Annotated in this window: 182 protein-coding genes, 3 pseudogenes and 1 riboswitch (1 of these 186 running past the window's edge); of the genes and pseudogenes, 108 read left to right on the forward strand and 77 right to left on the reverse strand. The window is 41.6% G+C overall.

The window, feature by feature from the left end:
- The 9 genes from AAEY93_RS00240 to AAEY93_RS00280 form a co-directional block, all read left to right on the forward strand.
- Positions 1-276, forward strand: partial view of a PaaI family thioesterase gene (locus AAEY93_RS00240; RefSeq protein WP_101030705.1) — the 3' portion only. The gene continues 192 nt to the left of window position 1, outside the view; the window shows 276 of its 468 coding nt (coding positions 193-468); its start codon lies off the left edge, out of view; it ends in the stop codon at positions 274-276.
- Between the two features lie 62 nt (positions 277-338).
- Positions 339-731 carry a YcfL family putative periplasmic lipoprotein gene (locus AAEY93_RS00245; RefSeq protein ID WP_101030709.1) on the forward strand — a complete coding sequence of 131 codons (393 nt, stop codon included), beginning with the start codon at positions 339-341 and terminating at the stop codon, positions 729-731.
- Between the two features lie 125 nt (positions 732-856).
- A riboswitch (TPP riboswitch) is annotated at positions 857-964 on the forward strand.
- A gap of 57 nt (positions 965-1021) precedes the next feature.
- Positions 1022-3223: a TonB-dependent receptor gene (locus AAEY93_RS00250; protein ID WP_351074336.1), complete on the forward strand. Its 2202-nt coding sequence runs from the start codon at positions 1022-1024 to the stop codon at positions 3221-3223.
- Positions 3224-3276: 53 nt separating this feature from the next.
- A complete protein-coding gene (locus AAEY93_RS00255) occupies positions 3277-3537 on the forward strand; it encodes a hypothetical protein (protein WP_101030715.1) in 261 nt (86 codons plus the stop codon).
- Positions 3538-3542: 5 nt separating this feature from the next.
- Positions 3543-4238, forward strand: coding sequence for a nicotinamide riboside transporter PnuC (gene pnuC / locus AAEY93_RS00260; protein ID WP_101030718.1), 696 nt, complete (start codon positions 3543-3545; stop codon positions 4236-4238).
- Positions 4239-4274: 36 nt separating this feature from the next.
- On the forward strand, positions 4275-5273 hold the full coding sequence (locus AAEY93_RS00265) for a phosphotransferase family protein (RefSeq protein ID WP_351074339.1): 999 nt from the start codon (positions 4275-4277) through the stop codon (positions 5271-5273).
- A 50-nt stretch (positions 5274-5323) separates the two neighbouring features.
- On the forward strand, positions 5324-6169 hold the full coding sequence (locus AAEY93_RS00270; protein WP_351074341.1) for a DUF6279 family lipoprotein: 846 nt from the start codon (positions 5324-5326) through the stop codon (positions 6167-6169).
- Between the two features lie 92 nt (positions 6170-6261).
- Positions 6262-6861 (forward strand): HvfX family Cu-binding RiPP maturation protein, encoded by a 600-nt coding sequence (locus AAEY93_RS00275; RefSeq protein WP_101030729.1) that lies wholly within the window; start codon positions 6262-6264, stop codon positions 6859-6861.
- Positions 6862-6978: 117 nt separating this feature from the next.
- Entirely contained in the window at positions 6979-7527 is a 549-nt protein-coding gene (locus AAEY93_RS00280; protein ID WP_351074343.1) for an NAD(P)H nitroreductase, read from the forward strand.
- Between the two features lie 80 nt (positions 7528-7607).
- Here AAEY93_RS00280 and AAEY93_RS00285 read toward each other — a convergent pair whose 3' ends face one another.
- Entirely contained in the window at positions 7608-7808 is a 201-nt protein-coding gene (locus AAEY93_RS00285; protein WP_101030736.1) for a hypothetical protein, read from the reverse strand.
- A 175-nt stretch (positions 7809-7983) separates the two neighbouring features.
- On the reverse strand, positions 7984-8700 hold the full coding sequence (locus tag AAEY93_RS00290; protein ID WP_351074345.1) for a glutathione S-transferase: 717 nt from the start codon (positions 8698-8700) through the stop codon (positions 7984-7986).
- Positions 8701-8948: 248 nt separating this feature from the next.
- Between AAEY93_RS00290 and trhO the strand changes: the two genes are divergently transcribed.
- The 4 genes from trhO (at position 8949) to AAEY93_RS00310 (ending at position 13858) form a co-directional block, all read left to right on the forward strand.
- The gene (gene trhO / locus AAEY93_RS00295; protein ID WP_335686373.1) at positions 8949-9956 is read left to right on the forward strand and encodes an oxygen-dependent tRNA uridine(34) hydroxylase TrhO; all 1008 of its coding nucleotides are present in this window, start codon (positions 8949-8951) and stop codon (positions 9954-9956) included.
- 609 nt (positions 9957-10565) lie between these two features.
- Entirely contained in the window at positions 10566-11972 is a 1407-nt protein-coding gene (gene yegD / locus AAEY93_RS00300) for a molecular chaperone (RefSeq protein WP_351074347.1), read from the forward strand.
- A 342-nt stretch (positions 11973-12314) separates the two neighbouring features.
- The gene (locus tag AAEY93_RS00305) at positions 12315-12782 is read left to right on the forward strand and encodes a CreA family protein (protein ID WP_101030745.1); all 468 of its coding nucleotides are present in this window, start codon (positions 12315-12317) and stop codon (positions 12780-12782) included.
- A gap of 536 nt (positions 12783-13318) precedes the next feature.
- Positions 13319-13858: an N-acetyltransferase gene (locus tag AAEY93_RS00310; RefSeq protein ID WP_101030748.1), complete on the forward strand. Its 540-nt coding sequence runs from the start codon at positions 13319-13321 to the stop codon at positions 13856-13858.
- A 431-nt stretch (positions 13859-14289) separates the two neighbouring features.
- On the opposite strand, the gene AAEY93_RS00315 is transcribed toward AAEY93_RS00310, so the two are convergent.
- Both AAEY93_RS00315 and AAEY93_RS00320 read right to left on the reverse strand, forming a co-directional pair.
- Entirely contained in the window at positions 14290-15204 is a 915-nt protein-coding gene (locus AAEY93_RS00315) for an alpha/beta fold hydrolase (RefSeq protein ID WP_124013757.1), read from the reverse strand.
- Between the two features lie 33 nt (positions 15205-15237).
- Positions 15238-16194, reverse strand: coding sequence for an alpha/beta fold hydrolase (locus AAEY93_RS00320; RefSeq protein ID WP_351074350.1), 957 nt, complete (start codon positions 16192-16194; stop codon positions 15238-15240).
- A 174-nt stretch (positions 16195-16368) separates the two neighbouring features.
- Here AAEY93_RS00320 and AAEY93_RS00325 point away from each other — a divergent pair.
- Positions 16369-16743: pseudogene (locus tag AAEY93_RS00325) on the forward strand (transposase); the annotation flags it as partial.
- Between the two features lie 979 nt (positions 16744-17722).
- On the opposite strand, the gene AAEY93_RS00330 reads toward AAEY93_RS00325, so the two are convergent.
- Positions 17723-19099 (reverse strand): L-serine ammonia-lyase, encoded by a 1377-nt coding sequence (locus AAEY93_RS00330; RefSeq protein WP_101030751.1) that lies wholly within the window; start codon positions 19097-19099, stop codon positions 17723-17725.
- Between the two features lie 233 nt (positions 19100-19332).
- Between AAEY93_RS00330 and nagZ the strand changes: the two genes are divergently transcribed.
- Positions 19333-20358 (forward strand): beta-N-acetylhexosaminidase, encoded by a 1026-nt coding sequence (nagZ, locus tag AAEY93_RS00335; protein WP_124014288.1) that lies wholly within the window; start codon positions 19333-19335, stop codon positions 20356-20358.
- A 128-nt stretch (positions 20359-20486) separates the two neighbouring features.
- Here nagZ and AAEY93_RS00340 read toward each other — a convergent pair whose 3' ends face one another.
- The 3 genes from AAEY93_RS00340 to AAEY93_RS00350 are packed head-to-tail and all read right to left on the reverse strand — an operon-like array spanning position 20487 to position 25654.
- Positions 20487-21479: a peptidoglycan binding protein CsiV gene (locus AAEY93_RS00340; protein WP_101030757.1), complete on the reverse strand. Its 993-nt coding sequence runs from the start codon at positions 21477-21479 to the stop codon at positions 20487-20489.
- A complete protein-coding gene (mfd, locus tag AAEY93_RS00345) occupies positions 21469-25005 on the reverse strand; it encodes a transcription-repair coupling factor (RefSeq protein ID WP_124014287.1) in 3537 nt (1178 codons plus the stop codon). The genes AAEY93_RS00340 and mfd overlap by 11 nt, the downstream gene beginning before the upstream one ends.
- A gap of 52 nt (positions 25006-25057) precedes the next feature.
- Positions 25058-25654, reverse strand: coding sequence for a hypothetical protein (locus AAEY93_RS00350; RefSeq protein ID WP_124014286.1), 597 nt, complete (start codon positions 25652-25654; stop codon positions 25058-25060).
- Positions 25655-25811: 157 nt separating this feature from the next.
- On the opposite strand from AAEY93_RS00350, the gene AAEY93_RS00355 reads away from it, so the two are divergent.
- The 4 genes from AAEY93_RS00355 (at position 25812) to AAEY93_RS00370 (ending at position 29350) form a co-directional block, all read left to right on the forward strand.
- Positions 25812-27056 carry a lipoprotein-releasing ABC transporter permease subunit gene (locus AAEY93_RS00355; RefSeq protein ID WP_124014285.1) on the forward strand — a complete coding sequence of 415 codons (1245 nt, stop codon included), beginning with the start codon at positions 25812-25814 and terminating at the stop codon, positions 27054-27056.
- Positions 27056-27778, forward strand: a complete 723-nt coding sequence (gene lolD, locus AAEY93_RS00360) for a lipoprotein-releasing ABC transporter ATP-binding protein LolD (protein WP_124014284.1) — start codon at positions 27056-27058, stop codon at positions 27776-27778. Before AAEY93_RS00355 ends, lolD begins: the two co-directional genes overlap by 1 nt.
- Positions 27778-29019: a lipoprotein-releasing ABC transporter permease subunit LolE gene (gene lolE / locus AAEY93_RS00365; protein WP_124014283.1), complete on the forward strand. Its 1242-nt coding sequence runs from the start codon at positions 27778-27780 to the stop codon at positions 29017-29019. The genes lolD and lolE overlap by 1 nt, the downstream gene beginning before the upstream one ends.
- Before the next feature lie 88 nt (positions 29020-29107).
- Entirely contained in the window at positions 29108-29350 is a 243-nt protein-coding gene (locus AAEY93_RS00370) for a DUF3624 domain-containing protein (RefSeq protein ID WP_101030777.1), read from the forward strand.
- Here the strand turns inward: AAEY93_RS00370 and AAEY93_RS00375 are convergent.
- Both AAEY93_RS00375 and AAEY93_RS00380 read right to left on the reverse strand, forming a co-directional pair.
- A complete protein-coding gene (locus tag AAEY93_RS00375) occupies positions 29291-29530 on the reverse strand; it encodes a siderophore-interacting protein (RefSeq protein WP_101030780.1) in 240 nt (79 codons plus the stop codon). The genes AAEY93_RS00370 and AAEY93_RS00375 overlap by 60 nt on opposite strands.
- Before the next feature lie 286 nt (positions 29531-29816).
- Complete coding sequence (locus AAEY93_RS00380) at positions 29817-30326, reverse strand: DUF2062 domain-containing protein (RefSeq protein ID WP_101030783.1); 510 nt, start codon at positions 30324-30326, stop codon at positions 29817-29819.
- Positions 30327-30402: 76 nt separating this feature from the next.
- Between AAEY93_RS00380 and AAEY93_RS00385 the strand changes: the two genes are divergently transcribed.
- From AAEY93_RS00385 to AAEY93_RS00400, 4 genes are read left to right on the forward strand one after another with little or no spacing between them, the layout of a single operon-like run.
- A complete protein-coding gene (locus AAEY93_RS00385; RefSeq protein ID WP_351074495.1) occupies positions 30403-32853 on the forward strand; it encodes a DNA internalization-related competence protein ComEC/Rec2 in 2451 nt (816 codons plus the stop codon).
- A gap of 37 nt (positions 32854-32890) precedes the next feature.
- On the forward strand, positions 32891-34693 hold the full coding sequence (gene msbA, locus AAEY93_RS00390) for a lipid A export permease/ATP-binding protein MsbA (protein ID WP_124013875.1): 1803 nt from the start codon (positions 32891-32893) through the stop codon (positions 34691-34693).
- A gap of 16 nt (positions 34694-34709) precedes the next feature.
- Positions 34710-35717, forward strand: a complete 1008-nt coding sequence (gene lpxK, locus AAEY93_RS00395) for a tetraacyldisaccharide 4'-kinase (protein WP_351074355.1) — start codon at positions 34710-34712, stop codon at positions 35715-35717.
- Positions 35707-35883, forward strand: a complete 177-nt coding sequence (locus AAEY93_RS00400; protein ID WP_101030794.1) for a Trm112 family protein — start codon at positions 35707-35709, stop codon at positions 35881-35883. The genes lpxK and AAEY93_RS00400 overlap by 11 nt, the downstream gene beginning before the upstream one ends.
- 456 nt (positions 35884-36339) lie before the next feature.
- Here AAEY93_RS00400 and AAEY93_RS00405 read toward each other — a convergent pair whose 3' ends face one another.
- Positions 36340-37224 (reverse strand): MBL fold metallo-hydrolase, encoded by an 885-nt coding sequence (locus AAEY93_RS00405; protein WP_124013874.1) that lies wholly within the window; start codon positions 37222-37224, stop codon positions 36340-36342.
- Between the two features lie 313 nt (positions 37225-37537).
- On the opposite strand from AAEY93_RS00405, the gene AAEY93_RS00410 reads away from it, so the two are divergent.
- A complete protein-coding gene (locus AAEY93_RS00410; protein WP_124013873.1) occupies positions 37538-38218 on the forward strand; it encodes an SDR family oxidoreductase in 681 nt (226 codons plus the stop codon).
- 158 nt (positions 38219-38376) lie between these two features.
- On the opposite strand, the gene AAEY93_RS00415 is transcribed toward AAEY93_RS00410, so the two are convergent.
- The 3 genes from AAEY93_RS00415 to AAEY93_RS00425 are packed head-to-tail and all read right to left on the reverse strand — an operon-like array spanning position 38377 to position 45782.
- On the reverse strand, positions 38377-41448 hold the full coding sequence (locus AAEY93_RS00415) for an efflux RND transporter permease subunit (RefSeq protein WP_124013872.1): 3072 nt from the start codon (positions 41446-41448) through the stop codon (positions 38377-38379).
- Positions 41445-44696 (reverse strand): efflux RND transporter permease subunit, encoded by a 3252-nt coding sequence (locus AAEY93_RS00420; RefSeq protein ID WP_124013871.1) that lies wholly within the window; start codon positions 44694-44696, stop codon positions 41445-41447. Before AAEY93_RS00420 ends, AAEY93_RS00415 begins: the two co-directional genes overlap by 4 nt.
- Positions 44697-44708: 12 nt before the next feature.
- Positions 44709-45782 (reverse strand): efflux RND transporter periplasmic adaptor subunit, encoded by a 1074-nt coding sequence (locus AAEY93_RS00425; protein ID WP_124013870.1) that lies wholly within the window; start codon positions 45780-45782, stop codon positions 44709-44711.
- Positions 45783-46124: 342 nt separating this feature from the next.
- On the opposite strand from AAEY93_RS00425, the gene rhlP reads away from it, so the two are divergent.
- Positions 46125-46940, forward strand: coding sequence for a rhombotarget lipoprotein (gene rhlP / locus AAEY93_RS00430; protein ID WP_351074497.1), 816 nt, complete (start codon positions 46125-46127; stop codon positions 46938-46940).
- A 389-nt stretch (positions 46941-47329) separates the two neighbouring features.
- On the opposite strand, the gene AAEY93_RS00435 is transcribed toward rhlP, so the two are convergent.
- The gene (locus AAEY93_RS00435) at positions 47330-47821 is read right to left on the reverse strand and encodes an OmpA family protein (protein ID WP_351074359.1); all 492 of its coding nucleotides are present in this window, start codon (positions 47819-47821) and stop codon (positions 47330-47332) included.
- Positions 47822-48139: 318 nt separating this feature from the next.
- Here AAEY93_RS00435 and AAEY93_RS00440 point away from each other — a divergent pair, with 318 nt between their 5' ends.
- The 32 genes from AAEY93_RS00440 (at position 48140) to AAEY93_RS00595 (ending at position 86136) form a co-directional block, all read left to right on the forward strand.
- Positions 48140-50125 (forward strand): serine/threonine-protein kinase, encoded by a 1986-nt coding sequence (locus AAEY93_RS00440; protein WP_351074361.1) that lies wholly within the window; start codon positions 48140-48142, stop codon positions 50123-50125.
- Positions 50126-50178: 53 nt separating this feature from the next.
- A complete protein-coding gene (gene tagH, locus AAEY93_RS00445) occupies positions 50179-51522 on the forward strand; it encodes a type VI secretion system-associated FHA domain protein TagH (protein WP_351074363.1) in 1344 nt (447 codons plus the stop codon).
- A gap of 18 nt (positions 51523-51540) precedes the next feature.
- A complete protein-coding gene (gene tssJ, locus AAEY93_RS00450; protein WP_101086867.1) occupies positions 51541-52011 on the forward strand; it encodes a type VI secretion system lipoprotein TssJ in 471 nt (156 codons plus the stop codon).
- 24 nt (positions 52012-52035) lie between these two features.
- Positions 52036-53364: a type VI secretion system baseplate subunit TssK gene (tssK, locus tag AAEY93_RS00455; RefSeq protein WP_351074365.1), complete on the forward strand. Its 1329-nt coding sequence runs from the start codon at positions 52036-52038 to the stop codon at positions 53362-53364.
- 24 nt (positions 53365-53388) lie between these two features.
- A complete protein-coding gene (gene tssL, locus AAEY93_RS00460) occupies positions 53389-54678 on the forward strand; it encodes a type VI secretion system protein TssL, long form (protein ID WP_351074367.1) in 1290 nt (429 codons plus the stop codon).
- A gap of 23 nt (positions 54679-54701) precedes the next feature.
- Complete coding sequence (tssM, locus tag AAEY93_RS00465; protein ID WP_351074369.1) at positions 54702-58250, forward strand: type VI secretion system membrane subunit TssM; 3549 nt, start codon at positions 54702-54704, stop codon at positions 58248-58250.
- Positions 58232-58963: a type VI secretion system-associated protein TagF gene (gene tagF, locus AAEY93_RS00470; protein WP_351074371.1), complete on the forward strand. Its 732-nt coding sequence runs from the start codon at positions 58232-58234 to the stop codon at positions 58961-58963. Before tssM ends, tagF begins: the two co-directional genes overlap by 19 nt.
- Complete coding sequence (locus AAEY93_RS00475) at positions 58954-59721, forward strand: PP2C family protein-serine/threonine phosphatase (protein WP_351074373.1); 768 nt, start codon at positions 58954-58956, stop codon at positions 59719-59721. The genes tagF and AAEY93_RS00475 overlap by 10 nt, the downstream gene beginning before the upstream one ends.
- A 302-nt stretch (positions 59722-60023) precedes the next feature.
- The gene (gene tssA, locus AAEY93_RS00480; RefSeq protein ID WP_351074375.1) at positions 60024-61130 is read left to right on the forward strand and encodes a type VI secretion system protein TssA; all 1107 of its coding nucleotides are present in this window, start codon (positions 60024-60026) and stop codon (positions 61128-61130) included.
- Positions 61131-61171: 41 nt separating this feature from the next.
- The gene (gene tssB, locus AAEY93_RS00485) at positions 61172-61672 is read left to right on the forward strand and encodes a type VI secretion system contractile sheath small subunit (RefSeq protein ID WP_351074377.1); all 501 of its coding nucleotides are present in this window, start codon (positions 61172-61174) and stop codon (positions 61670-61672) included.
- Positions 61672-63165, forward strand: coding sequence for a type VI secretion system contractile sheath large subunit (gene tssC, locus AAEY93_RS00490; RefSeq protein WP_351074379.1), 1494 nt, complete (start codon positions 61672-61674; stop codon positions 63163-63165). Before tssB ends, tssC (AAEY93_RS00490) begins: the two co-directional genes overlap by 1 nt.
- A 51-nt stretch (positions 63166-63216) precedes the next feature.
- A complete protein-coding gene (tssC, locus tag AAEY93_RS00495) occupies positions 63217-64752 on the forward strand; it encodes a type VI secretion system contractile sheath large subunit (RefSeq protein ID WP_351074381.1) in 1536 nt (511 codons plus the stop codon).
- A gap of 14 nt (positions 64753-64766) precedes the next feature.
- On the forward strand, positions 64767-65555 hold the full coding sequence (locus tag AAEY93_RS00500) for a type VI secretion system accessory protein TagJ (RefSeq protein ID WP_351074383.1): 789 nt from the start codon (positions 64767-64769) through the stop codon (positions 65553-65555).
- 5 nt (positions 65556-65560) lie between these two features.
- On the forward strand, positions 65561-66052 hold the full coding sequence (gene tssE, locus AAEY93_RS00505; RefSeq protein WP_351074385.1) for a type VI secretion system baseplate subunit TssE: 492 nt from the start codon (positions 65561-65563) through the stop codon (positions 66050-66052).
- A complete protein-coding gene (gene tssF / locus AAEY93_RS00510; RefSeq protein ID WP_351074387.1) occupies positions 66049-67878 on the forward strand; it encodes a type VI secretion system baseplate subunit TssF in 1830 nt (609 codons plus the stop codon). Before tssE ends, tssF begins: the two co-directional genes overlap by 4 nt.
- Positions 67875-68882 carry a type VI secretion system baseplate subunit TssG gene (tssG, locus tag AAEY93_RS00515; RefSeq protein WP_351074389.1) on the forward strand — a complete coding sequence of 336 codons (1008 nt, stop codon included), beginning with the start codon at positions 67875-67877 and terminating at the stop codon, positions 68880-68882. Before tssF ends, tssG begins: the two co-directional genes overlap by 4 nt.
- A 19-nt stretch (positions 68883-68901) precedes the next feature.
- On the forward strand, positions 68902-71508 hold the full coding sequence (gene tssH / locus AAEY93_RS00520) for a type VI secretion system ATPase TssH (RefSeq protein WP_351074391.1): 2607 nt from the start codon (positions 68902-68904) through the stop codon (positions 71506-71508).
- A 381-nt stretch (positions 71509-71889) separates the two neighbouring features.
- The gene (locus AAEY93_RS00525; protein WP_351074393.1) at positions 71890-72369 is read left to right on the forward strand and encodes an Hcp family type VI secretion system effector; all 480 of its coding nucleotides are present in this window, start codon (positions 71890-71892) and stop codon (positions 72367-72369) included.
- A 70-nt stretch (positions 72370-72439) separates the two neighbouring features.
- Positions 72440-74296 carry a type VI secretion system Vgr family protein gene (locus AAEY93_RS00530; protein ID WP_351074395.1) on the forward strand — a complete coding sequence of 619 codons (1857 nt, stop codon included), beginning with the start codon at positions 72440-72442 and terminating at the stop codon, positions 74294-74296.
- Positions 74297-74298: 2 nt separating this feature from the next.
- Positions 74299-74652, forward strand: a complete 354-nt coding sequence (locus tag AAEY93_RS00535) for a hypothetical protein (protein ID WP_351074397.1) — start codon at positions 74299-74301, stop codon at positions 74650-74652.
- A gap of 42 nt (positions 74653-74694) precedes the next feature.
- On the forward strand, positions 74695-74985 hold the full coding sequence (locus AAEY93_RS00540; RefSeq protein ID WP_011637812.1) for a PAAR domain-containing protein: 291 nt from the start codon (positions 74695-74697) through the stop codon (positions 74983-74985).
- 21 nt (positions 74986-75006) lie between these two features.
- A complete protein-coding gene (locus AAEY93_RS00545) occupies positions 75007-76107 on the forward strand; it encodes a hypothetical protein (RefSeq protein ID WP_351074399.1) in 1101 nt (366 codons plus the stop codon).
- On the forward strand, positions 76104-77048 hold the full coding sequence (locus AAEY93_RS00550; RefSeq protein WP_351074401.1) for a hypothetical protein: 945 nt from the start codon (positions 76104-76106) through the stop codon (positions 77046-77048). The genes AAEY93_RS00545 and AAEY93_RS00550 overlap by 4 nt, the downstream gene beginning before the upstream one ends.
- Before the next feature lie 6 nt (positions 77049-77054).
- Positions 77055-81398 carry an RHS repeat-associated core domain-containing protein gene (locus AAEY93_RS00555; protein ID WP_351074403.1) on the forward strand — a complete coding sequence of 1448 codons (4344 nt, stop codon included), beginning with the start codon at positions 77055-77057 and terminating at the stop codon, positions 81396-81398.
- Positions 81399-81407: 9 nt separating this feature from the next.
- The gene (locus tag AAEY93_RS00560; RefSeq protein ID WP_351074405.1) at positions 81408-81749 is read left to right on the forward strand and encodes a hypothetical protein; all 342 of its coding nucleotides are present in this window, start codon (positions 81408-81410) and stop codon (positions 81747-81749) included.
- 19 nt (positions 81750-81768) lie between these two features.
- Positions 81769-82146, forward strand: coding sequence for a hypothetical protein (locus AAEY93_RS00565; protein ID WP_351074407.1), 378 nt, complete (start codon positions 81769-81771; stop codon positions 82144-82146).
- A 106-nt stretch (positions 82147-82252) separates the two neighbouring features.
- Positions 82253-82690 carry a hypothetical protein gene (locus AAEY93_RS00570; RefSeq protein WP_351074409.1) on the forward strand — a complete coding sequence of 146 codons (438 nt, stop codon included), beginning with the start codon at positions 82253-82255 and terminating at the stop codon, positions 82688-82690.
- Entirely contained in the window at positions 82680-83192 is a 513-nt protein-coding gene (locus AAEY93_RS00575; RefSeq protein ID WP_351074411.1) for a hypothetical protein, read from the forward strand. Before AAEY93_RS00570 ends, AAEY93_RS00575 begins: the two co-directional genes overlap by 11 nt.
- 124 nt (positions 83193-83316) lie before the next feature.
- Positions 83317-84207: an N-acetylmuramidase domain-containing protein gene (locus tag AAEY93_RS00580; protein ID WP_351074413.1), complete on the forward strand. Its 891-nt coding sequence runs from the start codon at positions 83317-83319 to the stop codon at positions 84205-84207.
- Entirely contained in the window at positions 84194-84631 is a 438-nt protein-coding gene (locus AAEY93_RS00585) for a hypothetical protein (RefSeq protein ID WP_351074415.1), read from the forward strand. Before AAEY93_RS00580 ends, AAEY93_RS00585 begins: the two co-directional genes overlap by 14 nt.
- Before the next feature lie 150 nt (positions 84632-84781).
- Positions 84782-85555, forward strand: a complete 774-nt coding sequence (locus AAEY93_RS00590; RefSeq protein WP_351074417.1) for a ChaN family lipoprotein — start codon at positions 84782-84784, stop codon at positions 85553-85555.
- Positions 85549-86136 (forward strand): hypothetical protein, encoded by a 588-nt coding sequence (locus AAEY93_RS00595; RefSeq protein ID WP_351074419.1) that lies wholly within the window; start codon positions 85549-85551, stop codon positions 86134-86136. Before AAEY93_RS00590 ends, AAEY93_RS00595 begins: the two co-directional genes overlap by 7 nt.
- Positions 86137-86251: 115 nt before the next feature.
- On the opposite strand, the pseudogene AAEY93_RS00600 reads toward AAEY93_RS00595, so the two are convergent.
- The 5 genes and pseudogenes from AAEY93_RS00600 to AAEY93_RS00620 form a co-directional block, all read right to left on the reverse strand.
- Positions 86252-86880 (reverse strand): annotated as a pseudogene (locus AAEY93_RS00600) (citrate/2-methylcitrate synthase); the annotation flags it as partial.
- Positions 86863-86979 (reverse strand): annotated as a pseudogene (locus tag AAEY93_RS00605) (IS3-like element ISSde8 family transposase); the annotation flags it as partial. The pseudogenes AAEY93_RS00605 and AAEY93_RS00600, both read right to left, overlap by 18 nt.
- A 204-nt stretch (positions 86980-87183) precedes the next feature.
- Positions 87184-88002, reverse strand: coding sequence for a slipin family protein (locus tag AAEY93_RS00610; protein WP_335686240.1), 819 nt, complete (start codon positions 88000-88002; stop codon positions 87184-87186).
- Entirely contained in the window at positions 87983-89410 is a 1428-nt protein-coding gene (locus AAEY93_RS00615) for an NfeD family protein (protein WP_351074421.1), read from the reverse strand. The genes AAEY93_RS00610 and AAEY93_RS00615 overlap by 20 nt, the downstream gene beginning before the upstream one ends.
- Positions 89411-89898: 488 nt before the next feature.
- A complete protein-coding gene (locus AAEY93_RS00620) occupies positions 89899-91185 on the reverse strand; it encodes a citrate synthase (protein ID WP_101030813.1) in 1287 nt (428 codons plus the stop codon).
- A 410-nt stretch (positions 91186-91595) separates the two neighbouring features.
- Here AAEY93_RS00620 and sdhC point away from each other — a divergent pair, with 410 nt between their 5' ends.
- The 9 genes from sdhC to AAEY93_RS00665 all read left to right on the forward strand — a co-directional run bounded on the left by sdhC (position 91596) and on the right by AAEY93_RS00665 (position 102447).
- A complete protein-coding gene (gene sdhC / locus AAEY93_RS00625) occupies positions 91596-91991 on the forward strand; it encodes a succinate dehydrogenase cytochrome b556 subunit (RefSeq protein ID WP_101030815.1) in 396 nt (131 codons plus the stop codon).
- Complete coding sequence (gene sdhD, locus AAEY93_RS00630; protein WP_101030817.1) at positions 91985-92332, forward strand: succinate dehydrogenase, hydrophobic membrane anchor protein; 348 nt, start codon at positions 91985-91987, stop codon at positions 92330-92332. Before sdhC ends, sdhD begins: the two co-directional genes overlap by 7 nt.
- Positions 92333-94099 (forward strand): succinate dehydrogenase flavoprotein subunit, encoded by a 1767-nt coding sequence (gene sdhA, locus AAEY93_RS00635; RefSeq protein ID WP_101030819.1) that lies wholly within the window; start codon positions 92333-92335, stop codon positions 94097-94099.
- A gap of 15 nt (positions 94100-94114) precedes the next feature.
- A complete protein-coding gene (locus AAEY93_RS00640) occupies positions 94115-94822 on the forward strand; it encodes a succinate dehydrogenase iron-sulfur subunit (RefSeq protein ID WP_101030821.1) in 708 nt (235 codons plus the stop codon).
- Positions 94823-95024: 202 nt separating this feature from the next.
- A complete protein-coding gene (gene sucA / locus AAEY93_RS00645; protein ID WP_124013868.1) occupies positions 95025-97847 on the forward strand; it encodes a 2-oxoglutarate dehydrogenase E1 component in 2823 nt (940 codons plus the stop codon).
- A gap of 28 nt (positions 97848-97875) precedes the next feature.
- Positions 97876-99078: a 2-oxoglutarate dehydrogenase complex dihydrolipoyllysine-residue succinyltransferase gene (odhB, locus tag AAEY93_RS00650; RefSeq protein WP_351074426.1), complete on the forward strand. Its 1203-nt coding sequence runs from the start codon at positions 97876-97878 to the stop codon at positions 99076-99078.
- A gap of 75 nt (positions 99079-99153) precedes the next feature.
- Positions 99154-100320 (forward strand): ADP-forming succinate--CoA ligase subunit beta, encoded by a 1167-nt coding sequence (sucC, locus tag AAEY93_RS00655; RefSeq protein WP_101030827.1) that lies wholly within the window; start codon positions 99154-99156, stop codon positions 100318-100320.
- On the forward strand, positions 100320-101192 hold the full coding sequence (gene sucD / locus AAEY93_RS00660) for a succinate--CoA ligase subunit alpha (RefSeq protein WP_351074429.1): 873 nt from the start codon (positions 100320-100322) through the stop codon (positions 101190-101192). Before sucC ends, sucD begins: the two co-directional genes overlap by 1 nt.
- Before the next feature lie 328 nt (positions 101193-101520).
- Positions 101521-102447: an AEC family transporter gene (locus tag AAEY93_RS00665; RefSeq protein WP_124013866.1), complete on the forward strand. Its 927-nt coding sequence runs from the start codon at positions 101521-101523 to the stop codon at positions 102445-102447.
- A gap of 81 nt (positions 102448-102528) precedes the next feature.
- Here the strand turns inward: AAEY93_RS00665 and fur are convergent, their stop codons facing one another.
- Positions 102529-102960 carry a ferric iron uptake transcriptional regulator gene (gene fur / locus AAEY93_RS00670; protein WP_101034645.1) on the reverse strand — a complete coding sequence of 144 codons (432 nt, stop codon included), beginning with the start codon at positions 102958-102960 and terminating at the stop codon, positions 102529-102531.
- Between the two features lie 360 nt (positions 102961-103320).
- Between fur and cobB the strand changes: the two genes are divergently transcribed.
- Together cobB and AAEY93_RS00680 are read left to right on the forward strand one after the other, a co-directional pair.
- Positions 103321-104043 carry a Sir2 family NAD+-dependent deacetylase gene (cobB, locus tag AAEY93_RS00675; RefSeq protein WP_124013865.1) on the forward strand — a complete coding sequence of 241 codons (723 nt, stop codon included), beginning with the start codon at positions 103321-103323 and terminating at the stop codon, positions 104041-104043.
- A gap of 31 nt (positions 104044-104074) precedes the next feature.
- The gene (locus AAEY93_RS00680) at positions 104075-104521 is read left to right on the forward strand and encodes an AAA family ATPase (protein WP_164839561.1); all 447 of its coding nucleotides are present in this window, start codon (positions 104075-104077) and stop codon (positions 104519-104521) included.
- A 172-nt stretch (positions 104522-104693) separates the two neighbouring features.
- Here the strand turns inward: AAEY93_RS00680 and AAEY93_RS00685 are convergent, their stop codons facing one another.
- A complete protein-coding gene (locus tag AAEY93_RS00685; RefSeq protein WP_124013864.1) occupies positions 104694-104873 on the reverse strand; it encodes a hypothetical protein in 180 nt (59 codons plus the stop codon).
- A 740-nt stretch (positions 104874-105613) separates the two neighbouring features.
- Here AAEY93_RS00685 and AAEY93_RS00690 point away from each other — a divergent pair.
- Together AAEY93_RS00690 and AAEY93_RS00695 are read left to right on the forward strand one after the other, a co-directional pair.
- Positions 105614-107794, forward strand: coding sequence for a bifunctional metallophosphatase/5'-nucleotidase (locus AAEY93_RS00690; RefSeq protein WP_233768505.1), 2181 nt, complete (start codon positions 105614-105616; stop codon positions 107792-107794).
- Positions 107795-108007: 213 nt separating this feature from the next.
- Positions 108008-109237 carry a YibE/F family protein gene (locus AAEY93_RS00695; protein ID WP_124013863.1) on the forward strand — a complete coding sequence of 410 codons (1230 nt, stop codon included), beginning with the start codon at positions 108008-108010 and terminating at the stop codon, positions 109235-109237.
- A gap of 350 nt (positions 109238-109587) precedes the next feature.
- Here the strand turns inward: AAEY93_RS00695 and ggt are convergent, their stop codons facing one another.
- The gene (ggt, locus tag AAEY93_RS00700) at positions 109588-111339 is read right to left on the reverse strand and encodes a gamma-glutamyltransferase (RefSeq protein WP_124013862.1); all 1752 of its coding nucleotides are present in this window, start codon (positions 111337-111339) and stop codon (positions 109588-109590) included.
- Between the two features lie 113 nt (positions 111340-111452).
- Between ggt and AAEY93_RS00705 the strand changes: the two genes are divergently transcribed.
- The gene (locus tag AAEY93_RS00705) at positions 111453-112628 is read left to right on the forward strand and encodes a GNAT family N-acetyltransferase (protein ID WP_124013861.1); all 1176 of its coding nucleotides are present in this window, start codon (positions 111453-111455) and stop codon (positions 112626-112628) included.
- 30 nt (positions 112629-112658) lie between these two features.
- On the opposite strand, the gene AAEY93_RS00710 is transcribed toward AAEY93_RS00705, so the two are convergent.
- From AAEY93_RS00710 to AAEY93_RS00720, 3 genes are all read right to left on the reverse strand, one after another.
- Complete coding sequence (locus AAEY93_RS00710; RefSeq protein ID WP_124013860.1) at positions 112659-113276, reverse strand: LysE family translocator; 618 nt, start codon at positions 113274-113276, stop codon at positions 112659-112661.
- A 103-nt stretch (positions 113277-113379) separates the two neighbouring features.
- Positions 113380-114420 carry a 4-hydroxyphenylpyruvate dioxygenase gene (hppD, locus tag AAEY93_RS00715; protein WP_101030847.1) on the reverse strand — a complete coding sequence of 347 codons (1041 nt, stop codon included), beginning with the start codon at positions 114418-114420 and terminating at the stop codon, positions 113380-113382.
- Positions 114421-114490: 70 nt separating this feature from the next.
- Entirely contained in the window at positions 114491-115651 is a 1161-nt protein-coding gene (locus AAEY93_RS00720; RefSeq protein WP_351074434.1) for a homogentisate 1,2-dioxygenase, read from the reverse strand.
- A gap of 228 nt (positions 115652-115879) precedes the next feature.
- On the opposite strand from AAEY93_RS00720, the gene AAEY93_RS00725 reads away from it, so the two are divergent.
- Together AAEY93_RS00725 and AAEY93_RS00730 are read left to right on the forward strand one after the other, a co-directional pair.
- Positions 115880-116809, forward strand: coding sequence for a LysR family transcriptional regulator (locus AAEY93_RS00725; RefSeq protein ID WP_124013858.1), 930 nt, complete (start codon positions 115880-115882; stop codon positions 116807-116809).
- A gap of 174 nt (positions 116810-116983) precedes the next feature.
- Positions 116984-117772 carry a TIGR00266 family protein gene (locus AAEY93_RS00730; protein WP_124013880.1) on the forward strand — a complete coding sequence of 263 codons (789 nt, stop codon included), beginning with the start codon at positions 116984-116986 and terminating at the stop codon, positions 117770-117772.
- A 199-nt stretch (positions 117773-117971) separates the two neighbouring features.
- On the opposite strand, the gene AAEY93_RS00735 is transcribed toward AAEY93_RS00730, so the two are convergent.
- The gene (locus tag AAEY93_RS00735; protein WP_101030855.1) at positions 117972-118385 is read right to left on the reverse strand and encodes a YccF domain-containing protein; all 414 of its coding nucleotides are present in this window, start codon (positions 118383-118385) and stop codon (positions 117972-117974) included.
- A gap of 207 nt (positions 118386-118592) precedes the next feature.
- On the opposite strand from AAEY93_RS00735, the gene AAEY93_RS00740 reads away from it, so the two are divergent.
- Positions 118593-119573, forward strand: a complete 981-nt coding sequence (locus tag AAEY93_RS00740; RefSeq protein WP_124013857.1) for a 1-aminocyclopropane-1-carboxylate deaminase/D-cysteine desulfhydrase — start codon at positions 118593-118595, stop codon at positions 119571-119573.
- Positions 119574-119828: 255 nt separating this feature from the next.
- On the opposite strand, the gene AAEY93_RS00745 is transcribed toward AAEY93_RS00740, so the two are convergent.
- The 5 genes from AAEY93_RS00745 to AAEY93_RS00765 form a co-directional block, all read right to left on the reverse strand.
- Entirely contained in the window at positions 119829-120002 is a 174-nt protein-coding gene (locus AAEY93_RS00745) for a hypothetical protein (RefSeq protein WP_164839471.1), read from the reverse strand.
- Between the two features lie 892 nt (positions 120003-120894).
- Positions 120895-121581, reverse strand: a complete 687-nt coding sequence (locus AAEY93_RS00750) for a ChrR family anti-sigma-E factor (RefSeq protein WP_124013856.1) — start codon at positions 121579-121581, stop codon at positions 120895-120897.
- Positions 121574-122236 carry a sigma-70 family RNA polymerase sigma factor gene (locus AAEY93_RS00755; protein ID WP_101030861.1) on the reverse strand — a complete coding sequence of 221 codons (663 nt, stop codon included), beginning with the start codon at positions 122234-122236 and terminating at the stop codon, positions 121574-121576. Before AAEY93_RS00755 ends, AAEY93_RS00750 begins: the two co-directional genes overlap by 8 nt.
- Before the next feature lie 137 nt (positions 122237-122373).
- Positions 122374-122964, reverse strand: a complete 591-nt coding sequence (locus AAEY93_RS00760; protein WP_101030863.1) for an LON peptidase substrate-binding domain-containing protein — start codon at positions 122962-122964, stop codon at positions 122374-122376.
- Positions 122965-123022: 58 nt separating this feature from the next.
- Positions 123023-123583 carry a lipocalin family protein gene (locus AAEY93_RS00765; protein WP_335686227.1) on the reverse strand — a complete coding sequence of 187 codons (561 nt, stop codon included), beginning with the start codon at positions 123581-123583 and terminating at the stop codon, positions 123023-123025.
- Positions 123584-123792: 209 nt separating this feature from the next.
- Between AAEY93_RS00765 and AAEY93_RS00770 the strand changes: the two genes are divergently transcribed.
- Positions 123793-124734, forward strand: a complete 942-nt coding sequence (locus AAEY93_RS00770; protein ID WP_124013854.1) for a chemotaxis protein CheV — start codon at positions 123793-123795, stop codon at positions 124732-124734.
- Between the two features lie 23 nt (positions 124735-124757).
- Here AAEY93_RS00770 and AAEY93_RS00775 read toward each other — a convergent pair whose 3' ends face one another.
- Together AAEY93_RS00775 and AAEY93_RS00780 are read right to left on the reverse strand one after the other, a co-directional pair.
- Positions 124758-125411 (reverse strand): hypothetical protein, encoded by a 654-nt coding sequence (locus AAEY93_RS00775; RefSeq protein ID WP_124013878.1) that lies wholly within the window; start codon positions 125409-125411, stop codon positions 124758-124760.
- A 68-nt stretch (positions 125412-125479) separates the two neighbouring features.
- A complete protein-coding gene (locus tag AAEY93_RS00780; protein WP_351074440.1) occupies positions 125480-125839 on the reverse strand; it encodes a DUF2750 domain-containing protein in 360 nt (119 codons plus the stop codon).
- Between the two features lie 518 nt (positions 125840-126357).
- Here AAEY93_RS00780 and AAEY93_RS00785 point away from each other — a divergent pair.
- The 3 genes from AAEY93_RS00785 (at position 126358) to AAEY93_RS00795 (ending at position 128490) form a co-directional block, all read left to right on the forward strand.
- A complete protein-coding gene (locus tag AAEY93_RS00785) occupies positions 126358-127596 on the forward strand; it encodes a lytic murein transglycosylase (RefSeq protein WP_351074443.1) in 1239 nt (412 codons plus the stop codon).
- A gap of 84 nt (positions 127597-127680) precedes the next feature.
- Positions 127681-128163 (forward strand): FKBP-type peptidyl-prolyl cis-trans isomerase, encoded by a 483-nt coding sequence (locus AAEY93_RS00790; protein WP_124013852.1) that lies wholly within the window; start codon positions 127681-127683, stop codon positions 128161-128163.
- Positions 128164-128262: 99 nt separating this feature from the next.
- The gene (locus tag AAEY93_RS00795) at positions 128263-128490 is read left to right on the forward strand and encodes a DUF3389 domain-containing protein (RefSeq protein ID WP_101030875.1); all 228 of its coding nucleotides are present in this window, start codon (positions 128263-128265) and stop codon (positions 128488-128490) included.
- 158 nt (positions 128491-128648) lie between these two features.
- Here AAEY93_RS00795 and AAEY93_RS00800 read toward each other — a convergent pair whose 3' ends face one another.
- Complete coding sequence (locus AAEY93_RS00800) at positions 128649-129659, reverse strand: glutathione S-transferase family protein (protein ID WP_351074446.1); 1011 nt, start codon at positions 129657-129659, stop codon at positions 128649-128651.
- 212 nt (positions 129660-129871) lie between these two features.
- On the opposite strand from AAEY93_RS00800, the gene AAEY93_RS00805 reads away from it, so the two are divergent.
- Both AAEY93_RS00805 and AAEY93_RS00810 read left to right on the forward strand, forming a co-directional pair.
- Positions 129872-130540 carry an alpha/beta hydrolase gene (locus tag AAEY93_RS00805; protein WP_351074448.1) on the forward strand — a complete coding sequence of 223 codons (669 nt, stop codon included), beginning with the start codon at positions 129872-129874 and terminating at the stop codon, positions 130538-130540.
- Positions 130541-131146: 606 nt separating this feature from the next.
- Positions 131147-133057 carry a bifunctional metallophosphatase/5'-nucleotidase gene (locus AAEY93_RS00810; protein WP_351074450.1) on the forward strand — a complete coding sequence of 637 codons (1911 nt, stop codon included), beginning with the start codon at positions 131147-131149 and terminating at the stop codon, positions 133055-133057.
- An 851-nt stretch (positions 133058-133908) separates the two neighbouring features.
- Here the strand turns inward: AAEY93_RS00810 and AAEY93_RS00815 are convergent.
- The 8 genes from AAEY93_RS00815 to ppsR all read right to left on the reverse strand — a co-directional run bounded on the left by AAEY93_RS00815 (position 133909) and on the right by ppsR (position 140841).
- Positions 133909-134754 carry a D-hexose-6-phosphate mutarotase gene (locus AAEY93_RS00815; RefSeq protein WP_351074452.1) on the reverse strand — a complete coding sequence of 282 codons (846 nt, stop codon included), beginning with the start codon at positions 134752-134754 and terminating at the stop codon, positions 133909-133911.
- Between the two features lie 114 nt (positions 134755-134868).
- Positions 134869-135483 carry a DUF938 domain-containing protein gene (locus AAEY93_RS00820; protein WP_335686221.1) on the reverse strand — a complete coding sequence of 205 codons (615 nt, stop codon included), beginning with the start codon at positions 135481-135483 and terminating at the stop codon, positions 134869-134871.
- Positions 135483-136145 (reverse strand): response regulator transcription factor, encoded by a 663-nt coding sequence (locus AAEY93_RS00825; protein WP_101030890.1) that lies wholly within the window; start codon positions 136143-136145, stop codon positions 135483-135485. The genes AAEY93_RS00820 and AAEY93_RS00825 overlap by 1 nt, the downstream gene beginning before the upstream one ends.
- 179 nt (positions 136146-136324) lie before the next feature.
- Positions 136325-136762, reverse strand: a complete 438-nt coding sequence (locus tag AAEY93_RS00830) for an acyl-CoA thioesterase (RefSeq protein ID WP_101030892.1) — start codon at positions 136760-136762, stop codon at positions 136325-136327.
- A 219-nt stretch (positions 136763-136981) separates the two neighbouring features.
- The gene (locus AAEY93_RS00835; protein ID WP_351074455.1) at positions 136982-137521 is read right to left on the reverse strand and encodes a SixA phosphatase family protein; all 540 of its coding nucleotides are present in this window, start codon (positions 137519-137521) and stop codon (positions 136982-136984) included.
- Between the two features lie 4 nt (positions 137522-137525).
- Positions 137526-138242 carry an SIMPL domain-containing protein gene (locus tag AAEY93_RS00840; RefSeq protein WP_351074457.1) on the reverse strand — a complete coding sequence of 239 codons (717 nt, stop codon included), beginning with the start codon at positions 138240-138242 and terminating at the stop codon, positions 137526-137528.
- Positions 138243-138769: 527 nt separating this feature from the next.
- Positions 138770-139834 (reverse strand): 3-deoxy-7-phosphoheptulonate synthase, encoded by a 1065-nt coding sequence (locus tag AAEY93_RS00845; RefSeq protein ID WP_101030898.1) that lies wholly within the window; start codon positions 139832-139834, stop codon positions 138770-138772.
- Between the two features lie 194 nt (positions 139835-140028).
- On the reverse strand, positions 140029-140841 hold the full coding sequence (gene ppsR / locus AAEY93_RS00850) for a posphoenolpyruvate synthetase regulatory kinase/phosphorylase PpsR (RefSeq protein WP_101030900.1): 813 nt from the start codon (positions 140839-140841) through the stop codon (positions 140029-140031).
- A 126-nt stretch (positions 140842-140967) separates the two neighbouring features.
- On the opposite strand from ppsR, the gene ppsA reads away from it, so the two are divergent.
- From ppsA to AAEY93_RS00885, 7 genes are all read left to right on the forward strand, one after another.
- The gene (ppsA, locus tag AAEY93_RS00855) at positions 140968-143337 is read left to right on the forward strand and encodes a phosphoenolpyruvate synthase (protein WP_351074500.1); all 2370 of its coding nucleotides are present in this window, start codon (positions 140968-140970) and stop codon (positions 143335-143337) included.
- Positions 143338-143466: 129 nt separating this feature from the next.
- On the forward strand, positions 143467-146517 hold the full coding sequence (gene ydiJ, locus AAEY93_RS00860) for a D-2-hydroxyglutarate dehydrogenase YdiJ (RefSeq protein WP_351074502.1): 3051 nt from the start codon (positions 143467-143469) through the stop codon (positions 146515-146517).
- Between the two features lie 12 nt (positions 146518-146529).
- Positions 146530-146979, forward strand: a complete 450-nt coding sequence (locus tag AAEY93_RS00865) for a DUF1285 domain-containing protein (protein WP_124014291.1) — start codon at positions 146530-146532, stop codon at positions 146977-146979.
- Between the two features lie 129 nt (positions 146980-147108).
- On the forward strand, positions 147109-147528 hold the full coding sequence (locus AAEY93_RS00870) for a MarR family winged helix-turn-helix transcriptional regulator (protein WP_101030906.1): 420 nt from the start codon (positions 147109-147111) through the stop codon (positions 147526-147528).
- 690 nt (positions 147529-148218) lie between these two features.
- Positions 148219-148488, forward strand: coding sequence for a DUF211 domain-containing protein (locus tag AAEY93_RS00875; protein WP_124014292.1), 270 nt, complete (start codon positions 148219-148221; stop codon positions 148486-148488).
- Positions 148489-148494: 6 nt separating this feature from the next.
- A complete protein-coding gene (locus AAEY93_RS00880) occupies positions 148495-149079 on the forward strand; it encodes a VIT1/CCC1 transporter family protein (protein ID WP_101030910.1) in 585 nt (194 codons plus the stop codon).
- Position 149080: 1 nt separating this feature from the next.
- Positions 149081-151699: a cation-translocating P-type ATPase gene (locus AAEY93_RS00885; protein ID WP_351074461.1), complete on the forward strand. Its 2619-nt coding sequence runs from the start codon at positions 149081-149083 to the stop codon at positions 151697-151699.
- A gap of 592 nt (positions 151700-152291) precedes the next feature.
- Here AAEY93_RS00885 and AAEY93_RS00890 read toward each other — a convergent pair.
- The 10 genes from AAEY93_RS00890 to AAEY93_RS00935 are packed head-to-tail and all read right to left on the reverse strand — an operon-like array spanning position 152292 to position 160229.
- A complete protein-coding gene (locus AAEY93_RS00890; protein ID WP_124013884.1) occupies positions 152292-154001 on the reverse strand; it encodes a Na(+)/H(+) antiporter subunit D in 1710 nt (569 codons plus the stop codon).
- On the reverse strand, positions 153991-154305 hold the full coding sequence (locus AAEY93_RS00895; protein ID WP_124013885.1) for a hypothetical protein: 315 nt from the start codon (positions 154303-154305) through the stop codon (positions 153991-153993). Before AAEY93_RS00895 ends, AAEY93_RS00890 begins: the two co-directional genes overlap by 11 nt.
- 1 nt (position 154306) lies before the next feature.
- The gene (locus AAEY93_RS00900; RefSeq protein WP_124013886.1) at positions 154307-155773 is read right to left on the reverse strand and encodes a monovalent cation/H+ antiporter subunit D family protein; all 1467 of its coding nucleotides are present in this window, start codon (positions 155771-155773) and stop codon (positions 154307-154309) included.
- The gene (locus AAEY93_RS00905) at positions 155770-157260 is read right to left on the reverse strand and encodes a monovalent cation/H+ antiporter subunit D family protein (protein ID WP_124013887.1); all 1491 of its coding nucleotides are present in this window, start codon (positions 157258-157260) and stop codon (positions 155770-155772) included. The genes AAEY93_RS00900 and AAEY93_RS00905 overlap by 4 nt, the downstream gene beginning before the upstream one ends.
- Positions 157261-157265: 5 nt before the next feature.
- Positions 157266-157625, reverse strand: coding sequence for a cation:proton antiporter subunit C (locus AAEY93_RS00910; protein WP_101030922.1), 360 nt, complete (start codon positions 157623-157625; stop codon positions 157266-157268).
- Entirely contained in the window at positions 157622-158602 is a 981-nt protein-coding gene (locus tag AAEY93_RS00915) for a DUF4040 domain-containing protein (RefSeq protein ID WP_124013888.1), read from the reverse strand. Before AAEY93_RS00915 ends, AAEY93_RS00910 begins: the two co-directional genes overlap by 4 nt.
- Positions 158599-158958: a monovalent cation/H(+) antiporter subunit G gene (gene mnhG, locus AAEY93_RS00920; protein ID WP_124013889.1), complete on the reverse strand. Its 360-nt coding sequence runs from the start codon at positions 158956-158958 to the stop codon at positions 158599-158601. The genes AAEY93_RS00915 and mnhG overlap by 4 nt, the downstream gene beginning before the upstream one ends.
- The gene (locus tag AAEY93_RS00925; RefSeq protein WP_233768506.1) at positions 158951-159232 is read right to left on the reverse strand and encodes an MrpF/PhaF family protein; all 282 of its coding nucleotides are present in this window, start codon (positions 159230-159232) and stop codon (positions 158951-158953) included. The genes mnhG and AAEY93_RS00925 overlap by 8 nt, the downstream gene beginning before the upstream one ends.
- 2 nt (positions 159233-159234) lie before the next feature.
- On the reverse strand, positions 159235-159756 hold the full coding sequence (locus AAEY93_RS00930; protein ID WP_267898623.1) for a Na+/H+ antiporter subunit E: 522 nt from the start codon (positions 159754-159756) through the stop codon (positions 159235-159237).
- Complete coding sequence (locus AAEY93_RS00935; RefSeq protein ID WP_351074466.1) at positions 159753-160229, reverse strand: Rap1a/Tai family immunity protein; 477 nt, start codon at positions 160227-160229, stop codon at positions 159753-159755. Before AAEY93_RS00935 ends, AAEY93_RS00930 begins: the two co-directional genes overlap by 4 nt.
- Positions 160230-160377: 148 nt before the next feature.
- Between AAEY93_RS00935 and nhaR the strand changes: the two genes are divergently transcribed.
- Positions 160378-161286 carry a transcriptional activator NhaR gene (nhaR, locus tag AAEY93_RS00940; RefSeq protein WP_124013891.1) on the forward strand — a complete coding sequence of 303 codons (909 nt, stop codon included), beginning with the start codon at positions 160378-160380 and terminating at the stop codon, positions 161284-161286.
- 813 nt (positions 161287-162099) lie between these two features.
- Here nhaR and AAEY93_RS00945 read toward each other — a convergent pair.
- Positions 162100-163353 (reverse strand): acyltransferase family protein, encoded by a 1254-nt coding sequence (locus tag AAEY93_RS00945; protein WP_124013892.1) that lies wholly within the window; start codon positions 163351-163353, stop codon positions 162100-162102.
- Between the two features lie 137 nt (positions 163354-163490).
- Between AAEY93_RS00945 and AAEY93_RS00950 the strand changes: the two genes are divergently transcribed.
- Positions 163491-164369 (forward strand): LytTR family DNA-binding domain-containing protein, encoded by an 879-nt coding sequence (locus AAEY93_RS00950; RefSeq protein WP_124013893.1) that lies wholly within the window; start codon positions 163491-163493, stop codon positions 164367-164369.
- Positions 164370-164792: 423 nt separating this feature from the next.
- Positions 164793-165197 carry an NUDIX hydrolase gene (locus AAEY93_RS00955; protein ID WP_124013894.1) on the forward strand — a complete coding sequence of 135 codons (405 nt, stop codon included), beginning with the start codon at positions 164793-164795 and terminating at the stop codon, positions 165195-165197.
- Here AAEY93_RS00955 and AAEY93_RS00960 read toward each other — a convergent pair.
- A complete protein-coding gene (locus tag AAEY93_RS00960; RefSeq protein WP_351074469.1) occupies positions 165159-166181 on the reverse strand; it encodes a Gfo/Idh/MocA family protein in 1023 nt (340 codons plus the stop codon). The genes AAEY93_RS00955 and AAEY93_RS00960 overlap by 39 nt on opposite strands.
- A 3-nt stretch (positions 166182-166184) precedes the next feature.
- Positions 166185-166499, reverse strand: coding sequence for a putative quinol monooxygenase (locus AAEY93_RS00965; RefSeq protein ID WP_351074471.1), 315 nt, complete (start codon positions 166497-166499; stop codon positions 166185-166187).
- Between the two features lie 129 nt (positions 166500-166628).
- Here AAEY93_RS00965 and AAEY93_RS00970 point away from each other — a divergent pair, with 129 nt between their 5' ends.
- A complete protein-coding gene (locus AAEY93_RS00970) occupies positions 166629-167498 on the forward strand; it encodes a LysR family transcriptional regulator (protein WP_351074473.1) in 870 nt (289 codons plus the stop codon).
- A 29-nt stretch (positions 167499-167527) separates the two neighbouring features.
- Here AAEY93_RS00970 and AAEY93_RS00975 read toward each other — a convergent pair whose 3' ends face one another.
- The 4 genes from AAEY93_RS00975 to AAEY93_RS00990 are packed head-to-tail and all read right to left on the reverse strand — an operon-like array spanning position 167528 to position 169818.
- On the reverse strand, positions 167528-167932 hold the full coding sequence (locus AAEY93_RS00975; protein ID WP_335688912.1) for a CBS domain-containing protein: 405 nt from the start codon (positions 167930-167932) through the stop codon (positions 167528-167530).
- Complete coding sequence (locus AAEY93_RS00980; protein WP_101030943.1) at positions 167929-168279, reverse strand: P-II family nitrogen regulator; 351 nt, start codon at positions 168277-168279, stop codon at positions 167929-167931. The genes AAEY93_RS00975 and AAEY93_RS00980 overlap by 4 nt, the downstream gene beginning before the upstream one ends.
- 3 nt (positions 168280-168282) lie before the next feature.
- Complete coding sequence (locus AAEY93_RS00985; RefSeq protein WP_101034653.1) at positions 168283-169035, reverse strand: DUF1538 domain-containing protein; 753 nt, start codon at positions 169033-169035, stop codon at positions 168283-168285.
- A 45-nt stretch (positions 169036-169080) separates the two neighbouring features.
- Positions 169081-169818, reverse strand: coding sequence for a DUF1538 domain-containing protein (locus tag AAEY93_RS00990; protein ID WP_124013897.1), 738 nt, complete (start codon positions 169816-169818; stop codon positions 169081-169083).
- Positions 169819-170055: 237 nt separating this feature from the next.
- Here AAEY93_RS00990 and AAEY93_RS00995 point away from each other — a divergent pair, with 237 nt between their 5' ends.
- Entirely contained in the window at positions 170056-171168 is a 1113-nt protein-coding gene (locus AAEY93_RS00995; RefSeq protein WP_351074476.1) for an energy transducer TonB, read from the forward strand.
- Positions 171169-171189: 21 nt separating this feature from the next.
- Here AAEY93_RS00995 and AAEY93_RS01000 read toward each other — a convergent pair whose 3' ends face one another.
- The 5 genes from AAEY93_RS01000 to AAEY93_RS01020 all read right to left on the reverse strand — a co-directional run bounded on the left by AAEY93_RS01000 (position 171190) and on the right by AAEY93_RS01020 (position 176383).
- A complete protein-coding gene (locus AAEY93_RS01000; protein ID WP_124013898.1) occupies positions 171190-171534 on the reverse strand; it encodes a hypothetical protein in 345 nt (114 codons plus the stop codon).
- 363 nt (positions 171535-171897) lie between these two features.
- A complete protein-coding gene (locus AAEY93_RS01005) occupies positions 171898-172356 on the reverse strand; it encodes a CBS domain-containing protein (RefSeq protein WP_335688908.1) in 459 nt (152 codons plus the stop codon).
- Between the two features lie 106 nt (positions 172357-172462).
- A complete protein-coding gene (gene olsF, locus AAEY93_RS01010) occupies positions 172463-174202 on the reverse strand; it encodes a bifunctional ornithine lipid synthase OlsF (RefSeq protein ID WP_124013900.1) in 1740 nt (579 codons plus the stop codon).
- Between the two features lie 13 nt (positions 174203-174215).
- Positions 174216-175118: a UDP-2,3-diacylglucosamine diphosphatase gene (locus AAEY93_RS01015; protein ID WP_351074479.1), complete on the reverse strand. Its 903-nt coding sequence runs from the start codon at positions 175116-175118 to the stop codon at positions 174216-174218.
- A gap of 233 nt (positions 175119-175351) precedes the next feature.
- On the reverse strand, positions 175352-176383 hold the full coding sequence (locus AAEY93_RS01020) for a Glu/Leu/Phe/Val dehydrogenase dimerization domain-containing protein (protein WP_101030955.1): 1032 nt from the start codon (positions 176381-176383) through the stop codon (positions 175352-175354).
- Between the two features lie 296 nt (positions 176384-176679).
- On the opposite strand from AAEY93_RS01020, the gene AAEY93_RS01025 reads away from it, so the two are divergent.
- Entirely contained in the window at positions 176680-177120 is a 441-nt protein-coding gene (locus AAEY93_RS01025) for a DUF4826 family protein (protein WP_124013902.1), read from the forward strand.
- A gap of 117 nt (positions 177121-177237) precedes the next feature.
- On the opposite strand, the gene AAEY93_RS01030 is transcribed toward AAEY93_RS01025, so the two are convergent.
- The 6 genes from AAEY93_RS01030 to AAEY93_RS01055 all read right to left on the reverse strand — a co-directional run bounded on the left by AAEY93_RS01030 (position 177238) and on the right by AAEY93_RS01055 (position 183401).
- A complete protein-coding gene (locus AAEY93_RS01030; RefSeq protein ID WP_351074504.1) occupies positions 177238-178380 on the reverse strand; it encodes a ribosomal protein uL16 3-hydroxylase in 1143 nt (380 codons plus the stop codon).
- Between the two features lie 92 nt (positions 178381-178472).
- Complete coding sequence (gene purB / locus AAEY93_RS01035; RefSeq protein WP_124013903.1) at positions 178473-179843, reverse strand: adenylosuccinate lyase; 1371 nt, start codon at positions 179841-179843, stop codon at positions 178473-178475.
- Between the two features lie 39 nt (positions 179844-179882).
- Positions 179883-180515: a high frequency lysogenization protein HflD gene (hflD, locus tag AAEY93_RS01040; protein ID WP_267898624.1), complete on the reverse strand. Its 633-nt coding sequence runs from the start codon at positions 180513-180515 to the stop codon at positions 179883-179885.
- 3 nt (positions 180516-180518) lie between these two features.
- Positions 180519-181637 carry a tRNA 2-thiouridine(34) synthase MnmA gene (gene mnmA / locus AAEY93_RS01045; RefSeq protein WP_124013904.1) on the reverse strand — a complete coding sequence of 373 codons (1119 nt, stop codon included), beginning with the start codon at positions 181635-181637 and terminating at the stop codon, positions 180519-180521.
- Positions 181638-182164: 527 nt separating this feature from the next.
- Positions 182165-182638 (reverse strand): NUDIX hydrolase, encoded by a 474-nt coding sequence (locus AAEY93_RS01050; protein WP_124013905.1) that lies wholly within the window; start codon positions 182636-182638, stop codon positions 182165-182167.
- A 34-nt stretch (positions 182639-182672) separates the two neighbouring features.
- Positions 182673-183401: a pseudouridine synthase gene (locus AAEY93_RS01055; RefSeq protein WP_351074484.1), complete on the reverse strand. Its 729-nt coding sequence runs from the start codon at positions 183399-183401 to the stop codon at positions 182673-182675.
- A gap of 382 nt (positions 183402-183783) precedes the next feature.
- On the opposite strand from AAEY93_RS01055, the gene AAEY93_RS01060 reads away from it, so the two are divergent.
- Positions 183784-186009 carry an NADP-dependent isocitrate dehydrogenase gene (locus tag AAEY93_RS01060; protein ID WP_124013907.1) on the forward strand — a complete coding sequence of 742 codons (2226 nt, stop codon included), beginning with the start codon at positions 183784-183786 and terminating at the stop codon, positions 186007-186009.
- A 226-nt stretch (positions 186010-186235) separates the two neighbouring features.
- On the opposite strand, the gene cspD is transcribed toward AAEY93_RS01060, so the two are convergent.
- The gene (gene cspD / locus AAEY93_RS01065) at positions 186236-186442 is read right to left on the reverse strand and encodes a cold shock domain-containing protein CspD (protein WP_101030973.1); all 207 of its coding nucleotides are present in this window, start codon (positions 186440-186442) and stop codon (positions 186236-186238) included.
- A 196-nt stretch (positions 186443-186638) separates the two neighbouring features.
- Between cspD and clpS the strand changes: the two genes are divergently transcribed.
- Positions 186639-186947: an ATP-dependent Clp protease adapter ClpS gene (gene clpS, locus AAEY93_RS01070; RefSeq protein WP_124013908.1), complete on the forward strand. Its 309-nt coding sequence runs from the start codon at positions 186639-186641 to the stop codon at positions 186945-186947.
- A gap of 42 nt (positions 186948-186989) precedes the next feature.
- Entirely contained in the window at positions 186990-189248 is a 2259-nt protein-coding gene (clpA, locus tag AAEY93_RS01075) for an ATP-dependent Clp protease ATP-binding subunit ClpA (RefSeq protein ID WP_124013909.1), read from the forward strand.
- A 384-nt stretch (positions 189249-189632) separates the two neighbouring features.
- Here the strand turns inward: clpA and infA are convergent, their stop codons facing one another.
- The 3 genes from infA to aat all read right to left on the reverse strand — a co-directional run bounded on the left by infA (position 189633) and on the right by aat (position 191347).
- Positions 189633-189851 (reverse strand): translation initiation factor IF-1, encoded by a 219-nt coding sequence (gene infA / locus AAEY93_RS01080; RefSeq protein ID WP_011496276.1) that lies wholly within the window; start codon positions 189849-189851, stop codon positions 189633-189635.
- Between the two features lie 79 nt (positions 189852-189930).
- Positions 189931-190650 (reverse strand): arginyltransferase, encoded by a 720-nt coding sequence (locus AAEY93_RS01085; protein WP_124013910.1) that lies wholly within the window; start codon positions 190648-190650, stop codon positions 189931-189933.
- On the reverse strand, positions 190640-191347 hold the full coding sequence (aat, locus tag AAEY93_RS01090; RefSeq protein ID WP_124013911.1) for a leucyl/phenylalanyl-tRNA--protein transferase: 708 nt from the start codon (positions 191345-191347) through the stop codon (positions 190640-190642). The genes AAEY93_RS01085 and aat overlap by 11 nt, the downstream gene beginning before the upstream one ends.
- A gap of 51 nt (positions 191348-191398) precedes the next feature.
- Between aat and AAEY93_RS01095 the strand changes: the two genes are divergently transcribed.
- Positions 191399-191887 carry an outer membrane lipoprotein gene (locus tag AAEY93_RS01095; protein WP_372491477.1) on the forward strand — a complete coding sequence of 163 codons (489 nt, stop codon included), beginning with the start codon at positions 191399-191401 and terminating at the stop codon, positions 191885-191887.
- 101 nt (positions 191888-191988) lie between these two features.
- Here the strand turns inward: AAEY93_RS01095 and AAEY93_RS01100 are convergent, their stop codons facing one another.
- Positions 191989-192357 carry a hypothetical protein gene (locus AAEY93_RS01100; protein WP_124013912.1) on the reverse strand — a complete coding sequence of 123 codons (369 nt, stop codon included), beginning with the start codon at positions 192355-192357 and terminating at the stop codon, positions 191989-191991.
- 432 nt (positions 192358-192789) lie between these two features.
- Between AAEY93_RS01100 and AAEY93_RS01105 the strand changes: the two genes are divergently transcribed.
- Together AAEY93_RS01105 and AAEY93_RS01110 are read left to right on the forward strand one after the other, a co-directional pair.
- Positions 192790-193542 (forward strand): Nif3-like dinuclear metal center hexameric protein, encoded by a 753-nt coding sequence (locus tag AAEY93_RS01105; protein WP_124013926.1) that lies wholly within the window; start codon positions 192790-192792, stop codon positions 193540-193542.
- 202 nt (positions 193543-193744) lie between these two features.
- Entirely contained in the window at positions 193745-195667 is a 1923-nt protein-coding gene (locus AAEY93_RS01110) for a monovalent cation:proton antiporter-2 (CPA2) family protein (protein WP_124013913.1), read from the forward strand.
- A gap of 61 nt (positions 195668-195728) precedes the next feature.
- Here AAEY93_RS01110 and metG read toward each other — a convergent pair whose 3' ends face one another.
- Positions 195729-197780 (reverse strand): methionine--tRNA ligase, encoded by a 2052-nt coding sequence (metG, locus tag AAEY93_RS01115; protein ID WP_124013914.1) that lies wholly within the window; start codon positions 197778-197780, stop codon positions 195729-195731.
- A 156-nt stretch (positions 197781-197936) separates the two neighbouring features.
- Between metG and apbC the strand changes: the two genes are divergently transcribed.
- From apbC to AAEY93_RS01160, 9 genes are read left to right on the forward strand one after another with little or no spacing between them, the layout of a single operon-like run.
- Positions 197937-199052 (forward strand): iron-sulfur cluster carrier protein ApbC, encoded by a 1116-nt coding sequence (apbC, locus tag AAEY93_RS01120; protein WP_124013915.1) that lies wholly within the window; start codon positions 197937-197939, stop codon positions 199050-199052.
- Positions 199053-199060: 8 nt separating this feature from the next.
- Positions 199061-199699 carry a uridine kinase gene (udk, locus tag AAEY93_RS01125; RefSeq protein ID WP_101030991.1) on the forward strand — a complete coding sequence of 213 codons (639 nt, stop codon included), beginning with the start codon at positions 199061-199063 and terminating at the stop codon, positions 199697-199699.
- A gap of 23 nt (positions 199700-199722) precedes the next feature.
- A complete protein-coding gene (gene dcd / locus AAEY93_RS01130; RefSeq protein WP_124013916.1) occupies positions 199723-200307 on the forward strand; it encodes a dCTP deaminase in 585 nt (194 codons plus the stop codon).
- Positions 200308-200312: 5 nt separating this feature from the next.
- The gene (gene pabC, locus AAEY93_RS01135; RefSeq protein WP_372491480.1) at positions 200313-201140 is read left to right on the forward strand and encodes an aminodeoxychorismate lyase; all 828 of its coding nucleotides are present in this window, start codon (positions 200313-200315) and stop codon (positions 201138-201140) included.
- The gene (mltG, locus tag AAEY93_RS01140) at positions 201137-202150 is read left to right on the forward strand and encodes an endolytic transglycosylase MltG (protein WP_124013918.1); all 1014 of its coding nucleotides are present in this window, start codon (positions 201137-201139) and stop codon (positions 202148-202150) included. The genes pabC and mltG overlap by 4 nt, the downstream gene beginning before the upstream one ends.
- Entirely contained in the window at positions 202147-202794 is a 648-nt protein-coding gene (gene tmk / locus AAEY93_RS01145) for a dTMP kinase (protein ID WP_124013919.1), read from the forward strand. Before mltG ends, tmk begins: the two co-directional genes overlap by 4 nt.
- A 28-nt stretch (positions 202795-202822) precedes the next feature.
- Positions 202823-203806, forward strand: coding sequence for a DNA polymerase III subunit delta' (holB, locus tag AAEY93_RS01150; RefSeq protein ID WP_124013920.1), 984 nt, complete (start codon positions 202823-202825; stop codon positions 203804-203806).
- A 54-nt stretch (positions 203807-203860) separates the two neighbouring features.
- Positions 203861-204187, forward strand: a complete 327-nt coding sequence (locus AAEY93_RS01155) for a PilZ domain-containing protein (protein ID WP_101031003.1) — start codon at positions 203861-203863, stop codon at positions 204185-204187.
- A 43-nt stretch (positions 204188-204230) separates the two neighbouring features.
- Positions 204231-205019 (forward strand): TatD family hydrolase, encoded by a 789-nt coding sequence (locus AAEY93_RS01160; RefSeq protein WP_101031005.1) that lies wholly within the window; start codon positions 204231-204233, stop codon positions 205017-205019.
- Positions 205020-205780 lie beyond the last annotated feature (761 nt).

The raw sequence follows: 205780 nt of genomic DNA on the forward strand, positions 1-205780 counted from the left end.
AATCCTATTTTGCCGGCTATACACGGTGGGGTGCTTGCTGGGTTTATGGAAATGTCCGCTATTGTGCAGCTAATGGTATTTATGCAAGCCAAGAAAGTGCCTAAAATTGTCGATTTTTCAATTGATTATTTACGCGCAGGTTTGCATCAAGATACCTTTGCTGAATGTAAAATTACCCGTCAAGGTCGTCGGGTGGCAAATGTAAGCATGAACTGCTGGCAAACCAACCGAAAGCAACTTATTGCCACAGCACGAGCTCATTTTTTATTAGATTAGCCATGCCTTGGATCTTTATTAAGCCACGGCTATAATTGCATCGGTTTTGAGGGGGATATTGTATGAAACTAGCTTCATTATGGTTTATCGCGACAACATTGCTACTGAGTGCCTGCGCGCATAATACCGCGGGCATCGCAGTGGATTCTGCGGGGCAAGTGAGGGTTGATAACTCATCGTTTGCTAATGAGGTCGCTGTGGTGGATATTTCAGCCATTATGATCGCTGATTTAATTAAAGCTTCAGCCTTAATTCAAAGTCAATCGAGTACTGACTTGCGCCTACAATATAAATTCACTTGGTTTGATGCCAGTGGATTGACGGTTGAAGATGAAGCAAGCAGTTGGAAGTCGATTAAATTACATGGCAAGCAGCAGTTACAAGTCAGTGCGGTTGCCCCCAATGCGCAAGCGACACGATTTGAGATTTATGTGCGTGAAACCTTCTCTTATTAATATCATCGCGACGTTATTGAAGAGGTTTACGTGATGTGACCAAGCCTGGTAGTTAATAAATTGCATCGTTACGTTATCAAATTGTATTGTAGCGAGTGTAATCATACAGGAGTTAGTTTATAATCGTGATCGCCAAGGGGTGTTCAGTAAAACCTGAACTGAGATGTCTGTATGACGAACCCTTAGAACCTGATCCGGCTTATACCGGCGTAGGAATGGGCCACACTATCGTTAGGTGCACCTCTTATTCTCTACTCTTGCCGGATCTCAAAATAATCATTTGAGGTCCTATGTTCACGATAAATCCTACTACGTTACACCAGACACCCATAGCATTAGCTGTTTTTGCAGCGTTAAGCTCGCCGATTGTTATGGCTAAAACTGCTGATATCGAAAGCGTCACCCCCGAATATGAAAAAATGGAAGTCATTATTGTTAATGCTGATTTTAGTAATATCAGTCTTGATAAAATGCCCTCTAGCGTGACCGTCATTGACGCTCAACAACTTGAAGATGAAGGCGCACAACATTTCGAAGATGTGCTTAACTCTATCGCTAACTTTAATTGGTCCGGCGGCAGCTCTCGTCCTAAATATTTTCAAATTCGCGGCGTTGGTGAGCAAGAACAATATCAAGGCGCACCTAACTCATCAGTTGGTTTTGTGGTCGATGACATCGACTTATCTGGCCTTGGTATGGTGTCGAGCATGTACGACATGCAGCAGGTGGAAGTCTTACGTGGTCCACAAGGCACCCAATATGGTGCCAACGCGTTAGCCGGATTAATTTACTTAAAAAGCAATGACCCCACTGAATCGTTTGAGCATGGTGCAAAAGTCAGCTTAGGTGATGATAATCTTGCTACTCTTTCTGGTTTCAGCTCCGGTCCGCTAAATGATTCAGGCAAATTGCTCTATCGAGTATCGTTAGAGCAACATAACCAAAACGGCTACCGTGACAACCTTTATCTTAATCGCGACGATACCAATGAACGTGACGAGTTAACTGCCAGAGCTAAATTACGTTGGTATGCTACCGACGATCTGCAAGTTGATTTAACCTTGTTACATGCAAATTTTGATAATGGCTATGATGTGTGGACATTGGATAATAATCGCAGCAACACCTTAACCGACCAACCCGGCATCGATACCCAAAAAACCACAGGGGCTGGGATTAAGTTTATTTATACTGGTGTGCAAACATTTGACTTCACCTCGTTAACCTCATTCGCGCAAACCAACCACCATAATGGTTATGATGGCGATTGGGCTAATTCCGATTATTGGGCAAGTAAAGCTTGTACGGCTTATGATGCCGATGGTGTCGTTAATGTTACCGAACCTTGTGTTTATGATTATACCTGGGATAAAGAGGGTGACCGCAAAACCTTAACTCAAGAGTTTCGTCTATCGTCAAAAAATGGCGGACGAATTTGGGCAGATAGCACCGACTGGTTAGTGGGTGTGTATGCGATGAATTTGAAAGAAGATAATGACTTATATTCAGAATACAACACTTATCCAGATGAAGTGCTGCAGTCAAGTTACGATGCGACCAACTATGCAGTATTTGGTCAGTTAGACAGTCATTTAGGCGATGATTATTTATTGTCTACAGGATTACGATTAGAGCGTCGTGATAGTGATTACAGTGACAGTAATAAGGATGGTTTTGCCCCGTCAGAAGATATGTGGGGGGGCCATATTGCATTATCAAAAGTTATTAATGCGGATCATAATGCCTATGTTCGTATCGCCCGGGGTTATAAAGCGGGTGGATTTAATATGACATTACCTGCCCAATTGTCTGACAAGAAAGAGTTCGATACTGAGATCCTATATAACTATGAAGTGGGTTTAAAGTCGAGTTGGTTTGACGGTGAAGTCGATTCTACAGTGGCGCTATTTTATATGGATCGCCAAGATCAACAAGTGGCTGCGTCTTTACAAGACCCTGATAGCCCGCAGCGATTTATTCTTTTTACCGAAAACGCTGGCAGTTCAAAAAACTACGGCGCAGAGCTTGATGCAAAATGGTACTTAACTGAAAATATTGAATTTTATGGTAGCTTTGGTTGGTTGGAAACCGAATATGGCCAATATCAATACAGTGATAAATACGGTTCTACCATTGATTTGTCGGGTCGTGAACTGGCCCATTCTCCTAATGTCACTTACAGTGCGGGCATGACGTATGTCGCTGACTCTGGTTGGTTCGCCAACGTTAATGCCAGTGGTAAAAGCCAGTTTTATTATTCGGACAGCAATGAGTCCCAGTCAGAAGCCTATACCATTTATAACGCACGTCTAGGTTATGAAACGCCGACGTGGTCAGCTTATTTATGGGGCCGCAATTTGTTTGATGAACAATATGGCGTGCGTGGTTTTTACTTTGGCAACGAGCCAGATCAAGACTGGGCAGACAAGCAATACATTCGTTATGGTGATCCGCGCCAATTAGGTGTGACACTAGAAATCCAATTTATGTAATAGCTTATAGCCGCTGTAACCTCGGTTGCAGTGGTTTTTATTAAGGAATAGCAATGAAGTTAACTGCAGAAATCAGCATGTATCCGTTTAATGAAAATTATCTCGATCCGATCCAATGGTTTATCGGCAGAGTGGATAGTTATGACAATATTCAACGAGTCACTAATGCGATGGCAACACAAGTGTGTGGTGAGTATGGCGATGTTATGTCGATGCTAGCCGTTGAAATGCAGGCCGCTCACCAAAAATGGGGCAAGGCCGTTTTTGTGTGTAAATTTATTGGTGGTGAGCTCAACCTTGCTCATAGCGAATAACCACAATGAGTGAGTTACTCTCAACAATACAGCAAGTTTTAGGAGAGGCGTCATTAATGACGTTCTGGGAAGCCATTGCCGTTATGCTGGCACTGGCTTACTTAATTCTTGCTATGCGGACCAATATTTGGTGTTGGTCTGCGGCATTTATTAGCACCGCCATTTATACGGTATTGTTTTGGAATGTGTCTTTGTTAATGGAGTCGGTACTCAATATCTATTATATGGGCATGGCGGTGTATGGTTATTGGCTGTGGTTACATGTGCCGTCCTCGCAGCAGCGAAATCAGCATAATAGTGCTCAGCACAATATAGAGAGCCATCAACTTAACATTACCAGTTGGTCGTGGAGTACTCATGCTGTTGTCATCGGCGTCACATCTTTGGTGTCTTTACTGGTGGGGTATGTTATGGCTAATCATACCTCTGCAGCATTTCCCTATATCGACGCGGCAACCACTTGTTTTGCGGTAGTAACAACCTATTTAGTGGCAAAAAAAGTACTGGAGAATTGGCTCTATTGGGTCGTCATTGATTTTGTGTCTATTTACCTTTATTTCCAAAAAGGCTTGATGTTGACATCAGGTCTGTTTGTTTTATACGTCGCGATGGCGGTTGGGGGTTACATAATGTGGCGCAAAAAATATTATCATCATATTATACAGCAAGATAACGTTGCCCAAGACGTGGTTGGTGTATAGCCAATAACAATACAATCTCCTTGGAGTAAATATTTGATGTCCCAACCCTTGTTATCACTACCTAACAATGTGCTTGAAATGATGCAACAAATGATGCCAGTAGCATTGTTTCACAGACTCAACGCACAATGTACTGCAATATCGTTCCTCAACACCGGGATCAGCAATGTTAACATTAAGTTATCTTGCGATGACGGCGATAAGGTATTGAGAGTTAATCAACCCCACAGTACTTGGTGCGATAGGGCGCTTGAAGTCGAATGTTGGCAAGCCGCGATGGCTGCTAACATTGCACCTGCATTAATTTGGGTCAGTGATGATAAAAAAGTGTATTTAAGTGAGTTTATTGATCAACCCGACATAGACTGGTCGATATTTTCCGCAATGCACAGTAATGCATCCATCCAGCAGGAAACAAATAAACCTGTTTTAGCCGTTGATGCTGTCCCTTTGTTAAGCGCATTATTGAGTACACTTAGTGCGTTACCAGTGCCTCTAACCAGTATTACCGTGAGTGTGCAATGGCAACAATATGCGCATCAATTAGATTCTTTAAGTACCACGCAAACCGAACCACAATGGCATCATGCTTGGCAGCAATTGTTACGCTTAAATGGATTTGTTCAGCATTGGTTATCGCAGTTAGAAGCGTGTGTTTTGTTGCCCGTTTTTTGTCATCGAGATTTAACCCCGCACAATTTACTTCTTGGCGGCAGCGTATCGCATCAGCTATTAAGCATTGATTATGAATATGCGGTGGCCAGTCATCCGTTATTCGATTTAGCCAGCGTGATAGCCAGTCATCAACTATCGACAACCCAAGTGAGTCAATTAATTGATAACGTGATTATCCAATATTGCCAAATATCGAGCCTCACAGATGTTGCGGCGGCTAAAGCTGCGTTACCTGCTGCAATAAATTGTTTTTGGCTATTCTCAGCGATGTGGGCATTATTAATGGCAGCTAAAGAACCGCACAAATCTACACAATACTTACAATACTTTACAAAGTATTTTACATTAATCACTTGCTAATATGCTCTGATAAAGTACAAATAAGGTAAATTTCGATAAGGGAATTATCTGTGTCTAAAAAATTGATCGTCCTACTGTTAAGTAGCCTATTATTTGTCGGCTGTTCCACTAAAATAAGCTATTTCTTTTTGGATTGGGCGATAGAGTGGGAGGTTGAAGAATACGTAGACTTAACCTCAGAGCAGCAAGACAAATTTGATATTATTATTGAATCGTTTTTAGTCTGGCATCGCCAACAAGAATTACCCCGTTATCGTGATCAACTGTCTTTATTATCGACATTAACGAATCAACAAACCATGACCCCAGAGCTATGGCTTAAACAAGTGTCAATGGCGAAGGCCCATTGGTCCCGAATTTTCGATTTTGTTATGCCTGATCTGTTACCTATTTTGGCGAGCTTATCTGATGAACAAGTTGATCAGGTACTGACGCAGCTAAAAAAAGAACAAAAAGAATTAATCGAAGAATACGCCGGCAAAGATAAAGCCGAGTTGATAATCGACTCAGACAAAAGAATCGCAAAAAAATTATCAGAATGGACCGGTGATATAACGGATGCGCAAAAAGACATCATTCATCAAGCTAATACGCAACGTTTAGCTACCTTGGATATGTGGCTTGAGTATCGTCATGAATGGTTAAGCCAATTTGAACAAGCGATGAAACGCCGTCAGCAAACTGATTATTTTACCCAACAAATGAGATTATTAATGATCTCGCCAGATGAACTTAAATCTGAGGTGTATCGCGATAATGTTACCGAAAATACCCGTAAATTTGGTTCAATGTTAATTGCGCTTAATCAAACGTTTAGTCAAAAACAACGTAAGCACTTCGACAAAAAATTAGCAGAATTAGTAGAAGATTTAACTGAATTACACTTAGACAAATAATACATATTTATAGCTGTTAATCGCATAAGCTGAAATATTTTTAATCTTCAGCGGGTCTATTACTACAACAACGATTTCAGCCTGGGTTATTTATGCAGACACTAAGTAGATTATATCAACAGTTTTTAAATGTGATTAAACATACAGAAGGCTTTGCTCCATTAGCGTTAAGGATTTATTTAGCACCAGTGTTAATGCAGGCTGGTTATAACAAATTATCACATTTTGAAGACACAGCCGCTTGGTTTGGTAATCCAGATTGGGGGTTAGGCTTACCGATGCCTGAAGTGATGACTGCTCTGGCTGCAGGCACAGAGTTGTTTGGTGGTTTTTTACTGTTAATTGGTTTGGCGACACGTATTGTGGCACTGCCGATGATGGCAACCATGGTGGTAGCCGCTTTTGCGGTGCACTTACCTAATGGCTGGTTAGCTATTGCCGATGCAAGTTCGTGGTTAGCCAATGAGCAAGTGTTGGCTTCAGCGGAAAAACTGTCTGCAGCAAAAGCGATTTTACAACAGCATGGTAATTATGAATGGTTAACCAGTTCAGGTAATTTCGTTATTCTCAATAATGGTATTGAGTTTGCCATTACCTACTTGATCATGCTATTTGCCATCTTTGCGCTGGGCGGCGGTCGTTACACCAGTGTCGATTATTTTATTTCTCGTCGTTATTTAAACAATACTTAAGCGATATTTTCCTCAACAGGTGTTAACACAGATGATGTAAAGTTTTGAAAATAACCCACCAATTAAGTGGGTTATTTGTTAACATTAGCATCAGAACTCATCTAGAAGGACCGTATCTTGGACGCAACACAACTGCTACTAACCCGCCAATCAACTCCACGTCTTATTGCCCCTGCGCCGAATGCTGAGCAACTTACATTGTTACTCGATTCTGCAGCTAGAGTACCCGATCATGGTGCCTTGACCCCATGGGAGTTTATTATCGCAATCGATGAAGGTTTGGCTAAACTGGCGAATATTTTTGTTGATGCAGCTAAAAAAAAGGGTGCCGATGATGCTTTTTTAGCTAAAGTTGGCAATATGCCTTATCGCGCACCTATGGTGATTACTGTGGTCGCTAAAACGCAAGCACATAATAACGTTCCCGCTTTAGAGCAGCACATTGCAGCCGGTTGTGCGACGATGGCCATGCAGCAAGCTGCATTTTCGATTGGGCTTGGTGCAGTATGGCGTACAGGCGATTTTGCTTTTGATGCTAACGTTCATCAACAATTAGGTTTGTCGGCACAAGACCAAATAGTGGGCTTTTTATATGTAGGCACACCAGCGGTAACGGCGCCAACAAAGCCATTAAAAAAGGGTCGTCAATTCGCTCGCTATTTATAAGCGGGAGCAACAGATAATATAAGCCTTAATTTAGCCTCGTGGCTCGCTGATGCTGGGATGGTTAAATAGGGCTAGGGCGTCTATTCGTAGAATTCAAGTGGGATTATGTTCTGATAAACATAATAGCCTAATGGTCCCATCAATAAACTGAGCATCGACCAGACAAAACGTTGAGCATTTCCGATAGGTGCTTTCGACATTAAGGCTCGATAGCAAAAGTGAATATGTAAAATTAGTAATGCGATAAGCATTATGACTAACGTAATATCCATATTATCCATGTCATGTTCCTTTGCGTTCTAGCAATGACTTATTTAAGTGTAAACTTAAAATCTCAATTTGCAGTAAAAATAATAGTAATCCATGTTATTAAACGGCTATTTACTGCTAACATCTTTAATCTACTTTAAAAATTAACGGATTAATAGTCTGTAAACTACTAAATATTAATAATTTTTAATTGTTGCACAAAGGTATTAGTTGTCCATCATCATTTATTGAATGTTTGAGCTGAATCCCATTTCGTTGGGGTAACCACAATGGATATTTGTGCATGGTCACGTTAAATAACGGACTATTCATTAGCGTTGCTAACCAAACTCTCACTTTAGGAGATTGGTTGTTGTTAAACCATATCGGCTCAACATTAGCAAATTGGCGAATAAATGGAAAAATAGCAAAGTCAGCTAATGTGACGGTATCTGTGCATAAAAACCGATGTTGATTTAAGCAGGTTTCTAGACGTTGTATAAAGTTTTCTGCTTGTTGTCGATACCAGAGTTGACTGTATTCGGGGTATCTGTCGGCATACTTATATTTATCTAACCACGGTTTAAATTCAATATCGTTAGCATTAATGAGCGATTCTGTTGCTGGCTTATCTAACCAATATTGCAGTGACTGATACTCGGCTGGGGTTAAGTAGTTGGTTTCAGGTGCTGGGTGCTCAGTTAATGCAAAGCGCATAATATCAATACTTTCACTGATCACTTGGTTATCTGTCGTGACAAGTACTGGTACTGTGCCTTTGGCCGAAATGGCTAACATCTCTGCGGGTTTATGTTTAAGTTCAATTTCACGCACTAACGGATTAAGTTGGCTCAAATGAAGGCTAATACGTGCCCGCATGGCATAAGGACAGCGACGAAAGGTGTACAAAATAGCAGAATTCATTAGGGATCATATCAAATTAAGTCTGGCTAATAGAGTAACGCTTTTAAGGCCTGAATCCCAAAATAAAATGCTCACAACAAAGTAAAAAGGTGCGTCGGATTGTTTTAGTATTTTTTTGAGTGTGACTTAGGTATACTTGCGGCCGTTTTTTTTGAGTCTGTGCACAGTGTGCCGGCCATATTATATGCACTGGAAATTAAGTTCCAGCCAGCGGAGTTTCAACAGTTATGCAAGAAGCTAAACAAGACATGATCCAACAAACATCTCAACCCCAAATTGCCGTATGCGCATTATATAAATTTGTCGCCTTACCTCATTTCGAGGCTGTTCGTCAGCCATTGCTCACAGTCATGGAACAAAACGACATCAAAGGTACCTTGTTACTTGCCCAAGAAGGGATCAATGGCACTGTTGCTGGCACCCAATCCGCCATTGAGAATTTGTTGGTCTGGTTAGACACACAACCAGGTTTAAATAACATCGTCACCAAGCTGTCTTTTGATGATGAAATGCCATTTTATCGTACTAAAGTAAAACTTAAAAAAGAAATTGTGACTATGGGTGTTCAAGGTATAGACCCGCGTAAAGTCGTTGGCACTTATGTTAAGCCCAAAGACTGGAATGCACTGATTTCAGATCCTGAAGTGGTATTGGTTGATACCCGTAATGATTATGAAGTGAAGATTGGTACCTTTAAAAATGCGCTTAATCCCGTAACAGAGACTTTCCGTGAGTTCCCTGAGTACGTCAAACAAAACTTAGATCCTGCCAAGCATAAAAAAGTGGCCATGTTTTGTACCGGTGGTATTCGTTGTGAGAAATCAACCGCCTATTTAAAAGAGCAGGGCTTTGATGAGGTGTATCATCTTGAAGGTGGCATTTTAAAATATCTTGAAGAGGTGGATCAACAGCAAAGCTTATGGGAAGGTGAATGCTTTGTGTTTGACAACCGTGTGGCCGTTAATCACAGCCTTGAAAAAGGCCAATACGATCAGTGTAATGCTTGTCGTATGCCAATAACGGAAGCTGAAAAGCAATCTGAAGCTTATGTTCAAGGTGTGAGTTGCCCTCATTGCATCGATAACATTCCTCAAGAACAACGTCAGCGATTTATTGAGCGTGAGCGTCAAGTACAATTAGCTAAGCAACGCGGTGAAGCGCATATTGGCAGTGATGTAAAGCAAGTCATAGATGCACGTCGTCAGCAAAAAGAAGCTCAACGTAAAACACAAGAAAAAGCCAACAGCAAAGGCTAACTTGATGAGTTAACTCATTAGCAGCAAAAAACCCATCAGGACACGATGGGTTTTTTCGTTTTTGGTGAAGTGAGAGCGGCATTAACATCGTAATCAATTTGCAACCGCGGCAGTTTTTTTGCTCTTGGGCTAAGCCATTGCATGATAAATCATTCTCTAATGGTTGATTATTGACTAACGCTAACGTCACGGTTTATTTATCCAGCATCAATTTGATAGGGTCAACACTTACCGAACCGGCTTAAGTTAAGCACAATAGCGGATCTAAATATGACTAAAAAATCCACGGCACATGTTTATCGTTGGCTTAGTGTAACCCTTGCTTTAAATGATAACCAAGATATCGCGATGTCGGGAATAAGATTATTTTTAGCTGCCGATGCCATTTAATCTTCTAGAACATTGGTATGCAACATATTGAATAAACGATATTTAACTAAAATTATTACTGGGGATATATGCTGTAAAGCTTATATTATGAGGTTTTTACGCCTGAATGAGTTATTCCTCATTGTGTCCCCTTGGATAAAACACGATAAATGGTTCAGCTAACATGATTATTATGTTATTTTGGGCGCTTTTTTAAATTGAACGACTGAAGGTAAGCCAATGTTTGTTGGATTTGATTACGGCAGTGCTAACTGTGCGATAGGGGTGATGGTTGATAATGCGGTGGCATTATTGCCATTATCAGCGCACTCAGATTTTATGCCGTCAACCTTGTACGCGATGGATCGCGAGCTGATCGCTGAAGCAGTGTATTGGGGCTTACCTGAAAATTTACAAGCGCAGTATTCTCATTTGCGCAGTTCGCAATTAATGCGAGCAAAACAAATGCGCCATGAACTTGATTTGTCGCCTAATGAACAAGCCGTGTTTGTTGGTCAAGCTGCGATTGATGCCTATTTAGACATGCCTGAAGAAGGTTTTTATGTCCGTTCGCCAAAATCCTTTTTAGGCGCCAATGGCCTGCGAGCAGAGCAGATTGCCTTATTTGAAGACATCGTTACCTTGATGATGATGCATGTTAAAACCCTAGCCGATCAGGCATTAAACGCCAAATCGCTTACGTCTGCCAGCCATGCCGTGATAGGTCGACCGGTTAATTTTCAAGGTATAGGTGGCGAAGACAATAACCTGCAAGCTGAAGCCATTTTACGCCTTGCAGCAATTCGCTCTGGCTTCACTGATGTGAGGTTTTTATTTGAACCATTAGCCGCTGGCATGGACTTTGAGTCAAATCTTAACCATGACAATACCGTTTTAGTGGTTGATGTGGGCGGCGGTACGACAGACTGTTCTGTGGTGAAAATGGGTCCATCATACATTGCGCAACAAGATCGAAGCCTAGACTGCTTTGGCCATTCTGGCCAACGCATCGGTGGCAACGATTTAGATATTGCGCTTGCGATGAGCGGATTGATGCCAAGCTTTGGGGCAGACACGTTAATGATTAACGGTAAACCTATGCCAAGAACCCCTTTTTGGAACGCGGTTGCCGTCAATGATATTAGTGCTCAGCGTGACTTTGTTAGTTTACCTTCCCGTAAGCTCGTCGAGCAGTTAATAAAAGAAGCACAACAACCAGACTTATTAGTTCGTTTACAAAAAGTACAAAAAAATCAAATGAGTTATCAAGTTGTACGCCAAGCTGAAGCCGCTAAAATCAGTTTGTCGGACAATGAGACTATTCAATGTTCATTAGATTTTATTGAAAAAGAGCTGTTTGTACCATTAACGGCAGCGCAGTTTGAGCAAGCTATCAATGAACCTTTAGCTAAAGTTGAAGCGTTAATGAAACAAGCCATGAAAACGGCTATCACCAAAGCGGAGCAACAAGATTGCGATATGCCAACCACTCCTGATATTGTGTATGTAACAGGCGGTACGGCGCGTAGCCCGGCTATATACGATAAAATTGCTAGTGTGTATCCCAATGCCAAAGTGGTGGTGGGCGATCATTTTGGCTCGGTAACTGCGGGCTTAACACGTTGTGCTCAAAGTGCATTTAACTAAGTCGAAGTGCAGTTAACTAAGTCAAAGTGCAGTTAACGCATAAAGGTTGGCCATTATGCTAAAAAAGAGAATGTTAACAAGCATAGTGAGTCAGCAACGAGCTTGGTCAATAGGTTACAATGATAACCATAATGCCGAACGCAATATGAGCTAGCATGTTGCTCAGCGGTGGTGGCGCTGATATCGGCAAAGTCAGTTTAGGCCTATTTATCATGAAAGGTATTTCATGAAAAGAATATTATTAAAGACATACCATTAATGTATGCCCTTAATTGCCTAACAACATTTTTTAAACCAGCCTCTTTTGACGATAATTAACTTCCAATATTACAAGGTTTACTGATGAAAAAAATACTCACTGCGTTATGTTTAACGGCACTTCTTACTGCTTGTTCTGACAACGAAGTAGGTGATGTTTCACTTGGAATGTTTACTACGCAAGATATAAAATTAAACATTTTAAAGGATGATATTGTCTCTGGTGTAACGTGTCACATCGCCTCAATAGAAGAAAACCTGAGTTTTTCAGATCCAAGTGATAGCTCTATCTCTTGCAGGCAAACAGGGGAAATCACCAAAGATATGATTGCACAAATAGATAAGAGTAAATCAGGTGAAGTGGTATTTAAAAAATCAAAAAGTATCTTTTTCAAAACGATGAAAATTAGAAGAATATTTGATGCTGACAATCAAACGTTAATGTATGTATCTTACTCTACTAAAGAAACATCAGGAAGTTTCAAACACAGCCTTTCGACTGTTCCACTCTGGGGAACCAAGGCATATGTTGAGCCGACACCAGCTCAATAATGACAAAGGCGGCCCTCAGGCTCAGGTCGCTTGCACGGATTATCTGCTGTCCCGTCATACTGAAGGTGGCATGGTAAAATGCACGGAAAGAGGCATGGAAAGAACCTATTAATTCAGTGGATTGAGTCAGCTAATGTTGATATTTAACCAGCAATGCAAAATAGTTACATAGCTGGTTTGTAGCGATAACTTGGATTCAAATAATAAGTGCAGAGGTTTATTAAATATCATATTTCGTCTGGGTAATATGGCAACAATATAAACTCATTTATGGATTACTCTGCACGATCAAGAGACCGCCATCTTATCGTTAACTCAAAAATCCATGGTATTGCTTCATCTGCGGCTAATGGTGTTGAATAACAAAATTGTTGTAAACGGCACAAAATACTGGTAAAGGCTTAGCATTATTATTCTAAGTCGTTTCTGTCACAAAGTGGGTTAGGGGGGCTTAACCCATTTTTAGCTCTCTATTTATATAAAAGTAAGTTCACAGGTCGATTTTAACTAACTTACGAAGATTCAAAGGGTTATTAATGCTTAGATTTGAACACTGTAATGTCAAAACTTGTACTAATGAATTACTCGCCTTGGGTCAGGGCGACATGAAAATGTGGTACATTTTTGATTGGTTAGATAAACACGAGGAATTACAAAACGGGACTCAAGCAGAAATAATTAAACTTTATGTAAATGATGAATTGGTAGGGTACAGTCTTTTTGAAAACTTTGAAGCCCGTGCTGACAAAAACACTTGTCATCAAGGTGTGACCTATAAAGAATTGGGTATTATTCACTTCGTAACAGTCATAGAGCATCGTAATAAAGGTTATGCTACGTTGTTGGCCAATGCTTTGTATAAAAATATTATTGAACCAATGTTGGCACGTTATAATGATTTTCATGTTTACGTCATAGCGACTGGTCGAGCTGTCCCATTAATGGAACGGACTGATATCCCTTCAAAATACCTAATCAAGCAATTTTATTCCGATTTATCGTTTAAAGAGAAAGTGGTCAATTACCTAAGAAAACAAGAACAAAATGCATTGAATGCAGTTCCTTGTGAAATTTAAAATAAAAAGCTAACAAGTTAATCTAAATTCACCAGACTTATCATAATGCGAATAGTGAGTGTTAGAGCTTAGGCACTCACAAGCTTCTGTTCAGGTACGATTTAGGGTGACCACTCTAAACTTAGGCTATGGCCTGCGGCCACTAACGTCGTGGGGCTTCACCCACACCAGACCAAAAGGAAACCAACGGCTGTTCCCTCTTTACTCTTTATAAAAGAGTTAGCCCAGCTGCCCCGCAACATGTTTGGTCTGGGTTTTGCCACTATACTGACCCTGATTGTGGTACCTATGCTTAATCGGATGCTGCATAAATTGGACGTGCCGGGTTGAAGTCCGTCAGTAAAAAAAGGGGATCCACTAAAGTGGCTCCCCTTATATTTTTAGACATCAGGCCTATCAATTAGATAGCAAGAAACAAAATTTTTGTTGCTTTAATTAGCACTCAGCCAATTAGAAATCTTTTGATTCACCAGATCAGGCGAAGACTGCATAAACCAGTGACCGCCAGGTACAACTTCAACTTGTCCCTTATTCTGCTCTTGTAGCTGCTTTTCCCAGCTTTTAGCATGGAACCAGACTTTTTTATCCTTGCCGTAAATGAAAAGGAAAGGCGTGCCATAATCTTTTATTTCTGTCGCCTTTGTTGTATTTTTCGTTAATACAGATTTCCACAAATGCCAGTACGGATAGGTCATACGGGGATCTGTTCGCAAATCCGCGATTGTTTTATTAGGGTCTACATCTTCAATTTTTAAAATGTTATCAGCAGTATATAATGCCAACTTTTCTCCTAAAAATTCAGGTAAAGTCCAAGCAACAGCAAGTGCAAAGGTGTATTTAACATTGATGGTTGGTCGTTTCTCTTCGCCAAAGCTGCCGATATCAAAGAGTACCAGGCTATCTACTAAGTCATTTTTCTTCAGATACTGAGACGCATAAACCGCGCCCCAGTCGTGAGCCAGAACGGTGACCTTGTCTTTATTTAAACCTCTAATAAAGGCGTTCATAATCATTCGGATCTGTTTTATATTGTAATGAGGTCTTTCCCCATTATCTTCTAACTCGAACCCCGGAAGGGTGAATCGAGCAATCGAATAATCATCTTTTAAATATTCAACCTGTTTGTCCCAAAGCTCCAAACTGTCAGGGTAACCATGGATGAACACTAAGGTCTCTTCACCTTCACCATCAAATTTCACTTCAAGGTTTTTTACTATTTCAGGCAGTTTTTTCTGAAATTCCGCATCAGGCATAGGACCCGTAAATGCAAATGTGTAAATGAGGTAGAGAACGGGAGAAAGTACAACGAGTACAATCAACAATAATCTAATTATAATTTTTTTCATGTGTATCCTTTGATAGACAAATTGAATTGAACCCTATTTATACTTAGCTAAATGAGTAAGCAAGTGGCCTGTTAGTTCTTGATATTTTTCCTGGATAATCCAGTGGCCGGCATCCATTTCGATGAATTGATAGTCAGCTTCAACGTAATTTCTGGTGTCATCAACGCCGGAACGCTTAAGCGCATGATCTTTATTTCCCCAAATAAACGTAACTGGCACGTTAACTTTGCCAACATCTAAACCGTTTGTGAATACAGGGAAATTGGCACGATACCAGTTGATGGCACTGGTCAGGGCTTTCTCCTGACCAAGAATACCAACGTAGTGTTCAATTTCTGCTGCGTCATGCTGCGTCCAAATAGATCTTAAACGCTCATAGTCACTTTTCGCCATCATGAATTCAGGTAAGATCGGTTTCTGAAAGAAACGGATGTAGGCACTCGCTTCATACTGTGTTGTATCTTCCCGGTACGCTTTACCAAAAGCATCAATATGAGGCACCGAAATCGCGGCATAGCTGATAACGCGATCAGGATTTTCTGCGGCAACCTGCCAACCTACCGCTGCGCCCCAGTCATGGCCAATTAAATGAAATGCTTCTAATTCGAGCTGGTCAGCAATCGCAATAACATCTGAAGTCAGGTATTTCAATTGGTATTGTTCAACGTCATCTGGTCGAGATCCAGCGCTGTAACCACGCTGATTGGGTGCAATGGCATAATATCCATTTGCAGTGAGTTCATCCATGAATGAGTCCCACATCACCGCCGACTCAGGGAATCCGTGGAGTAATATAACCGGTGTCCCCGTTTTGTCTCCGCGGATATCAACGGCAAAACTAAGGCCATTCGCTTCAATGGTAGTGTAGCTTTGCGGGTCTGTTGCAGGAAGGTCACCTTTTGCGATGTCAGTGGCATAAAACATGACGCCAGCCAATACACATACAGATACAGCCGCCAGGCTTAAGAGCGTTTTTTTTATTTTACTCATCAGTAGTTCCTTTGATAATATCTATTTTTTAGAGTAATAACTCTAATATTTAGAACAATAACTCTAATGTTAATGCAGTGAAACAAATTTTGATTGATTATGTGAAGTTGTCCCAGCTTAGGAAATTAAAAATTAAATATGGCCACCTAATTAAATATGGCCACCCAAGATTGTTACACCAGCATTCAACGCCGAATACACTCAGCGATAAAAGGTGAACAACCAGCAGAGTTATTGCCTTTTGTGGGGAATGAGCGTCAGGATATGCCTAAAGGTTTAATGTTTAGTGTAAAAGACTATATTGTGCTAGTTGAAGATACAGGCAGGATTATTCGAGAGGATAAACGTGGCGCCATTAGTGCAAGTCGCCAAGCTATTCTTAATAGACTGAATATTCCTGCTGAAAACTGGTTAAAAATCACCACAGAGTTTGGGGTATTATTCAAAGGTGCTGTAGGGGCTTTGCCTGCATTAACAGACTATTGCGAACATTTAGACCGAAAACGACGACAAGGCGCAGCCAACTGCCTGCGCTGGTTGTGCGCCTAAGCAATCATGTCTTAATCCCACAAAACCATCTTCCACTTGATTGATATCAAGCTTTTCTGCTGCGTTAAATCGACCATATTACTGATGGATTGGCTATCGATTGCTAATTTGTTGAATCATCTTGTTGAATCATCCTGTTGAATTTGCTCATTGTGAAAATGATAAAAGGTGATCGCAACTCAAATAGGAAGAGGTTATGTTGTTACTTCAAAAAATGGGTGGCTATGTATTTTTGTATTTTTTCCGCCCACAAATGTGCCAAGGTGTGTAAATCATTTATGCCCCAAAGTAAGTCAGCTAATTAGATTTGAGCTTTTCCTCTTTAGCTTTTACCTATAGACAACTATGCGGCTAAATCGAAGAGAGTTAAATTACAGGTGTAGATGAGTCAGCGAGTATCCAAAACAGGGATGTTTTGGTTAAGCCCACAGGGATGTGCTCGTGGCGTCTCGCTTAATCATCTGCACATCAGCATGCTGCAGGCAATAAGTTCAAATGAAGCTACGTTATAAATCAAGCTAAACCAATACCAAGTAAGCTGAGTTAATTAATACCTCAAACTCACTTTTGTCCAGAAATGCGTTACGTTCGATTGCAGCTAGAAACCGCAATCGCATCTCAGCGAAGAACTCGATTGTCAAACATTGGCTTGATGATGGGGGTGATAGGGTTGACGCAGTTTACAACGTTGTTGTCATTTTAATGATTTTCTACAATGGCAGAATGCTGTCTGTAGTTCAATTCAGTTTACCGCTATTTTGTTCACCAAAAAAGGGTATCTATCAACTCGATAATAGTGCGCTACACTCATTTGGTGGCTTGGATAATTGCGCACGAATATTGGTTAAATAGCAGGTTTAAAATAGTAGGGTTGAATGAGTCACTTAGTGCGCTTAAATTTTCATTTAATAGATACAAAAAATGCCTGTTAGAGTGACTAACAGGCATTTCACATTACGCGATTAAATTAATGCGTTAATTAACACTCGACGATATTCACCGCAAGACCACCTTTCGCGGTTTCTTTGTATTTGCTGCGCATATCTTTACCGGTATCCATCATGGTTTTGATGACTTTATCCAGTGAGACTTTATGGTTACCATCGCCGCGAAGCGCCATACGTGATGCGTTAATCGCCTTTACTGCACCCATAGCATTACGCTCAATACAAGGGACTTGCACTAAGCCGCCAACGGGATCACAGGTTAAGCCTAAGTTATGTTCCATGCCAATTTCAGCGGCGTTTTCAACATGTTCTACTGTTCCGCCCATAATTTCAGTCAACGCCCCTGCAGCCATTGAACAGGCTACGCCCACTTCGCCTTGACAGCCCACTTCAGCGCCAGAAATTGAGGCATTTTTCTTGTACAAAATGCCAATAGCGGCTGCGGTTAATAAATAACGGCAACACACATCAATATCAACTTCTTGCACAAACTTGTCGTAGTAACACAATACAGCGGGGATAATCCCTGCTGCCCCGTTTGTTGGGGCTGTCACGACTCGATCGCCTGCAGCATTTTGCTCGTTAACCGATAAGGCAAATAAATCAACCCAGTCCATTGCAGTCAGTGGGTCGATATTATTACGGCCTTCAGCTTTTAAACGGCGGTAAAGCGCTGGTGCGCGACGACGTAATTTTAGTCCACCAGGTAAAATACCTTCTTTCTGATAACCGCGTTCGACGCAGTTTTTCATCGTTTGCCAAATTTTCCACAAACCTTGTTTTACTTCATCTTCCGATGCAATACTCTGCTCGTTGGCCATCATTAAAGACGAAATACTTAAGCCATTGTCACAACAAAGTTGCAGTAATTGCAATGCACTATTGAAGTCATAAGGTGCTTGTTCAATGGGTGTCGCCGGAGAAGCATTTCGTTGAGTAATTTCATCTTCATCGAGAATAAAGCCGCCGCCAACAGAGTAATAGGTACGCTGGTAAATACATTCGCCTTTAGACAAGGCGAATAAGGTCATGGCATTGGCATGTGCAGGTAAGGTTTTGCGTCTGTGGAAGGTGACCCCTGCTTCACGGGTAAATGTCAACTGACGTCCATCTGCGAGGGTCAACTTTTGACTGGTCGATACTGTCTCTAAAATGGCATCGATAGCTTCGGTATCAACGGTTTCAGGGTCTTGACCCATTAAGCCTAAAACCACTGCTTTACCTGTACCGTGGCCTTTACCTGTTTGGCCTAGTGAGCCAAACAATTCTGTTCGTAATTCATCAATTTGATCCAATAAATTAATATCTGCGACATGCTGGATAAAAATTTTACCGGCCTTCATCGGGCCCACTGTATGTGAACTAGAGGGACCGATACCAATTTTGAACATGTCAAATACGCTAATCATGTGATTGAACCCTTGCTGAGTCGTTTATTGTTTTAGTTATAAGTGAGTATAATCGTCAAATGTAATGTTGGCGGTTTATCTCTTATTGTCACTAGAGTATCCCACAGATTAATCAATGACAGTTCATTAGATTTTTTTATGCATTATTTTCACATTAGCCAACCTTATACTTGATGTGTAATGTGACTTGATTAACTTGACGCAATAGTCAGCTGTATATTTAGGGGAAAGGTTTGAGCTATTTAATGATGGATCTTGCAGGTTTAACCATATCTGCGCTAGAAGCTGAGCAGTTACAGCATCCACAGGTGGGTGGGATTATACTCTTTAGTCGAAACTTTGAAAATAAAAGTCAATTAATTGAGCTGGTTAAGGATGTTCGCCATATTTGCCCTGGTTTATTAATTGCGGTTGATCATGAAGGTGGCCGGGTTCAGCGTTTTCGTGAGGGTTTTAGCTTAATTCCTGCTATGGGTGATATTTTACCTGCAGCTAAAGGCGACTTAACATTAGCTAAACAATGGGCAAAAGAGTGTGGTTTTCTAATGGCAATAGAGCTGTTGGCCTGTGATATAGATTTGAGTTTTGCACCTGTCTTAGACGTAAATGGTATAAGTGAAGTGATCGGTAAACGCAGTTTTAGTGCGCTTGCTGAGGAAGTTAGTGCATTGGCAGAACACTTTATTATCGGCATGAATGAGGCCGGTATGGCTGCCGTGGGTAAACATTTTCCGGGTCATGGCAGTGTTGCCGCCGATTCCCATGTTGCGATGCCTGTTGATCCGCGCAGTAAAGAGCAAGTGGAAGCTTTTGATATGCTCCCGTTTAAACAGCTTATAGACCAAAAACACCTGCAAGGCGTGATGCCCGCACATGTTGTTTATTCCAATATTGACCCCAACCCTGCTGGTTTTTCGACCTATTGGTTACAGACTATTTTACGCCAACAATTAGGATTTGATGGGGTGATTTTTTCTGATGATTTAGGCATGAAAGGCGCTAGTTTTGCTGGTGATTACCTTGGACGAGCTAAAGCGGCATTGGATGCTGGCTGTAACATGATTTTGGTGTGCAATGATCCGGTTGGCGTTAACGCCTTATTAACGGAGTTTGATTGGCCCATGGCGGAGCCTACACATACCGCATTATCGCTAACAGGTAATAGCGCGCAAACCTTACAGGCACTTGAGCAGCAAACGCGTTGGCAAACCGCGCAGCAATTGGCGATCGATATCACTCGAATTGCACAGTTAACCTAGCATAATGAGCTCGAGCACCATGAAGACTAGCAACCTGAGAAAAGGGTGTTAACCATAAAATAAGCTAGGCTATGAATCAAAAAACCGGATCATATGATCCGGTTTTTTAGTCTTGAGTGCGTCAGCGGTTAACCGGTATAAGGTACCGGTTGGCTGGCGGAAGAACGCTCTGTTAAATCAATAGGTTTAATATTAGTGGGTTGGGCCATTTTACGAATTTGCATCACGATACCCAGTTGCGGATGATCAAAGTAATGGATCTCACCACTGCGAACTCGACGGTTTTGGATCAGCGGAATGCTTTCTAAGTAAGGTGCCAGTTGTTTCTTACCTTCAATATCTAACGCTGCATACTCATTAAATGCCAATGGACTCGATTCAACCATTTTCTGGGTGGGTTTACGCAAAGCCAAATTACTTTCAATATAAAGGTAATGACTGAGATAAATGTTAATCGAGCCGTCTAATTCCCATACGGGGTTAATCTTTGGCGCTTCATAAAAGTCACCTAAGGCACTTAAGTCTGTGCTAGGCATAGTTTCTGTTTGAGATGGTTTTTTGACACTTAAGCCATGATATTCAAAACTTTTTGAGAAATCCTTACCGCCATAAATACGTATTGGCTTAGCACGTCGGCGAGACTGCATATTTTGTTGCCAGGTTAAATGTACTAGGCTTTTAACATAAGGCTCGCGTTGGATAGTTCGGATTATGTCACTAAATTTACTTTGGCTCTGAGCCAGCAGTAATGGTCCTTGACCTAAGTGAGCCGTTTGTGGCTTGCTTGCTGCGACATCAAAGGGCACTTGGCTTGGGTGCGTTGCCGTACTTTTACTGATGTTAGGATCATTACAGTTACTGGCGTCATTGGTCCAGTCGGTTGAAGTACAACCCTTTAAGCCAACTGAAACCCCAGTTATGTCGGTACTGATCACTGGCGTAATGATATCCACAGTGTCTTTGCTGAGTTTGGGCGGCGTGGCATTGAGCCATTTTTCAACTGATGGTTGTTGGCGTTCAAATACAAACACTTCAACTTCAAACCATGATTCTGCATGGGCTGACACGCTGTGGGATAGCGCTATGATAGCGGCGATAGCAATCGCAATTTTACGAAGCACTATTTGTCTCCAAAATTTGATGTTTAGCGAACTGTTCAAGCAAGGTGTTGATTAACTCAAGACGCTCTTTGCTTGTCTCAGCAGGAATGTTGAACTTTAACTTATTTGGCCCGTCCATTCGATAGATTTGTGGTTGGTTTTGCAACAAACCAATAATAAACATCGGATCGACGTGATTTTCCTGACCAAATTCGACGCTGCCACCCTTGGCGTGCATTTCAATTTTGGTAATACCCAGTGCTGTTGCTTGATGTTTGTACAGTGTCATCGCCATTAAATTGCGCGTGGGTTGAGGTAACATACCAAAGCGGTCAATAAATTCGACTTTAAGCTCATCAAGCATAGCGTCGCTTTCGCAGTTAGCGATACGCTTATATAATGATAAGCGCATATTGACGTCACTGACGTAATCTTCTGGTAATAACGCCGGAATACGTAAATCAATTTCTGCTTTGGCGCTCATCATGTAGGCTAACGAAGGCTCTTTACCTTCTTTGAGGGCTTTTACGGCAGAGTCAAGCATTTCCATATACAAGCTGAAACCAATTTTTGAGATGTGGCCACTTTGTTCATCGCCCAGTAATTCACCCGCACCACGAATTTCTAAATCTTGGGTGGCCAGTAAAAAACCTGCGCCAAGATCTTCAAGCGCACTAATGGCTTCAAGACGTTTACGTGCATCAGAAGTCATACGCTTAGGATGTGGTGTCATCATATAAGCATAGGCTTGGTGGTGCGAGCGTCCAACCCGACCTCGAAGCTGGTGAAGCTGCGCTAAACCTAACATGTCGGCGCGGTCGATAATGATGGTATTGGCACTGGGCACATCGATACCCGTTTCAATAATGGTGGTACAGACCAGTACGTTAAAACGTTGATGATAAAAATCGGACATGACTTTTTCAAGATCGCGTTCGCGCATTTGCCCATGGGCTGCCACGACGCGGGCTTCTGGAATTAAGTCGCGAATGTTTTGCGCCGTTTTATCAATGGTTTCAACATTATTGTGTAGATAATACACTTGGCCGCCACGCAAAATTTCACGCAAGATAGCTTCTCGTGCAGTGGCTTTATCATATTCACGCACAAAGGTTTTTACGGCTAAACGTTTAGCCGGTGGGGTGGCGATAATGGATAAATCACGCATACCCGACATGGCCATATTTAAGGTCCGCGGGATAGGCGTGGCTGTGAGGGTTAAAATGTCGACATGGGCCCGTAGCGCTTTAATCTTTTCTTTTTGACGTACACCAAAGCGGTGTTCTTCGTCGATAACCAATAAACCGAGGTTGTCGAAGTTAGCTTCTGATGACAGTAACTTATGGGTGCCGATAACAATATCAACTTTGCCTTCAGCGAGTTGCTGGACCACACTGCTTTGCTCTTTGGCGGTTCTAAAGCGTGACATCACTTCAATCACGATAGGCCAATCGGCAAAACGGTCTTTAAAATTTTCGTAGTGTTGTTGGGCAAGCAAGGTGGTTGGTACTAACACCACCACTTGTTTACCGGCATTAACCGCGACAAATGCTGCGCGCATGGCCACTTCGGTTTTACCAAAGCCAACATCACCACAGACTAAGCGGTCCATGGCTAACGGCGCTTGCATGTCTTCAAGCACCGCATGAATGGCGCTTTCTTGATCGACAGTCTCTTCAAATGGGAAGCCTTGACTGAATTGGGCATATTCTTGTTCATCGATGCTCATTGCCTCGCCAGGACGTGCTTGGCGACGGGCGTAAACATCGAGCAGCTCCGCGGCCACATCTCTAATGCGCTCTATAGCTTTGTTCTTGGCTTTGGTCCACGTTTCGTTACCCAGCTTGTTGAGATGAGTATTACCGTCGCCACTGGCATTGTAGCGGCTGATAAGATGCAGTGATGACACTGGTACATACAGCTTGTCACCACCGGAATATTCCAGTTTTAAATATTCAGCGATTAAACCGCCGGTATCGAGGGTTTCTAATCCTTGGTATAACGCTACACCGTGTTCAAGATGCACAATAGGTTGGCCGACTTTAAGTTCAGCTAAATTTTTGACTAACACATCTGAGCTAACTTGCTTTTGTTTTTCGCGGCGGCGATGTTGCGAAATACGTTGACCAAACAGTTCGGTTTCACAAATGATACTCACAGCACCTTTTGCGGTGTCGGTTAGCACACAACCCCGCGCTAAAGGTGACACGATTAAGCCAATACTGTCTTTGGCGGCAAAGTAGTCGTTAAGATGAGCAAACTGTTTGGGGTTAATGCCAATCTTAGCAAACAAGTCTAACAAGGCTTCTCGGCGGCCTTCAGATTCAGCACTGAATAGGAGCTGTGGGTGTTGTTGACCATATTCTTGTAACGCAATCAGTGGCTGCTTTAATTTATGGTTGGCATTGATGTCGGGCAGCGTTTCAACGTTGGCGATAAGGGCCTGTGCTGGTAGGGCGACTTCTGCTAGCGGCTCACCGGCATTATTAGTGTCGGTGGCACTATATTGCTGCAGTAATTGAGTACGATTAAAGGATTTAAATGCCGCAAATAATTCATCATTAAGCAGGTAAAGCTCTTTGGGCGCCAACAAGGGTCTTAGTGGATCGACGCGTCGGTCTTCGTAGCGCACATTGACTTCATGCAAATGGGATAAGCTGGCTTTTTCAATATCGCCTATGGTGATGAGTTGACTGTTTTGTGGCAAGTAATCAAATAGGCTGGCAGTGTCATCGAAAAACAGCGGTAAATAGTTTTCAATGCCTGCAGGCATTAGATTACGACTGACAAGTTGATAAACCGATTCGGCTTCTTTTGAAATGATTTCAAAACGGCGACGATAGCGTTGCCTAAAGCCTTCAATGGCATGGCTGTCGGTCGGAAATTCTTTGGCTGGCAACATACGGATGGCATCACGTGCCATGCCTGAACGCTGAGTATCAACATCAAAAAAGCGGATTGATTCTACTTCATCATCAAACAGTTCTATGCGTAATGGTTGTGAAGAGCCAGTCGGGAAAATATCAATAATGGAGCCACGAATGGCAAACTCGCCATGTTCGTATACTTGGTCGACTAGATGATAACCTGTGTCAGTTAAATGTTGCCTAGCCTGTTGTAAGCCGTAAGTGTCGCCTTTTTTTAACACCATAACATTGGCGGTCATAAACGACTTTGGCGGTAATCGCACCATTAAGGTGTTTACTGGCACGATAACCACATTATGTTGGCTTTGATTGATATTGGCCAACGTTTCAAGTCGCTGTGAAATCAGGTCTTGATGTGGCGAGAAGCTATCGTAGGGCAAGGTTTCACGGTCGGGAAACAAACACACATTCACATTGATGTGGTTTAACAAATAACTCAGCTCCACCTCAAGTGACAAGGCGCTGGGCGTGTCATGGGTGACGATAATACTGGTGCCAGCATGGTTATTAATTAAATTGGCCAGGGTGATGGCTTGCGAGACCCCACCCAAGGTTGCCAAAGTTTGCGTTTGTTGGCCTTTTTTTACACTCGGCGGCGTGAGTACACTATATAAATTCATTAAAATCTTTTTCAGTTCCGTTTGCGATCAAGTCTTATAATAAGGCGAGGCTTCAGCTACGCTGTTTATCGATATTCTGCTTACGTTTTTTGAGCATTTTTTGCTGTACATTCAAACTTGCTCTGACTAATTGCTCAATATCATCTTCAAGTATTTGGCTAAATTCAAGTTCACAACGCCAAGAAGGTGTATCTGCAGTGTCATTTGTTGCTGCTGTACAGGTTCTAATTTGGCAAATACACAATAATGCGACTAACTCAGTATGCAAATAGATGTGGGTTTTAACGAACTCATTTGCGATTAACGGTCGTGTTGAGATAATGCTGATCCCACTACCGCCGAATTGATCGCCAGTAAATAACTCACCATCCTGAACTTCTTTTTCAAGCACATGTTGTAATACTAAATCGACCTTGCGTGATTGTAATTTTAAAAAGTCGACCACGGCTTTGGCATCATTATCTAGGTGGCGCAATTGCAACAGGCAGCTTGCTTCAAGACTTTTGACTTCTGTGAGCAGTTTTAAACCAACCGATTGCATGTCGCGTAGCTCATCATCAGTGGGTAAAGCGTGGCTTGGATCCCACGAAGTTAAGTACACATTAAAGTTGTGAGGCACATTAAAATAAGAATTGCTGTCAGGTATCAAGGTTTGCCTCTTTATTTATCACACTAATAGCCCTATTATCGTGCCCAACTTAATGATTTAGCAAGTCATACACGCTGGCTTGTTGTTTTCATAGTGTCATTTAGCCTGATTGTCTGACTAATACGCCCAAATGGGCGCACAGGATTAGTATTTTTTTATGAATTTAGGATTTTCATTTTTTATCGGCTACCGTTATTGGCGAGCCCGAAAAGCGAATGCTTTTGCCTCTTTTATTACCTTTTTTGCTGTATCGGGTATTTTTTTAGGGGTGACGGCATTGATCGTCGTCAGTTCGGTGATGAATGGATTAGAAGGCCAGCTAAAAAACCGTATTTTAGGTGCGGTGCCGCAGATGACCTTGATCAGTGACATGGGATTTAGAGATTGGCAGCAAAGTACCCAAAGTCTGTTGGCGGATAAATATTTATTACAAAATATTCGTGGCATTGTGCCAAGTGCGACAACCCAGGCCATGATCCAATCGAGCAGTAACATTCATGCCATTCAAATGTATGGGGTATATCCTGAACTTGAGCAATCCTTGTCGAGTATTGCGTCTCATACTTATTCTGATGCGTTTTCAACGTTACAAGCGGGGCAGTATTCAATTGTACTTGGCGTTGATCTTGCCCGAAAACTAGACGTGAGAGCGGGTGATAAGGTTAGGGTGTTAAGCGGTGATGGTGTGGTGTATTCGCCGATGGGCCCCGTGCCTAGCCAACGTAAGTTTACCGTTGCCGGTGTTTTTGAAATGGGCTCGCAAGTCGATTCTAGCGTGGCGTATGTGCATTATAAAGATGCGCGTAAATTGATGCGTAAAGACAGCAATACCATTAATGAACTGCGAGTGTATTTGAACGATCCTTTTTCTGCACCTGCGTTAGCGCCAAAAGTGGTTGCTGGATTTGCTAAGCAAAACATTGACATTCAAACGCGTGATTGGCGCCAAGATTTTGGCCATTTATTTGCGGCGGTCAAGATGGAAAAAAATATGATGTCATTGATGCTCAGTTTAATTGTGGCCGTGGCTGCATTTAATATTGTCTCAGCATTGGTGATGATGGTGGTCGATAAAACCACCGATGTTGCGGTGTTAAAAACCCAAGGGTTAACCACCACCTCGGTGATGACGATTTTTATTGTGCAAGGCTCGCTTAATGCGCTGTTAGGCTTAATGCTTGGCGCGATTGCGGGCATAGTGTTAACGCTTAATTTGAATGAAATATTAACCACTTTTGGTATTTCTATATTGGGCGTAGGTCAGACTCTGCCGGTGCAATTGTCATTAGCGCAATTGAGTTTTATTATTTTAGGCACCTTATTTATTACCTTATTTGCCACCCTTTATCCCGCGTTGTCCGCCGCAAGGGTTCAACCTGCTACAGCTTTGAGATACGAATAATGAGTCAGACACAACAAGCGTTATTACAGGTTCAACATGTCAGCAAGCACTATCATGATGGTGAAGTGACTACCCAAGTACTGTCGGGTGTTGATTTAACCGTTTATAAGGGCGAACAGTTGGCCATTGTAGGCAGTTCCGGTTCGGGTAAAAGTACCCTTTTACACATTATGGGGACCTTAGATATGCCCTCATCTGGTTCTGTATTGTTAGACGGTGAAGATTTATACCAATTGTCTAGTGCTCGTCAGGCACAAGTGCGTAATCAAGATTTGGGTTTTATTTATCAGTTTCATCATCTGTTGCCTGAGTTTACCGCGATTGAAAACGTCGCGATGCCTGCGTTTATTCAAGGCAGGGATAAAAACCAAGCCTTGATAGACGCTAAAAACTTACTTGAGCGTGTTGGACTAGGCCATCGTTTACACCATATCCCGGCGCAATTATCGGGCGGTGAACGTCAACGTGTTGCAATAGCAAGAGCATTGATAAACAAACCAAAGTTGGTATTAGCCGATGAACCCACGGGGAATTTAGACGCCAGCAGTGGTGATAATGTTTATCTGATGATCCGCGAGTTGGCGCAGCAGTTTGGTACCGCGTTTGTGGTGGTAACCCATGATCATAAATTAGCCGCGAAAATGGATCGCCAACTCACCATGAAAGACGGGGTGTTGCAGGTGGCGAGTTCAGTCACTACTGTGCCTGTAGGACAAGTTTAATGAGTAAGTGGTTACCGTTAACAATTGGCTGGCGTTTTTTTCGCGCCAGGCAGTCGAATGGCTTTATCGGCTTTATTTCATTTGCGTCTACTGCGGGTATTGCCTTAGGTGTTGGCGTGTTGATTGTGGTGCTATCGGCCATGAATGGTTTTGAAAAAGAGTTACAAGACCGCTTATTAGGCGTGGTCTCTCATGGTGAACTCGTTGGCGTTAATCAACCTATTGCCGATTGGCATGAAATTGCACAAAGTGCGGCCAAAATACCGCAAATTACAGGTACGGCTCCGTTTGTTCGTTTACAAGGTTTAGTACAAAAACCCGATGGTTTTCAAGGGTTAGTTGTCAATGGTGTTGATATTGAGTATGAGTCCGATGTGTCGAGTATTGCTGATTATATGTCTGCCGAGACTTGGCAGACATTAGCTGGTGATGAAAATAACATTGTCCTTGGCCGCAGTTTATTGACTAAATTGGGCTTAAAAGTGGGTGATACTCTGGCGATGTATACGCCAGATGCGAATAACCGTAAGTTAACGTCGGCCAAGAGTCATCGCTTTGTTGTCTCAGGTGTGTACACCTTGGGTGGTGAGATTGAGTCAACTCAAGCTTATGTGTCGCTTGATTATTTAGCCGATTTACTCGAGCTGGGCTCCGCGGTTTCTGGGGTACGAATTCAAGTCAATAATGTCTTTCATGCGGCGAGTATCACTCGTGATTTAGGTTTTGCCCAAGAGCAGTATTTATACATTAATGATTGGACTCGTAGCCAAGGGCATTTGTATCAAGATATTCAGCTTGTTCGTTTAGTTATGTATTTGGTATTAGCCTTAGTGATAGCCGTGGCCTGTTTTAATATTGTGTCTACCTTAGTGATGGCCGTACGTGATAAAGCCTCTGAAATTGCCATTTTAATGACCATGGGGCTTCATCGCGGCGCCATTATGGCCATTTTTATTATGCAAGGTGCTTTAAATGGGCTGATGGGATGTAGCATTGGTGGTGTGTTGGGTGTTGTGGTTGCTTATTATTTAAGTGATATTGCATCTGGAATAGAGCAGTTATTGGGTATTCAGCTCTTGGCATCAGATATTTATTTTATTGATTTTTTACCGTCGCAATTGCATGCTCAAGATGTGGTCTTGGTGCTGGTGATGGGATTAGTGATGAGTTTAGTGGCAACCATTTACCCTGCGTGGAAAGCAACCAAAATAGCGCCTGCCACCGCATTAGCGGGCAGATAGCTTATACAGAGATGAGCAAACATGGGTTAACTCGATTGTCAAAATACGCGTTTAAGCACCTTAGTGATGGCTTATAAGGATGGGGGTTATGCCTTGTAACCAATGCACTGATTCGGTTTTTAAACAAAAAATTGGTCGTTGTAAACGCTGCATGTGGCAGTTAACGCTACTGAGTTTAGTTACGTGGCCACTTTGGTGGTATTGCTATGCCGATACGCCCAAAACAGTCGAATCCATCGCGCTACTTTTTTTTGCTATTAGCTTTAGTGGCTTACTTGCCCTGCACTTGATTGTATGGACCTACCGTACCCTGACTCAACAGGAACCATAAGCTAGCTGGCCCGCCATTAATCACCACAGTACCACCCATTTTAGCTGATTGAGTCCAATCAGTGGCTGGGCCTCCATGTCTATTGATAACAATATCCAAACTAAGTTGGCCACGTTTTGGATCAAATTCCCTAATGGTGTATGAACGTTTAATGGCAGTATTAGGGTCGGTTAACGATATCGTTAGTGCTGTTTCTGCGGCTTGTAGTGGTCACACTTTTACATAACTTCCTTGCTGATCGGCAAGGACGTCGACCCGCAACTCGCCATGAAGCACTCAGCTGTGTAGATAAGGGTTGACTTGGATGATGTTGTTTATAGAGGTTAATTTGGCGGGTAATTTTTAGATATTGGGTTTTTCCCATTTTGCAAAGTTGATGGCGAAAAATGTAAATCAATACCTTTAGCATATTATTAAGGCCGCAGAAGCGGCCTTAATGAGAGTAAATGAGTCAATCTGTTGGAGACTATTGTCCTTTACGCTTTTGCCATTTAAATAAGATTGAATAGCGCCACATGCTTTTAATGACAACGTAGCCAATTAATGCCGACACAATGCCCAAGGCTAAACTGCCGATTAAAAAAGGTGGGCCTATGGTCGATAAAGACGCTTCAATCCATGCCCAGGTGGCTTCAAAATGAAATTCCTGCGCTTTATGTCCGAGAATTCTGGTTCCCAACAGATAAGCACCATAAAACATAATGGGCATAGTAAACGGATTCGTCACCCACACTAGGGCGACAGCAACGGGAAGGTTGACGTTAAACAGAATGGCAAATCCTGCAGCAACCACCATTTGAAATGGCAAAGGGAGCCAAGCCACAAATAGCCCTACAGCAAAGGCCCCTGGGGCCGATTTGCGATTTAACACCCATAGGTTGGGCTTGTGCAATAGTTTGCCAAACACCCGTAAATACTTATGCTCACGGAGTGTTTCTGCTTTTGGCATAAATCTTTGTATTAATTTTTTTGGCATATTTGTCGATTAATGTCTTTACTAATTCATTATGAATCGATTTATCTATGGCTTTTGCGCCTGTTCTTTATCAGCGATGTTATGGCCTTCGCTGGTACCTATAGGATGGTTACCTATTTTATTCTTGGCTATGGTTCTTTGCCTTCGCAAAGGGCCGCTTATGGCTGGTTGCTTATTCGCAGTCATTTGGCTAAGCCTGTTATTTCATTGTTTGTTTATGCATCAATATGCTGAAAAATCCCAACAAATTGAGTTTAAGGCGCAGATAGTATCACTAGTTAGCCAAAACCGCGACTGGATTAGTTTCGATGTGCGCGTTATTAATCAAGCTGATCAATACGCTTTTTTTGAGGCGTTGGCGCTTAATAATGTGCAGCGATACTACCGATTAACATGGCAAAAGCCAGATAAAATTGTTATTGGCCAGACATGGTTATTTAGTGCCAAGGTCAAAGGGATCTCAAGCATCCAAAACCAAGGTGGTTTTAATCAACAAAAGCAGTTCATTAGTCAGCATATTATCGCTAAAGGTCGTGTTAAACGAGCCGAACTGCTCAGTCACAGTATGTCTGTGCGTCAACAGGTTATTGATGCATTGTCACCCACCTTGGCACAATTTGCTCAGGGGGATATTTTACAAGCGTTGATTTTTGGAGATAAAAGCGGTTTAAGCGCAATACGATGGCAGCAGTTGCGTCAGACGGGAGCAGGGCATCTTGTTGCAATTTCGGGCTTACACTTATCGGTCGTTTTTGGTTTGTTTTACGCCATAATGATCGTGCTGAGTCGTTATGCTTTTTCTTGGCAACATTTAGGTAAAATTCAACTCGCAATGGTGATTGCTGCATTATTCACTTTTGGTTATGGCTACTTATCTGGTTTTGCTGTTGCCACGCAACGTGCATTATTGATGCTATTTTTGTTACTCATATTCAGCTTGATTAAACAATTTAGCCACCATTGGGATCGGCTCGTATATGCATTGTTTTTTGTGCTGTTGGTCGATCCCTTTGCGTCGCTCGGTGCTGGGCTATGGTTGTCGTTTGGGGCTTTGGTGATCATTTTATTGGCGGTAAAATCCACCACTGTAGATCAACAACCTATGTTGGGCTCTGATCACGTTAATCAAAGTATCGATGTTCCTAAATTTGATATGACCGAACGATGCATACAAAAAGCTAAACAGGTAAAGGATAAGATACTGCATGGACTGAGTGTGTTGTGGTCCATTCAATGGCGTTTAGCGCTGTTCCTAGGTGGTTTGCAAGGCATATTATTTGGTGGAATTTCACCTCATAGTATTTGGTTAAATATGTTGCTAGTACCTTGGTTTAGTCTAGTGGTTATTCCGTTAACAATACTGAGTTTTTGCCTTTGGTTAGTGGCATTGTGTGTCATGTGGTTATTGGGCATAGATCTTGTTTCACTGCAAAGCCTTGGCTTGATGATATTTCAGTGGGCTAATATAAGTCTTGAGCCATTTGCGTGGTTATTACAGCTGAGCGATCATTTGCCGTTAAAACAGCTTGCGTTAACTGAACAGGAACTGGCGGGATTACTGTTTGTTTTTTTTGCAATTATCTTGTTGATGTTTCGGGGTTATGTGCCTAACAACCGTAAACTGGCTTTTCGCCTTTTGGTTGCCGTGCTCATGCTACCAATCATCGTGAGCAAGTTGGTGACTCACCAGATATTGTTTCCGCCATCGTCATCATCACGTTCAGCACCATGGCAACTTCATGTCATTGATGTGGCTCAAGGTATGGCGGTGGTTTTGCAACAAGGTCAACATGGGATTATTTATGACACTGGGGCAGCATATGGCGATTTTAGCTATGCGCAGCGTGCAATATTGCCTTTTCTGGCGAGCAAAGGCATCAGGTATATTGATTATATCGTGGTGAGCCATGATGATAATGATCATGCTGGTGGATTGAATGTGTTGCTAGATAAATTTCCGCAGGCGACATTAATAGCCGATTTTTTAACCTCAGCCTCAACCTTGCCTGAGTCATCACCCGCAGTGCAAGCTTGTGAAGGTGAGTTACATTGGCGTGGCGTGCAGTTAACTTTCATCAGTAATCATTTAACGACCAAGAGTAATGATAATAACCAATCATGCGTGGTTAAGCTGTCTGATGGCCAGTCTTCGGTATTGTTAACTGGAGACATTGAAGCCCCTAGAGAACAGGCATTAGTCGCCGCGAATGTTGATATTCAAGCCGATATCTTATTAGTTCCACACCATGGTAGCCGAACATCTTCTACCCCGGCGTTTATCGATAACGTTAATCCTCGATTAGCCATTTTTACTGCTGGTTTTTCTAACCAATATGGCTTTCCTAAATTGGATATTTTGACCAGGTATCAACAGCGAGACTGCAAAATATTACAGACGGGCCATGTGGGCCAAATTAGCATCAATTTCACTCATAATGATTACTACGTCACCACTTATCGGCAAAAAATGGCCCCATTTTGGTATAACCGTTTGTTTAGGTTTGGTGAGTCACTTAAAGCAGAGTAGAATATCACTTATGTTTGCTAGTTAAGTATTGGATTCAATGTCAGCATCACCTAAAAATGAAATATGGATCGTTTTCAAACGTTTGATGGCCTATATAGTCCCAATGAAAGCCATGTTTATTATGGCTGTTCTAGGCCTTATTACCTATGGCGCAGTCGATGCGGCGTTTATTGCATTTATTAAGCCTTTTATTGATGAAGGTTTCAGCCAAACTCCAGCGATAGCTGCTGGTGTCGACTTACCGACACATGGTGGGTTTAACGCCAATAAAGACATTATGTTAATGGCTCCTATTGCGGTTATTGTCATGTTCAGCATACGTGGCGTGGCTAACTTTGTGTCGACCTATTGTGTCTCATTCATGAGTGCACAGCTCATCATGGATATGCGCCAACAAGTTTTTGAACATTATCTGCGTTTACCCGTGAGTTATATCGACCGCGAAAATAGTGGTAATTTGATTTCACGTGTCACGTACGATACTGAACAAATTGCTCGTGCATCCGGTAGTGCGTTGATTTCAATTGTCCGTGACAGCATGACCGCGATCGGTATGTTAGGCATTATGTTCTACTATTCGTGGAAATTATCATTATGCATATTGGTGATAGGCCCAATTATGGGCGTTGTGATCAGTATTGTCAGTAAGCGTTTTCGTAAGGTTTCTAAGCAAATTCAATCTGCAATGGGCGGCGTTACCGCAACCACTGAACAGATGATTAAAGGCCATAAAAACGTGTTGGTGTTTGGTGGCCAAAAAACAGAGGTTGCTCGTTTTTATAAAGTTAACGACCAAAACCGGTATCAAAATATGAAGCTAGCGGTGGCTCAATCAATTAGCCAACCGCTCATTATGGTGATTGGATCTTTTGCTCTGGCTTTTGTACTGTATGCCGCCACTTGGGAGAGCATGAGAACGGATTTAACCGCTGGAACGTTTGCGGCTATTTTAGGTGCCATGTTAGCCATGCTTCAACCGATTAAAAACTTAACCCGTGTTAATGCCGAATTTCAACGAGGCATTGCCGCCTGCACTACAGTGTTTGAATTATTAGACACAGAACCAGAGCCAGATACGGGTGAGTTTAGTATTGATCGTGTTCAAGGTAAGCTGACATTTGAAAATGTCACGTTTACTTATCCAGGCCAAGAAAAGTCCGCCTTAAACAGTATTGATTTTGAAGTTAAACCGGGTAAAACCATTGCATTAGTCGGGCGTTCTGGCTCTGGTAAGTCGACCATCGCCAGTTTGATTACCCGTTTTTATAGTGGCTTGTCAACCGGTGATATCCGCCTTGATGACACCAGCATTTACGATTACCAGTTAAAATCATTACGTAATCAAGTGGCTTTAGTGTCCCAACAAGTGACCTTATTTAATGACACTATTGCTAATAATATTGCCTATGCTTACCCAGGAGAAGTGACTCGAGAGCAGATTGTCCATGCCGCTGAACTGGCTTATGCGATGGAGTTTATTGATACCTTGCCACTGGGATTAGACACCCAAGTGGGTGAAAACGGGGTGTTACTTTCAGGCGGTCAACGTCAACGTCTTGCCATTGCTCGTGCTATGTTACGTGATGCGCCAGTGTTAATTTTAGATGAAGCCACATCGGCTTTGGATACCGAGTCTGAAAAAGCGATTCAAAAAGGCCTCGATAATCTTCGACATAACCGTACATCGATTGTGATTGCCCATCGTTTATCCACCATAGAAAGCGCCGATGAAATTTTGGTTATTGATCAAGGTCGAGTTGTTGAACGTGGTAATCACAGTGAATTAATTGCCCAAGCAGGCATTTACGCCAACCTTTACCAGATGCAGTTTAGCCAATAATGATCGGGTGTTTGTGATGCAACAGCTTATTCAGCGCATTTGGTATCAAGGGCACCCAGCCAAGTGGTTATTATTGCCGTTATCTGGGTTATTTGGGTTAATATCCTCTATTCGGCGAGGACTGTTTTTGTGTGGGCTTAAACAGGTGCAAGTGTTGCCGGTGCCTGTGATTGTGGTGGGCAATATTACTGCTGGAGGCAGCGGTAAAACCCCAACAGTGATTTATTTAATCGAGTTATTACGCCAACATGGCTATAAACCAGGTGTGATAAGCCGAGGTTATGGGGTTAATATTGACGGTGTTGTTGCCGTTAACATCAATGCCAAAGCAAGTGATGTCGGTGATGAACCCGCTATGATAGTCGCTCGCACTTATGTTCCTATGGTTGTAGGCGCCAACAGAATTGCTGCGGCACAGACGTTATTAGTTGATTTTGATGTGGATGTTATTATCAGTGACGACGGCCTACAGCATTATGCGTTAGGGCGTGATATCGAAATTGCCTTAGTCGATGGTGAGCGACGTTATGGTAATCACTGTTTGTTGCCTGCAGGGCCTTTGCGAGAAGGTTTAGGGCGTTTAAGCTCGGTTGATTTTGTGATCAATAATGGCGGGCCAGCTCAAGATGATGAAGTGTTGATGACACTTGCTCCTGCACCTCTTTGTCAGGTCGATACTAGCCTAAATGATGAATTTACTCAGCAGCACAGTATTGTTGCTATGGCGGGTATTGGTAATCCGCAACGCTTCTTTAATAGTATTAGTCGGTTAGGCTATAAAGTAGTAAAAACCGTTGAGTTTTCAGACCATCAGGCTTTTGATGAAAAGCAATTAAGTGAGTTATCTGTGCAACATTCATTATTAATGACTGAAAAAGATGCGGTTAAATGTCGCGATTTTGCACAATCAAACTGGTGGTATTTACCTGTAAATGCGAAGCTTAACTCAGAATTTGATCACGCATTGTTGAGCCAATTACAGCAAGTGGCTCAAACTAAAAAAGGACTGTCTCATGGCATTTGATAAAAAATTACTCGAAATTGTGGCCTGCCCGGTATGTAAAGGTAAGCTAGAATATGACAAAGAGTCGCAACAACTGATCTGCAAGTTTGATAAGTTAGCCTATCCTATTACCGAAGGTATTCCGGTATTATTGGAAAATCGTGCAACAGCTTTGGTGACAGAATAACGTACAAGCTGAGTCATTGAGTATTCAGTCATTAATGCGCCCTCAGGGGCGCTTTTTTTGTCTAAAATGGGTGGCAAATATCGATAAACAACAATATTTGTTGGTCTTTATACATAGCTTATATCTCGATATTGGACCCAATAATAGGGGGTTAACTAAGCCATTCATTGTTATCGCTTAGTGGGTGGGGAAGCAATATGAAAAAAGTGCAGCAATTTTAGCATCCTGGCAATGGTTCAATTATTTCGCTAGACCTTTTCTAAATATTAGCAGCAAAAATGCAAAGCCAGTCTATTGGGGGTTGTAGCATTTCAGGCCAGCACCTTTAACGATTACAGAATGGATATCTCGTCGTAGAAGACCTTGATGCTGAAAAGAAAAAGCTTGCCTATAAGCGCAAGCTTTTTTTGTAAACAGAGGGGGATATTTGCTGATAAGCTGAGTTAAGATGCAAATTTAAGGTTTTGTGGCTAAATCTTGGTATAAGGTCTCAATCCACTTATCGGCAGAGATAAACTCCCAGCCCCAATTGGCGTACTTGGGCGGTACACCCTGTTTTTTGATGGTGGCTAAATCGTGACCCATTTCTATTTCACCCCGCATCCAATTAATGCTGTCATCAAGCATATGCTTAAATGTTAACAATGCATTTTTATCGCCTAACGCACCATGACCAGGGATCACTTTGGTCTTGTTGTCCAAACGATTTAATATCATGCTGACGTTTTCCCGATAACCGGTCACTGAACCTCCAGCCGCTAAATCGATGTAGGGAAAACGATCTTTAAAGTATAAATCGCCCATGTGAATAATATTGGCCTTTTCCCAAATAACCACACTATCACCATCAGTATGACCAGGACCTAGGTGGATGACCTCTAACGTATCTTGGTTAAAATGAATTGAGATGTTTTCTGCATAAGTGATAACAGGTAATGCTGACGCGGGTGAACGGCTATCAGCTTTGAGGCGTTTGAGGACATTGTGATGCGCTAAGATAGTGCCTTTTTCACCAAAATGGGCATTGCCGCCAGTATGATCGCCATGATAATGAGTATTGACAATGTATTTGGGCACCCCGGGTTGAATTTGCTTGAGTGCTGCAGTAATTTTATCTGCTAAAGGCGCAAATTGGTCATCAATGATCAATATGCCGTCTTCCCCAGCTGAAACGCCAATATTGCCACCGGCGCCGATAAACATATAAGTATTATTGTCTAGTTTTTGGGATTTAATCATCACATCACTGAATTTATTATCAGCAACAGCTAATGTTTGGGTTAACGCGAGCATAGTTAACGCACTGAGGCCGATAATTTGACGTTGAAATCTTAGTTTCATGACTATCCCTTTATTGCTGTCATTGTGATTATTTATTGTGTTTATTTATTGTGATTAATACTGCTTAGCAAAGCAAATTGATCACTCATTGTGCCATGGCCCTAGGTTGCGTCAACGGTGTATTTCAATATCGCTTGTTATCATTTGACGAAGCGCCCCGTGAGTTGAACTGGAGATTATGTAGCATAACTAATCTCTGTTAGGGGTTAACCACAGTGACTATTTACCCTCCTGTAGTGCTTGGGGCTTGTATTTATGAACAAAATCACCACACTGAGCGTGTTAACTTATTTTGCAGTAACAGGAACGTCAGATGATAAAACAAAAAATAGTATTAATCACAGGTGCATCTAGTGGTATCGGTGAAGCCACAGCCAAAACGTTAGTCAAAAGCGGTCACAAGGTGATACTGACTGCCCGCAGACAAGAGAAATTGGATAACTTGGTGGCCATGCTAGGGGAAGATAATGCCCTAGCCATTGCCGCCGATGCGACCCAATTTGATGCATTAGAAAAGGTCGTGACAGCTGGCATCAACAAGTTTGGCAGACTGGATGTGGCCTTCGCTAACGCAGGCACCGGGGTAACCACTTCGGGTACCGAACAGGGGGATCCAGATGAGTGGTCAAAACTTATCGATATCAACATCAAAGCCTTGTTATGGACGGCCAAGTTAACCCTGGCCCACTTACGTGAAACCAAGGGGCATTTTATTTTAACCAGCTCAGTGGCTGGGCGTACGTCACATAAAGGGTCGATTTACGGTGCCAGTAAATGGTTTGCTTATGGCTTTGGCCAGAACTTGGCCGAAGAAATGGCCCAATGGGGCGGACGCTGCACTACCATTGCTCCTGGTATGGTCAACACCCCATTTTTTGATGAGCCTAAACCCGATAAATTAGACCCGGTTGATGTAGCCGAAGCGGTACTTTTTGCTATTGAAGCAGAGCAGCGCTGCAGTGTACGTGAAATATTTTTAATGCCAACACATTAATATCGCGGCTATCACGCGCCCTGATCGAAGCGAACAGGTGTTCACTATCGGCTCAGCAAAAGACACGTTAGTGGCCATATAACCAGACCACAATAAGATGTGGCTGCAGATACAGGGCTCAATACTGTGCCCTGTTGCCCAATCGATCAGCCTAGACGCTACTCATTATTAGCCCAAGGTAACAGTTTGTGAGCCAAGGTGTTGGCTACACCTAATCTGATCGCGGCTTTATGGCGCATTATATACAAGGCTTGGTAACACAATGGCACTAAATACAAGCTAGTGACCGTTGAAAAGGTGAGACCACCAATAATGGCAATGGCCATTGGAGAATAAGGAGGCCCACCACCCCCTATTTGGGTGTCTCCTAAGGCTAATGGAACCAACCCCAGTACCGTGGTCGCGACGGTCATTAATACCGGACGTAATCGGGTTATGCACACACTTATAATCGTGTTGCTGAGCTTATCTAAATCGGGTGTCATTTGGTTGATTTGGTCTACCAGAACAATACCGTTATTGACCACTATGCCCATTAAGATGAGTATGCCAATCATTGACATCACCGACATGGGTGTACCGGTTAACCAAAGCGCCCAAAATACGCCAGTAATGGAGAACATGATTGAGGTAATAATAGCCGTCGGTAACACTAGCGACTCAAATAATGCCGCCATGACGATATAGATCATCGCAATAGCCAAAATCATATTCACAGCCATGATTGACTGGTCTTCATCTTGACGTTCAAAGCCACCGCGTAATGAGTAGCCGTAGCCATTAGGAAAATTCACCAAGTCCATCACTTGGGTAATTTCTTTTTGTGCTTCTTCGGTGGTGAGATCTTCAAGATTTGCGCCAATAGATAAAGCCGTTTGGCGGTTAAAATGACGAATAGTATCAAATCGAGGCACCACGGTTGCTTTGGCTAAGCTGTCTAGGGTATAGACTCGGTCACCTTGACGAATAATCGGTAACTGCTTAAGTTTTTCTAACGAATTTTGCCAGCTTTTATCATAGGCCAATTCGATGCGCAGTTCGCCGCTAGGATCATGACGAAATGACCGTAGCTGTGAGCCTCGCAATGCAATGGCAATATTTGTAGCGATATCGCTTAAGGTTAAATCAAGACGAGCGGCCATTTCTCGGTCAATGACCACTACTACTTCTTGTTGGGCACTATTCACTTCAGAACGCACATCCACTAAGCCTTCAATGTTGTCGAGTAATGGCACCACTTGTTCACTCAAAAGAATAAGTTCTGATGTTGAGCGTCCGGTTAAGGTTACGCGAATGCCGCTATTTTCATTACCCCAGCCAAATTGTGGCGTGGCAATCGAAAACTTAGGAAATCCTCCGCGGATCATTTTCTTTAACTCGCCCATGTCAATGGGAATGTCTTTTTGCAATAAAATGGTCGATTGTGCATCTTGTGGGGCGTAGTAACTGTAAACAGTATCAATGTAAAATGCGTCTTTGTTGCTGTATAAATACGCTTCCATGCTGTTAATCATCGCCTCGGTGACCGCTAAATTATGCCGACCTTCTAACTGATAATTAATGTATAAACGGTCATTACCTTCACCATCACCTTGATCTTGTTGCACCATACTTAACGGCAATGCAGTTGAAGCTAATATCACCAAAGCGATAACCCCAGAACGTTTTGGTCGGGTTAAAATCCACCTTAGGCTTCGCTCATAAAAACGCCCTAAGCGATTATTATCATTAGCGCTCTTCACTTCAAAATGAAAGTGATTGAGCATAAGTGGGATAAGAGTTTTGGCAACCAATAATGATGCCGCGAGCGAGATACAAATGGCCACAGCAACATGTTCTAAAAAGATGGTCAGCTGTACTTTAACGCCAAAAATATTCGGTAAAAACACAATCGCTGTGGTTAATGTACCGGCTAAAACCGCCAACGAGACTTTTTCCACGCCGGTTAACACGGCTCGTTGGTTAGCTTTTCTCTGACAGGTGTCGTCAATGTGTGCGGCTTGTTTTTCTTGTAGCACGCTTTCGGTGACCACTACCGCATTGTCAATTAACATGCCGATCGCCAATAATAACCCCATCATCGACAGAATATTCAAGCTGTAGCCTAAAAAGTACATACCCGCCAATGTCATACACAATGAAATTGGCACCGATGAAATAACCACTAAGGTCATTTTAAGGTTACGTAAAAACAGATACAGCACGCCAAATGACAATACCGCGCCCATTAATCCGGACAGCAGTAAGTCTTTCAGTGACGACTTAACGCCATAGGCTTGGTCTTCCATGATAAACAGCTTGATACCATTAAATTGCTGATCTTGCTTAACTTGCTCGATGACTTTGAGGACACGATCTGACACCTCAACTAAATTGGCGCCTGACTCTTTAAAGACATCAATACCCACGGCATATTTTTGATCTAAATGTCGGCCTTCTCTTTTTTCAGGTAGGGCATAGTTCACCTTCGCAATATCTTGCAAACGGATACCCGGCACAATAACCAGATTGTTAATATCATCAATACTGGTAAATTCGCCTTTGGGCGAGACTTGGTACACTCGAGCGTTTTCTCTGAGTGTACCAGCACTGATGACGAAGTTTTCCGCCAGTAAACGGGTGCGTAAATCGACACTGTTGAGGCTTGATGCCGCTAATTTATCGGCATCAAGTCGGATTTCAATCTGCTTTTGTTCAACTCCGTAAAGGGTGACTTTGGATACACCGTCAACCCGCTCAAGTGGCTTACGAAGTTGTTTTTCAAGCAAATCAAATGCATTAGAGAGCTCGCGATCACTTGAAATACGGATTGTCAGCACCGGCATGTCGGCGGTTGAGAATTGTTGGATCATGACGCGTTCAACATCTTTTGGTAATAAATGTCTTACCGAGTCTATTTTTTCACGTGCCTCAAGGCTTTTCATGGCCACTTCTTCACCCCATTTCATATTGAGCTGAATAAAAGCGCCGTCTTGGGTTGAATCAGAGCGCACTTCTTCAATACCGCTCATGGTGGCAAGTGATTCTTCCAGTACCTTGGTGATATCGCGTTCAACTTCTGCTGGGCTGGAGCCTTTGTAAGGCACTTGCACCACGATTTGCGGAATATCAATGCCCGGAAACATTTCCAGTGGCAACATCCGACTGGCCGCCATACCAAACAGCATAATAGCTAAGAAAAACATACAGGTGGTCACAGGGCGCTTTATCGCCAGTTGAGTGATACTCATGCTAGCGTCTCCGCAGTATTAAGCTCAAGGTCATTTTGGGTATATTGTTTACGGTCAAACAACGCATATAAGGTAGGGATCACCAATAATGTGAGTAAAGTAGACATGCTTAAGCCGAAAATTACTGTAATGGCCATCGGTGCGCGAACCTCACTGCCGTCGCCAATACCTATTGCCATCGGCAATAAACCTAAGGTGGTGGTGAGCGTGGTCATCATGATAGGGCGCAAGCGAGATTGCGCAGCTTCATTAATGGCGCTCAACTTATCCTTGCCTTCTCGGCGTAATTGATTGATACGGTCGACCAATACAATCGCATTATTGACCACAATACCTGCCAACATAATTAGGCCAATGAACACCACCACACTTAAATGGGTGCCGGTAATAAATAAGCCAATAATGCTACCTGCAACGGCCATCGGCACTGCAATCAAAATTAATAGCGGGTGTAGCAAGGATTCAAACTGGCTTGCCATCACTAAGTACACTAAGAAAATGGCCAAAACGAGGGCTATTTTCAACGATTCAAAAGATTGTTCCATTTCTTCATTTTGGCCGCCGAACCTGGCTTGAATTGAGCTAGGGAATTGCTGTTTAGCCAGTATCTGCTGGGCTTGGAGCACGGCTTCGCTTAAATCACCGTAGGCCAAGTTAGATGACACGATGGCAACGCGTTGTTGACTGATACGATTAATTGCTGAAGGACCAATTTGTAAGTCAATGGTGGCGATGGCACTTAATGGAATAGGCTGCGCGCTATTTGGGTTAATGATTAACGATTCAATGTCGCTGATTTGATCGCGTTCACTTAATTCACTACGGACTAATATATCAACTTTACGATCGCGCACCGTGAACTGGCTGGCAATAGTGCCGCCTACTCGTTGAGCAATACGGTTAGCGACAGTCGGTGCATCCATGCCTAACGCGGCTAGGCGGGCATGATCAAAGCGAATGCTGATCTCTGGCTGGCCATCACGAAGAGTGGTATTGATGTCACTAAAGCGGTCTGATTCTGACAAGGCATTAACCAGTCGGTCCGCGCTTTGTTTAAGTTGAACCAAATCATAGCCCGACAACTCAATTTCAAGTGGGGTTTTAAAGCTGAATAATTCAGGATGTTCAATCTGAGCCTCTAGCTCAGGGATATTTCTTGCGGTATTGCGCAGTACCTGACTAACCGTATTAAAGGCTAAAGGATCCGCTAACACCACTTGTAATCGGCCCCAGTTTTCACCGCCTCTGGCGGTGTCCGATGTCATTAAGCCACCGCTACCCGCTTGACTATAGGCGTGTTTAACATCGTCACGGTCTTTAATCGCTAGGGCTAACTGTTGTAATACGGCATCGGTTTCACTGACTTCAGTACCAGGAGGCAGTAAAATTTCAACATAAAATTCGCCTTGATTCATCGGTGGAATTAATTCTACACCTAACTTAGGCAGCAAACTGCTTGAAGCCAAGGTCATCACTAAAGCGATCACTAGGGTTAACACTTGGTGCCGCAGGGCATGGCGAAGTACGCGGTAATAGAACGATTCCACTATACGATATAGGACGTTAAATCCAGCACAAATGGGTTTTAGCAGCAAGCCAAACACGCTACTAACGAAACGGCTTATAACAATAGTTGCGGTTAACAAACCAGCGGGTAAATAGCTAAACAGTAACTTAAAAGGAAACAGCAACACTGCCAATAAGTAATAGGCTATTAATCCTTTACGGGTGGTCGGTTTAGGCATCGCGGTCACTTCAACCGGTTGTGGCAAGCTGGTAAAACCTTGACGTGAAGCCAACATAGGAATGGCGGTTAAGGCAACAAATAATGAGGCGAGTAGGGCAAAGGTGACGGTGAGCGCTTGATCGGCAAATAAGGCGCCTGCTATCCCGTCGACAAACACTAATGGCACAAATACCGCAAGTGTTGTCAGGGTTGAAGCAAAAATGGCGCCAGAGACTTCTTTACAGCCGGTGACGGCAGCCTCAGTTTTACTCATGCCTTGAGATTTATAACGGTCAATGTTCTCTAATACCACGATGGCATTGTCCACCAATAAACCAATGGCTAACGCAATACCGCCTAGGGACATGATGTTTAAGCTGATATCGGCAAAATACATCATATTAAAAGTGGCGATAACCGAAAAGGGGATCGAAATAGAAATTATGAGGGTGGCAATAATATCACGTAAAAACAGGTAAATAACCAGCATGGCCAGCAAGCTGCCAAATAATGCGGCTGAGGTAACTTCATTTACTGCACTTTCAATAAATTCAGATTGGTCATAAATAATTTCTAATTGATTACTTTCATCCGTTTGGTTCATTTTGTCGAGTTCGGTTCGAAGCTTGTTCGCCACTGCAACGGTATTGGCATCACCTTCTTTATAAATAGCGAGTTCAATCGATTCAACTTCGCCAATACGGGTAATATCACTGCGTTCTTTATAGGCATCGCTGATCACCGCAATATCAGACAATCTAACTAAGGTTTGGCCATTTCGATAGACAATGACTTGACCTAATTCCTCTAATGAATTGAATTGATTTAAGGTTCTGACCAAATATTCTTTATCGCCCTGGATCACTTTACCCGCAGAAAGGTTAATGTTTTCTTCGTTAATTCGGCGTTTAATGTGGTCAGCATTAAGATTGAGCTGGCTTAATCTTTGTTGATTTAATTCAATGTGAACTTCTTGCTCTAACCCTCCAGAGAGCCTCACTGCGGCAACACCAGACAAGGCTTCTAAGCGGCGTTTTAACTCTTCATCTGCAAAGGTACGCATTTGCTTTAACTGCTCCGCATCTGCATTGGGCACTGAAAATGCTAAGCGCATGATGGGATCAAGATTGGGGTTAAAACGCAATAGTAATGGTTTGTTTATGTCTAATGGCAGCTCAATGGTGTCGATTTTTTCGCGTACTTCAAGGCTTGCCATGTCCATATTGGTGCCCCACTCAAACTCGAGCACCACATCAGACATGCCTGAACGAGAAATTGAGCTGATTTTGCGTAAGCCTTTAACCACACCAACGGCTTCTTCAATCGGTTTTGACACCAGCTGTTCAATTTCAACGGGGGCGGCACCGTCATAGGCAGTGCGAATGGTCACGCTGGGATAGCTTAAATCGGGTAATAGTTTTACCGCGAGGCGAGAAAACCCCACCATACCAAACAGCATCACAGCTAACATGAACATCCACACCGTGACGGGACGGTTAACAGAAGTATTGATTATCGACATTATCCAGCTCCGTTATCGAATAGCAGCGAAGCTAAGTGGGGTAATAATCTCTACCAATGATTGATCTTTAAGATTTTGCTGGCCGCGGATGACTATTTGTTCGCCAGCTTCAACACCAAATAAAATTTCAACAGTGTTATTTTCACGAAAGCCCAAGCTGACTTCGCGTCGCTGTGCTTTAGTGTCTTTTATCACATATAAAGCTTGAGTATTGTCTTGGTTGATTAATGCGTTATAAGGCACTGTAAGCACATCTAGGTGAGTGTCGTATTTCAGTTCAACACGAGTAAACATACCTGCTTTTAATTTTGCATCTTGATTTGGCACGGCTAATGTCACTTTAAAGGTGCCGCTTTGAGCATCTACAATGGGACTAATACGCAGTACTTTTGCGTCGATAATATCGGATTTAGTACCCTGATGTTGTTGAATAATACTGGCTTGTTGACCCACTCGTAAACTGGCAAGTTGTTGTTCTGGTAAGTGCAATATGCCGTGAAGTTGGTCTTGATTGACAACATAAAATAGCTCTTGGAACTCTTTCGCCATATTGCCCGTTTTAACATAACGCTCGGCAATAACGCCATTAATGGGCGAGGTGATTTGGCTTTCTTTGACTTGCAGCTCGGCTAAGTCGCGCTGTGCTTTCGCCGCTTGTAGATTGAACTCGAGCTTGGCCATTTGATCTTGGCTAATAAACTCTTTGTTGTTCATTTTGTTTAAACGATTTAATTCTTGCTGAATAATTTGCACTTCGGCTTCAGAGCGATTGAAATCATAACGTTGACGCTTGGCATCAATGACCGCAAGTATTTGTCCTTTGGTAACCCGATCGCCTTCTTCAACGTTAATCTTTTCGATGATCCCAGCAATGCGGCTCATCACATGGGACTCTTCAGGTGCTTCAAGTGTAGCGGTCGTGCTGTAGAAAGAGGATACATTGCCTGTGGTGACTAAAGCGGTTTCAACCGGAATCGCAAATTTTTCATCTTCTTTTGCTTGTTCTGCTTCGCCGCTGCAACCACTCAATACTGCAATACAAAGTAAAGGAATTGCCATTTTCTTCATGCTGATGAACCTATCCATGGGGTACCTGCTATTGTTATATTTTTTGAATTAAATGACGCTAATGTACTTATTGTTATGCTTAAGTGAGTTAGCGTCACGTTATCATTTGTAACTAATGTTAATTATCAATAACAAGCACTAACTGTGCCAGTTTTAATATTCTATATATAACAGTATCTTATATTGTTTTTGATTGGCGACGAGTTGTATTAATAATGTTAATATGGTGAAGATAATTAACTTTTGGTGTGATTAGTTATTTCAACTTGCTTGAATGAGCAAAATGAACTTAACCATTGTTATCAATAAATGGAAAATAATTAAAAGGAAACGGAAAAGAAAACAATATGGTTGGTTATGATGACATCAGTTTTTTTATTGTCTTCATGCAATACGTTGGTAAGCCAGCAGTCGGGGAAGCAGCCTGCCTCGAGCAGCCTGATGGACTTTTTGTATCCTAATAAAGAAGACCGTGCAGTACATAGCGCCGAAGTTCCATTGCTCACATTACCGGTAAAAGTCGGTATTGCCTTTGTGCCGTTTACAGGCTTTCAAAAAGAGGCCGTGCATAATAAGGATCAATACGAATTACTTGAAAAAGTAAAAGCGGCTTTTGTTCAATATGATTATATTGACCGCATTGAAGTTATTCCGAGTACCTATCTTACTGGCGGTGATGGTTTTAACACATTAGAACAAGTAGGGCGTTTATATGATGTCGATGTCATGGCATTGGTTTCCTACGATCAAGTGACTCAGTCTGTAGAGAATAATGCCGCGTTATTGTATTTGAAAATCGTGAGTATGTATGTGATTCCGGGCAATGAAAATACCGTACAAACCTCTGTCGATACTGCAGTGTTTGACATTAAAAGTAGAAAAATGCTTTTTAGAGCACCGGGGATCAGCAAGCTTGAAAAACGAACCACTGCCATAGGCATTGATGAAACATTAGCAGAAAAATCGATGCAAGGTTTTGACCTGGCAGTTACAGATATGACTAAAAACTTAGACGATGAGTTAGCTCGATTTAAAGTGAGAGTAAAACAAGAAAAAATTGCCAACGTTGAGCACAGAAGCAATTACAGCGGCGAGGCTATTGATATCCAGTTTTGCTTACTATTATTGATAATGTTATTCATTCGATTAAAACTCGGTAAGGATGTTGAACACTAACCTCATTGGGGACTATTTTCAATTGCCTATGTTCAATTATCTATTTTCAATGACCAGTGATTAATTGATGAGTCACTTAGTTCAGTTAATCTGGTGTACAGTATATTTTAGAAGTCGTTTTATCTGTGATGGGTTAATACTGCAAAATCATCTTCATTATGGGCTCTGTCGTGTGGCTACAATTCACCAATAAAATAAAAAATCGCTGTTTAACCCTGATATTAACAATGGTTTAAATAAACCAAGTTTTTAGATGGGGTAAGGTGCAACATAACTGAGAGCTTGTTGATTAATTATTGAATCTCAGCTTAATGATAAGCTGAGATTCAATGACAAGCATAATAAATACACTTGAATTACAGTATTTTATTAATACTGTCGTTCATTTTTTATGAAGATTTATTCGTAATAGAAAAGTTTACCCGACGAGTCTTAGAACGCTCAGAGCTGGTTAATTTCACACCGTTATCTTCAATAACTTTAGTTGTCGAAATTAATTGTTCGGTAGATGTGCCCAAAGATCTTAAGAACTCCACTAAACCATCAGCACGACGCTGTGCCAACGCCTTATTGTATTTAACCGTGCCTTTGTCATCTGTAAAGCCCTGAACATTAAGTTCTTTATCAGAATTTTTGGCTAGGTAAGTCGCAACACAAGACATGTGAGTATCAAGCTTATTGTATGACTTATCACTATTAACTTCGAAATACACAGGAGTGAACCCAATAATCATTTCATTATCTGCTTGTAATGTATATTCAATACACTCTGGAGAAATAGAAAATGTTTTGATTGGTTCAGATACAACGACAGGTGCTGATTGACACCCCGCAAGTGCTAATAACGCAATTACGGGTAATGAAAGATTGATGCGTTTCATATTTGCTTAATCCTTTAAAAATGTGGTCCATTAAAAAGAAACCGTAAATTACCGATAATGTGTTATTGGGTCAATAGAAAAACTGTTTTTTAGCTAATTAGATGATTATTTCATATTAAAAACATACTTTTTAATGGTTTTAAATTTTAATACATACCAATGGGTAGCTTATTTTAATGAATTTATTTAAAAGTTATTAACTAAGTTTTTAAGTGTTGTTTTTTGCGTTTTCTTACTGCAACATATTGGGGTGTTTTTGATTCACTAGGAAGATAGTTTACATACTTTAGGATAACATTAAGGGACTAACCTGTACTTATGGATAAGAGTAAAGCACCAAATCACTTTGCTGAAGATAAAACAGTTGTGGCAGGATTTGAACATTCTGAAAATAATAATAAAGTTAACTTGATTGGGAAGTGTTTCAAAAATCGCTATTTAATTGAGTCGAAAATTGGTCATGGTGGTATGAGTGATATATACCGTGCCAAAGATCTCTATTTGGAGTCATTAAACGTAACCGAACCTTTTGTTGCGATTAAAGTATTATTATCTCAGATATCTGATATACCCGAAGCTCAACAAGTTCTTATCAAAGAGTCAGTACAAACTCAAAAACTATCTCATCCAAACATCATCAGAGTTTATGATGTAGATACCGATGATGACTTTCACTTTATGGTGATGGAGTGGTTAGATGGTGAATCATTAGACCAAGTGATCAAACGTTCAAAACCATTAGGTATCAACTTCAAAGGATCAATGAAAATCATTGATCAGATTGCTTCTGCATTATCGTATGCTCATCAACAAGGTATTGTCCATACAGACTTAAAGCCTTCAAATATCTTCCTTACTCGCCAAGGGAATATTAAAGTTTTTGATTTTGGCGTTGCGAAAAACTTACAGCAAAGAGAGGACCGATATGCATTTGCCGAAGTCGACCAAGACTCTCCTTTAACAGGTTATACCCCAGCTTACGCCAGTTTTGAGCAGTTATCTGGAGAAGATGCCTGCGCGGCAGACGATATTTTTGCTTTTTCGTGTATTAGTTATGAGCTGCTAACAAGTAAACATCCTTATAACCGTGTTGCTGCAAATGAAGTTGATATCATCAACAATAAGTTGATTAAACCCAAATATATTAGTACACGATTATGGCCTATGTTGAAAAAAGGTCTCGCGCTTAAAAAAGTACAACGTGTGCCTTCCATCGATCTGATTATCAATAAGTTCCACAGTAAAAGTTGGCCACTACTTACCGCCATTGCTGCTGGTTCAGTGCTTGCGATCGGTGGATTTCAAATTCAACAATATTATCAGGTTCAACTAGACGACTTACAAAATAAAGTCGCGCTGACAAACAAGGCGAAAAGCGAAGTTCAAGCATTTGAGTTTATTCCTGCTTCAGCATTATTAGCCCAGATAGAAGATATTCCAGAAGATAAAACGCTGATTAAGAATGGTTTATTAAAGACACATCAATCTGAAGTGTTGGATATTGTTGAGCAACGTATTGCTTCCTTACCGAAAAGCGATAATGGTATGTATCAAGATTATGAAAAAATAGCACAAGTTATTAATGATATAGAACGTTTTTATCCTGATTCAGTTCGCTTACTACAAATGAAAAACCAAGCTGAGCGAAGTAAACAATCTGTCGTAGATGCACTGTCTGAACGTTTGAGTCTTCTTTTATTTCAAGCCCGTTACAATGAACAGGGAAGTAATAATATTCAGGCCATTGTTGAAGGGTTAACGTTTGTCGAGCCTGGATATGCTTATATCGCCTCCAATGAAGAATACACTCTCTATGCAAGCACATTTAATAACGCCTTAAAGAAACATGATATTACTCAAATTGATGCGCTGATTACTACCGGCGAATATATTTTTGTAAACTATCCGCAAGCTAAGTCATTAATTACATATGGCGCTGAATTGAAAGTTGCGGTTAAAAGGTTAAATGACTATCACGATCTAACGGCAAAAGGTAAAACTGCCAGCTATCCATACGATGCTGCTGAAGTTTATTACCGAGATACATTTAATCAATTAACCGTGAAGTTGGATGCGATTGATAACCCGAAAGACTTACAAGAGTTTGATAAAGAAGTTAGGGGACTCGCCACGAATTTACCTGATGATTTTGAGCCCCTGCTAACGCTTGATAAACGTTTAGCCGCTTCTTTTTTACGCCAAGCAAATGTGTATCTAGAAAAGCAATATCTGAAGACTGCCAGAGAGTTATTTGCCAGAGGGAATGAAATGTATGAACGTCTAAATGGTGTTCAACGTTTATAACTCACTGAGTATGTTGGCTAGTCAATAAGTTGATGAAGGAAGATGTAATAGAAATGGAATTATCGCTAGAGATTGTGAGTTATCACAGGTTATCCCCTGAGCAAGTCATAATAAAAGGTGTCACAGACACCTTAACGTTAGGGCGCTCTGATGTATGTGACTGGCATATGCCGGATCCTGAAAAAGTGGTTTCTGGTACTCATGCTCGGATCACCAAGCGCAGTGATGATTTTTTCATTGAGGATTTATCAACCAACGGATTATATGTCAATCGCGCTGTCGAAGCGTTAGGCACCAATCGTGAACATAAAATTGAACACGATGATTTATTCACTTTTGGTGATTATGAGATCAGCGCGAAGTTACAAATGTTAAATGTGGCCTCCAATAGTCGTCCTCTACAAGATGTACAAAACGTTGCGACTTTGCCGCAGGATAAAGTCATTCCAGCTTCTTCCTCATCAATGCTTGATACTGGGTTTGAGTCTGATTTAGCAGGATTTGATTCTGCTATGTTACTGAACCAATCTCGACAACAGTCTGCGGGTCTCTCACAGATGAACTCTGATTTGCACGACCATTTTCAACCACCGGTTGCCATCCCAGAAGAATGGGATAAAGATATTTTTGGACAAGATTCTCAAGCTCACACAAAAGCTGATATCCGGTCTGCGGTTCCGCAAGAGCCCGCGCCTCTTGTTGCTCAGGCTCCCGTTAACCCCATAAAAGTGACTCAAACGGTAAAAACGGAGGGTAAAAAGGTGGCCCCCGTGGCACCAAAATCCAAAGTATCGGTTAGTTCACAGGTAAGCCCGGCATCTGCATTAAGCAAAGCATTTTTCCAAGGTCTGGGAGTCAATGAACAAGATTATGTCAATGTGTTAACTGAAGAGTTGATGTTTGAATTGGGCCAAAGCATGCAGTTTATGTTGACTGGACTGATGGAATCTCTACGTCAACGTTCAAAGCTGAAGACTGAGTTTAGGATCAATCAAACGACATTCCAGCAGCGTGAAAATAATCCATTGAAATTTTCGGCCAATATTGATGATGTTTTTCAAAATTTATTTTTAAGAAAAAGTGCGAGTTTCTTGTCATCCCAGCAAGCTATCACCGAAGCATTTAATGACGGTCGAAAACATGATACCGCGTTAACCGCAGGTACATTAGGCGCTATCCGTGGATTGTTAAATCAATTAGATCCTGAGTTTATTGAAGCCAAAAGTCAAAATCAATCGCTTACAGACATGTTAGTGCCGGGACAAAAACAGATGCGCCAATGGAAAGTATATAAAAGCTTACATTCCAATTTAAAAACAGAATTTATGCAAGACAGTGCTGCCGCATTATCAGATGATTTTGTTAAAGCATACGACAATAAAATTAAAACATTATAAATTACTAAGGGCTAATAAATGAAATTGAAGTTAGGTTTATATCAAATTGTATTAGTAAGTTTTTTATTACTTAATTCTGGCTGTAAAACGATTAATGCTGTCGTCCCACCATCGACAGATCTTACCTTTAATGCCAGTGCAGACATCAATCCTGACATTAACGATCGGCCATCACCAGTGGTGGTGAAAATATTTGAATTATCATCAAGAACTATCTTTGATACTCAAGATTTTTTTACCCTTGATGAGTCGGCGGAAAGTGTGCTTGGTCCAGATCTTATCCGTAAAGATGAGTTGGAATTACAGCCATCAGAAACGCGTGAGTATGCCATGACACTGGGACAAAACACCCGATTTGTGGGTGTTATTGTCGCGTACAGAGATATTGATTCATCTCGTTGGCGTTCAGTCGTCGCTGTCGATCCTACTGGTTATGATGATGTCGTTATCAACATCGAAAAAATAGCTGTGTATAACTCTGAAAAATAATTGTTGTGAATAAATAGGGAAATTATGAGCGATTTTAGCCCAATAGCATGGACAGAGGGCATGTTTCTTCGTCCGCAACATATGCAGCAGCAAGAACGTTTTTTGCAAAATCAACAAGCGCGAACTGCCAAGAATAACAATCCACTTGCTTGGGGGGTTGTGAGCTATGAAGTCAATTATAGCTTACTTCCACTGGGGCAATTTGGTTTAGACCGTATCGATTGTGTTTTTCCCGATAACACCTTGGCTTGTCTTCCTGAGCAGAGCCCGTTACCAACGGCTATTACTATTCCAGCCGGCACATTGGATCAGCTTGTCTATCTTGTTCTTCCCGTTGCGAAAAGTAATGGGATGAACATTTCATCTTCTGAACAAAATCAAATTACTCGTTACAGCTATGAAGATCACAACATTGTTGACACAAGTGTTGGGTCTGATGCTATGGAAGTGTTGCAAGTTGCAAAATTAGATTGTCGGTTAAAGTTACAAAGTGAAGACCGCTCTGGTTATGTTTCAATTGCGATAGCTCGGGTTATTGATGTGTCTGAAGAGGGCGTTATCCGCCTAGATAAAAAGTTTATCCCAGCATGTATTGGCATTGAACACATTAAAACCTTAATGAATATGACAACTGAAGTCACTGGCATGATTAATCAGCGTGCAGAAGCCATTGCCGGTCGCTTAAGTCAGTCCCAAGGAACTTCTAGTTCGATAGCAGACTTTTTAATGTTACAACTTTTGAATAAGTATCAACCCATTTTTGAACATTACGGCGTTGTTAGTCATATTCATCCAGAATTGCTATTTCGCACACTCATTAGTTTTTCTGGTGAGCTTTCTACATTCAGCAGTCCCAACAAGCGACCGCCAAAATTTCCAGTCTATCAACATGATAATTTAACTTATGTGTTTAGTAATACTATGGTGATTGTTAATCATGGCTTAAGTAGTGTATTGGAACAAAGTGCCACAGAGTTAATCCTAGAAAAGACCAAATTTGGCGTGTATTTCTCTACGATTGCAGATAAAAGCATGCTTGATAATGCTGAATTTATTCTTGCTGTTAAAGCAAATGTTCCTCATGACGAGCTTCGTCAACGCCTACCGTCACAAATTAAAATAGGGTCAGTCGAAACCATTCGTGAGTTGGTTAATAACCAATTACCAGGCATCGGAATATCAAACCTCCCAGTCGCGCCAAGACAGGTGCCATATCATGCTGGTTATCACTATTTCCAATTAGATAAAAACAACAGCCATTGGGTAAAGCTTAAATCAAGTGGCGGTGTAGCAATGCATATTTCTGGTGCATATCCAGATTTACAAATTGAACTTTGGGCCGTGAGTATTTAACGCCAAAACATTAAGGATAATTTTGTGAACGATAAAACCATCGTTAAACCTCGCCCAGGGAAAGGGTCGGGTATGGCTGGCAATAAAACAAAAGTCGATGATGATAGTCAGAGAACCTTGATTCAAGATCACCGAGCTGATAATCGAGACAACCGATCTCAACTAAGCTTATCGCAAAACCCAATCGTTGATTTTGCGGGGACTCTTTTATCTATTTGTAGCCAATTACGAAATAGTAGCCAGCATGATGATGTCAATACTTTACGGGTGCATTGTGTCGAACTCATCAAGAATTATGAGCAACAATTACGTAATGCAAATTTAGCGTCAGATGACATTAAGTCTGCTCGATATTGCTTGTGTTGTTTTATTGATGAAGTGGTCCTCAATACGCCTTGGGGAGAGCAAAGCTATTGGGCATCTGACAGTTTGCTTTCTACTTTCCACAATGAAACTTTGGGTGGTGAATATTTTTATACCTTGCTTGAAGCATCACTTCGTCATCCTTCTGAAAAGTGTAATTTACTTGAGTTGATGTATTTATGCTTAACACTTGGATTTGTTGGCAAAATGAGAGTTGAGCCTCAAGGCGATCAAAAACTAGAAGCGTTACGTGAAAAAACGTATTTAGCCATTCAATCTTGTAAAGGCGATTTTCATCGAGAATTATCACCAGAATGGCGACAGAATATTGTGCCTAATTTAACCTTCCAGCAGCCATTTCCTTTATGGGTTATCGGGGCATTATTTGGTGTGGTTACTTTATTTATCTATATGAGTTTTAGTTACAGCATTAACCACTATTCATCAGACGCTTATAAAGAATTGACCTCGATTGTGCCTTGGGAAAAAACCATTGATGCGCAACAACAAATCAGTCGTGACGAAGCGTTATTACTGCAACAACTTTTACAAACCGAAATTGGGAAAAATCTACTCGAAGTAGAACAATTAAGCGATCGCGTGAGGATCCGCATTGGGGCGACTGAACTGTTTGCTTCTGGTAACACTCAACCTCGTTCAGATTTTGAAGTGATTTTAGCCAAAATAGCTCTGACGCTAGAGAGCACAAATGGCAAAATTTTGATCACCGGCCATACCGATGATGAGCCCATCTTTACGTCTAAATATCCATCAAACTGGCATCTTTCATTAGCAAGATCAACGTCGATTGCGAACGTTCTTGCTAATAACGCATCGCTAAGTGGCCGATTGTGGCCCGAAGGTCGTGGTGAGTCTGAGCCCCGTGTGGTGAATGACAGTGAACAGAACCGCGCGTTAAATCGTCGAATTGAAATCGACTTATTGTTTTAGTGTGACACAAAGGAATCGCATCAATGTCTTTAAAATCAATTGGCAAAGGAATTGTCGACACACTTAAGTCTAAATGGGCAATTACCATAATAGGTTGTTTATGCTTAGCTTTACTTATTTGGTTTGGTGGCCCTTTAGTGGCTATAGCGGGGTATGAACCATTAGCATCAGCAGCCACACGGATTATCTTACTACTGGTTATTGTTATTATTTTTGGTGCTATTCACTTTTCTCGACAACTCAAGAATAAAAAACAAAGCGAGAAAATGGTTGATAGCTTAATTAACGGTGAAGAGGGTAACTCCGTGACCGGTGATGACTTAGCCAAAAGTGAAATCACTGTTTTACAAAATAAAATGACCCAAGCGTTAGATATTCTAAAAAATACCAAGTTAACTAAAAATAAAAGTATTTACGAATTACCTTGGTACATCATGATTGGTCCGCCTGGAAGCGGAAAAACAACCGCTATTCAGCATTCTGGTCTTGAATACCCATTAAAAGAAAAAATGGGCGTAGATATGATAGAAGGCGTTGGCGGCACAAGACATTGTGATTGGTGGTTTACCAATAAAGCGGTATTAATTGATACGGCGGGCCGTTATACCACCCAAGATAGTCATGTAAAACAAGACTCTCGGGCATGGCAAGGTTTTCTGGGCTTATTGAAAAAATACCGCCCAGTTCGTCCTATTAATGGGGTGATAATCAGCATGGGAATGTCTGATTTGTTAAACCAAACTAAGACTGAGAGAAACTTACACGCCCGGGCGATTAAACAGCGTTTACAAGAGCTGCAAAATCAACTAGGTATGACTTTTCCTGTGTATGTTTTATTTTCTAAATCAGATTTAGTTGCCGGGTTTAATGAATTTTTTGATGATTTAACCAAAGAAGATTGTGAACAAATTTGGGGTATTACCTTCCCACTCAATGCCGATACAGAAGACACTGATATTGTCAGTTCATTTAATAAAGAATTTCATGATTTATTATTAAATTTAAATGCAAGATTAAATAGCCGTTTAAAAAACGAACGCGACCTAGAGCGTCGTGCGGCCATCTATGAGTTTCCAAAGCAGCTTCGATTATTACAGAGCTCAGCCGATGATTTTCTGAAAGAAATTTTCGCGCCTAATGCATACGAAGAAGCACCGCTATTGCGTGGTGTTTACTTAACCAGTGCAACTCAAGAAGGTACGCCAATTGATCATCTTTCTAGTCACTTATCCAGTGGTATTAAGAGTAAAGCTAAAACCTTCGCCGCCAATAAACAACGCAGCTACTTTATTAAACGCCTGTTAGAAGATGTTATTTTTCCGGAGAAAAATTTAGCATCAACCAATCGTAAACATACAAACCATAATAAACTTTTACGAAAAGTATCAGTAGGCATTGCTGCAGGTGTCACCTTGCTTGCTAGTTATGTTTGGTGGCAAAGTTATGATTGGAATAGACAATTGATTGATGATACTTATCAAGGTGTCACTGCATATAAAACCGTTACCAGTGGTGGGTTAAATGCTAAGTCAGATGTCATTACACTAACCAAAGGCTTAACATTAATTCGTGATCTCCCTGTTGGTTTTGGTACTGACAAGCCGGAGGATGCATATACCTTTGGTTTGTATCAAGGAGATAAGCTTAAACAACCGGCGACAGCGGCTTATCACCGTGCCTTAGAAACACATTTAATGCCTTACCTACAAGGTGTGCTTAGTGAAGAAATGGACGCCAACAGTGAGCACCTTAACTACCTATATGAAACATTAAAAACCTACTTAATGTTGTATTTTCCTGAGCATTTTGACAAAAGTGATGTGCAAGTCTGGTTCTCGGCTTATATCGATCGAAACCTTGTTGGTGATGTCAATAGTGAGGTTAGGAAGGAGCTAAATAAGCACATAGATACATTACTGTCTTTAGGGATTAGAGGTCATCAATATGACAGTATGACAGTTGATAGTGCGCGGATTAATTTGACCATGCTACCTCTGGTTGAGCGCGCCTATCAGCGTTTGAAAAGTGATTTTTCAAACAGCAGTATCCCAGATTTTACACTGGTCGATATTCTGAGTTTAGACAGTTTAGATGGTTTGGTGTTCACCAGTGGTCGCCAATTTAATCAAGGCATTCCTGGTCTTTATACTTTTAATGGTTTTCATGGGATTTTTAGCATAGAAAAGAACAAGATAATCAAAAACCTAACCGCAGATAGTTGGGTCTATGGTGATGAGTTAATTGATTTAGATGAGCAAGCCAAAGCGCAGATTACCCAAGCGTTAGAAAGCAGATACATTCGTGACTATATTTTCTATTGGGAAGATTTCTTAAGTGACCTTGCTATTAAACCATATTCAACACGTGAGGAAGCAGAGAGTGTTACTGCTGCACTTGCTAGTCCAGACCAACCGATAAAAACTATTATTACAGCAGTGCAGAAAAATGTGAATTTAACTAAGCTTCCTGCCGATTCAAATAATTTAAAGGCCGCTGCGGAAGTGGCCAGTAATATTTCAGATGTTGCATTTCGGTCTAAAAAAGCACGATTAAATCGGCTCTTACCTGATACTGCAATAGAGTTAGATATTGATTTGCCCGGCAAGGATGTGGAATTTGCTTTTGCAGAATTGCTCAAAATAAATCCTGCCGATATTGATAAAATTCAAACGACATTACGCGCTCTTAATCGAAACTACAGTAAATTATCAATGCAGTCAGAAGGGCAAGGTAACGTTGTTAATCAAGCCATAGAAGAAAGCTTTGCTCAACTAGGATCCAGTTTATCAGAGCAATTGATGGATCTACCTTATCCAGTAAAAAATTGGCTAAGTGAAGTGGCTTATCGTACTCGCTCGTTTGCAAAATCCAATCAAAGTCAACGTTTCAATGGTATTTGGCGTTCGCAAGTCTTGGCCGAATTCAATCGTGCGATCGCAGGGCGTTACCCTTTTGACCGTAAATCGTCAGAAGATGTCAGACTAAAAGACTTCAGCAAGTTTTTTGGTTATGGCGGCACCTTAGATAAATTTTGGGATCAATACCTTGCTTCACATGTCGATACCAGCAAAAAACCTTGGCGTTTTAAGCGTAATATCGGCATTCGTAATGACATTTTAGAAATGTATCAACGTGCTGAAATCATTAAAGAAGCATTTTTCGAACCAGGATCTAAGCAGCCTATCGTTAATTTTTCATTAGAACCGGAATTATTAGATAGAAGTGTGAGTATGTTTTTATTCGAAATAGACAGTCAGCAGCTTAAATATCGACACGGACCTACTCGCAAAGAGTTATTTACGTGGCCTGGTCCTGGAGCTAATAACGAAACACGAATTGCATTTTCACCTCCCAATGGTGGTCGCTCTATCAATAAGAAATATGAAGGTGAATGGTCGTTCTTCAAATTATTAGATGAATTAAGTAAAAAGCGTCCAAAAACGAAAAAAGATGGCAAGTTACTCATCAATCTCAAAGGTTACAATGCTGTACTGAAATTGACCGCAAACAGTGTTAACAATCCATTTTGGATGGCAAATATGGAGAAGTTTAGATGTCCTGCGAATCTTTAACATCAGTAGGTTACTGTGGCAAAGTCCCCTCAAAAGGTGATTTTATTCAGCAGAACTTAAATATTGATTTTCTTAAAAATTGGAATGATTGGTTACAAGCCGTTATTGCAGTGAGTAAAGAACAAACCGAACACAATTGGTTGGATTATTATCTGACGAGTCCCATTTGGCATTTTTCGTTATCTGCCGGAGTGTGTTGCGACCAAGCCGTGGTCGGGACCGTCATTCCAAGTGTTGATCATGTTGGTCGCCATTATCCATTCACTTTAGCCGGATTACATAATCAATCGGCTTTAAGAGGTTGGAAAGATAATCAGTGGGTTGAGGTTTTTGAACAACACATATTACAAGTACTTGAAGATGATACTGTTCTTGGTAATTGGTTAGATGCCATTACAAAAGAGCCTTTAACGGTAGCCGCCAATAACGACAAGCTACTCGAGAGTGAATCATTAGATCGCAACAAGAAAGCGTGGGTCTTTCAGGGGGACAATTCACCTGATGTGCTTTTATTACTAGACCAGCAATACAGAAAACGCTTTGATCGTTACAGCATATGGTGGACAGAGGGATCTGACGATGTTGAACCATGCACGATTATTACCGAAGGCTTACCACAGATCAGTCAATTTATTTCTATGTTAAATGGTCAATGGCAACAACGTGGTTGGAATACTGCAGAGCTCATTAAGGAACAAACATCATGCACTTAAGTCATGCATTAACTCATCGAGGCACCGTAAGAGCAATCAACGAGGATGCATATCTGGAATTACCACATTTAGGTATTTGGGTGGTTGCAGATGGTATGGGTGGACATGCAGCAGGAGATGTCGCAAGTCAATTAGTGATTGATGGCATCCAGCAGGCCGTTGAACATTTACAACCAGAAACGATTACATTAGATGTTTTAAAACAGTCGCTTATTGCGAGTAATCGTTTTTTGCAACAAATGAGTGAGCATGAGTTTGATGGGAAGGTGGCAGGCAGTACTGTCGTTGTTTTGTGGTTATACCAAGATAACTATCACTTGCTATGGGTAGGCGACAGCCGAATTTATTTGTTACGGGATCAACAAATGAAGCAAGTCACTAAAGACCACAGTCAAGTTAACGACATGATTGATGAAGGGTTACTTCTACCTGAAGAGGCTGAATCTCATCCATTAGCGAACGTGATCACTCGGGCTGTCGGTGTCGACTCACAATTAGACATAGACTATCGCACCGATAATATGAAAGAGGGTGATGTCTTTTTACTTTGTAGCGATGGTTTAAATAAAGAATTAAATGATGTTGAAATTGAACGAACAATAAAGTCTGGCAATATCATTGATTCCGGTATGGCACTACTCCATGCCTCTTTAGTCAGAAATGCACGAGATAATGTCACCTGCATTCTCGTTAAAAATACACCTAAAAAAATAAATGTCATTGATGATAGTGATAAAACAATTCCAATATTTAGTTGATGTTTAAATAAATCAATCTCATATGAGTATTTTTGTTTAATGAATGTCATTTCCGATAGTAATTACTTATAAATGTTGTGTTTAGATGTGCAATAACATTATTTTAAATGTAATTATATCGAGTGTAATGATATCGAGTGTAATTATATAGGATGTATTTATTTTTTTATGATTATCCATTGTAATTAGTTATTGGCATTATATTGTCTTTTACTTCTATTAAAGGCCGGTAAGTATTGTTTTTGACGTTCTATACTTTTATTATTGTAAATTAATCGTTTTTATTCAGGGATTGAATTAGATTGAGTAAGCTAAAGAATTTAACAATTGATGAATTAATTCTTCCCATTACCATTGATGCGGAGTCAGGAGTTGATCCTCGTGAAGATATAAGTCCGACATCAACTTATTATCTACTTAAAGATGTTCGAAATATTGCACGTTCTAGAGAACGTAAAGCACTGACTGACGAAGAAGATGTATTGTCAGTTGCAGTTGAATGGCGACCAATTTTCGAACAAGTCCCAGACATCTTAAAACAACAATCAAAAGATATTGAATATGTTGCTTGGTTTATAGAGGCCGCCTGTAGGTTATATGGCTTTAAAGGACTTTGTTTTGGTTTCACTCTAGCCACAGAGCTAGTTGATCGCTATTGGGACACTATCTATCCCACCCCTGAGCCAACTGATTTAGCTGAGCGCATTGCGCCGCTCATTGGTTTAAACGGTATCGAAAGCGAAGGGTCTTTAATTCATCCAATCAGAACGATTCCAATCACTGATGGTGGTGTCATTTATTCTACTTGGCAATATGAGCAAGCTTTAGACACCAGTCGTTTAGATAAAGAAAAACAAGAAAAACGTTTTGATTCAGGTTCTGTGTCACTTGAAGATGTCGAACATAGCATTAGAGAAACCTCTGACAGTTTTTTTATTGAATTAGACCGTGATGTTCAAGAGGCCATTGCCGCTTTTAGCAAGCTATCTGCTGCCATGGATGCAGCGATGAGCGGTGAGCCACAGCCTACAAGTTACATTCGCAAAGCATTAGAAGCATGTGCGCTACAAATCAGTGCTATTACGGCGCCAATTATTGCAAAAAACAAAACAAAACTTGAACAAGAACAACATCAAGAAGAAGAGCAACATAGCGATACTAACGACCGCAGCACAACGTCCTCAAGTATTGATGGACAGCTTAATTCGAGAGCAGAAGCCATTAATCACCTTGAAACGATAGCGGACTTTTTTAGACGTACCGAACCACATTCGCCTATGTCTTATGCCATTGAACAAGTTATACGTTGGAGTGATCTCAGTTTGCCTGAGTTGTTACAAGAATTAATCCAAGATGGTGAAGCAAGGAATGGTTTCTTCAAGTTATCTGGAATAAAAACGGAAGATTGATCTGTAGTTGATTACTCAACATATTATTGAAAGGAGTTCATATGAGTGTACATGATAAATTAAAGCGAGTAAGAAAACCTCGTGTCCATATTACCTATGATGTTGAAACAGAAGGTACAGTTGTAAAAAAAGAACTGCCTTTTGTTATCGGTGTTACGGGTGATTTTACTGGACACAACGCCGCAGATTTAAAGCCATTGAAAGACCGCCGTTTTGTGCAAATCGATCGCGACAACTTCAATGATGTATTAAAGCGTATGAGTCCCCAATTAAACATTTCAGTACCTAACACGCTCGCCGGTGATGATACTGAAATGAAGGTAGCATTACAATTTAGCAGCATCGAAGACTTCGAGCCTGCTGCTATTGTTAATCAGGTTGAACCATTAAAAAAATTAATGGAAACCCGCAACAAACTCCGTGATTTGATGACCAAAGTTGATCGTTCTGAGAATCTCGAAAATATCTTAGAAGAAGTGTTAAATAACACTACCAGCCTAGATAAATTAGCCGGTGAACTTAACCTCAAAGGAGCGGAATAATGAGCATGGAAGCTGCGTCATTAGATGCTGTATCTGAAGAACAAGCACAAAGTGTTTCTATTTTAGAGCAAGCAATTTTTGCAACCAAGCAAACCGATTCTTCGCGTGCAGAAGAGCTTATTCGCTCATTAACGGAAGAAGCCCTGAAAGGTACTGTGCAATGGGATAAAAACCTCACAGTTACTTTTAACAAGGCGATTACTCGTTTAGACGATATTATCTCTAAGCAATTAGCTGCCATCATGCACAATGAAGATCTGCAAAAGCTGGAAGGCAGTTGGCGTGGATTGCATCATACAGTGAAAAACTCTGAAACAAATGAAATGCTTAAAATTCGTGTCATGAGTTTGTCTAAAAAAGAACTTCACAAAGATTTGAGTAAAGCGGTTGAGTTTGATCAGAGTCAAATGTTCAAAAAAATCTATGAAGCAGAATTTGGTACCCCGGGTGGAGAGCCTTATGGTTGTTTAGTCGGCGATTATGAGTTTAGTAATCATCCTGAAGATGTTGAAACATTATCATTGATATCTAATGTTGCAGCCGCCGGCTTCTGCCCATTTGTTTCTGCTGCTGGTTCTTCTTTATTTGGTTTTGATGAGTGGACTGAACTCAGTAAACCACGGGATCTTGAAAAAGTATTTGAATCTTTAGAATACACTAAGTGGCGCTCTTTCCGTGACAGTGATGACTCTCGTTTTGTCACCTTAACCATGCCACGAGTGCTTGCCCGTCTTCCATATGGTGAAGCAACTCAACCTGTTGAAGAGTTTTGCTATGAAGAATTCGAATTAGATTTAGAAAGTGGCCGTGCTAAAGTAGCTGATCATGATGACTATTGCTGGATGAATGCAGCGTATGTTATGGCAACTAATATGGGTCAGGCATTTAGCAAATATGGTTTCTGTACCGCAATCCGTGGCGCCGAAGGTGGTGGTAAGGTTGAAGGATTACCAGCCCATGTATTTACCAGTGATGATGGTGATCCGGATTTAAAATGCCCAACAGAAATTGGCATTACCGATCGCCGCGAAGCTGAATTAAGTAAGTTGGGTTTCTTACCTCTGTGTCATTACAAGCATACTGATTATGCAGTGTTCTTTGGCGCTCAATCTTGCCAAAAACCTAAAATAATGTCTAACCATGATGCTACCGCGAATGCAGCCATTTCTGCACGTTTACCTTACCTGATGGCAACATCACGTTTTGCGCATTATCTTAAAGTGATGGCTCGAGACAAAATTGGTAGCTTTATGGAAGCTGAAGATGTCGAGTCTTGGTTAAATCGCTGGATTTTATCATTTGTTAATGCTTCAGAAGGTGGTGGGCAAGAGATTCGCGCCAAGTACCCATTAGCAGACGCAAAAGTTGAAGTTAAAGAAATCCCTGGCCAACCTGGTTCATACAATGCAGTTGCATGGTTACGTCCTTGGTTACAAATGGAAGAACTTACAGCCTCTTTACGTTTAGTCGCAAAGATCCCTAAAGTAGGATAATCACGCGCTAATGCAGTGACCCTCATTTGTTTTCAAGGATAGAAACAAACGATGCCGCATGAAACCATTTCATTTGTAACAAGTGAAATTTTCAAAGAAGATACTGGTGTTAACAAACCAGTATCTTCCAAGACACAGGCACTAAAAAATAAACACCTAGTCGAACGGTTCTTGCGAGAGTCGGACTCGACTAGGTCGTTATTGCTTTGGCTTGAAAACTCAAGTCATTCGCTTAACCAATTCGATAAAACATCTGTTTTACCTTTCTTGCTTAAAGCTATTGAACGCATTGATAGACAATTAGAACAACAGCTTAATGCAATTCTTCATCATGATGCTTTTCAAGCGTTAGAAGCCAGCTGGCGCGGAGTACTTTATCTTGTTCAACAGCAAGATTTACATGATAAAGACCAGAAAGTGAAAGTAAAAATGCTCGATTGTTGTTGGACAACCCTGTCTAAAGACATTAATCGGGCCATTGAGTTTGACCAAAGCGATTTTTTTAAACTGATTTATAACAATGAATACGACATGTCCGGTGGCGAGCCCTTCGGCACATTAATTGGTGATTATCAAATCACTCATAAAAGCCGTCCTGGCGTTTCTACTAATGATATTGATATTTTAAAAGAAATATCCCGCACTGCAGCGGCCGCTTTTGCGCCCTTTATTACCTCTGCTAGTGCTTCTTTGTTTGGTGCTGATGATTTTGCCGATTTATCTGCTCATATGAATATCGCTAAAATTTTTGAACAACATGAGTACATTAAGTGGAATTCGTTACGTAAAATGGACGATTCTCGCTTCATTGGCTTAACTATGCCCAACATCCTAATGCGTTCCCCTTATCTTATTGATGGTACCCGTAGCGAAGGATTTAAGTTTAAAGAATCGATTAAAAACCCTAAAAAAGATCATTTATGGGGCAATGCTGCTTATGCCTTCGGTGGGGTATTAATTCGTGCATTTAGCGAGTCAGGCTGGTTTGGTCATATCCGTGGCCTAGAGCCTGGAGCACGTAAGAAAGGATTAGTTTGCGATCTTGCAGTGAGCCAATATGAGCCCGATTTGTATCGCAAGCGCATGAAGCCATCGGTGGACTTATTAATCAGTGATCGGGCGGAAAAGTCTATTTCTGACCAAGGTTTTATTCCTTTATCTCCGGTTTTAGGCTGTGAACATTTAGTTTTTTACAGTAATGCTTCTGTTCAGAAACCACCTAAATATGAACTGTTAGAAGACAATATCAATGCAAAATTATCATCGATGTTGCAGTACATTTTATGTGTTTCACGTTTTGCTCATTACATCAAAGTATTAGGCCGTGAAAAAATAGGTTCACTTCATTCTGCAGAGGCTTGCCAGCGAGAGCTACAACTGTGGCTGCATAAATACACTACCGCTTCAGACGTGTCCTCAGATGATGTAAGAAGTAAATACCCACTGCGAAGTGCCCAAGTACAGGTAAAAGAAATTCGCGGCAAGCCTGGGCATTTCTATTCGATTATTCAGTTACAACCTCATTTTCAATTAGATCAGATGGTGTCCAGTATTAAATTGGTCACTGAACTGACATCAAGAAACTAACATAAAGGTATCAAATGCAAAAAATTCAACAAATGCTGCAGAGCGGCCAACTACAAGATGCAATACAGTTAGTTGAGACACAATTAAAAGACGACCCGATGAATATTGACTTAAAAGGTCAACATGTTGAGTTGTTATGTATTAATGGTGAACTTGAGCGTGCAGACAAACAATTAAACTTTTTAGTGCAAAAGCATCCTGACTTTTTAATTGGCGCAGCAAATTTACGTCAGTTGATCCGTGCTGAACAAGCCCGACAAGATTTTATGGCGGGCAAAACAGTACCGCAACTTTTTGCTGAGTCTGATGCGCACGTTGAAGCATTAATGAAATTACGCTTAGCAATGGTTGATGCTCAAGATGATGTGACTCAGTGTGCAAGCAGCCTTGAAACTCTGCGTCCCGAAGTAAACTTAGTGTTAAACGATATCACTCATCAAGAAATTCGTGATCTGGATGACACTTTAGGCGGTTTCATAGAGATTTTTGGTACTGACGGTAATTTCTATTTAGCGCAGTTATCTGAAATTGATTATATCAACTTTAAACCGGCTACTTCATTACTGGAAATGGTTTGGCGTCGGGTTGATTTAGCCATCAAAAATGGACCGAGCGGCGAAGCACATATTCCAATGATTTATGGTGGCAGTGAAACGGATGCGCAAAAACTGGGACGAGAAACCGATTGGCATGAAATCGCGACTAATGTTGTTTCAGGCAAGGGCTTAAAAATGTGGTTTGTCGATGATAATGCTATCGCATTAAATCAAATTACTAAAGTTACCACTCCAGTGTTGCAGTAGGCCCCGTGTTGAGCAATAACCAACAACCGATAATGGCGTCAATTCTAGATAGATTGATAGATGATGCGCCAAACGAGCAAGACGTCAAAGACAGCCATCGTGGCCTTAACTTACGTCAGTTAAGGTCTAATGTTCGTCGCGATTTAGAAAATCTACTCAATGCTAAATTGCAATGGCAAACGTGGCCTGATCATTTAACTGAGCTTGATAATTCTTTGATGAATTATGGTTTGCGTGACTTTTCTTCTATGCCAGTCGCGAGCTTAGATGGGCGTCAGCTTTTATGTAAACAAGTTGCCGATACCATTAAACGATTCGAACCGAGATTTTTAGAAGTAATGGTTGAAACAGTCGATAATGAACAACCATTAGACCGGGTTTTAAGATTAAAAATTAATGCATTGTTGTATGCAGAACCTGAGCCTGAATATATTACGTTTGACTCTGAAGTTGAGCCTGTCCACTTGGCGATGATAGTTAATGAGGGAATTCTGTGAATCAGGAATTATTGGAATATTACAATCGTGAGCTGGCTTTCATTCGTCATATGGGAGCGGAATTTGCTGAGCAATATCCTAAAGTTGCCGGGCGTTTACGCTTAAGTGATGAACATGTTGAAGATCCTCATGTTTCACGATTAATTGAAGCATTCTCTTTGCTAACAGCACAAATTAGGCAAAAACTTGATGATAGTTTTCCTGAATTAACTGAGGCGTTATTAGGCCAGTTATATCCCGATTACCAAGCGCCAATACCGTCGATGTCCGTTATCAAAGTAACCACTGAAAACTTGTCGACTACTGGCGTGTTATTACCCAGAGCAACTCAGGTAGATACCCAGGTTGAGGGGATGAAAACCTGCCATTTTCAAACATCATATGACATGAAATTATGGCCAATTGAGGTGCAGAAAGCCCAGTTTCAAAATGCACCGTTTAATGCCCCTGAACCACAATGGCCAGAACGTGCTAAGGCTATTATTAAGCTTGATATCGCCTGTGAATTTGACGAAATTAGCATGCCAAGCCTTGGTGTTGATAAATTACGCTTTTTCTTGAATGGCCAAGATCATCAAACGTTTCAACTTTATCAATTGTTATTTGAACACAGTCTAGGTTTTGCTTTAGTGAATGAGCAGCAAACTGTGTGTAAGTTTTTAACAAAAAGACATTTAAAAGCGGTTGGCTTTGAAGATGAACAACAAGTGATACCTTACAGTCAACGTACCAGTTCCGGTTATCGATTATTACTGGAAAATTTTATTTTCCCTGAAAAATTTTTGTTTTTTGACATCGATGATTTAGACGGCAGCTGGCAAGGGATCGACAATAAGTTTTCACTTTATATTTATCTAAAGGAAGGCTCTCAAGATTTAGATAAGCAAGTTAGTGCCAATCATTTTCTGTTAGGTTGTACGCCGGTGATTAATTTGTTTGAACAAAAATTAGAACCGGTAAGCATTGATGCTTCTCAGTATGAATATAAATTAGCTGCCCGTTATTCTGACTCTGAAGTGACTGAAATTATTAGCATTAAAGATGTTATTGCTTATGACCCTAAGGACAACAAGGTAGACGTTACCCCATTTTATGGCGAATCACATCCGCAATATTTAGGTCACAATAATTTATTTTGGCATGTTAGGCGTGAGTCTGCTAGTTGGTCTGGTGGTTATGCTGAATTAGGCACTGAATCGTTTTTATCGTTAGTCGATCATAATTTTAAAGGATTCAAGTCCGAAGAAGACTACGGCGCTTGGATATTAAGTATCACCGCTCAATGCAGCAACCGTAATTTACCGGCGCATCTTCCGTTTGGGACTAATGAACCCAAAATGTTCGTACCAGAGCGAGCCGACATTATTAAGCACGTTAAATGTTTGCTTGCGCCTACGCTACCTGTGCGTGCATCGCTGAGTGATGCTTCGCGATGGCAGTTAGTGACCCATTTATCTATTGATAGTTTTAGTGGCAAAGATGCACTGTCTAACTTAAAAGAAACCCTTAAATTATACGATTTTAAGTGTTCGCCAGAAAATAAAAATTTAATAGAGAATATTCATTCTGTTGAAGTGAGCCCAGACACAGCAAGGGTTAACCAACATGGCCGGATTAGCTTTTGCAGCGGCAGTCATATTGAAATTACCTTTATTAAAGATCATTACTCTGGCAGTGGCGTGTTTTTCTTTTGCACTATTTTAGATCACTTTTTTGCACAATTTGCTGCAATCAATAGTTTTACCCGTTTGAGTATGCGCTTTAAAGATCATAATTCGGTTGCTTATACTTGGCCAGCACGAACTGGACTAAGGCCGCTGCTATGACCCTACAAGTAATGAACAATCAGTTGCAGGCGATAATCGATACGCCATCAGAACATGACTTTTATCAAGCCGTTTATCAGTTTCAACAACAATTATCTCAAGGGCGAGAGCAAGGTTATAAGGTGGGTTATGACGCCATTCCCAGCAAGGAGTTGTTGCGTTTTAAGTCTGATCAACATCTTGGTTTTCCAGGACAAGCAATCAGCAAAGTAGCGTCTACATCGACACATCAAACTGATAAAGTTGCCGCCGATATGCATATATCATTTATGGGCTTAACCGGACCCAGTGGTGTATTGCCTTCACATTATACCGAGTTGCTACTAGAGCGCTTGCGGCTTAAAGATAATGGCATGCGTGACTTTTACGATTTATTTAACCACCGGCTTATCTCCCTATTCTATCGTTCATGGGAAAAGTATCGTTTTTCGGCAAATTATCAATCCCCTGAAACAGGCGTTACTGACAGTTTTACCCATGTATTGAGTTTGCTTAGTGGTAACAAATCATTAAACCGTTATTACGCAGGTTTTTGTCACACTAAAACGCCCAGTGCTGAGTCATTACGAAGAATGTTAAATGATTTTACTGGCTGTAATGTAAATATTTTATCTTTTCAAGGACGTTGGCAGTCCTTAGCGAAAACAGAGCAAACCCGAATGGCGAGTCGAAGTATGCCAGAAGGGCAGTACGCCCGCTTAGGTGTTGATGCCAGCATAGGTAGCCGTGTATGGGATATTAATTCTAGTGTCAGTATTCATATAAAGCCGAAGGAAGGCGCATCGGTTAATGCTTTTATGCCTGGGACTGTCAGTTATCAATCACTTAAAAAACTAGTCTCAAACTATTTAGGTCAGTCAGTGAAATACAAGATATTTCTAGAAATAAAACAACAAGATGCACCTACCGCTCAATTATCAAAGTCTGCAATCGGACTAGGGTTAGGTTGCGGCCTAATGAGCCGTGCAGAGAGTGGACAACAAATAAAAAGCTTAATGATTTAATTAATAAAGGACTATGAATATGTCAGCGATGACTTTAAGTAAATTGGTAGGAAAACTTAACCCAGTATGTCGACAATCTTTAGAAACCGCTGCCAGCGTATGCCATAGCCGCAGCCAATTCAGCGTTGAGATTGAGCATTGGTTATTAGCGTTGCTAGAGAATGGTTCGGGTGATTTAGACATCATCATGGCCAGTTTTTCAGTACAAAAAGATCAGTTGATTAGTGATATCCGTCAGGGGTTAGAAAAGTTTAAAACAGGCAACAGTGCAGCGCCAAGCTTATCACCACATATAGTGAGTTTGCTTCGTCAAACTTGGTTAAATACCAGTATTGAATTCAATGATAGTGAGATAAGAACGGTCTATCTGATTTTTACCTTACTGACTGACGATTCATTAAACTCTTTGGTTTCGCGCTCTGCAAAACAGCTCCTTAAAATAGATCCTGCACAGCTAAAACATGCATGGCCTCAGCTTGCTCGTCAATCCACAGAGCATAAAGTATCTAGTAGCGATATCGAAGAAACTCAGGCAATGCAATCAGCGCCGAGCAAAACGCCAAATCTAGACCAATTTACCCAAAATTTAACAGAACAAGCCGAACTTGGGAAAATAGATCCTATTCTTGGACGTGATAATGAAATTAGGCAGATGATCGATATTTTAACCCGTCGTCGACAAAATAATCCTATTTTAACGGGGGAAGCTGGTGTCGGTAAAACCGCGGTTGTAGAAGGTTTAGCGCTTAAAATTGCTCAGAAAGAAGTACCGACAGCATTACAAAATGTTCGTATTCATGTACTCGATTTAGCCTTGCTGCAGGCAGGCGCGGGGGTGAAAGGGGAATTTGAGAATCGGTTAAAAGCTTTAATTAAAGAGGTTAAACAGTCTGTTAAACCTATTATTTTATTTATTGATGAAGCTCACACCATGATTGGCAGTGGCGGACAAGCAGGGCAAAATGACGCGGCTAATTTATTAAAACCCGCATTAGCACGTGGTGAGTTACGTACCATCGCGGCAACAACATGGGCAGACTATAAAAAGTTCTTTGAAAAAGATGCCGCATTAACGCGTCGTTTTCAAGTGGTGAAAATTGAAGAGCCTTCTTCTGAACAAGCTATTGCAATGATGCGGGGTTTATTGCCCGTTATGGAAGGGCATCATAAAATCCTTGTTTCTGACCAAGCTTTATGTGCCGCAGTTAACTTATCTCATCGATATATTACTGGCCGACAGCTGCCTGACAAAGCGGTAAGTTTATTAGATACAGCATGTGCTCGTGTCGCTATGAGTCAAGCTTCTACCCCTGGGATGGTTGAATCATTACAACGACAAATTCAGCAACTAGACACCCAAATTAGCATTCTTACACGTGAGCAAAAAACGGGTTCAGATCATAAAAAGTCGATTACAGAATTAACCAAAAAACATAAATTGCTTTCAAAAGAACTTACACCATTGACGACACAATGGCAGGACGAATTAGTCACCGTTCAAAAAATTGCTGAATTAGTTGGCCAAATTCAGGTATCAGAAACAGATACAGCACCTTTGTTAGCGGAGTTAACGGCGTTTAAGGCAATATTGTCAGCCAATAAACAGCCAATGGTGCATTGGCAAGTTGATGAACAATTGATTGCCGAAGTGATTTCTGATTGGACTGGCATTCCCGCTGGTAAAATGCAGGATGATGAAATAAAGACAATTTTGAACTTAAAAGACACCATGGCCAAGCGCGTTATCGGCCAAGATCATGCTTTAGATTTAATCGCCAAAACAGTGCAAACGTCTCGCGCACAGTTGGGAGATGAAAAACGTCCCATTGGTGTATTTTTACTGACAGGCCCTAGTGGTGTGGGTAAAACAGAAACGGCATTAACATTGGCAGAGCAAGTTTATGGCAGTGAAGACAATGTGACTGTCATCAACATGTCTGAATTTAAAGAAGAACATAAAGTGTCATTACTTTTAGGTTCACCTCCCGGTTATGTTGGCTATGGTGAAGGTGGAGTACTGACTGAAGCCGTTCGCCGTAAACCTTATAGTGTTATCTTACTAGATGAAATGGAAAAGGCACATCCAGGTGTTCAAGATATTTTTTATCAAGTTTTTGATAAAGGCACAATTAAAGATGGTGAGGGGCGCGATATAGATTTCAAAAATACTATTATCATTATGACCTCAAATGCTGGTACAGAAACCACGATGGGCTTGTTTGAAGATGAACAGATTGCGCCATCAATTATTGGTTTACGTAAAGCACTTCAAGATGATTTATTGAGTTATTTCAAACCGGCATTTTTAGGCCGCTTAAATGTAATTCCTTATATTCCGCTGACCCAACCTATGCTTAACGAAATCACTAAATTGCAATTACAGCGTGTTGCTAATCGTTTAGCTGAGCATTATCAAGCTAAGTTCACGTACAGTGATGATGTGGTGAGCCAAATTGTGTCTATGTGTCAGGATGCTGGTTCAGGGGCTCGCAATGTGCATAATATTTTACAAAATACTCTGTTGCCTGACCTTTCTGTCAAAATTTTACACAATATGGCCAATAACAAGAAAACAACCAATGTAAAAGTAAACGTAGTAAACGATGAATTTATTTATAAAATCTAAATAGAGAGTGATATTGATTAATAACTAATAACTAATAACTAATAATTAATAAGTATTAGATTGGTTATTTATAACATCACATTTGAGGGGTATATGATAAAGGATATACCCTTTGTAATGTTGTATAGCTATTATTAATGTATAAACTGCCGGTCTTTTTTTTATATTTTTTATTTATATAAACGATTAGTTGATTATCAATAAACCTTTGGTATAATCGGTTAGCTTAATTATGAGGACTCACTATATTTAAATGGATAATGCAGTTAAGTATTATTTGTTGGTAAGTGCATTTTTAATAAATTGAAATATTAAGTTTGATTATGGAACTTATAAAACTGTCCATTAATGGATGACATCTACGCAAAAGGAGCATTAATAATGCAAGCGAATACATATTTAGATTATGAAGGGATTAAAGGCGAAACCACTGCTGAAGAATTCAAAGACCTGATTACTGTGTTATCAGTCGATTGGAATATTAGCCGTGAGATTAGTTCTTTCACAGGTACTGCAAAAGACCGTGAAGCAAGCTCAACTCGTTTAGGTGACGTGACCATTACTAAATTACAAGATAATTCTTCTACTGACTTGTTCAAAGAAGCGACTATCGGTAAAGGTAAAAAAGCGGTTTTCCACATCACTAAGCAAGGTGACAAAATCGAAGAAATCATGCAAATCGAATTAACCGATGCAATGATCTCTAGCTACAGTGTTTCAGTTCATGGTGACCGTCCTGTAGAGACAATCACTATCAGCTACACTGAAATGATGATGGCTGTTACGCCAACTGATGATAAAAACAACATTACTGCAGCGCTACGTTATGGCTACAGCGGTGTTAAAGGTCAACAAATGTAAGCTGTTTGTGATCTTATATCTTGGGGAACTTGTTCCCCAAGATCTTTACTCTTAAAGACTGAGGCAAGGAATGCTTAAGGCCACTCAAAAAAATAATATCATCAGTATCACAACGCCATTAGGTAAGGATACTCTGTACCTAACGCATTTTACTGCCACAGAAGCCATCTCTCAGCTTTTTTCAATCAGCGTCTCCATGTTCACTGTTGGCACCCAGATCAGTCTTGACAGTTTAGTGGGTAAAAATGTTTGCATTACTTTACGCAATGCCGAAAGTAATGGTGCAGTTCGATACTTTCATGGGGTGGTAAGTCATCTTGAGTCTGCTGGAATGCGCACTGCAGCGTCAGACGATGCACAGAATTATATAGATTATCAAGCTGTTATTGTGCCTCAGATGGCATTAATGAAAAAACGCAGTAACTGCCGAATTTTTCAAAATAAGTCCGTCATTGATATTGTTAAAGACTTATTTGGTCAACATAAAGTTGAGTTTCAAAATAAAACCACCAACACATACCCTAAGTATGAATACTGTGTGCAGTATTTAGAATCAGATGTCGATTTTGTTTGTCGTTTATTGCAGCAAGAGGGGATTTTCTTCTTCTTCGAGCATAGTGTTAGTGCTCATACCCTAGTACTTGCTGATGATATTAACGCCTACAAACCTTGTGCTGAAGAGAAGGTTCGTTGTTTCTCAGGTCATTTAGCCGAGTCGCATGTGTCTCATTGGCAAGGTGGCATGAGCATGGTGAGCGGCGGTTTTATTCAAAAAGGTTACGACTACGAACAACCTAAACTGTATCCTTCAGGTAATCATACTAACGCAAACCTTCCTGAGCAAAGTGCACTTGAGGTGTACGATTATTTAGGCGAGTCCGAGTTCAACAAGCGCGCTCAACCGTTTGCCAATAATCAACTTGAAGCCCTGCAAAAAGACATGAATAAGTGCAGTGGCCAAGGCGATTGCCGAAGTTTTATGGTGGGTAAGTTCTTTACCTTCAAAGATCATGAAAACGCGAGTTATAAAGGTAAAAGCTTTGTTCTTAGCTCGCTGAGAACGTCGGCTACTCAGCCTAATCAGTCAGGCACAAGCCAATCAATGTCAGGCAGTGTTTATCAAAATGATTTTGAATGTGTTCCTAAAAGTACCCCTTACCGCCCACAGCTTCATTTACGTAAACCATTAATTAATGGCGTACAAACAGCTGTAGTGACTGGCGAACCAGGTGATGAACAACATATTGATAAATTTGGCCGTGTAAAAGTACAATTCCATTGGGATCGTGAAGGCGAATTCAATAGTAAAAGTTCATGTTGGATCCGTGTCGCTCAAAGCTGGGCTGGCAATAAGTGGGGGGCATTCTTCTTCCCTCGTGTAGGTCAAGAGGTGTTAGTTGAGTTTATCAATGGTGACCCTGATCAACCGATTATCAGCGGTGCTGTTTATAATGCAGACTTAATGCCTCCTTATGCCTTACCGGCTAAAAAGACTCAGTCTGGCATTAAAACTCATAGCACTAAAGACGGTGGTGCCGACAATTTTAATGAGTTACGTTTTGATGATGAAAAAGGCAAAGAGTTATTATTTCTCCAAGCAGAAAAAGATCATCTATTGAATGTAAAACATGATCAAAAAGACACTATAGGAAACGACCGTTTCACTGACATCGTTAATAACGATAACGTTAAAATTGGTAACGACCGATTAGAAGACATAGCCAATAACGACAGCTTAAAAGTCGGTAAAGTGCTTAATATTGAAGCGGGTAATGAAATAGTCATTAAAACCGGCAGCGCATCTATCAAGATGAGCAGTGACGGTTCGATTTCTATCGAAGGTACCAACATTACCATTAAAGGGACAAACGTTAAGGTTAATGGTACCAGTATTGCCTTAAAAGCTGCTCAAATTAAGTTGAACTAGCCATGTCATTATCTCGTTATCCTGGAGTCGGTTTAGCAGGGCCATTTTGTCGAGGCCATGAAATTGTCTGTCAATTTGGCTATCGACATTTAATCTGCAAACCGGTCGATAAGCCACATGACCCACTCCTTAACACACCCAATATGACATTTTGGGTTAGTGCTACATTTGGAGAGCAGTTTTTGGTTAATAGGCATAGTTGGAAGAATTCTCCTGAACTGTTAAACCAAATTTACTGTTATCTACATAATGATACCTACGCAGCAGTTCAACAAGCTGAAGCAACAATGATATGCACTCTTGCGATGGCGTTTGAACAGCGTTCTTTACTGGTTATCCCTTTAGACAGCGAGTAAGCCTCAGGTATAAATGCGCTACAACAAATAAAGGAATATTTGATGGGAATGCCAGCAGCCACCATTTCGTGTATGCATCTTTGTCCTAAAATGAATCCCGGTCCCGTTCCACATGTTGGTGGTCCCATTGTGATGGGTTCAGGTAATGTGCTTATTGGTTCGTTACCTGCAGCGCGCAAAGGTGACAAGTTAATTTGTGTCGGCCCGCCCGATACCATTAACGCTGGGTCGAGTTCGGTACTGATTAACGGCAAGCCAGCCGCCAGAATGGGTGATGGTACCGCACATGGTGGAAAAATTATTGTGGGTAATCCAACAGTAATGATCGGCTAGTATAAACAAGGATTGTGGTAAATGAATTTGATTGATAGTTTTAATCTTCTGTTGGCTCAACGACATGTCATGTTGTTGTCGTTTCAGTGTATGCCAAAAAATATTGAAGATAATACTCAATCGCTTATGGTCATTTTAAAAATGATCCAGCAAAAAAAAGATGCTGAATGGCCATTACTTAATGCCAACACCTGTGATGAAATTGTTGATGCATTTGAAACGGATATGTTTTATTGCCCAACAGACAAAATGGTGATCTTATCTTTACTATTGCAACTGCACTATAAGGCTCAGCCAGTTGAGCAATCAGGCATAGTTCAAGCTCTGTTTGCCAGTACTATTATTGATGTTGGCCACTATAGCCCTGCATTTGCATTAATGGCCAGCCAACTTCATCTCGATAAAGTTAATTTCACTGCCAGCAACAAAACGCCCGAACAAATCCAGCAATACATCTTATTCTGCATCTATCAAGGTAAACGTTTAAAGCGTGCCGACGGAATTGACTCGCTTAACATATCTCGGTCATCACTGACATCCTTGTATATTGAAATGTTGATGGTCAACATTAACGAACCGTTAAAACTCTATGGGGTATTTTGTCAATTAGACTATTGCCATAGTGCGCTTTTCGAAGTGTTTATTACTTCGTTAGACGAAGAAATATTGAGCCAAATATTTAATTTAATGAGTGAAAATCCAGATTTAACATTAAGAGTCATTGAGTTAATGGGTTATTCAGGTTTTAGTAAATTCGTACCTTTTTTAGCTCGAGCAATGCAGCAACCCAGTCAAACATTAATGGCTTTTCGAGCACTTCGAACTATTTTAGGGCCAGAGCTGGATCAAGCGGTGCCTTATCAATGGCAGTTTGAAGAAGATGAAGTCGAACGTTGTGAATACCTACAGTTTTACAGTGCCAAATTATTACATCGGTGGATGTTATTGGCGCTTAAAATGCCAGATGTCAGATTGATTGATGGCGTTGAAGTTAATGGTACCAGTATTGATAAGATCATTAGTCATTCAAGCCCCGTGCACCAGCGTATTGCCTTTTTACATAAGCTTCGGCTGAATAATGTGGTTAGTTGCAGCCCACCACGTGTGAAAGTGGCCTTATGATTATGCATGCAGAGGCCATTAATATGGTCGTAGGGTCATACGAAAACCCACAGCAGTTAATTAACTTACCTTTATCCGAAGGGGTCGATTTCAGCTATCAATTATCCGATGGTCAACATGTTGCAGCTGTAATGGCGCACGAGCTTGCTACAGACACTCAATTAAACCGTTTAATTGGTATGTTGCATAAATTACCTATTCAAAATGAAACTCAATGGCAACCTTACTCTCACCAAGCGATTTTTTGGATTTTACCTCACCTAGAAAAACAACAACTTGTTGATTGGGTCACCCGTTTACATGCACTTTTTCCGCATTGTTTTGTGCATCCCAATAGCCGGTTTTTTCCTATGGGCAGTGCTGGTGTTTTTTCTGCTTTGAGCGCATTAAAGGCAATGCCTGTTGACAATCAAAGTGCAATATTTATTACCGTAGACAGCTTGTTCTTCGACCTTGTGGATTTTAACCGTGACCAAGAGCTGATTACTCAACAACAAGACACAGGACGTTGTCCTGCCGAAGCGGTCATCATGGCCAGCATCAATGTTGCAAACGAAGGCATGGAAATAGTGGATTTATTTCAAGATTCATGTAGTGCTGTTCAACAAACCCAAACAATAAAAGCTTTGTTTAATCGTGCCTGCCAGATTGAAGACTTGGGTGTATTTGCTCAATTGTATTTACCCGGAAACCATGCCGCTGTAACAGATATCTGGCTTAATGCTTATGAGCAATTAGCCGGCAGAATCGATCAAGATACACAAATTTCCCAATCTAGTTATTTTACAGGCGATATCGGTTGTGTGGCGGGGTTATATAATTTGCTGCACATCTATAACCGTTACCAACAACAAAATGCTATTGGAACAAGCTTACAACTGGAAGTATCTCAACAACTTCACCTTGGTTTGGCAATGTACTCATGGATAGAGAAGGCATAAACGAACATGACGGTCAGTAATTTCAATTTTAAAGGTCATAACCGTTATATCGTTATCGTGCCTGCAAGTGCGTCAACGCCAGCTGGATTCCAGTTATTAACGTTTGAGCAAAACAATAATGTTAGTGAGATAATTAATGAAATCTCGCCTCATTTAGTCCGTGATCGTAATGCATTAATTTACGCGCGCAGTCTGGTGATGAATGCGGGTGTAAATGCTAGCTTAAAACCAAGAGATATTACCCGTAAACTCTGTGACATTATTGAGCGCAATTTACTCCGAGTATATGCTGAAACACCCAAACAACAAATTCAGCATTCAACTGAAACAGGCACTCTAGGCGCAAGCTCAACCAATACCAAAGCACCCAAAACCAATAACGGTAAACAAACTTCTGCGTCAGTTCAATCTGGTACTGTGGCGAATCATTCCCCGACGGAAGTGGCTATTGATAAACAAGAGTGCCGCAGTGATCCCGTATCAATGTTAAGTGGCGAAGAAATTTTACCGTTAGTCGATTTTGAGCTTAATGGCTTAATGCCGCTAACGTGGCGTCGTTTGTATCGTTCGAGCAAAATTCTCACCAATATTGGTATGGGTTACGGCTGGCGACATAACTTTTGTGTGCAGCTGGATCATCAATATCAAGCGCCAGCCAAAGTTGGGCCTAAAAAACCCGGTAAATATTGGTTTGAGTTAACCGACGATGAAGGCCGAGTGCATGTGTTCGACTCTGTTAAACGAGGGCAAACCAGTATTCAACTTTCAACAGGTTGGTCGTTAGTACATCAAGCCGATGGCCGCCATGTGTTAATAAAGCCAGATGACAGCCATTGGGCATTTATACAAAAACAAGTTGCAGGTAAAGATGTTTGGCAACTTGAAACCATTAGTAATCATCAAGGCCAATATTTTCAGCTGTATTATGATCAGCAAGGCCGTTTAACCCAGATCACCACAGGTCCCAAACGTGGCGTATTGTTATCTTACAATGCACAGAGCAACTTATTAAAAGTGGCTTCCTACATGTTAGACAGTGATGGCAATAAACAAATTAATCAAAATTTGTTAGCCAGTTACCAATATGATGACGCTCAAGCACTTATTGCCGCTACAGATAACAATGGGCGAGTGGAGCGCTACAGTTATGTCAAGGTCAAGTCAGTCGACATTACATCTGACAGTGATCATCAATATAACCCTAAAAGCACCACTTATCTATTGCAACGCAGGACGCGGGCATCTGGCTTTAGTCATCACTTTTCGTGGGACGGACAAGATCACCGCGCTAAATGTATCGAACAATGGGGTGATGATGATATCTATCATTATCACTTTGAATATACGGCACTCGTTAACGGTATTAAAAGCAGTTGCATTGACTCTTTAGGTCATCGCGAGACTTTTATTCACAATGCACAAGGGCTATTGACTGAACATCACAATCCCAATGGCAGCGTTATACGTCATCAATATGATGCTGTTGGCCGTAAAGTGGCCACCCTTGATGCGTGTAATAATAAAATACGTTATACCTATAACGAGCGAGGGCAGTTAGTTGCTGTTATTCAAGCCGATGGCGGCACGACGCAGTTTGAATATAGTCGTTTAGGCCAACGAATTGTCACCCGAGATGCGATAGGTCGAACGGCTAAAAGGCATTATGATGCCACAGGTCGATTATTGTCTGAAACAGGTTTTGATGGCCGTCAAAGTCAATTTCAATACAATGATGCAGGGCAGTTAACTCAAAAAATCGATGTAAATGGTGTAACATATCGCTACCATTGGGACCGCGATGGTGAGTTACTGGCAACGCAAGTCGGTGATGCATTAACCCGTTTTAGCCATGACAGACTGGGACGAGTTAACGCCACGATTAATCCGCAAGGTCTGGTCACTGAATTTATTCGTGACAACAAAGGCCACATTGTCGAAAGTAAATCGTATTCGCAAGAGACGCAAGATAAACAAGACCAGCCAGAAGAGGCCATTAGTCATTATTATCAATACGATGATGCCGGACGTATTATTCGTCAGCGTCAACAGGCTGATGCTGCTGGTGAGCAAGAACTCAGTAACGATAGTGAGTACATTGATAACATTATTGACTATGACGGTTTAGCCCAACCGCGCCAACAAACCTTTGCCGATGGCAGTTGGCTGAAGTTTTTTTATGATAAAGAGCGTAACTTAAACCGCATCGAACGCAGTGACGGTGCTCAGTACCGTATTGAATATACAGCAACAGAGCAGCCTAAAACCTTAATTGGTTTTGATGGCCGTGAACAACATTATCAATATGACGCCAATGATAACTTAGTGGCAGTGAACGACAGTGATATTCGTTTTGTTGAGCTAAAACGTGATTCAATGGGGCGCATTTGTCAGCAAAGTAGTCATGTAAAACTTGAGCCCAGTGCCACATCTGCATTACTGAATACCCAAAACTTTTATCAATATAACCCGATAGGGCAAATAACTCGCGCCCACAACCAACACCGTACAGTGCAACAACACCTTGACGCTCAAGGGCGCATTAACAAGGTACAACAAAGCCAATGGCAACTTGACTATCAATATGATGACTCGGGCAATCGCAGTGGCTTAACGTTACCTGACGGGCAACAAATTGATTATCAATACAATAAAAACAGTCAATTAAGTGGCATTAGTTTTACAGACAACAGCCCATCGAAGCAGCATGTAAAGTTGGCGGATTATCACTATCTGCCATCAGGGTTATTGGATAAAACAATCCAGGGTAATCAGCTAGAACTCACTTATGCTTATGATGCTCATTCAAGATTAATTGAGCAGACATGGCGACATACACAAAAAGAAACTCTATTATTTGAATCAAGGCGTTATCAATACGATAAACAGCACCAGTTGCAACGCTGCGAAAGCGAGCAGGGCAAAGCTAGCGTCACTGATGGTCAATCTTCTGAACATATTAACCACAAACCAGAGGTTAAACAGTTTAGCTATAACAAAATTAGCCAGTTAATCAGTAATAGTGTTTCAAGTTTGCCAGAGCAAAACGCTAATCGTGGCGATGGTCAACCAAATGCTCGCCAGCAATACCAATGGGATGCTTTTGGTAACCCATTAAAGGCTATTCGTGCTAGTGATATTCATAGCCATACCCATACCCAAGATAAAAGTAGTAATCATGTTAGCGCTAATGAAACGGCTAACAGTCAATCAGCTGAAACAGTAAGACCGAATAAAAATCTCAATGATGTAGTGGTAAACAATGACCGCTTAATGAGTATGGCGGGTGTTGATTACCACTATGACGCCAGTGGTAACCAAATCAGCCAAATCGGCACTGGCAATAAACAACAGCGAAGCTTTAATGGTTTGAACCAACTGGTTCAAATCAACGTTAAAGGCAAGCTGACCCAATACGAATATGATGCTCTAGGCCGTCGCAGTGCAAAAATTACTGAACTTGGTCGAACCGACTTTATTTGGGATAATCACCAGCTGATTGGCGAATGCACTTTAGGTGAATACACCTGGTACATTTATAAGCCCGATACTTTTATTCCCGTCGCACTGATTAAAGCAGGACAGGTTTATTATTATCACCTAGACCAACTTGGCACCCCGATTTGCTTAACGGATGAAAACACCCAAATTGTTTGGCGCAGTCAACAAGATGTGTTCGGTCAAACAATTGAAAACACATTTAATAAACATAGAGACATTGATTATGCTGGTCTGCAAGACAAGATAACTAACCCAATCCGTTTTCAAGGCCAATACTTTGATGACGAATCTGGTTTACACTACAACCGCTTTAGGTACTACAGCCCTCAACAAGCTCGATTTATACATCAAGACCCTATTGGCTTAGTTGGTGGTATAAACCATTATCAATATGCCCCTAACCATGTGAACTGGGTGGATCCGTTTGGTCTGAGTTGTAAAGAGGGATATGCTATCATCAGGCAGTTTGAGAATGGTTTTTCAGAAGGGCATTTTACAATAGAAGTTTTCAACGGGGATTTAAGTTATTCGACACATCAAGTGATAACAGCTGATGACAGAAGTCAAACAACTATAGTTAGAGCAGGCAGTTTTAATCAACAACGAGAGTCTGTTAAAGAGGCTAGAATAGAACTCCCAAATGCTATCGCTGCGATAGATTTACAGAAATCTATGAAAAATGAAAGTTTAGGGCCTTATCATCCTATTGATAATAGTTGTTTATCGCATGTCATTGATGTGCTTAATCAAGGGGAGGGAAGTGAATATAATAAATCTAAAAGAGGTTATTATAAGCTTTTCAAAGATAATAAGTTCGAAAGATTAGATGCTCCAAATTTAGTGGATGAATAAGGTGATTGTATGAGTTTAATTAAATGTAAAGTACATGGGGAATCAGGGGTAGTTCCTTATGTGTCAAAAAAATTGTCTGATAAGATTGCTATAGGTGGTATTCATTCTTTTAAAGATTTCACTGTACTAAATGTTGTTTTTTATGATGGTGATGACATTTTGGGTAGTGATAAATATTATCTATTGAATGACGAGGTTCCATCTGAAATTATAAAAAATAAGCCCATACTTATCCATACTGATGAAGATGAAGTAAATCTTAACACCTTAATCGGACGTTCTTTCTTAGGTGGAGGGTGTTGTGTTAAATGTTTTAACAACTGTGTGAAGAATTTAACTTGCTCTAAATGAATGTAGGTGCCAAAGGTAAATGGTTTGTAATAACTTAGATTTGAGAGTGCCAACAGGTAATGAGTGTAGTGGCACAGTTATTGATGCACATGGGAAAACTAGGGATGATATGAATGAACATGATAAATGGTTACAAGAGATTAGAAGAAAGGAAGAAGCTGAATATCAACAAATGTTAAATGAGGCAATAAAGGAAGCTCCTTTAAGAGGTAAAGATCCATTCAATTTACTGGACCTTAAAAAATACTGGAGTTTTCGTTATCAGAAGAACCTTAATTCAAAGCAGATTGATGAAGCTATGAAGGGTATAGAAAGAGATTATTATTTGGCAGGTAAGCAGTTTTTGACAATGAGAGCATACGGGGAATACTTGATGGAAATGGAATTATATCGCTAAATTGTGAAAAGAATGAGCTATCGTAAAATGAAACATTACTGTTGTCGAAGGTGTTTTACTCGAAATTTAAAGAACAAAGAAAATTAAGTAGTAAGGATTTTCTATTATGTTAACTAAAGGAGATAGTTATGAAAAATGTCCAGCGATAGTAGGCCTAAGTTTTGATGAGGAAAGTAAGCAGGGAATTGCAGAGATTAATGAGATATATGATCTCACAAAAATAGGTCGGCTTGCTCTGTTAATTGGTCAGTTTTATTCAATATTTGGGGGACTTGCAGTTAAAGGATCTTCTGGTTCTGGTGTAAGATTTCTGGATGATTCCTTGGCATTTCAAATTGCAGGTTCTGACGCGGCGCAAACTGAGTATGCAGTTAGTCAGGCCAATTGGGAATATTTTTTCGAGTCATTTAGTGCTTTTGATAAGATAGCCATGGAGTCTATAAGCAAAATTGCATTTAAGCAGGTTATGGCTCATAACGGAAGCCCAAAGGAATACTTGTTTTGGAGTTCAATAGTAAAAGGATGTAAGCCCAATGTTGAATAAATGTATCGTTATATTTTTTTTATTTATATCTTTTATGGCTAAAGCTGAAATTTCTGAAGATGGAAAATATGCAACACTTATGTTGCAGGTTAACTTAGCTAAATATGAGAATAAAAGTAGCCATTGCTTCAAGCAAGTAACGGATTTCATTTTACCAGAAAGTGATATGTTGAAATTAAAACAGATGCCTCGAGAAACTGCTGGTGTTCTCGGTAAGCTTTTTGATGATGCGTTATATAATTGTGCTCAGCCTGAAGTCTTTAATTTAGCTCGCGCTATTCTGACATTACAAGAGCAGAATAAGGTTGAAAAGTCTCAGGCTATAAGTGAGCAAATTAAAAATATACGTCTTTTAGTTTTTCCTAAATCTACAGTAGCTTCTGCTCGAGAGTATGAAAACCTTACTGAAAATATAAAAACTCAATTGGAAAGTATCGAATCATTAAAAAAACCATTTAATCCGATGGTCATTATTGAGAAGGTTTGGGGAGCTCCTCAGTGATGAGGGTATTGAGCCTCTAGCCCAACACAATCTAGGTGCGAAAAAGTTAATTACTATCAGAATAATAAATGCTAAATATGTAGATTTAACTTTTCTTTAAATCAACAATGACAAGGATAATACGATGTCATCAATAAAAATAACTCAAGCTGTCGGGCTGGGTGGAGCTAACAATTTAAACGATGTAAAAACAGTACAAACCGCTTTAAACAAACTACTTAAATTCATACCTCCTACAAAATCATTAATTGTTGATGGTCGTTTAGGCTCTCACCCTGAAAATGCTAAAACCGTTGCAGCGATTAAGTTATTTCAACGTAAAGTACTCAATATGGTACGTCCAGATGGAAAAATTGACGCCAATGGTCGAACTCATCATAAGATAAATGAAAAGCTAATAGCCGTTTCAAGCACGTTTAACTATAAGTTACCGATAGCATCTATTGATATTCAAAAATTATCAGAGTCGGATTATCTAGATATTGCTAATCAACTTGGCTGTAAAGTTGCTGCTGTTAAAGCTGTTGCGGACGTTGAGTCTTCTGGTGATGCATTTTTCTTAAACGGAAAGCCAAAAATTTTATATGAAGCCCATATTTTTTCTCGTTTGACAAATCACAAGTATGATCAAAGTCATCCATCTGTATCCAGTAGAACCTGGAATCGAAGCTTATATACTGGTGGCTCTCAGGAGTATGTAAGGCTTGAAATTGCCATGACGTTAGATACTACAGAGGCTTTGAAGTCGACCTCCTGGGGGCGCTTTCAAATTATGGGCTTTAATTATAGCGAGTCAGGTTTTACTAGCGTAGAAGCATTTGTTAAAGCAATGTTTAGCTCAGAAAGAAAACAGCTTGATGCTTTCGTCAGCTTTGTAAAGAATAAAGGGCTAGAAAAACACCTAATAACGCTAAACTGGGCTTCATTTGCTAAAGGTTATAACGGGTCACAGTACGAACAGAATAAGTATGATATTAAATTACAGAAGGCATTTGAAAAATATGAGAAAAAGTAAACTATCTAAAGCTTCGTGGGTTTTACCCTTATTTTTAGTTGCATCGTGTAGTGCCTCTCAGCGTGATGAGGTAGAGATTATATTTAAATGCCACGCTGATCAGCCCAAATCGATTGATGTTGTCATTAGTAAAATGGATAACACGTTTAAATTAGAGCAATTTAATATTGAAAATTCAAAGCTTGCTAATGCAGCGCTAATTAGCGATGTGAGTAAATCGAGCTACCACCGCTCTTTAGTTACAGAGCACAGTATGACTTTTACACGCGGCAATAGTGAAGTAATAGTGAGTGACTACTACAGCGAAGAACTTGATATGATAACTAAAGAAACATCAGTAACAGTACAAAAAATAGACAAAAAAGAATATTGGCTTTGTGATGATTCAGGTTTTAGTAAACTGGGCTCTATTGAAGATTTCTAGTGAATTATAAATAGTCGTTATTATGTAGAGGCATGGTTATGTTGGCAACCCAAATAGTTATCGATAAGAATCATAATATCATTCTGATAGCAAAGAATAGCTCAATTTAACGGAATTAAATATAAATATAAATAAACATAAGGATATGTAATGAGTCAAATTAACAAAGATGTCAATTATAAAAAAATAGCTGGCGATGCTAGATTAGTGATGATTGGAGAATCAAGCCATAGTACAGAAGCTTATAAATATGAGGCTATGAAGGCTCTTAAACAATTAAAGGCTGCAGGTTTTACTCATTTTGCAATTGAAATGTTACCTAGAATCATGCAAGAGAGTATTGATTTCTATCAGCGAACTGGCAATGGTTTTAATGTAATACAGAAGTATTTTGATCAGTATTGGACTCATGGTTATTTAGTGCCTCATTCATACGGTGAATTGGTTAAAACGGCAAGAACAGTTGGTTTAAAAATAATTGCGCTAGATATTACTGTCGATGAGATGAGTATGCTAGATGATGCCTGTAGCTATGATAATGCAAAGGCAAAGTTATGTTTCGATACTCATACAAAACGAAATATTTCTTGGGCTTCAACTATTGGTAATATTTTAAAAGAGTCAAACCAGAATCGAGTCGTTGCTTTTATGAGCCGTTGGCATGCAGTAGAGGCTGCGGCTTTTCAAGAGGGGCTTGATACTTTAGTCAAGAAGCAAGGTGTTCGAAAAGTTAGGTTTATAGATTATATTGGCGGTATCACATGTTTATCGGAGAGGGATTGTAGAAATACTTCGAATGAGAATAGTGATCTTAAGCAAGAATATTTTTATAGGGAAGGATTTCCACATAAAGCTGCCGTAATGTCATTTCAAGTACATATTCCAGAAAAACGAGTTTCCTCCTCGGGCGCATTAGTATGGTAGGTAAAAAAGCGCTTTCTTTAATTTTTATCACCTTTCTATCAAATAGTTCATTTGCAGGTGGTTTGTGGCCTGATGTTGATATCAAAGATCCAAACTTAACTGTTAATCTCGCTGCTCAGCAATGTGCAAAAAGTTTAATGTATGCAGAAAGTGAACTTGAACTATGGTGTGAAAAAGCATACAGCATGGGGAGTTGGCACTCTTTGCTTTACATTGGTTATCACACTGGAGATGGAAGTCGTTATGTTGATGAAGTCATAAACCAAGTTAAGCATGGTAATTTTGAAGCTATTTTTGAGTTAGCTTGGATTTATTCCACTGGCTCATTTGTTGATATCGATCTTAATAAATCTATTTTGCTCTATAATCAATATTTAAATCATGAAAATAAAAAATCTATTTCTAGAAGAAAACTATATTCAGTTCATGAGGCGCTTTATAACAATTATAAAGAATTAAAGAATTGGCAGAAAGCTTCAGAGCACTTACAGTTTCTTATCGGGCATGGAGATGATACCGTTTATAAAGCGTCACTTATAAAGCAGATGGAAGATATTCGTACAATACTTAGTGATAAATGACCAGAGTTTAAATATTATGTCGGCAAGGGTGCAATTAAATTAATCCTATTGACCTTTCATCTGATATAAAAAAAGCGCCTTTCGGCGCTTTTTTGTTTAGACATCAATCAAAAGATTAACGCTTATCAACGCTCACAAATTCACGTGTTGACTCGCCAGTGTATAACTTACGTGGCCTGGTTGATCTAACATTTCTTTCCAATGTGAAATCCAACCAAGAGTACGAGACTGTGTAAATAACACTGTGAACATATCGTTAGGGATACCAATGGCTTTCATGATGATACCAGAGTAGAAATCAACGTTCGGGTATAGCTTTTTAGAGATGAAGTACTCATATTCAAGTGCAATACGTTCGAGTTCCATTGCTACGTCTAATATAATGGATCAACCACTTTAAGTACTTTAAGGACGTCATGACAGATTTCACGCATGACTTTAGCGCGAGGTCGAAGTTCTTATAAACACGATGGCCAAAGCCCATTAGGCGGAACGGATCGTTTTTGTCTTTCGCTTTTTCGATAAATTCAGGAATGCGATCAACGCTGCCGATTTCTTCTAACATTTCCAAGCAAGCTTCGTTAGCACCACCGTGAGCGGGGCCCACAACGAAGCAATACCCGCTGCAATACATGCAAATGGGTCAGCACCTGAAGAACTGGCTAAACGAACGGTCGATGTAGATACATTTTGCTCGTGCTCAGCATGCAATACAAAAATACGGTCTATTGTTTGCTCAACCACACTGACTACAGAACTGTGATTGATAAAGGCTAAATGGTTTACTCTTTCAGTCTTTACACTCCTAAAAAATCGTTCCATCACGGCATTATCCCAACGATTTCTTTTGTTCCTAAATCAAGTGCGCAGGCTAAATTGGTAAGGCCTTTGTTTAGCCCTTTGTTTAGTGCTAGCTAGGTAAGACAGATTATTCTGTCTTACCGTTCCCGAACACACCTTTTAGTCGTTTCATAAGCATGGTGCATTGGTATTGGTGTCGAGTTGTTTATTTAGGCCATTGTTTAGTCCTAGCTAGGTAGAGAAAAGTTATTCTTTCTGCTTTGGCTGCTTTGGCTGCTTTGGCTTGATGGCTTTTTCTGTTTTACCGTCACCCATCACCCCTTTTAATAGTTCCATAGGCAAAGGAAATAGTATGGTCGAATTCTTTTCTCCGGCAATGTCTGTCAGAGTTTGTAGGTAACGCAGTAAGATCGCATTAGGTTCAATCGCTAAAGTCTTAGCGGCTTCGACCAATTTGGCAGACGCCTCCATCTCGCCAGACGCATGAATGACCTTGGCACGTCTGGTGCGCTCAGCTTCGGCCTGGCGCGCTATGGCTCGCACCATAGTTTCATTGAGATCTACGTGCTTTATTTCAACATTGGAGACTTTTATACCCCAGCCATCGGTGCGAGTATCTAAAATACTCTGAATGTCAGTGTTGAGCATGTCTCGGTTGGCGAGCATTTCATCGAGTTCATGTTGTCCAAGGACTGAACGCAGCGTCGTCTGTGCTAATTGTGAGGTGGCCTGCAGGAAATCTTCCACATTAATAATGGCTTTTTGGGCATCAATAACTCGGAAATAGATCACCGCATTGACCTTAACCGAGACGTTGTCGCGACTGATCACATCCTGAGTGGGAACATCCATCACCACGGTGCGTAAATCGACCCTTACCATCTGTTGGATAAAGGGTATTACTATGATAAGTCCTGGGCCTTTGACCTTATAAAAGCGTCCTAGCATGAAAATCACGCCACGCTGATATTCTAGCAAAATTTTGAAAGTACTAAATAACACCACCAAGATGAGAAACATCAAGGCAACGAAAAAAAGGTTGCTATTATAGGCTAGATTTTCCATCTGTGTTTTCCTCTGTTTTAGGTTCAATGCTAGGCTCTTTGTCGCTTAGGGCTTTGATTGTTAAAGTGAGATCATCTCTTGCTATTACCTGTACTTTCTGTGAGTCCTTTGTGGGGGTATCGCAGATTGCCGCCCAAGTTTCCCCTTCTAGTAGGACAAACCCTGTACGCTCGAAACCCGCAATAACGTGAGCTTGTGCTCCTAACATGGCGTCATCGCCGCTTACCGGTTTTTGATGTCGACTCTTCCACAGGGTCGACAGCACCCAGAGGCTAAATAGCGTAATAGTGACAGTGACCGCAGCGATAAGAGGTAAGGAAATAGTGAATTCACTCTCCGTATCCAGTAAGAATATGGAGCCAAGAGCGAACGCCAAAGCGCCGCCTAGGCCGAAGACCCCAAAGCTTGGCACCATGGACTCAGCAATTAATAATACTATCCCCAAAATCATCAGCCCCAGTCCTGCATAGTTGATAGGCAGGAGCTGAAATGCGTACAGAGCAACCAGCAAGGCAATCCCGCCCGCCACTCCCGCGATGCCTATGCCTGGGTTAAAAAATTCCAGTATCAGGCCATAAATACCTATTAACATCAAAATATAGGCAATGTTAGGGTTAGTAATAGTGGCAATAAACTTGTTACGCCAATCTCTTTGATGTTCAACCAGAGTGGCTTGGTCTAGGTTCAGTGTTAAGGTCTGCCCTTCTTGCTTTAAAGGCCAGCCATTGAGTTTTGCCAGCAGACTTGGCGCATCTTTGGCTATAAGGTCTATCACCTGACTGTCTAGTGCCTCTTCTGAGGTTAGGGTGGCAGCGTCCTTGACCGCCAGTTCAGCCCAGGCTTGATTTCGCCCCCTTAACTGAGCTAATGAGCGTATATAGGCGATGGCATCGTTTAGTATTTTTCGCTCCATCGCGCTGCCATCATTTGGCTGAGCTTCTGAGTTATCATCTGGTTTAGCAGGGGCCTGAGGCATGCCCATTTGCACTGGGGTTGCTGCCCCTAAGGTGGTAGCCGGCGCCATAGCCGCAATATGGCAGGCATAGAGTAAATAGGTGCCTGCACTCATGGCTCTGGCACCCGTTGGCGCAACGAGGCAAGCGATGGGAATGGTTGAAGCCAATATTGCCTGATTGATATCCCTAAGACTTGAAACCAAACCGCCAGGGGTGTCCAAAATTATCATTATCAGGGGAGGGCGCTGACGTTCAGGCAGTTGATTAGCAGCAGTGATTTCTTTGACCAAATATTCACTCACAGCAGGACCCATAGCGCCTTCAAACCTTAGAATCGGCACGTTTTGATTGCTGGCATCGGGAGATGAGTCCGTCTCATTTTGACCATGACAGAAGGTTGAAATAGTAAACAAACCGCAACAAATGATTAAGCGCACGTAGAGTGAGATCATTCTAGCTCCTTAATTTGAGTATTGGTTATATTTTAGCCTAATTATATGATCTGGAAAGGAAGGGCCAATATGTTCTTTGAAATAGTGCCATTACACTCGCTCTGACAACAAACTTATTCTGCAATTAAATTATTTTTTAACGGTATTAACTTATTGTTATTATTGTTTTTATTGGTATTTTTAGTGATATTTCAGAGTTTATATCATGGACCAAAGTGGGTTTGGTTTTTATTATAGAGGGCTTTAAACTAGTGCTACAGATATTAACGCCAAATAAAACTGGGTCAGCATAGCGCTGCAGTCGATTAGCTTGGAACTCATATTGGGTTAAGCTGAGTAAAAAAGTGCAAGACAGGCTACTTGCAGAGTATATGACTCAAGAAGGCATAAACATAGGTACCGGCGGTTAGCGCCCAGTGGGTACTGAAAAAAAACCAATAAAAAAGGCGCCGAGGCGCCTTTTTGATCTGACAACTAAAGTCAGCTAATTAACGCTTATCAACACTCACAAATTCTCGCGCAGACTCACCAGTGTATAACTGACGTGGACGGCTGATTTTGTGTCCTGGTTGATCTAACATTTCTTTCCAATGTGAAATCCAACCAACAGTACGTGACAATGCGAACAGCACTGTAAACATACTATTAGGAATACCAATGGCTTTCATGATGATACCAGAGTAGAAATCGACGTTCGGGTATAGCTTCTTAGAGATGAAGTATTCATCTTCAAGGGCAATACGCTCAAGTTCCATGGCTACGTCTAATAATGGGTCAACCACTTTCAGTTCTTTAAGGACGTCATGACAGGTATCTCGCATCACTTTAGCACGTGGGTCAAAGTTCTTATAAACACGATGACCAAAGCCCATTAGACGGAATGGATCGTTCTTGTCTTTTGCTCTCTCGATAAATTCAGGAATGCGATCAACAGAACCGATTTCTTCTAACATGTCTAAACAAGCTTCGTTAGCACCACCATGAGCGGGGCCCCACAACGAAGCAATACCCGCCGCAATACATGCAAATGGGTTAGCACCTGAAGAACCGGCTAAACGAACGGTCGATGTAGATGCATTTTGCTCATGATCAGCATGCAGTACAAAAATACGGTCCATTGCTTGTTCAACCACAGGGTTGACTTTGTATGCTTCACAAGGCGTAGCAAACATCATCGACAGGAAGTTACCTGCATAACTTAAATCGTTTCGTGGATAAACAAAAGGTTGCCCCATTGAGTACTTGTAGCACATTGCTGCAATTGTCGGCATTTTCGACACTAAGCGGTAAGCAGCAATTTCACGATGCTTTGGATTGTTCACATCAAGAGAATCTTGATAAAAAGCAGATAATGCACCAGTTACACCACAAAGCATTGCCATTGGGTGTGCGTCACGGCGGAAGCCTCTGAAAAAGAATGCAATTTGCTCATGCACCATGGTGTGATTTTTCACAGTGGAGACAAATTGTTCATAATCAGCTTTAGACGGTAATTCACCATATAAAAGCAAGTAGCATAAATCTAAGTAGTTCGATTCTGTAGCAAGCTGCTCAATTGGATACCCACGGTGTAACAAGATACCTTGCTCACCATCGATGTATGTAATTGCTGACTCACAAGACGCAGTCGCTAAAAAGCCTGGATCGAAGGTGAAATACCCCTTTGTCCCAAGTGTACTGATGTCGATAACGTCAAAACCTTCAGTACCTTTCTTGATAGGTAGGTCGATTGAATCGTTTCCTGGTAACTCTAATTTGGCTATATTATCAGCCATACCCCGTTCTCCTTACTTCATTTTTCTATATGAGTGCGGCATGTTAAGCGGTCATTACTCTACAGCGGATCGGGATCACAGATCAATTTAAATAAGCGTTTAAATTTGTTAGACCATAGTATATATGCGCTGAAAACCGCTCTGTGCTTGGATTAGATTAAAAAAACATTAAAAAAACTTATTTTGCATAATGTGATGTTTGTATTTGACAATCCCCACGAGTATACTTGCCTGCGTCCCTAAGGGCGACGGACATCACAGTTTAGGAATGATTAATTTACTAACTTAATAGTGGTTTCTCAATTGATTAGATGTTTGAGAGTAGTCTGTTTTTTGTTTAAAAAATGTTCCATCTTTTGCGAACATTAATGGTTAAGCAAAAAATAGAGACATAACAAAAATAATGCTCAATGGAGCGGAGTGAGCAGAACGTGAAAAAGCAAAGACCTGTCCATCTAGACCTGCAGACGATTCGCTTTCCTGCAACTGCGATCGCGTCAATCCTACACCGTATTTCCGGTGTCATCATGCTATTTGCTATTGGTATCCTTCTTTGGTTGTTAAATTCGACTTTAACATCAGCAGATGGTTTCGCTAGCGTACAATCCTTGTTCGATAGTTTCGTGATGAAGTTCATCATTTGGGGCATTCTAACCGCGTTGAGTTATCACTTATTAGGTGGCATTCGTCACTTGGTCATGGATACCGGCCGCTGGGAAGAATTAACTTCGGGTGTCGCATCAGCTAAGGCTACTTTTGGGTTAGCCGTAGTCTTTTCTATCATAGCGGGGATTTGGGTATGGTAACAAATGCAGCAAGTTTTGGACGCAGTGGTGTTCATGACTATATTCTATTACGCGCAAGTGCAGTGATCCTCGCTTGTTATACTATTTTTTTAGTTGGTTTTATCGCGTGTAGTGCCCCGTTAACTTTCGAAATTTGGAGTGGTTTATTTAGTTCACTTCCAATGAAAGTCTTTACCCTTATAACGCTGATTGCTTTACTTATCCATGCATGGATTGGTGTATGGCAAGTGTTGACGGATTACGTCAAACAGACTGCGTTACGTGGTGTATTACAGTTTACCTTTGTTATGATCGCATTGAGTTATTTAGCGTCAGGCATTGTAATAGTGTGGGGTGTTTAAGTGAGTATTCCAGTTCGCGAATTTGATGTGATCGTAATCGGCGCCGGTGGCGCAGGTATGCGAGCAGCATTACAGATTTCTAAAGAAGGTAAGAGCTGTGCGCTGTTATCTAAAGTATTCCCAACTCGTTCACATACCGTTTCTGCTCAAGGTGGAATCACAGTAGCATTAGGTAATGCTCATGAGGACCATTGGGAACAGCACATGTACGATACGGTTAAGGGTTCTGATTTTATCGGCGACCAAGAAGCCATTGAGTTTATGTGTCAAACGGGTCCTGAAGCGATTATCGAACTTGAGCAAATGGGTTTACCCTTCTCTCGTTTCGAAGACGGCACAATCTATCAGCGTCCTTTTGGTGGCCAATCAAGAAACTTTGGTGGCGAGCAAGCCGCTCGGACTGCAGCAGCCGCTGACCGAACGGGTCATGCACTGCTTCATTGTTTATACCAACAAAATGTTAAGCATAAAACTGACGTTTATTCTGAGTGGTATGCCTTAGATTTGGTTAAAAATAATGATGGTGTTGTGGTCGGTTGTACCGCGATTGAAATTGAAACCGGCAACATTGTTTATTTCAAAGCTAAAGCAACAATTTTAGCAACCGGTGGTGCAGGGCGTATTTATGCCTCAACCACTAATGCTCATATTAATACTGGTGACGGTGTGGGTATGGCTGCGCGTGCTGGCGTTCAATTACAAGACATGGAAATGTGGCAGTTCCACCCAACGGGTATCGCTGGCGCGGGTGTTTTGGTGACTGAAGGTTGTCGCGGTGAAGGCGGATACTTATTAAATAAAGATGGCGAACGTTTCATGGAACGTTATGCGCCAAACGCGAAAGATTTAGCCTCACGCGACGTGGTTGCACGTTCAATGATGACTGAAATTCGTGAAGGTCGTGGTTTAGACGGTCCTTTAGGCCCGCATTTGTTACTTAAGCTTGATCATTTAGGCAAAGAAACCCTTGAAGCGCGTCTTCCTGGAGTGTGTGAATTATCACGTACCTTTGCTCATATCGATCCTGCTGATGGTCCTATTCCTGTGTTACCAACGTGTCATTACATGATGGGCGGTTTACCGACTAAAGTGAGTGGTCAAGTTATTCGTCAGAATGACGATGGCACAGAGCAAGATGTATTAGGTTTATTTGCCGTAGGTGAGATTGCCTGTGTATCTGTTCACGGTGCAAACCGCTTAGGGGGTAACTCACTGCTTGATTTAGTGGTCTTCGGTCGTGCGGCAGGACAACATTTAGGCAAAGCATTAGACGACACTCCTGATCCAAAAGCGGCGACAGACGTAGAAATTGATGCATCACTTGCTCGTCTTAATCGTTGGGAAAGCAACAAAGACGGTGAAGACCCTGCGGTTATACGTAAAGATCTTCAATTGTGTATGCAGTTAAATTTCTCTGTTTTCCGCAGTGGTGAAGCCATGGCTGAAGGTTTAGAACAGCTGCAAGCAATTCAAAAGCGTCTTGAAAATGCCAAGTTATCTGACAATTCAACAGAATTTAATACTCAACGTATTGAGTGCTTAGAATTAGATAACTTAATGGCAACAGCGCTGTCAACTGCTTATGCGGCTAACTTCCGTACTGAAAGTCGTGGTGCGCATTCTCGTGAAGATTATTTAGATCGTGATGATGACAACTGGTTATGTCATAGCTTGTATGACCCAATGACTCAAGCTATGAGTAAACGTGATGTCAACATGACACCTCAATTACGTGAAGCGTTTCCACCGGTAAAACGTACCTATTAGGCAGGAGTTGCAAAGATGAAATTAACATTTGCATTGTATCGTTATAATCCTGATGTAGATAACAAGCCTTACATGAAGGATTACACCTTAGACGTGCCTGAGGGCACTGATATGATGGTGTTAGATGCGTTAATTAAACTGAAAGAACAAGACTCAACGCTTGCGTTCCGTCGTTCATGCCGTGAAGGTGTGTGTGGTTCTGACGGTGTTAACATGAATGGTAAAAATGGATTAGCGTGTATCACGCCATTATCGACCTTTAAAGGGAAGAAAATTGAAATCCGTCCTTTACCAGGCATGCCAGTAGTGCGAGATTTGGTCGTTGACCTGACTCAGTTCTACAAGCAATACGAAAAAATTAAGCCTTATCTGATCAATGATGAAAAGGCGCCGGCTCGTGAACATTTACAATCACCTGAAGAGCGTGCTCATTTAGATGGTTTATATGAATGTATTTTGTGTGCATGTTGTTCAACCTCGTGTCCATCTTTCTGGTGGAACCCGGATAAATTTATCGGCCCAGCCGGTTTATTGCATGCCTATCGTTTCTTGATTGACAGCCGCGACACTGCCACTGAGGAGCGTTTATCTGAACTAGATGATGCTTACAGTGTGTTCCGTTGCCATGGCATTATGAACTGTGTTGATGTTTGTCCTAAAGGATTAAACCCAACTAAAGCGATTGGTCATATCAAGTCAATGTTACTTAAGCGAGCTGTTTAATGCATGAAGAAGAGCAAAATAGTCTGACTTATTAGCTCTGTTAAGAGCCATCTTCAAAATTGAGGATGGCTCTTTTGTGTATTTATGCAATACCTCCTGTCATTATCTTGCTAAGATAATTTCAGTCTACGTGTGATGTAACTTACGTTACTCACTGTTATGTTTATGGCTAGTACGTGTATCAAGTTTGAAAGGAATAACAATGCACCAAGGCATCATGAAAGCCTGGCTCGAGTCGTCATATTTAAGTGGTTCGAACTCGACCTACGTAGAAGAGATGTATGAAACCTATCAAGAAGATCCGCAATCAGTGTCTGCTGATTGGCAGCTTGTTTTTGATAATCTCCCTCCGGTTAACGGTGCCTCAATAGAAGTACCCGAAACAGCCCATTCTAAAGTTCGTGACTATTTTCGGAGTTTAGCTCTACAAGGTCGTCTAAAAAACGCTACCAGCGTCAGCGATCCTGAGTTAGATGCGAAGCAAGTTAAAGTGCTGCAACTGATCAATGCCCATCGTTTCCGTGGCCATCAAAATGCCAATTTAGATCCATTAGGATTGTGGAAACGCGAGCAAGTACAAGAGTTAGATCCTGCTTACCACGGCTTAACCGTTGAAGACATGCAGCGTCAGTTTAATACGGGGTCATTCGCCTTGGGCGGTGAGACCATGAAGCTTGCTGATATTATTCATGCATTAAAGAGCACTTATTGTGGCTCGATTGGTGCTGAATACATGCATATCACTGATACCGATGAAAAGCGTTGGATCCAGCAACGTCTTGAACCCACATTAGGTAAAGCCCAGTACGATAACGATATTAAAAAACGTATTCTTGAAGGGTTAAATGCGGCAGAAGGTATCGAAAAATACCTTGGGGCTAAATTCCCTGGCGCTAAGCGTTTCTCTTTAGAAGGCGGTGATGCACTGGTTCCGATGATGCGTGAAATCATTTACCGTGCGGGTGAAGCGGGTACCAAAGAAATCGTTGTCGGTATGGCTCACCGTGGTCGCCTAAACGTGCTCGTTAATGTGTTAGGTAAGCGTCCTGCTGAACTGTTTGACGAGTTTGCAGGTAAGCATGGCGACACTCACGGTTCCGGTGACGTAAAATATCACCAAGGTTTTTCATCAGATTTTGAAACACCCGGCGGCAATGTCCATTTAGCCTTAGCTTTTAACCCATCTCATTTAGAAATTGTTAACCCAGTGGTGATTGGTTCTGTGCGCGCGCGCCAAGATCGCCGTGGCTGTAAAGACGGTTTACAGGTGATGCCCATCACCATTCATGGTGATGCTGCTATTACCGGGCAAGGGATTGTTCAAGAGACATTTAATATGTCTCAAACACGTGGTTTCAGAGTCGGTGGCTGCATTCGTATTGTCATCAATAACCAAGTTGGTTTTACGACATCTAACCACGCTGATACACGTTCAACCGAATACTGTACTGACATCGCTAAGATGGTTCAGGCGCCCATTTTTCACGTCAACTCTGATGATCCTGAAGCCGTTGCGTTTATCTCTCAACTTGCAGTGGATTATCGTAATGAGTTTAAACGTGATGTGGTTATTGATTTAGTGTGTTATCGCCGTCATGGCCATAACGAAGCGGATGAGCCTAGTGCTACACAGCCGCTCATGTACGCTAAAATCAAAAAGCACCCAACGCCACGTAAAATCTATGCAGATAAGTTAATCGCTGAAAACAGTATTCCAGCCGATGAAGTGACGGGGTTAATTAATCATTACCGTGATGCATTAGATGCCGGTGATTGTGTAGTGAAAGAATGGCGTCCAATGACGTTGAACACAGTTGACTGGACGCCTTATCTTAATCGTGAATGGGATGAAGATTACGCGGCTGCTATGTCGATGGAACGTCTACAAAACTTAGCTAATAAGTTAGTCGATATTCCTGAAAACCATACCCTTCAATCTCGTGTTGCCAAAATTTACGCCGATCGTACCGCGATGGCCAAAGGTGATAAATTACTCGATTGGGGGTTTGCTGAAACCTTAGCGTATGCCTCGATTCTTGAAGATAACAAGCGTGTGCGCATTACCGGTCAAGACACTGGTCGCGGCACATTCTTCCATCGTCATGCTATTTTACATAGCCAGAAAGACGGCACCACCTATTTACCTTTGCGTAATGTGGCTGATGAACAAGCGCCAATCGACATTATTGACTCGGTATTATCTGAAGCATCAGTGGTGGCATTTGAATACGGCTACGCGACTACTGAACCGGGTGGATTAAACATCTGGGAAGCGCAGTTTGGCGATTTCGTCAACTGTGCCCAAGTGGTGATCGATCAATTCTTATCATCTGGAGAGCAAAAGTGGGGCCGTTTATGCGGTCTGACGTTGCTGTTACCTCATGGATATGAAGGTCAAGGTCCAGAGCACTCGAGTGCCCGTTTAGAGCGTTTCTTGCAATTATGTGCTAACCACAACATGCAAGTGTGTGTGCCATCAACACCGGCGCAGGTTTATCACATGTTGCGTCGTCAGGTTGTGCGCCCAATGCGTCGTCCGTTAGTGGTTATGTCGCCTAAATCTTTACTGCGTCATCCATTAGCTGTCTCTAGCTTAGAAGAGCTTGCACAAGGCACTTTCCAAAATATTATTGGTGAGATTGATACCTTAGACGCCAGCCAAGTGGACCGCGTTGTATTTTGCAGCGGCAAAGTCTATTTCGAGTTACTTGAAAAACGTCGCAAAGAGAATGTGAACAATGTTGCCCTCATTCGTGTTGAGCAGTTGTATCCGTTTCCTGATGTGGAATTACGTGCGGCATTAGCTACATACCAACATGTTACTGATTTTGTTTGGTGTCAGGAAGAGCCACAAAACCAAGGTGCATGGTACTGTAGTCAGCATCATTTCTGGGCTAATATTCCTGCAGGCGCTCAATTAACTTATGCCGGTCGTGAAGCTTCTGCTGCGCCAGCATGTGGTTATCCAGGGTTGCACATACATCAGCAAGAATCATTAGTAAATAGCGCATTAAAACTGTCGTAATAGATAATTTATATAAGGGAAGTTTTCCATGAGTATCGAAATTAAGGTACCCGTATTACCAGAATCTGTTGCTGATGCAACTATTGCTACTTGGCATGTTAAACCTGGTGAGCAGGTGACTCGCGATCAAAACTTAGTCGATATCGAGACTGACAAAGTTGTGTTAGAAGTGGTTGCGCCAGAAGATGGTTCAATCTCTGAATTGTTATTTCAAGAAGGTGACACTGTTTTAGGTGAACAAGTGATTGCTAACTTTGTCGCTGGTGTGGTGTCAGGTCAAGAAGTGACTAAAGCTGAAGCATCAGCGCCTGTTGCCGCCGCAACTACCGCAACTGCTGCTGAGGAGTCTAATGATGCATTAAGCCCATCGGTTCGTCGTGTTATTGCTGAGCATAATCTTGATGCCAGTAAAATTAAAGGTTCTGGTGTGGGTGGACGTGTGACTAAGGACGATGTTGATGCATTCCTTAAGTCAGCACCGGCTAAAGCTGCGCCTGTTGCCCCGGTAGCACCGGTAGCACCACTAGAAGGTCGTAGTGAGAAGCGTGTTCCTATGTCACGTCTTCGCAAAACCATCGCGAAACGTCTTTTAGAAGCAAAAAATTCAACGGCAATGTTAACCACGTTTAACGAAGTTAACATGAAGCCAATCATGGATATTCGTAAACAGTACCAAGAAATCTTCGAAAAGCGCCATGGTATTCGTTTAGGCTTTATGTCTTTCTATATCAAAGCCGTAACTGAAGCATTAAAACGTTTCCCTGAAGTTAACGCGTCTATGGACGGTGATGACATTGTGTATCACAACTATTTTGATATCAGCATTGCAGTATCGACACCTCGTGGTCTGGTGACACCAGTATTACGTGATACCGATACCATGAACCTAGCTGAAATTGAGAAAGCGGTACGTGAGTTAGCGATTAAAGGCCGTGACGGTAAGTTGTCTGTTGCCGACATGACGGGCGGTAACTTCACAGTGACTAACGGTGGCGTTTTTGGTTCATTAATGTCGACGCCTATTTTGAACCTGCCACAAAGCGCAATCTTGGGCATGCATGCCATTAAAGATCGCCCAATGGCAGTCAATGGTCAGGTTGAAATCCTGCCTATGATGTACCTAGCACTCTCTTACGATCATCGTATTGTTGATGGCCGTGAGTCAGTTGGCTTCTTAGTCGCGATTAAAGACTTCTTAGAAGATCCAACTCGTCTGCTACTTGATCTATAAGTCAGTAGATAAACCCTCGTCGCTGGCTCATATTGAGCCAGTTGGATTTGATTTGAAGTATATGGATAGATCATCATGAATTTGCATGAGTATCAGGCAAAATCTTTATTTGCCGAATATGGTTTACCAGTCTCTGAAGGCTTTGCTTGTGATACTGCTCAAGAAGCAGTAGAAGCAGCAGGCCACATTGGCGGAAATTTATGGGTTGTTAAGTGTCAAGTACACGCTGGCGGCCGTGGTAAAGCAGGTGGCGTTAAAGTTACCAGCAGTAAAGACGAAATCAGAGCATTCGCAGAAAACTGGTTAGGCAAGAACTTAGTTACTTACCAGACTGACGCTAAAGGTCAGCCAGTGGCTAAAATTCTCGTTGAAAGCTGCACTGACATTGCCAATGAATTGTACTTAGGTGCAGTTGTTGACCGAAGCAGCCGTCGCGTTGTGTTTATGGCGTCGACTGAAGGTGGTGTTGAAATTGAAAAAGTGGCTGAAGAAACGCCAGAACTTATTCATAAAGCTATCATTGATCCGCTAACCGGTCCTCAAGCTTATCAAGCTCGTGATCTTGGTTTCAAGTTAGGGTTAAACCCAACGCAAATGAAGCAGTTTACTAAGATCTTCATGGGTCTAGCAAACATGTTTAACGACTATGATTTCGCGTTATTAGAAATCAATCCACTGGTGATCACCTCTGAAGGTAACCTTCATTGTTTAGATGGCAAAATTGGTATCGACGGTAATGCATTATTCCGTCAACCAAAAGTCAAAGCAATGCACGATCCATCACAAGATGATGCACGTGAAGCGCACGCGGCTAAATTTGAATTAAACTATGTTGCTTTAGACGGTAACGTAGGTTGTATGGTTAACGGTGCCGGCCTAGCGATGGGTACAATGGACATCGTAAACTTACATGGCGGCAAGCCAGCTAACTTCTTAGACGTTGGCGGTGGAGCAACCAAAGAACGTGTTGCTGAAGCCTTTAAGATCATTCTTTCTGACAGCAATGTTAAAGCGGTATTAGTTAACATTTTCGGTGGTATCGTGCGTTGCGATATGATCGCTGAAGGTATTATCGGTGCGGTCAAAGAAGTTGGCGTTAAAGTGCCAGTGGTTGTTCGTCTTGAAGGTACTAACGCCCAATTAGGTCGTGAAGTATTAGCTAAGTCTGGTCTTGATATCATCGCGGCAACAAGTCTAACTGACGCGGCTGAGCAAGTTGTTAAAGCTGCGGAGGGCAAATAATGTCTGTTTTAATTAACAAAGATACCAAGGTGATCTGTCAAGGTTTCACTGGTGGTCAGGGTACTTTCCACTCTGAGCAAGCAATTGACTATGGCACACAAATGGTTGGCGGTGTTTCTCCTGGGAAAGGTGGTCAAACTCACCTAGGTCTTCCAGTATTTAATACTGTTAAAGATGCAGTCGCTCAAACAGGTGCAACGGCAACGGTTATCTATGTGCCGGCACCATTTTGTAAAGACGCTATCCTTGAAGCCATCGATGCTGGTATTGAGCTAATCGTTTGTATCACTGAAGGCATCCCTACACTTGATATGCTGGAAGTGAAAGTGAAGCTAGAAGAAACTGGCGTTCGCATGATCGGTCCTAACTGCCCAGGTGTTATCACTCCGGGTGAATGTAAGATTGGTATTATGCCTGGTCACATTCACAAGCCTGGTAAAGTCGGTATTGTTTCTCGCTCTGGTACATTAACGTACGAAGCGGTTAAGCAGACAACTGATGAAGGTTTCGGCCAATCGACTTGTGTCGGTATTGGTGGTGACCCTATTCCTGGTACTAACTTCATCGACGTATTGGAAATGTTCCAAAACGATCCACAGACAGAAGCGATTGTGATGATCGGTGAAATCGGTGGCACGGCTGAAGAAGAAGCGGCTGAATACATCAAAGCACACGTCACTAAGCCTGTTGTGTCTTACATTGCTGGTGTCACTGCACCAGAAGGTAAGCGTATGGGCCATGCTGGCGCAATAATCGCTGGCGGTAAAGGTACTGCTGCTGATAAGTTTGCGGCTTTAGAGGCTGCTGGTGTAACGACTGTTCGCTCTTTAGCTGACATCGGTAAAGCACTACGAACTAAAACAGGCTGGTAATATTTTATCTTCCTGAAAAAAGGCGCTTAGGCGCCTTTTTTGTTGCTTTTTTAACCTTGAATGATCGGTTATCTTGTTAATTCTATCTGGTTGTTAGCTGAATTTATAAGCATGCTTAATCTTAATTCTGGTTAAGAGATGGGATGAATGGCTAAAAGGCAGAATACCTCCACATATTCCAACTCAAACTTGCCATTTGTTTGCTAACAAGATGAATTTACCTGTTAATGGCTGCGTCAATAGCGAGTCTATTGCAACTCAATACAAGGAAGTTAGCTGCACAAAGAACTGTTTGATAACCGTTTATTATCCCGGGCTGAGGTTATTTATGACCATTGTTAGTATTATTTTTCCATTGATTTTTATGGTGGCTCTAGGTTATGTGTTAACGCGTGCGGGTTTTTTTAATAGAGAACACATTGCGGGGATTAGCAAATTCACTTTTTATGTCAGTATTCCGGCGTTTTTATTCATCAATATGCTGGCAGCACCGTTAGCACAAAGTATTGATCCATTTGCGTTGTTGGCTTTTTATTTACCCGTACTGTTGGTGTTTGCCATAGGCTATCGCATTAATCGCCACTTTAGCCCTGTAGCACTGCAAGGACGTGACGCCAGTGCGGTATTTGCATTAGGTGCCAGTTATTCCAATACTGTGTTGGTCGGCTTGCCGATTATTACCGCAGCATTAGGTGAAGCTATGATAGGGCAGGTATTTATGATCATTACTTTTCATAGCGCCACCTTGTTCGCGCTGACTTTTATCTTAGCTGCACGAGCACAATGCCAAGGGTTTTCATGGCGACGATTCGCTCGTTCCATGGCACTGAATCCGGTGGTGATGAGTATTGGGCTAGGTATTCTAGCGAATGCCTTAAATCTTAACTTGGGGGAGCAGCTTAATGATGGCTTGGCATTATTAGCCAAACCTGCATTAGCATGTGCATTATTTGTTTTAGGCGCTAATTTAAGTTTCTATCGAATAGGTGAGCATTGGCGTTTAGCATTAATGGCAAGCAGCTTAAAAATTATTTTATTGCCAGCGTTAGTGTATATGATGGCGCATTTTGTGTTTCAGCTAGCGGTTCAGAACACTGCGATGTTGGTGTTATTGAGTGCTTCTCCGCTTGGCGTGAACGCTTATCTGATAGCTACAGAACTTAAGCAGCATGAATCAACCTTAGGTAGCACGGTGGTATTATCGACCTTGTTATCAGTGCTTAGTTTTAGTTTATGGCTGACATTATTGCTTTAACTTAATTTTGGAAGCTTATGATAAATGTTAACCAATAAAAAACCAGCAAATTTGCTGGTTTCTTTGCTGCCCATATATTGACTATTCGTCAGCGTGATCACATGTATCATTGGTGCAATGACCATAAAGGTACAAGCTATGGTGAGTCAGCTTGATATTATGACGCATGGCGATTTCGTCTTGACGACGTTCAATTACGTCGTCAGAAAACTCAATAACTTTATCACATGTTAAACATACCAAATGGTCATGGTGTTGTTGAGTTGACATTTCAAACACCGCTTTACCACTTTCAAAATGATGACGATTTAGAATGCCTGCATCATCGAACTGGTTTAATACTCTGTATACAGTAGCAAGGCCAATTTCCTCACCTATTTCGAGTAACTTTTTATATAAGTCTTCTGCACTGATGTGCTGATTTTCTGGTTCTTGCATCAGTTCTAGAATTTTAACTCGCGGCAGAGTTATTTTTAATCCGGCTTTTTTGAGCGCTTGATTTCCATCTGTCATTGCTAATCTCTTGATTGCAGAACCAATCGGTTCATCGGTGGATAATCTAATCATTATATGTCTTGAGTTTAAAAACATAAACCTCTTAAGGTGCTTTATCAACCTATATGGAGATTATTTAGTAAAACACCCACTTAAGTTGATATTATTTGTTAAGGATCTCTCAATAAGCTTACTTATACTAAGGGATTATTGTGTCTATTTTGCTATCCGCTATTATTATGGCATCAACAAAATGAATTTTATGTGAATTTTTTGACCGTCGAATGACAACATTTTGTAACGTGAGAGCGTATTTTTGATATGGTTATTAAACGTTAATGACATTCTATGTTACACCATCACAATAAAGGACAAACAATGTACCGGCAAATTGTCGTGCTGACCGGCGCAGGTATTTCAGCTGAGTCGGGTATGAGCACATTTAGAGATCAACATGGCTTGTGGGAACAGCATCATATTGAAGATGTTGCCACCCCAGAAGGCTATGCCAGAGATATAGAGTTAGTCGAGCGGTTTTATAATACCCGTAGGCAGCAATTAAACAGTGGCGAGGTTGCGCCTAATGCTGCACATTTGGCATTAGTAAAACTTGAAGCAGAATTTACGGGTGAATTGCTAGTGATCACCCAAAATGTTGATGATTTACATGAGCGAGCTGGGTCCAAACGTTTACTGCATATGCACGGTGAATTAGCAAAAGGCCGTTGTCCACAATCATTACAAACATTTGTATTACGTGAGCCTTTTGGTGTGGACAACTGTTGCACTTGTTGTATTCCTGCGAAACGTTTACGGCCACATATTGTGTGGTTTGGGGAAATGCCTTTTGGTATGGATAGAATTCACGATGCGTTAGACCACTGTGATTTATTTATTGCTATTGGCACCTCTGGTACGGTTTATCCGGCGGCAGGCTTTGTCGACAGTGCCAACCATCATGGTGCTCAAACCGCGGAAGTTAATCTAGATCCAGCAGATCGTCATAGCCAGTTTCAATATCACTTTACCGGTAAAGCGGGTGAGATTTTACCTCAGCTAGTTGAAGATATTTTAGCGGGTAAAGTGATTGGCAGTGAGTGACGTGTTGGTTAATTCGATTGCTGGAGATGCCATCCAAACCAAGTTAGTGATTATTATGCGGGGCCTACCAGGCAGTGGTAAGTCTTATTGGGTTGAACAATTTATTGTTTCTCAAGGCGTTGAACAGGCGATTCATATCCGTCAGTATGGCCTGTTCTCAACAGATAGCTATTTTTATCAGCAAGGGAAATATCGCTTTATTCCGCAAAAATTAGCGCAATATCATCAGGCTAATTTAACGGCATTTATTCAGGCATTAGCGCGTAATGAGCCTATGGTTATTTGTGATAATACCAATATCGCGAAGTGGGAGTTTATAGCTTACGAGGCGGCTGCGAAAGCGTTAGGGTATAAGGTTAACCTAGTGCTGGTGGGACATCCAAATGACGATAAGCATCAACAACTTTGTGCGCAACGAAACCAACATCAAGTGTCATTAGTGCATATTAAAAAAATGGCCAAATTGTTTGAACAATAGTTGTTTGAACGAGAATTGTTGGGCTAGGTTGTGAGGTCACAAAAATAAAAAGGCGCATAACGCGCTTTTTTATAGGTTTAAACAGACCGTTTTGCTACCGAGGCAGTGGTTAAATCAATCCTATAGAGTGCAAAGCCGGCTAAATGTCAGCGGGTTTCGGCCACTCCGCCATTTAGCCTTGTTGATTATTACTAACAAACTTGTCGGCAACATCGCTGTATTGAGTTTCAAAACGAATGTCTAATGTAATAGTTGCATTGTCGATAGGGTTAAAATCCCAGTTATAATCAGCTGACGGGTCAACGATCCGATCATATCCGCCAATCGCATTTAGTTGTGATTGCTTAGTCATATCATGTGATCATGCATCATGGTTGGTATCTGGTCGTTCAAGCACTATGTGGTCAGAACGGGTACCAGAAAATCCCCCCTAAACGCACAGTGTTATTTGATGCCACGACAAATAATATTGTCGCTAAGTCACGTTCTTGTAAGACAGGTCACCTTCCTCTTTTTGTACCTATTAGCTTGTATCGCCTTCAACATAACGTCCTCCGGCCTTGAACTGCGCTCGTGTTATTTGAGCATTAGAGATAACTTTAGCTCTTGGGTCATCATGCACCAAGGTTAAAAACCATTACATGCTTGCCACAACAACGCCAATAGGTTGGTTTAAGGACTCGATAGTGCTCTTGTGTTCGATTTCAACCGCGTCACGTAAGTTATCTTCAGCTTCAACGAAGGCTTATTTATTCGCATTGTCGCAGGTAGGATGTGCTTTAGCACTTGATTTTTCATGAATCATGGTCAATTTTTCTTCAATTTGGCGTTTGACTAAGTCAATGCCTAATTCAAAATATTTACTGCTTTGTTTTTATCCGATATTCCAAAATGGATTGCAGAATTGTGATCCAGCCACTCCTATTAACTAGAGTATTTGCACTATATCACGTTATTTAAGCGTGGCGTTCTTATACTCGAACACTAGTCAGCTATGGCGAACAATACGTCAAACGGATAATTACAATAGGCTGACAAAGGGCAGAAGGGATTGTCTTCTGGGGTTAAATGACAAATTTAAGAGTAATGTATATGTTAAATAAGAAAGTATTAGCGGTAGTGATTTCTGCTGCACTTGGACTAACCGCTTGTAATGGTGATGACGAGATTGTTTACGTTGATAAACCGATAGATAGTGCTATTTCGTCTACGGTTGCTGAAGGTAAGACGTTATCAAATACACCCGATATCATCGTAAAAAGTGCAATTCAAGATGTTAGTGAAGTGACGATTACCATCGCTGCGACATCCGATTTACACGGGCGTCTCTTTGGTTATGACTATGCTATCGATGGTGAAGACAAAGATGCAGGCCTAACACGTATAGCCACTCTACTTAAAGAAGAAAAAGCCAAAACCAACAACATGATCTTGATTGATATCGGTGATACCGTTCAAGGTAACTCTGCACAGCTATTCAATGATCATCCAACCCATCCAGTTGTTTCAACACTTAACGCCTTAGATTATGATTTATGGGTTCCTGGCAACCACGAATTCAACTTTGAAAGAGAGTTTATTGATCGTAACCTTGCTCACTTCAACGGTGCCGTGGTATCAAGCAACATCAAGTGGGAAGAGAGTAGCACTAATTACATCCGCTCTTTTCAAGTATTTGAAGTCGACGGCGCTAAAGTGGCTATTGTAGGTCTAACACCTTCAAATATACCCAACTGGGAAGCTTCAGCTCCGGATCACTTCAAAGGTCTAAAGTTTGATGAAGAATTAGCATCAACCCAAGCGGCTGTTGATACATTGATAGCAAAGCATCACCCTGATGTTATTGTTGGTGCTTTCCACCTAGGCAGAACTTCTGGTGGCGGCACTGGTGTTTACAAAATTGCTGCTGCTATGGCAGATCAATTCGATGTTATTATCGCAGGCCACGAGCACGCAACCTATATTGAAAGCATCACTAAAAGTGAGGTTGGGGCCGATATTGTTACTCAAGATATTTCGGCAGAAGGAAAACACTCAGCGGAAGATAAAACCCTTGCGGGTGTTTATGATGAATCTAATCGCACAAACAGCGTTAAGATTATCGAACCCGGTAAATGGGGCTCTGCGTTAGCCAAAGCTGATATCAAACTTAAAAAGAACGCTGCTGGCAAATGGGAGATGGTGGATACCACACTCGCGAATATTTCTACATATAATATTGAGCAAGATACCGATATAAGTGCTCAGTATCAATATGTCGATGATATGGCTAAAACTGACGCGCAGGAAGTGATTGGTAAAGTCGTCGGTGTGTTTACCCCTGGTGGCGGCGCTGATGAAGCGGTTCATGAAGATATCAACAACGAGGTAGGCAGACTCTATACCACTATCCATACAGCCAAAGTACAAGATACCCCGCTAATGGATTTCATCAACGCGATTCAGTTACAACAATCAGGCGCTGATATTTCGGCAGCATCGCTATTCTCTGATGGTTCAAACCTTATTGACGGTCAAGATTACGCTAAGAAAGATTCTACCCGTTTGTACAAGTACGATAACACCTTAATAGGTGTCAATATTACTGGTGAAAATCTAAAACGCTATATGGAATGGTCATACAGCTATTTCAACCCATACAAGGATGGTGACATTACGGTCTCATTCCGTAAGGGCGCGAAGTCATATAACTATGATCAGTTCGATGGCAAGATTAACTTCGTGGTCGATCTCACTGGCGATGTACTCACCATGGACGAGAATTATAAGGTCACCAATGAAGGTAGCCGCATTGATATTTCTGAAATCAATGGTGAGCCATTTGATCCTAATGCAACTTATAAATTAGCACTTAACAGTTACCGATACGGTTCTCAAGTGAAGAAATATGGTTGGGTGTCTGACACTGGAGAAGATAAATTCTACGACTCTGTCAACGAAACTACTTACGCCATTCGTGACATGCTAACTGGATTCGTGCTAACCAATAAGGCGGTTAATGCTGGAGATTACATCAACAACAACTGGGAGTTTAAGCAGTACCAAGCCAATGGTGCCATTACACTCGCTCGTACTGATAAAGGCGCTGGTCAAGCACTTTGGACTCAGCTTGTGAATAAGGAGATCTGTGTCAAGATTGATCCTGAAAACCCTAAATACCCAGGGATTCTTCACTCAGTAAACTTCAACGATGCTTCTAGCTACTTTGCTAATCCTAACAAGGATAATGCAGATCAAGATAAAGTATATGAAGGTTGCGTAGAAGCTCCATAATCTAAAAATGTCATTGATAAAGGCCCTGCAACGGGTCTTTATCCGCTCTAGCTCCAAATAACACTCGCTTCAAAATTTGCAGAAATATATTAACGTTTAGCAATAAGCTTTAAAGAACGCCCTTGTTAACAAAGCCTATTGCTAAATTTGAATGTAATTGAATTGATATTAACCATACTCACTTTATTGAGGCTTTTTAATGAAAGACTGCCTATGTTAAAAGACTACCGCTTTGCCATCCTAATCACCTTCATCTCAACTATGATATTTTATTTTTCCCCCAGCTTGAGTGAAAACTTTAAAGCAAAATCATCATTGCAACAGAGTTTTGTTGAAGCCATAGTGACCGATGTTGTGAGCAACGAACTAGCACCCGATCTTAGGGTGCCTTCGATATTAACGGGTAAACAAGTCTTTAATGCGGAAATATTAGAAGGTCCAGAAACCGGTAAGATAGTCGAAATTCAAAATCCTCTTAGCCGCCAACACAACGTGCTGGTTGAGCAAGGTGATGTCTTTATCATGATGATCCGTATTACCGGACGAGAGAAAGTCTATTGGGCTTACAACCACAAGCGCTCAACGGCCATCTATTGGATGGGATTTTCCTTTGTACTGCTATTACTCTCCTTTGGTAAGAAAGAGGGATTTCACTCAATCGTGTCACTTTACTTCACCGCGGCGCTTATTATAGGGGTGCTTATACCCAGCATCTTCGCAGGATTTAATCCGGTGCCTATCACCATTATTTTGATGGGTATCAAAATCGTGGTTAATTTTATCTTAGTTTCAGGTTATAACCGCAAAAGTTTTTGCGCTATGGGTGGCACCTTGTTGGGGGTTATTGCAGCAGGCATCATGGCGCAAGTCTTCGGGGAATTTGCCCACCTGTCGGGTATATACCTAGATAAAGGTGAGGATGTTATCTATATATCCAATCAAGTACTGCAGGTGCGCTGGTTAATGTTCGTCGCCATTATGATATCGGCATTAGGTGCGGTTATGGACGTAGCCATCTCCATTGCCTCTGCTTACAACGAGCTTAGGATTACCGACCCAAAACTCTCACCAACTCAGTTGATGCGGGCTAGTATGAATATTGGTAGAGATATCATGGGCACCATGACGAATACGTTAATCTTGGCTTTTGCAGGCAGCTCTCTCACCACGATTATGATGGTTTGGGGTTTAGACATGCCTCTGACTCAGTTTATCAATACCCCAGTTATCGCATTGGCAATTATCCATGCGCTCGCGGGCAGCGTCGGTATTGTACTGACTATTCCACTTACCGCATGGTTAGCTAGGTATATGCTAAGCCCATCAAGTGTTATGCCAAAAGAGGCAGTCGCAACAGCCACTGATTCAACTGCAGCCGACGTCATCACTAACGCCATTAATATTGAGCCAACCACGGCACTTAACCCTGCGAATGAAAACTAATGCTTACTGCATTAAAATGCTCATGACTCATACCCGCAGATCTTTGGAGATTTTTTATTGTCGAACTCGTTGTCATTATTCAATATATTTGTGTTTTAGTGATGGTTGATCATGGCGAGTGTATATATGGTCAGAATTAATAGGATTGTTAGAGTCATAAAATTATTATTAAGCTATTTATCTTGAGTCAAATTAATCCAATAAAGGCCGAGTTGAGCTATAACTTATTTGTTCTGTTTATTTGTTCTGTTTATTTGTTCTGGTTATTTGTTCTGGATATTTGTCATTAATGATAGCGGTTTTAGATTAATAAAAACCGCTATCATTTTTATAGGTAAATACTGAGCATTTTAGTAACCGATGGCGGCAGAACCTGAACGTCTTGGATCTGACGCCCCAAAAAGACCTTGTTCTGTCATCATTATTGATTGGGTACTGCCCATCGCATTTCCTACTTTGACTTTGTGACCTTTTGCTTCAAGTAATGAAATGGTATCGCGATTTAATGTATGTTCTACCCAAATAAAATCGGGTAACCATTGATGATGCATACGCGCAGCGGCTGTCGCTTCAGCAATATTCAACTTATGGTCGATGACGTTCATGATCATTTGTAGGGTAATATTAATAATGCGCGAACCACCTGGGCTGCCGGTGACAATATATGGCTTACCATCTTTCATCACAATCGTTGGGCTCATTGAACTAAGAGGACGTTTATTGCCTTCTACTGCATTAGCTTCACCACCAATTAACCCATAACCATTAGGTGTACCAGGTTTAGCCGAAAAGTCATCCATTTCATTGTTTAATAACATACCCGTACCTTTAGCGACTAGGCCTGAGCCATAACTAAAGTTAAGGGTATAAGTATTAGCAACCGCATTGCCCCATTTATCGATAATCGAAAAGTGAGTGGTTTGATCGCTCTCATATGGAGCCAGTTTTCCGGGTTTAATTTCGCTGCTGGGTGTGGTTTTATTAATGGATATTTTACTGGCTATATTTTTAGCGTATTCAGGGCTTATCAATTGTTTCATGGGGACTGAGACAAAATCTGGGTCGCCTAAATACTCACTACGATCAGCATAGGCATATTTCATGGTTTCGGCCATAAGATGCAAAGTATCTGCGCTATTGTGGCCTAATTTATCAATGGGGAATTGCTCGAGTACTTTGAGCATTTCGATAATATGAATGCCGCCTGAAGAGGGTGGTGGCATAGAGACCACTTCATAACCACGGTAATGACCTCGTACAGGCTCACGTTCAACGACTTTATAGTTTGCAAGATCCGTAAGACTCATCATGCCGCCGGCATTGGTAACAGCAGTAACAATTTTTTCCGCGGTTTCGCCTTGATAAAATCCTTTACTGCCTTTTTCTGCGATTAACGATAATGAATGGGCTAATTCTGGCTGTTTAAAGATCTCATTGACTTGGTAATTACTGCCGTCACCATGGTAGAAAATTTCTGCTGAACTTGGCCATTGGGTGATCCGTGACTTAAGGCCACTAAGAGAGTTTGATAAATCAGAGGTTACCGAAATACCGTCTATGGCTAACTTCATGGCAGGGGCAATAACCTGTTTCATGCTCATGGTGCCATATTGCGTTAACGCAAGTTCCATCCCCATCACGGTGCCAGGAACACCAACGGCTAAACCATGTTCACGACTGAGTTTATCGACGGCATTGCCTTGCTCATCAAGGAAGATATCTTTATAGGCTTTTGCCGGTGCGGTTTCACGGTAATCGATGGCAATGGTTTTATTTTGCTCCGCTATATGCACCAGCATAAAACCGCCACCACCGATATTACCCGCACGAGGTAATGTCACTGCAAGCGCGTATGCCACTGCCACAGCAGCATCAACGGCATTACCTCCTTGTTTCAAAATATCAACGCCAATTTGACTTGCTAATGCTTCTTGGCTTGAAACCATGCCATGCTTAGCATAGATTGGCTGAGCCGTTGCCATTTCACTAAAAATGGATGTTTCGTTTGCTTGGCTGTCAGCAATATGAAGCGCAGGATAACAAAGTGTCAGTGTTAATGCGGTGCTCAAAAAAAGCGGTGTTAATTTAGGGAGTCGAGTCACGATCAATCCTTGGTGTGTATTGAGAAGATACTGTGATAGAACATGCCACATGAGAGCAATAATTGGTATGAGTTTTTAGGCCTAGAGCATTATTGATAATAGGGACAGTGTGGGTGAAAAAAACACAAGCACGAGTTTATAAATATAAGTTTATTAACAATATTAGTGATATAGACAGTAAAGTATGGCATGACTTTTTTGGCGTGGAACATCCTTTTACACGTTATGAATATTTATCTGCACTCGAAATGAGCCGATGTGTTAGCGCCGAAACGGGCTGGACACCTATGCACCTTATGGTGATGGATGCGGATAATGTTGTGGCATTGATGCCGCTCTATCTTAAAACTCATTCTTGGGGCGAGTATGTGTTTGATTGGGCTTGGGCTGAAGCGTATGAGCGCCATAATATAGACTATTATCCCAAACTGGTGAGCAGCATTCCATTTACACCCACAACGGGTCAGCGTATAGGCTTCAATTCCGAGCTTTCAACCCTCGAGCAGCAACAGCTTATTGGCCATATTCAAACTTACTTGTCGCAAGCGGTAATTAAACACAATTGGTCATCTTGGCATTGTTTATTCACCACGCCCGATCAACAGCAACAGTTGACACAAGCCGGGGTAATGGAACGGGTTGGTTGCCAGTTTCATTGGCACAACCAAGGTTACGTTGATTTTACGGACTTTCTTGGTACATTAACCTCTCGTAAACGTAAAAACATCCTCAAAGAGCGAACCTTAGCAAGACAACAGCTAGCGTTTCGCTTTGTTGATGGCGACAAGGCCACTAGTGAACAGTGGCAGGGTTTTGTTCGCTGTTATCAAAATACTTATTTAAAGCGTTCTGGTCACACAGGTTATTTATCGCCAGCTTTCTTTGAACAGATAGCGGCAACGATGGGAGCGTCAATACGGTTATTAATGATTGAAAATATTGAAGGACAATTAGTCGCATCGGCACTGTACTTTGTTTCAGGTACGCATTTATTTGGCCGCTATTGGGGAGCATTAACCGAATGTGATGGGGTGCATTTTGAAGCCTGTTACTACCAAGGAATAGAGTACGCCATCGCCAACAAATTAGCGGTATTTGATGCAGGTGCCCAAGGTGAACATAAGGTGGCTCGAGGATTTTCCCCGGTCAAAACCACCTCAAGCCATTTTATTGCCCATGAAGGCTTTAATGAGGCAATTGGCCATTTTTGTGAGCAAGAGCAATCACACATTGATATTTATATGCAGCAAATGTGCGAACAACTGCCGTATAAGACTAATGATAAATGATAAATGATAAATAGAGTCGTTCAGTATGGGTTAGCCTAGTGCTAACCAGATCCCAACAAGTACCATTAAGCTTCCCGCGATACGGTTCATTAAGCGAATGTTATCTCCCCGGCTTAGAAATAGTCGTAAGCTTTTACCGCCACTAGCATAAGCTAGCATAGAGACGCTTTCGGTTATCATAATAATACCGAGTAATACCGCCAGTTGTGGTCCTACGGCATTATCGACATTGATAAATGGCGGTAATAACGAAATCATAAACGCCCAACCTTTGGGGTTGGCAATCGCGGTAATAAATCCTTGGCTGATTAAACTGATGCGACTGGCTTTCACTTCAAGGCCAGTGATGATGGCCATTTTGCCTTTAGCGCGCCACATATTAATGCCAATGTAGCCAAGGTACGCACCACCAACCCACTTAAGAATGTCGAACAATTGCGGGTAATTTAGCATGATGCTGGCAACCCCAAGTACTGCTGCAATGGCGACCAAGGCCACGCCCACTAATTCACCCAACATCATCCACAAGGTTTTTCGCACGCCAATACTCATGCCTAGGGTCATGGCTAACGTCATGCACATACCCGGAGTGATAGAGACAAAAAAGAACGTCGGAATAAAAACGGCGAGTACAGCGTAATCTGGCATTGAAAAATTCTTTGGTTAACGAAATAGATGGCAGAGTGTAATAGGCTAAAATGATAAAAACCAGCATTTTGCTGGTTTTTATGTATCACTGAGTGTCTAAAAACTAGAGCACGCCGCGCTTGATTTGATCGCGTTCAATGGATTCAAATAACGCTTTAAAATTACCTTCACCAAAGCCGAGGTTATTTTTACGCTGAATGATTTCAATGAAGATTGGCCCAAATAAGTTTTTGGTGAAAATTTGTAATAAATACCCATCTTCATCACCATCAACCAAAATCTGATGGTGCTTGATACGATCGTGATCTTCTGTCACCTGTGGCAACTTCTCAAAAATGGTGTCGTAATATTCAGGAATAATATCCAGTGTTTGGATTGAGGTATCTTCCATTGCATCTAATGAGGCGACAATATCACGACTTCTGAACGCCAGATGTTGAACGCCAGGGCCATTGTATTCACCCAAATATTCATCAATTTGATTTTTGTTATTGCCTTTACCTTCGTTAATTGGAATGCAGAAGCTGCCATCTGGAGAACGAAGTGCATAAGACACAAGCGATGTTTGCGCACCACTAATATCAAAATAACGTACCTCGGTAAAACCAAAAATATCTTTATAAAAGTTAGCCCACTTTTCCATGGTGCCTTTGTAGACATTGTTGGTCAAATGGTCGACCTCCATAAAGCCTTTCTCAGGCGTGATGACAGGTTGCTCTAAATCGACAAAGTCAGTTTGATAAATATTGTTTTGTTCACCAAAGGTGTCGATAAAGTAAATTAAGCTGTCACCAATACCGTAAATGGCCGGGTATGGCATGTCTTTATTGGCATCATCTGCGGGTTTTGCACCACGAGCTACCGCTTCTGTAAAGGCAAAGTTAGCATCTTCAACGCGCCAACCCATGGAACAAATTGCCGGACCATGAGACTTGGCGAATTGAGCAGAAAAGCCTGCACGGCCTTTATTCAATAAAAAGTTAATGTCGTTTTGTTTATAGTAAACAATGTCATTATCTTTGGCTTTTTTTAGCATTGAAAAACCAAAATCAATAAATACTTGGTGCATATATTCAGTATCTGGACTGGCAAATTCGGTGAATTCAATGCCTAACAGGCCCAGTGGGTTTAGTTCGCTTGCCATTTTGTCTTCCTCTATTTTATGTCAACACGTCATCACTCTTAGGTGACTTGGGGTAGAGATAAATGTGATCTTAGTTTTCTAACCAAGAGCGGTTGTAATCATCACTCATGCAATTTTTAACATGAGAGGTTAAATTTAGTGGGGCGAAGGTATCGACCATCACCGCATATTCGTAGGTGTCTTTTTTGCCGATAGAGGCTTCTGTGCGACCAGGTTGAGGCCCATGTGGAACACCTTTTTGGTGTAAGGTCATGTAACCCGCCTCAATACCGGTGCGGCTCATAAAATCGCCGTCGACGTAATACAAGACTTCATCGCTGTCGATGTTGTTATGGTAATAAGGTGCAGGAATCGATTTAGGGTGAAAGTCATAAGGACGTGGCACAAAATTACAAATAACAAAGTTATGGGCGCTGAAGACTAAATGCTCTGACGGCGGCAAATGAATTTTACCTACTTTAGGTGCATATTCGCTAATGTTGAATGCCCATGGATACACACACCCATCCCAGCCGACTAAGTCAAATGGATGCCATTGAAGTGTCATTTCTTGGTAGCGCTCACCGAATTTACACATTAACGGAAACTCACCTTTTTCAACCACTGCATCAGTCAAGGTTGGCGTACGAATGTCTCGTTCACAGTAAGGAGCAGACTCCAACATTTGGCCATATTCGTTTCTAAAATGCTTTGGCACTTCCACCATGGACGATGATTCGATAACAAATAAACGCACATTTTGATAATCGTTAAATTTCAGCTGGTAAGTTGTCCCGCGAGGAATAATTAGGTAATCCCATTTTTGGGTGTTGATCACCCCATATTCACTGAGTAGTTGTCCTTCACCCTCGTGAATAAACACCACTTCGTCAGCATAGGCATTGCGATAAAACGCCTTGGTGTCTTCAGTGACTTTAGCGGTATACATCGCCACGTCATTATTGAAAAAGATTTTATTACGGGCGCTGAAAAAGTTGCCTTGGCAGTCGGCTTGGCGCGAGTCTATTTTGTAATTTTGGATCAGTGGGTCTTGCCATTGTTCACCATGAGATAACGAGTAAGGTTGAACGTCTATCGCTTTGGTTGGCATATTGTGATGGTATTTATTCGAATAAATATTCGAAAAGCCATGAGTTGAAAATAATTCTTCACGATACAGCTCACCATTGTCTTTTTCGAAGGCAATATGGCGTTTGGTCGGGATCTGACCTTGCTTAACATAGAATGGCATGTGGTTGTCCTATGGTGGAGCGACTGTGAGTGTCGTGATGTTTGTAATACGATTGGTATTGATTGTTATGGCCTAATCGCATTGGGTAAATCAATTTGTGATCTAACTAACAATTTAGTGGTAAAGATCAACAAAAAAAAGAATAATAAAAAGCTTAACTCAATCTATTTATTAGATTGTTATGTTAACTTTACATTAGTGTACGAATAACGAGACAGTGGAAATCTTATGCGAATAGATATTGATGCCTTTAATGTACTGCAAGTGCTTGTTGAAGAAGGAAGTTTTTCGAAAGCTTCTGAGCGCTTACATAAAGCGCAATCGGCGGTTAGCTATCAAGTTAAAAAATTAGAGCAACATCTTGGGGTCACATTATTTAACCGCGATAATTATCGCGCCGAATTAACCCCTGAAGGCAAGGTTATTCTGGCTGAAGGGCAACGATTACTGCAGCATTTAGCCAATATTGAACATCTGGCCAGTCGTTTTAGTCAGGGGTGGGAGCCTAAGCTTGAGTTAGTGATAGACGGTGCTTTACCGATGGAACCGATCATGACCGCGCTTAAGCGCATGTCAGAACACAATATACCCACTAAAGTGCAGCTTAATATGGAGTTTTTAGGCGGCGTACAGCATCGCTTTGAGCGCGACCAAGCAGACTTAATGTTGGTCAAGGATTATCGTACTGGCCCCTCGTATCATCCTAAACCGTTACCTACGATTACCAGCGTGCTAGTGGCGTCATCACAACATCCATTAAGTCAGTTAAAAGGCATTAGTTTGCCCGAGTTACAACAACATGTTGAGTTAACCATTGAAGATTCATCTCCTGGTAAACGTGACCGCGATGAAATGCAGTTTGGCGGCGATAAAGTATTTTATTTGTCAGGTTTTATCATGAAAAAAAATGCCTTACTAAAAGGTCTAGGTTTTGGTTGGATGCCGGATTTTTTAATTGCTGAAGAATTACATCAAGGGCAACTGATCGAGATTGATTTTATTGGTGGTAACCGCTTTAGTTTTACACCGCAATTAGTGTCCACACTTGAACGTCCGCTGGGGCGAGCAGGGCAACTATTTACCGAGCTTATTCTGCAAGAATTTGCTCGATATCAACAGCAACAACAATCAGGGTTAAGTGGAGCCGGATTAGGGTAAACATTGGCATAATTCTATTAACTAACATAGAGATAATACAACGTGGATCCAGTATGTTGATATATTGTTATGTTAAATCGCCGATCATTTTGTTACCTTAAATCATACGTATCGAGCAATGCCTTATCGATGTTGGGCGATTGCAAACATTAAATAAATTTTTAGGGAATGAAAATAAGCATGAAAAGTCATGAAGTAGATTATGAAATTATTGGTTCTAGCATGCAGCTGGTTGAAGTTGAATTAGACCCAAATGAGTCTGTGATTGCTGAAGCGGGTGCCATGACCTATGTCGAAGAAGATATTGGTTTTGAAGCCAAGATGGGTGATGGCTCTGAGCTAGAATCTGGTTTTTTTGGTAAGTTACTTGGTGCGGGGAAACGGGCCATTTCCGGTGAGGGTATTTTTATGACCCACTTTACCAATGAAGGCCAGCAGAAACGTAAAGTGGCTTTTGCGGCGCCGTTTCCGGGGACCATTTTGGCGATAGACTTAGCTCAACATCAAGGCGAGCTTATCTGTCAAAAGGACAGTTTTTTAGCGGCAGCCTTAGGCACGCAAGTGAGCATGAAATTTAATAAGCGCTTAGGAACCGGGTTTTTTGGTGGTGAAGGATTTATCCTACAAAGCCTTAAAGGTGATGGCATGGCGTTTGTGCATGCGGGTGGGACACTGATAAAAAAAGAATTGCATGGTGAGACCTTGCGGGTCGATACGGGTTGTTTAGTTGGATTTACTCCCGGGATTGATTATGACATTCAGCGTGCAGGCTCGTTAAAGTCGATGGTATTTGGCGGAGAAGGCCTGTTTCTTGCCACTTTAAAAGGTCATGGGACTGTGTGGTTACAAAGCTTACCGTTTTCTCGTATGGCTGACAGAATTATTGCTCATGCGCCTTCAAATGGCGGTAAAGATCAAGGTGAAGGTTCAGTACTCGGTGGAATAGGGCGGATGATTAACTAATCGGGATATTAGCATTGAGTGCTCAGACGATTATAAGTCATCGCGCCGATTTAGTCTGAGCTGTCCTTAAAGGGATTGAATAATTTTTGTGTGCCCAAAATGCGTCAATGGCAATTAAAGGTTGTCGATGCTATTAGGCAAATAAAAACCGATAGCATTAGGCTATCGGTAATTAAGAATAGCGGCAGTTCACATGTCATTAATAAGTGGGTTTCGCGATAATAGTTTGCCCGATAGGGGTTAAACTTAACAAGGCCAACTTAATGTGTTGTATCGCAAAGGGGATCCCAATAATGGTGATGAAACAGGCTAATGCATGCACTAAATGACCAATAGCGAGCCAAATCCCAAAACATAAAAACCATAGCACATTACCCACTAAGCCTAGTGTGCCAGTACCAATATCTTCTTGGCCAGAAATGTGTTTGCGGTTAACGGTTTCTTGTCCAAATGGCCAAAAAGCTAATTCGCCAATAACAAAACAGGCTCTGCCAAAAGGGATGCCAATGATACTGATAAAGCACAGTACCCCCACAAGCCACCAAGCAAGGCCCATAACAAATCCACCCATTAAAAACCAAGCAATATTAAAGATTAAGCGTAAAAGTGACATTTTCATTCCTATCAAGAGTCAATATTAATTACTATATAGCGATAACTAGCGATAATCATGCCATTATTATAAGCTTATGATTCTAATTGTTTAAATGTTATTTTCGACATTGAGTGTCTGTTAGGTCTGACAATTAATACAAATGAATCGATGAGAATTATCATTTTTTAGTTAAAATACCCATATTACAGTTGATTGAGAGAAGACATGTTTTCGATAAGCCCAGTAGAGTCGATGAACTTTGACGGCCACACCCTCTACATTAAGCGGGATGATTTATTGCATGCTGATTTCAGTGGCAATAAAGCACGTAAGTTTTATCATTTTTTGCATCATGATTATTCATATGTGACCCGCCTAGTAGGGGCCGGTTCTGCACAAGCTAACTCTTTGTATTCATTATCTGTGCTGGCTAAGCAGCAGGGCTGGCAATTTGACTATTACGTTAGCCATATTAGCAAATTTTTACTACAACACCCCCAAGGCAATTACGCTGCCGCGATACAAAATGGGGCTAATATTATTAATGTTGCTGAGTTGCCATATGCCGATAACATAGCCGGCATGCATTTAGATGATGTTGTGCAATACATTATGTTATCAACTCCGACTTACGCCGATAAACAACATCTACTGTGTATTCCTGAAGGTGGGCGCTGTGAATACGCAGAAACGGGTATTGCGCAGCTTGCGAGTGAAATTATTGAGTGGGCTCAGATTAGACAACAAATTAAGCTCATGGTTTTTTTACCTTCTGGTACCGGCACCACAGCAGCTTATTTAAATAAGCAACTAATACAACAGCTCGCTCAATTGCAATTAACACCAGTACTTACCATTGAGGTATTAACCTGCAGCACGGTTGGCGGTGATGATTACTTACGCCAGCAATTTTCACAATTAATTGATGAAGTTTATTATCCTCACATTGTTAGTGATGGGCATAAATATCATTTTGGAAAATTATCGCAACGTTGTTTTGATATGTGGCAAACCGTATGTCAGTCTGGAATTGAATTTGAGTTGTTGTATGACCCTGTCGGATTTTTAGTCTTACAACATTATTTGAAGACTAATACGTTGACTAATACTGATATTTTATATGTACATCAAGGTGGGATATTAGGAAATAAAACGATGTTGCCAAGGTATCTACGAAAGTTTTCAAATTCGATTAACGCTTCATGACAACGAAAACGTAGTCACGCTCTAATTTTCGTCAGATTTACGACGATTAAGAAAATTAACTCATTGATAAAATGGGTTTTGTGTGAGTTTCGTTAGGTTTTTTGTTCTTATTCGACTGAGGTTTGAACTGGAGTAGTCGTAAAGTAGTAATTCATTTTGCTCTGTTTTAATAAACATCGGTAATTGAGAGGAGAATACCGAGAAATGAGTTTATTAAATACCAGAGCAAATGATTAACGCTTAGCGTTAGGGATATTACTTATTTGCAGAGATTAACCATTTCATGAAGTTCATTGCTTCAATGCGCTTTGAAAAGGTCTTTTTGTTTTTACCTAAGCTGTCGGTAAAAGCAATTGAGTTTTTGTTTGACGAAATAGAATTAACCGGGAAGCTAACTGAGATTTCGTGTCCATTCATGTTGTATGACATTGGTCACACTCCTTTTTATATATTCACCATTAGGTGAGACAATTGTTCAATAAAATATCCTTGGCATTTTTTAGTGTTGCGAAAGATTAATGTTTCGAGATTTAACTTACCCTATCTTTTACTCACTAATCAAGTGTTGTTATGTCAATAGTTGATTAAGGTCTACTTTGTGTCAGCAACATTGATGTTGTGACATAACCTTAAGGCACTTGATACAAGTGGCACTTAATTTTGTAAGTTGAACATAGTTTTATGACAGCAAGATTACGTGGATAGAAATTATCGTATCAACATAGATCAATTGAAAATCAAAAACGATGAACATAAGCTTGTCTTGGGTTTATTTACGAAGTGAAGTTGAGCAGACTTACAGGTAGGTAACCAAAATTAACAAGAAAACTAAATCTGCATGGATAATATACTGAGTGTTTGCATATGGCAATAGTCTTTTTCAAATTTTAATCAAATTAAAGCTCATTTCGATTAAAAAATAAGCAATGGGGCCAGCTGTGCGGTTGTTTATACTTAAAATAGCCTGTGATGCGGACATTTTGTAAAAATAGATGATGAGCATGCTCATCACTTATGCTCTACCTAACGGTGTTAACAACGTAAGCCCAGCTATGCACTAATCATGTCTAAACCACCCTAGCTTAACTTTGTTTACTGAAACAAATTAAGCTAAGGAACTTCAAAACGGAATAATAAACGTTTATTAAACCGCACCTATAACTCTAGATGCGTAGCATTGGCCCAGAACTTCAGCAATTGATGATTCAATATACCTTGCTAGCAAAACAAAGGCTAAGTTCACTGTTAATAACCTGAAGATAGACTGAATTTATCCGTTTATCACATTTGATATTACGATTTTAAATTAATAAACCAATGATTAATAAAGTAAATCGCCAATTGGATTTAATAACTTACTTATGCCTTTAGTAAAATATAAAGGGGCATCAACAATGGTATAACACAAACAGCCTTCAAGTGTTTTAGGAGAATGTTGATGTTCTTTGTCGAGCAACATAAAATCACCAGGTTTATAAGTGTTGTAACAGTCGCTGAACTCTCCTGCGAGTAGTAAGGTCAGTTCTGCACCTTTATGAGTATGCTCAGGGATCTCACCATTAGCAGCTATGTGTAACAAGCTTGCTCTTGCTTGCGGCTCACCGGTATCGAGTCGTAAACGACTGACTTTGCCAATACCTTGCCAAGAAGCGTTAATTTTTTTACGAAAAACTCTTGGCAGTGGGTAATGATGACCTTTAATGCTGACACTGTTATCTTCAATGCTATTGTCGGTATTAGGTTGCGCAGCTTCTAAGGTATCTAAGGTTGAATTCAAGAACTGGGCAAGCAATGCATCTAGCTGATTATTATCAGTGCTATCAACCGATTGAGGTGCCGCAGTTGTATTAAATTGCTGGTCAGACAAGGTAATCGTCATTTGATCGAGTTGCTGTTGGCAATGTTGGCAAAATTCGGCGTGAGCAGAGATTGCCATCGACATAGACAGTGGAAGTTCGCCTTTAGCATGGAGAGACAGTAAATGCGGGTCTGGGTGGTAATTAATCATAGTGTTTCTCCATAAAACTTTTTAATTTTTCCAATCCTAGTCGAAGCCGAGATTTAACGGTGCCGATTGGAATATTAAGTTTATCTGCTAACTCTTGCTGAGTAAGCTCTTGCATATAGATGCCTTGGACTACTTGACGCTGCAGAGGAGGTAACTCTTTCACGTGCTGTAATAATGTTGCCGATAACAAAAAATCTTCATCATTATGTTCAGCGTCATCGGACTCAAATAAAGGCCAAATATCATCACCGAATGAATCTTCACGGTTATGTTGTACTTTACGAAGCATATCAAAACATTGATTGCGCATAATGGTAAACACCCAAGTACTTACCGCTGCTTTATCAACGTTGTATAGATGAGCTTTGGTCCACACTCGAGTCATGGTTTCTTGTACTAAGTCCATGGCTAAGCCTTGTGTGCTTAAACGTTGAACCCCAAAAGAATTAATTTTTGGGGAAAAATGTGAAAAAAGCTTAGCAAAAGAGGTTTTGCATCGATTGTTAGCTACTTTCATCATTAATGCAGCTAGTTCATCTGCTATTGGATTGGGTTCGTCTGTTTTCATAGCACCATTTCGATTAATTAAGGGTCTTTGTACAAGAGACCTCTTATCATAACCAATTTGTACGCTTTGTGATTGAACATTTTCCATTATTTTCACTCGCATCCAATAAATAAGTCATTAAGCTTAAGCATTTACTTTATTTATGCCTTAGCTCGTTCAAACTGAACAAAACATAATTCACAAATTTATACGCTGCGTAGTAGAGTTCAGATCACTCGTTGAGATTATTTTATAATATCGAGTAAGAATGATTTAGCTAATCTATGGTCATGACTATTAATACACTGATATTTTTCTTTTGAACTCAGAGGGATAATTTCAAGCCAACGTTGACATACCCAAGCGATATCATTAAATTTTTCTTCCGAATAATGAGCAAGATGCTGAGGATATTCCTGCAAAATCTGCTTCAAAGTACTGCTGAGCAGCTTATCTTTTTTACGATCTATCTGATGAATGTGTGGTTGTGCATTTTGTTGTTCAATAATATCGCTCGGCCAAGAATCAATTAAGCTCACATCTGCTCGCTTTAAACCGTCATCATCAACGCTGATTTGGTTAATTGTAAATGTTTTTTGACCTTGAATACTGATACCCAGTAAGCCGTCTTCAAGCATTTCGAAGTCGATTATCTTGGTCAATGTACCGATAGGTAAGATGGATTTGTTATCATCAGCCAACATGCATAAGCCAAAACCTAAACCACTTTTAAGGGATTCGGAGACTAAGCGTTTATATCTCGGTTCAAAAATGCGCAATTGGGTATACCCCTGCGGTAATAAGCAAATAGTTAATGGGAAAATAGGGATTATCATAGCTGCCTCCATATGACACTTAGTCGGTAATTTGATCTGTCATACGCTTCTATATGGGTTAACGATCATCTTTCTCTGGGGTATGATCAACCCAAATCAGATTATTGGGATCAATCGTTAAAGCGGATAACTTCATCATAAAGCGTTGTTTAATACTGGCATCAATGCTGGGTGTTCTTGATAAAATCCACGCATACTGGTCATTAGGGCCAATGACGAGGGCATCTGTGTAACGACCATTTTGGGCTTGAACGATGTCGTGGATTTGGTATGCACCATAGAATGGTCCGAAAAAAGAGACTTTTAGCAATCCTTGATTAGCGCCATTAATGAAATATGCTTTGCCTGTTGCCTGATCCCAGCGTTGCTTATCTTGTTTATATCCTCGATTAATAACCACAAGCTTGTCACCTTGCTGGTTATACTGCGCGGTCACGTTTGACATGTTGCGCTCAAATGAGTGATCAAGGCGGGCAATTTCATACCAAGTTCCTATGTATTGCTCAATTTCAAAAGGTTTGACGACATCAACTGGTTTGTCAATCAGTGTACATGCTGATAAACCCAGTAAAGAAATACTGATGCTAAAAGTGCGTATTGTTTTGGAAAATAATGTCATGTTGAAGCCTTAACTGAATGGTTAATACAATGGGAATTTATTGACCCAGAAAATAGAGTACGTATTGAGGTTGGTTATTGATCTTGTTTAATAAATTTTTTTCATTTTCGGTCACATAAATCTAGGTCTAACAACGATTATTGGTATTTTTTAAGTATAATTATAATTATTATTAATATTTGAAGTTGTATATTAGGTGGAAGTCGTTCATGAAAAAAGTGCTTGATACGGTTGATCAACGAACTAAGTTAGTGGGCGAAAATCGTTTAGAATTATTGTTATTTCGCATTAGTTCAAGTCAATTATTTGCTATTAATGTATTTAAAGTCAAAGAGGTAGTTAACTTACCTCCGTTAAATACCGTACCTGGTAGCAATCCTAATATTTATGGTGTGGCTAACATCAGAGGGATCTCGATCCCGGTGATTAATTTACGTGAAGCGATTGGTTTTTCACCCATGCCGGTAACCGAAGATAGCAAATTGATTATTACTGAATATAACCGCAGTGTGCAGGGCTTTTTAGTGGGTAATGTCGAGAACATTATTAATATGACGTGGAGTGATATTATGCCGCCACCCAAAACCGCTGGCGGAGATAACTACTTAACGGCGATAACAAGAATTGAAGATCAAGGGCAAGTGCGTTTGGTGTCTATTATTGATGTTGAAAAAGTGTTGGCTGAGATCATCGATTACGATGTGAAATTAACCGATGGGGTGCTCGACGAAGCGTTAGCGACGCAAATGCTTGGCCGTAAGGTATTAATCGTTGATGACTCATCTACTGCACGTAAGCAAGTAAGAGATACATTAAGTCAGCTAGGCCTTGAGATTGTTGAGGCGTCAGATGGACTTCAAGCGTTGCAATTACTGCAATCGTGGGCGGATGAAGGTCGTGATGTTGCAAATGAATTATTAATGATGATTACCGATGCAGAAATGCCTGAAATGGATGGTTATAAGTTGACCTTCGAAGTTCGTAATGATCCCAGAATGACATCGTTATTTATTACACTCAATACTTCTCTTAGTGGTAGTTTTAATCAAGCTATGGTGGAAAAAGTCGGCTGTAATGAATTTATCTCTAAATTTCAACCCGATTTATTAGTGCGCGTGGTCCAAGATCGTTTGCGCACTCTTATTGGCTAAATATTGGCTAGTCGCTAGGTCGTTTATTGGTCCATATCTTCGATTAACTCATCAAGAATAAGACGTTGATGTCCGGGGGTAACACCAATATTAAGCCGAGCGATTTTAACCGCATGACCAAATTGGGCTTTACCAAGCAGGGTAATGAGCTGCTGCAAAAAGCCACTGTCTAAAGACAAGGTTTGGCTATAGTGGCTAATGGCTTTGGTTAATGAGGTAAATACAATATCGTCAAACTCAAAACCGGTTTGATATTGACTACTATTACCGGCGATTTCCCCCTCGAGTAATACACCGTCAAGACTTAATGGCCAACCCCGAGCATTAATACGACCTTGGGCGATTTGATACATCATCCAAGCACTTTTCTTAAAGCCACCAAAAATCATACAATCAAATTCAGATTCTTTGAGTTCTTGCTCCGTCCAGTTAATGCCAATGGCTAAGTCTTTGCGATATAGGTGCATTAAATTATCTTTCACCGCATCACGACAATCCCAAATAGAGGTCAGCAGATTTTTCTTGGCTAACATATGGCATTCTTGGCAAGCGGGAATGGCTAGAGAGGGATGGGGAGTATGAGTCATTCTATAGTAATCAAAGGTATGGTTACTTGGCTCGTAGCAAAACCAACAAGTGTGGCGTTTGTCAAAAGGAACATCAATCAGAGTAGGCATGGGCACAGTATTATCAATAGGCTGTTCAATGACTCACAGCCTAGGTAGTAAGATTAAATTAACGTCGACTATTCTTGTTCAAAATCAACTAATTCTTTAGCCAGTACGATAGGGTCGATTTCTAGGCATTCTTGCTCTGCTTCCCAGTCAACACCAATTAATACGCCATCATCATTTAAGTCACTTACCCAGTATTCTAAAAATTCAGCCAGAGTGATGGTCACGGCATTGTAGTCAGCCCATTCATCAGTGCAGTGACTTTTTGCCGCAGTTTCACTTGACCAAAGTGGCATAACATCAGTTTCTTCAAATTCTGATGAGTCACATACAACCCAACCCTCACCGGTTTCATCTTGTAAGCCCCATAAGACTTGATGTTGTTTTACGCTTTCGATAAAGCCTGCTAATGCTGCTGTCTGTTCTGTCATGATAAATCGCTTAAATGAGTGAGAATTAAAGTCATTATACGGACTCAATGAATAAGGAAAAGGCTTAATTAATGAAAATTTTATTATGTGAATTCTCGGTGGATATTTAGAGAGTAAATTCACTTCTTATCTGTTCACTTAACTTAACTGGAATGTTGCGCAACACTGGCCAATAGCATGTCTGAAGGTATCGTTGCTGTATCTATTATCTTTAGGCAACGTTATGTCACATCATATTCGGCTAAATAGCATATTGAAGCCTGTCTTTGGGGCGAGACTCAGGTATTTAAGTTGTTTAATATCTTAATTTATAATTGTGTCAACATGATACCGCGAACTGAAAAGCTTGAGTGGCACTGAGTGAACATATAATGATTGCTATTGTTATAACCCGTTTTTTTGTTTGTTAATTAAATTTTGCATAAATAAACAGGCTTTAATGATGACAGCTCTTGTTTCCTGATGGGCAATCAGTCACGATATTCATTATTCATTTTGTGCTAATTAAGTGTTGTTTCATGACGAAAAAAAGCTGGGTTCCTGTGTTTGTTGCTTCAATCATTTTTTCTTGTACTGTGCTCAGTGCCTGTACGGCTTCGGCAACACCTAAGGTCAGTAATACGGTTGAGCCTGCCGATGACTTTGCCCAATGTGTGGTCAGATTACAGCAAAAAGCCAAGGATGCAGGAATTTCACAAGATATAATTGATACCACTGTGGCTCAGTTAACGTATGTGCCACGAGTGATTGAATTAGACAATCAACAACCAGAATTTACCACGACATTTGGTGATTATTTTGATAAGCGTGTGACCCCTTGGCGAGTTGAGCAAGGTCGAAAATTAATGGCTAAACATCAACCTTTATTAAACACGCTAACAAAAAAGTATGGGGTTCCAGGCCAATATATTATGGCCTTTTGGGGGCTTGAAACCAATTTTGGCAGTTACAAAGGCAGCATGTCAGTGCTCGACTCATTGGCAACCTTGGCGTGCGACCCTCGTAGAAGTGATTATTTTACCGGTGAGTTACTACAAGCGCTTAAGCTAAAACAGCAATATCATTTTGATGATAAGAAAATGGTCGGTTCATGGGCTGGTGCGATGGGGCACACTCAATTTATGCCGACCAACTACCGAAAATATGCGGTAGATGGCGATGGCGATGGGATTGCTGATCTGTGGAATAGTACCGATGATGCACTGACGTCAGCGGCAAACTTTTTACAACATCTAGGTTGGAAAGCCGATGAAAGATGGGGGCGCGAAGTGTTGTTGCCTGATGATTATCCGTTTTCTTATTTAGGCGGCAAACATGTCTTATCACTCGTTAAATGGCATGAGCTTAATATTACGCAAGCGAATGGTCAGCCGTTATCTACACCAGACATGCAAGCGGCATTGTATTTACCGGCAGGACATACAGGGCCAGCCTTCTTAGGTTATGACAACTTTAACGTGATTATGCGTTGGAATCGTTCTGAGTTTTATGCCATTGCGGTGGGCCATTTAGCCGACCGCATCAATGGCGCGTTACCATTAACACGCGCGGTGCCTAAACAAGCAAGGTTAAGCCGAGACACGGTAAAAAAATTACAGCAAAAGCTGAATGATGCTGGATTTGATGTCGGTGAGCCAGATGGTATTTTAGGTCGAAATTCAGTGTTAGGTTTGCAAGCCTTTCAACAGAAAAAAGGGCTTGTTGCTGATGGTTTCCCTGACGTACAAACATTTACCGCCTTGGGTATTAAACGATAGTGACGAGGTTATTGGCCACTTTTTTGTGGATGCATTAGCACGCTTTTGCTAAGCTTCGGCAAATTTTAGATTTAAGGAACGATAATGAGCATTAAAGACGATATGGTCGTGCAGTTTAATTACTCGCTACGTGATGAAAAAGGCGATGTGATTGAATCAAACGAAGGTCTTGAACCGATTTCATATTTGCATGGTCATGACAACATGATGCCAGGTATCGAAGATGCTATTAATGGTAAACAAATTGGCGAGAAGTTCACCATTACGCCTCCTGCTGCCGATACCTATGGTGAACGCCAAGCTGATGCTGAACAACGCGTATCGGTGAAACATCTTGTTGGTGCAAAAGTATGGAAACCTGGCATGGCTGCTGTTGTTAATACTGACGAGGGCAAACGTCAAGTGACCATCATCAAAGTGGGTAAATTTATGGCAACGGTAGATGTGAATCATCCTCTATCAGGACGTGAATTAACCTTCGACATCGAAATTGTCGGTGCTCGTGACGCGTCAGATGAAGAAATTGCTCATGGCCATGCCCATGGTGCAGGTGGTCATCATCACTAATGAGTTTAATTTACTGTTAATGCTAAATTTAGGCGTAAATTAATTGGTGTATAAATCCCAAGTGAACACTTGGGATTTTTGTTTTTACAGTGAGTTATTATGGTTATTGATTTTTCTTTGGGTAAAATTATTGTTACTGTGCATGAAATTCAGTGCCGGTTTCATGATAGTCAATTGGTGCTCGCTGCATCAGTAGATGATATTAGTTGTTTCCATCAAGGGTTAGTGATTGTAGCCGATGCTGGGACGGTAAGGTGGAGTCTCAAACTCGATAATCCGTCGCAATTAGAGGCGTTACTTAACCACACCGGGATCCACGCGCAATAACTCATCAACATACGCCAAATCAAGCTTGCTGTTTGTATAGCTAACAAGGCGTATTGACGAGTCAATAGCGAGTCTATTGCACGTCAATACAAGGTAGAAAAGGCACAAACCACTTTTTTATAAGCATTTATTAGCCTATATGAGGTTAATTAGATTAGTTAAGTTGTCAGATCCGCACGGTTATGTGGTCGTAAATAGTCAATATCTGGACCAATAGGGACGATTTGAGTTGGATTGATATGTTGATGGCTGAAGTAATAATGCTGTTTTATATGGGTCATATTGACCGTTGCGGCAATGCCGGGTTGTTGATATAAATCACGTAAGTAAGCAGAAATATTTGGCATGCTTTCAATGGTATTGCGGTTGGTTTTGAAATGACCGACATAAACGTTGTCAAACCGGATTAATTTGGTGAACAGGCGCCAATCAGCTTCGGTTATGTGCTCACCCAACAAATAGCGTGTTCCTGTTAAGCGTGTTTCAATGGTATCCAATGCCGAAAATAATGCACTGAACGCTTCTTCATAAGCCGATTGTGAAGTCGCAAAACCGCTACGATACACCCCATTATTTATCTTATCGTAAATGAAGTTATTGAGTTCATCTATCTGCTGTTGCAATGCTTGGGGATAATAATCGAGGTCATTCCCCGTGAGATGATTGAAGGCACTGTTAAACATTCTGATGATTTCAGATGATTCATTACTGACAATGGTGTTGGTTTTTTTGTCCCATAGCACCGGCACCGTGACTCGACCATTATATTGAGGTTTGGCTAACTGATACAGCTGGTACAAAAAATCCTTTTGATGCACCGGATCCGCTTGTGCCCCGGTAATATGTCGGCCAATGCGGGATCCATTTGCATTGGCAAATTCCCAGCCATTTTCTCGCATATGGGGTTCAACGACAGTGACATCAATAAGCGCTTGTAATTGCTTTAACTGCCTAAAAATTAGGGTTCGATGTGCCCAAGGGCAGGCGAGTGATACGTACAGATGGTAGCGATTTGCTTCTGCCTTAAAGCCAGCATCTCCTGATGGGCCGGCTTGACCATTAGCCGTCACCCAATGACGTAATTGAGCATTTTCTCGAACAAAATCACCGTTATTTTCTTCGGTAGCGTACCATTGATCTACCCAATGACCATTTTGTAATAAGCCCATTTTAGCTCACCTATTCAAGATATTTCACTTATGATATAACAACTAAAATCGAATAAAAGATTAAAAAATTGGACTTTTTGTTCGATTAAATGCTGTGGATAGCATTGTAGCGGTATTATTTGTGATGATTAAGCGTGAATAATTCGATGTTAAAAATCAATTAACGTAAGATAGCCAGCAATATTGTTACTGTATTGAAAGGATTAATAAATATGCCTGCTCAGTTAGATAAAATCGTAGTTGAACCGCAATTACCCGCGACGTCTTGTGTTATTTGGTTACATGGATTAGGTGATTCTGGTGCCGGTTTTGCCCCCGTGGTGCCAGTGTTAGGTCTAAATAGTCAGCATAGTATTCGGTTTATTTTCCCCCATGCACCAGAACAAGCTGTGACGATTAATGGCGGTTTTGTGATGCGCTCATGGTACGACATTAAAAGCATGGACTTGCATGAACGTGCCGATATACAAGGCGTTATGGCGTCAGAGCAATCTATCCGGCAGTTAATAGTTGATCAAATTAACAGTGGTATACCTGCCGATAAAATCGTCTTAGCCGGTTTTAGCCAAGGTGGGGTAATGAGTTTGTTTACCGGTCTGCGTTTTGAGCAAAAACTAGCGGGCATTATGGCGTTATCTTGCTACTTACCTGGCGGAGAGAAACTACCTGAGCAATTATCAGCGGCTAACCAAAACACGCCTATTTGGCATAACCACGGTGAGCAAGATGATGTAGTACCCTTATTTGCAGGCAAAATGGCTAATGATGCCTTAAATGCTGCGGGTTACAGCACTTCGTGGAAAACTTACCCAATGCCGCACAGCGTGCTGCCTAATCAACTGGCAGATATAGGTCAATGGTTGCAGCAAGTTTTACGTTAATGTGATCTTAAGCATTTATTTTAAGGTGTTTGTTGTTTTACTTAAAAGACAATCAACCTTTTCTTCTTTTTGAGAAATTATCTACACTAATTTAAAGGCTTAGTTGTTTAAATGCAGCTAAGCCTTTTTTTTTAACAGTTAAAATATCAGTCTGAACATGACACTGTTCTATTTTTGGGACGAAGTATGTTGTAACTAATTGTTAATATTGTATAAATTGTCACACTTCGTCATGAAAATGTCACATAACCTTGGCAATGTTTGCTACTATCATGTTGATGAAATTTAGAGTCTGTTGATCTTTCGAGATAAATTTAACGGTTGCTTGTGGTTAATTAAGATAAGCCCATGTTGATGCAGTGTCTTTACTCTGTCTTAACACGGTCTATTGCTGTCGCAGTAAACCACAAATACTGCCCGTTGGGTTCGGCTAAAAACGTTTTACTCTTTGTTGCAAGGTACTGGCTTAGAATGATTAAGCGTTACATCTTGAATCGCAATTAAAATCTTTTATCACGAGCCAATATTTGACCTTGAAAGAAAAACACACTCTCATCAAGTATAAAATAATAAATTATTCAAATTATTAAAATTATGGGGTCTTAAATGAACAAAACAATGTTTAAAGGTTTGCTGGCAACCGCGGTTATTGTTGCATTAACAGGTTGTAACGATAGCAACGATGATGTCAGTACGTTTAATTTACGCATTGCGCATATCAACGATACTCACTCGAGCTTTGATCCATCATCATTAGATTTTACCGCTCAAGTTAATTCTGAAGATATGAGTATTCGCACTTCTGCTGGTGGCTATCCTCGTGTTGCAACGGCATTAAAAAATGCCAGAACTATGGCTGCCGATGCTAATAAGCCTTTTCTCGCTTTACACGGTGGTGACGCTTTCCAAGGTTCGCTCTATTTCAATGTGTTAAAAGGTGCCGGTAATGCCACTTTATTGCGTGAAATGGGTCTTGATGCGATGGCGATCGGTAACCACGAGTTTGATCTTGGTGATGGTCCCTTTATTGAGTTTGCTAATAAAGTAAACTTTCCAATCCTTGCCGCTAACTTAGATGCTAGCGCTGACTCTCAAATGTCTGGCGTGACTAATATTAAACCTTACATCATTAAAGAATACGGTGACGTCAAAGTCGGTGTGTTTGGCCTAGTGTTAGAAGACATGAAGTCCATTTCTTCTCCTGGTGATGACTTAGCTTTTAATGGTGAAGTCGAAACTGCTCAAGCGACTGTTGATGCACTACAAGAGATGGGTGTTGATAAGATTGTGATGGTAAGCCACATTGGCTTAGATAGAGACATTCGCATTGCTGAAAGCGTCAACGGTGTCGATGTTATTGTTGGTGGTCATTCTCATACTCTATTAGGTGACTTCACTAATATAGGAAATGGTCAGGGGTCTAGCATCGCAGGTTATGCTGAGATGGTTACTAATCCAAATGGTACCACTAAAACGTGTATCGTGCAGGCGGGTGCTATTGCTCAAGCCATTGGTCAAGCAGATGTTACCTTTGAAGAAGGTGATGTTAAAACCTGTCAAGGTAATAACACTCTGCTAATCGATAATGACTTTATACACAAGTATGATGGCGAGAACCGTGAGCCATTGATTGAAGCTGACCAAAGTGCAGCCGAAGCCTTTGTTGGTGAGCAAAATAATATTGCTATCACCGAAGAAGATGCTTTACTGCGTCGCATTATTGATATCGACTACAAGCCGCTAATTGAAGAATTTGAAGGTAAAGTGATTGGTCAGGTATTTGATGCTAACGATCCTGTTGATACCGGTATGTTAGACCATGTCCGTCAGCCAGGTGTTAAGCGCAATGGCGCTTCATTACCGGTAACGGGTTCTGAAGCGGGTGCTCATGTTGCTGAATCTATGGTTTGGAAGTTAAATCAACAGGGTTATGGTGTTGATATGGCAATTACAAACACAGGAGGTGTGCGTAATGACATTAAAAGTGACGCTGATGGTAACTTAACTGCTGGTTATGTTATTGGTTCACTCCTCTATTTCAGTAATGAGTTGGCTATTGTTGAGTTGAAGGGCAGTGATGTGACTCAATTACTTGAAGATACTATTAATTATTCACTAACCACGTCTTCAGGTTCGTTTCCAACATTTGCAAATATTCAATTCACTTTCAATGGCAAAGCCGTTGTTGGGGAGCAAATTGAAGACTTAAAAGTGTGTCCTAACGGCGTAGCTGCAGGCAATTGTGCTGATATTGTCCCTGAGACGGCTTACAAGATTTCTACCAATGCTTACATTGCTGGTGGCAAAGACGGTTATGACATTTTTGACACCAAGAAGCTTTCACCTGTTATTAAGTCAGGCTTTATTGATAACGAATCTATGATTGAATATGTAGAAGCGTTAACGATGGCGGGTAAGAAGTTAGAAGAAATTCCAACGGGCTTAACTTTCATCGCGCCAACCAGTTTTGAAGCTAAGCTTGATAACCCAGTTGTTAAGGCACAAGATAATCAATAATATAAATTATGTACAAATTGGTATGTATTAAATAAAAATTAATATTTATATTACATAAAAGGCAGCCTCGGCTGCCTTTTTTATTGGCGTATGTTTAGTTGACTTACGATTTAATTAAACGCTATCGTTGGCTATCGAAGCGATACCCATTACATCAAGAAGCTGTTCAATCAACGGGTGTCAACGTTTTTAGATAAGTTAAATTGTTGTTGCCATCGTTATTTTATAGCTTCACCATTTTTGCGCAATATAGAGAGCGTTAGAACCCGCCCTAGGGCGTTACTCAGAATTTTAGCTCTGTGTTACATTGTTTTACAAGGGAATCACCATTATCACACCAATGCGCCTTAATCTGAAAAACCCAAGAGGTTCTGAATGATTAAAGAGTTAATGTCATTGGCATTGCTAAGGTTGAGCGGCTCATTTATATGATAAAGAGAAATTAATATGACAGGGATCTACAGATTATTGATGTTAATCACATTGATCGCGTTTGCATTGATGAGTTATTTCGTCGGCAGCCAAACGGGAGCGGTGACTTTTATTGTGGCTGGTGGATTGCTTGAAACCGCTTTTTGGTTTGGTCTTTTTCGAAAACCTAGAAACAGAAACCTTGGATAGATTGAGCAAAAACAGTAAGCTGAATCGCTATTGAATTGTCCTGCGACAGGTGTTGTTTTTCTCTTATGTTATCAATAATAAAATTTGATACGTGATATTAAAAAAGCAGCCTTAGCTGCTTTTTTTGTCGGTATTATTGATCCTGTGAGCCGGTAAATAATTTTGTGGCATGGTCGTAATATCGACTTATCTATCTATCTATCTTACTTGTCACAAACTTTTACGTGATGTTATTTCCAACCAATATGTGTCGTCATTGTGTGACTCTGTCCTGGGGCTAATAACACGCAATCTTCTAGCACATTAGCCGCTTCTAAACACACCATGGTTAAGTAATCATCGGGATTAAAACGAGATAAACGCACCGACTTATCAATCCAAGGATTCCATAATACCGCCGATTGGCTGTTTTCACGGCTGACTATTATGGTCCCATTGGGAGTGTGTAACGCCTGAGTATGAGCGAGTTGGGTATACACTCTGTCGGTTTCTTGGTCAAATTGAACCATATCGTCATCTTGTTTAAACGGTCCTTCACCAAATTCAATGTATTGCGAGCCTTCAAAGCCACTTGCGGTAAGTTGATGAATATTTTCAATGGGAAAATAGCTGTGTAATGCTTGAGTAAGCATAACGTCATAATTTGCATTATTAGTATTGACCAAACTGACCGATAAGGTTTCGCCTAAGGTGAACAATACCTTTATTTGGCTATCGTGGGGCCAATACTGCTTATCTATTTCACCTGCAGGTAGGGTAAACATTAAATCAACTAATTGATCGCGCATCTTAACGGATTCGAGCGACCAAATCTTATTCCGTGCAAATCCATGTTGCGGAAATCCTAGGGTGTCGCTGATGCCAAACCATGGCCAGCAAATCGGGATCCCACCCCTTATACCATTACCTGGTTGGTAATCGTCGGCGTTTGATACCCATAATAATGGCTGTTTACCCGCGGGAATAAATTGATCGATTTGAGCCCCTTGCATAAAAATACGTGCTTGGCAAAGTGCAGTATCGACAGCGACATAATCTAGACCATTGGGATGTCTTTTAGTGGTAACCGAACCCATAATGAGTGTCCTTGTGTATTGTTGCTCAGAGTCGATAGCTTACAAGGTTTTTTGTCAGTAAGTCACCAATCGTTTTGGATAATTGTGTTGATTACTTGACTAAGATGAAGCTGGTTACTTTATAAAATGTAACATGCGGTTATTAGCGGGCATAGCGATGTCTTCTTGAAGTGTTAACCCTTGTTGAAGCGCTAGTTGGCCGATCCATTCAATGTCGCGGATGCCACTGTGAGGATTATTTTGTTGCAGCAGTAAATTAAATTGTCGATTACTGTCACTGGTAAATTGGCCTTGGTAATTAAACGGACCATATATGACCAGTGAGCCTGAATGAGTCAATACACTGCCGATACCGCCAAAAAACGCTTCAACCATCGTTTGACTCATAATATGCAGGGTATTAGCACTGAATATCGCATCAAGGTGTGGTGTGAATTGTGGCCATGGTTGTGTTACATCTAAAGTGATGGCGGGTTGTAAGTTTGGGGAGGCTTGCAAATTGAGCCGCGTTTGCAGAGTTGGAAGATAATGTTGTTGATCGCTTGGTTGCCAGCGAAGATGCGCAAGGTTTTTTGCAAAATAGACGCTGTGCTGGCCCGTGCCGCTGCCAATTTCGAGTATATGGTGCCTATTGGCAAACCATTTTGCCAATAGGGTTAAGATAGGCTGCTTATTATTGTCACAAGCTTGTGAAAAGGGCAGTTGTTGTAGCGATAATGATTGAGGCATTACAAGATATCAATTCTATCCATGGCTAATTGTTGCAATGCTATCACCGCTTGAGTGCGATTGCGAACACCCAGTTTACGAAATATAGCAGTCGCATGTGCTTTGATTGTGGCTTCTGACACCCCAAAATCATAGGCAATTTGTTTGTTGAGTAATCCTTCAGCAAACATCTGTAACACCCGATATTGTTGTGGAGTTAAATCAGACAATCGGTTGGCCATTTTGTCAGTCGGGTCATCAGAAACGGGGATAATTTGAGTGCCTTTGGGTAACCAGATATCACCATATAACACTGCATTTAACGCTTCAGTCAATGACTCCATCGAAGCCGACTTAGGGATAAATCCACTACTGCCATAATGTACTGATCGGCTTATGGTATTGATGTCTTCATGGGCAGAGATCACCACCACGGGGATATCAGGATAATGCGTTCTAAGGTGGATAAGTGTTGAGTAACCGTGTGAACCCGGCATTTGTAGGTCAAGTAAGATTAAGTCAAATGGCTTCTCTTTTTCATCAAGAACCCTTTGTAATGCTTCGGCACTATCAGCCTCAAACCATTGCGTTTGTTCAAATGTATTACTCAATGCTAGCCTTAAGGCATTACGGAATAATGGATGGTCATCTGCAATGATGATGTTTAAATTTTCGAGCTTCATGGCATTTTTTATTCTATGTTGCACGCGAAGATAACTCAATGTAACAGAAAAGTAATCGAGTATTCTATTGCTTTATGTCACATTGTGGTTTTTTTTTGAATAAAAACAGTACAAAGATAAATTTTAGTTGAGTGAATAAAATAGAAATGCAGCCATTAGGCTGCATTAGAAAGGGCATATTAATTGTGCGGCCACACTTGGGTTGGGTTTCTGTTTTCATCTACCGCAACAAAAGTAAACACTCCGCGTATCGCATGTTCACGATGATCCTTGTACATGTCTTCGACATAAATATTCACTTCAACTTTAAGTGATGTATTACCAACATGGATAACATTTGCAATCAGCTCAGCCAAGCTGCCAGCGGGTATCGCTTTTTTAAAATCGATACGATCAGAACTGACGGTAACTAAAGTTTTACGACAAAAACGGGTGGCGGCGATAAAAGCCGTTTCATCCATCCAAGCTAAAGCATCGCCACCAAATAAGGTGTTATGGTGATTGGTATTAGAGGGAAAAATAGCCTTTATAACGCGCGCTTCTGATTGAGCAATCCGTGCTGCAATATCATCAGGGAAATCGGTTTGGGTTTGTGCGGGGTTTTGAGTAAGGGACATACAACTACCTAATGTTATGCAGATTAACAAAGAATTAAGCGAAAAAAGCGGCGCATTATACTGTATTGCGTTTAGCCATGTCGATGTCACTGTGCCAATTGAGCTTAATAGAGCCCGTTTATTAGCCCTTCAGTGACCTGGCCACCGCATGATTGGCACTGCAGGTGACATGGCTTAGTCTTTAGTATTTTGTATTAGTATTGACCTTACATTTACCCATTAATAACGCAGTAAAACACAGGAGACCATTTGTTTATTTTGATTGAGCGTCACAATATACAGACGATCAAACTCACTCGCATCATCGATAGGACGTTGTTTTTCTGCGCTGAGTCGTTCAACTAAATCTGTCGACGTATTACTGTGACCAACCACTAAAATATTTCCTTGTTGAGTTAATAGTTGTTGAGTGAATACGGCCATATCGCGAGGGTCATAAATACTCAGATTGAGTTGCTGATCTTGGCTGACGGCAGTCGCAGTTTCACGGGTACGATTATAGTCAGTGGTGAACACCTTAGTTAGCGGTGTACTGGATAACACCTTCGCTAAGCGTAACGCCCGTAATTGACCTTGTGCGGACAAACTCGGATCTTTACCATCCAGTTTTTCAGCATGTCTGACAATAAAAATAACTTGATGGTTTTTTGGGGCCGTGGCGGGATGATTAAGTTCAACCGATGCGGGAGCATTCGCCATTAATGGAGCACACATTAGGCTCATTAAACCGATTAGAAAAGAGGTGAATAATTGCTTCATGTTGTTAATCCGCTAAATAATATTCGATGGTTGATACTACGCGTACCTGTTTAATATAAGGCGTGTTTTTATCACGATTACTGATACTGAATTGCCCCTGAGTGGCTTTCTTAATTTTACCTAATCGACTTTGCGAGTCGGAAGCAAATTTTTTGGCGACTGAACGCGCATTGGTTGTCGACTCTTCAATCATTTTGGGTTTAACGTCATTTAATCTGCTAAAAATATATTCAACTTGGGCATCATAGTTATTTTGAGAAAAGACAATACCCATTTTACCCAGTTCAGTTAATTTGGGCATCACAGCGCGTACTTTTTCGATGTCGTTAGAATAGACTGTAATCGTTTGTGACCCCGTGTAGCGTAATTCTATCGGTTGATTTCCACCATATTGTTGCGCCAACTTATCGGTAATCGTGGGCGCGGTGAGCGTAACTTCTTTTGGGGCAACATTTAGCTCGGCTAAAAAGCTAACGACTTGGTTGCTTTGGACTTCAAGCTGTTTGTAGAGTTCATCGAGATTATTATTGGCCGCAGTAAATTGAATAGGCCAAATGACGATGTCGGCAGGATATTCATTTTCTGCTAAGCCTTTTACCGTGACACTTCGATCGAGTAACTTATATTCAATAATAGCTTGTTTAAGTAATACACCTAGTGTGCCGAGACCCAGCGCAATCAATATGCCAAAAATAGCAGCACTACGAGACGAACTTTGCATAACAACATCCTTATCAATAGGGGGAGTGTGTGGAATGATGACATTGGGTTTTTAGCTAACGCGATTATCTGTTAATAATTGTCCACGGTTATTAAACATCATTATTTACGTTAAAGATAAGCGTTATCGACAATATTAAGCCTCCAAATTAATGACAATCATAATCGAATATGTGCTGAATGTTGGTTTTATGGATTATTTTTAATCCTAGTGTTAGCAAATACAACCTTCAGTCGGTCACTCAGTGGCGTGGCTTGAGTCAATTAATCCGTTACGCTCAAGCATACAATAGGAGGTTCAGCAATGCGTTGCGTACATTATCCTTGCGCCACTTGCCACTTGTCATTTATCCCTGTCTGAGGACGTTATTGATCGTAATAAATTGAATTAATTATATAAAAATGCCAACCATAAATGGCTGGCATTAGGAAACAACTATATAAAGTATTGATAATAGTATAGCCGTTATACAAAGAGGATCGTAATTGGCTTTTTATTGTGTTCGTCGCTAGCCTGTGACGTGACCGCTATTTTGCCAGTAAGGCTTTACGTTCTTTCGACGCTTGGGCTAAATCGCGTAACAGCTTTTCAGAATCGGCCCAATGTAAACAGGCATCGGTAATACTTTGTCCGTAAACTAATGGTTGGCCTTTAACCACTTTTTGGTTGCCCTCAATCATAAAGCTTTCAGCCATGATACCGGCTATCGCAGTGCTTCCATTACGCAGTTGCGCCATGATGCTATCGGCAACCTTCAATTGGTTTTGATGTTGTTTCTCACTGTTACCGTGGCTAAAATCTACCACCATACGTTGAGTCACGCCCACTTGCTCTAATTGAGCGCGAGCTACTTCAATATCTTCTGCACTATAGTTAGGTGTTTTACCACCCCGTAAAATAATGTGGCCAAATGGGTTGCCATGAGTACGGTAAACTGCCATCGCACCATCTTTATCCGGAGAATAAAAAATGTGTGGCGCTTGAGCAGCGCGCACCGCATCAACAGCGATATTAATGTTACCGTCAGTACCATTTTTAAAGCCGACTGGGCATGATAGCGCTGAAGCCATTTCACGGTGAATTTGGCTTTCAGTGGTACGAGCCCCAATAGCACCCCAGGTAATAAGATCTGCAATGTATTGACCGTTAACCATGTCTAAAAACTCCGTAGCGATAGGGAGTTTTAATTCGGTAATCTGTTGCAGCAGTTCACGTGCGATGCGTAAGCCTTTATTTGGGCTAAAGCTGCCGTCTAAGTCTGGATCAGAAATTAAGCCTTTCCAGCCCACAATAGTTCGTGGTTTTTCAAAGTAGACTCGCATTACAATGCACAAATCATCTTTTAGCTCATGGTGTAACGCGGATAAGCGCTCTGCATATTCGAGTGCCGCTTTAGTGTCATGGATTGAGCAAGGGCCAATAATCACCAATAAGCGTTGATCTTCGCCTGCAATAATCGCTTCAACTTCTCGGCGCTGGGCAACAAGATAGTCAGCAGCATCTTGAGTCAAAGGGTATTCTGATGCCAGCTGCGCGGGTGAAATGACTTTGCTTAAAAGGGTAGTTCGTAGTTCATCTGTTTTAATTGTCATGCATATTACCGAGAAATCGTGAGATGCATCTGCATCATATTGCCCGAGATTATATACCCAAAGAAGTTCAACATGCGAGGCTTAGCCTCGGATTCTAGTGGCTAAAAAACAGATTGCCGTAAAAGACTCACCCGAATCAAGCTAGTTAACTCGGGTTTAAAAGCCTTTTTACAGTGCTTTTTATTGTTTATAAATTAGAACATGTGGCGATCTAAACCGGTTATGTCGATAATTTTTGTGGCAATTTCTTCTACGGAATGATTGGTCGTATTCACAAAAGGAATACGCTCTTTTTTATACATCATCTCGACTTCTTTTACTTCAAGTCGGCACTGTCTTAATGATGAATAACGACTGTTTTCCATGCGGCTTTGACGAATTTCATGTAAACGATGTGGGTCTATTGTTAGGCCAAATAATTTTGATTTATTACGTTTCAATGCTTCAGGTAACTTGAGATCATCCATGTCATCTTCAGTAAATGGGTAGTTTGCAGCTTTAATACCAAACTGCATTGACAGATATAAGCTTGAGGGTGTTTTGCCGCAACGCGACACACCTAATAAAATGATATCGGCTTTATCCATGTGTTTCATGGTCTGACCGTCATCATTTTCCATGGTGTAGTTAATCGCATCAATACGGGTTTCATAACCGTGGTTACTCTTACCATGGGTTCGGTGTAATAAAGGCTTAGCTTGTATACCTAAGTGTTGTTCTAATGGCGCAACAAAGGTATTCAAAAAGTCATAATCGACACATTCACTTGAAAAAATCACGTTACGGATTTCAGGATTAATGATTGAGTGAAACACAAGTGGTCTAACGCCTGTTGTAATAAAACAATCATTTATTTGTTGCTTAACTTTTTGAGCTCGCACAACCGTTTCCACAAAAGGAATTGTAAGTGCTTCAAATTCTAAAGGAAACTGCGAAAGTACCGCATGTCCAAAAACCTCTGCTGTGATCGCGGTCCCATCTGAAATATAGAATACTTTTGGTGTCATTCTGACCTCTTGTAGTAATAAAATTACAAATAAAATTATAGATTTACGCTTGTTGTGTGGGAGTGTAAGATGCTATTGCCCTTATGTGAAGTGGCCACTGAAATAAAAACTTGCGGAGATAAAACTGTGCAGCAATATGTACTCTGGTATCAAGAATTAGGCATGGGTGATGTTAACAAGGTTGGCGGAAAAAATGCATCCCTTGGAGAGATGATCAGCAATTTGGCCAACGCAGGAGTTCAGGTCCCTGGCGGCTTTGCAACAACTTCTCATGCGTTCAATGAGTTCCTTGAACAAAGTGGAGTTAACCAGAAAATTTTTGACATTCTGGCAACATTGGATGTTGATGATGTTACTGAGCTGGCAAAAGTAGGTGCGCAGATCAGACAATGGGTTATCGACACCCCATTTCAGCCAGCATTAGAAGTTGCCATTCGCGAAGCTTACGAGCAGTTGTCGAGCGAAACTCAAGAAGCGTCATTTGCAGTGCGTTCATCAGCGACAGCTGAAGATATGCCAGATGCGTCTTTTGCCGGCCAACAAGAAACATTCTTAAACGTTAAAGGGTTTGATGCTGTCATGCTGGCTGTTAAGCATGTTTATGCCTCACTGTTTAACGACCGTGCAATTTCTTATCGTGTTCATCAAGGTTACGAACATCAAGGAGTTGCTTTATCTGCTGGCGTACAACGTATGGTCCGTTCAGACAAAGCTGCTTCTGGTGTCATGTTCACCATGGACACTGAATCAGGTAACAATGACGTTGTCTTTATCACTTCATCTTTTGGTTTAGGTGAAATGGTTGTACAAGGCGCGGTTAACCCTGACGAATTCTATGTACACAAACCTATTTTAGCGCAAGGCCATCAGGCTGTTGTGCGTCGAAATATTGGTAGTAAGTTGATTCAGATGGTCTACTCTGATGATGCTGCACATGGCAAGCAAGTTAAAATTGAAGATGTTGCTGCTGAACAACGTCGTATATTCTCTATTAATGATGAAGAAGTCATGGAGCTTGCTAAGCAAGCAGTGATTATTGAAAAGCATTATGGCCGTGCGATGGATATCGAATGGGCAAAAGACGGTAACGACGGTAAGTTGTATATCGTTCAAGCTCGTCCAGAAACGGTCCGTAGCCGTGAAGATGTCCAGTTAATTGAACGTTTCCACTTGAAAACTAGGGGTGACGTAATCTGTGAAGGCCGTGCTATTGGTCATAAGATTGGTACCGGTGTGGCTAAGGTATTATCTTCGATTGATGAGATGGACCAAATTCAACCTGGTGATGTATTAGTCACCGACATGACAGACCCTGATTGGGAACCTATCATGAAGCGTGCGAGCGCGATTGTGACTAACCGTGGCGGCCGTACTTGCCATGCTGCGATCATTGCACGTGAATTAGGTGTACCTGCTGTTGTGGGTTGTGGTGATGTCACTGACCGTATTAAAACGGGCGACATTGTCACGGTATCTTGCGCTGAAGGCGATACTGGCTTAATTTATTCAGGTAAACAAGACTTTGAAATCATCACTAACCGTGTTGATACATTACCTGATTTACCGATGAAAATTATGATGAACGTCGGTAATCCTGACCGTGCATTCGACTTTGCTCGTTTACCTAACGAAGGTGTCGGTTTAGCGCGTTTAGAGTTCATCATTAACCGCATGATTGGTATTCACCCTAAAGCCTTGCTTGATTTCAACGGTCAAACTGCTGAACTGCAAACTGAAATCAATGAGATGATCGCTGGTTATGATTCTCCTGTTGAATTCTATATTGCACGTCTGGTTGAAGGTATCGCCACTATCGCATCGGCGTTCTATCCGAAGAAAGTGATCGTACGTATGTCAGACTTTAAGTCTAACGAGTATGCAAACTTAGTCGGTGGTGATCGCTACGAGCCAGATGAAGAAAACCCAATGTTGGGCTTTCGCGGTGCCAGCCGTTATATCTCTGAATCATTCCGCGATTGTTTCGCGCTTGAATGTGAAGCGATTAAACGCGTTCGTAAGCAAATGGGCTTAACCAACGTTGAAGTGATGATCCCATTTGTGCGTACTGTTAATGAAGCTGCTCAAGTGATTGAATTGCTTAAAGAACAAGGTTTAGAGCGCGGTAAAGACGGTTTACGCGTCATTATGATGTGTGAATTACCGTCAAACGCACTATTAGCTGACCAATTCCTTGAACATTTCGATGGTTTCTCTATCGGTTCAAACGACTTAACGCAGTTAACATTAGGGCTTGATCGTGACTCTGGTATTATCAGCCACTTGTTTGATGAGCGTAATGATGCGGTTAAAGCATTATTATCTATGGCCATTAAAGCGGCTAAAGCCAAAGGTGCTTATGTGGGCATTTGTGGTCAAGGCCCATCAGACCATCCCGACTTTGCGGCATGGTTAGTAGAGCAAGGTATTGATTCTGTTTCTCTTAACCCAGATACAGTGATTGACACTTGGTTATATTTAGCTGAAGCACACTCATAAATAAGCATAAAAAATACAGTTTGATTTAACCTTTAACCTGTATTTTTTTCAACTTGTTAGAAAAGCCGCTATTTAGCGGCTTTTTTTTGTTTATAATGGATGTATATGCCAATAAATAATAAGTCCTCTATGTTACCTTTGCTATCACATAAACAAACATTAGAACCTATCTATCTTGAGTATCTTGACGCGCTTGAGCAAAGCGAGTTTGAAGGTGAAATAGACAAGCGTTACAGTGCGCGGCTTATTCAGGCAACCGATAACTCGGTATACCAGTTTTTACCGCAAGCGGTTATTTATCCTCTGCATCAACAAGATGTCGAGTTAGTGTTATCGCTAGCGGCGCAACCAAAATATAAACAAGTCACTTTTAGTGCTCGAGGCGGCGGCACCGGCACTAATGGTCAGGCGTTAACTCATGGGTTAATTTTGGATGTGTCACGTCATTTAGACCAAGTGCTTGAGATTAATGTCGAAGAAGGTTGGGCTAGAGTACAAGCTGGGGTGATTAAAGACGCCTTAAATGATGCCTTACGCCCGCATGGATTATTTTTCAGTCCCGATTTATCAACGTCTAATCGTGCCACTATTGGCGGTATGGTTAATACCGATGCCTCTGGTGCTGGCTCATTAGTTTACGGAAAAACATCAGATCACGTGTTAGGCGTGACCAGTGTACTCATTGATGGCAGCGTACTGACCACAACGCCTATTGCCCATAACAAGGTTGATCAACAACCCTTTGGTGCTAATAAGCTGGGCAATACCATCGCCAGCCAAATAGCGGCGATATGCTTGCAAAAACGGGACACTATTATTGAACGTTTCCCTAAATTGAACCGGTTTTTAACCGGCTATGATTTAAAGCATGTGTGGAACGATGACCTTAGCCAGTTTGATTTATCGCGTATTCTCACCGGTTCGGAAGGCACGCTGGCAGTGATCACCGAAACCAAGCTTAATCTTACCCCATTACCTAAAACTCGGATGATGGTGAATATTAAGTATGACTCATTTGAATCCGCGTTACGTCATGCGCCATCATTAGTACAGGCCAAAGCGACCGTCGTTGAAACCGTTGACTCCAAAGTGCTCAACCTTGCCCGTGAAGACATTATTTGGCATTCGGTTGCTGAGCAAATTAAAGCCGTACCGAACAAGATCATAGAAGGTCTTAATATGGTTGAGTTTGCCGGTGAAGATGATGAGGTTAACCATAAAGTCGCGCTATTAGAGGAGATGCTCAGCGGCCAACTCAGTCAACCCCAATTTGGTTTAGTCGGTTTTCAAATCATTACCGACATAAGTGATATCGACAGTATTTATGCAATGCGTAAAAAAGCGGTTGGCTTATTAGGTGCCACTAAAGGGACTCGTAAACCATTAGCCTTTGCCGAAGATACTGCCGTACCGCCAGAAAAATTAGCAGACTATATTATGGAATTTCGGGCGCTACTCGATAGCCATAATTTGCAGTACGGTATGTTTGGTCATGTTGATGCGGGCGTATTACATGTACGCCCGGCGCTTGATATGTGTGATGTCGCCGATGAGCAATTACTCAAAGTGATTTCAGATCAAGTTGCGGCATTAACGCTTAAATATGGCGGGCTGATGTGGGGTGAGCATGGCAAAGGGGTTCGCGGTGAATATGGCCCAGCCGTGTTTGGCGACGAACTCTATGGCGTACTGGAGCAGATCAAAGGTTTGTTTGATCCTGATAATCGTCTCAATCCTGGTAAATTAGTGGCGCCGCCTAAGTCAGGCCCATTGCTATTTAATGTCGACAGCGTTAAACGCGGCAGTTTCGATAGACAAATCCCAGTGCAGGTGCGTGACGCGTTTCCTGATGTGATGAACTGTAATGGTAATGGTCTGTGTTTTAACTACAGCAGTTATTCACCTATGTGCCCGTCGTTTAAAGTCACCGGTGACAGAGTGCAATCACCTAAAGGTCGTGCGGGCTTAATGCGTGAATGGTTGCGTTTACTTGAAGCTGAAGGGGTCGATGTTGACGCTTTGGAAAAGTCTTCCCCACTGGGATGGATGCAACGAATTCAAAATACCCTAAACAACCAACGTGACTATGATTACTCCCATGAAGTGATGGAGTCACTTAAAGGCTGTTTGGCGTGTAAGGCCTGTTCTGGTCAATGTCCGGTCAAAGTAGATGTGCCGAAATTTAGGGCGCAATTTTTTAATATTTACTACAAACGTTATTTACGTCCTGCTAAAGATTATTTAGTTGCCGGTATCGAAGATTCATTGCCGTTGATGGCGGCCATGCCTAAATTGACAAACTTAGCCTCGCAAAACCCGCTGAGTAAATGGGTGATTAAAAAAGTCATTGGTTATGTCGATGCGCCTAAGCTATCAGTGCCTACACTAAAACAGCGCTTAGACGGACATTCAAGCCGCGGTTACGATTTGGGTTCCTTGTATACCATCCCTGAAGCGCAGCGCAGTCAATATGTGTTGGTGGTGCAAGACCCGTTTAACAGTTTTTATGATGCAGGCTTGGTTTACCGTTTTATTCAATTAATTGAAAAGCTTGGATTTAAGCCGATATTGCTGCCATTTAAACCCAATGGTAAGCCGACACATATTAAAGGCTTTTTGGACAAGTTTGCTAAAACAGCGCAAAACAGTGCTGACTTCTTAAACCGCGTTCATGCCCTTGGTATGCCGATGGTCGGGTTAGATCCTGCATTAGTATTATGTTATCGCGATGAGTATAAAGAAGCCTTAGGTCAGCGTCGTGGGCCATTTAAGGTGCTGTTAGCCAATGAATGGTTAACTGATGTTGTGGCATCTCGAAGTGAAGCGTCAGCTTTAGCAAAAGATGCACCGCAATACACTTGGTTCAGTCATTGCACTGAATCGACAGCGAAACCGAATACCGCCAATGAATGGAAAGCCATTTTTAGCCATTTTGGCGCCAAATTACACAGTGTTAATTTGGGGTGTTGCGGTATGGCGGGCACCTACGGTCACGAACTTGAAAACGTTGAGCGTTCTGAAAAACTGTTTGAGATGTCTTGGCAGCCGAGCATTGAAAAAATTGCTCAACACAGCCAAGTATTGGTATCTGGATATTCTTGTCGCAGCCAAGTGAAGCGCTTTGCAGGCTTTAAACCTCAGCATCCGATTGAAGCATTGCTTAAATTAATGACATCATAGAAGAGGCCGATTATGGAAGATGAAACAGAAACATTAAGTTCATATACTCGACCTGACGGTGTCGTGTTATGCAGTGATGACACACTGTTTCATATTCAAGCTAATGGTGATTGGCTGTATCTAAACAGTCCGTTGCCAGCAAAGTTTGCGGCCTTGTTTAGTAGTATCTTGCATTGCATCGAAGGCGAGTATTTTTTGATCACTCCCGTAGAGAAGGTTAAAGTATCGGTTGAGGCTTATCCCTTATTGCTGGTGGACTATCATGCCGATCCTATTGACGGTTATAAAAAAAATAAACTGATATTTACCAGTAGTATAGGTACAAAAATGCCCGTCATCGATGTTGCTGATATTACTGTGACAGACAATGGTATTTATGCACCAGTAGTACGGGGCCTAGTAGGGCAATTAAATCGCGCCTGCTATTATCGTTACATTAATGAATATTTATCTTTTGACTAAAATAGCTTTTCTTAACGTATAGAGATGGTAATCTAAAAATAAGTTCAAGTGTGATTTAGCTGCTGTAAAGGCATTGGCATTAGTCTTAAACCAGTCAATACATCCCACTGACGATGTAGGAGGTATCATTTGAAACGATTTGAAAGTTTAAGTTACCTGATTTCCCATCTTAATATTGCCTTGCAGCAAGAACTCGACACGCGTTTAAAGCGCTATGAGTTAGACAGTAAACTTTGGCCGGTGTTGTTTACGTTGTGGCAAGAGGAAGGATTAAGTCAAACAGAGTTGTCTAAGCGTTGTGATGTGGCCAACTACACAATGACTCGTCTGCTTGATCATCTGCAAGTCCAGGGATTTGTTACCCGTCACCAAGAAGCGGATAACCGCCGCGCATTTCAAATATTTTTAACCGACAATGGCAAAGCACTCGAGCAAGACCTAATTCATGAAGCCGGGTGGGTTAATCAACACTTTTTAGCGGCATTAACCGATGTTGAACAAAGCGAGTTTATGCGCTTACTGAATAAAGTGAATCAATTTAACCAATAAATAGAGTCGATAAGTTCAGTTAATAATATCTCAGGGTAGTAGCCGCTATTTATTTTTTTATGGCCTGCGACCGCTAAAGTCGTGGCCCTTGCTCACATCTAATACACAGACCAAAAGGGGAACTACAGCTAACCTCTTTTTGATCTCTTCAGCCGTTTCGGCATTTCCCTTAGTTACTTAACCTGATGTGATGGTCTCCTTCCACTACGGCATCGATTTGCCATGATTGAAGTGGTTACAAACAATCAAAATGGGAGAAGACAAAATAAAGATTACTTAAATCGCTGATGCTAAAATTTTGCGATGGGATTAGCCAGCACTTTTAACCTCATTTGTAACCGTCTTAGGTTCATCTTATTTGTAAAAAGTGAGAATGCTAACGTTTCCGCTGATGCATCTTGTGCTGAATGAATATTATTGATTAAAACGCTTCTGAAAAATCATTCATTATTAAAACCTATCTTTTGCGGCTTGCATACCATCATAAAAAGCTAGCGTCATCTAAGTTAAAAGTCCCTATATTGATTACCGTAGCACTGCTAGATAAATGGTGCATATTAGACAGTATGACTTCAAATGTTAACCAAGACATTAGGGTCCAAAATTACCCAGAAATAGTAGGCGCTCCATGACAAATTGATGAGAGTTTTACTATAATTAACAAGACAAAGGATTAAAGGACTATTTTTTATGGTTAAGGTCAAAAGGATTGTTCTGGATGTACTCAAACCTCATCAACCTAATGCGCTTGATTTTTCTCGGGCCATTGCCGAAACAGGTGTCGATTATCAAGTAAAACTGGTTGTTCTTGAGATGGATGAAAATACCGAAACGGTTCAAATAGAGCTGTTTGGTAGCGCGATTGATTTTAAAGGCGTTCAATCTGCCATTAGCAACATGGGTGGTTCTCTTCACAGTATTGATGAGGTTGAAGTACATAATGAAACGGTTGCTGGTTAACATTTTATGAGTCTGTTAAATCAGGCCAAATTTTTATTAGATATCACCCGTACGCGGGGGATTGTGCGTCGTTATTTTGTTGTTAATGGCTTTGATGGTGCACTTACCATGCTAGGACTGATCATGGGTTTTCTTGTCAGTACCCCCGCCGATTTATCAATGATTATTGGTGTCTGTTTGGGTGCGGCGATTGCGCTGAGCATTAGTGGTATTAGTAGTGCTTACATCAGTGAATCTGCAGAGCGAAAGCATGCTTTGGGGCAACTGGAGAGGGCAATGATGAGTGATCTTCAACATAGTGCGCATGGCATCGCAACGCGCTGGGTACCCTTGTTGATTGCATTGGTGAATGGCCTAGCGCCGCTGGTCATTTCACTGTTAATATTATCGCCACTATGGCTGGCAACTGCCGGCGTCAACCTTCCTATTCCACCTCTGTATGCCGCCATCTTTGTGGCCCTGCTGCTCACTTTTTTATTGGGGGTTTTTCTTGGCCGGATATCCGGGGTGACGTGGTTACGCAGTGGCATACAGGCATTGCTAGTGGCGGTGATAACCGCCTCGCTTATTTACTTATTGGTCGGAAACTAACATGTCATCAGTAAAGTGGCACAGTTTACCATTTGCAGATGTTCTACAGCGGCTTAACTCTTCGTTAACAGGCCTGACCACGGAGCAGGCAAAAAAACGCCTGATTGAATATGGCCATAATGCTATTATCCAAAAACGACGACGTTCTCTGCTGTACATTTTACTCGGACAGTTTTCTGATTTCATGATTATTGTGTTGCTGGTAGCTGCGGTGATTTCGGGTTTTATCGGTGAGCCACAAGATACCATTGCCATTTTAGTGATTGTATTACTTAATGCGGTTATCGGCACTGTACAGGAATTTAAGGCAGAGCGAGCCGTGGCGGCATTGCGAAAAATGGCAGCGCCAGAGGCCTATGTACTACGTGATGGTCATCAAGTGACTCTTGGCGCAACAGAGCTGGTGCCGGGTGATGTTGTCATACTGGAAGCAGGCAATATTGTGCCTGCTGATCTGCGCTTACTGGAAGAGGAAGAGCTGCTGGTCGATGAATCAACATTGACTGGTGAATCGCACGCAATAGAAAAGCAAACAGAGCCGTTAGCGGATACCGCGTTGGCCATTGGTGATCGTGTTAATCTAGTATTTAAGAGCAGCATGATCACTCGTGGACGTGGCAAGGGGGTGGTGGTTGCCAGTGGAATGGAAACCGAGATAGGCCAGATTGCTGGGTTGCTACAAGATGAAGCCAGTGTCAAAACACCGCTCCAAACGCGATTGTCACGTTTTGGCCGTTACCTTGCTTTGGCCGTGCTGGCAATATGTGTGGTGGTGTTTGCTGCAGGCTTGCTGCAAGGACAGCCCATATTACTGATGTTTTTGACCTCGGTGAGCTTGGGCGTTGCCGCGATACCGGAAGCACTGCCGGCGGTGGTGACCATTTCACTTGCTCTGGGTGCGCGTAACTTGATTCGGCATAACGTGCTAGTGCGTAACTTACCCGCAGTGGAGACCCTAGGTTCAGTTACCTATATCTGTACTGACAAGACAGGTACTCTGACACAAAATCTCATGACCGTTGAGTTATTTTTCGCCGCTGGAGAGCAGCGCGGATCACTGCCTGAGCCAGAAGCCAGTATTCCATGGGCTGAGCTGGGCCAAGCCATGGCACTGAACAATGACATCATGGAAAAAGATGGAAAACCCGCAGGTGAACCGACCGAACTGGCGCTGTTTGAAGCAGCTCACATGGCCGGTTTTGACAAGTCCATCTTAGAGCTGACAACGCCACGTATAGCTGTGATTGCGTTTGATAGCGAACGAAAACAGATGACAACCTTGCATCAAACCGCCGATTTAGTGACTGCGTACATCAAAGGTGCACCGGAACAGGTACTACAACAATGTATTCAGGGCTTAAATAATGATGGGGTTACAGCCTTTGAAGTCGCGGCCGTGTTGGCTGAGGCCGCACAGTTAGCGAATAAAGGTTACCGTGTACTGGCATTTGCAAAACGTGAATTTAGCTGTTTACCTGAGTCAGTGGACGCCGAAACAGTGGAGCGAGAACTCACCTTTCTGGGGCTGGTGGCGCTGATCGACCCGCCACGGCCTGAAGTACCCCAGGCTGTGAATGATTGCCTTACCGCGGGCATTATTCCGGTAATGATTACTGGCGATCATCCAGGTACCGCGATGGCGATAGCACAACGTCTGGGTATTATAGATGATGATAGAAAGGTGTTAAGTGGTGATCAACTCGCTAAAATACCTGATGAAGAGTTCTCCCGCCTAGTTGACTCGATACGGGTGTACGCGAGGGTGACGCCTGAACAAAAATTACGTATCGTCAAAGCGTTGCAAGACAAAGGCGAATTTGTCGCTATGACCGGAGATGGCGTCAATGATGCGCCGGCATTGAAGCGGGCGAGTATTGGCGTGGCCATGGGGCTGAAGGGAACCGATGTAGCTCGTGAAGCTTCGGATATGGTATTACTGGATGATGATTTTTCCTCGATCGTTCGAGCGATACGGTCGGGGCGCCGCACCTTCGATAATATTCGCAAATTTATCAAATATACTTTGAGTTCCAATGCCGGTGAAATATTGACCTTATTCTTAGCACCATTTTTCGGGTTGCCTATTCCTTTACTGCCGATCCATATCCTGTGGATTAACCTAGTGACCGATGGCCTGCCGGGCCTTGCATTAACCACCGAGCCAGCCGAACCGGATATAATGAATCGTGCGCCATGTCCTCCAAAGGAAAGTATTTTTTCTCATGGTATGTGGCAGCATATTCTCTGGGTTGGGTTATTTATTGGTGGAATATCCATTGCTACTATGGCGTGGGCTATTTCCCGTGATGTCGTTTACTGGCAGACTATGGTGTTTACCGTATTAACCGTATCGCAGTTGTTTCACTCACTGGCGGTTCGCAGCGAGAGCACTTCATTCTTGCGCATTGGTTTATTCAGTAATTTACCAATGCTAGGGTCATTTTTGCTGACGTTGTTATTACAGATGGTGGTGATTTATACGCCCGCATTAAATACCATTTTCCATACCCAGCCTCTACCAATGGTCGATCTTGCTGTCTGTCTGTTTATTTCTTCGCTTATTCTGTTTGCTGTCGAGATTGAAAAATGGCTAATGCACCGTGGTGTTATATACGCATAGTGCGTTACCACTATGGCCTACGGTGACTAACGTCGTGGTGCTTCGCCCACACTAGGCCATATCTTAAACCCACTTTTGTCCACCTCTCAGCTGGCATGGCTAGCTAAGGTCGCACGCCCCAAAGCAATTTAGAGCGACTACTCATTCACGATATACTTATATCGGTTTGCCATATATTTACTCATGCGAGCAATGGGGTTAGTTTCAATATCAATTAATTTACAAGAATGAATCTAAAAAAATGGCTAACCTTACTTAGCTTATAAAGTAAGGTTAGTACCAAAGGTAAAGCGGATATAATTGGCTAGTTCATTTTGAGATAGTCGCTAGAAAATGGCATCTTTTTCTACGTTTCAGCACCATAAAACCTTCCCATAGAGTGTTATGTTTATGTGTACGGCTATAATTGATTTATGCTAAAACACCGCCTAAGTTTCTCGTTATGAAAACACAGAAATGTTAGTAATAGCATGTTTAGCACTAGCCTCCAGCCCCCACAATACGCATCTTCAACACGTGTAAGAGTCACTACCTGATCTGAGAAATTACTACTCCAAATGGGGCCAAGTGAAAAATTTGCTGCCCATTGCTGCTACAGGTAGTACAACAACACGTAGGCCGAAAGCAACCCAGCGATCCATAGCACAGTAGTGCCCACGGGCCAAGAGCGCGCGAACACGCCGCGCTCTTGGCTATCTGCTGTATGCGGTTGGCCTAGGTAACGCACTGCCATACGTTGTAAGAATTTCTGCAAGCGGTTTCGTTGTTGCGTAACCACTTCACCTAGTGAGCTAAGCGCTCGTTCGATCAACCTAAACAATGAAAAGGCCGCACGTCGCCAAAGCCAATCTGTGTCGAGGCTAATCGTCATGGTACGTTTCATTAGTGGCAATAATACGAAGAAAGCCAGTCCTGAAAATAGCAACAACTGCAAGTAGAAAAGTACTTTACCAATCGAGTACGGTTGGTAGTCAACGGGGTAGGGAAGCAGGGCATAAAGCATTTCAGGGAAAACACCCAGTAAAATGCACAAGCTGGCAAAAATGATCATCGCCAACCCCATATTCCATGGCGCATCTTTTGGTCTTAACCCCGAGTCTTTTTGGAAGAACACAAACCATGGGAATTTGATCCCGGCATGAAGAAATACACCGGCCGACGCGGCGGTTAATGCCATGTAAACCCACACTAGATTTCCATCAACAGCTGCCTGGGATATCATGCTTTTTGTTGTAAAACCTGAAGTCAGTGGAAAACTTGAAATGGCTAGCGCGCCAATAATACCGCAGACGCAGGTGAGTGGCATGGTGCGAAATAGTCCACCCAGCTCCATACATTTATTTTTCCCGGTGCGGTATATAACAACCCCAGCACTCATAAACAGGAGTGCTTTATATATAATATGTGCAAAAGCATGAGCCGTCGCGCCATTAAGAGCCATTTCGGTACCAATGCCTACGGCAACCACCATAAATCCTACTTGGTTAACCACGGAATAGGCAAGGATCCGCCGTACATCATTTTCCAATAAGGCGAAAATAATACCGTACATAACCATAAATAGACCTATGCCAATTAGCACAGGTTCGCCTGGGAATAATAATATCAGTGCCAGTACAGCTGTTTTGGTCGTAAATGCCGACAGGAACACCGAGCCTGTGGGGGTAGATTCAGGGTATGCATCGGCTAGCCAAGCTGATACCGGAGGGGCCGCGGCGTTTATCAATATGCCGATAAGTATCATCCATGTGCTGAAATCTGTTGCCAGCATAGGTTGAATTTGGATAGAACCGGTACCTATCACTACACCTTCAATTCCAACTTTAAGCACCACGCCACCGAGAAGATGCATGATGGCATAACGTATTCCAGCTGCTCGTGCACCAGGCGTTCCACCACACCACACAACAATGGTAGAAAATATCGCCATCAGTTCCCAGTATAAAAACATCGTAATGAGGTCGCCGGCAAAACAGACGCCTATAGCACCTGCAGCGTATGCAAAGGCTGCGGCAAGTTCATACCAACGCGCTATACGAAAAGAGTAAAGACCTCCTACAAAGACCATGATCGCAAAAATAGTAGCAAACAATCGCCTTAGCGGACTCCCCTCGAGGGGTTCAATATTGTATGAAAGAAATTTTACCGTGCCCTGAACACCATCAGGGATCTGCCATATGGCCCACAGGGTAATAATTGGCGCTATTAATATGACAGCCGTCCGCGCGTGACCCTTAACCAAACATATTAGAACAGCAGCTATTAGCAGGATAAATGCTGGAGAGAAAAGTTCAAACGTCATTGCTGCTCTCCTTTACCTTGTCATGACTGGGGGCTGAGGTTTGAACTTGTTCTGGTTCATCGTAATAGTCTAGTGGGCGTTTTAGAAACAGACCTAATAATTTTGCGACTAGTACCATCACCAGACAACTGACAAATCCATAAACTGCACCAAACCCAAACCAGCCATCAAAGCCGAAATAACCTTTAACGTATATGACTGTCTGCGCAAGCACCACCAAGGTCAGTACAACACTGAAACCAATCCAGAGCTTACGAATCGTTGAAGGTCGCACTAACCAGTGCAATTGTTTTTCGTCATTCATTTTAACCGAGCCCCTTAACTACTTGGCTTTCCAATTCAATGACTGGACCGTTAAATAAAAAGAAAGCCAGTGTCAGTATGGCGGTCATACACAATGCCAGCACAGCTAAAAACGGTGCTTCGCCGTGTTCCTTGTCACCGTCTTTTTCTCGCTCAAACCAAACTAGGTATAAAATCGGCAAAAAGTAAGCGGCATTAAGAACGGTACTTGCAATGATGGTGAATACTGCCACTAGATTGTTAGCTTCGAAAGCTCCGGCCAAAATATACCATTTTGAGACGAATCCCGCGGTGGGAGGGACACCAATCATGCTCAGGGCACCGATGGTAAACGCCGCCATTGTCCATGGCATGCGCCTACCAATACCCCGTAATTGATGGATTTCGGTTTTTTTGGAGGCAACATAAATTGCGCCTGCAGCAAAGAACAAAGTAATCTTACCAAAAGCATGCGCCACCATATGTATGGCGGCTCCAACCTCTGCGAGTGGTTTGAGAATGGCTGAGGCCATAACCACATACGATAGCTGGGCAATAGTTGAGTAGGCTAGTAGGCGTTTGATGTTGGTTTGGCGCATTGCAACTAGACTCGCTACAATGATGGTAAAAGCCGCAACATATAAAAGCCATTCTGAGCTGGGTGATTCAAATAGATATTCAATCCCGAATATATAAACGATGATCTTGGTGATCGCAAAAACACCAGCTTTAACTACCGCAACGGCATGCAGTAAAGCGCTCACTGGGGTAGGTGCCACCATAGCCGCCGGTAGCCATTTGTGTACAGGCATCACTGCAGCCTTGCCAATACCGAATACAAACAAGGCCAGAAGTAACCCTATTTCTGGGTCATTCAACTTACCGGCGAGGATCCCGCCTGTAGTAAAGTCACCCGTTCCTGCCACGGTATAAGTCCAGATGATTGCAGGAAGGAACAAACCAATAGATGTACTGAGTAAAACACCCAGATAAATTCTTGCCGAACGTATTGTAGCCGCATCGCCTTTATGTGCTACCAGAGGGTATGTCGAGAGTGTTAATAGTTCGTAGAATAAAAAGAGAGTGAATAGATTCCCAGCGAAAGCAACACCAATAGTGGCTGAAAGAGCTAGCGCGAAGCATACAAAAAATCTAGTTTGGTTTTTCTCTTTATTACCGCGCATGTAGCCAACGGAATATATCGAGTTGATGAGCCAAAGTCCGGATGCCAATGCTGCGAATAACATGCCCAGAGGTTCAACAGTAAAGGCAATGTTGAGCCCTGGCATGACCTCGCTAACGTCTATCGAGGGCCGTCCTCCATCCATAAGGATCGGAAGTAATCCCCATACCACCCAGATTAATGAAACAGACGTAATAGCCGTTGCAGCTTCGCGAATATTAGGGCCTATACGCCCAGCAAGGGAAATAGCCAGAGCTCCTACTATTGGAAGGCCAATGGCGACTAATATGGTCGTTTCTGGTGTCATTGTGAACCCTCCAAGAGAAGGGCTGCAGCACTATTTGCGAGTTCTAATGGAACCTGTGGAAACAGTCCGAAGTATATATTGAGTAGTGCAATAAAACCGGTAACTAATAACATTTGTACTGGTGCTTCAGATGTTGGGCCTTCTCCGTCAACAGGAGCTTGGAAGTAAAGTGCTTCAACGATGCGCCAAACATAAACCACCGCCATCAAGGAACTGACGAGAATAATTGCTACTAGCCCCCAACCCCAAGGTCCGCTTTCCAAAGCTGCGGTAATAAGTAGCCATTTACTAATAAATCCCGCAGTACCAGGCACGCCGATTAAGCTCAAACCACACACAACAAAAGCAGCACAAGTCCAAGGCATACGAGCTGCAGCACCACCGAGTTGATTTAGGCGCAAGTCGCGATACTTATAAGCTAGACAAGCAACCGCGAGGAACAAGCCTCCTTTTGCCAGCGCATGGTTGAACAGATGCATCGCGCTGGCGCTGAGTCCGGCCATGCTGACAAAGCTAGCACCAAGCAAAATATAGCCTATTTGTGCAATAGATGATGAAGCAAGCAGTCTTTTAAGATGTCCTTCGAACATCGCGACTGCTGAGGCAATAAGTATTCCGAGAATGGCCAATGGCATCGCAAACAATGCGAACTGAATTTCGTGATCCTCAAGCGTGGCCTGAAATACCATATAGTCAAATCGGATCAGTACATACAGTGCAACCTTGGTCGCGCAAGCAGCGAGAAACACAGTCACCATGTGCGGTGCGTGTGTATAGGCGTTTGGCACCCAAACATGCAAAGGAAACACTGCAGCTTTAAGAGCCAAACCAATAGTGATGAATCCCGCCGCGACTAGAACCGGATTTATGTCGGTAACATCACCGAGGCGATCTTGTATATCAGCTAAGTTAAGTGTGCCGGTCATCATATAGATTAACCCCACACCAATCAGGTAGAAGGTTGCGCCAATAGTGCCCATCATTAGATATTTGAAAACCGCTGGAAGTGCGCGACGGTCTGGACCACCTGCTATTAATATGTAGCTGGCCAGCGATGAAATTTCCATGAAGACAAAAATATTGAAGGCATCTGCTGATACGACAATACCCACAAGTCCAGATAGAACCAGTAACCATGCTGAGTAGAATAGTGGCTGACGTTCAGATTCAACCTGTTGATCAATGCTTGATCTGGCTGCCAACAAGGCTGTAGCGCCGGCACCTGTGATCACCAGTAATAACAGTGCACTAAACGCATCTACCGACAAGGCAATACCATAAGGTGCAGGCCAGCCCCCCATGGCGTACTCGAGGGTTTGACCGTCTAAAACAGCTAAGGCAAGCGTCAGAGCGATGGCAAAACTCACCAAAGCGGCGGCAGTTGCCCCCGCCCATGCCAGACCTCGTGGTTGTAATAGGACAATAAGTGGTGCCGATAACATCGGTACCACAACTTGTAAAGCAGGAAGGTGTGCTAATAAGTCCATAGTAGTTAGTCGGCGTCCAAAATTTCGTTTTCTTCTATCGTGCCGTAACATTCACTGATACGTACCACAATGGCCAGTCCCAATGCGAGAGTAGATACTCCCACAACGATGGCTGTTAGTATCAGTACTTGTGGTACTGGGTTTGAAAATATTTGATCTTCTACACCGCTTTGTATGATGGGGGCTGTCCCGCCTTCTACCTTGTCCATAGTAATATACATAAGGAATACAGCAGATTGAAATATGGATAATCCAATTAGTTTTTTTATCAAATTGATTTTGCTAATCACGGCATACAGTCCCACCGTTAAAATGATAGCGAATACCCAATAATTGAAGTAGCCCAGCAGTTCCAATAGTTTCATGACAATCTCTCACGGGCAGCGAACGCATGGAAAATGGCCAGAAGTGCACCACAAACCGCCATGCCAACGCCGGCCTCGATAATTAATATACCCAGCTGTTGTCCAAACACTGGGTCAGCGGCTAGTACTGAATAATCTAGAAATGCTCCTCCCATCAACATGCAAGCCACACCCACGCCGCCATATAGCAATGCACCGCCTATAACCATACCCAACAGCACCCCGCGAGGTATTGCGCGCAACGCTTCGGATTCGCCTTCGAGCACGGCGTAAAGGATTACGCCTGTGGCAATAATTGCACCAGCTTGGAATCCACCGCCCGGGCCATATTCGCCATGGAATTGTACATAAAGACCAAATAACACGATAAACGGGATCAGCAGTCGGCCGACTACTTGGGGGATCAGATGGTGGCGTAGACCACTACTTTTTTTAATCACGGGCTGATTTTTTCGTGGAGGGCTCACACCAAGGATGAATAAAACCCCGATACAAGCAGCGAAAACAACAAACACCTCGCCCAGCGTGTCATAGCCTCGAAAGCTGCCAAGGATTGCGGTGACCACATTGGGAATATCGATATACTCAGGCGTTTTTTCTAGATACCAAGGCGCAAGATGTTGATGCACTGGGGCATCAGGGTCGCCGAGCCGTGGTTTGTCGAAAGTGGCGTATATTATTAGCAATGCCAGAACGCTCACAGTACCTAGAGCTACCCACCGACCTCCCTCTCGAGCTTTTTCCCGGTCACCAGTCAGCTCCAATGCACAGAGGAAGATTACCGTTGTCACTCCAGCACCCACCGCGGCTTCTGTGAGTGCTACATCAGCAGCGTCCAAAATAAAAAAGTTGGCCGCCATTAGTAAACTGAATATAGATGTCAGCATTACCGCGACAAACAGGTCGTCGGTGCGCACTATCGCAATAGCGGTAATGACGAGAAGGGTCAGTAGGAACAGTGCAAAAATTAAGATCATTCTCCGGTCCCCTCTTTGGGTAAGTTGCTAGCCTTGGGTGCGTCGCTAGCGCTTCCATCGTCTGGCTTAAGACCGGATAATAGCGCGGCATTGGCCAGCGCATAGGTAGCGGTTGGGCCAGTCAGTAGCAAAAACAGCATAATAGCAAACAGTTTAATAGCGGCTAGGGACAAACCGGCTTGTAGGATCATACCAACAAAAATTAAGATAGTCGCCATGGTATCAGTAAGACTGGCGGCATGAATTCTGGTGTAAAAGTTTGGCAGGCGCAGGCCGCCTATGCCGCCGATCAACACGCAGGCACCACCTAGAACGAGTAGAATCCAACTCAGAATATCTAGCGCGACATCAATCATTTTCTGCCTCAGAATCAGATTTTCTTCGGGAACGATTTTGGAAATAATTTAATACTGCAAGAATCCCGACCATATTGACCAGAGCGTAGGCCAACGCAAGATCAAGAAAATCAGGCCGACCGTAAAGAAATGCAATGACGGACAGTAACAAAACGGTCTTGGTACCAAACACATTGACTGCCAGTACGCGATCGTAAACGCTTGGCCCTTTAAGTGCTCTTACTAGGGCCAATACCATGGTCACCAAAATGGCTATAGAGACAACAATATACATAATTAGCGGGGCTCCAGAGCTGCTACTCGACGATTCGCTTCGCCTTTTTGTAATTCTCTTGCACTTTCACTGGTCAGGCAATGAATCAATACTTTTCCCTCGTGTAAATCCAACGTGACGGTTCCCGGGGACAGGGTAATGGAATTGCCAAAAATTACTTGGCCCACGTCCGTTCTGGCTTCCGCTTCAAGCACAACCACGGTGGGGCTTATAGGCATAGAGGGTTTCAGGATCAGCTTGGCTACGTCCAGACTCGAAATAATAATCTCTCGCAGCAGCCACAACCAATAGCCAGGCAGGCGAGGCATAAGTCTAAGCAAATCTGTATGATGCCGGAAAAAGCCCATACGATGTGCCAAGTAAACGCTGAGCAAGCAGGACAAAGCCCCCAAACTCATGACCAGTGGTTTGTAGAGTCCCGACCACAGAAGCCAAGATATTGCTAAAATAAGCAGAAGTAGCAAAACAGACGAGAGTCTTGTTTCGCCGCGTTGAAACGTATGCTGGGCTAGAGTTAAGTTCATAGTTTGCAAGGGTAGTTTTTCAGTAATGATTTATAGACGACTTCCATCGCCGGTTCATTTTCTTCGCTGCTATCTGTTTGGGCTGCTAGATCGGCGACGATAACGTTAACTACATCGCGCAATGGCAGCGGATCTCCGAGGCAAAAACCGGCTAGGTCTGCTGCTCTGGAACGGTCTAAACGGTTTGGCATACGAGTGCGAATCGCGCGTTCCGCGAAGGTCTCCTTACTTGCAAGGGCACTTTCGGCATTTAGCATGACTCTTGCATCGGTTGCTATTGCACCATCGATAAAGCCTTGAATATAGCGGACACAATACTGACCATCAACGCTTTCTGGTTCAGCGTTAAACAGTGCGCAGTGCGATGAAAGTTCTTGAGCCGTCAGTACTTCTACTGCCTTAGCTGGTGGTACGGACAACAATTGAACGGCCAAAAAAGCGAAAACCATTAAGGGGAAACTATCTTTTGACATATAAATCCTTTTTTTCTAATGATTTAACTTTATCCAATTAATCATAGTACTAAAAGTCGATTTTAGTTGTTTTTTCATCAATAAAAAATTGATAATGTATTTTGAGAAAATAAACATTAGATGAGAGAAAAGTACATTAGGGAATTATATGGTAAAGCTTAATTATCATCACTTGCAGTATTTTCATGCGATAGCGACACATGGCAGTATCGCTCAAGCATCAAAAGTCATGCATATTACGCCACAAACGCTTAGTGCTCAGTTAAACTTATTAGAAGTTCAATTAGGATATAGTTTGTTTGACCGAAAAGGTAAGCGTTTGGTGCTTAATGATATGGGTCACATCACACTGAGCTACGCACAGGAAATATTCAGTTTAGGAGATGAACTGATTCATTCATTGAAAAATCATTCAACTGACTTTTTTTTTCGTTTTTCCATCGGAGTCACTGATGTCATCGCGAAAGTGTTTTCATTTAATTTATTAAAAGCGGTCTACACGATGGACGACTCTATTAAGTTAGTGTGTAAAGAAGCGAGCTTGGACGTATTACTTGGAGAATTAGCGCTAAATAAACTTGATGCTGTTTTAAGTGATACATCATTGCCAACAGGTTCTTCGTTAAAAGCATACAGTCACCTCGTAGGTCAATCCGGTATTAGTTTTTTTGCTCATAAAAATCTTGCTAAAACGTTAGCTGTTAACTTTCCACACTCTCTTGACGGTAATCCATTTTTTACGGCAGGAGAAGGATCTAATCAGCATTTGAGTGTACTTTCTTGGTTTAATGAACTAAATATATCGCCCCAAATAATAGGTGAATTTGACGACTCAGTGTTGGCCAAATATTTTGGGCAAGCAGGGTACGGTGTTTTTTGCGCGCCAACTATCATTGAAAATCATGTTATAGAACAATTTGATGTTGAAATTATTGGAAGAACAACGGAAATTACTGAACATTATTATTTAATATCGCCTGAGCGAAAGATTAAACATCCCGCCGTTCAGCATTTATTAACTGAAGGAAAAAAACTGTTTAATCAGCCTATAGTTTAAGATCTTTAGTGAGAACCCTGACATCGTCGTTGCTACCGATTAAATTGGCTATAGGAAATATCGTTTTATTATCATTTCTTTTGTAATAATGATCGGCCAGTGGTTTCAATATGATTGAGAAACTTAGTCGCGAGCCAGGTTTACCGTTTTGATTTAGACTAAACAAACCAATAAGAATTCATCGACAATTATTTTATCGGTAAACGTACAAGCCAAGTTCTCCACCATACATCAAGGTATGTGCCGACAATATTGATACACCTAGCCTTGACATAACCAAGTGTTTAATCGCTTCATTTATTATTAGCTCAACTCGTTACAGGGGAAAAGTGTGTTTGAGGTATTGATTAATTCAGCTTACTTGGTATTGGTTTAGCTTGATTTATAACGTAGCTTCATTTGAACTTATTGCCTGCAGCAGGTGAGCTACAGTACGTAGTAAATGTCGCGATCACAGGGATGTGAAAGAGTGACCTTAGTGCAGATGATTAAGCGAGACGCCAGCTCTTGATTTTACAATCAGCATCCTTGTGGGCTTAACCAAAACATCCCTGTTTTGGATACTCGCTGACTCATCTACACCTGTAATTTAACTCTCTTCGATTTAGCCGCATAGTTGTCTATAGATGAAAGCTAAAGAGGAAAAGCTCAAATCTAATTAGCGGACTTACTTTTGTCGGATAGACGACAATTGTTGCCAAGTGCCGCCCTCCTATGAACCCAGCGTGCAACTTTCACTAATTGCAATACTATTTCGAATGATTAGTTGGATTCACTTAACTTAACATTGTAATATTCTATCCTCTGCTAAAATTAGTGAATAAGCTCTAATGCAAGCGGAATACAACATATCGTGATGATCGCTCGCCACAAGTATGATGTGTGATACAGACTTGTGGCTGCTGGTTTAACACCAAAACTCATTTTCAGTAAAGTCGAGCGTTTTACAATCAGCATCCCTAACCAACAAAGAGTAATTGTTAGTATTAATACAGCAACCCCCTCCAAAGCTATTGGTATTCGAAAACCTGATAACGTGTATGCCATTACAATAATGATGGTTTGATGAACGATGTAAACTGGAAATACCCATCGATTAAGTTCGCTAACAATGCGGGATTTTCGATTTAGATAACGACTAGCAATAGCGAGTATCGCAAGCACAGGCATTGTTTTCGCGCTAGCATAGACAATACCGAACATCATCGCTGCAACATCATCGTTTTCATAAAGTCCGGTTTGCCAAATATAACTGAACCCAAATTGAAGTGCCATAAGTGATATGAATGCGAATAGTGTTATTTCTATCCACGATGCGCTCAATTTACTCCAGAATGAACCAATACTTCCCAGACAAAAGCCCACTAAGAGTAATAGTAAACCGTACATTTCACGAACGGCATCCCCAGTTAGCAGAGTGTCGATTAACAATGTCGAAGCGATTAGCATAATTGAAAGCGCTAACAGTTTGTTACTGGCAAAAACTACAGCCTTTTGAACCCACTTTTTTATAAGTAATGGAGAATGTTTGCATAAAAGCGTGATCAGCAATAACGCCATACTGTTCTTCCACAACGAACGTAAAAACCAAAGATGGTTTACATCAACATGAGGCCAAATACCGCTTTGATAATCGTCAAAGTAATTGAGGGGGGCAACATAGAAGGCGTAAACGAACGGCCAGAAGTCTAAAGGCATTTTGCCAGCTTGTTTCATTTCAATATAAAGCTGTGGAGGTACAACAATCAGTACACCAATTAATAATGGGAAAAGCAGTTGAAGGCTTCTGCTCCACAGTAATTTTCCGCTGGTTTCTTTGAGTAGCATAAATCTCAATGCGACACCTGATATGAACCATAACAGCCCCATTCTCCACGGTGACAACGTAAGCATTAAATGCTGCAACAAAGTAGATTGCGATTCATGTTTGAAATGAAATCCCCATTCCGGCACATACACCATGCCAGTGTGGAATAGAACCAACAATCCGATGGCTATAACTCTCAACCAATCTAAATGATGCAATCTATTTGATTGATTTGACTCTTTTTCATTTAATAAATCCATAAGTAATCTCTTGTATATGGTCTAAACCTTCTGCACACTATATCTCTATTGGATGTATGGATTTACCGCTATTCCATTGAAAAGAAATGAATAAGTGATAAGCGGTGGAATCTAGGGATAAGAGGAAGCGCTTTAAGATGTTATTTACCAAGCTGCATTATCAAAATAATAAAATCAGTTATGAAGCATTCATTTTATCTGTGTATTTCTTTATTAATGCAGGAATAAATTCGACATCAGTCCTGATGGAATCCAAGCGCGATGGCATTGCAAACTTAGCTAATTGGGAACCGTTTGTTTGGGAGTATTCAAGCGCTTTATCATCGTTATTGCTATTGCCCCTTGTCGCTATTTTTATGACCAAGTATCCGTGGCAATGGAAGCAACCTAAATGGTCATCGTTGCAATATTTAACCGCTGCTGTTGTTTTCTCAATGGCTCATGTCGTTGTTATGCTCGTTTTGAGAGAGATAAGTTACCAATTTTCTTCGCTTGAATATGATTTTGCAAAATCAATATCTGAATTCAGTTACGAACTTATTTATGAGCTTCGAAAGGATGTTTGGAGTTTTTGTTCATTCGTCATTTTGATCTCTTTTTACCGACAAATCATTCAGCAATGGTTGGGTGATGCGAGCTGTATAGACATCACTACAAACGCCAGTAGCAAGCTGACAAAGCACTTACTGGTGAAAAAGTTAGGCAAAGAGTTCTTGATTAAAACTGAGCAAATCGAGTGGATGCAATCAGCGGGTAATTACGTCAATCTGCATATTGGTGATCAAGTCTATCCAACCAGAAGTACACTGGTTGAATTTGTGGCCAGTGATCCGACAAACTCGCTATGCCAAATACACAGATCATTAGCAATAAATTTAAACTTTGTACATTGTATTGAGCCGCTTGCTAGTGGCGACGCTGAAATCACCATGCAGTCTGGACAAACACTTCGTTTATCTCGGAGATATAAAAACTCATTTAAACAGCTAAAACAGTCGAATAATTTTGTAGAATAATTGAATATAGGGAAGCATAAACATCGGTAATTTTAGAGAATAAAAATTTTAATATTATTAGGTTTAGGAAGTATTTTTTCTAATAAAAACCGTCGGCGGCTAAACTTCACTCTAACTTGAAATTGTCCAGAAACGAGCTAGTCGTGATCTGCCTTTATCACTACGAGCAAACATTGATGTAGTTGAATTGACTTTGTCTGCCAAACATATCGATGAAAGGCTTATGCTTATTGTCTCTGAACAGAAAGCATTAATCATCGCAAGTGGTGCTAATCTATTTAAGCTACTATTGATTAAAACCACAGCCTGATCAAAATCACAGCCGGACTTAAACCACAGCAGGCTATAATAGTTAGTTTAAATGTTAGTATTATTTTTACTCAGTAGCGTTAGCTGTTCACTCTTTTTAGCAGGAACACCGTCATGGCATTTAATGATTTATTTAGGCTCAGTTCTCATGCGGTGATCACCAATGATGATGGGCAAGTTCTATTATTAAAAGCCAATTACGGCGATAAGCATTGGGGCTTACCGGGCGGTGGACTTGACCCTAATGAAACCATCCATCAAGCATTACAGCGGGAATGCCAAGAAGAATTGGGTTGTTCAGTTACGGTCAATTATCTGTCTGGGGTCTATTTTCACCGTGCGTATCAATCACAAGCATTTATTTTTCGCTGCGAGCTACCACAAGGATCGGAAATACACTTAAGTGATGAACACAGTGAGTACGCTTACGTTGCTGTTACTGAATTATCGACGATTCAGCAACAGCGAGTAAACCAATGTTTAGCGTTCAGTGGTGTGGTTTGCAGTGCGGCTTTCTAACGCGGCTTTATGCCATGTTGTTAGCATTTGCATAATATCAACAGAGTCGCTGAGCTGTACCAAAGGTCTAGGTACTGTGTATTGTTTAGTTTCTAATGCGTTAAGCACAGCTTCTACTTGATAGTAAAAGCCATTGCCTTTGGCTTCAACGTTTACTAGTTCAGCTTGTTGCTCATATAACCTAACGGTAAAGTGATTGTCTTGAGATTCTGGTAACCAAGGGTTTGAGGTGAACTCAATACTTCCTAAGCTGCCCAAGATAGTAAAGCCTGCGTGCAGACCATAGTCTTCAGCGGTGTGAAGATGACATTGCACCCCATTGCTGTAACTGACGATGGCAGTCGATTCGCAAATATTACCGTCTTGACCACGTCTTCCAGTCGCTTCAATGTGGTATTGCTGGCTCTGCTCTGTGCCAAATTGCTGTTGCATCACTAACTGTATTAATGATGCTGGGTAACAACCTAGGTTAAACAATGCACCAAGGCTAGCGGGGTTAACAAACTGGCTAATGGCAGCGCAATATTGGCCGCGGATACTTTTTACTTCACCTATCACACCAGTGGCTAATGTTTTGCTTAGCTGTTGCATAAATGGATGAGCTAAGTACATTAAGCCTTCAAGGAAAAACACTTTGTTTTGTTTTACAGCATCCAGACTTTTTGCAGTTTTTGTCATGTCTACTGACAATGATTTTTCACATAAAATCGCTTTGCCAGCATTAGCCGCTTTTACCACGTATTCATGATGTAAGTGATTTGGCAGGGCAATGTATATAACATCGACTTCAGGGTTGTTGATTAACGCATCAAAATCAGTAAATTGATGTGGAATTTGATACTGGGTCGCAAACTCTGCCAATGTTGTGGTGTTGCGTCCTGCCACGCCATAAATTGTACTTTGACCTTGTGCTTTAATCGCATCGGCCATTACCCCAGAGATAAAACTGGTGCCTAATATTGCCCACTTAATTGATTCAGACATTGATTATCCCTCAGTCGTTAATAGTTGATAGTCAAATGCTTGCTTTAAATCGGTTAACGCCGATTTGATAAATGCCTGAGTATGTTCAGCTGCAAAGTGGGCATCAAATGCTGCTTGGTCATCATAACGTTCCCAAAACACAAATTGCTTAGGGTTGGTTTTATTTTGCAGAGCCATTGCAAGTGAGCAGCCTGGTTCGTTGTTCATATCTGCACAAAATTGACGGACAGCTGCGATTCCTTGTGCCAATGGCACTTGGTCTTTAATGTGAATTTCGGCCGTGATAAACACGCCTTGTTGATCCAGTTTGTTATCCATATCGACCCCTTAATAATAATGGGGCATCGTAAACCAGTTCTGCGTAAGGCAAAATGGCTTGGTGGTGTTTACAGAAAACACTATAGGTTTATAATTAAGGCTGGTTTAATGAAGTATTAAGGACATTCGGTGGATAAATTAACCGCAATGCAGGTGTTTAGTCATGTGGCTGAGCAGGGCAACTATGGCACAGCTGCGCATAAATTTAATATCAGCCGGACTATGGTCAGTAAACACATTAATCAGTTAGAGGCCTACCTTGGGGTTAAGCTGATTAACCGTACTACTCGTCAACAAGAATTAACGGAATCGGGCCACGTTTATTACCAAGAATGCCAGACAATCTTGATGGCTATTGAGCAAGCTGAAAATACCCTGCAGTCGATGAATTCGACGCCCAAAGGCACCATTAGAATTAATGCGCCAGTTAGTTTTGGCAATATTGTGCTGGCACCGATAGTGAATCAATTTTTGCTGCAATATCCGCAAATTGATGTGGAGCTACGGCTTGATAATAATCTAATCGATCCCATGGTAGATCATGCTGATGTGGTGGTAAGGATTGGCACTCTTGATGACTCCGCGCTAATTGGCAGGCATATTATGAATTATGAAATGGTATTTTGTGCTTCACCTCACTACTTAGCTCAACACCCGCCAATAGCGTCAATTGACGATTTACCTCATCATGATTGTTTAGGCTTTAGCTATTCAAAAAGTGCTTCATTAGCGGGTGCCCATAGCCAGTTGTTTGGTAAACGCAGCTTTAGATTGTTGTCCAATAGTGGCTTGGTATTAATCCAAGCCGCGATAGATGGATTGGGTATTATTTTACAGCCACAGATAGTGGTGAAAGAGGCAATTCAAGCTGGATTGTTGACAAATGTCAGCGTATTAATACCTCCAGATGCGATGCCAATACACTTATTATATAAAGACAAAAATCTGCCGTTAAAAACCCGGACCTTAATTGAATTTATTATTCACCAACTCGAATGATGAGATTTGTGCATTATGGACATCGCGCATTATGACTCGGCAATCATGCCTTTTAAGACGATATTGTCATAAGTGACAAAACCTAAAATTTCACCCGCTTCAATCACAGGTGCTTTGTTAATATTAAAGCGTTCAAATAGCCGTGCGGTATAGCGAACATCCATGTCAGCAGACAATGACAGCACTGGCTTTATCATAATTTCGTAAATATTGGTGCGTGCAGGAGACTTGTCTTTGGCTAACACTTTTCGGGCAATATCGCTCATCAGTACCATGCCATATTCGTCATGTTCATTGCGTTTATTCACCACTAAAATATTGACCTTTTTACTGATGGCCACTTGTATTGCTTCTGCTACTGTGTGCATTCCGTCAATCATAGCGTAATGGTTATTCATCACATCGCGATTGCGAATAGGGAGTTTGTTGCTCATATTTGATCCTCAATATCTTTACTCAATTTTTCAACTTGATGGGCAACACCAACCGCATCTTCGACATCAATTTGAATCGCAATACCTTTGCCCGAATTGGTGTCAAATTCGCCGACTTGAGCAATCGTTTCTAAAATATGGCGGCTCATGTGTTCTTCTACCAGCCATAAAATAACATCACGTTGGACATCGAGTGTTAAGCCCATAAAGGTTTTCTTCTTTTCTAGACCTTCGCCGCGGGCATGATTAATGACAGTTGCACCTGTGGCTCCGGCAATACGCGCTGCATCGAGCACTTTGTCGGTGCAGTCGTCGTCGACAAAGGCAACAATTAATTTAAAGCGCATAGGTTACTCCTTAGTGGCTTTTCGTTTTGATAAATAATCAACCACTTGGGCGTAACCCATAACAGTGATCATTGGAAATAAGCTGGCAAAGGCAATTAAACCAAAACCATCAATTAATGGATTACGACCTTCGACATTGGTGGCGAGTCCAAGCCCTAACGCGGCCACAAGTGGTACCGTGACGGTAGAGGTGGTTACGCCTCCTGAGTCATAGGCCAATGGCACAATCATTTTAGGGGCGTAAAAGGTTTGGATCACCACCACCACGTAACCGGCCATAATGTAATAGTGGATGGGATCGCCTACCACAATACGAAAACAGCCTAAAGTAATACCGATAGACACCCCAAATGCCACCGACATTCGTAAGCCTTGAATTCCTATGGTGCCACCAGAGACTTGGTTGGCTTTGATTGCCACCGCAATTAATGACGGTTCTGCAATAGTGGTGCTAAAACCAATAGCTGCGGCAAATACATATACCCAAAAATAGTCTTGCCATATAAACGGTGCATTGCCGCCATCGGGATGCAAAAATTCGCTGGTGGTTAATTGATTTGCCATGCTTTCCCCAATGGGGAATAAAGCAAGTTGTAAACCAACTAAGAAAAAAGTAAGTCCAATAATGACATACACAAAACCGAGTAATACTTTACGCCATTGGCTAATAGGGCGTTTAAGCACGCCAAGTTGAAAGCCAAATAAAATCACCGCAATAGGGATGACATCACGGGCGGTCAGTAATAGGGTGGTCATCAATTCATTCAGCAAAAGAACTCCTTGTTCTATTAGCTATATCGATCACTGCAAAAACACCATGCCGTACAGCAACACAAAAATCATTGGACTCAGGCTTGCAAAAGCAATTAACCCAAAACCATCGATCATTGGGTTGCGGCCCTTGATGACACTGGCTAGACCCACACCTAGTGCGGTAACCAATGGCACGGTAATGGTTGATGTGGTGACGCCGCCAGAATCATAAGCTATGCCGATAATGTTGGCGGGCGCAAAGCTGGTGAGGATCATCACTAACACGTAACCACCAATAATAAGATAATGAATTGGCCATCCCTTAAGGATGCGGATCACGCCAAGCAGAATGGCCAAACCAACCGAAATGGCGACGGTTAATCGTAAGCCCATGGCATAAGAACTCATGGCTTGTTCATTTGACTCTATCGCGCCAGCGTTAGCGGCAACTTGTGCGGCTTCGTTTGCCACTGCCGTGAGGGCTGGCTCTGCTAATGTGGTGCCAAAACCTAAGGAGAAAGAGAATATGACTAACCAAAACACACTGCCTTTTCGCGCTAACGCTTGAGCTAGAGATTCGCCAATAGGAAATAAACCCATTTCTAAACCAAAGACAAAAAAAGTCAGTCCCAACACAATAAACACCACACCAACAAGAATAGAGCCCAGTTCTGCTGGCGCTTGATGCAGTACAAATATCTCAAAAAAACTGACGACTAAAATAATGGGAATAAGATCTTTAAAACTGCTGAGCATAGCATGGAGCAATTTTGCGATGGCTGACATCTTGTCTCCTGTATTGACCCTCACTGGGATAAAAGATAAATGAGTCATATATTCAGTTTGCCTAATGATAGATATTTCACAACGTATTGTTTACAATAATGTTCATTAAGTTGATGTGGGTCATAAAATTGATTCAGACTGGCTTGAAAATTGTTAAAATAGACTGAGACCAATGCGCTGCTTAGCGGTAAATGGTTAGAGAGAAAGACTTAGGGATAAAAAATAAAAAGGATTTAGATGACGATGAAGACAATTTTACGCTTATCAATTGCAGCGGCTTTTATGACCCATGTTGCCTACGCTGTACCAACCGATATCGATGGTTTTTCACAAGCTTATCAACAGTACAATCTGTCTGTTAACAGCAATAACAACCAAGATACGCTGAAATATGCACAACAAACCTATGCATTAGGCCAAGTTAAATTTGGCAAGGACAGCCTTGACAGTGGCAAGTTAGCCATTAATTGGGCCAATGCCCTAGTGAATGAGTCAAAGAGAAATCATAACGGTCGTATTATTGAAGATGCCGCGACGCTCCAGGCACAAAAGTTATTTGAGTCAGCGTTGAGGGTATATCGCAATAATGTTGCTGATAATGATATCGCTCTGATTGATCCGTTAGTGGGGTTAGCTCAAACGACTGCAAATGACAAATATGCTAAAGATCTTTTATTTGAAGCTATCAGCGCCGCTGAAAAAGCGGATAATTTATTAACGGTTGCTGAAGTTAAACTCATTGCGTTCCATCGCTTATCGGGTACCGAGTATTATACGCGTACCGTGAGAAGTTTTGTCATGGATGCCAATGATATCTATGTCAATAAACTACCTGAAAATGCGATTAAACGCGTCAATTCAACCTATCTAGTTGGGGCACTTTATGCGGCAATGAACCGCCCAAATGATGCAACGCCGCTTTTACTTGAAGTGATTAAACAATATCAAGCATTGCCTTATAGTCATCCATATGAACTTCATGCCCATGCATTGTTAGTGACACTTTACGAACAACAAGGCAAAAGCAATAAAGCCACTGAGCATTGTGTTGCCATTGGTAAAATGACCCCATGGGATGACCAACAAGAACAAACGCCGTTATTTAGAAAACCACCTAATTACCCTCGGTCATATGCCGAAAGAGGTAAAGATGGTTGGGTGCAAGTTGAGTTTACGGTTGATGAACATGGCTTTGTTAAATCGCCTGAAATTATTGACTCCAAAGGCGGGTACCAGTTTGAAAGAGAATCGATAGAAGCATTAACGCAATGGCGTTATGCGCCTAAGTTTGTTGATGGCAAACCTACATCCGCAAAGTCGAAGGTACAGCTTGAGTTTACCCTAGGTTAATCATTTATCAGTTTGTATTGGTTAACCTAACCAATACAAACTGAGCATGCCTATAAACACAATAACTAAGGTCGTCTCAATCAGTAACTGGCTTTGTTGTAGCTGTTTTTTACCCTGTTTTAAAATAGTCACCAACTGGTTTTGTTTATAGATCCGGCATGATACTAATTCTGTTTGTGGATCGACAACTAATTGAAAACGGCATTTCTTACCATTATTCAGCAAGACATCATGCATGCTTTGCAAACCAAAGTTGAACTTGCGTGACACCATCTTGCCATTAATAAATACCCGTTCTAGCCCGCACCAATTACTCGCTTGTAACTCAATATTGTCTTGATTGAGATGGTAAGTAAACTTAGTCATAATGCCGTCCTTATCGCATGATAGTTGCGAGCCCTGTGTGTAATCTAAGCAGAGCAATGTGACATTTTCCAGTATAGAAATATGAACAATTTACTAAATCAAGCTATCTAGTTGGCAAGCTTAATAATTTTTATTTTTTTAGGATTTGTTGCAAAAAAGGTTTCTGTCTACATTTCAACATTAGGTGTTTATGATAAATGATGCAGAGTATGGCAGAGTATACCGGCTAATATTTGGGCTAAAATGGCTAAAACTTGGGTGAAAATGGCTAAAAACACGGCCACATATACAGTCAAAAGTGTGACGTTAGCAGCCAGCGTATTTTTAGGTTAGATAAGGTTTAGCAGATAAAATCGTGATCACTTACCTAAGGCAATAGGCATTCAATAGATCTTTCCAAGTAATAATGCCCACAATGGTGTTGTTGTCTAATACGGGTAAACAACCGATATCGTGGTCTAAAATCAGTTTGCTGGCTTGATGGATGTCGCAATGGGGGGCAATGGTGAATGGATTGTGGGTCATGACTTGATGAACCCTTTTTTGCAGGGTTTCTGTGTCTCGAATTAACTCGGCTGCGGTCCCTATATTGGGACTGAGTGCACGTAAAAAGTCTCGATAAGACAATATGCCACTCAGTTGCTTATTATCAACCACCAGTAAGTGATGGAAGCTAACATTATCAAAAATTTCTTTGGCAAGTGTCAGTCTGTCATCCATATCTATGGTAACCACTCGAGTGGTCATGATGTCCGCGATGCAGATATGTTTGGCCGCATTATTCGTTAATGTCTCTGTCGACATTTCGGTAGACGTTGTCATAAGCGATCCTCCACGTATTTATTCTTTTATATCAGACAAATATAAATTTAACAATCATTTAACGCCTAATGACAACCACTTATTCAGGTTCGCAGCTTGTATTTGGTCAAGATGCAATTTTGTTTTCGGGTAAATGCCCCGCTAAGTATTTTTGATATTTAATCGGCTTTAATTGATGAATATCGACTAAGACTAAACCATCGATACAGTCACCAAATTCAGCATCAATACCAAAGTCGAGAAATTGCACGCCGTGGTTGTTACATAGCTCGCCATATTGCTTAAATAACGTCGGTACTGATACACCCATATTCGATAGCGTCCGTTTGAGTATTTTAAAATTCTCAGCATAGTCATCGCCATTAAATAGCTGGTGTAATTGATGCTGACGTTCGGTGGTGAATTGATATGAATTAAATGAAGTCGCTAAAACGTGTTTAGTGGCGAAATGATGTTGGTAAAAAAATACCAGCATCTCTTTGGCCGGTACCGGCAAGCTATCGCTTAGGGATACAGGGCCAAAGAGGTAACGATACTGCGGATTTTTAATTAAAAACGCACCAATACCTTGCCACAAATATTCTAAGCTACGGCGGCCCCAATATTTAGGCTGGACAAAACTGCGTCCAAGTTCGAGTCCTTGGTCAAAATAGGGTGCAAACGCATCGTGGTATTCAAATAGTGATTGGCTATACAGGGCATTTTTACCAATGGTTTCATGGAGTATTTTGGCACTGGCAAAACGGTATGCCCCGACAATCTCTAATTGGTCTTTATCCCATAACACTATGTGAAAATAGTGATTATCATACTTGTCGGTATCACGACGTTTACCGGTACCTTCGCCAACGGCTCTGAATGCGATCTCACGAAGCCGACCAATCTCACGCATAACTGCACTGCTTTGAGTATGCTTATACAAATAGATTTGTTTGTTGTCTTGGGTTTTGCCTAATAGTTCGCATTGTTGTAAAGCTTGTTGTAATTCACAGCGTTTTTCTGGATGGGCAATGGCATTTTGGGTGATAAATAATGGACTGCGATTTTTACCTATGCGGTATAAATGATTTTTAAGCAAATTCACTTTGGTTTTAAGCGGAAAATCTTGAGTGCTGACCACTTCTTTAGCGATCAGTTGGCCAATTCGCACCGGCATCACATGATCCATTTGTTTGAACATTTCTTTAATCAGTAATAGCGTTGCCAATGGCTTGTAAATCATTGAGGCGCCATAAAACGTAGCAGAGTTTTTTGCGTCAACGAACATCGGTAAAAGGGGGGCATTACAGGCGCGAGCCATTTTTAAAAAGCCGCTGTGCCAATGTAAGTCAGTAACCCCTGTTGGGCGTAAACGTGACACTTCACCCGATGGGAAAATCAATATCGCGCCTTCATTTTTAAGATGATGATGGATTTCATTTAAATGTTGTTTAGGTGTACCGCCAGTCATGTTACGTACTGGCAATAAAATGGAATGTAACGGTTTAATAGCCATTAACAGCTCGTTGGCGACCACCTTAATATCCGGACGAACTTGGCTAATTAATTTAATCAATGCTAATGCATCAAGTGACCCAATAGGGTGGTTAGCGTAAATCACCACTCGACCTTCAATCGGAATATTTTCAACTTCGTTATTGGGAACGCTGTAACTGAAATTTAAGCACGCTAAAATTTGCTCAACAAAATCGACACCGGATAAATGCGCGTGTTCGTTAGCTATGTCATTACACTGCTTTTCATGAAGCAAGTAACGTAACATGGCTTTAGTCGGCACGGCTAACCACGGCTTGTTATGCACATTTGGCAGGTTTTTTTCTACCACATTATCGACAGTAAATATCATATTTAAGCCTTATTTATGCAACGTGCTGTGTTTGGGGCGTGATGATTGATTTAGCCTCTGAACTGCAAAAATCAATCGTGTTTACTGCTGTAGCTTGTAACGTTTGTTGATCCCACTTGAGTAACTGCACATCACCGATTTCTGTTTCTGCAATGAGAGTACAATTTTCAACCCAATCACCATCATTAGCGTAAGTGATGATGCTGTCATTAATCGTATGTTGTGATAACTCTGGCTGGTGGATATGACCACAGATAACCATGTCGACCTGTTGTTTGGCGCAATAGCGTAATACCGCATCACGGTACTGATTAACGGCTTGCTGGGCTTTGTTGACGCGGAGTTTGATGTAGCTGGCTAATGACCAATAGGAATACCCTAGGCGACTTCTTACCCTATGTAATTGGCGATTAAGCCAAAGCAACACATCATATAAATGGTCACCTAGTTTGGCATAGGCTCTGCTGACACAGACTTGTGAGTCAAATTGATCGCCATGAAGCATTAAAAAGCGTTTGCCGCTAATCGACTCATGAATATGCTGTTTGGCGAGGGTAATGCCCCTAAAGTGACTGTTTGCATAAGCTTTAAAAGCCTCATCATGATTACCAGGGATATAGATCACTTGTGTGCCGTTACTGGCCAGCTCGAGGATTTTCTTGATGACGTTATTGTGGCTATTGGGCCAATAGAAGCGTTTTTTTAATGCCCAAATATCGACAATATCGCCAACTAAATACAAGTAGTTACTTTGACTATGGTTTAAAAAATATAATAAAAACTCAGCTTTACAATCAATGCTGCCTAAATGGACATCCGATATCCACAGAGCATGAAACTGCTGGATTTTCCCCTGCTGAGTTAAGTGAGCTAAAGGTTGGCGGTGCTGATGTTTTTTTTTGCTGTGCGAGATCATCGGTCATTCACCCTAATACACAGATTGCGTCAGTGTTGATTTAGGGTAGGGCAGTTAGTTGACGCTAAGGTGAACGATTTGTTGCAACTTGATGAATCAGTCATTAAGTAAAAATGTAATGGGCAGACAATAAAAAAGGAAATGCATAGGCATTTCCTTTTAGCTTTGTTTATAAATTCATGTCTATAAAGTCATGTTAAGGCATTAAAAAGCCCTAATATAAAGCTGATTAACTATCTCGCGGCATCAATAATAGCTTTAGCCATTTCATCGGCAACAGAACCCGTAGTGCGGTTCTCGCTATCAGCACGTTCAAAAATAGTCAGTAGGGTATTGTAAATCTGCTCAACCTTGGCAGTAGAGGCGGCTACGTCATAGTGTTTCTCAAATGACACATTGATAATGCCGCCAGCATTAATCACGTAATCTGGGGCGTACAAAATACCCATTTGTTTGAGTTTTTCGCCGTGGCGCACTTCTGCTAATTGGTTATTGGCACAACCGGCAACGATGGTGGCTTTTAATAGTGGTAAGGTGGTGTCATTAAGGGTGGCACCTAATGCACATGGCGCATACACATCAACATCTTGGGTGTAGATATCTTGCGGAGCAACAAGAGTTGCGCCAAATTCATCGGCGACTCGGTCTAATGAGGCTTGATGAATATCGGTGACCACCAGCTCAGCGCCGGCATCATGTAAGTGTTTACACAAGTAATAGCCGACATGACCGACGCCTTGCACTGAGACTTTAATCCCTTTTAGGCTATCAATACCACGTTGATGTTTTACGGCGGCTTTTATGCCCAGATAAGTGCCTAATGCCGTCTGCGGTGAAGGATCACCTGATTTGCCTTCAAGACCGGCTACGAATTCAGTTTCACGGCTGGCTATCATAATATCCGCTGTGGAAACGCCAACGTCTTCAGCAGAATAATATTTACCACCTAAACTGTTCACAAAGCGTCCGAATGCAAGAAATAACGCTTCACGGTCGGTTGTTTTGGGATCGGCGATGATCACCGCTTTACCGCCGCCCATGGCAAGACCCGCTAATGCATTTTTATAGGTCATTCCACGAGATAAGCGTAGTACATCGGTTAAGGCTTCATCATCCGATTGATAGTTCCACATACGACAACCACCCACGGCAGGACCTAGGTTAGTATTATGGATGGCAATAATGCCTTTCAGACCACTTTGCTTATCATGACAAAAGACCACTTGTTCGTGTTCATCGAACGAAACATGATTAAAAACTGCCACGTGACATCTCCGCTTGAAAAAATGAGTTTTTCGCCCCTTATGTTACTTGATGACATAAGGCGCCAACGACTGCTTGTTATATTTATTGCAGCACGATAGCATTTAGGGATACTCTGAACAAAGCTTGATTGAGTTATTTTTGTGATTAGTGTGGCAATTTAGCTTGCCACCTTACGTAAACGTAAGGTAATTTGTGTTACGTGATTGTTTTGAAGCTATATTAAGATTGTTTTGTGATTAACGAGCAGGTGAGTTTTCGTTCTAATCTGCATTATAACAATAAGATAGGAAGTATTATGACTGAAGAAGTTGCAGAAAAGGTGGCACAGCCAACGCCAGATCCAGAAGCTCAAAGACAAGAGTGGGTGCGCACTCAATTCCAAAAGGCGAATCGGTTTTTGGCTGAAAAGGGCGTGATCCCAAACAAAGTGCTTACTGATGAAAGCCGTTATCTTGCGCCCTATTTAGCCATTTGGAAGATGGAATCGAAACAACCTAAAAAACAAACTTTTTGGGTTATGTCAGGTGATTTGCCATCCGATTATGTTGATGTGAAAGTGGCGGAAACGGCTCGTGATGCGATTAGACATTTTTCGATGATGTGGCAGCTCAAAGCAGAAAACTTGCATAAATCGGGCGTAACAAAAGACCCAACTCAACTGAAGTTTGCGCAATTGCTTATCTCGCGAGCAGAAAGTTTATATAAAATGAACCAAGATGAAAAACTGTGGGCTTAATAAACTGAAGCAACAGAGATAAAAAAGGCACTATTAGTGCCTTTTTTGTTATCTCCAGCTAAGCATGATGATCCATCTTGCTTGCCATCATAAGATCAGTGGCTTATATGCTACTCATTATTCGCTTTCGTCTTCGGCTAAGTAGAATAACCCTTGATTAAGTAATCCGGTCAGAACGTCAAGAGCTGCTGCATTGGCGGTGAATAAATTAGCCTCTTGTGGCGTAAGCCTCACCTTGTTAGCCAAGAGTTGCAGCATTTCATTGCTAGCATCATCAAAGACGTAAACGTCGCCATTGATAAATAAACGTGGTTCGCTGTCCTGCTCTAATTGTAATACTTTCAGGCCGCCGATACGTTGAATGATTGCGCCTTGCTCAACAGCTTCTAATAAATCCGCTGCGGTTAATGGCTCTTCACCTTCACAAACATCAAGCTCGAAACGACTTTGACTGAGTAATTTACCTAACATGGTTTGGTAGCTGGCGGGATCTTGTGCCAATTGCGCCAACAAATCCATGATCCCTTGTTGGTGTGTCTGGCTGATAAGACCCGGTTGTGCCGGTTCATCTGAAGAGGTGAAACGCTTCTGACCTTGGTTGCTATCAATCAAGGTATCGGCTAATTCGGTTAACAGTTCTTGCTGACTCGGGGCTCTAAAACCGATTGAGTATGATAAGGCTAGCGATAAGGTTTCGCCGCAATGTGGATATCCTGGTGGAATGTATAATACATCGCCTTTTTGCAATATCACATCGATAATGGGTTCGAAATCGTCAACCAAAGGCGAGTTAGGATTATCGCCGCGACGCTTGTGCTGGCCTTTATCACCCACTTTCCAGCGACGTTCGCCATCACCTTGAATGATAAATACATCGTAGTTATCGATATGCGGTCCAACCCCACCACCGGGAGTGGCAAATGATGCCATTAAGTCATCAAAGCGCCAGTCGGGTAAAAATCGAAAGGCTTCGACTAAAGGTTGTGAGTCTGGATACCAATGGTTTACGGCTTGAACTAATAGCTGCCAGTTGTCTTCACCAAATTGGTCATAGTCTTCAAATGGACCTTGGACCACATCCCAGTCATTGCCTTTGGTGATCACCACTCGTGAAGATATTTCTTCTTCACAGGCAAGACCTGCAAGTTCATCTGCTGCAATAGGATCTTCAAAGTTGATAAAAGCCTGTTTGATCACCAGCGGTTTTTGTTGCCAATGCTGCTTAATAAAGGCTTGGGTATCAATATTTAATGTGTACATCATTGACCTCAGTCGAGATATTTGTCAGTGGTTAATGCAATAAAAAAGCGGTCACATATGCGACCGCTAATGATATGCATAAGCTTATAAAACTATTTTAGCTCATCAACAAAGGCTTCTGCGCGGCCAATGTAGTTTGCAGGGGTCATTTTTTTTAGGTCGGTTTTGACTTGTTCAGGTAGCTCAAGGCCATCAATAAACACGGCAAGTTGTGCAGCATCAATACGCTTACCACGAGTCAGTTCTTTTAACTTCTCATACGGCTTTTCAATGCCGTAACGACGCATAACGGTTTGCACCGGCTCAGCCAATACTTCCCAGTTTTTATCTAATTCAGCTAAAAGCTGTGCTTGATTCACTTCTAACTTACTAATGCCTTTTAAGGTCGCTTGATAAGCAATTAACGAGTGCGCCATACCCACGCCTAGATTACGTAATACGGTTGAGTCCGTTAAGTCACGTTGCCATCTTGATACCGGTAATTTGGCGGATAAATGTTGCATCAGCGCGTTAGCGATACCTAGGTTACCTTCAGAGTTTTCAAAATCAATTGGATTGACTTTGTGCGGCATAGTTGATGAACCAATTTCGCCAGCAATAGTGCGTTGCTTAAAGTGGCCTAATGCAACATAACCCCAAATATCACGATCAAAATCGATTAAAATAGTGTTAAAACGAGCAATAGCATCGAATAATTCTGCGATGTAATCATGTGGCTCAATTTGGGTGGTATACGCGTTCCAGTTAATGCCAAGACTGGTCACAAAACGTTGTGAAAGTTCGTGCCAGTTGACTTCAGGGTAAGCAGAAATATGTGCGTTATAGTTACCCACGGCACCGTTAATTTTACCCATAATCTCAACAGCGTTGATTTGGTTTAGTTGACGATCTAAACGCACTGCAACGTTAGCCATCTCTTTACCGAGAGTCGATGGTGATGCAGGTTGCCCATGGGTGCGAGACATTAACGGCACGCTTTTATTGTCATGAGCTAATTTTTTGATGGCATCAATAATCTGCTGGCATTGCGGCACTAACACTTGTTCGCGCGCTTCTTTTAACATTAAGCCATGAGATAAGTTGTTGATGTCTTCGGAGGTACAGGCGAAATGAACAAATTCATCAATGGCGACTAACTCGGCATTGTTGGCAATTTGTTCTTTAATAAAGTACTCAACCGCCTTCACGTCGTGATTGGTGGTGCTTTCAATTGCTTTAACACGCAGAGCGTCTTGTTCGCTAAAGTTGTCCTTGATGCTGTCTAACAAGGCTAATGCGGTTTCGCTAAAAGGGGGAACTTCTTCAATCTCTGGGCAGCTAGACAATAGCTTTAACCAGTTGATTTCAACTTGAACACGGTACTTAGTAAGACCGAACTCGCTGAAAATCCCTCGTAATGAGGCGGTTTTACTACCATAACGACCGTCTACCGGAGAGATAGCAGTTAGTGCGGAAAGATCCATTTTAAGCTCCTTGATGAACTTTGTTGTAGGGTGATTCGATTAATTGTTATTTTGGCTTTGTTTTGCTGTATCAAATATGGATTTACGGGCAAACACTAAATGGCGGCGTTTGCCACCTAATTGGCGCCATAATACTGCGCTGCGCATGGCTGCAAGCAGTAACGCGCGAATTTTTTGTTGTACCAGAGATTGCTTTAAGCAATCGGGATTACCCGATATTTGTAATTTAGGCCCTAATTCACTGATGATGTCGCTGTAAATACTGGCCAAATTGGCAATAACTTGTTCATCAGTAATCGCAAAATGGGTTAATTGGCGATGCACTTGATTGATGCGTTCCGCTAGCATGCCTAAACCATTAGGTGAATGGGCTAGCTTGCGTTCAAGGGCTAACACGCCGACTAAGTAACGAGTGGTTTCAACATCTTTGTTACCGCCATCACCGAGTTGATTTTGGATCAGTTGATAACCGTTATCTAAAATGGCTTTATCTTGATAAACATCAGCCGTTGATTCTGGCTCTGTCACTAAAATAGTATTAAGCGTAGCAGCTAGGGCGTCTTTATCGCTTTCACCGTGACGAGCTAAATACTGGACCTGGCCAATCGCCTGTAAAATACCAGCGAAGGCCATGGTGCGTTCAAACAAGATGTTGTCTGGAGTTTGGCTCACGGCTTATCCTCGGATTAAGGTATCGATTATGCCGCCACCTAAACAGATGTCACCATCAAAAAATACTGCTGATTGCCCAGGGGTCACTGCGGCAACCGGTTCATCAAACATAACGGTAATATTGTCTGAGTCATTATAGACGAGTGTGCAAGCTACATCTCGTTGACGATAACGGGTTTTTACCGTTATGTGACAGTTATTTTCAGGTCCTTTGCGATCAACCCAATGCAATTGATTGACTGTCATGCCGCTTGACATTAAACGAGGGTGATTGCCCCCTTGTGCGACAATTAGCACATTGCGTAATAAATCTTTTTCAACCACATACCATGGATCTTCATTACTATTTTTCAGACCACCAATACCCAAACCTTTACGTTGTCCAAGCGTGTGGTACATCAATCCTTGATGTGTCCCAATCACTTCACCTTCAGCGTTTTCGATATCGCCCGGTTGAGCCGGTAAATAGGTCGCTAAGAAGTCGGTGAATTTACGTTCACCGATAAAGCAAATACCGGTGCTGTCTTTTTTGTCGTGGGTAATTAATCCCAGTTTTTGGGCTATTTCACGCACTTGATGTTTTTCAAGTTCACCGACAGGGAACAAGCTGCGGGCAACTTGTTCGTGGCTTAACGTGTATAAAAAGTAGCTCTGATCTTTATTACCATCAACTCCGCGAAGCATTTCTACGCTGCCATCGCTATTATCACGTCGGCGGACATAATGGCCCATGGCGATATAATCGGCATCTAAAATATCGTCCGCAAATTCAAGAAAGGCTTTAAATTTAATTTCTTTATTGCACATGATATCGGGGTTGGGGGTGCGGCCGGCTTTGTATTCTGCTAAAAAATATTCGAATACGTTATCCCAGTATTCGGCAGCAAAATTGACGGTATGCATTTTAATGCCTAGCTTGTCGCAAACTGATTGTGCATCTTTTAAATCATCAGCAGCCGCGCAATATTCATCGGTATCGTCTTCTTCCCAGTTCTTCATAAACAGACCTTCAACTTGATAGCCTTGCTGCATTAACAAGTAAGCTGATACTGAAGAGTCCACACCGCCGGACATGCCGACAATGACTTTTTTACCATTTGAAGTAGGGCTAAGTGATGTCATAAATCCTAAAAACCTTGAAGATAGATAATATGTATATTGTGCCGCAATGCCAATGTTTCAAGGCGATTGAGCTAGATTTTTGTTCGTTGTGAGCCTGAATGTTGTTGCATGCACATTTCGACGAGATTAATTAGTTGACCGTCAAGTGCCGGCTGAATTTTATGGTCAAAATCTATTCGATCTAAACGGTTTTCTGTTTAAATAAGAATGCGCTGCAAGTCTTAAAGCAAACTGTCTACGTAAACTAATATCTTACAACAAAGACCTTCGCTTACCAATAAGTGCACCTGTTTAGCCGATCCCTATGAGTAGCATTTTGGGCTTCTTTCTACTAGGTTAACGCTTATTTATGAACAACAACGACATGTCATAAGCTCTGCCTAGTATAAATAGCCGAAACAGCTGCAAAATTCACCTTTAAAGATCCTCGAGTCCTAATAAACATGACATTTGTGCGGCGCATATTCTATCACGCATTCGCTGAATGGGCTATCTTGAGGCGTATGCAAATAGCCCAAGACAAGGCTCTAAAAATAATCGACATTGAACAGTGATAAAGGGGTGTGCTGTGGTAAAAGGTTTTTATCAGCTTGTTGTAAGAAATCTTCAATACTTTTTACCACTAATGGGCTGCGAAGTTGGCTACCAAGGGCGATGATTTCAGCAAGACTGAGCCAGTGAGTATCTGTAATGGCATTATCGCGAGGTTTAGCGTGTTGTTGCTTGGTCAGTTCAATACAAAAGGTATAACGAACGAACGCTAAGTTTGCAGATGCTCTAAATTGATAAATGCCCACTAAGGCTTGTGGTGTTAACTCAAGACCGGTTTCTTCAACAATTTCACGGGCGCACCCATTGATAATCGATTCATTCGCCTCTAGATGTCCAGCTGGTTGGTTAAATTTAACCGCACCATCAATGCATTCTTCCACTAATAAAAATTTGCCTTGGCTATAAATAACGCAAGCTACAGTGGTATTCGGTTTATAACGTTCGGTCATAATTCCCTCTGATCCTAAGATGCTCAACTTGTGGTTATTTAGCGGTGCTCATCACTTTGTATTCGCCATTAGGTAAATCATCTAGACACCATTGACCTATTTTATAACGGATTAGTCTTAAGGTTGGATGACCGACATGGGCTGTCATACGCCTAACTTGGCGATTTCGACCTTCGCAAATTTGTACTTCAAGCCAAGTGGTAGGAATGGCTTTTCGCTCTCTCACTGGCGGGTTTCTAGGCCAAATATCAGGCGAGCCCATTACGTGGACTTTTGCAGGCAAAGTCATTCCGTCTTTCAACTTCACGCCTTGGCAAAGTGCATTTAACGCCTCATCTGACGGTTGCCCTTCAACTTGAACCCAATAGGTTTTAAAGGTTTTTTGAGTCGGCTGAGTCAACTTTGCTTGCAGCTGTCCATCATTGGTAAGCAATAGTAAACCTTCACTATCACGGTCTAAACGTCCTGCTGCATATACATCGGGAACCGGAATAAAGTCTTTTAGTGTTTGGCGGCCCGCTTCATCGGTAAATTGGCACAACACATTAAAAGGTTTATTAAATAGCACTATGACGGGATTTTCAGTCCGAGGTTTTTGTGGCAGCCGCGATTTTATCCTGTTGCGATTGGCTGCATTATTGGCTGCATTATTGGCTGCATTACTGGCCGCACTTCTGGGCACAACATTGACTGATTTAGTTGACGCGTTAACGCTGTTTGTAGCTGTTTTTTTGAATGGACTGAATTTACCGATTTTTGACATAAAGGTATGGTTAACATCCCTAGGTTATAAGAGTGAGTGATAAGTGAGCGAATATAAATCAATTTATGATAGTTTACTGCGTATTCGTCCTTAGTGGAATTTGAAAATGATTAAGAATGATCTATGATGTCCGCCTAAAAAGTGTGATCTATAGCTAATTTATCATTCTGGGGCATCTGGTTTACCTGCCAAAGCTCAGCGGTTTGAGAACAAAATATAATAATAAATGGGATCGGCGATTTCACATACTTGGCAGACTAAAAAGATGCGCCAAGGTTGCAAGTCAAGGTTTACTTGCGCGTGTGTTGTCAACGAAAATCCATTAAATGCTTACACAATTTATTCTAATAAATTGATAATTTACAATAATGTAGGAAATAAAATGAAAGATAACACTCCAACGATTATATACACAGAAACCGACGAAGCGCCGGCACTGGCTACGCTGTCTTTCTTGCCTATTATCCGTACCTTCACTAATGCAGCAGGCGTAAAAGTTGAAACCCGTGATATTTCTTTGTCAGCTCGTGTTATTGCTCACTTCCCTGAAAAATTAACCCCAGAGCAAAAAATTGCTGATGCGCTAACAGAATTAGGCGAATTGGCTAACCAGCCAGAAGCCAACATTATTAAATTACCTAACATCAGTGCCTCAGTTCCGCAGTTAAAAGCCTGTATTGTTGAACTTCAAGCAAAAGGCTATGACATTCCTAACTACCCTGATGAGCCTAAAAATGACGCTGAAGTTGAAGCTCAATCCCGCTATGACAAAATTAAAGGCAGTGCCGTAAACCCGGTATTACGTGAAGGTAACTCAGATCGTCGTGCACCGACGTCAGTGAAAAACTACGCCAAGAAAAACCCCCATTCAATGGGCAAATGGTCGAGCGCGTCTAAGTCTCACGTTGCTCATATGAACGAAGGTGACTTCTACGGAAGCGAACAGTCTGTAACCTTAGCAGCAGCAGATAAAGTCAATATCGTGTTGACCCAACAAGACGGTAAAGATGTTGTGCTTAAGAGTGGTTTAGCGCTATTGGCTGACGAAGTTATTGATTCTTCAGTGATGAGCAAAAAAGCGTTAGTCGATTTTTATGCTCGTGAAATCGAAGCGGCAAAATCAGAAGATGTTTTATTATCTTTGCACCTTAAAGCCACCATGATGAAAGTGTCTGACCCAATATTATTTGGTCTTGCCGTGAAAGTGTTCTTTAAAGACGTCTTCGATAAGCACGGCGCGTTATTTGCTGAACTCGGTGTTGATGTAAATAACGGCTTTGGTGATGTGTATGCCAAAATAAGTACCTTACCAGAAGCTAAACGTAGTGAAATTGAAGCTGACATTGCCGCTGTTTATGCTGCTCGTCCAGCACTTGCTATGGTTGATTCAGATAAAGGCATCACTAACTTACACGTACCAAGTGACATCATTATTGATGCATCAATGCCAGCCGCAATCCGTTCGTCAGGGAAAATGTGGGGCCCAGATGGCCAGTTACAAGACACCAAAGCGATGATCCCAGATCGTAGCTACGCGGGTGTTTACCAAGAAACGATTGCGTTCTGCAAAAAGCACGGTGCATTTGACCCAACCACAATGGGCAGTGTGCCTAACGTGGGCTTAATGGCTCAAAAAGCAGAAGAATACGGTAGCCACGACAAAACCTTTGAAATTATTGCGCCCGGTACGGTTAATGTGATTAACCAAGCAGGCGATGTATTAATGAGCCATAACGTTGAAGCTGGCGACATTTACCGTATGTGCCAAGTGAAAGATGCGCCTATTCGCGACTGGGTTAAACTGGCCGTTAAGCGTGCACGTTTAAGCAATACACCAGCGGTATTTTGGTTAGACAGTCATCGTGCTCACGATGCTGAGTTAATTAAAAAAGTGACTCAATATTTATCAGAGCAAGAAACTGCTGGTTTAGATATTCAGGTGATGTCACCAGAAGATGCAACACGTTTCACCTTAGAGCGGATCATCAAAGGTGAAGACACTATTTCGGTAACGGGTAATGTATTACGTGATTACTTAACCGATTTGTTCCCAATTCTTGAATTGGGCACGAGTGCGAAAATGTTGTCTATTGTGCCGTTAATGAGTGGCGGTGGTTTATTTGAAACAGGTGCGGGTGGTTCTGCGCCTAAGCACGTACAACAAGTGGAAAAAGAAGGTCATTTACGTTGGGATTCATTAGGTGAGTTCTTGGCATTAGCGGCTTCTTTAGAGCACTTAAGTCAAACGACCAACAACCCTAAAGCACAAGTGCTAGCAGACACGTTAGACGTGGCTATTGGTAAGTTCCTTGACACCAATAAATCACCCTCTCGTCGTGTAGGTGAACTTGATAATCGCGGTAGCCACTTCTACCTAGCGATGTATTGGGCACAAGCATTAACTGAGCAAACAGAGGATTCAGCGCTGGCTGCGTATTTTGTACCATTGGCTAAATCATTGGCTGCAAATGAAACGGTTATCCTTGCGGAGTTGAATGGTTCACAAGGTCCTGCCGTAGATTTAGGCGGTTATTACCGTTTAGATGCTGCGAAAGCTGAACAAGCGATGCGCCCAAGTGCCACATTAAACCAATTTTTTAAGGGCTAATGTCTGCGGGTAACGCCTTCGAGGTGATTGCGTGGTGATGACATCAACAGCGATAGCGTCAACTGAAGTTGTCATCTTGACTAAATTGAGACTAAAAACCTCAACGCTGGCTAACAAACGGTTAAATAATTATTTATTTTTGTTCATTGAGGTTATTTAAGTCAATAAAAAAAGACAGGGATTAAAATCCCTGTCTTTTTGTCTTTTTGTCTTATAGTCTCACCAATTATTTTGTTGGCGAGATGGCTGAAGCATGCATTCCTTTGGGACCAGCTTCAACTTCGAAGCATACAGGTTGACCTGCTTTTAAGGTACGATAACCTTCCATTTCGATAGTTGAATAGTGCGCAAATACATCTTCGCCACCCTGATCAGGGCAAATAAACCCGAATCCTTTGGCGTTGTTGAACCATTTTACAGTTCCGTTTGCCATACTTCCACTTCCTTCTATTGTCTACTTACCAGTAAGATAGTAAAACTTATTATCCAGCGGTCTATTATTCGCCGCCTAACAAATAGAATGAAATTTGTACGAAAAGATGTCAAGCAGTAATTAACAAAAAGGCAACATTTAATTAATTTAATAATATCAAGTGGTCGGGAACCAAACGAGAGGCTAGTATTAAACAATGGCTAAAATAGGCAGTGTAGAACATATTGAAGAAAAGGTTGAATCTAAGCTACAACCACCCCATATGTATAACGTGGTGCTAAACAATGATGATTACACCCCGATGGATTTTGTGGTAGAAGTATTACAACGTTTCTTTGAGAAAAATGAACAGCAAGCTGTTGATATTATGTTAGCAATCCATAACCAAGGCAAAGGATTGTGTGGTGTGTTTCCATTTGGAATTGCAGAAACAAAAGTTTTTCAAGTAAATCAGTTTGCAAGAGAAAACCAACATCCGTTACTGTGTACGTTAGAGAAAGCATAATATCGATTTCTCACAGTCTGTGGTTAAATTTAGGGGGTGCTTATGCTGAACAAAGACCTGGAAGTCACCTTGAACCTAGCGTTTCAGCAAGCTAGAGATTCACGTCATGAATACATGACAGTAGAACATTTATTATTAGCGCTGATTGATAATCCCTCTGCTTATGAAGCATTAGTTGCTTGTGGGGCGGATGTTAATCGTTTACGAGAAGAAGTGGCTAATTTCATTCAACAAACCACACCGATTATTGCCGAATCAACTGAAGAGCGTGAAACACAGCCTACCTTAGGATTTCAACGTGTTCTGCAACGTGCGGTTTTCCATGTGCAATCATCTGGTCGTAATGAAGTTTCTGGCGCCAATGTGCTGGTTGCTATTTTTAGTGAGCAAGAATCCCAAGCGGTTTATTTACTGCGTCGTTGTGAGATTACCCGCTTAGATGTGGTTAATTTTATTTCTCATGGCATGGGAAAAGAAGACGATTCTGGCGAACCACAAGATCAAGAACGCATTGATGATCAATCTGAAAATGCCGAAGACCGTAGCATGTTGGCGCAATTTGCGGCTAATTTAAACCAATTAGCGCAAGACGGTACTATCGATCCATTAATTGGTCGTGATGCTGAAATTGAACGTGCGATTCAGACACTCTGTCGTCGTCGCAAAAACAACCCCTTACTCGTGGGTGAAGCTGGCGTGGGTAAAACGGCTATAGCAGAAGGTTTGGCTTATCGCATCGTCAACAAACAAGTGCCTGAAGTGATGGCCAATGCGACCGTGTATTCGTTAGATTTGGGCGCATTATTAGCGGGCACTAAATACCGTGGTGATTTTGAAAAGCGCTTTAAAAGCTTATTAAAAGAATTAGCTGCGGATGAGCATGCTATTTTATTTATTGACGAAATTCATACCATTATTGGTGCTGGCGCCGCTTCTGGTGGTGTGATGGATGCGTCTAACTTACTCAAACCATTGTTATCAAGTGGTAAGTTACGTTGCATGGGGTCAACGACGTTCCAAGAATATCAAAGCATTTTTGAAAAAGACCGTGCTTTAGCACGTCGCTTCCAAAAAATTGATATCAATGAGCCTTCTGTCGCTGAAACCACCAAAATATTGATGGGGCTTAAATCTAAGTACGAACAATACCATGGTGTACGCTATACCCAAGCGGCCATCAGCAGTGCAGCTATCTTATCGGCAAAGCACATTAATGACCGTCATTTACCCGACAAAGCGATTGATGTGATTGACGAAGCGGGTGCGCGTATGGTGATGATGCCGCAAAGCAAACGTAAGAAGACCATTGGTCAAGCTGAAATAGAGGCTATCATTGCCAAGTTGGCGCGTATTCCTGAGAAGTCGGTATCGTCGACTGACAAAGATATGCTGCGTAACCTAGAACGCAACCTTAAGATGGTGGTATTTGGGCAGGACAAGGCTATTGAGAGCCTCAGTTCCGCTATTCGCTTGTCGCGCAGTGGTTTAGGCTCAGAGAAAAAGCCAGTGGGTAGCTTTATGTTTGCCGGCCCGACAGGGGTAGGTAAAACCGAAGTCACCAACCAATTGGCTAATTGTCTCAATCTTAAACTCATTCGGTTTGATATGTCTGAGTATATGGAACGCCACACTGTGTCGCGTTTAATCGGTGCTCCTCCAGGTTATGTTGGTTACGATCAAGGTGGCATGTTAACCGATGCTGTGATTAAAAACCCACATTGTGTGGTGCTACTTGACGAGATTGAAAAGGCGCACCCTGATGTATTCAACTTGCTATTACAAGTGATGGATCACGGTACGTTAACTGACAATAACGGTCGTAAAGCTGATTTCAGAAATGTGACGTTAGTGATGACAACCAATGCTGGCGTGCAAGAAACTATTCGTAAATCGATTGGCTTTAGACAGCAAGATCATACTCAAGATGCCTTAGCTGAAATCAATAAAATCTTTTCACCTGAGTTTCGTAATCGATTAGATTCAATCGTATGGTTTAATCATTTGGATATGACAGTAATCGCCAAAGTGGTTGATAAGTTCTTAGTTGAGTTACAGGCACAACTTGATGATAAACATGTCACCTTGGATGTCAGTGACGAGGCTCGAACCTTGCTTGCGGAGAAGGGATACGACAAATCGATGGGCGCGCGTCCTATGTCGCGTGTGGTGACCGAATTGATTAAACGCCCACTAGCCGATGAAATTCTATTTGGCGTGCTTGAAAGGGGCGGTGTTGCGCACATTGACGTGAAAGACGGTGAGATCAATATCAATTGTGAGTCGTTAGAAAAAGTGTCGTAGTCATTAACGATACAATTGAAAAAGATGACCCATGGGTCATCTTTTTTATGTGTGTTAATTGCGCCTAATACCGTTTCTTGATAAATAAGTCATCAACTCAGAGCGTTACTCACTGTTCAATTCAATGGGTATTGATGGCAAAATGGGTATTCCCTTTTTAAATCAATACAACATAGCAGTGGAGCGTATGAGGTGCTTCTGCAAAACGGATTACAACCATCGCTATGCTTGGTTGAATGCTCTGATAAAGGGATACCCATTACGTTGAACATTCGTTTTGTTTGATGCGTGTTGCTTTGCGCTGAGTACACTTTACTTATGCAGTTTGGTATAACAACAAAAAAACCGACAGGCAGTCGGTTTTTACATTGTTGAGGCTAGCGATTAACGTGCGCGGAAGACGATACGACCTTTTGATAAGTCATAAGGAGTCAACTGAACCGTGACTTTGTCACCGGTTAAAATACGGATGTAGTTTTTGCGCATTTTGCCAGAGATGTGGGCTATCACCACATGTCCATTTTCAAGCTCTACGCGGAACATTGTATTTGGCAAGGTCTCAAGGATAGTGCCCTGCATTTCAATGTTGTCTTCTTTCGCCATTAATTAGTTATCCCATTAGCCTTCAAATATGAAAAAATCGGGCGTATCATGCCCCAAAAACCCTGAACTGTAAAGGGCGTTAACGAGAAAGAGGTGTAAGATTTTCGCCAACTTGCCAACCAAGTGCTGTTAAAATTTGATATGGACGGTATTGGCGTTTATAACTCATTTTCCTATTTTGATCAATTTGATAGCCCAAATACAAAAATCGCTTACCCAATGACTTTGCCAATTGGCATTGAATTAAAATCATCAGTGAACCCAAGGATCGTTCAGCATAGTCCGGGTCGAAGTAACTGTAAATCGCCGAATAACTCTGTGCCATATCATCGGTGACCGCGACTGCAATTAACTTCTCATGATCAAATACTTCGATATACATTGGCGGCAACCAATCAGATAATAAAAAATCATCATATTGGCTTTGTGATGCCGGGAACATGGGTCCATCGCTGTGCCGTTCATTAATGTAACGCTGGTACAAAATATAATGTTCAGGCCGTGATGTATGGCTGACTTTCCAATGTAAATCTCGGTTGTTCTTTAACGTGCGTTTCTGACGTTTTGATAACACAAAATCGTTCACATTCAATCGAATAGACTGACAGGCTTGGCAGTTTGGGCAACGTGGTTTATAAATGGCATTTCCATTACGACGAAACCCCATAGCCAGAAGTTGTTCAAATAATGCTGCGTCAACTTGTGGTTCCTGGATGACCAACAATTGTTCTTTATTGCCTTCAATATAGTTGCAATCAAAAGGTTGGCTTATGCCGACGCTGACCGATTTAGAATTCAATTAACACCTCTTGTTTGTGCCATATTGACGCTGAAATGGCTTGATCTCGATATTGATGAAGTATCGACAAAAATTTGCGTCTTGGTAGGGCGTTAGCGCCAAGGCTGAGCAAATGTGGGTTTATTATTTGGGCATCAATTAACTGGAAATTATTTTTCACCAAGTGTTGATTCAGTATAGCAAACGCAGCTTTTGATGCATTAGTTTGGCGATGGAACATCGATTCACCGCAAAAAACACCTCCTACCGGAATACCATACAGACCACCGACAAGGTGTTCGCCATCCCACACTTCAATAGAGTGAGCGCGCCCTTGAAGATGAAGTTCATAATAGGCCATTTGAATTTCTGCCGATATCCACGTGCCACTTTGGCTATCGCGAGGCTGTGCACATCCCGCGACTACGTCCAAAAATGCATGATTAATGGTATAGCGCCACGTTGATTTTTTAAGAAACTTAATCAAGCTTTTACTGCCAAAAGGTTGAGTCGGCGTGAACACAGCTCTAGGGTCGGGCGACCACCATAAAATCGGGTCATTGGCATTAAACCAAGGAAAAATACCTTGATAATAGGCTTGTATTAAGCGGGTGGGCTGCAAGTCTCCTCCAATGGCTAATAAGCCATTAGGATTAATGAGGGCTTGTTCCGGCGAAGGAAACTCGATGGATTGATTTAAATAACACAGTGAGTTCAAATTGAGTATATTATTTGTAATATCGTATCGTTAACTTAGCGGAAATTAGCCATGTTTAAAATCATAACTGTGAGTATGAAGAGTATTTTTGCAGTATTGCTGACAATTTGCCTTTTTTTTGGCCAAAGCCAAGCTGCTTATGAGCGAAATCAAGCGGTCCCCGTTGAGAAAGTACTGTATGGACAAATTGAATCGGTAAAGCAGGTGAGTGAAAAACAGCTGGTTGAAGACAGTCACAGTGGTTGGAAAACCTTTGGTGGAGCCTTAATCGGTGGTGTTATTGGCCATCAATTTGGTGGTGGTTCCGGTCAAGATGTTGCCACTGTCTTGGGGGCATTGATCGGTGGGGGGATCGGAAGTCAGCATGGTAACCAACAATATTATTTTGAAACTAAATTAGTTGAACTAATGATAAAGCAAGAAGATGGCAGCCAAGTTATGGTGATCCAAGATGCGGATCCTGGAATGAGTTTTGCTGCCGGAGATGAGGTTAGGGTGGTTTACTTAACCGGTTATGTCAGAGTCGACCTTGCAATGTGATAATGCGAGTAAAATAACAGGAGCCTAGGCTTCTGTTATTTTACCCGCAGTCGTCAATACCTGTTTTGCAATACAGTATTATCTGTTATTGCCACGTTTTATTAAAAACCTTGAGGCAATGTTTGCTTACCGATTGTATTTTCGAGTTTTTGACGCCACAACTGCTTAGGGGTTAATCCACCTGAGGTTGATTGAACCTTTTTAGTCGGTGTTTTTTTCGCTGCAGTTTTTGCCGATTCTTTTCGCCTAGGTTCAGCGACTAATCCGCACGTGGTTGTCAGTGGTACTTTTTTTACTGAAGATGCCGTTAAATTAGCATGCATAGCGTCGAGTTCGCTAAAACGCACTGATTTTGCGCCGTCGATTTTATACCAACTGCCCGCTTGCTCAATTGAAACGGGTTTGCCAGATTGATTTTCAAGTGCCGTTTGTAATTGGCTGATGACCTCTTCTTTAGTCAATGTTGTCATAGTTAATAACCTACTTGTTATCACGTTAAATTAAGGTTGTAACTAATTTTAAAGTGTTAAGTTATCAAAAGTCCAATCCATGCCAAAATTGTCGAATTATCAGTCAAAAAGTCGTTTTTATCGACAGTTTATTGGGACGTTATTGAAATAAATAACTTTAGGCTATACGAATATTACCTGTCTCAGAGGCTTGTGTTTCTCATTGATTTAGATCCTAAAATATCTGTATTTTAAACCGTTTTTAGGTTGCATAAGCTTCGCGAGTTCGACCATATTCGGGTAAACTGGTGGTATCGCCATTCAGTATTATATGAATGAATATCGTGTGAGTCCGTATGGTCAATATCATTATCAATAACCTTATATTGTCTACTGGCTGAGGTTAGTTAAATTTTTAGGGGTTTTATGTCCAAAAATCATCAAACATCAGTTATTTCACGTCAAGAATTGGCGTCCTATCTTGATACTTTTTTAAACGTGAGTGCGTTTAAAGATTATGCGCCAAATGGGCTGCAAGTCGAAGGTAAGTCGAACATTCACACCATAGTCACCGGAGTTACAGCTTGTCAGGCACTAATTGATGCTGCGATAAAGGTCAACGCTGATGCAATTTTGGTTCATCATGGTTTTTTTTGGAAAAATGAGCCTGACGTCATCACTGGCATGAAATATCGTCGGATCAAAGCATTAATGGATAATGACATTAGTTTATATGGCTATCATTTACCGTTAGATGCACACCATGGTGTGGGTAATAATGCCCAATTAGCCCAACAATTAGGCATTATTAGCCCAAGAGTCTACGAGCCTGTGGCTCAGGATTTATTATGGCATGGTCATTTAGAACACCCATTAACGGTTGCCGAATTTAGCGAGTTACTCAGCAGTGTATTAAAACGTAAACCGTTGCACATAGGTGATGAAACCAAAATGATCTCGACCTTGGCTTGGTGTACCGGAGGTGCACAAGACTATATTGATGATGCGGCGCAAATGGAGGTTGATGCATTTATTAGTGGTGAAGTATCAGAGCGGACTTTCCATGCAGCAATCGAGCAAGGGTTACATTACTTTGCCGCTGGGCATCATGCGACAGAACAATTTGGCATCCAAGCTTTGGGTGAGCATTTAGCGGAAAAATTCAATATTGAGCATCATTTTATTGATATTGTAAATCCCGTGTAATTTGACAATATCGTAATGCTTGGTTGCGCCGGCGCTGATGTTCATTGCGTTACCGGCTTTAGTCTTAGGTAGATAACCGATGTTTAGTGCTGTTTTTTGACAACATTGACTTAGCTATTGGCATTAAACGAAGTCTACATAATGGGTGATGGACAAGACCATGGATGTATCATATTGCCTTTTATTTGTTAAGGATCCGTAAATGACCGAGTATTTCCTACAAGCTTTTATTTATTTAACCGCTGCGGTAATCGCTGTTCCCTTAGCCAATAAATTAGGATTAGGTTCAATACTCGGCTACCTCATTGCCGGGGTTGTTATTGGGCCAATTATCGGTTTAGTCGGCAGTGAAACCAACACGATTCAACACTTCGCCGAATTTGGCGTGGTGATGATGTTGTTTTTAGTTGGGTTAGAGCTTGAGCCTAAAATGTTATGGGCGATGCGCAACCGTTTACTGGGGCTTGGTGGCTTACAAGTTGTGGGGACTATTTTGGCCGTGATGGCCTGTGCGACTTATGCTGGATATGGGCTCAGTACAGCGTTAACCATAGGGTTAATTTTTTCCCTTTCATCTACCGCAATTGTGTTGCAAACCTTATCTGAAAAACGCCTCAATAAAACCCATGCCGGAAAGAACGCATTTTCGGTCTTGCTGTTTCAAGACATAGCCGTCATTCCCATGTTGGCCTTTATTCCGTTATTAGCCTTACCTGAGTTAGTTGAGAAAGCCCAAGCTGCTGTTAGTAGTATGAGTGAACAACACGAGCAGTTAAGTCTCGTGGCTTCATTACCAGGTTGGGCATATGCCATTGTACTGGTATTAGCTATTGGTGCTGTGGTGTTAGGTGGGCATTATCTCAGTAGGCCATTATTTAGGATGGTAGCGGACTCAGGAGTACGCGAAATATCTACTGCCGCAGCGCTTATGTTGGTGATTGGGATTGCAGCGTTAATGAGTTTGGTTGGTATTTCACCCGCATTAGGTACCTTTTTGGCGGGCGTGGTACTGGCTAATAGTGAGTTTAAACATGAACTAGAGTCCAATATTGGGCCTTTTAAAGGATTGTTATTAGGACTGTTTTTTATCACCGTGGGTGCTGGGATTGATTTTTCGGTGTTATTTGCCGATTTTAGCGAGATTATCTTAATGACCTCTGGGGTGATGCTAATTAAAGGGATTGTACTTTATTTATTGGCATTAATTTTTCGAATTAAAGGCAGTGATCGTTGGTTATTTGCCTTAAGTCTTGCTCAAGCGGGTGAGTTTGGCTTTGTATTATTAAGTTTCAGCGTGCAACAGCATGTGTTGCCTGCAGAGCTGGCACAAACCTTGTCGATAGTGGTCGCGTTATCGATGTTTTTAACCCCAGGGTTGTTCATTTTGTTCGAAAAGGTGATCTTTCCTCGTTTTCAGAAAAAAACCAATCAACGCGCCCAAGATAATATTGACGAGGTTGGCTGTGTGGTGATTGCTGGTATTGGTCGTTTTGGCCAAGTTGTTAATCGATTATTGATTTCCAATGGCATTAAAACGGTGGTGCTTGACCATCAAGCCTCACAAGTTGACTCGATTAGAAAAATCAATACTAAAGCCTATTATGGCGATGCTACCCGTCCAGCTTTATTAACAACAGCGGGTATTGCCCAGGCTTCCTTGTTTGTTGTCGCCATCGATAATCGTGAAAGCAGTGTTGCGTTAGTGAAATATTTACATCATACCTACCCCAAACTTAACATCGTTGCGAGGGCATTCGATCGCGGCCACGGGCATTTATTAAAAGAAGCGGGCGCCGATATTGTTGAGTCAGAAACCCATCATTCTGCACTTGAAGTGGGCGCGGCGTCATTGCGCTTATTGGGCTATTCTGACGATTTTGTCAGTAAGCGAAAGTCGACGTATAAACGGGTTGAAAAAGAAGCATCTAAACGTCTATATGCACAATGGTTAACGGAATCAGAGGGTGAGCGGTTCAGCAATGACTTTTTAAACCTGTTTATGCGATACGAAGAACGATTAAAGCAGGCAATGGCAGAAGATTTTGAAGTGCAAACAGCGAATGAGGCTTATAAATCAGAGACCGAATCAACCTCTAGTAGTGAATACAATAAACATAACAAATGAACTATCAAGCCAAACAAAAAAGACCGCCAAAGCGGTCTTTTTTTGTTTGGCTAGTTGAGTGTTACTTCACTCGCATCCCCGGCTGTGCGCCTTCATGGGGTTCTAGAATAAACAAATCTTTACCACCAGGACCTGCAGCTAACACCATGGCTTCAGAATCACCAAACTTCATCGTGCGCGGCGCAAGGTTCGCCACCATCACGGTCAGTTTACCGACTAAGTCTTCAGGTGCATAAGCCGACTTAATACCGGCAAATACTTGCTTAGTTTCACCGCCTAAGTCTAATTCAAGTCGGAGTAACTTATTGGCTTTCTCGATATGTTCCGCTTTGCTGATCCGCGCAATACGTAAATCGATTTTAGCGAAATCATCAAAGCTAATTTCTGGGCTAATAGGATCGAGTTCTAATTGATTAACCGCTTGCTTAGGCGCGTCTGTTTTAGGCGCGTCGGTATTGGTTGCTTGCAAGTTTTCTTTAGACTCATCGATGATAGCTTCAATGCTCTTAGGTTCAATACGCTGCATTAAAGGTTTAAATGGCGCGATTTCATGACCCGCTAGATCTTGGCCTAAATTATCCCATGTTAAGGTTAACTGTAAAAAGTCTTCAACATTTCCGGCCAGTTTAGGCAATACAGGCTTAAGGTAGGTAACCAAAATTCTGAACAGGTTTAATGCATTGCTGCATACCTGATGGGCTTCTTCTTGTTTATCTTCTAGCTTGACTAATTGCCAAGGCGCCGCATCAGCAACGTAGGCATTAGCCATATCGGCCAAGGCCATGATTTCGCGCATCGCTTTACCAAATTCACGGTTTTCATAGCATTGAGCAATGGTTTCGCTTTTGGCTAAAAATATGTCGCTTAAGCTGCTGTCTGCAACCTTGGCTAATTTGCCTTCAAAACGTTTACCGATAAAACCGGCCGTGCGTGAGGCTAGGTTAACCAATTTGCCGACTAAATCTGAGTTAACTCGCTGGGCAAAGTCTTCTAAATTCAAATCCAAATCATCAATACGGCTAGTTAATTTAGCGGCGTAGTAATAACGCAGGTATTCAGGATCTAAATTGTCTAAATAGGTACGCGCTTTAATAAACGTGCCTTTTGATTTAGACATTTTTGAACCGTTGACCGTGACGTAACCGTGAGCATAAACACTGGTGGGTTTACGGAACCCAGCACCTTCTAACATTGCAGGCCAGAATAAACTGTGGAAATAAACAATGTCTTTACCGATAAAGTGATACACCTCGGCGCTTGAGTCTAGGCTCCAAAAATCGTCAAAATTTACATCATCACGCTTGTTACATAAGTTTTTAAACGAACTCATGTAACCAATGGGAGCGTCTAACCAGACATAGAAAAATTTACCGGGTGCGTCTGGGATTTCAAAACCAAAGTAGGGCGCATCACGTGAAATATCCCATTGCTTTAGGCCTTGCTCAAACCATTCGTTAAGTTTATTCGCCATTTCTTGTTGCAATGAACCCGAATGGATCCATTCTTTTAGCATGCCTTCAAATGCAGGCAGGTCAAAAAAGAAATGTTCGCTGTCTTTCATAATGGGCGTTGCACCCGACACGGCTGATTTTGGATTGATCAAATCAGTGGTGTTATATGTCGCACCGCAGTTTTCACAGTTATCACCGTATTGATCTTCAGACTTACATTTAGGGCAGGTGCCTTTGACAAAACGGTCTGGTAAGAACATTAACTTTTCAGGGTCAAATAATTGTGAAATAGTTTTGGTTTTGATGTAACCGCTGTCGCGTAATTTTAGATAAATCTCACTGGCTAGGGCACGATTTTCGTCACTGTGAGTCGTGTGGAAATTATCAAATTGAATGTTGAAATCGGCGAAATCTTGTTGATGCTCTTTTTGAACTTGAGCAATCATTTCTTCTGGTGTAATCCCCATTTGCTGTGATTTCAGCATAATAGGTGTGCCATGAGCATCGTCGGCACAAATGTAATAGCATTCATGACCACGTAATTTTTGAAAACGTGACCAAATATCCGTTTGGATATATTCAAGCATGTGGCCTAGATGGATTGGGCCATTGGCATAAGGGAGGGCACTTGTGACCAGTATTTTACGCTGCGATTTTGTCATTTTGTCTCGATATCAAATTACACCAATAATATTGCCTGATACTAACTGATTAGCAGACTTTTTTCAGCAAAACATGACGTAAAAAAGCTTATTAGTCGCTATTTTTTTACCAAGTTCTGATACACTTGTACAAATTTCTCGTTCGGAGTCGCCGTTTTGGTCAATACGCATACAAATTATCAATTAAGTGATGAATTATTGTCACCAGTGTTGGATATTTTAGAAGCATTTGAAGATCCTTATTTACACAAAGGCTTAGTCAGTGCAGGGTGTGTGACAGCATTGTCTATAGAAGGAAAACGCCTACAATTGGGCTTAGTTTATCCTTACCCGTGTATGACACAATACCGCGACATCGTGATGGCTGTGACTAATAAATTAGCTGTACTTGATGCGATTGATGAAGTGGAATGTGAAATCGATTTTCAGCCGCGGGTATATTCAGCACTCCCTGCTATTCCTCCGCTTCCTAATGTAAAGCAAGTGATTGCGGTAGCTTCTGGTAAAGGCGGTGTGGGTAAATCAACCACCGCAGTTAATCTCGCATTAGCCTTAAAAGCTGAAGGCGCCGAAGTGGGCATTTTAGATGCCGATATTTATGGCCCGTCTATCCCACTGATGTTGGGTATCCCTAATTTTCGTCCAGAATCGCCAGATGGCATACATATGACCCCGGCGTTGGTGCATGGCATTTCTGCTCAATCAATCGGTTTTATGCTTAGTGGTGATGAAGCTGCAGTATGGCGTGGTCCAATGGCGGCAGGGGCGCTAGCGCAACTGTTAAATGAAACACAATGGCCTGAACTGGATTATTTAATCATCGATATGCCGCCTGGAACCGGTGACATTCAATTAACGCTATCGCAAAAAGTGCCAGTGAGCGGTGCTGTCATTGTGACGACGCCACAAGATATTGCTTTAGCGGATGCCAAAAAAGGCATTACCATGTTTAATAAAGTTAATATTCCTGTATTGGGAATTGTTGAAAACATGAGTTTTCATCTTTGCCCTGAATGTGGTCATAAAGAACACCCCTTTGGCACTCATGGTGGCAGTCAAATAGCTGAGCGTTATAACGTGCCACTATTGGGCTCACTGCCATTACACATCAATATTCGTGAAGCCATGGATAATGGTACACCGAGTGTGATGAGCGAACCAGAAAGTGAAGTGTCTGGGATATATCGCGAAATTGCTCGTAAGCTTGGAGCTGAATTAGCGCTTCAACAAGTACAATCAGTCGTAAACATTAGCATATCAGAAGACGAATAAGGTAAGAGATGAATTCTCAGCAGTGTGTCATTATTGCGATTGCCGGTGCGTCGGCTTCAGGTAAAAGTTTAATTGCTAAAACAATTTTTGAAGAATTGTGCCGTGATTTAGGAACCAATCAGATTGGTGTGATCAACGAAGATGCCTATTATCATGACCAAAGTCATTTGACGATGGAAGATCGTGTCAAAACCAATTACGATCACCCCAAAGCGTTAGATCATCAGTTGTTAGCGACTCACTTAACTCAGCTAAAACAGGGTGAAGCAGTAAGTATTCCTTGTTATAGCTATACTGAGCATACTCGTACCAGCGAGACGCTCACCATGCAGCCTAAAAGAGTGATTATCGTAGAAGGCATTCTATTATTAACCGCTCCTAAATTACGTGAGTTAATCGATGCCAGTGTGTTTATGGATACGCCATTGGACATTTGTTTTTTACGTCGGTTAACCCGTGATGTTGCTGAACGTGGTAGAACAATGGAAACGGTTATTTCACAGTACAAACGCACTGTGCGGCCAATGTTTTTGCAATTCATTGAGCCGTCAAAGCAATATGCCGATATTATCGTTCCACGGGGTGGTAAAAATCGTATCGCAACTGATATTTTAAAAGCTAGAATTCAGCATTTATTGGCTAAATAGCCTTATCTAGGAGAGAGTGCAGTATGCGTTTAACCGATATTGAAATTGAGCAATGTTTAGATAATGGCACCATTAGCATCGATCCGCGTCCTGGTGTGGAAGCGATTTCGGGGGTGAGTGTGGATGTGCGTTTAGGCAGCCAATTTCGGGTATTTAAAGACCATACCGCACCTTATATTGATTTAAGTGGCCCAAGTGCAGAAATGCAAATAGCACTTGATCGGGTTATGAGCGACAAAATTGAAATTGCCGAGAATGAGGCCTTTTTCCTTCATCCTGGTCAATTAGCCTTAGCGGTAACCTATGAAAGTGTAACATTACCAGCAGATATTGTGGGTTGGTTAGATGGTCGCTCTTCACTTGCGCGCTTAGGCTTGATGGTGCATGCGACTGCGCATCGTATTGATCCCGGTTGGCAAGGCAAAATAGTCTTAGAATTCTTTAACAGTGGTAAATTACCGTTGGCGCTTCGTCCTGGGATGACGATAGGAGCGCTCAATTTTGAACGCTTAAGTTCAGCGGTTGCTCGCCCTTATAACACACGTAAGAGTGCCAAATATAAAGATCAGCAAGAAGCCGTAGCCAGCCGGATCAGCCAGGATACATAATGGCGCTGGTTTGGGTTAATCACGTTGAAGACGGCACGATCAATCCATTTGATCGTGGTGTAGCTTATGGCGATGGTGTGTTTGCGTCTATGCGTACCGCGTCGGCTGATATGCCTGCAGGAATTTTATTTCTTGACGAGCACTTGTCTCGTTTGCAACAAAGCTGTGAGCGTTTAGGTATTGAGTGGTGTGTCAGCGACTTACTCATCCAACAGCTGACCCAACTCGCTCAGCAATATCCTCAACATTGCATCAAGTTAATATTGACGCGCGGAGTGGGTGGACGTGGCTATCAAGCACCTTTGAGAGCCAATGTGACTGAAGTCGTGTCAGTTCATGCCATTCCTGATCATTACCATCATTGGCAGCAAAGCGGTATTACGCTAGCATCATCACCCATTCATCTTGGCAGGCAACCACTTTTAGCGGGAATGAAACACCTTAACCGATTGGAACAGGTGCTCATAAAGTCTCAACCTCTACCTAGCACACACCAAGATTGGTTAGTGTTTGACTGTGATTGTAATGTGATAGAGTCATCTGTTGCCAATATTTTTATCGTCAAAAATGATCAGATATTTACCCCAGCAATAACCCATGCAGGCGTAAGCGGAGTGATGCGAGAAATACTGATTGATACTTTGCTTTGCCATGGAATAGCAGTCATGGCAACGCAACTTAAGCTTAGTGATATTCAAGCCGCTGACAATGTATTGATAACGAACAGTTTATTTGGCGTTATTGATGTATCTGCCATTGACGATTTTCAATTTAGCCCTTGGACGCAGACATCGCGATTCAGGCACGTTCTGAGTGTGAATTTATCATCATGATTAAAACGTTAAAAATTTTTATATTAGCGAGTGTTATCCCTTTCTTTGTCGTGTTTTGCCTCGGTGGATATTGGCTCATATCCGGCTTAATTACTTATCAAAAGCAGCCATTACAGTTAACCGAAATTCAAACATTGACGGTAGAACCGGGTACCACTGTGATTAAGCTTGCGCAACAGCTTGAGCAACAATCATTGATTATTGATAGCTGGAAAGTCAAATACCTGGTTAAACTTGAACCTAAACTCGCCAATATTAAGACGGGATTATACCAAATGATCCCCGGCGATACGTTGGAAGCGTTATTAAGACGCTTATATTTAGGCCAACAAGTGGTTTTCAGCCTAACGCTAATCGAAGGTAAAACCATTGCTGAGTGGCAACAAACACTGGCCACCACTGAGCATTTAGCACAAGAGACCGATGCCTTTAATCAAGTCTTATTGAACCATGGTGATACTTCTGGTTTGCCCGAGGGTAAATTTTATCCCGAAACATTCCATTATCATGCTGATGATAGTTTACAGACAATTTTAAATCGCAGTTACACCATGATGCAGGAAAGCTTAGCGCAAGCATGGGAAGGGCGTGATCCTGATTTAGCCTTATCATCGCCGTATGAATTGCTGATTATTGCTTCTATTATTGAAAAAGAAACTGGCAACCCTGAAGAGCGCGATTGGGTGTCTGCAGTATTTAATAATCGACTTAAAAAAGGCATGCGCCTACAAACTGATCCCACGGTGATTTATGGTATGGGTGAACGTTATAAAGGCAATATCACTCGTAAAGATTTACGTGAAACTACCGCATTTAACACTTATAAAATTGATGGGTTGCCGCCAACGCCTATTGCGGCCCCTAGTCGGGCATCATTATTTGCAGCAGCAAGTCCAGCTAAAGTAAATTACTTGTATTTTGTGTCACGCAATGATGGCAGTCATGTGTTTTCATCAACGCTGAGAGCGCATAATAACGCCGTAAACGAATTTCAGAGAAACAGAAAATGAGTCAATACCAAGGCAAGTTTATTGTCATTGAAGGATTAGAAGGGGCAGGTAAATCTAGCGCAATAGCCCTAGTCAACGATATTATTAGCCAGCATATTGGTCAGGCCCCTGTGTGCACTCGTGAGCCGGGTGGCACTCCACTGGCAGAAAAAATGCGCGATTTAGTCAAAATTGTCGATGAAACCGATCCACTGTGTGACGAAGCGGAATGTTTGCTCATTTATGCTGCCAGAACGCAGCTAATTGCCAATGTGATCAAACCGGCTTTGTCTGCAGGCGAATGGGTGCTCGGTGACCGACACAATCTCTCTTCATTAGCTTATCAAGGTGGTGGACGAGGTTTGATGCCCTTAGTAAAAGCGGTGAGTGATGCGTGTTTACGTGGTTTTAAACCTGATCTCACTCTATATTTAGACATTGACCCTACACTTGGATTAAGCCGTGCAGCGAGTCGTGGCAAGCTTGATAGAATTGAACAACAAGCTATTGATTTTTTTGAGCGAGCAAGGCGAACTTATTTACAACTAGCCCATGACGATGACAGCATAGTAGTGATTGATGCCAGTCAATCAATGGAGCGGGTTCATGATGATATTCGTTTACAATTACAGCACTATTTGCCGGCGCTTATGGCTGAACAGTGATTAATATCGATAAGGATAATGTGGCGACATGAGTGATTATCACATTGACCAATTACCTTGGTTAGCCGAGTCGCATCAACGTTTTGTTGATCAGCATTACCGTGGTAGAAGCAGTCATGCTCATTTGTTCAAAATAGATAAAGCTTTAGGGGGCGATAAGCTCGCTAAGGCTTGTGCGCAAACAGTACTTTGCCAACAACTCACGCCCGTTGGCGCTTGTGGCCAATGTAAAAGTTGTTTGCTACTGGCTGCAGGTAACCATCCTGATTTATATGTTATAGAGCCTGATGGCACTCAAATTAAAGTCGATCAAATTCGTCAGTTATGCCAAGCGTTAACCCAAACGGCCCAGCAAGGTGGTGCGCGCGTCGCGATAATTGTCAATGCCGAGCGATTAAATTTAGCAGCAGCCAATGCACTACTGAAAACCCTTGAAGAACCCGGCGATGATGTTGTGCTCATTCTCCAAACGAATACATCAGCCCAGCTATTAGCGACCATTACGAGTCGTTGCCAAACGCTCAATTTTGTTGAACCCACTAAGCATGAGATCCACCAGTGGCTAGCTGCACAGCAGTTGTTACCCGCTGCCAATGCTGAGGGAAAAACCCATGATGTTACATGGTGTCTTAGTGTCGTTGGTGGACCTCTGGCGCTGGCAAACAGTTTAACCAGTCAGCATTATCAACAACTGCTGACATTTCGCCAAGATTGGGCTCAAAGTTTGAAAACGGGTCATCTAAGCAATAGTCTATTGAAGGTGTCTGAGCAACAGATTGTTGATGCACTTAATGTTTTGTATTTGTACTTACGCCAATATGTGTTAAAAAGTAGTAGCGTAAAAAATGATCCTGCGGGTTCTCAGTCGTTAAATCCGCTTGTTCAAGCCAAACTGATTGAGCTAGCCGGAAGAGTGATGAATATGTGTCACAAGCTTGAGACTATGCCGAGTGTCAACACTCAAGCCCTGTGTCAGCAATATGTACTCGCATTTAGGCAGCTAACCAATTAAAGACGTTTTGTTACACTGACTTTTATCCTATTTATGGAAATAAAATAATTATTTATGGTCGATCTTGTTGTTAACTACGATACATTACACAAACTTTATCGTGCTTACATGCCTTTTATTAAGCCTGCAGGTTTATTCATTGCGACTACAGAAAGTCATTTCTTAGGCCAAGAGCTTACTATTGCGTATCGATTACCTAATGCAACCCAAATAAACGAATTTAAAGGCTCTGTGGTATGGATTAATCCATTAGGCGCATCAGGCGGACGACCTGCGGGTATTGGGGTTAAAATTAAAACAGATGTTGAAAGTCATAAACATCATATTGAAAAATTATTATCGAGCGAACTTGCCTCTGGTGATTTGACCTGCACTATGTAGCTAGGTATTCTTGCGTATTAGTTTTATTTGCGAAAGAATTCCCATGCTAATTGATTCCCATTGTCACCTTGATCGCTTAAAAGCGGCCCCCGACTCAGCCAGTTTACAATCCATTATGGACAATGCCAAAGCCCAAGGCGTTGACTATCTATTGTGCGTCAACGTCCGTCAGCAAGGCTTTGAAGCCATGCGAGACAAAATGTCTGCCTTTGATAATGTATTTTTATCTTCTGGCGTACATCCTCTAGATGTGCAAGAAGGCTTGAATATTGAAGACATTAAACGTTTTGCAGAAGATCCTAGAGTGGTTGCCATTGGTGAGACTGGTTTGGATTATTTCTATGCAAATGACACAAAAACGTTGCAGCAACAGTGTTTCGAACAACAAATTGCCCTAGCCGTAGAGGTGGGTAAGCCGTTAATTGTCCATACACGTGATGCCCGTGAAGATACCATTAATATGCTAAAAGCAGGCCACGCCGACAAAGTAGGTGGCGTGCTACATTGCTTCACTGAAAACTGGGAAATGGCTAAAGCGGCGATTGATTTGGGCTTTTATATTTCTGTTTCAGGTATTGTGACCTTTAAAAATGCTGGTGAGCTTCGCAGTGTTATTCGCCAAGTGCCTAAAGACAGATTACTGGTAGAAACCGATTCACCTTATTTAGCGCCAGTGCCACATCGTGGCCGAGAGAATCAACCGGCTTATGTTCGTGATGTGGCAGAGTTTGTTGCACAATTACGCGGTGAAAAGTTTGATGAATTAGCTCAGTACACCACAGATAACTTTTTTAACTTATTTAAAGATGCCGCTAAGTTAATCGGACGCTAATTCGAGTCGTTCACTCATTAACTCATTCACTGGTTACTCGATGAGTATTCTGCGCTTTGTGAGCAATAACCTCATTATAGGCATCGTTTTTGTTGCATCCGCTCCGAGGTCGGCAATGGCGCTTGCGTTGCTCTACCTCCAGCATCTGACCTCCATGGCAGGAGACAATGGTCTATTTTGTTTGCAACAAAATAGACCATGCAGTCGTACTTCAACACGACCTAAGCCGTTAGATAGGGTTGAAACTTGCCTTTAATGAGCCATTCAAGTATGTCATATCTTAGTCGCTTGATCTTTGTTAAGGGAAGATCATTATTTCAACAACTTGTTTGAACTTAATAGCTTAAGCGCCCCAATGACATCGCGTCATTCATCATATGGGTATAAAAACACATAACGATACTGATGTATTTTTGTTTATTGATGTGATCTATTGATTAAAAAATAGATAAAAAAATGGCCCAAAACTATCCAGTTGTTTTGGGCCTAGGGAAAGGGCTCGATTAAGAGCCTTGCGCTACTGCTGAGGCATCATAAGAGTGCTTAAGATGCCAAAGACTGAATAAATCATTAATTAACTATAGTCAGACTTATTGAGTTTTGCATAAAAATTAATCAACAATGTTGGTTTTGGTCTGTTTTTTATCGCAAGATTTTGATTGTAAATGCTTTATTAACCCTAGCTGATGTGATGGTCTCCTCCCAATACGGCATCGATGTGCCATGATTGAAGTTGTTACACACAATCAAAATGGGAGGAG

It is taken from the genome of Shewanella sp. CAL98-MNA-CIBAN-0140, assembly GCF_040309905.1.
Taxonomy (GTDB): Bacteria; Pseudomonadota; Gammaproteobacteria; order Enterobacterales; family Shewanellaceae; genus Shewanella; species Shewanella psychromarinicola.

Coding starts and splice junctions, on each gene's coding strand:
- AAEY93_RS01050 (WP_124013905.1), bottom strand. CDS start 182,638: ATGACCGAACGTTATAAACCGAATACCACTGTAGCTTGCGTTATTTAT.
- AAEY93_RS00370 (WP_101030777.1), top strand. CDS start 29,108: ATGCCTTGTAACCAATGCACTGATTCGGTTTTTAAACAAAAAATTGGT.
- lolE (WP_124014283.1), top strand. CDS start 27,778: ATGAGTAAGTGGTTACCGTTAACAATTGGCTGGCGTTTTTTTCGCGCC.
- AAEY93_RS00990 (WP_124013897.1), bottom strand. CDS start 169,818: ATGTCAGCCATCGCAAAATTGCTCCATGCTATGCTCAGCAGTTTTAAA.
- AAEY93_RS00540 (WP_011637812.1), top strand. CDS start 74,695: ATGGGAATGCCAGCAGCCACCATTTCGTGTATGCATCTTTGTCCTAAA.
- AAEY93_RS00410 (WP_124013873.1), top strand. CDS start 37,538: ATGATAAAACAAAAAATAGTATTAATCACAGGTGCATCTAGTGGTATC.
- AAEY93_RS00995 (WP_351074476.1), top strand. CDS start 170,056: ATGACGATGAAGACAATTTTACGCTTATCAATTGCAGCGGCTTTTATG.
- AAEY93_RS00840 (WP_351074457.1), bottom strand. CDS start 138,242: ATGCAAAGTTCGTCTCGTAGTGCTGCTATTTTTGGCATATTGATTGCG.
- AAEY93_RS00785 (WP_351074443.1), top strand. CDS start 126,358: ATGACGAAAAAAAGCTGGGTTCCTGTGTTTGTTGCTTCAATCATTTTT.
- AAEY93_RS00725 (WP_124013858.1), top strand. CDS start 115,880: ATGCGAATAGATATTGATGCCTTTAATGTACTGCAAGTGCTTGTTGAA.
- AAEY93_RS00265 (WP_351074339.1), top strand. CDS start 4,275: ATGTCCCAACCCTTGTTATCACTACCTAACAATGTGCTTGAAATGATG.
- mfd (WP_124014287.1), bottom strand. CDS start 25,005: ATGAATTTATATAGTGTACTCACGCCGCCGAGTGTAAAAAAAGGCCAA.
- ppsR (WP_101030900.1), bottom strand. CDS start 140,841: ATGACACCAAAAGTATTCTATATTTCAGATGGGACCGCGATCACAGCA.
- AAEY93_RS00780 (WP_351074440.1), bottom strand. CDS start 125,839: ATGACAGAACAGACAGCAGCATTAGCAGGCTTTATCGAAAGCGTAAAA.
- tssM (WP_351074369.1), top strand. CDS start 54,702: ATGTCTTTAAAATCAATTGGCAAAGGAATTGTCGACACACTTAAGTCT.
- AAEY93_RS00830 (WP_101030892.1), bottom strand. CDS start 136,762: ATGTCCCTTACTCAAAACCCCGCACAAACCCAAACCGATTTCCCTGAT.
- AAEY93_RS00355 (WP_124014285.1), top strand. CDS start 25,812: ATGAATTTAGGATTTTCATTTTTTATCGGCTACCGTTATTGGCGAGCC.
- AAEY93_RS01000 (WP_124013898.1), bottom strand. CDS start 171,534: ATGACTAAGTTTACTTACCATCTCAATCAAGACAATATTGAGTTACAA.
- AAEY93_RS00695 (WP_124013863.1), top strand. CDS start 108,008: ATGTTAAAAGACTACCGCTTTGCCATCCTAATCACCTTCATCTCAACT.
- AAEY93_RS00740 (WP_124013857.1), top strand. CDS start 118,593: ATGTTTTCGATAAGCCCAGTAGAGTCGATGAACTTTGACGGCCACACC.
- infA (WP_011496276.1), bottom strand. CDS start 189,851: ATGGCGAAAGAAGACAACATTGAAATGCAGGGCACTATCCTTGAGACC.
- AAEY93_RS00865 (WP_124014291.1), top strand. CDS start 146,530: ATGGAAGATGAAACAGAAACATTAAGTTCATATACTCGACCTGACGGT.
- AAEY93_RS00805 (WP_351074448.1), top strand. CDS start 129,872: ATGCCTGCTCAGTTAGATAAAATCGTAGTTGAACCGCAATTACCCGCG.
- AAEY93_RS00590 (WP_351074417.1), top strand. CDS start 84,782: ATGAGTCAAATTAACAAAGATGTCAATTATAAAAAAATAGCTGGCGAT.
- AAEY93_RS00720 (WP_351074434.1), bottom strand. CDS start 115,651: ATGCCATTCTATGTTAAGCAAGGTCAGATCCCGACCAAACGCCATATT.
- tssK (WP_351074365.1), top strand. CDS start 52,036: ATGAGCGATTTTAGCCCAATAGCATGGACAGAGGGCATGTTTCTTCGT.
- AAEY93_RS00535 (WP_351074397.1), top strand. CDS start 74,299: ATGTCATTATCTCGTTATCCTGGAGTCGGTTTAGCAGGGCCATTTTGT.
- AAEY93_RS01060 (WP_124013907.1), top strand. CDS start 183,784: ATGAAAGATAACACTCCAACGATTATATACACAGAAACCGACGAAGCG.
- AAEY93_RS00315 (WP_124013757.1), bottom strand. CDS start 15,204: ATGAAAAAAATTATAATTAGATTATTGTTGATTGTACTCGTTGTACTT.
- AAEY93_RS00935 (WP_351074466.1), bottom strand. CDS start 160,229: ATGTCAAAAGATAGTTTCCCCTTAATGGTTTTCGCTTTTTTGGCCGTT.
- AAEY93_RS01030 (WP_351074504.1), bottom strand. CDS start 178,380: ATGTACACATTAAATATTGATACCCAAGCCTTTATTAAGCAGCATTGG.
- purB (WP_124013903.1), bottom strand. CDS start 179,843: ATGGATCTTTCCGCACTAACTGCTATCTCTCCGGTAGACGGTCGTTAT.
- tssC (WP_351074381.1), top strand. CDS start 63,217: ATGCCGCATGAAACCATTTCATTTGTAACAAGTGAAATTTTCAAAGAA.
- tssB (WP_351074377.1), top strand. CDS start 61,172: ATGAGTGTACATGATAAATTAAAGCGAGTAAGAAAACCTCGTGTCCAT.
- AAEY93_RS00435 (WP_351074359.1), bottom strand. CDS start 47,821: ATGAAACGCATCAATCTTTCATTACCCGTAATTGCGTTATTAGCACTT.
- AAEY93_RS00790 (WP_124013852.1), top strand. CDS start 127,681: ATGAGCATTAAAGACGATATGGTCGTGCAGTTTAATTACTCGCTACGT.
- AAEY93_RS00745 (WP_164839471.1), bottom strand. CDS start 120,002: ATGTCATACAACATGAATGGACACGAAATCTCAGTTAGCTTCCCGGTT.
- AAEY93_RS00890 (WP_124013884.1), bottom strand. CDS start 154,001: ATGACGTTTGAACTTTTCTCTCCAGCATTTATCCTGCTAATAGCTGCT.
- AAEY93_RS00440 (WP_351074361.1), top strand. CDS start 48,140: ATGGATAAGAGTAAAGCACCAAATCACTTTGCTGAAGATAAAACAGTT.
- AAEY93_RS00925 (WP_233768506.1), bottom strand. CDS start 159,232: ATGTATATTGTTGTCTCTATAGCCATTTTGGTGACCATGGTATTGGCC.
- AAEY93_RS00380 (WP_101030783.1), bottom strand. CDS start 30,326: ATGCCAAAAAAATTAATACAAAGATTTATGCCAAAAGCAGAAACACTC.
- AAEY93_RS00400 (WP_101030794.1), top strand. CDS start 35,707: ATGGCATTTGATAAAAAATTACTCGAAATTGTGGCCTGCCCGGTATGT.
- AAEY93_RS00930 (WP_267898623.1), bottom strand. CDS start 159,756: ATGAACTTAACTCTAGCCCAGCATACGTTTCAACGCGGCGAAACAAGA.
- AAEY93_RS00950 (WP_124013893.1), top strand. CDS start 163,491: ATGTTATTTACCAAGCTGCATTATCAAAATAATAAAATCAGTTATGAA.
- AAEY93_RS00900 (WP_124013886.1), bottom strand. CDS start 155,773: ATGACACCAGAAACGACCATATTAGTCGCCATTGGCCTTCCAATAGTA.
- trhO (WP_335686373.1), top strand. CDS start 8,949: ATGATCCAACAAACATCTCAACCCCAAATTGCCGTATGCGCATTATAT.
- AAEY93_RS00575 (WP_351074411.1), top strand. CDS start 82,680: ATGTTGAATAAATGTATCGTTATATTTTTTTTATTTATATCTTTTATG.
- AAEY93_RS01110 (WP_124013913.1), top strand. CDS start 193,745: ATGACCGAGTATTTCCTACAAGCTTTTATTTATTTAACCGCTGCGGTA.
- AAEY93_RS00915 (WP_124013888.1), bottom strand. CDS start 158,602: ATGATCTTAATTTTTGCACTGTTCCTACTGACCCTTCTCGTCATTACC.
- tmk (WP_124013919.1), top strand. CDS start 202,147: ATGAGTCAATACCAAGGCAAGTTTATTGTCATTGAAGGATTAGAAGGG.
- AAEY93_RS00610 (WP_335686240.1), bottom strand. CDS start 88,002: ATGGAAAATCTAGCCTATAATAGCAACCTTTTTTTCGTTGCCTTGATG.
- AAEY93_RS00835 (WP_351074455.1), bottom strand. CDS start 137,521: ATGAAGCAATTATTCACCTCTTTTCTAATCGGTTTAATGAGCCTAATG.
- AAEY93_RS00420 (WP_124013871.1), bottom strand. CDS start 44,696: ATGTCGATAATCAATACTTCTGTTAACCGTCCCGTCACGGTGTGGATG.
- AAEY93_RS00765 (WP_335686227.1), bottom strand. CDS start 123,583: ATGACATTATTTTCCAAAACAATACGCACTTTTAGCATCAGTATTTCT.
- AAEY93_RS00310 (WP_101030748.1), top strand. CDS start 13,319: ATGCTTAGATTTGAACACTGTAATGTCAAAACTTGTACTAATGAATTA.
- AAEY93_RS00820 (WP_335686221.1), bottom strand. CDS start 135,483: ATGCCTCAATCATTATCGCTACAACAACTGCCCTTTTCACAAGCTTGT.
- AAEY93_RS00275 (WP_101030729.1), top strand. CDS start 6,262: ATGCAGACACTAAGTAGATTATATCAACAGTTTTTAAATGTGATTAAA.
- cobB (WP_124013865.1), top strand. CDS start 103,321: ATGTACCGGCAAATTGTCGTGCTGACCGGCGCAGGTATTTCAGCTGAG.
- AAEY93_RS01015 (WP_351074479.1), bottom strand. CDS start 175,118: ATGATCTCGCACAGCAAAAAAAAACATCAGCACCGCCAACCTTTAGCT.
- clpS (WP_124013908.1), top strand. CDS start 186,639: ATGGCTAAAATAGGCAGTGTAGAACATATTGAAGAAAAGGTTGAATCT.
- AAEY93_RS00525 (WP_351074393.1), top strand. CDS start 71,890: ATGCAAGCGAATACATATTTAGATTATGAAGGGATTAAAGGCGAAACC.
- ydiJ (WP_351074502.1), top strand. CDS start 143,467: ATGTTACCTTTGCTATCACATAAACAAACATTAGAACCTATCTATCTT.
- tssH (WP_351074391.1), top strand. CDS start 68,902: ATGTCAGCGATGACTTTAAGTAAATTGGTAGGAAAACTTAACCCAGTA.
- dcd (WP_124013916.1), top strand. CDS start 199,723: ATGCGTTTAACCGATATTGAAATTGAGCAATGTTTAGATAATGGCACC.
- AAEY93_RS00760 (WP_101030863.1), bottom strand. CDS start 122,964: ATGATAATCCCTATTTTCCCATTAACTATTTGCTTATTACCGCAGGGG.
- AAEY93_RS00905 (WP_124013887.1), bottom strand. CDS start 157,260: ATGGACTTATTAGCACACCTTCCTGCTTTACAAGTTGTGGTACCGATG.
- lpxK (WP_351074355.1), top strand. CDS start 34,710: ATGCAACAGCTTATTCAGCGCATTTGGTATCAAGGGCACCCAGCCAAG.
- AAEY93_RS00955 (WP_124013894.1), top strand. CDS start 164,793: ATGGCATTTAATGATTTATTTAGGCTCAGTTCTCATGCGGTGATCACC.
- cspD (WP_101030973.1), bottom strand. CDS start 186,442: ATGGCAAACGGAACTGTAAAATGGTTCAACAACGCCAAAGGATTCGGG.
- AAEY93_RS01160 (WP_101031005.1), top strand. CDS start 204,231: ATGCTAATTGATTCCCATTGTCACCTTGATCGCTTAAAAGCGGCCCCC.
- pnuC (WP_101030718.1), top strand. CDS start 3,543: ATGAGTGAGTTACTCTCAACAATACAGCAAGTTTTAGGAGAGGCGTCA.
- rhlP (WP_351074497.1), top strand. CDS start 46,125: ATGACATCAGTTTTTTTATTGTCTTCATGCAATACGTTGGTAAGCCAG.
- AAEY93_RS01100 (WP_124013912.1), bottom strand. CDS start 192,357: ATGACAACATTGACTAAAGAAGAGGTCATCAGCCAATTACAAACGGCA.
- olsF (WP_124013900.1), bottom strand. CDS start 174,202: ATGATATTTACTGTCGATAATGTGGTAGAAAAAAACCTGCCAAATGTG.
- mnmA (WP_124013904.1), bottom strand. CDS start 181,637: ATGACATCACTTAGCCCTACTTCAAATGGTAAAAAAGTCATTGTCGGC.
- AAEY93_RS00405 (WP_124013874.1), bottom strand. CDS start 37,224: ATGAAACTAAGATTTCAACGTCAAATTATCGGCCTCAGTGCGTTAACT.
- AAEY93_RS00665 (WP_124013866.1), top strand. CDS start 101,521: ATGACCATTGTTAGTATTATTTTTCCATTGATTTTTATGGTGGCTCTA.
- holB (WP_124013920.1), top strand. CDS start 202,823: ATGAGTGATTATCACATTGACCAATTACCTTGGTTAGCCGAGTCGCAT.
- fur (WP_101034645.1), bottom strand. CDS start 102,960: ATGACAGATGGAAATCAAGCGCTCAAAAAAGCCGGATTAAAAATAACT.
- AAEY93_RS00615 (WP_351074421.1), bottom strand. CDS start 89,410: ATGATCTCACTCTACGTGCGCTTAATCATTTGTTGCGGTTTGTTTACT.
- AAEY93_RS00545 (WP_351074399.1), top strand. CDS start 75,007: ATGAATTTGATTGATAGTTTTAATCTTCTGTTGGCTCAACGACATGTC.
- AAEY93_RS00330 (WP_101030751.1), bottom strand. CDS start 19,099: ATGATTAGCGTATTTGACATGTTCAAAATTGGTATCGGTCCCTCTAGT.
- AAEY93_RS00290 (WP_351074345.1), bottom strand. CDS start 8,700: ATGAATTCTGCTATTTTGTACACCTTTCGTCGCTGTCCTTATGCCATG.
- AAEY93_RS00425 (WP_124013870.1), bottom strand. CDS start 45,782: ATGGATAGGTTCATCAGCATGAAGAAAATGGCAATTCCTTTACTTTGT.
- AAEY93_RS00800 (WP_351074446.1), bottom strand. CDS start 129,659: ATGGGCTTATTACAAAATGGTCATTGGGTAGATCAATGGTACGCTACC.
- udk (WP_101030991.1), top strand. CDS start 199,061: ATGAATTCTCAGCAGTGTGTCATTATTGCGATTGCCGGTGCGTCGGCT.
- nhaR (WP_124013891.1), top strand. CDS start 160,378: ATGGTAAAGCTTAATTATCATCACTTGCAGTATTTTCATGCGATAGCG.
- sdhC (WP_101030815.1), top strand. CDS start 91,596: ATGGAGCGGAGTGAGCAGAACGTGAAAAAGCAAAGACCTGTCCATCTA.
- AAEY93_RS00985 (WP_101034653.1), bottom strand. CDS start 169,035: ATGACCACCCTATTACTGACCGCCCGTGATGTCATCCCTATTGCGGTG.
- AAEY93_RS00580 (WP_351074413.1), top strand. CDS start 83,317: ATGTCATCAATAAAAATAACTCAAGCTGTCGGGCTGGGTGGAGCTAAC.
- tagH (WP_351074363.1), top strand. CDS start 50,179: ATGGAATTATCGCTAGAGATTGTGAGTTATCACAGGTTATCCCCTGAG.
- AAEY93_RS00245 (WP_101030709.1), top strand. CDS start 339: ATGAAACTAGCTTCATTATGGTTTATCGCGACAACATTGCTACTGAGT.
- mltG (WP_124013918.1), top strand. CDS start 201,137: ATGATTAAAACGTTAAAAATTTTTATATTAGCGAGTGTTATCCCTTTC.
- mnhG (WP_124013889.1), bottom strand. CDS start 158,958: ATGATTGATGTCGCGCTAGATATTCTGAGTTGGATTCTACTCGTTCTA.
- AAEY93_RS00795 (WP_101030875.1), top strand. CDS start 128,263: ATGGTTATTGATTTTTCTTTGGGTAAAATTATTGTTACTGTGCATGAA.
- AAEY93_RS00385 (WP_351074495.1), top strand. CDS start 30,403: ATGTTATGGCCTTCGCTGGTACCTATAGGATGGTTACCTATTTTATTC.
- tssG (WP_351074389.1), top strand. CDS start 67,875: ATGACCCTACAAGTAATGAACAATCAGTTGCAGGCGATAATCGATACG.
- tagF (WP_351074371.1), top strand. CDS start 58,232: ATGTCCTGCGAATCTTTAACATCAGTAGGTTACTGTGGCAAAGTCCCC.
- AAEY93_RS00690 (WP_233768505.1), top strand. CDS start 105,614: ATGTTAAATAAGAAAGTATTAGCGGTAGTGATTTCTGCTGCACTTGGA.
- AAEY93_RS00595 (WP_351074419.1), top strand. CDS start 85,549: ATGGTAGGTAAAAAAGCGCTTTCTTTAATTTTTATCACCTTTCTATCA.
- odhB (WP_351074426.1), top strand. CDS start 97,876: ATGAGTATCGAAATTAAGGTACCCGTATTACCAGAATCTGTTGCTGAT.
- AAEY93_RS00555 (WP_351074403.1), top strand. CDS start 77,055: ATGACGGTCAGTAATTTCAATTTTAAAGGTCATAACCGTTATATCGTT.
- AAEY93_RS00845 (WP_101030898.1), bottom strand. CDS start 139,834: ATGACAATTAAAACAGATGAACTACGAACTACCCTTTTAAGCAAAGTC.
- AAEY93_RS00825 (WP_101030890.1), bottom strand. CDS start 136,145: ATGAAGCTCGAAAATTTAAACATCATCATTGCAGATGACCATCCATTA.
- AAEY93_RS00305 (WP_101030745.1), top strand. CDS start 12,315: ATGAAAAAAATACTCACTGCGTTATGTTTAACGGCACTTCTTACTGCT.
- hppD (WP_101030847.1), bottom strand. CDS start 114,420: ATGGCAAGCGAACTAAACCCACTGGGCCTGTTAGGCATTGAATTCACC.
- tssC (WP_351074379.1), top strand. CDS start 61,672: ATGAGCATGGAAGCTGCGTCATTAGATGCTGTATCTGAAGAACAAGCA.
- sdhD (WP_101030817.1), top strand. CDS start 91,985: ATGGTAACAAATGCAGCAAGTTTTGGACGCAGTGGTGTTCATGACTAT.
- AAEY93_RS00880 (WP_101030910.1), top strand. CDS start 148,495: ATGAGTCTGTTAAATCAGGCCAAATTTTTATTAGATATCACCCGTACG.
- AAEY93_RS00815 (WP_351074452.1), bottom strand. CDS start 134,754: ATGGGTTCGGTTACCACTAAAAGACATCCCAATGGTCTAGATTATGTC.
- AAEY93_RS00560 (WP_351074405.1), top strand. CDS start 81,408: ATGAGTTTAATTAAATGTAAAGTACATGGGGAATCAGGGGTAGTTCCT.
- AAEY93_RS00965 (WP_351074471.1), bottom strand. CDS start 166,499: ATGGATAACAAACTGGATCAACAAGGCGTGTTTATCACGGCCGAAATT.
- AAEY93_RS00285 (WP_101030736.1), bottom strand. CDS start 7,808: ATGGATAATATGGATATTACGTTAGTCATAATGCTTATCGCATTACTA.
- AAEY93_RS00945 (WP_124013892.1), bottom strand. CDS start 163,353: ATGGATTTATTAAATGAAAAAGAGTCAAATCAATCAAATAGATTGCAT.
- AAEY93_RS00415 (WP_124013872.1), bottom strand. CDS start 41,448: ATGAGTATCACTCAACTGGCGATAAAGCGCCCTGTGACCACCTGTATG.
- AAEY93_RS01095 (WP_372491477.1), top strand. CDS start 191,399: ATGTTTAAAATCATAACTGTGAGTATGAAGAGTATTTTTGCAGTATTG.
- AAEY93_RS00585 (WP_351074415.1), top strand. CDS start 84,194: ATGAGAAAAAGTAAACTATCTAAAGCTTCGTGGGTTTTACCCTTATTT.
- AAEY93_RS00895 (WP_124013885.1), bottom strand. CDS start 154,305: ATGAATGACGAAAAACAATTGCACTGGTTAGTGCGACCTTCAACGATT.
- AAEY93_RS00735 (WP_101030855.1), bottom strand. CDS start 118,385: ATGTCACTTTTACGCTTAATCTTTAATATTGCTTGGTTTTTAATGGGT.
- AAEY93_RS00975 (WP_335688912.1), bottom strand. CDS start 167,932: ATGAGCAACAAACTCCCTATTCGCAATCGCGATGTGATGAATAACCAT.
- AAEY93_RS00875 (WP_124014292.1), top strand. CDS start 148,219: ATGGTTAAGGTCAAAAGGATTGTTCTGGATGTACTCAAACCTCATCAA.
- metG (WP_124013914.1), bottom strand. CDS start 197,780: ATGACAAAATCGCAGCGTAAAATACTGGTCACAAGTGCCCTCCCTTAT.
- sucA (WP_124013868.1), top strand. CDS start 95,025: ATGCACCAAGGCATCATGAAAGCCTGGCTCGAGTCGTCATATTTAAGT.
- AAEY93_RS00620 (WP_101030813.1), bottom strand. CDS start 91,185: ATGGCTGATAATATAGCCAAATTAGAGTTACCAGGAAACGATTCAATC.
- sucD (WP_351074429.1), top strand. CDS start 100,320: ATGTCTGTTTTAATTAACAAAGATACCAAGGTGATCTGTCAAGGTTTC.
- AAEY93_RS01155 (WP_101031003.1), top strand. CDS start 203,861: ATGGTCGATCTTGTTGTTAACTACGATACATTACACAAACTTTATCGT.
- AAEY93_RS00750 (WP_124013856.1), bottom strand. CDS start 121,581: ATGATTAATTACCACCCAGACCCGCATTTACTGTCTCTCCATGCTAAA.
- tssJ (WP_101086867.1), top strand. CDS start 51,541: ATGAAATTGAAGTTAGGTTTATATCAAATTGTATTAGTAAGTTTTTTA.
- AAEY93_RS00885 (WP_351074461.1), top strand. CDS start 149,081: ATGTCATCAGTAAAGTGGCACAGTTTACCATTTGCAGATGTTCTACAG.
- AAEY93_RS00910 (WP_101030922.1), bottom strand. CDS start 157,625: ATGAAACTATTGGAACTGCTGGGCTACTTCAATTATTGGGTATTCGCT.
- AAEY93_RS00770 (WP_124013854.1), top strand. CDS start 123,793: ATGAAAAAAGTGCTTGATACGGTTGATCAACGAACTAAGTTAGTGGGC.
- AAEY93_RS00475 (WP_351074373.1), top strand. CDS start 58,954: ATGCACTTAAGTCATGCATTAACTCATCGAGGCACCGTAAGAGCAATC.
- AAEY93_RS00960 (WP_351074469.1), bottom strand. CDS start 166,181: ATGTCTGAATCAATTAAGTGGGCAATATTAGGCACCAGTTTTATCTCT.
- AAEY93_RS00755 (WP_101030861.1), bottom strand. CDS start 122,236: ATGGAAAATGTTCAATCACAAAGCGTACAAATTGGTTATGATAAGAGG.
- AAEY93_RS00500 (WP_351074383.1), top strand. CDS start 64,767: ATGCAAAAAATTCAACAAATGCTGCAGAGCGGCCAACTACAAGATGCA.
- AAEY93_RS00640 (WP_101030821.1), top strand. CDS start 94,115: ATGAAATTAACATTTGCATTGTATCGTTATAATCCTGATGTAGATAAC.
- clpA (WP_124013909.1), top strand. CDS start 186,990: ATGCTGAACAAAGACCTGGAAGTCACCTTGAACCTAGCGTTTCAGCAA.
- AAEY93_RS00255 (WP_101030715.1), top strand. CDS start 3,277: ATGAAGTTAACTGCAGAAATCAGCATGTATCCGTTTAATGAAAATTAT.
- AAEY93_RS00685 (WP_124013864.1), bottom strand. CDS start 104,873: ATGACTAAGCAATCACAACTAAATGCGATTGGCGGATATGATCGGATC.
- sucC (WP_101030827.1), top strand. CDS start 99,154: ATGAATTTGCATGAGTATCAGGCAAAATCTTTATTTGCCGAATATGGT.
- AAEY93_RS00320 (WP_351074350.1), bottom strand. CDS start 16,194: ATGAGTAAAATAAAAAAAACGCTCTTAAGCCTGGCGGCTGTATCTGTA.
- lolD (WP_124014284.1), top strand. CDS start 27,056: ATGAGTCAGACACAACAAGCGTTATTACAGGTTCAACATGTCAGCAAG.
- AAEY93_RS00810 (WP_351074450.1), top strand. CDS start 131,147: ATGAACAAAACAATGTTTAAAGGTTTGCTGGCAACCGCGGTTATTGTT.
- AAEY93_RS00570 (WP_351074409.1), top strand. CDS start 82,253: ATGTTAACTAAAGGAGATAGTTATGAAAAATGTCCAGCGATAGTAGGC.
- msbA (WP_124013875.1), top strand. CDS start 32,891: ATGTCAGCATCACCTAAAAATGAAATATGGATCGTTTTCAAACGTTTG.
- AAEY93_RS00530 (WP_351074395.1), top strand. CDS start 72,440: ATGCTTAAGGCCACTCAAAAAAATAATATCATCAGTATCACAACGCCA.
- AAEY93_RS00550 (WP_351074401.1), top strand. CDS start 76,104: ATGATTATGCATGCAGAGGCCATTAATATGGTCGTAGGGTCATACGAA.
- AAEY93_RS00250 (WP_351074336.1), top strand. CDS start 1,022: ATGTTCACGATAAATCCTACTACGTTACACCAGACACCCATAGCATTA.
- yegD (WP_351074347.1), top strand. CDS start 10,566: ATGTTTGTTGGATTTGATTACGGCAGTGCTAACTGTGCGATAGGGGTG.
- AAEY93_RS01005 (WP_335688908.1), bottom strand. CDS start 172,356: ATGACAACGTCTACCGAAATGTCGACAGAGACATTAACGAATAATGCG.
- AAEY93_RS00710 (WP_124013860.1), bottom strand. CDS start 113,276: ATGCCAGATTACGCTGTACTCGCCGTTTTTATTCCGACGTTCTTTTTT.
- AAEY93_RS00565 (WP_351074407.1), top strand. CDS start 81,769: ATGGTTTGTAATAACTTAGATTTGAGAGTGCCAACAGGTAATGAGTGT.
- AAEY93_RS01055 (WP_351074484.1), bottom strand. CDS start 183,401: ATGTCAAAAATCGGTAAATTCAGTCCATTCAAAAAAACAGCTACAAAC.
- AAEY93_RS00980 (WP_101030943.1), bottom strand. CDS start 168,279: ATGCGCTTTAAATTAATTGTTGCCTTTGTCGACGACGACTGCACCGAC.
- AAEY93_RS00775 (WP_124013878.1), bottom strand. CDS start 125,411: ATGCCTACTCTGATTGATGTTCCTTTTGACAAACGCCACACTTGTTGG.
- AAEY93_RS01025 (WP_124013902.1), top strand. CDS start 176,680: ATGACTGAAGAAGTTGCAGAAAAGGTGGCACAGCCAACGCCAGATCCA.